The following is a 217,929-nucleotide window of genomic DNA, read 5'->3' on the forward strand; positions in this document are numbered from 1 at the left end:
TCCGCGCCCGCTTCGGCACGGGCGCGGCCGACGGTCCCGTCGCAACGCGATCGGGAACAGCTCTAGCCGCCACCGCCCGGTCCCTGGCTGCCGCTGCCGCTGGCGCCGCCCTGCGGCACGGCACGGGAGGGCTGACCCGCATTGCCGCCCGCAGCCGAGTCGGTCGCGATGGTCCCCGCACCCGTGGCACTTGGCGCAACGATCAGGCTGCGGTCGTTGCCGGTGTTGTTCAACTGTCGCTGGATGACCGTTCCGGTTGCGCCCGGCTCGCGCGCAACGGGCAGGCCCTGCGCGGAAGCGGAACCCGCAATCGTCAGCGCGAGGGTGCCGACGGCAATAAGCTTGATCATGGTGTCTCCCTGCTGGATGGATCCAGTTCAGGGGCGAACAACGGCGGCCCGTGGCAATGGTTGCTCCGGCCCCGCTCGCTGAGCGCCAGACATTCCTTTTGTCTTGCGGCATGTTAACGAGGATGCAGGCCTGCGGGCGCGCCGACCGCACGCGTCGCCCCTCCGGGCCGCCGATCCGTCTCGGTTCGTCGGCCGGCGCCTGCGTGGCTCAGCGCTGATCCTGAGGGTCTTCCTGCATCCCCTCCTCCGCCGCGGAGCCGATCTCGGGCCCGTGTTCGAGGAAGGTCGGGTGATCGATGGGCGGGAACAGGCGCTCGAGGCCGCGCGCCACGCCGTACAGAACAGGATCAGAGGCCGGCCCATCGAGAGGTGGGCAGTCGCTGGCTTCTCGCATCGCACGCTCTTTGGAAGTCGCGCCTCTGCCGAGGGCGCTGGCTGATGATCGGCAGGAGAGGCCTGCCCTTAACTTCTGTTAAACGTGCGAGATGGAATTCGTTTCAGGAGCCCGGTCGGATTTCTGGAATTTCTGACAAGTGTCCGAGCTCGTACGATGGATGTGGTGCAAGGGCGCATCCACGGAACGCGCTCTGCCGCGCCCACTGCGCGCGATGCATACTGACCTGCTCGGAACCCAGACGCCTTCTTGCTTGGCACATAGCCCCGGCTTCAGCGTCGCGGTTCGCGAACGACGCGCGATTGCCGCAGGCGATGAAAGCTTCTGCTTCTCCGGGGTTGTAGCCATTGGCAACATCCAGGAGACCGCCCCGCGTGATCAGCTCGGCCCAGGCGACCGAAACGCAGATCGAGGCCAATACCGGCTTCGAGACCCAGTGGAGCCGCGCCGAGACGGCGCTGCAGGGGCTGATCGGATTGATCATTGCCGCCGGTCTGCTCGGCGCCTTCGGCAATGGCTGGCTCTCCGCATCGACGAAGGCCTTCGCGCACGAGCCGCTGAGCGTGACGTATCAGCACCTCCTGCGTGCCAACGCGCCCACAGACCTGATCGTGGACGTGACGCGGGCCCTGCACAGCGAGAAGTTGCAGATCGATGTCGGCTCGGACCTCCTCGACCACGCATCCATCGGCGCGACCCAGCCGAGCGCCGTCTCGGTGGACGCCACGCCGCGGGGCGTGACCTACACGTTCAATCTGGGGCTCGAGAAACAAGGCAGCATCACATTCAAGCTGTCCCCCCGCAAAGTCGGGCCTGTCGCGGCCAAGCTGACGGTCCGCGGTGACCAGATCGACCTGCCGCTCTTCGTCTATCCCTGAGCGAACGCCGTCAGGTCTGAAGGACGCGCCCATGGACATCGTTTTCCGCGCCGCATTGATGTACCTCACCGTGTTGATCCTGCTGCGGCTCACGACGCAGCGGATCATGCGTTCGGCGACACCGCTCGACATGGTGGTGATCTTCTTCTTCGGCGGAATAGCCGTGCCGCCGATCCTGGGCGACGACCGCTCGATCACGGGCGCGATCCTGGCCCTCTGCACCATCGCGGGTCTGCACACGGCCCTCTCGCATCTGAAGCGGGTCTGGCCGGTGGTCGGCATGGTGACGGAGGGCAACCCGGTGGTGATCTATGCCAACGGCACCTGGGATGACGAGAAGATGCGGCGCCGTCGCGTGGATGCGCGGGACGTCATGGCGGAGATGCGCCAGCAGGGGATCACGAACCTGGAGGACGTGCAATCCGCCATCATCGAGCACACGGGCGCCATCACGGTCGTGCCGAAGCAGCGGCACACCCACCCGTGAGACGGGTTGGGCCCATCGCGCGCCCGCACGGCCTCAAGAAAAGCCCCGCGGCTCTCGGAGCGCGGGGCTAAGTTCAGATCTCGGGAGAAAGACGGCTCCACCAACGGCGGGGGTTCGGAATGCCGGCGGAGCCGTGCCGGGAACGGAACCGGCGCGGGCAAACTGCCACCTCGCCAGCCCGGCACATTCACGTGGGTAAAGGCAGCCTTCGTTTCCGCGCTGTGGCTGCCCAGGGTGTGGTTTCACGCGCTCGCCCGGTCATGAGCTCAGGTTGCTGAAATGCCGGCCATGATCTCCTGGCCAGGGTCTCAGACCTGCAGGAGATCCCATGCGCACGGATCACGTCGGATCCCTTGAAGACGCCGAAGGGCCAAGACGCCGAAGGGTGAAGACGCCGAAGGGTGAAGACGCCGAAGGGTGAAGAAGACGCTGAAGGGTGAAGAAGACGCTGAAGGGCGAAGAAAAGCCCCGGCGCGAGGCCGGGGCGATCATGGGTGCGGGTGTCGGCGCTCGCCGGCAGCTTAGTGGGCCGCGGTGTCGGCAGCCTCGGCGACGACGCGCCGGGTCGTGGGAGCGCGCGCGGTCACGGAGGGCGTCGTCGTCAGCTCGGAAGCCGGACGCAGGGTGGCCGTGGCGCGGGCCTGCTCACGGTAGAGCGGCGGCGTGAGGTTGAGGCGGTCATCCGCCAGCGCGGTGCCCGCCAGGGTGACGGAGGCGACAGCGGCAAGAACGAGCGTACGAACGGTCATGGTGCTGATCCCTTTGATGTTTCAGGGCCTCTGCCCTGTTTCGTGAGAGGGATATGCTTCCCGGAACACCATCATTCAAACAGATGCGGTCGATCATCGATATTGACTGCATCAATGATGGTGAGCCGGGGGCCCTGGCTGGTCAGCGCCGCCTAGTCGACGCGGGCATCAACCCGAGCCCCCCAGACGTTGATCGTGCGCGGAGCCTCGTGGACCACGGCGGCGTTCTCAGACGCCGCACCAGCCCGGGCCGAGGCGTAAGCGTGCCGGGGAGCGACCGAGCCGGTGGCCAGCACGGCCTCCTTGCGCGGGACGGCGTCCTTACGCGCTGTGGCCGCGCCAGCCACGGCTGACCGGGCGCCCGGAACGTTGAAGGTGTGGCCCCAGGCGTCGAAGGTCTGAACCTCCTGAGCGGCGGCCGGCACAGAGGCGGCAGCGATGCTGGCGGCGACGACAGCGGCGGCGAAGGCGGAACGAACACGCATCGGAATTCTCCCAAACTTGAGCGGGCGGAGCCGGATGGTCCCTGAGGGAGCCCGCTGCCTCGCTCGTTGCGATAGGCTTGATATAAACCTTTCCGCAGCCCTCGCCGTGCGTCAGCGCACCTGAGTTGATACCAACCTTGTTGTGGCGCGCGCTGCCGGGGGCCGGCCCTCGGACGCGGACCGGGCCGTGACCGTCTATTCGGAAGCCGGCGGAGCTCCTATATAGTTGGTATCAACTTTCCTGAGGGTCTGCCCATGGCCAGAACGCCTGCCCTTACCCCCGCGCTCGCGGCGACCATCGAGGAGGCTTGCCTCTGCCTCTCGACCCAGCGGGCAGCCCGCACCATCGGCCGTCGCTACGATGCCGCCTTGCGCCCCACCGGCCTGTCGAACTGGCAATTCGGCCTGTTGATGATGCTTGTTCGCGACGAGGCGCCGACCATCGGCGAGCTCGCTCAGGACCTGGCGATGGATCGCACCACCATCACGGCCAACCTGAAGCCTCTGGATCGTCGCGGCCTCCTCGCGGTCCGGGCGGATGCGCAGGACCGGCGTGTCCGGCGCATCGTGCTCACCGACGAAGGCCGCGCGCTCCTGACCGAGGCGATCCCCCTGTGGGAGACGGCGCAGGCTGCCTGCACGGCGCAGCTCGGCAGCGTCGATCAGATCGCTTTCCGTGCTGCCGTGGCCGCGCTGTCGGCCTGACGGGGACTCCGCTCGCGGGCCGCCGCGCCGGCGAGGAGGCAAAGCCGCGGATTCCGCGCCGCGATGGCCAGCCCCTCGAAGGGCAGCGGAGGGATCCGGTCGCGCGCCTGTGACTGAGCGATCGCCGCGTTGCCCGCGGGGCTCTGCCGGCCTCGGGGGCGCCCGCGGCGTTCATCGAAACAGGATCAGGGCTTCTGCAGCGCCTCGTGCGGCGTCATCGGCATCATGTTCTGATCTAGGTGGTACATGACCCAGATCGAGCCGACCAACGTGATGACGACCAGGGTCAGGGTGAAGGCCAGCGCCATGAAGGTCCAGCCGCCCTCCGATTTCGTATTCATGTGCAGGAAGTAGATCATGTGCACGACGATCTGCACCGCCGCCAGCGCCATGATGACGATGCTGGTCCAGAGCGTGTCCTGCAGAACGTCGCCCATGACGAGCCAGAACGGAATGGCGGTGAGGATGACCGACAGCACGAAGCCGGTCACGTAGCCCCGGAAACTGCCATGCGCCCCGTGCGGATGGGGCGCGCCCCGCGCCATGCCGGGCCCTGCCCCATCGTCCTGCGACTTCCGGACGTCTCCGGCCCCGGTCACCGCGCTCATCGCATGGCTCCCATCAGGTAGACGAAGGTGAAGACGCCGATCCAGACCACGTCGAGGAAGTGCCAGAACATCGACAGACACAGGAGCCGGCGCTGGTTCTCGGCGATGAGGCCGCGCTGGCGCACCTGCAGCATCAGGACGACGAGCCAGAGGATGCCGAAGGTGACGTGCAATCCGTGCGTGCCGACGAGCGTGAAGAAGGCGGACAGGAAGGCGCTGCGCTGAGGCGTCGCGCCCTCGCGGATCAGGTGGCTGAACTCGAAGAGCTCGATCGCCAGAAAGCCTGCGCCGAACAGGCCCGTGACGGCGAGCCAACGGAGCGTGGTGTCGATCCGCGCCTTGTCCATCTCGAGCATGGCAAAGCCGTAGGTAATGGACGACAGGAGCAGGAGGCCCGTGTTCACCGCGACGAGCCGGAGATCGAACAATTCCGCCCCGGACGGACCCGCCGCGTAGTTGCGGCCGAGCACCCCGTACGTGGCGAACAGGATCGCGAAGATGAGGCTGTCCCCCATCAGGTAGATCCAGAAGCCGATCAGCGTGCCCCCGTCGCCGTGGGCATGCTCTTCGTGCTCGTAGAAGACCGGTGCCGTGGCACCGGGCGGGGCGGTCCGCTCATGCATCGGCGCCGACCCCTCTCGTGAGTTGCGCGGTCCTCTCGCGCTCAAGCCGCGTGACGTCCTCGGCCGGGATGTAGAAATCCCGGTTGTAGTTGAACGTGTGGATGACGGCGGTGGCGATGAGGCCCGCGGAGGACAGGGCGGCCAGCCACCAGATGTACCAGATCATGGCGAAGCCCAGCACGGTGCTGAGGCCCGCCAGGATCACGCCCGTGCCGGTGTTCTTCGGCATGTGGATCGGCCGGAACCCCTCCAGAGGCCGGTCGTGGCCGCGCTTCTTCATGTCCCACCACGCGTCGAGATCATGGATGATGGGCGTGTAGGCGAAGTTGTAGGGCGGAGGCGGCGAGGAGGTGGACCATTCGAGCGTCCGGCCCCCCCAGGGATCGCCCGTGCGGTCGCGCAGCTGCTCGCGCCGAAAATAGCTGACCACGAGCTGGACGAGCAGCGCCAGGATCCCCGCCATGATGATGAACACGCCGATCGCCGCGACCGTCAGGTAAGGCTGCACGTCCGGGTCGTCGAAATGCTGCGTCCGGCGCGTCACGCCCATCAGGCCGAGGATGTAGAGCGGCGTGAACACCACCCAGAAGCCGATGAGCCAGCACCAGAACGAGACTTTCCCCCAGAACGGATCGAGCGTGTAGCCGAATGCTTTCGGGAACCAGTATTGCAGACCGGCGAGCACGCCGAAGACGACGGCGCCGATGATGACGTTGTGGAAATGCGCCACCAGGAAGAGGCTGTTGTGCACGATGAAATCGGCGGGCGGCACCGCGAGCAGCACGCCGGTCAACCCGCCGATCACGAAAGTCGGGATGAAGCCCATGACCCAGATGAACGGCACATCGAAGCGGATCTGCCCGCGATACATGGTGAAGAGCCAGTTGAAGACTTTCGCGCCCGTCGGGATCGAGATGATCATGCTCGCGATGCCGAAGAAGGCATTCACGGTGGGCCCGGCCCCCATCGTGAAGAAGTGGTGCAGCCAGACCAGCCACGACACGACGGCGATCACCATCGTGGCGTAGACCATCGAGGTGTAGCCGAACAGCCGCTTGCTGCAGAAGGTCGAGGTGACCTCCGAGTAGATCCCGAAGGCGGGCAGAACCAGGACGTAGACCTCCGGATGACCCCAGATCCAGATGAGGTTCATGTACAGCATCGTGTTGCCGCCGAAATCGTTCGTGAAGAAGTGCGTCCCCACGTATCGGTCGAGCGACAGCAGCGCCAGGGTCGCGGTCAGGACCGGGAAGATCGTGACGATGAGGGCGTTGCTGGCCAGCGTCGTCCAGCAGAAGACGGGCATCTTCATCAAGCTCATGCCGGGCGCCCGCATCTTGGCGATGGTGGCGATCAGGTTGATGCCCGACAGCGTGGTGCCGACCCCCGCGATCTGGAGCCCCCAGATGTAGTAATCGACCCCGACGCCGGGGCTGTAGGCCGCCCCCGACAGCGGCGCGTAGGCGAGCCAGGTCGCGCGCGAGAACTCGCCGACAAACAGGGACAGCATCGTGAGGGCAGCGCCGCCCGCCGTCATCCAGAAGCTGAAATTGTTGAGGAAGGGGAACGCCACGTCGCGGGCCCCGATCTGGAGCGGCATCACGTAGTTCATCAGGCCGGTGACGAACGGCATCGCCATGAAGAAGATCATGATCATGCCGTGCGCGGTGAAGACCTGGTCGTAATGGTGCGGGGGCAGGTAGCCCTCCGACGCGCCGACCGAGAGGGCCTTCTGGGTGATCATCATGACCGCGTCCGCGAAGCCGCGCAGCAGCATCACGATGGCCAGCACGACGTACATGATGCCGATCTTCTTGTGGTCGACGCTCGTGAACCATTCCCGCCAGAGATAGCCCCACTTGCCGTACCAGGTGACGGCACCGAGGAGGGCCGCGCCGCCGATCGCCACGGCGATGAACGTCCCGAGCAGGATGGGCTCGTGATAGGGGATCGCCTCGAGCGTCAGCCGTCCGAAGATGAGTTGCCTGAGGTCGAGGTTCGAGAACATGCGGAAGCTCGCTCGGGTCAGTGCTGGTGGCGATCGGACGGCCGATTGTTCAACTGCGCCGGAGCCGGCCCCCGCTCGGCCCCCGGACGCGCATTGCCCTGTCCCTGGTCGGGCTCGGATTTCGGCGCGTTGACGCCGCCGCGGCTCAGTTCCTGATCGCGGGGCATCATGCCTTCAGGCTGGACGGAGCCCTGGGGCGGGCGCCCGGAGGCCGGGAAGGTCGCGGCCGGCGATTCGTCGCCGCTCCTGCCACGACGGCTGTCGTATTCGAGCCTCTCCCGGTTCGCCTCGCTGGCCTCGCCGGCGCCACCCGACCGGTCGAGGTGGTGCATCTCCGCGACGCACATCTGGCCCGGCTCGACGCACAGGCCCAGGATGGCGTCGAAGAGGCCGTTCTCGACCGTGCCGAAGAACTGGACCGGGACCGCCTCGCTCGGCTTCTCGATCTTCAGATAGGCGTCGCGGTCGAGGCGCGTCCCGGAGGCCTTGGTCTTCGCCACCCACGCGTCGAAATCCTGCGGCGACAGGCTCCGGAAGCCGAAATTCATCCGGGAGAACCCCGATCCGCTGTAATGCGCCGACTGGCCCCGGAAGTCCCCCGCCTTGTTCATCACGGCGTGAAGCTGCGTCTGCATGCCCGGCATGGCGTAGACCATGCCGGCGAGAGCCGGCACGTAGAACGTGTTCCAGACCGAGGAGGAGGTGATCTTGAAGGAGATCGGCACGTCCACCGGCGCCGCCATCTCGTTGAGGCTCGCGACCCCGTGTTCGGGATAGAGGAACAGCCACTTCCAATCGAGGGCGACGACCTGGACGGTCAGGGGTTTCACGTCCGCCGGCACGGGCTTGTTGGGGGCGAGCCGGCTCAGGGGCCTGAAGGGATCGAGCGTGTGCGTGCTGATCCACGTCATGGCCCCGAGCGCGATGATGATCAGCAGGGGGATCGTCCAGATCACCACTTCGAGTTGGGTCGAGTGGTGCCAATCGGGATCGTAGATCGCCTTCGCGTTCGAGGCCCGGTAGCGCCAGGCGTACAGGAAGGTGAGCGCGATCACCGGCACGATGACGATCAGCATGAGCGCCGTGGACGCGATGAGGAGGTTGCGCTGCTGGACCGCGATGTCGCCCGACGGATTCAGCACGACCATGTTGCAGCCGGTGAGCAGACCCATGGCGGCGAGCGGCACCAGGCCGCGCCGGGTCCTGCGGAGCCAGGAGCCGCGCGCGCGGCGGGCGATGGGCGGGTGGGCGAGGACCATGGTCGGGGCGTCACTCCGTGATCCCTCGTCGCCAGGAGGGCGACGTGCGAGCGGGTGGAGCGGACACGCGGGTGTCCGCACGGCTCAAACCTGGCGGATTTCCGAGCGGGAAATGCCGAGCACGAGCAAGGTCGTGACCGCCCCCGACAGGAGGTACAGGCCGACGCAGGCCAATCCGTAGCGGGCCGAGAGATACAGGACGATGAGCGGCGCGAAGCCCGCACCGAGCAGCCAGGCGAGGTCGTTGGTGAGCGCGGCCCCGGTATAGCGATAGCGCTGCTCCAGGCGCGACGTCACCGCTCCGGACGATTGCCCGTAGGACAGGCCGAGCAGCGCGAAGCCGGCATTGACGTAGATCGTCTGGCCGATCGCGTTCTCCTCGAACAGGAGAGGCGCGATGATGCTGCCGATCGCGAAGATCGCGATCAGGCCGGCCGCGATCAGGAGCAGCTTCCGGCGGCCGATCTGGTCGGCGATCAGGCCCGAGGCCAGGATGGCCCCCGCGCAGATGAAGGCGCCGGAGCACTGAACCATCAGGAACTCGCCCGCCGAACGGTGCGTGAACAGGGTGATCCAGCTGATCGGGAACACGGTCACGAGGTGGAAGAGGGCGAAACTCGCCAGCGGGATCAGCGCGCCGATGACGAGTTCGCGCGCGTGGTCGCGGATCAGCGGGAGGATCGGGGAGGGTTCGAGCCGCCGCCGTTCGAGGAGGTTGGCGAATTCCTCGGTCGCGACGAGCCGCAGCCGCGCGAACACCGCCACGACGTTGATCGCGAAGGCGCAGAAGAACGGGTAGCGCCAGCCCCAATCCAGGAAGTCGGATTCGGGCAGGCTCAGCAGGAAGAACGCGAACAGGGTGCCCGCCACGATGAAGCCGAACGGTGCGCCGAGCTGCGGCAGGGCGGCGTAGAAGCCCCGTCGCTCGATCGGCGCGTTGAGCGCCAGGAGGGAGGCGAGCCCGTCCCAGGCGCCGCCGAGCCCCAGGCCCTGTCCGATCCGCAGGACGCTCAGGAGATACAGCGACCAGGCACCGATCTGGGCGTAGCTCGGCAGGAACGAGATCGCCATCGTGGAGAAGCCGAGCAGGAACATCGCGATCGTCAGCTTGACGCCGCGCCCGTGCCGGCGGTCGATCGCCATGAAGATGACCGAGCCGATCGGCCGCGCGATGAAGGCCAGCGCGAACATGGCGAAGGAATAGAGCGTCGCCGTCACGGGGTCGGCGAAGGGAAAGAACACTTTCGGAAAGACCACCACGGAGGCGATCGCGAAGACGAAGAAGTCGAAATATTCAGCCGCCCGGCCGATGATGACGCCGATCGCGATCTCGCTCGGGGCGATCCTGTGGTCGGTGGAGACCAGACGGGCGTCGCGCTCGAGCGGCGTGGAGGACGGAAGCGGCCCCTGAACCTGATCCATCGCCATCTGGGTGATCGCCTCTGTTCTAAGCCTGCTCCAGCATCAAACTCGATCTTGCGCCCGCGCTCGGGCGGTATGCGCCTGTGATGAAGCTTACCCGTGCGAAAACGAACGGTTCGCGTGACAGCGTCCTGAGTCTCTCTCCCTTGCCCGGCGTCCGGTGAAGCAAGCCGAGCCCTTGACCCGGCACAACGTCGAGATTCGGCGGTCCGGAAGCTGCAGGATTACAGACGCCCAACCTGAAAACATTCACTTACAGCAATCGGATTACCGCAAAGCTTCCATCCCGGGCGTGCCGATGGCCCCTTGATCTGCGCGGGTCCGGGAGGGTGGCTCGCGTCGCCTGCGTGCCGGCGGCCGGGTCGACGCCCTCGGTGGCGACCGTGTCCGGGTTCGCGCCGAGCCTCTCCGGAAACCCTCGCGCGCCCGCCGTCGTTGAGGGCTTGGCTGGACGATCCGTCCTCTGCTGCCGGCCCTCCGCGTTCAGCCGCTCGCGGGCGGAGGCCGGCTCGCTCGTGAATCGGAAGGTCTGAGGGGTGATGAAAAGGCTACTTCTCGCGGTGGTTCTCGGTGCAGGTCTCTTCGCGGGTCTCTTCGTGGGGCTCTTCGCCCTGGCGCCGCGGAGCGCGTCGGCCGCGAATTTCGGCACCGCGATCAACCTTGCGGCGCTCCCCGACAGCGGGATCGTCACGGTGGGCTGGCGCCGACACCGCCACTGGCATCACCGGCGCCATCGCCATCGCTGGCACCATCATCGCCGTCACCGGCACTGGCACCATCACCGGCGCCACCGGCACTGGCATCATCACCGGCGCCATCATGCCCCGGGGGCCCGCCATCGGCAGGCCCGCCCGCTACACTTCACGCAGCCATCGAAGGGGTGGCAGGAGCCCACGTCGCCGATCCGTCCGGTTCGTCGGAGCGGCGGTGCAGGGTTCGGCGCGGTGCGCTTCTGACCGGGGCCGATGGCTCGGGCAGGGCGTCCCGCCGGCCTCGCGCGCCGGCGGGACGTCACGGCCCCACGCCCCTGCCCTCACGAAGCCCGCCTCCCCCGCCACCGCGTCGGGGGCAGCGGTCTCGCTCGGGGCTGGGACGTCGATCACTCTCGGCTCGGTGGGAGGACGCCGCCCTGTCATCGGCTGTCGCGGCCAAGAGTTCGTCGCGCCACGTCTTTGCCTGCTCGGGCGTCAACAGCCGGGAGGCCAAGCAAGGCGGCCTGCCGTACTGTCTGAATTGACACAATCAGCGTTTTAATTGTGCGCAAAGCACTGTGCGGGTAAAAGGCGGTCTGTCGGAACCATGACGTGTGACCGGGGCTGCATTGAATTCCCTTTCCCGCGAAGACCTTGAGGCGGAGGTTCTGCGCCTGCGCGCGGCCCTCAACGCGGCCGGCCTCAATGCGCAGCATCGGACGGATCGGCGGACCGTGCGCGACGCCCAGCACCGCTCGGAACTCGCCCGCAGCCGCGCCGAGACCGTCGAGGCCGAGCAGCGGACCCAGGCGGCGAAGGCGGACGCGCGGACGGCGACGCGCGAGCATGGACGCCGGATGGACCGGGCCACGGCGGACCTGACGGCCTCGCAGGACCTCGTGGCCGAACTCGGGGCCAGCCGGGCGGCCCTAGCCCTCAGCGAGTCGCGCCAGCGCGCGATCTTCGAGTCCGCGGTCGATTTCGCCATGGTGATCACGGATCCCGCGGGCCTCATCACCGACTGGAACCCGGGCGCCGTGCACGTGATGGGCTGGACCGCCGCGGAGATGCACGGCCACGACGCCACGCGCTTCTTCACACCGGAGGACCGGGCCAGGGGCTGCATCGAGCACGAGATGCAGCGGGCGCTGCAGGACGGACGTGCGTCGGACGAGCGCTGGCACCTGCGCAAGGACGGCCGGCGTTTCTGGGCCTCGGGCGAGATGATGCCGCTGCGTGACGGCGACCGGGCCCATCTCGGCTTCTTGAAGATCCTGCGCGACCGGACCGCCGAGCACCTGGCCGGGGTCGCCCTCGAGGAGACCCAGGAGCGCCTCCGGCTCGCCGTCAAGGCCACCTCCGACGCCATCTGGGATTGGGATCTCACGACGAACCACGTGCTGTGGAACGAGGCGCTGGAAGACGCCTACGGTCATCGTCCCGCGATGGCCGAGCCGACCGGCGACTGGTGGATCGCCCAGATCCACCCGGACGACCGGGCCCGCATCGACGCCTCGATCCATGCCGTGATCGACGGGACCGGCACCGCCTGGACCGACGCGTACCGCTTCCGCCGCGCGGACGGCTCCTACGCCGAGGTGCTCGACCGGGGGCACCTGCGCCGCGACGCCGAGGGCCGGGCCGTGCGGATGATCGGCGCCATGCTGGATCTGACCCGGCTGCGCCGCGCGGAGACGGCCCTGCGCCGGAGCGAGGAGCGCTTCCGCACGATCCTGGAGACGATCGAGGCGGCCTTCGCCATCGTGCAGGTCAAGTTCGATGCCGACGACCGGCCGGTGGATTACCGCTTCGTCGAGGCCAACCCCGCCTTCGAGCGTCAGGCCGGGGTCAACCTGCGCGGCAAGTGGGTCACCGAATTCGCCCCGGACCTGGAGTCGTTCTGGTTCGAGACCTATGGGCGCGTCGCGAAGACCGGCGAGCCGGCAACCTTCGAGAATTACGCCAAGGCCTTCGCGCGCTGGTTCGATGTCCGCGCCGTCCGGGTCGGCGATCCCGCCGAGCGGCAGATCGCCATCTTCTTCAGCGACGTCACCGCGCGCCACGAGGCGCAGGACCGCCTGCGCGCCAGCGAGGCGCTCGCGCGCGACAATATCGAGCGCGTGCAGCTGGCGCTCGCGGCCGGCGCGATCATCGGCACCTGGCACTGGGATCTGCCCACCGACCGGTTCACGGTCGACGAGGCCTTCGCGAGCGCCTTCGGCCTGGATCCGGCGCTCGGCCGGGACGCGATCCCGCTCGCCCGGATCGTCGCGACGGTGCATCCCGACGACCAGGCCGGGCTGGCGGCCGCGATCAACGGGGCCATCGCGCGGGGCGGCGCCTATGCCCACCAGTACCGGGTGCGCCGCGCGGACGGACGCTATTACTGGATCGAGGCGAACGGGCGCGTCGACCACGCGCCGGACGGGACGCCGCTGAGCTTTCCCGGCGTTCTCATCGATGTCGAGGAGCGGCGGGCGGTCGAGGCGGAGCGCGACCGTGCGGCCGCGGCCTTGCGGTCCCTCAACGAAACGCTGGAGCAGCGCGTGGAGGCGCGGACCGCCGAGCTGATGCTGGCCGAGGAGCAGCTGCGCCAATCCCAGAAGATGGAGGCGGTCGGCCAGCTCACGGGCGGCCTCGCGCATGATTTCAACAACCTGTTGGCGGGCATCTCCGGCAGCCTGGAGCTGATGAACGCCCGCATCACGCAGGGGCGCCTCAAGGACGTGGACAAGTACATGGTGGCCGCCCAGGGGGCGACCAAGCGGGCGGCCGCCCTCACGCACCGCCTGCTGGCCTTCTCGCGCCGGCAGACGCTCGCGCCCAAGGCCACCAACGTGAACACGCTGGTCAGCGGCATGCTCGACCTGATCCAGCGCACGGTCGGGCCCGGCGTGCAGGTGGAGACGGCCTGCATGAGCGGCCTCTGGTCCGCGCTGGTCGATCCCTCGCAGCTCGAGAACGCCCTGCTCAACCTCTGCATCAACGCCCGCGACGCGATGCCGGAGGGCGGCCGGATCACGATCGAGACCGCCAACCGCTGGATCGACCGGCACGGGGCCCGGCAGCACGACATGCCCGAGGGGCAGTACCTCTCGCTCTGTGTCTCCGACACCGGCACCGGCATGCCCCCGGAGGTGATCGCCAAGGCCTTCGACCCGTTCTTCACCACCAAGCCCCTCGGCCAGGGCACGGGCCTCGGCCTCTCGATGATCTACGGCTTCGCCAAGCAATCCGGCGGGCAGGTGCGCCTCTATTCGGAGCTCGGCGAGGGCACGAATGTCTGCATCTACCTGCCCCGCCACCGGGGCGAGGCGGAGCACGACGCGGTGCTGCCCGAGGCGGGGCTGCCGCCGGTCGCCGAGACCGGCGAGACCGTGCTGATCGTGGACGATGAGCCGACCGTGCGCATGCTGGTGACGGACGTGCTGGGCGAGCTCGGCTACACCGCGATCGAGGCCGCGGACGGGGCCGGCGGCCTCAGGGTGCTGCAATCCGATGCGCGGATCGATCTGCTCATCACGGATGTGGGTCTGCCCGGCGGCCTCAACGGCCGCCAGATGGCCGACGCGGCCCGCCTCGGCCGCCCGAACCTCAAGGTGCTGTTCATCACCGGCTTCGCGGAGAACGCCCTGCTCCATAACGGCCAGCTCGAGCCCGGGATGGCCGTGCTGACCAAGCCGTTCGCGATGGACACGCTGGCCGCGCGCATCCGCGAGCTGATCAAGGGGTAGGCGGATGCGCGGCGTCTGATACTCCCGGGTGCCGCATCTTTGAGACACCGAAAGCGACGGACTCGCTCGGTACTGTTGAGTCCATTGATCTTCCGGCCAAGCTTCGGAGAATCCTCCGACCGGGAGGCGGACTTCGATGGCGGCTAAAAACCGAGCCAACAGCTTTCTGCGCGGGGCTGTCCTGTTATCGACGGCCGCGCTCGCGGCCTGCACGTCGACGATCGCTTACGAGGACGTCCGACCCGGATTGTTCAGCGGACACGTGGTGGTCGAATGGGTTCAGCAGGATTACTTCGTCTACCGCAAGCAGCGATCCCGCCCCTTCAGCTTCACGCCCTCGTTCATGAGAACCGCGATCGTCCCCGAGGACATGTACACCGACGGCGGCTCCGTTCCCCAGGTCTTCTGGAACATCCCGGGATTGTCGCCGTGGGCCTTGGGGCCAGCCTATATCATCCATGATTGGCTCTTCGCGGTGCATCGCTGCAACCGGCCGGCTCCACCAGAGGTTCGGCAGATCACCTTCGAGCAATCCGCCCTGATCCTGGCTGAGATCGCCAAGGGCTTGGCCGCGGAGGGCCTCCTCCGGGACAACCTAGTTCCTCAGGTGGTCTGGGCGATCCAGACCCGGTACGCCCGCGATCTCTGGGACAGGCCCGGGACACCCGAGGAATGCCGCGAGCCCGCCCCTCTGCCGCTGGCGCAAGCGCGCGCACGCCGCAGCGCCCTCCCCGGTGGCCGGACGGTTCTCGACTTCACCTTCCCGCCGCGGTCCCGCTGAGGGACGGCGCGCGGTGTCAGGGCGGGGGCTCGACGCGCAGCCCTTCCGACGATCAGGCTCACGCCGCCGCGGCATGGCCGCACTCACTGCTCCGGCAGGCCCGCCTTCCGCATGCCCTCGACGATGCGGCCATATTCTTCGAGAAAGACCGGGTTCCGCGAGTAATCGGCGCTTGCCATCTTGCTGATCGTGTAACCGGGCATCAGCCTGAGAACATTCCTGGTCGCCTCCGCCGCCTCCTGACTGTGGCCCAACCAGGCATGGGATGCGGCGAGATCGATATAGGCGAAGAAATAGGGCGACCGTTCCACGGACCGGCTGCACCATTTGATGGCGTCTTCCCAATGCGCGAGATGCACATGCGCATGGCAGATGTAATATTCCCAAGTGCTCAGTAAAGAATCTTTCGGGCTCAGGCGAATTGCCTTTTCCACGTGCTCGAAGGTTTTCGCAGCGCGGCCGGCCCATAATTCGATGATGCCGGCAAGCCCGTGGGCGATCGCCATATTGGGATCGTACTCGATCGCGATCTTGATCTCGCGAAGCCCTCTCTCGAAATCCTTGGTCGTCCGCGTCACCTCGGCCATCACGTAATGGGCCATGGGATTTTGAGGATTTGCCTCGAGGCCTTCCCGGGCCAGTTGGAACGCGAGCTGGCTATCGGCGGCGATGTTCTGGCTGACCCGCGTGTTGATGGCCTGCGCGACGGCTCTGGCCAGCCCGATCTTCGATTGTGGGTCAGTTGGATCGATCTCCAGGCTCTGCTCGAACCGTCTTCTCGCCTCGGAGGTATTGGCGGGCGTCCGCGTTTTGTTCAGTGCTGCCCATCCGAGCATGCCGAGGTCCGCTGCCGTCGGGTTGTTCGGTCTCTCGCGAAGGATGCGAAGACCTTCCGCCTGCGTGAGCTGAACGTCCAGCGATCGCGCAAGTCTTGCGACGAACTCGGCCTGCAATTCACCGAGCCGGCTGCGCTCGCCTTCGAAGCGATCCGCCCAGACATGGGCGCCGGTCTCGGTCGAGATCAGCTGGGCGTTCAGCACCACCGCCTCGCCGGTGCGTCGAACGCTTCCCTCCAGCGCGTAGCGCACGCCGAGGTCGCGGCCGAGCTGCTTCATATCGACGGGCTTGCCCTTGTAGGTGAAGGCCGTGTTGCGCGCGATGACGAAGCTGCCGGCAAGGTGCGAGAGGTCCGTGGTCAGATCCTCCGTCAGCCCGTCGGCGAAGAAGTCCTGCTCCGGGTCCTTGCTCAGATTGGAGAACGGCAGCACCACGAGCGACAGGCCGGGCACGGGTTTTAGCGGATGGCTCGCCGGCTCGGCGGCCAGCCTGGCGGGTTCAGGCGCCTTCTGCATGGACCAGGACCACCAGCCGACCCCGCCGGCTGCCAGGATGGCCGCGAGGCCGGCCGCGAGGACGGAGGCCGGCAGGACGCGCCGGGCGCCGCGATGCGGTCCTGGCGCGGCTCCGTCCCGTGCCCCATTCGGGGCATCGTCCTGGCTGTCCTCTTGCGCGTCCTCTTGGGCGTCCTCCTCGGTGTCCAGTTCGGGCAGGTTCGCCAGCGCCTCGGCCGAGAGCGCGAACACCCCGATGGGACGGGCGATGTTCTTCAGCTCCAGCTTGCCGCGGTCCTCGAACCGGTAGGGCAGCTTGTCCCGGACCTGCTCGTGAACCGAGCGCGAGATGCAGAGACCGCCGGGCTCGGCCAGCGGCTCCAGGCGCGCCGCCACGTTGACGCCGTCGCCGTAGAGGTCACCATCCGGCTCGGCCACGACATCGCCGACATTGATGCCGAAGCGCAGCCTGAATTGCCGCTCGGAGGGCAGGCCGGCGTCGCGGCCGAGCATGGCACGCTGGATCTCGACCGCACAGGAGACGGCGCGCACGGGGCTCGGGAACTCGACCAGGAGGCCGTCGCCCATGGTCTTGACGATCCGCCCATGGGCAGCCGCGATGCGGGGATCGATCAGTTCCCGGCGAAGCGCCTTCAGGCGGCGCAGGGTGCCGGCCTCGTCCACGCCCATGAGCCGGCTGTAGCCCACGATGTCGGCGACCAGGATCGCTGCTAGGCGCCGTTCCCCGCTGGCCCTGTTCATCCCCCCGGCCCCCAAGCAATTTCGAGCGTGCGTTTTCTCACCGCACAGACGATAGCACGGCCGATCGCCATCGTCGCAGTTGATCAGCGACGCGCGTGTGATGTTCAGCACAGATTTACGGTTGTCGGTGTGTCACCACTCAGCATTCAACCCGGCTCGGAGGTCAGCGATGTGGACGAAGCTCCGTCACACTCTGCAGATCTGGTGGTGCACGCGGCGCAGTTATCGCGAGTTGGAAGCGCTCGACGGCCAAAGCTTGGCCGATATGGGCCTGAACCCATACGCGATCCGGCGTCATCGGGATTGTTGCTGAGGCGCGCAGGATCGAGCGAAGCCAAGGCGATCACCCGATCACCCGATCACCCGATCCCCGCGGACGCGGCGACCCGCCCCCGCCAGGGGCCGGCAGGCTGTCGGGGATCGCCACGGCGCGCGTTGCGGCCGAGGCCGTCCTGACCGCTGGCGAAGGCCGCCGGTCGGTCGCTCAGCGCGATCGAGGCGCTGAGCGTCTCCTGGTCTCCGTCACGGCCTGAGCGAGCGCGGCGGACAGCCGCCCCTTGCTGCGATCCTGGCGTTCCAGGAGCACGAGGCGCCGGATCAGTTGCGGTTCGCCGAACGGCAGGGCGGTCACGGAGAGGGTTGCGAGCACGTCGTCCGAGAGCGGCACGATGGAGGCGCCGAGCCCCGTCTCGACCCTCCTCAGGATGACCTCCTGGCTGTCCAGGACCATCTCCTCCCGGGCAATGGGTCGGGCCGGTCGTCTCGTCCTCCGTCATGAAGTTCCTGGCGATGCCGGTCGCCACGGGTCTCGCCGCCATGCTGACAGGCCTGAAGGGACCTCCCCTGACGACGGCCCTCCCCTGACGACGGCGCTCGTCTTCCAGGCCCTGCCGACGGCCTCCTCCGCCGACATCCTGGCGCGACAGCTCGGCGGCGACGCCCCCTTGATGGCGGGGATCACGGCAACGCAGACTGTCCTGGCGCTCGTGGCGATCCCGGTGGTGCTGATCGGTCTCGGCACGATCGTGCCCTTGTGAGGGGCAAGGCGGCGAGGCCGTCAGCGGGCCCTCTGCGCAGCCGCGGGGGGCCGGGATGCCAAACGACCGCACGGGCAAGGAGCGGGAGTGATGCGATGAGCCACGACGATGACGGCCTGCCGGCGCGCCGCCGCTTCCTGGCCGGGGGCGCGGCGGCGGCCGCGGGCGCCCTCACGGGGGGCCTCGCGCCGAGCCGAGGCCGGGCGGCCGAGGCGGGCCCCCCGGACATCCCCGAATGGATGAAGGTCCCGGGCGCCGATGTCGGCAGCCAGACCTACGGGACGCCCTCGCGCTTCGAGAGCGGCGTCATCCGCAACGTCCCCCAGCGCCTCAAGCAATATCTGTCGGCCTCCAGCCGCACGCCGCTGCAGGATCTCGACGGCATCATCACGCCGAACGGGCTGTTCTACGAGCGCCACCACGGCGGCGTGCCCGACATCGATCCCGCCCGCCACCGCCTGATGATCCACGGGCTCGTCGAGACGCCCCTGATCCTGACGATGGACGACATCCGGCGCTTCCCGTCGGAATCGCATATCCACTTCCTCGAATGCTCCGGCAATCCGGGCTTCGAGGCGCTGAACGGCCGCACGGCCTCGGATCTCGTCGGGCTGGTCGGCTGCGCCGAGTGGACGGGCGTGCGGCTCGCGACGGTTTTGCGCGAGGCCGGCCTCAAGCCGGAGGCACGATGGGTCGTGGCCGAGGGCGCCGACGCGGCCGCCCTGACGCGCAGCCTTCCGATCGAGAAATGCCTCGACGACGCGCTCCTGGTCTACAGCCAGAACGGCGAGCGGCTGCGCCCGCAGCAGGGCTATCCCCTGCGCGTCCTCCTGCCCGGGTTCGAGGGCAACATGAGCGTCAAGTGGCTGCGCCGGCTCAACGTGACGGCGGAGCCGGCCTATTCGCGCGAGGAGACCGCCAAGTACACGGATTCGATGCCGGACGGCACGGCACGGCAATTCACCTTCGTCATGGAGGCGAAGTCGATCATCACGCGCCCCTCGGGCACGCAGCGGATCGCAGCCGGGTTCAACGAGATCACCGGGATCGCCTGGAGCGGGCGCGGCCTCATCCGGGCGGTCGAGGTCTCGGTCGACGATGGCCGGACCTGGCAGGCGGCGGCGCTGCAGGCGCCGGTCCTGACCCGGGCCCTGACCCGGTTCCGCCTGCCCTGGACCTGGGACGGGCGCCCGACCGTCATCATGAGCCGGGCGATCGACGAGACCGGCTATGTCCAGCCGAGCTTCGCGGCGCTGACGGCCGTGCGCGGCCTGAAATCCTTCTACCACAACAACGCGATCGTGCCCTGGCGCGTCGCCGCGAGCGGCGAGGTGACCAATGGCTACGCCTAGGCATGGGGCGCTGATCGGCGCCGTGATCCTGCTCGGGATCACCGGCTTGGCCCAGGGCACTGCCGGTTTGGCCCAAGGCGCCGCCGGCTCGACCGAGGGCGCCGCCGGCTCGACCGAGGGCGCCAAACGCTACGGCCTGGGGCGGCCGGCGCGTGCCGAGGAGATCGCGGCCTGGAACATCGACATCGACCGCGAGGGCAGGAAGCTGCCGCCGGGCCGCGGCAGCGTCGTCCACGGGCGGGCGGTGTTCGAGGCGCAATGCGCCTCCTGCCACGGCGCCCGCGGCGAGGGCGGCCTCGGGGACAGGTTGGTCGGCGGCCAGGGCACCCTGGCCTCGAACGCGCCGATCAAGACGGTGGGCAGCTTCTGGCCCTACGCGCCGACGCTGTTCGACTATATCCGGCGGGCGATGCCGATGAACGCGCCGCAATCGCTCAGCGACGACGACGTCTACGCGGTCTCGGCCTACATCCTCAACCTGAACGGGCTCGTCCCGGACGATGCCGTTCTCGACGCGGGCGCGCTCGGCGCCGTGCGGATGCCGAACCGCGACGGATTCGTCCCCGATCCGCGCCCCGATCCGGGGCGATGACCGCGACCGGAAGGATTTCTCAAGCCAGGAGGCCTTGCCCATGGATCAGCCCGCCCAGTTCCCCATCAGCCGTTTTCCGGTTCCGGCCCTGGCCGAGATGCCGGAGGACATCCGCGCGCGCCTGCTCGCGGTGCAGGAGAGATCCGGCTTCATCCCGAACGTGTTCCTGGTGCTGGCGCATCGGCCCGACGAGTTCCGAGCCTTCCTCGCCTATCACGACGCCCTCATGGACAAGCCCGGAAACCTGACCAAGGCCGAGCGCGAGATGATCGTGGTGGCAACGAGCAACGGCAATCAATGCCAGTATTGCGTCATCGCGCACGGGGCGATCCTGCGCGTGCGGGCGAAGGATCCGCTGATCGCCGATCAGGTGGCGGTGAATTACCGGAAAGCCGACATCACGCCGCGCCAGACGGCGATGCTCGATTTCGCCATGAAGGTGTCTGTCGCGGCCTACAGCGTCGGCGAGGACGACTTCGCCGCGCTGTCACGCCATGGCTTCGATCAGGACGACATCTGGGACATCGCGGCGATCTCGAGTTTCTTCGGCATGTCGAACCGTCTCGCGAACGTGACCAACATGCGCCCGAACGCGGAATTCTACACCATGGGCCGGTAAGTCCCCGAGGATCGAGACCCCGACCGCAACGGGCGTGGGGTTGCGCGGGAGCCGCCCCGCATCGGGGTCAGCGCGCGGGCGGCGGCAGCGCGAGGTTGACGTTCACGCTCTTCGTCTCGGTGAAACTGTCGAGCATGCCCTCGAGCGACATCTCGCGCCCGATGCCGCTCTCCTTGATGCCCCCGTAGGATTGGCCGAGCGCCTGGCCGCCGCCCTGGTTGACCTGGACCCATCCGGCCTCGACGGCGTGCGCGGCCCGCAGCGCCCGCCCGATGTCGCGCGACCAGATATAGGCCGCCAGCCCGTAATGGCTGTCATTGGCCATGGCGATCGCCTCCGCCTCGTCGGTCCAGGGGATCGCCACCAGCACGGGGCCGAAGATCTCCTCCCGGGCGAGGCGCCAGGCATTGGAGGTGTCCGCGAAGATCGTCGGCACGGCGAAGTAGCCGCGGGTGAGCGGGCCCTCCTTGGGCGGCAGCCCGCCGGTCACGAGCCGCGTCTCGGCGCGGCTCAGCCCCTCCGAGACGTAGCCGCAGATCTTGCTGAACTGGCGCTCGTTGATGACGGAGCCGATATCCGTCGCCTCGTCGAGCGGATCGCCGATCGTCAGGGCCGAGACCCGGGCGACGAGCCGGTCGAGGAAGGAATCGAAGATGTCGGCGTGGAGGAACAGGCGCGATCCCGCCGTGCAGGACTGGCTCTGGCGCGTGAAGCGCATCGACGCCACGATCCCGTCCAGGACCCAATCCTCGTCGGCATCGGGATAGACGATCGACGGGCTCTTGCCGCCGAGTTCGAGCGAGACCGGGGCGACGCGCTCCGCCGCGGCCCGCATGATGGACTTGCCGACGGCGGTCGAGCCGGTGAAGCTGACCTTCCGGACGAGCGGATGGGCGGCGAGCGGCTCGCCGCACTCCCGGCCGTAGCCCGTGAGGACGTTGACGACCCCGGGCGGCAGGTGATCCTGGCAGATCTCGGCGATCATCAGCACCGCGAGGGGCGCGTCCTCGGCGGCCTTCAGCACGATCGTGTTCCCGGCGCAGACGGCCGGCGCGATCTTGAGCGCGGCGAGCTGCGCCGGGGCGTTCCAGGGCACGATCGCCCCCACCACGCCGATCGGCTCGCGGCGCGAGTAGCTGAGCTGGCCCTCGCCGAGGGGGATCGTCACGCCCTTGAGCTCGCCCGCGAGGCCGCCGAAATACCGGAAGGCATCGGCGACCATCCTGGCCTCGCCCCGCGCCTGGGTCCGCAGGGCGTTGCCGGTCTCGCTGGCGATCAGGCGGGCCAGTTCCTCCTGCCGCGCCTCGAGCGCCTCGCCGATGGCCAGCAGCAGCCGGCCGCGATCGCGCGCGGCCACGCGGGACCAGGACGGGAACGCGGCCGCGGCGGCCTCGACCGCGCGGTCGACATCGGCCTTGTCGCCCCTCGGGACGTCGCCGATCGGCTCGCGCCGCCCCGGATTCTCGACGACGAGGGTCCGGCCGGACTGGGCGGGGCACCACGCGCCGCCGATCAGCATCCGCTTCGAGCGGTGATGGGGCGCGGCTTCGGCGGCCTGCGGTATCGACATGCTGTCTCCTTCCTGCGGGCTCACGGGACCGGCCGGTCGCGTCGGAGCCCATCCTCGTCGACGCGGCCTCCGCGCCGCGTGACGGCGCCGAGCCCCGCCCCGAGGGTGGATTGTTCCTGCGCGTTGCTCGTCCACCGCGTCGGACGCGCGGATCCGGCGCGGGACGCCGCAAGGTCCGGGACGCTAGCACGGCTGGCGCGACGCGTCTGCGGTCCGCGATCCCGATGACCCGATGCGGCGGATCGGATGCCGGGTGCTTGCGGGGCCGGCGCGGATCCCGGGTCTTGTCACCGGTCTCCGGAATCCGACCCCCGGTCCTCCACGCGCCAGTCGCTCCGTCGCGCCCCGTTTCCGCGCGCCGGCCGTCGATGGTCGGACCGGGCGACGTCCCGTCCGATCAAGCGGAGCGCGCAAAAGCTGCGAGAATACGGGCCGGGCCGCCTTCACGGGGCCGGTGCGAGGCAGGGGACGACCATGGTCCGCTTTCCCTCTCCATTCCTCGCCGCGCTGCTCGTCGTCGGGCTCGGCCTGCCCGCGCGCGGCGAGCCTGCGCCCGCCGCGGCCCTGCCGGTCGGAACGGTCACGGCGCAGCGCATGGCGATCGACAAGCCGCTCGACTTCGTCGGCCGCGTCGAGGCGGTGGGGCGCGTCGCGGTGCGCGCCCGCGTCACCGGCTACCTGGAGGCGGTCGCCTTCACGGAGGGCGATCCGGTCAAGGCGGGCGACATCCTCTACCGGATCGAGCCCGACCTGTTCGAGGCCGCGGTCAAGCAGGCCCAGGGCGCGCTCGAGCGCGGCAAGGCCGCCGAAGCGCTGGCGGTGATCCAGCTGCAGCGGGCGCAGGACCTGCTCGACCGGAATTCCGGCACCGTCGTCGCCCGCGATCAGGCCCGCGCCGCCCTCGACCAGGCCAGGGGCAGCGTCATGGGCGACGAGGCCAATCTCGAGACCGCCCGCATCAATCTCGGCTACACGACGATCACGGCGCCCATCGCCGGCCGGATCGGCCGCACCAGCGTGACCAAGGGCAACGTGGTCGGGCCCGATAGCGGCGTCCTGACCACGATCGTCAGCCAGGACCCGATCTACGTCACCTTCCCGGTGAGCCAGCGCGAGTTCCTGCGCTACCAGCAGGGCGGGGATCGCCCCGACCGCAACAAGGTCGCGGTCAGGATCCGCTTCCAGGACGGCGCGGATTACGGTCAGGTCGGCCGGGTCGACTTCGTCAATATCAGCGTCGACCGCGCGACCGACACCGTGGTGGTACGCGCCGTCATGCCGAATCCGGCCGGCGCCCTGCGGGACGGGCAGCTGGTGCGGGTCGCCCTTCAGGTGGGCGAGCCCGAGCAGAAGGTGGTGGTGCCGCAGGCGGCGCTCATCGCCGACCAGGGCGGCGTCTACGTCTTCGTCGTCGAGGACGGGCGGGCCGTGACCCGGCGCGTCACGCCGGGTTCCGGCGGCGCCGGGCCGGATGCCGTCATCGACGAGGGCCTCTCGGGCGGGGAGGTCGTCATCGTCGACGGGCTGCAGCGGGTGCGGCCCGGGATCGCCGTTCTGGCGAGCCCGGTCGGCCCGTCGGCCAGCAGGATCTAGGGCCGTGTTCTCGGGGATCTTCGTCGACCGGCCGCGTCTGGCGGTGGTCATCGCGATCGTCACGGCGATCGCGGGCGCGCTGGCGCTCGTCACCATCCCGGTGGCGCAGTACCCCGATATCGTGCCGCCGCAGGTCTCGGTGACGACCACCTATCCGGGCGCGGCCGCCGCGGTGGTGGAAGCGACCGTCGCGCAGCCGATCGAGTCCCAGGTCGTCGGCGTCGACAAGATGATCTACATGAAGAGCGTCAGCGGCAATGACGGCAGCTACACGCTCACCGGCTCGTTCGAGCTCGGCACCGATCCCGACATCAACGCCGTCAACGTCAACAACCGGGTCCAGATCGCGCTGGCCAAGCTGCCCGAGGACGTGCGCCGCCAGGGCGTCACGGTCAAGAAGAAGTCCTCCGCGCTCCTCGGCGTGCTGGCGGTCTACTCGCCGAATGCGGTGCAGGACCCGCTCTTCATCTCGAACTACGTGACGATCAACCTCCTCGACCGCATCAGGAGCACGCCCGGGGTCGGCGACGCGACGCTGTGGGGGCCGCAGGATTACGCGATGCGGGCCTGGGTGCGCACCGACCAGCTCACCGGCCTGAACCTGACCACGGGCGACGTCATCGCGGCGATCCAGGCCCAGAACGTGCAGGCGCCCGTGGGGCGGATCGGCGCCCGCCCGATCTCGAACGAGCAGCAGCTCCAGCTCAGCATCCAGACCCAGGGGCGCCTGAGCTCGGCCGACCAGTTCCGCGAGATCGTCCTGCGCACCAACCCGGACGGCTCGTTGCTGCGCCTCGGCGACGTCGCCCGGGTCGAGCTCGGCGCGGCCAATCTCGACCGCGAGACCCGGCTGAACGGCAGCCCGGCGACCGTGATCGCGATCTACCAATCGCCCGGCGCGAACGCCCTCAAGACCCTCAAGGAGGTCGAGGACCGGGTCGGCGCCCTCGCCAAGGCCTTTCCCGAGGGTCTCGCCTGGAAGGTCACCTACGATCCGACGACCTTCATCACCGAGACGGTGCACGAGGTCCAGAAGACCCTGGTCGAGGCCTTCGTGCTCGTCGTGATCGTGGTGTTCCTGTTCCTCGGCAGCCTGCGCGCCACGCTGATCCCGACGCTCGCCGTACCCGTCAGCCTGATCGGCACCTTCATCGCCCTGAAGGCGGTCGGGTATTCGGCGAACTCGGTCTCGCTCCTCGCCCTGGTCCTGGCCATCGGCATCGTGGTCGACGACGCCATCGTGGTGGTGGAGAACGTCGAGCGCGTGATGGAGGAGCACCCCGAGCTCTCGCCGCGCGAAGCGACGAAGCGGGCGATGGCCGAGATCACGGCCCCGATCATCGCGATCACCCTCGTGCTGCTCTCGGTCTTCGTCCCCGTCGCCTTCGTGCCCGGCATCTCGGGCGAGCTGTTCCGGCAATTCGCCGTCGCGGTCGCGGTCGCGATGCTGATCTCGGCCATCAACGCCCTCACCCTGTCGCCGGCGCTCTGCGGCGTGCTGCTGCGGCCCCATCACGGCCCGCGCCGGGGCATCATGGGCCTGATCATGCGGGCCATCGACCGGGTCCGCGACGGCTACGGCGCCGCCGTGGCGCGCATCGTGCGCCTCTCCGTGATCGGCCTCGTCCTGGCGGGGGCGGCCGCCTACGGCGCGCTGCTTCTCGCGAAGGTCACGCCGACCGGCTTCCTGCCGGAGGACGACCAGGGCGCCTTCTTCGTGGTGGTGCAGCTGCCCGAGGGCGCCTCGGTCGGGCGGACCTCCGAGGTGGTGGCCCGGGCCGAGGCGATCCTGCGGCAGGAGAATGCGGTCGCCGACACCACCTCGGTGGTCGGCCTCAACTTCATCGACAATTACTCGCAGGCCAACGCCGCCTTCCTGGTGGTGACCCTGAAGCCCTTCGAGGCGCGCCAAGCGGCCCAGGACGGCGCCACGGCGATCATCGCCCGCCTCGGCGAGCGCTTCCGCGAGATCCAGGGCGGCACCGTCGTGCCCCTGGCGCCGCCGCCCATCATCGGCCTCGGCACCGGCGGCGGCTTCGCCTACGTGCTGGAGGATCTGCGCGGCGGCGACCCGAAGGCGCTCGCCCAGGTCCTGCGCGGCCTGGTTGTGGCGGCCAACGAGGAGCCGCGGCTCAACCGCGTCTTCAGCACCTTCTCGGCCACGAACCCGTCGGTCTACCTCGATATCGACCGCGACAAGGTCCAGATCCTCGGCGTGCCCCTGGACAGCGTGTTCCAGGCGCTCCAGGCCTCGCTCGGCGGCTATTACGTCAACGACCTGAACCTGTTCGGCCGGACCTGGCAGGTGCAGGTCCAGGCCGAGGCCGCCGACCGCACGAAGATCGACGACATCTACCGCATCAACGTGCGCAACCGGGACGGCGAGATGGTGCCGCTGCGCTCGCTCGCCGAGGTCCGGATCGTGGTCGGCCCGCCCGCGCTGATCCGCTACAACAACCTGCGCGCCGTCACGGTGCAGGGCTCGCCCGCCCCGGGCATCTCCTCGGGCCAGGCGCTCGCCGCCATGGAGAGCGTCGCCGCCCGCACGCTGCCGGCGGGGTTCGCGGGCGAGTGGACCGACACGGCCTTCCAGGAGAAGCGCGCGGAGGGCAAGACCGCGATCATCCTGGGCTTCGCAATCCTGTTCGCGTTCCTGTTCCTGGTCGGCCTCTACGAGAGCTGGACGATCCCCGTGCCCGTGCTGCTCTCGGTCACGGTCGGCATCGTGGGGGCCTACGCCGCGATGGTGTGGGGCCGGCTCACCCTCGACCTCTACGCCCAGATCGGCATGGTGGTGCTGATCGGCCTCGCGGCCAAGAACGGCATCCTGATCGTCGAGTTCGCCAAGGAGCAGCGCGAGCGCGGCGTCCCGCTCCGCGAGGCGGCGACCGAGGGCGCGCGCCTGCGCTTCCGCCCCGTGATGATGACCTCCTTCGCCTTCATCCTCGGCCTGCTGCCGCTCGTGATCGCCACGGGCGCCTCGCAGCTCGCCCGGCGCAACGTCGGCACGCCGGTCTTCGGCGGGATGATCGCGGCCTCCTTCCTCGGCATCTTCGTGATCCCGCCCCTCTACGTCGTCTTCCAGAGCCTGCGCGAGCGGGCCTGGGGCCTGATGCGCGGCAAGAGCGGGCGGCGGCCCCCGAAGCCGGCGGAGCCGGCCGGCACGCCGGGGCAGCTTCCGGCCGAGTGAGCGCGGGCCGGCGCGCCCGACACGGGCCAGGGCGACCGGTCGAATAGAGTGGGCAGAACCGTAGAATAGTCGCCCCAGGGCGCGCTTCGACCTCAGGTTGAGATCGCTCGACGCGCGCGGCCCTGCAACGCCGAAGCATCGGCCGCGCGATGATTGTCATTGAGCATACGGACACGCTTTCGCCTCAGTGGAATTGCTGCATCATTGCCATCATGAGCGAGTCGTCCATCTTCGAAGTCCGAATCACGACCAGCGAGACCGGCAGCATCCTGCGCGGACCGACCGAGCGCGAGGTGGCCACGAAGGCCGAGACCCTGATCCGCAGGGTCCATGCCCGCGGCGAGCTGATCGGCTTCAGCATCATGGGACCGAGCGCGGCCGGAATCGGCCGGTTGCGGGCCTATCTCGAGGATGTCCTGATGGAGGTCACGCGCCTGAGCCTCTGACCGGGCGCGGCCAATCGGACCGGGCCGCCCCGCGGCCGAACCCGGCCGTGATCCGGGCATCGAGGCCCATCCCGGGATTCCGGGCCGGGACCGGTTTCCGGCCGGCTCAAGATCTGCGCAAGGATGCCGGGCGACGCGCCGGCAAGCCGGGCGCCGGCTCGGATCGCGGTTCAGGATAGGTGGACGGGTTCGGCCTGACCGTGCAGCCACAGGCCCGCGAAGGTCAGCGTGGCCGAGTAGACGGGCTTGCCGCCCTCGTCCTTCACCAGCACCGTGAAGGTTCTCTGGTCACCCTCCCGAGGGATTTCCTCGCGGGCGATGTCCGGCAAGAGGCGCTTGGCCTGCTCCCGCACGTTCTCCAGCTCCGCGAGTTCGGTCCCGGTATCGTCGAACCGGGGACCGCCATCGTGGACGTCGAAATAATACCGCGCCATCTCCGGCTCTCCGCAAGCAACAGGCGGGAGCACACATGTCTCGCAGCCGCCGGCGCCCGAGATCACAGCCAGCGATGGCCGGCTTCTGCACGAATGGGCCGTGCGGTGCCACAACCTGGGTCAACTCCGCGCGTGAGGCCTCGGCCCTCCTGGCGCGGCGCCAGGGCCCGGCGGGAAGGCCGCCTCGCGGCGGGGCCGAACAGCTGGTAGGCGGCTCGAGCCCATCCGACAGGATGGTGCCGGCGCGAGGGGAGCGCCCCGGCATCTCCCATCGCCCGATGCGCATGGAGCGACCGCCATGGCAGAGCCGACACCCGACCCTTCCGAAGACCGGACAATCCAGGAAACCGACGCCTCTGGGCTCCCCGAGCGCCCGGCGCTCCGGCGCTCCGGCCCGTGGCGGCTGGAGAACGGGATCTTCGTCCTGATCGGAATCGCCGCCCTGGTGGTTCTGGCAGGGGTGATCTGGAGCGCCCGCCACTGAGGCGCGGAAAGCCGCTGCGCGGCGGAGACATCACGGTCACTTCACGGCGGCTTGGCGATGGCTTCCCGGCGGCGGCGCCGGGAGGGCCCGGGTTCAAACCGCGCGGGAGATGGCGGGCATGCGCAGGCGGACAAGGCGGCGACGGCCGGGGCGCAGACTTCGGGACGACCCTGGCAGCAATCGCGCATGAGGAACTGGACGAGGTCCGACAGGCCGGCATAGGCGGCGCTGTAGATGACCGACTTGCCCTCGCGCCGGGACGTGATCAGACCGGCATGGGAGAGTTCCTTCAGGTGGAAGGACAGGTTCGTGCTCGCGATGCCGACCGCCTCGGCGAGCAGGCCCGCCGCCAGCCCTGTGGGCCCGGCGGTGACGAGGGCGCGCACGACCCGGAGGCGATGCGCCTGGCCAAGGGCCGCGAAGGCCGCGAGGGCTTGCGGTTCGTCCATGTTTGGTCCATCAATTCAACATTTGTTGAAACGTATGGTAAGATCGGTTCGTGGACAAGGCCCAGCCCTTCACCGATGGGATTCCGAACCTGAGCGAGGCGCATTTCGAGACGCCGACGGCGGATCGGATCGAGGCATCGAGTCCGGTCGCCCACGCGCCGCGCTTCCTGATCCTGTACGGCTCGCTGCGCGAGCGCTCGTTCAGCCGCTTCCTGGCCTACGAGGCCGCGCGCCTGCTCGAGCGCATGGGCGGCGAGGTCCGCATCTACGACGCCCATGGCCTGCCGCTGCCCGACGACGCCACCGCCGACCACCCAAAGGTGCGGGAGCTGCGCGCGCTCTCGGTCTGGTCGGAGGGTCAGGTCTGGGTCTCGCCCGAGCGCCACGGCAACCTCACCGGCGTGATGAAGAGCCAGATCGACTGGCTCCCCTTGAGCGAGGGAAGCGTGCGGCCGACGCAGGGGCGCACGCTCGCGGTGATGCAGGTCTCCGGGGGCTCGCAGAGCTTCAACGCCGTGAACGCGCTCCGGGTGCTCGGGCGCTGGATGCGGATGATCACCATCCCGAACCAATCCTCGGTGCCGATGGCCTACCGGGAGTTCGACGAGGCCGGCCGGATGAAGCCGGGGCCGCTCTACGACCGCGTCGTCGACGTCTGCGAGGAGCTCATGAAGTTCACGCTGCTGACCCGCGGGCGGGCCGAGTACCTCGTGGATCGCTACAGCGAGCGCAAGGAGCGCGCGCCCGAGCGGCTCGCGGCCGTGGCCGCCGAGATCGGGTTCGCGGCGCGGTAGCGGGCCGCGGAAAGGGCCCGGGATGCCGGCCGCCTATTCGTCGGCCCCGAGCGCCGCGAGCGGCGCGGTCAGCTCGCAGACCGCGCCCTCGGGCTCGTAGCTCAGGCGCGCCTCACCCCCGAAGGCTCCGGCCAGGCCGCGCTCGATCAGGCGGCTGCCGAACCCGCGCCGGCTCGGCGGCGTGACGGGCGGGCCGTCCCGCTCGATCCAGCGCAGCCGCACGATCGGCTCCGGCCCGTCGGCGTCGATCGCCCAGGTGACGCGGACATGGCCCGCCGCGGTCGACAGCGCCCCGTACTTGCCCGCATTGGTCGCGAGTTCGTGCACGATCAACGCCAGGGACAGGGCCGCGCGGGCGCCGACATGGATCGACGGTCCCTCCATCCGCAATCGGTCCACCTGCGCGTCGTCGTGGATCGCCAGGGCGCCACGGATCACGGCCTCGAGGCTGGCGCTCTCGCGCACGCCGGTCAGCAGGAGATCATGCGCCTTGCTCATCGCGATCAGCCGGGCGGCCAGGGCGTCGCGGGCCGCATCGAGGTCCACGGCGTTGCGCATGGTCTGCGTGGCGATGGCCTGCACCATCGCCAGCACGTTCTTCATGCGGTGGCTGAGTTCGCGGTTGAGCGTCGCCTGCTGCTCGTCGGCCCGCAACCGGGCGATGCCGACCTGCACCCGGTCGGCCACGTTGCGGGCGAAGGCGATCTCCTCCGCCGTCCAGGCCCGCTCCGTCGGGCTATGGGCGAAGAACAGGCCGACCGTGCGGCCCCGTTCGCGCACCGGCACGTTGAGCATCGCGCAGATGTTGATGGCGGTGAACGGCGCGGCGTGCCCGTCCGTCCGGGCATCCGCCTGGACATTCGCGACCACGAGGGAGTCGCCGCGCTCGAGCGCCGGGCCGATCGTGCCGTAATCGGCGAAGCGATGGCGGCCGGCCAGGCTGACCTCGCCGGGCACGGCCCAATCCTGCGGGATGGTGATGAACTGGCCGCTGAGGTCCAATTCGCCGTAGCCCGCGCGGCTGCAATTCAGGGTGCGGCCGACGATCGCGGCCGCCTGGGCGGTCATCGCCTCGATCGTGGTGAGATCGCGCAGCTGGTCGCCGAGCTCGATCAGGGCGGTGCGCCGGGCCGTCGCGGCACCGGCCAGCACCTCGGCGGCCTGCATCCTCGCCATTTGGCGGCGCTCCCGCAGCAGGATCATCACCTGCCGCGCCAGGCGTCGCAGCGCGTCCTGCTGCGCCTCCGTCAGCCCCTCCGGCCGGGGCTGGTGGTCGATGACGCACAGGCTGCCGAGCACGCGGCCATTCGCGCTCCGCAGCGGCGCCCCGGCATAGAAGCGGATCCGCGGCGCGCCCGTCACCAGCGGGTTGGCGCGGGTGCGCGGATCGGCGGAGAGGTCCGGGATGATCAGGAGGTCCGGCTCGTTCAGCGCGTAGGCGCAAACCGAGCGGTCGAGGTCGGTTTCGCAGGACGGAAAGCCGACCCGCGCCTTGAACCATTGCCGGTTGGCGGTAACGAGGCTGATCAGTGCCACCGGGGCCTGGCAGATCAGCCGGGCGATCTGCACCGCATCGTCGAACCCCTCCTCGGGCGCCGTGTCGAGAACGTCGTAAGCCTCCAGCTCCGCCAGACGGTCGGGGTCGGACGTGTCCGGTCGGCTGGCGCTGTCGGGGCGAGGGATCATCGGCTGGGGAGCGAGGCTTTGCTGGACCCGTCATATCGCCTCCCGGACCCCGTGTCAGCCGGCCGAGCCGCTTGGCCTCCGGGGGCGCGGCCTCCCTTGGGGCGCGGCCTCCCTTGGGGCGCCCCATCCGCGGGCTCGCGCGGGGCGCGTCAGGCGATGCCGAGCGCCCAGAGCAGCGAGAGGCTGACGGCGAGCAGCACCAGGAGGGAGCCGGTGACGGCGAGGGTGACCCGGCCGCCGACCCGGGCGAGCACCCGGACGTCGACCCCGAGCCCGAGCGCGGCCATGGACACGACCGTGAGGAAGCCGGCGAACTGCGTCGCCGGCCGCGCGGCCGCGTCGGGGATCAGGCCGAGCGAGCGCAGGGCGGCCAGGGCCAGGAAGCCCAGGATGAACCACGGCACCAGCTTGGTGAAGCCGAGCCGCCGCGGCCGCGGCGCGGGCCCGGCGCGCTCCGGCGGCAGCCACGCCGCGAAGAGGGAGATCGCCACGACGACCGGCCCGAGCATCACCACCCGCACCAGCTTGACCAGGGTGCCGACCTGCGTGCTGAGGAGCCCCACCGGGACGGTCGCGGCCAGCACCTGCGGCACCGCGTAGACGGTCAGCCCGGCCAGCACGCCGTACTGGTGCTCCGACAGGCCCATGAGGGGAATGAAGAGCGGCAGGCCCAGCACCAGGAGCACGCCGAGCACGGCCGTGAAGGCGATCGAGGCGGCGACATCCCGGCTGTCGGCCCCGATGACGGGGGCGATGGCGGCGATCGCCGAGTTGCCGCAGATGGCGTTGCCGCACGCCACCAGGATGGCCATGCGGGCGGGCAGGCCGAGGGTGCGGCAGATCGCGTAGCTCGCGGCGATCGCCAGAGCCACGGTCGCGACGATCCCGGTCAGCAGCGCCGGTCCGGAGGCGACGATCGCCCCGAGGCTGACGGAGGCGCCGAGCAGCGTGACGGCAACCTCGAGCACCTGCTTGGCGCTGAAGGCGATGCCGCTCCGGAAGCGCTCGCTCGGCGTCCAGGCGGTGCGCACCGCGATGCCGGCCAGGATCGCGATCACCAAGGCCTCGACATAGGGATGGCCCGCCGCGTGCTCCTCGACCTTCTGGACCGCCACGGCCAGGAGCGTGATCGCGAGGCAGAGGAGGATACCCGGCAGCAAGGACGGGGTTTCCTTGTCCCGCGCGGCGCCGGCCGGGGCCTCTTTCGCGGATGCCTTGGCGCTCATGGTGCCTTCGCTGCGGTCCATGGATGAATCTTCTACCCTGAATTCGCGTGGGAGAAGGGATCTCTCGATCCGGGGGAAACTTCGGAAAACGCGTCCGTTGATCGGGCGAGGCCGACGCGCGACATCTCCAAGCATGAGCACGCGCTGCGACAGTCCGGTCCGGACCTACGACCCCTTCGGCGAGCCCGTCGACATCGCCCGCGCCTGTGCGGCGACGCCGGGTGACCGGCGGGCGCGCCATGCCGCCCTGGCGGTGTTCTGGAGCCTCGCGCTGCTCCTGACCGCAGGCCGGGCCTACCTCGGCGACCAGCCGGTCTCGCAGCTGGCGGCTGGTGCACAGGCCCGGCTCGCCCTCCTGGTGTCGCCGGCGCCTTAATTGGGCCCGCCCCGGGCGGCGGGCCCTCCCCGCGGTTCGGCCATGCCTTCCCGGCCGTTCGGGTCAGCGCAGGACCGAGCGGTAGTGGAGTTCCTGGGTCAGGCAGATCGAGAGGCGCCACTCGACCGGGCGGTCCTCGAGATCGACGGCGATGCGGTCGACCTCCAGGGCCGGCAGGCCGGCGGCGACCTCGAGCAGGCCGGCCTCACGGGCCCCGAGCGCCACGGCCTTCAACCGCTCGTTCGCCGTCGCGATGGTGATGCCGAACCGTATGGCGTAGAGGCTGTAGAGCGTGTTCGGCAGCTCCATCTGGGCGATGCCCGGGAAGAGGCTCGCCGGCACGCTGATCGTCTCGATCAGGCAGAGCCTGCCGTCGAGGGCGCGCAGCCGCTCGATGCGCACGACCCGGGCCGAGCGGACGAGGTCGAGGCGCCCGCGCTCGTCCGCGCTCGCGGCGGCCTCGGCGATGGCCACGACCCGGCTCGTCGGCATGCCGGCGCCCTCCCGGTCCGGCCGCAGCTTGAAGAAGCGGAAGACGCTCTGCTTGTCGTCGTGGTCGGCCACGAAGGTGCCGCGGCCCTGGCGGCGCACCAGCAGGCTGTCGGCGGTGAGCGCGTCGAGCGCCTTGCGCACCGTGCCCTGGCTGACGCCGAGCTCAGCCGCGAGCTGCCCCTCGCTCGGCAGGATCTGGCCGGGCTGCCAGACCGCGTCGGCGAGGCGCTTGAGCAGGGTGTCGTAGACCTGCCGGTAGAGCGGCCGGAAGCCGACCGCGTCGGGATGGCCCGAACCTGCCTGTGCTCCGCCTGTCCGGTCCATGACGTGCCGACGCTGTGCCCCGTTCGTGGGAGGAGCGTCGAAAGGTGAATCCAGCAACTCTCCCTCCTCTGGCTTAAGTCGGCGCGTGGCCGGGGGCAATCGCGGCATCCGTCTCCGCACAGGCGGATCCGTTCAAAGCGCCCGGATCTCGGTGACCAGGGCGTCGGGCAGGGTCAGGCCCTCCGCGGCGGCGCGGCGCCGGAGCGCCAGGCGGCGGCTGCCGGGCAGGCGGGCGCCCGCCTGCTCCTCGATCATCCGGGCGAGCGCCGCGAAGCGGTCGGGCGCGTCCGGGCTCAGGCCCGCGGCGTCGAGGGCCAGGAGGAACTGGCCGGTGCCGGGCGGGTCGCCCTCGGCATCGAGGAACGAGGAGGCCTCGCCGGCGTAGCGGGCCCCGACCAGGCCGGCCGCCAGGAGTTCCACCATCAGGGCCAGGGCCGTGCCCTTGGCATCGCCGAGCGGCACCATCGTGCCCTTGAGCGCGGCGTGCGCGTCCGTGGTCGGGCGCCCGTCCGCGTCGAGAGCCCAGCCCTCCGGGATCGGCTCGCCGCGCTTGGCCGCCCCGACGATGTTGGCGCGGGCGACCTTCGACAGGGCGAGGTCGACCACGATCGGCGCGCGCCCCGGCAGCGGGCAGGCGAAGGCGAGCGGGTTGGTGCCGAAGACGGGCCGCACGCCGCCCCAGGGCGCCATGGCGGCGGGGGTGTTGGCGAAGAGGAGCGCGACGCAGCCCTGCGCCGCCAGGGCCTCGACCGGGTGGCCGGCCGCGCCGCAATGGTGCGAGCGGCGGATGCCGGCGGCGGCGATGCCCTGCTGGCGGGCGAGGCCGGGCAGATCCGCCACCGCCGCGTCGAGGGCCGGATAGGCGAAGCCGTGGGCGGCGTCGATCGCCAGCAGCCCCGGCCGCGCCCGCGCGACCCGGGGAACCGCGTCGCCCGCCACCTTGCCGGCCCGCACCTGCGCGCCGTAGGGGGCGACCCGCGACAGGCCGTGGCCCTTCAACCCGTCGGCCTCGGCGCCGACCAGGGCCCGGGCGACGCTCCGGGCGGCGGGCGCGGCCGTGCCGCAGCGGATGAGGGCGTCGGCGGCGAGCGCTTCGGCCTCCGCCAGGGTGAGCGTTGCCATGGCTCCTAGATCTCCCTGAGGTGACGGCGCACCGCCCGCGCGGTCACGGCCGAGACGCGCACGTTCGATTCCCGCGTCACGCCGGCGATGTGCGGGGTGAGGATCAGGTTTGGCACCCCGTCGAAGATCTGGCCGGCCTGCGCCCCCAGGGGCTCCTCGGCGAACACGTCGAGGGCGGCACCGCCGAGATGGCCGGCCCGCAGGCTCGCGGCGACCGCCGCCTCGTCGACGATGCCGCCGCGGGCCGCGTTGATCAGCACGGCGCCGCGGGGCATCCGGGCGATCGCGGCCGCGTCGATCAGGCCGCGGGTCTCGCCGGTCAGGGGCACGTGCAGCGAGAGCACGTCGCTTTCCGCGATCAGCGCGGCGAGGGAGAGGCGCGCGACCGGCCCGTCCGGCGGGGTCCAGGCCGGATCCTCGGCGGAGAGGTACGGGTCGTGCGCCGAGACCGCCATGCCGACCGCGGCGGCGCGGCGGGCGGTCTCCCGGGCGATGGCGCCGAATCCGACGAGGCCGAGGCGCTGTCCCGCGATCTCCCGGCCCATCAGGGCGTTGCGCGGCCAGCCGCCGGCGGCCACGACCGCGCTCGCCCCATAGGCCCCGCGCAGGAGCAGCATCGCGCTCGCCACGACGTATTCGGCGACCGCCCCGTCATTGGCCCCCGTCGCCGGGTAGACCGCGATCCCGCGGGCCTGGCAGGCCGCCATGTCGATATTGTCGAGGCCGACCCCGAGGCGCCCGATCACCTTGAGGTCGGGCGCGGCGGCCAGGAGCCCCCCGCGCACCTGCGTCCGGTTGCGCACGATCAGGGCGTCGGCCTCGCCGAGAGCCGCCGCGAGTGCCGCGGGCCGGTCGACGAGGCCGGGATCGTAGAGGGTGTCGAAGCCGGCCAGTTCCTCGGCGATCGCCGCCTCGTCCATGAACTCGCTGATGACGACCTTGGGCATGATGGGCCTCGTCCTTCCTCAGGCCACCGGCTCGCGCGGGCATGGGCGAGATCGACCTCCCCCTCCTGGCCGTCGCCCCGTGCGCCACCCGCCAGGACCCTGGCGGGCCCCGGCGGGTGCGACCGGCGCGTCAGGCGCTGCGGTAGAGCTTCGTCATCACGAATTCGCGGTGGCCGAGGGCCTCCGCGGCCGTGAGCCGTCCGTTGGCGGTGCGCACCACCATGTCGATGAGCGCGTCGCCCGCCTGCGGGATCGTCATCTCGCGGGTGAGGATGCCGGAGACGTCCACGTCGATGTGCTCGCCCATGGTGCGCACCGTGCGCGGGTTGCCGGTGATCTTGATGACCGGGATCACGGGATTGCCGATGACGTTGCCCTGGCCCGTCGGGAAGGTGTGCACCACGTAGCCCGCCGCCGCCATCAGGGTCACGCACTCGGCCGCGGCCGAGGAGGTGTCCATGAAGTAGAGGCCCGGGCCCTTGGCGGGCGCCTCCGCCGGCTGCAGCGCGTCGATGAAGCGGCATTCGTGGCCGATCTTCTCGAGGTTGCCGAGCGCCTTCTCCTCGATGGTCGTCAGGCCGCCGGCGATGTTGCCCTTGGTCGGCTGCGAATCCGAGAGATCGTCGGTCTTGTGGGCCTCGATCACGTCGTCCTGGTAGGCCTTCCACATGGCGTACCACTTGTCCGAGATTTCGGGGCTGGCGGCGCGCTCGCGGCAGAGATGCTCGGCGCCGGTGATCTCCGAGGTCTCGCCGAACACCCCGTAGATTCCGTGCGGGATCAGCTTGTCGTACATGTTGCCGACGGTGGGGCACGAGGCGAGGCCGGTCGTGGTGTCGGATTCGCCGCATTTCGTCGAGACCCAGAGGTCCGAGACCGGGCATTCCTCGCGCTGCAACTCGGTCGCCCATTGCACGAAGCGCTTGGCCTGGTAGCTGGCGCGCGCCACCGTCGCGATGTCGCCATGGCCCTCGATGCCGAAGCCGATCACGGGCTTGCCGGTCCTGGCGATGCCCTCGACCACCCGGTTGGTCCACTGGTCCTCGATGCCGATCACCACCACGGCGGCGACGTTCGGGTTCGAGCCGATGCCGATGAGGGTGCGGAAATGCAGCTCCAGATCCTCGCCGAACTGGAGACGGCCATAGGCGTGGGGCAGCGCCATCGTGCCCTTCACGTTGTTGGCCACCGCCTCGCAGGCGGCGTTGGACAGGTCGTCGAGCGGCAGGAGCACGACGTGGTTGCGCACGCCGACGCGGCCGTTCTCGCGGCGCCAGCCCATGAAGGTGGCGGCCTTGTAATCGGCCGAGGCGCGCTCGGCGGAGAGCGCCCGGGTGGCGAACTGGTCGGGAGCGCCGCCGGTATAGGGCGTCGCGATCTCGTGTTGGAGCGGAGCGGCTTCCTTGAACATGTCGGACCTCACCAGCGCTTCGTCTTGACGTTGTGGACGTGGACGTGCTCGCCCTTGGCGACGTCCTTGATGACCCGGCCGATGTCCTGGCCGTACTTGATGGCCGTGTCGCCGGCCTTCAGGTCGGTGAGCGCGACCTTGTGGCCGATCGGGATGTCGTGCCGGACATGCAGGCTGAAGCTGGAATCGTCCTCGGTGATCACCCCGAAGGCGTCGGTGTCGGCGCCCAGGCCCTCGATGACCGCGACGGCGACGTTGTCCTGCGGTGAATGGGCGAGAAGATGCGGCTTGCGTCGCCCCTCGCCGGACGCGGCGTGGCTGCTCATGCGGTCCTCCTGCTGGATGTCGTCGGCTCTTGGCGGCGACTGGTCTTATATAAGACCCATGTGCCGAACCGGTCAACGCCTATTCGGGCGCGTGGACTCTGGCGGCTGAGAAAAGCGCCAGGCGAGGCGATAGTGGCCGGAGCGGCGGCCAGCGCGTTGCGTGTTCGACAATGTCTTATATAAGATAACTTCTAAAGCGCGCGATGGCGATTCCCGCGCTTTGGCCGACGGGGGACGACGATGAGGGCGAGGACGCGCCGTGGCGCCGTCGGAGGCCTGGGGGGCATCCGGTGAACGAGACGCTCCTCCTCCTTCTGTGCATGGGCTGCGCCGGCCTGATCTCGGGGCTGACGGGCTTCGCCTTCGCGCTGATCGCCTCCGGCACGCTGCTCTCGATCCGCTCGCCGGTGGAGGCGACCGCCCTGGTCCTCGTCTGCAGCATCCTCTCGCAGGCGATCTCGCTCCTGCGCCTGCGGGCCTGGCCGCCGCCGGGGACGGCCTTCGCGATGATCCTGCCCGGTCTCGTCGGGGCCCCGATCGGGATCCACCTCCTGCACGGCCTCGACCCGCAGGTGGTCAAGGTCGCGATCGGCCTCTTCCTGGTGCTCTATAGCGGGGGCGTGGCGCTGCTGCGGGCCGATTACCGGGTCGGCTTCGGCAACCGCTGGAGCGACGGGGCGGTGGGCTTCCTCGGCGGCGTGCTCGGCGGCATCGCGGGCCTCTCGGGGGCGCTCCCGACCGCCTGGAGCCTGCTGCGCGGCTGGGACCCGCGCACCCAGCGGGCGGTCTACCAATCCTTCACCCTGGTGATGCAGGTCTGGGCGCTGACGATCCTGCTCGCCCTCGACCCGATCCCGCCCGACCTCGTCGGCGACCTCGTCCTCGCCCTGCCGGTGGTGCTGGTCAGCGTGCTCGTCGGGCTCGCGCTCTTCGCCCGCATCGACCAGCGGCGCTTCCGCACCCTCGTTCTCGCGCTTCTCGCGGCGATCGGCCTGACCACCACGGCGCTGGCGCTACCGGGCTTTCTGCACGGCTGACCGGCGCCCCGTCAGCTCCCGGCCTTGTCGTGGACCTGGGCGAAGAACAGGTCCTTCCAGCTCTCCGCCCGGCGGCGCACCATGCCCGAGCGGGCCATGAAGGCCGCGTATTTCTGGATCGCCTGCGGGGTCGTGGTGAAGCGCACCTGCGGATCGTTCAGGATATCCGTGATGAGCCCGACATCGCTCGCGTCCCGGGCGAGCCGCACATAGACCTGCGCCGCGGCCCGCCGGTCGGCCGCGATCATCGCCACCGCCTGTTCGAGGGCGGCCGTGAAGGCGGCGTGGACCTCCGGGTTCGCCTGCGTGAAGGCGGCGGCGGCCCAGACAACGTTGAAGGTGGAGGGCTCGCCGAGCACGTCGAAGGTGTTGAGCACCGTGCGGATGCCGGGCCTGCGCAATTCCAGCTCCTGGATCGGCGCGGCCGTGAAATGGGCCGTCACCTCGCTGCCGGCGAGCAAAGCCGCCATCCCGTCCGGATGCGCGAGGGTGACGGTGAGCCGGTCGAGTTCGTTGCGGCGGGCTTCGCCGAGCTCCTTCTCGGCCGCCATCTGCAGGAACATCGCCTGGACCGAGACCTTCACGGCGGGCAGCGCGATCTTGTCCCGGTCGGTGAAGTCCGCGAGCGTGCGGATCCTCGGATTGTTGGTGTTCATCAGGAGCGGCATGCTGTTCATCGCCGCCACACCCTTCACGGCGAGCGCGCTCCCCTGCGTCTTCGACCAGAGCAGGACGAGGGGCGGCACGCCGCCCGCCGCAAACTGGATCTGGCCGGAGAGGAGCGCGTCGTTCATCGCCGCACCCCCCGCGAGGGTGAGGTAGCGCGCCTGCAGCCCGGCCACGCCGCGGGCGGCCGCGGCCTTCTGCAGCAAGTCCTGCTCCTCCATCAGCATCAGCGGCAGGTGGCCGAGGCTCGGCTGGCGGGCGATGCGGACCTCGCCGACCTCCGCCCGCGCCGGCCCGAGCCCCGCCGCGAGCGCCGCCGCCGCGCCCGCCAGAACGTCCCGTCTCCGCATCGATTCCTCCCCCGGCACCGCGCATGAAACCGCCCCGCGGGGCGGCCGTCTCAGTCCGGGCGGCGGATGGCCGGCGCCGGAACGCTCTCGATCATCACGTTGAGGCAGGCGGGCAGGCCGCTCGCCTGGGCCGCCGCGAGGGCGTCCGGCAGCTCCGCCGCATCGGTGACCAGCGCGCCGAAGCCGCCGAGCGCCCGCACGGCCGCGTCGTAGCGCGCGGGCAGCAGGTCGCAGTGGCGCGCCCGGTCGGGGCCGTAGCTGCGCAGCTGGATCTGGTACTCGGCGTTCCAGCGCGCATCGTTGCCCACCACCGCGATGAAGGGCAGGCCGTAGCGGACGGCCGTGTCGAACTCGGCCATGTGGAAGCCGAAGGTGCCGTCCCCGAGCACCGCCACCACCGGCGCGTCCGGGCGCTCCATCCTGGCCGCCAGCGCGAAGGGGATCGAGGCGCCGATCGTGCCCGAGACGCCGTTGATCAGGCGCCGTTCGGCGCGAACGAGGGCCTGAGGCCACTGGCCGATCTCGCCGCCGTCGCAGATCAGCGTGCCCCCCGGATGGCCCGCCAGGAAGGCGTCGACCCCGCGGCAGAGCTCGACCGGGTGCAGGCGCCCGGCGCCCCCGCGCCGCTCCGCCCAGGCGGGCGGCCGATAGGCCAGAGCCTCCCGCGCCGCGCGGTGCCAATCCGCGCGGCGGCTCGCGTGGGGGCCCGCGCGCCGGAGCCCGGCCCCCCGGGCCGCCAGCGCCGCCAGCGTCGGGCGCGGATCGGCGCGCCCGGACGCGACGAGGCGGTCGGGCGGCGCCCGCCCGATCAGGGCGGGGTCCGGGTCGATCACGGCGAAGCGGCAATCGGCCGGCACCGCCGGGGCCTCGCCGAATTTCAGGGTGAAATCGAGGGGCTTGCCGACGAGCACGAGGAGATCGGCCTGCGCGAGTACCTGCGCGAAGGCGCCGAGCCCCGGATCGTTGATCCCGCGCGGGCTCTCCATCCCGACGACCGGCAGGCCGAGGACCTCCTCCAGCCCCGCCATCGCGGCCCGGCCGGCGGGATCGCAGAGCGCCGGGCCGCAGGCGAGGAGGGGGCGCTCCGCCGCCTCGAGGCAGCGCAGGATGTCCTCGACGAGGGCCGGCTCCGGCTCCGCGGCGCGGATTGCTGCGGCCTCGGGGCCGGGGATGCGCAGGCTCGCGGCGGGAACGCTGCGCTCGAGCAGGTCGACCGGCAGGCTCAGATGGACGGGACCGGGGCGCCCCTCCCGGGTGAGGCGCAGGGCCCGCGCGAGGTCGGGCCCGAGGGCGGCGACCGAGGTCGCGGTCCAGGACGCCTTCGTGACCGGCCGGGCGATCTCGGCCTGCGCCATCTCCTGGAAGGCGCCGCGCCCGAGCTCCGACAGGCCGGCATGGCCCGAGAGGAGCAGGACGGGCGATTCCGCCGCGAGCGCCGTGAACAGGGCCGCCGCGCCGTTGGTGTGCCCCTGCCCGCCCGTGACCAGGGCGATGCCGGTCTGCCCGGTCAGCCGCCCCCAGGCGTCGGCCATGTGCACGCAGGCCGCCTCGTGGCGCACATGCACGATCTCGATGCCCGTCGACAGCAGCGCGTCGAAGACCGGCATGATGTGATTGCCCGACAGGGTGAAGATCCGGGTGACGCCGAGCCGCTCCAGGGTCCGGGCGACGATGTCGGCGCCGCGCAAGGTCTCCATGCTGGTCTGCTCCGTCAGGCCGCGGCGTCGAGGAGCGAGCCGCCCGGCTGCACATGGGTGAAGCGCACGGGCTCCATCGCGAGGGCGAGGCCCTCGCCGGCCTGCCGCACCACGGTGTAGTGCGAGGTCGCGAGATCCGAGGCTTCGGGGTAATCCTCGCGGAAATGGGCGCCGCGGCTGTCGGTGCGGGCGAGCGCGGCCTCGGCGATCGCCCGCGAGACCAGGACGAGGTTCTCGAGATTGAGCCGGTCCATCCAGGTGAGGGCGTAGCGGCGGTCGCCGTCCGGGGCGCCGGCCCGCGCCACCGCGTCGGCGAGGCCGTCGAGGGCGGCGAGCCCCCGCGCCAGGCCGGCCGCGTCGCGCAGGATGCCGACATCGCTCCACATGGTCTCGTAGAGGGCCTCGCGGATCGCCGGCAATTCCCCCGCGGGCTTGCCGAGGGGGCCGTAGGCGCGGGCGAGGCCCGCCTCGATCGCGGCCCGGTCGGGCTCGGCGTGCCGGCCCTCGCGCGCGACCGCGCGAGCCATGGACTGGCCCGCCAAGCCCCCGAACACGGTGGAATTCGCCACCCCGTTGCCGCCGAGGCGGTTCGCGCCGTGGACGCCGCCGGTATCCTCGCCCGCCGCGTAGAGGCGCGGCATCTCGGTCGTGCAATCGACCGCGAAGGCGAGCCCGCCCATCATGTAATGGGCGGTCGGGATCACCTCGACGCGGCCGCCCGCGAGGTCGAAGCCGCAATCGGCGCAGCGCTCGACCATGCCCTTGAATTTCCGGCGCACGTCCTCGGGGCCGAGATGGCTCATCTGGATGTAGACGCCGCCATTCGGCGTCGCGAAGCCCTCGCGCAGGCGCCGCATGATCGAGCGGCTGACCACGTCGCGGGTCGCCCGCTCGGCGCGCGCGTCGTAGGCCTGCATGAAGCGCTCGCCGCCCGCGTCGAGCAGCCAGCCGCCCGCGCCGCGCAGGCCCTCCTCCAGCACCGTGCCGGTCATGCGGGTGCCCGCGCCCGCGAGCAGGCCGGTGGGGTGGAACTGGACCATCTCCATGTCGCGCAGGGGCAACCCCGCGCGCAGCGCCATCGCGAGCCCGTCGCAGGACTTGTCGCCGGAGGGCGTGTGGTACTTGTACATGGTCGGGCCGCCGCCGGTGGCGAGGAGAACCGCCTTGGCGCGCACGAGCTTGGGCGCGCCGGTGCGCATGTCGAGCATCAATACGCCGGCGAGCCCCGAGCCGTCCGCGGCCGGGATCAGCTCCAGCGCCCGGTGATCCTCCAGGCGGCGCACGTCGCGGCGCCAGACCTGCTCGGACAGGCGGTTGATGATCTCGATGCCGGTGAGGTCGCCCTTGTGCACCGTGCGGTCGAAGGTCTGGCCCGCAAAGGCCTTCTGGTGGACGCTGCCGTCCGGATTCCGGTCGAAGAAGCAGCCGAGCTCGGTCTCCAGCTCGCGGATGCGCACCTGCGCCTCGGTGACGAGCGTCCAGGCGAGCGCCTGGTTGTTCAGCCACTTGCCGCCCTCGATCGTGTCCATGAAGTGGCGCTCGACCGAGTCGCCCGGCGCCAGCGCCACGTTGTAGCCGCCCTGAACCATGCGGGTGCAGCCGCACTTGCCGAGCAGCCCCTTCACCGCGACCGTGACGTCGAGCGCCGGGTTCACCTTCTTGGCGTGGAGGGCGGCGAACAGGCCGGCCCCGCCGGAGCCGAGGATCAGGATGTCGGTATCGACCTGCGTGAGGGTCATCGGCTCTCCTCCAGGCTCGCCAGCACCGCCTCGCGCCGGCTCGCCACGTCGCGCTGGACCTGCGCGAAGAGCGAGCCGCCATGCGCATCCATGCCGACGAGGAGCGGGCCGAAATCGTGGATCGCGAATTGCCACAGGCTCTCGGGGTGGAGGTCGTCGAGATCGACGTCGACGATCCGCTCGATCCAGGTGGTCTCCAGCGCCGCCGCGCCGCCCACGATGGCGAGGTAGGCCCCCCCGCGCTCCGCGAAGGCCGCGAGCGTCTGCGGGCCCATGCCGCCCTTGCCGACGATGAGGCGCACGCCCTCGCGCGCCATCAGGGCGTCGGTGAAGCGCTCCATGCGCATCGAGGTCGTGGTGCCGATGCAGAAGGGCGCGTAGCCCACCGGCGCCTCCGGCGCGGGCGCGACCCGGTGCACGTTCGGGGCGGTGTGGATCACCGCGTGGCCGCGCAGGTCGAGGCGGGTGCGCCGGTCCCGGTCGAACATGTGGATCAGGGTGGCGTCGCGGATCCCGAAGAGCCAGCGGCGCAGGGTGACGGTGTCGCCGATCCGGAGCTCGCGGATCGCGGCCTCGCCGGCCGGCATGTCGAGGACGTGGTGGGCCATGGTGGCCTCCTCAATCGAAGGCGATGCCGCCCGGCGTGATCGTCGCGCGGGCGCGGCGGGCGGAGTGGCACTGGATGTTCACGGCGACCGGGTTCTGGGTGATGTGGGTCGCGGCGAGCTCGACATGGACGGCGAAGCTGGTGGAGCGCCCGCCGAGACCCTGCGGGCCGATGCCGAGCTCGTTCACCGCCCGCGACAGCTCCGCCTCGATCCGCGCGCCCTCCGGGTCCGGGCAGACCGAGCGCAGGGGCCGCGTCGCCGCGACCTTGGCGAGATGCATGCAGAGGTCGGAGGTGCCGCCGAGGCCGACGCCCACGATGGTCGGCGGGCAGACCCGGCCGCCGAGCTCGATCACCCGGTCGATCACGAAGCGCTTGGCCGCCCCGATCCCGTCGGAGGGCAGGAGCATCTGCAGGAAGGAGCCGTTCTCCGAGCCCGAGCCCTTCGGGATCATCTCGACCGTGACCGTCTCGACGCGCGCGTCGAAATCGACGTGGATGATCGGCACCCGGATGCCGCAGGAGGTCTGCTCGTTCCGGCGGGTGATCGGGTGCACGACGGAGGAGCGCAGCGAGAATTCCCGGGTGGCCCTCTCGCAGCCGCGCCGGATCGCGGCCTTGAGTTCCGCCCCGTCGAAGCGCACGTCGCGGCCGATGCGCAGGTTGTAGATCGGGATGCCGGTATCCTGGCAGAGGATGTTCTTCGTGCGCTCGGCCACCGCGACGTTCTCGACCATCGTGTCGAGGATGGCGCGGCCGGTGGCGCTGGTCTCGGCGCGCTGCAGGTCCGCGAAGCCCGCCTTGATGTCGGGGGGGAGGATCTTGAGGGCCCGGACATAGAGGTCGCGGCAGACCTCCTCGAATTCGCGCAGGTCGAGCTCCATGGCGGATCTCCGGGGGCTATGGGCGGGCGTCAGGCCCCGCTCAGGAGGAACAGGAGGCCGACCGCGAACGAGGTCGCGAGGCAGCCGGAGACGACGAAGGCCGTGCGCTCGCGGTAGCTCAGCCACTCGATCGCGAGCACGCGCAGACCGAGCGCCGCGTGGACGGAGAGCGCGCAGACGAGCCCCCACTCGGCCGTGCGGGCAAAGCCGTTATGGGTCAGGCTGAGGAAGCTCTCGAGCCGGTCCGCCCCCTGCAGCGCCGTGCCGAGCGCCAGGAAGTGCATCGGCAGGAACAGCGCGAGGGCCACTCCGGAGAGGCGGTGGACCAGGGCGGCGGCGAAGCCCGGCCGGCGGCGCAGATCGCGGGTCATCGCGGGCCTCATGCGAGATAGACCGCGAGGGCGGCGCGCAGGCCGAGGCAGACGAAGAGCGCCGCGAGGCCGATCATCGCCGCATCGAGCGAGCGGCCGTGCCAGCCCGCCCATTCGCGCAGGACGCTGCGCAGGCCGATCGGCGCGTGGATCGCCGCGGCCAGCACGAACACCCCGTAGAAGACGAGGAAGCCGCGATTGCCCTGCGTGCGGGCCAGGATCTCGCCCGCCGAGAGGCCGCCGCGCACCGCGTACAGGATCGTGCCGAGATGGACGGCGACGGCGAGCGCCAGGATCGCGGCGGTGCCCCGCTGGGCGAGGTGGAGGAGCGGGCTCACGGCTTCCTCCAGAGCCGGCGGAGCGCCGCCTTGCCGGTCGCGCGCTTGAGCCCCGCGATGGCGAAGGTGGGCGCGAGCGCCTTCGGGCAATGCTCGGTGCAGCTCATGTGGCTGTGGCAGGAATGGCAGCCGGCATCGCCCGCGACCGCGTCGAGCCGGGCCGCCTGACCCTGATCGCGCACGTCGTTGACGAGGGTCCAGGCCCGGTTGAGCGCCGCGGGCCCGAGATAATCGGGATTCCACGAGACCACGTCGCAGGCGGCGTAGCAGACGCCGCAATTGATGCACTCGATTCCCGCATCCGCCTCCCGGCGCGGGCCGGAATCCGGCAGCACCGCCGCGAAATCCTCGGGCGGGGCCTCGCCCGGCTCGAAATAGCCGTGGGCGCGGCGCCACTTCTCGAAGAAGGGCTCCATGTCGACGGCGAGATCCTTCACGACCGGCAGGTTGCGCAGGGGCTCGAGGGTCAGAACGCCCTCCTCCGCCACCGCGGCGACCCGGGTCCGGCAGGTCCAGCGCGGGCGCCCGTTCACCGTCATGCCGCAGGAGCCGCACATGCCGACGCGGCAGGCGAAGCGATAGGCCAGCGTCGGATCCTGCTCCCGCTGGATCTCCGTGACGACATCGAGCACGGTCTGGTTCGCCCGCCGCGCGACCGCGTAGGCCTGGAAGGCGCTCCCGCGGCGCACGCGCACCTGCAGCGCCTCGGCGTCCCGCCGCACGGTGGCCTCCCGCCGCGGGGCGGCGTGGTCGAGCGGCGCCGTCATCGCCCGGTTGCCTCGGGGGCGCTTCCGGCCGTCTCCCCGAGGGGGAAGAACAGCGCGCTCTCGGCCTCGGCCTTGGCGGAGACCAGCCCGGCCCGGTTCATGTAGGCGAGATAGGCCAGCATGCGCTTGGGAGCCCGGGTCCACTCGTTCTGGGGGGCGCGGATGATCGCCTCGGCCTCGGCCGGGCTCAGCTTCGCGCCTTCGGCCTTGATCCAGAGGGCGGCGGCCCGGGCCGGGTCGTCGCGGATCAGCTTGAGGCTGTCCTCCAGCGCCGCCACGAAGGCTTCGGTGACCTTGGGGTTTGCCGTGACGAAGCGGCTCGAGGCCCAGACCAGGTTGAAGGTGTGGGGACCGCCCATCACGTCGTAGCTGTCGAGCACCTTGCGGGCGCGCGGATCCTTCAGCTCCAGCTCCTGGAAGGGGGGCGAGCCGAAATGGGCGGTGATCTCGGAGCGGCCGCCCATCATCGCGGTCTGGGCATCGGGATGGCCCATCGAGACGGTGAGCGGATCGAGCTTGCCCTGCTGGCCCGGCCCGAAGGCCTGCTCGGCGGCCATCTGCAGGGTGATCGCCTGGATCGAGGTCTTGGCGGTCGGCAGCGCGATCTTGTCGTGCGGCCCGAAATCCTTGATCGACGTCACCGCCGGATTGACCGTGACCAGCCAGAGCGGCATCGCGTTCAGGGCGGCCACGCCCTTGACCTTGATGTTCGTCTGCGTCCGGCCCCAGATCGTCAGGAACGGGCCGACGCCCCCGGAGGCGAAGTCGAGATTGCCGGAGAGCAGGGCCTCGTTCATCCCCGAGCCGCCGGTGAAGCGCAGCCACTCGGCCTTGAGGTCGAGGCCGCGCTGCCGGGCCTGCTTCTCGAGGAACAGCTCCTCCTCCATCAGGGTCAGCGGCAGGTAGGAGATGCCGAACTGCTTCGCGAGCCGCACGGTCGCGACCTCGGCCCGGGCGGCGCACAGGCCCGCCCCCAGCGCCATCGCTGCCCCGAGCAGCCGGACCAGGCTCCGTGCGCGCATGCGTTCCTCTCCCGATGCGGCCGGCGCGACGCATGCGCCGGCGCGACCTTCATTTTCTCGACTTGCCGCGAGGATACGAGCGCGCCTCGCCCTGTCAATCGTCATATGTCATATACATGACTTGGCCGAACGAAGTCCGGCCTGGTCGGGGCTGGCCCGGCCGAAGGCCGGCACGGAGGCCGGCACGATGGCCGGCCCCGGGGCGGCGCTCAGGCCTGCATGCCCCAGCGCTGGATGGTGTGCCGCTCGATCGTCTGGAAGATCAGGTTCTCGACGATCAGCCCGATGATGATCACCGTGAGGAGGCCGGCGAACACGTTCGGGATATCGAGCATGTTCTTGTTCTCGAAAATGAACCAGCCGAGGCCGCCCGAGCCCGAGGACACGCCGAAGACCAGCTCGGCGGCGATCAGGGTGCGCCACGCGAAGGCCCAGCCGACCTTCAGGCCGGTCAGGATGCTGGGGAAGGCCGCCGGGATCAGGATCTTGCGGATCAGGCCCGCGCCGCCGAGGCCGTAATTGCGCCCGACCATCTTCAGCGTCCGGCTGACCGAGAGGAAGCCCGAATGGGTGTTGAGCGCGATCGCCCAGGTGACCGAGTGCACCAGCACGAAGACGAGGCTGCCATTGCCGAGCCCGAACCAGATCAGCGCCAGCGGCAGAAGCGCGATGGCGGGCAGCGGGTTCAGCATCGACGTCATGGTCTCCAGGAAGTCGGTGCCGATCCGGGAGGCCATGGCGAGCCCGGTCAGGAGCGTCGCGAGCAGGATCCCGAGCCCGTAGCCGATCAGCAGGACCTTCACCGATCCCCAGGCCCGCGCGGGCAGCGTCCCGTCCGCGACGCCCCGGAAGAAGGCCGCGAGCGTCGACGTGAAGGTCGGGAACAGCAGGTCGTTGTCGAGGTAGCGGCCATAGGCCTCCCAGACCAGCGCCAGGACGGCCAGGATCAGGATCTTGCGCAGCCAGGCCTGGTTGTAGAGCAGTTCCAGCGTCGAGAGGGGCTTCTCGACCACCGTTTTGCCCTGCGTCTCGGTCCGCTCGCGGACGATCTCGGGCCGCGTCGACACCCGGGGCCGCTCCGCGAGAGCGTTCGCGCTAGACATTCTCCGCCTCCTTGATCTCCTCCGAGAACAGCATCTGCTGGATGCGGCTCTCGAGGCGGGCCTGTTCCTGAGGCGATCCGGCGCTGTTCAGCTCGGCCTTCACCTCGCCCGGATGCGGCGAGAGCAGGAGGATCCGCGACCCGATCTTGATCGCCTCCGGGATCGAGTGGGTGACGAAGAGCACCGTGAAGCGCGTCTCCTCCCAGAGGCCCAGGAGCTCGTCCTGCATCCGGCGCCGGGTCAGGGCGTCGAGCGCCGCGAAGGGCTCGTCCATCAGCAGGATGTCGGGCTCCATCGCCATCCCGCGGGCGATCGCCACGCGCTGCTTCATGCCGCCCGACAGCATGTGGGGGTAGCTGGTGGTGAATTTCGTGAGGTTGACCTTGTCGATGTAGTGTATCGCCCGCTCCTCGGCCGCGCGGCCGGAGAGGCGGCCCGAGGCTTCGAGGGCGAAGACGACGTTCTGCAGGACGGTCTTCCAGGGCAGGAGCTGGTCGAATTCCTGGAACACCATCATCCGGTCCGGGCCGGGCCCGGTCACGGCCTTGCCCTTCAGGCGGATCTCGCCCTCGGTCGGCGCCATGTAGCCGCCCACGGCCTTGAGCAGGGTGGACTTGCCGCAGCCGGAGGGGCCGAGCAGGACGAACCGGTCGCTCGGCAGGACGTCGAAGCCGACCCGGTAGGTCGCCGTGATGAGATGATTCGGCGTCTTGTATTGCAGCGTGACGCCGTCAACCTCCAGCAACGGTTCCATCAAGCCCATACGCTCCTCCCTGCGCCGCGGCTCGGGCCGCGATCTTGTCGATGTGAGCTCGGTTGTGTTCTTGATCTTGCGCGTTCCGCTGCGGCCAGGGCCGCGACGATCGATCTCCCGATCCTGCGCCGGCCCGCACGTCGCCCGGACCGGATCCGACGAAGCGCGCGCGAGCCTGGGCCCGCGAGTCTGGGCGTTTGACAATCCGACACCGGCCGGCGTGTCCGGGTTCGGATCGGTTCCGCCGCCCGGCGCGACGGGCAGCAAGCCGCAAGATTCGTAGCAAACCCCGGCGCCGCCGTAAAGTTCATATGTCATTTATAAGACTTGCGCGCCCGGGCGAGGCGTTCCGGTCGTCCGATCTCCGCTCTGCCGATCGGCCTCGCGGCCAGGATCGCGCGCGGACATGGCCATGCCGGGTCCGCCGCGGTGCTCGAGCCCGGGGCGATGCGGGGACGCTTCCGAGCCTGTTCCCTGGCCAGCGCGGGCCCGGACCTATACCGTGGCTTGGCGTCCACAATCCGACCCCTGCGCCGCTCCGCCAGACGCGCCTCAGCATCCGATGGATGGCGGTTTCCCCCCGAGCGGGCGTTGCCGTATCCGCCAGCCCCCGGTCCTTGCCCCAGCTTATGCCGCCTCATCTCCTTCTCGCCACCGCCGCGATCCTGCCCTTCCTCGGCAGCGCCCTGGCGATCTGCCTGCCCGCCGGGGCGCGCAACGCCGCCACGCTCCTCGCCGGGATCGTGATGCTGGCGAGCCTGACCTGCATCGGGCTCCTCTATCCCGGGGCAGACCGGGTCCCGGTCGTCTGGGCCATGGACTGGCTGCCCACGCTCGGCGTCCGGTTCGTCCTGCGCCTCGACGGACTGGCCTGGCTGTTCGCCGTGCTGATCCTCGGGATCGGCGCGCTGGTGGTGCTCTACGCGCGCTACTACATGGCCGCCGCGGACCCGGTCCCGCGCCTGTTCTGCTACTTCCTCGCCTTCGTGGGCGCGATGCTCGGCATCGTGCTGGCGGGCAACCTCATCCAGCTGGTGATGTTCTGGGAGCTGACCAGCATCGTCTCGTTCCTGCTGATCGGCTACTGGTTCGACAATGCCTCGGCCCGCGACGGCGCCCGGATGGCGCTCACCATCACGGCGGCCGGCGGCCTCTGCCTGCTCGTCGGCCTCGTGCTGATCGGGTCGATCGTCGGCAGCTCCGACCTCTCCGTGGTGCTGGCCTCCGGGGACACGATCCGCAACAGCCCGCTCTACCTGCCGGCCCTGGTGCTGGTGCTCGTCGGCGCGCTCACCAAGTCGGCGCAGTTCCCGTTCCACATCTGGCTGCCGCGGGCGATGGCGGCGCCGACGCCGATCAGCGCCTACCTGCACTCGGCCACCATGGTGAAGGCCGGCATCTTCCTGATGATCCGGTTCTGGCCGGTGCTCGCCGGCACCGAGAGCTGGTACTGGATCGTCGGCACGGCCGGCATGGCGACGATGCTGATCGGCGCCTGGAGCGCGATCTTCCAGCATGACCTGAAGGGGCTTCTCGCCTACTCGACCATCAGCCATCTCGGGCTGATCACCCTGCTGCTCGGCCTTGATTCGGCGCTCGCCGTCGTGGCGGCGATCTTCCACACGGTGAACCACGCGATCTTCAAGGCCTCGCTGTTCATGGCGGCCGGGATCATCGACCATGAGACCGGAACGCGGGACCTGCGCCGGCTCAGCGGCTTGTGGCGGGCCATGCCCTACACCGCGACGCTCGCGATGGTGGCCGCCGCGGCCATGGCGGGCGTGCCGCTCCTCAACGGCTTCCTGTCGAAGGAGATGTTCCTGTCGGAGGCGGCCGACAATGCGGGCGACCACCTGCTCAACCTCGCCCTGCCGGTGCTGGCGACGCTGGCGAGCGCCTTCACGGTGCTCTACTCCCTGCGCTTCATCCGCCAGACCTTCTTCGGGCCCGCCCCCCGCGACCTGCCCCAGGCCCCGCACGAGCCGGTGCGCTGGATGCGCATCCCGATCGAACTGCTGGTGCTCGCCTGCATCGCCATCGGCCTCGTGCCGAACCTCACCATCGGGCCGGTGCTCGCGGGCGCGGCGCGCGCGGTGCTCGGGCCCAGGACCCCGGATTACGACCTCGCGATCTGGCACGGCTTCAACGCACCCCTCGCGATGAGCGTCCTGGCGCTGGCCGGGGGCGTCGGGCTCTACGTCGCCTTCGGGCGCCGGATCAACACCAATCCCCGCGGCGGCCCCTGGCTGATGGACCGGCTCGACGGGGGCTGGCTGTTCGAGCGGGCCATGACCGGCCTCGTCCAGGGCGCGCGCGGGCTGGAGGGCCGCCTCGGATCCGAGCGCCTCCAGGCGCAGCTGCGCGCGATCTACCTCGCCGCCCTCGCGGCGGCCGTGGCGGCCGGCGCCGCGCGGGGGCTGGACCTGTTCCTGCCGGGGCACGTGACGGAGTTCGACCCCGCCTTCGCGCTGATGTGGCTCGTCGGGGCGGCCTGCGCGGTCGGGGCGGCGGAGCGGGCGAAGTATCACCGCCTGTCCGCCGCGATCCTGGTCGGCGGGGCGGGGCTCGTCAGCAGCCTGACCTTCCTCTGGCTCTCGGCCCCGGACCTCGCCGTCACGCAGATCCTGGTCGAGATCGTCACCACCGTGCTGCTGCTGCTCGGCCTGCGCTGGTTGCCCAAGCGCGATCAGGCGATTCCGGCCCCGGCCGCCGAGCAGGCGCGGGCACGCCGGCGCCGGTTCATCGATCTCTGCATCGCGGCCTTCGCGGGCTTCGGGCTCGCCGGGCTGGCCTACGCGGTGATGACCCGGCCGGCCGTCGACGGCATCGCCCGCTGGTTCGTCGAGGAGGCCTACCCGCAGGCCGGCGGGCGCAACGTCGTCAACGTGCTGCTGGTCGACTTCCGGGCCTTCGACACCCTGGGCGAGATCTGCGTGCTCGGCATCGTCGGCCTCACGGTCTTCGCGCTCCTGCGCCGCTTCCGCCCGGCCTCCGACAGCCTGGGGCGTCCCAAGCAGCAGGTGAGCCACGATGCCTATGACGACGCCCGCGCGGGCCGCAGCCTCGGCGACACCGCCGCCGACGCCCTGCTGGTGCCCCGCGTGGTGATGACCTGGCTGTTCCCCTTCATCGTCCTGCTCGCCCTGCACCTGTTCCTGCGCGGGCACGACCTGCCGGGGGGCGGCTTCGCGGCGGGCATCGCGCTCACCGTCGCCTTCATGCTGCAATACATGGCCCGCGGGGCGCAGTGGGTGGAGGCGCGCCTGCGCATCCAGCCGATCACCTGGATCGGGGTCGGCCTGCTCGTCGCGGTGCTGGCCGGGGCGGGCTCCTGGCTGTTCGGGCGCCCGTTCCTCACCGCCTCCTTCACCTATTGGGAGCTGCCGCTGCTCGGCAAGGTGCCGGTGGCGAGCGCTCTCGTGTTCGATCTCGGCATCATGGTTCTGGTGGTGGGGGCGAGCGCGCTGATGCTCGTCGCGCTCGCGCACCAATCCCTGCGCCGCGTCCGCTCCGCGGAGGCCGAGGCGGAGCGGGCGGTCGAGACGGAGTCCGCCTGATGGAGGTCGTGCTGTCCTTAGGGATCGGCGTCTTCGCCGCCGCGGGCGTCTGGCTGATGCTGCGCCCCCGCACCTTCCAGGTCGTCCTCGGCCTGGCGCTGCTGAGCTACGCCGTCAACCTGTTCATCTTCGCCATGGGCCGGCTGACGGTCGGCGCGCCGCCGGTGCTGGGCGCGGGCGCCGAGGTCGTCTCGGTGGACGATCCGGTGCCGCAGGCGCTGGTCCTCACCGCGCTGGTGATCGGCTTCGCGCTGACGGCCCTCTTCCTCGTCGTCCTGCTCGCCGCCCGCGGCATCACCGGCAGCGACCATGTCGACGGCCGCGAGCCGCACCAGGCGGAACCGCATCCCGGGAATCCGAAGCCGTGAACGCAAAGCCATGAACGCACAGCCATGAACGCACCGGTCCTGAACGCGCCCGCCGTCAGCGCCTGGTCCGACCATCTCGTCGTCCTGCCCGTGGTCCTGCCCATCGCGGTCGCCGGGGCGATGTTCCTGATGGACGAGCGCCGGCGCCGGCTGAAGGCGGGGCTCGGTCTCGCCACGGTGCTGGTCCTGCTCGGCCTTGCCCTCGTGCTCGTCGGGCGCGCCGGCGAGGCGGTGCAGGTCTACCGCCTCGGCAACTGGGCCGCGCCCTACGGCATCGTGCTGGTCGTCGACCGTCTCTCGGCCCTGATGCTGGCGCTCACCGGCGTCCTGGGGCTCTGCGCCCTCGTCTTCTCCTTCGCCCGCTGGGGCCGGGCGGGGCCGCGCTTCCACGGCCTGTTCCTGCTGCTCCTGATGGGGGTGAACGGGGCCTTCCTCACGGGTGACCTGTTCAACCTGTTCGTGTTCTTCGAGGTGATGCTGGCGGCCTCCTACGGCCTCGTCCTGCACGGCTCGGGCGCGGCGCGGATCCGGGCCGGCCTCGGCTACATCGCCGTCAACCTCGTCGCCTCGCTGTTCTTCCTCGTCGGCGTCAGCCTGATCTACGGCACCATGGGGACCCTCAACATGGCCGACCTCGCCCGGCGTCTCGCGGCGCCGTCCGGGGGCGATCCGGCGCTGTTCGAGGTCGGCTGCGCCGTGCTCGGCATCGCCTTCCTGATCAAGTGCAGCGCCTGGCCGCTCGGGTTCTGGCTGCCGACCACCTACGCGGCGGCGAGCGCACCCGCGGCGGCGATCCTGGCCATCCTCAGCAAGGTCGGCGTCTACGTCGTGGTGCGCCTGAGCCTGCTCCTGCTCGGGGCGGGCCTGTCCGAGGGCTTCGGGCAGGCCTGGATCCTGGCCGCCGGGCTCGCCACCATGGCCTACGGCACCATCGGCATTCTGGCCGCGCGCGACCTCGCCCGGGCGGCGGGCTACGCCGTGATGATCTCGTCGGGCACGGTGCTGGCGGCGCTGGGCACCGGCAGCGACGGGGCGCTCGAGGGGGCCCTCTACTACCTCCTCGGCTCCACGCTCGCGGCCGGCGCCCTGTTCCTGATGGCGGAGATCCTGCAACGGGGCCGCGACCCGGCCGAGGCCACCCAGCCCGTCTTCGCCGACGAGTACCGCGATCCCTTCGACGATGCCGATGCGACCGAGATCGGCCGGGCCATCCCGGCGGCCCTGGCGATCCTCGGCTGCGGCTTCCTGCTCTGCACGCTGATGCTCGCGGGGGTGCCGCCGCTGGCGGGCTTCGTCGGCAAGCTGGCGATGTTCGTGGGGCTGACCGCCGGCACGATGACGGCCTCGGCCTGGTGGCTCATCGCCGCCCTCACCCTCTCCAGCTTCGCCACCCTGATGCCGCTGGTGCGGCTCGGCATCCAGAGCCTCTGGGTCCCGAACGACGACCCGCCTCCGGTGCTGCGCCCGCCCGAATTCGCCGCCCTCGCGGGGCTCATCGGGGCCTGCCTCGCCCTCGCCTTGTGGGGCGGCCCGGCCCTCGCCTACGCCCACGAGACCGTGCGCTGGCTCGCCGAGCCGCAGGATTACGTCCGGGCCGTCCTCGGCGCGGGCGCGCAGGAGGGCGGATCGTGAGCCGGATCCTGCCCCACCCGCTGCTCTCGGCCGGCCTCGGCCTGACCTGGCTGCTGCTGAACGCACCGCCCACGCCGGGCAATGTGCTCCTGGCCATCCTGGTGGCGCTGATCGTCCCCACCGTGATGCGGGCGCTGCGCCCCCGCCCGGTGCGGGTGCGCGCCCCCGGCACGCTCGCCCGGCTGATCGTGATCGTCCTCTACGACATGGTGCGCTCGAACATCGACGTCGCCCGGATCATCCTGGGCCTGCGCCGCGGCGAGCGGCGGACGGGCTTCGTCTCGATCCCCCTCGACCTGCGCGAGCCCCTCGGCCTCGCGATCCTGTCGATCATCCTCACGGGCACGCCCGGCACGCTCTGGGTTCAGTACGATTCCGATACCGGTCGCCTCCTCCTGCACGTGCTCGACGACACCGGCGGGGACAAATGGGTCCGCCGCGTGAAGGACCGCTACGAGCGTCCCCTGATGGAGATTTTCCCATGAGGTCTGTCATGAGGCTCTTCGCATGAGCACCGCGGCCGTTCTCGACTGGGGCCTCGGCCTCGCCCAGGGGATGCTGGTGCTGGCGATGGCGCTCGCCACCTGGCGGATGCTGCGCGGCCCCCGCGCACAGGACCGCATCCTCGGCCTCGACACCCTCTACCTCAACGGGATGCTGGCGATCGTCGTCCACGGCATGCGCACCGGCAGCGGCCTCTATTTCGAGGCCGCGCTGATCCTCGGCATGATCGGCTTCACCGCCACGGTGGCGCTCGCCAAGTTCCTGATGCAGGGCGAGGTGATCCAGTGAACGCCGCCGCCCTGCCCGCCTGGGCCGCCTGGCTCGTCGTCGCGCTGGCGCTTGCCGGGGCCAGCGTCTCGCTGACCGGCGCCCTCGGGCTCATTCGCCTCAGGAGCTTCTACGAGCGCGTTCACGCGCCGACGCTCGGGGCGACGCTGGGCATGGCCCTCATCCTGTCCGGCTCGATGCTGCTCCTGTCCATGATCGAGGGGCGCCTCGTCCTGCGGGACGGGCTCATCGGGATCTTCCTCACCGTGACGACGCCGGTCACGCTCCTGCTCCTCGCCCGCGCCGCCGCGTATCGCGACCGCCACGAGGGCCAGGCCGGCGCCCCGCCGGAGATGGGCGACGGGTGAGGCGGCCCCGGACGCGCCGCCCGCGCGGGCCGGGAACGCCCCGGAACGGCGATCCGCCCGTGAACCCGGGAAGCGCCGTCATCGTTCGCCCCATACGACGTCCTCAGACCCCCGTGCGCGCATGACAACCCGGATCCGCTTCGACAACAGCTACGCCCGCCTGCCCGACCGCTTCTTCGCGCGCGTCGCGCCGACGCCCGTGGCGGCGCCGAGGCTGATTCACCTCAATCGCCGGCTCGCGCTCGATCTCGGCCTCGATCCGGACTGGCTCGCGAGCCCCGAGGGGGCCGAGATCCTGGCCGGGAACCGCCTCGCCGAGGGCTCCGAGCCGATCGCCACGGCTTATGCGGGCCACCAGTTCGGCCACTTCGTCCCGCAGCTCGGCGACGGGCGCGCCATCCTGCTCGGCGAGGTCGTCGGCCGGGACGGGGCGCGGCGCGACATCCAGCTGAAGGGATCGGGCCCGACGCCGTTCTCCCGGCGCGGCGACGGGCGGGCGGCGCTCGGCCCGGTCCTGCGCGAGTACCTGGTCAGCGAGGCCATGGCGGCGCTCGGCATCCCGACGACCCGCGCGCTCGCCGCCGTCGCGACGGGCGAGCGCGTCATCCGCGAGACCCTGCTGCCCGGCGCGGTCCTCACCCGCGTCGCGGCGAGCCACGTGCGGGTCGGAACCTTCCAGTTCTTCGCCGCGCGCGGGGACGTCGCGGGTTTGCGCGCGCTCGCCGACCATGTTCTGGCCCGGCATGTTCTGGCCCCGCACGCCCCGGAGGCGGCCGAGAGCCCTTATCGCGCGCTCCTGGCCCACGTGGTCGCCCGCCAGGCCGAGCTCGTCGCCCGGTGGCTCCTGGTCGGCTTCATCCACGGCGTGATGAACACCGACAACATGGCGATCTCCGGCGAGACCATCGACTACGGTCCCTGCGCCTTCCTGGACGCCTACGATCCCGGGACCGCCTTCAGCTCCATCGACCAGCATGGCCGCTACGCCTACGGCGCCCAGCCGCAGATGGCGTTGTGGAATCTGAGCCGCCTCGCCGAGGCCCTGCTGCCGCTCCTCGCATCGGACGAGGCGCAGGCGGTGGCCGAGGCCGAGGACGCCCTCGGGCGCTTCGGGCCGCATTTCGAGGCCGCCTTCCACGGCGGCCTCAATCGCAAGCTCGGCCTCGCGACCCTGCGCGCGGGCGATGCCGCGCTCGCGGGCGACCTCCTGAAGCGGATGGCCGAGAACCAGGCCGACTTCACGCTGACCTTCCGGGGCTTGAGCGCGGCGGCCGAGAATCCGGAGGCCGACGCGGCGCTCCGCAGCCTCTTCGTCGATCCGACCGCCTACGACGCCTGGGCCGTCTCGTGGCGGCGACGGCTGGCCGAGGAGCCGGGCGAGGCCGGGGCGCGGGCGGCGGCGATGCGGGCGGTCAACCCGATCTTCATTCCGCGCAACCACCGCATCGAGGAGGTGATCGAGGCCGCCGTCGAGGCATCGGATTTCGCGCCCTTCGAGACCCTTTTGGCCGTCCTGTCCCGGCCCTACGACGATCAGCCGGACCTTGCGCGCTACGCCGAGGCGCCGGAGGGCGGCGGGGTCGGCTACCGGACGTTCTGCGGAACCTGAGCATTCCCGGGCATCGAGCGCCCCCGGACGGGGCGGCCGCGACCCGCCGCGAAGGCCGGGCCTGGGTGGGAAAGGCGAGACGGCGGCGCGAGGCCAACCGTCGTCGCAAGTGCTGATCAAGCAGCGGATGATCGGATCAACCGCAGGGGCAAGGTGGCGGCCGGTCGTGCCGCAATTGAGGCGCCGGGCCGGAGCGTGCGGATCGTACCGGGCCCGCCGGGTCTGGGCAGGATCGGACGGGCCCGGGTGTCACCGATCGCGCCGGGGTGGCGGGGTCGTCCGGTTGCCAAGGATGCCGGGCTGAGCTCAAGCTCGCGCCGATGCGCCTCCCCGTGCCCCTCTCCGCGCTCCGGACCTTCGAGGCGGCCGCGCGCCGACGCTCGTTCAAGGCCGCGGCGGCGGAGTTGAACCTCACGGCGAGCGCCGTGAGCCACTCCATCCGCAAGGTCGAGGAGGCGCTCGGCGTCGCGCTGTTCGAGCGCAGCGGGCAGCGCGTCGCCCTGACGCCGGCGGGTGACGCCCTCCTCGAACATGTCGGGCGCGCCTTCGCGGAACTGAGCCGGGGGCTCGATCTCGTCTCGACCCGGGGGACCCAGCTCCTTCGCCTCCACTGCGCCCCGAGCTTCGCCGCGCAATGGCTCACGCCGCGGCTCGCCCGCTTCCTGGCCGGGCATCCGGGCTTCGAGGTCCGGCTCGCCGCCGGGATGGATTATGCCCGCTTCCTCAACGACGAGTTCGATGCCGACATCGTCTACGGGCCGCCGCGGGGCGAGGGCCTCATCCTGATGCCGCTCGGCCGGGAGACCGTGACCCCGCTCTGCTCCCCGGAGCGGGCCGCCCGCATCGGCAGCCTCGCCGACCTGTTCGGGCAGACCCTGATCCAGAGCGACAACAAGCTGGTGCGATGGCCCCTCTGGTTCGACCGGAACGGCCTCAAGGCGCCGCCTCCGGTGGCGATCCGGTTCGACCGGAGCTTCCTCGCCATCGCGGCCGCCGCCGACGGCCTCGGCGTCGCCCTCGAATCGACGCTCCTCGCCGAACGCGAGATCGCGAGTGGCCGCCTCGTGGCCCCCCTGGCCGGCCGCGCCGAGGACGTCGTCTACACGGGCCATCACCTCGTCTTCCCGGCGACCGCCCGGCACCGGGCTCCGCTGCGCATCTTCGCGCGGTGGCTCGCCCGGGAACGCTCCGTCGACCTCAGCACCGAGCTCACCTGAGGATCCCGACCCGACGTGAGATGAATTTCATTCATCACGTGCTGAGAACTACGCGTTTGCCCGGGGCGGCGGACCGAACCATTCTCCCCCCCAACGAGACAACAGAGGAAACGACTCGGGTGCCGCCGGCCGAAACGGCGCGCGGCGCATAGGGTCAAGCCGGCTTCGGGCCGGACGGCGCCGCACGACCGGCGCCATGCCTCCCCTCTCGTGACGACATCGAACGGATCGCCGGGCCGATCCGCAGGGAGGAAGCCATGCTTCTCAAGGACAGGGTCTGCGTCATCACCGGAGCCGCGTCGGCCCGGGGCATCGGCAAGGCGACCGCACGCCTCTTCGCCGCGCAGGGCGGACGGGTCGCGATCCTCGATCTCGACGCCGGCCAGGCCGAGGCGGCGTCCCGCGACATCGGCCCCGGCCATCTCGGCCTCGCCTGCGACGTCACCGACAAGGCCGCCTGCCGGGCCGCCGCCGAGGAGGTGATCGGGCGCCTCGGCCGCATCGACGTCCTCGTCAACAATGCCGGCATCACGCAGCCCCTCAAGATCATGGAGATCGAGGCGGCCAACTACGAGGCCGTCATGGACGTGAACCTGCGCGGCACCCTCTACATGAGCCAGGCGGTGATTCCGGCCCTGCGGGCGCAGCGTTCGGGCTCGATCGTCTGCATGTCGTCGGTCTCGGCGCAGCGCGGCGGCGGCATCTTCGGCGGCCCCCATTACAGCGCGGCCAAGGGCGGCGTGCTCGGCCTCCAGAAGGCGATGGCGCGCGAACTCGGCCCGGACGGCATCCGGGTGAACGCGGTGACCCCCGGCCTGATCCAGACCGACATCACCGGCGGCAAGCTGACGGACGCGCTGAAGGCCGAGATCTCCAAGGGCATCCCGCTCGGCCGCCTCGGGGTCGCCGACGACGTGGCCAATGCCTGCCTGTTCCTCGCCAGCGACCTGTCCTCGTACATCACGGGGGCGGTGATCGACGTCAATGGCGGCATGCTGATCCACTGACCGCGCCCTCGAGGAGGACACCATGCAGAGCCACCAGGACATGCTGGGCCAACAAGACATGCCGGTTCAAAAGGACATGCCGGGCCAACAGGCGCCGCGGGCCGGCACGAACGTCTCCCTGGCCGACCGGGCCTACCGGATCCGCCGCCACGCCCTCCTGATGGGGGAGGTCCAGGGGCAGGGCTACATCGCCCAGGCCCTCGGCATCTCCGACGTCCTGGCGGTCAGCTATTTCCACGCCCTGACCTACCGGCCCGAGGATCCCGAATGGGAGGGCCGCGACCGCTTCCTGCTCTCGATCGGGCATTACGCGATCGCCCTCTACGCGGCGCTCATCGAGGCGGGGATCATCCCGGAGGACGAGCTGACGAGCTATGGCGGCGACGACAGCCGCCTGCCGATGTCCGCCATGGCGACCTACACGCCCGGCATGGAGATCACCGGGGGCTCCCTCGGTCACGGCCTCGGCATCGCGGTCGGCATGGCCCTCGGGCTCAAGCGCAAATCCTCGAAATCCTTCATCTACAACCTGTTCTCCGATGGCGAGCTCGACGAGGGCTCGACCTGGGAGGCGGCGATGTCGGCCTCGGCCTTCGGCCTCGACAACCTGATCGGCCTCGTCGACGTCAACGGCATGCAGGCGGACGGCCCCTCGCGTGGCGTCCTCAATTTCGAGCCGCTGGCGCCGAAATTCGAGGCCTTCGGCTGGTTCGTCCAGCGCGTCGACGGCAACGACCTCGAGGCCCTCGTGACGGCCTTCGATGCCGCCCGCAACCACCCGGGCCGCTGCCCCCGCCTCGTCATCTGCGACACCCAGATGGCCAAGGGCGTGCCGTTCCTGGAGGCGCGCGAGCGCAACCACTTCCTGCGCGTGGAGCCCGCCGAGTGGCGCGAGGCCCTGAAGGTCCTGGACGAGGGGAGGATGCAATGAGGCGTTCGAAATACGAGCGGCCGGTCCGGCCGGAAGGCGCCGGCGCCGGGCTCAAGACCTCGGCGATGATCGCCTCGCTCGCCGCGCCGGGCCAGCGGACCCGCTCGGCGCCGTTCGGCCACGCCCTGGCCGAGCTCGCCCGGACCCGCCCCGACATCGTCGGCCTGAGCGCGGACCTGAGCAAGTATACCGACCTGCACATCTTCGCGCAGGCCCATCCCGACCGGTTCTACCAGATGGGCATGGCCGAGCAGCTCCTGATGAGCGCGGCCGCCGGCCTCGCCCGGGAGGGCTTCGTGCCCTTCGCGACGACCTACGCGGTGTTCGCGGCGCGGCGCGCCTACGACTTCATCTGCCTGGCGATCGCGGAGGAGAACCTCAACGTCAAGATCGCCTGCGCCCTCCCGGGCCTGACGACGGGCTACGGCCCGAGCCACCAGGCCACCGAGGACGTGGCGATCTTCCGCGGCATGCCGAACCTGACGATCATCGATGCCTGCGACGCGCACGAGATCGAGCAGGTGGTGCCCGCCATGGTCGCCCACCAGGGCCCCGTCTATCTGCGGCTCCTGCGCGGGAACGTGCCCCTCGTCCTCGACGAGTACGGCTACACCTTCGAGATGGGCAAGGCCAAGACGATCCGCGACGGCCGCGACGTGCTGATCGTCTCCTCCGGGTTGATGACGATGCGGGCGCTCGAGGTCGCGCAGGCCCTCGAGGGCGACCGGGTCGACGTGGCGGTCCTGCACGTTCCGACCCTCAAGCCCCTCGACGAGGCCACGATCCTGCGGGAGGCGGGCCGCGGCGGACGCCTCGTGGTGGTGGCCGAGAACCACTCGGTCATCGGCGGCCTCGGCGAAGCGGTGGCGGGGCTGCTCCTGCGCAGCGGGACCGTGCCGCCGGCCTTCCGCCAGATCGGCCTGCCGGACGCGTTCCTCGATGCCGGCGCGCTGCCGACGCTGCACGACCGCTACGGCATCTCGACGGAGGCCATGGTGCGAAGGATCCGGGAATGGCTCTGAGCGCGCCAGCCGGGCTCCCCCGCGTCGCCTTCGTGGGCCTCGGTGCGATGGGGCTGCCGATGGCGCGCCACCTCGTCGCCGCGGGCTTTCCGGTGCGCGGCTACGACCTGCGGCCGGAGAGCCGCGCCGCGCTCGCGGCGGCGGGCGCCGAGCCCGCCGAGACGCTGGCCGCCGCGAGCGCGGGGGCCGAGGCGATCATCCTGATGGTCGTCGATGCGGCGCAGGCCGAGGCGATCCTCGTCCGGGAGGGCGCGCTCGCGGCCCTGGCGCCGGACGCGGTCGTGATCCTGATGGCGACCTGCCCGCCCGGGGCGGTCGCGGCCCTGGCCGATCAGGTGGAGCGCGCCGGCCGCCGCTTCGTCGATGCCCCCGTCTCCGGCGGCGTCGTCGGGGCGGAGGCGGCCAAGCTCACCATCATGGCGGCGGCCCCCGCCGACACCCTCGCGCGCGTCCGTCCCATCCTCGACACCCTCGGCGACAAGGTCTTCCATGTCGGGACCCGGCCCGGCCAGGGCGCGACCGTGAAGGCGGTCAACCAGCTCCTGTGCGGGGTCCACATCGCCGCCGCCGCCGAGGCGCTGGCGCTGGCCGAGCGGGTCGGCGTCGATGGCGCGGTGGTGCTGGAGATCCTGTCCGGCTCCTCGGCGTCGAGCTGGATGCTGCGCGACCGCGGCCCCCGGATGCTGGAGGCCGCGCCGCCGGTGACCAGCGCCGTCGACATCTTCGTCAAGGATCTCGGCATCGTGCTGGAGGCGGGCCGCGGGGCGAAGGCCGCCCTGCCCCTCGCGGCTCTGGCCCACCAGCTCTTCCTGTCGACCTCGGGCCGCGGCGAGGGACCTTGCGACGACAGTCAGGTCGTGCGCGCCTACCGGGCCCTCAACGGCGCCCCGCCCCCGGACGGAAATCCGGCCTGAGGCTCGCGAGAGGATTTGCGCGAGAGGACCTGCGTAAGAGGCGTTGCGTGAAGCGAGAGACGTTCGGGACCACGTGACTATTCGCGATGGCCGGCGAAGACACCGGCGCTGCCGAGCCAATCTCGGCGGCACGGGGACGACGAACCAGAACAGAGCCCGGATCCACGAGACCGAGTAACGGCAAGGATCGGGTCACGCGAGACAATCAGGGAGAGAAACCATGCGCGACACGATCCTCAGCCGCCGAACCCTCCTGGCCGGCGCCGCCGCCGTGCCGCTCAGCGGCATCATCAGCCGCCGCGCCTCCGCGGCCGAGTTCTCCTACAAGCTGGCCACCGGCCAGGACCCGACCCACCCGATCAACCTGCGGGCCCAGCAAGCCCTCGACCGCATCCGCGAGGCGACGGGCGGGCGCCTGGAGATCCGGCTGTTCCCGGCCAACCAGCTCGGCTCGGACACGGATCTGCTGGCGCAGGTCCGCAACGGCAGCGTCGAGTTCTTCAACCTCGCGACCTCGATCCTGGCGACCTACGTGCCGGCCGCGAGCCTCCCGAATACCGGCTTCGCCTTCAAGGATTACGCCGCGGTCTGGTCCGCCATGGATGGCGGCCTCGGCACCTACGTGCGCGACGAGATCGCCAAGACCCCGATCCTCACCGTCTCCAAGGTCTGGGACAACGGCTTCCGGCAGATCACCTCCTCGACGCGCGAGATCCGCACGCCCGCCGACCTCAAGGGGTTCAAGATCCGCGTCCCCCCCGCCCCGATGCTGACCTCGCTGTTCAAGGCCTTCGACGCCGGCGCGGCGCCGATCAACTTCAACGAGCTGTACTCCGCCCTGCAGACGAAGGTGGTCGAGGGGCAGGAGAACCCTCTCGCCATCATCGCCACCACGCGCCTCTACGAGGTGCAGAAATCCTGCAGCATGACCGGTCACGTCTGGGACGGGTACTGGATCCTCGGCAACAAGCGGGCGTGGCAGCGCCTGCCGCAGGACCTGCGCGAGATCGTCTCGCGCGAGCTCGACCGCTCGGCGGACGAGCAGCGCGGCGACATCGTCAAGCTGAGCACCTCGCTGCGCACCACGATGTCGGACAAGGGCATCACCTTCATCGACGTCGACCGCGAGGCCTTCCGCGATGCGCTCGGCCGGACGAGCTTCTACAAGGATTGGAAGGCCAAGTACGGCGACGCCGCCTGGGCCCACCTCGAAGCCGTTTCCGGCAAGCTCGCGTGAGGAGGCCTCCATGCAACTCGAATTCGCCGCCCCGGCCGTCGGGGCGCCCCTGCGGGGCGGCCGTTCCTGGCTGAGAACCCTCGACAAGGGTCTGGGTCACCTCATCGAGGTGCCCGCCGCGATCCTCGTCGTCTTGGAGATCGTGGTGCTGTTGAGCGGGGTGGTGAGCCGCTACGTGTTCCACCAGCCCATCGTCTGGTCGGACGAACTGGCCTCGATCCTGTTCCTGTGGCTCGCCATGCTGGGGGCGGCGGTCGCCTTCCGGCGCGCCGAGCACATGCGCATGACGGCGCTCGTCGCCATGGCCGCGCCGCGGGTGCAGGCCTTCCTGGAGACCGTCGCGCTGGTGGCCGGCCTGATCTTCGTGGCGCTCGTCCTGGAGCCGGCCTACGAATTCGCGAGCGACGAGCTCTTCGTCCTGACGCCCGCCCTCGAGATCACCAATGCCTGGCGGGCCGCCGCCCTGCCGGTCGGCTTCGCCCTGATGCTGCTGATCGCGGTGATCCGCCTGTTGGAGGCCGCCGATTGGCGCATCGCCATCGGGGCCCTCGCGCTCGGCGGCGCGGTGGCGGGCGCGCTCCTCCTGCTCCAGCCGCTCCTGATGGGGCTCGGCAACCTCAACCTGCTCCTGTTCTTCGTCCTGGGCGTCGGCGCCCTGGTCTTCTCCGGCGTGCCGATCGCCTTCGCGTTCGGGCTCGCCACCTTCGCGTACATCACGCTCACCACCAGCGCGCCGTCGATGGTGGTGGTCGGGCGCATGGACGAGGGCATGAGCCACCTCATCCTGCTCGCCGTGCCGCTCTTCGTGTTCCTCGGCCTGCTGATCGAGATGACCGGCATGGCGCGGGCCATGGTGGGGTTCCTGGCGAGCCTGCTCGGCCATGTCCGCGGCGGCCTGCACTACGTGCTGGTCGGCGCGATGTACCTCGTCTCCGGCATCTCCGGCTCCAAGGCCGCCGACATGGCGGCGGTGGCGCCGGTGCTGTTTCCCGAGATGAAGGCGCGCGGCGCCAAGGAGGGCGACCTCGTGGCTTTGCTGGCCGCCACAGGCGCGCAGACCGAGACCATCCCGCCCTCGATCGTGCTGATCACCATCGGGTCCGTCACCGGCGTCTCGATCACGGCGCTCTTCACCGGCGGGCTGCTGCCGGGGCTCGTCCTGGCCGTGACCCTCTGCAGCCTGGTCTGGTGGCGCTATCGCGGCGAGGACCTGCGGCACGTGCCGCGTCCCTCGGGCCGGGTGATCGGCCGGAGCTTCGTGATCGCGCTGCCGGCGCTGGCCTTGCCCTTCCTGATCCGGGCCGCCGTGGTCGAGGGGGTCGCCACCGCCACGGAGGTCTCGACGATCGGCATCGTCTACGCGGTGCTCACGGGCCTGCTGATCTACCGGCAATTCGACCTGCGGCGCCTGTACCCGATGCTGGTGACGACCGCGACCCTGTCGGGCTCCATCCTGCTGATCATCGGGGCGGCCACCGGCATGGCCTGGGCGCTGACCCAGTCCGGCTTCTCGCAGACCCTGGCCGCGACCATGACGAGCCTGCCCGGCGGAACGCTCGGCTTCCTCGTCGTCTCGGCCCTGGCCTTCATCGTGCTGGGCTCGGTGCTGGAGGGCATCCCGGCGATCGTGCTGTTCGGGCCCCTGCTGTTCCCGATCGCCCGCGCGGTCGGCGTGCACGAGGTCCACTACGCGATGGTGGTGATCCTCGCCATGGGCGTCGGCCTGTTCGCCCCGCCCTTCGGGGTCGGCTACTACGCCGCCTGCGCGATCAGCCGGATCCATCCCGATGCCGGCATGCGGCCGATCCTCGGCTACATCGCGGCGCTCCTGATCGGCCTCGCGGTCATCATCCTCGTGCCCTGGTTCTCCATCGGCTTCCTCTGAACGCCGTCGAGCCCGAAACGTCGCCGGACCGAGCCGGACGCCCCGCGCGTCCGGCCCCGGCGGCGCATGTCCGAACCCCCTCCTTCCGCCCCGCGTGAGCCCCGATGCCAGCTTCCGAGACGAATGCCCGCCCCCCCGCCCCGCCGAGCGACCGGATGGCGGACGCGATCCGCTTCCTCGCCCTCGACGCCATCGAGCGGGCGGGCGACGGGCATCCCGGCGCCCCCCTCGGCTGCGCCGAGATCGCCACCGCGCTGTTCACCCGCCACCTCAAATGCAACCCCGCGGACCCCGAATGGCCCGACCGGGACCGCTTCGTGCTCTCGAACGGCCACGGCTCGATGCTGCTCTACGCCGCGCTTCACCTCGCGGGCTACGAGGGCCTCACGATCGAGGAGATCCGGCGCTTCCGCGAGCTCGGCTCGCATTGCCACGGGCACCCGGAGATCGCCGCCCATCTCGGCATCGAGGCGACCACCGGGCCCCTCGGGCAGGGCATCGCCAACGCGGTCGGCATGGCGGTGGCCGAGGCGAAGCTCGCCGCCGAGTTCGGGCGGGATCTCGTCGACCACCACAGCTACGCCCTCGTGGGCGACGGCTGCCTGATGGAGGGCATCGCCCACGAGGTGATCTCGCTCGCCGGCCACCTGCGCCTCGGCAAGCTGATCTTCCTGTGGGACGACAACCGCATCACCGATGACGGGGGCACCGACCTGTCGATCTCGGAGGATGTCCGGGCCCGCTTTCGCGCCGCCGACTGGCAGGTGCTCGACGCGGACGGGCACGATGTCGAGGCCGTCTCGGACGCGATCGCGCGCGCGAAGCAGGATCCGCGGCCGAGCCTGATCGCCTGTGCCACGGTGATCGGCCGCGGCCTGCCGCGGCTCGAGGGCCAGCGCGGCGCCCATGGCGGGCGCGTCTTCGCGGCCGATCTCGCCCAAGCCCGCGCGGCGCGGGGCTGGGACCACCCGGCCTTCACGGTGCCGGACGACGTCCTGCGCGCCTGGCGGGCGGGGGCGGGCGGGCGCAACCGGGCCGCCTATGCGGACTGGACGGAGCGCCTGGCCGCGCGGGATCCCGAGCAGAGGGCCGCATTCACGCGCCGGTCGCAGGCGCGCCTGCCGGAGAATTGGCAGGACGCCCTTCGCCCGGCCAAGCGCCGCTTCGCCGAGGCCGGGGAGGCACGTCCGACGATCGAGGTCTCGGCCGAGATCCTGGCCGATCTCACGCAGGCCCTGCCCGAGCTCTTCAGCGGCGCCCCCGACCTCGAGGGACCGACCCGCCTCAAGCAGGCGCTCGCCGCCTTCACGGCGCAGGACCGGCAGGGCCGCTACCTGCATTACGGCATCCGCGAGCACGCGATGGGAGCGATGATGAACGGCATCGCGGCCCATCGCGGCCTGGTGCCGGTGGGGGCGACCTACCTGGTGTTCTCGGATTACATGCGCCCGGCGCTCCGCATGGCGTCGCTGATGGGCCTGCCCGTCATCACGGTCTACAGCCACGACTCGATCGGCATCGGCCGCAACGGCCCGACGCATCAGCCGGTGGAGTTCCTGGCCTCCCTGCGCGCCATCCCCAACATGCTGGTGCTGCGTCCCGCCGACGCGGTCGAGACGGTCGAATGCTGGGAGATGGCGCTCGCCAACCGCCACGGCCCGACCTCGCTGATCCTCTCACGCCAGCCCCTGCCGGCCCTGCGGCGCATGGGCCCGGAGGAGAATCGCTCGGCCCGGGGCGCCTATGTCCTGGCCGAGGCCGAAGGGGGCGCGCAGGCCGTGACGCTCGTCGGCACGGGCTCGGAGGTGGCGCTCGCCCTCGGCGCCCGGGACCTGCTCCAGGCCGAGGGCATTCCGACCGCCGTCGTCTCGATGCCCTCCTGGGAGGCCTTCGCGCGGCAGGACGAGGCCTATCGCCGCCGCACGATCCCGCGCGACACCGTGCGGGTCGCGGTCGAGGCGGCGATCCGGCAGGGCTGGGATCACTGGATCGGCGAGGAGGGCGGCTTCGTCGGCATGACGGGGTTCGGCGCGTCGGGGCCCGCCGAAGCGCTGTTTGCTCATTTCGGCATCACCGCCGAGGCCGTCGCGGAGGCGGCGCGGGCCCGGCTCCCGGCGGCCTGACGCGCCCGGGCTCAGACCGGGCCGGCGCAGCCCGTCCGCGCGAGACGGGCGCGGGCCTCGGCGTACTGGACATCGTTCGCGCTGCGAAGGAGCGCCACGATCCGGCCGAACCAAGCCGGGGCCGGCGATGCGCGTCCCGCGAGACCGAGATCGAACCGCGCGCCGTCGAGATTGAGTCCCTTCGCCATCGAACCTGCTCCTGTCGCGGCCGGCAACCGGGCGTCCGGTCATGCCGCACTGCACAATATGCCCGAGCCGGACCGGGCGAGACAGGGTGGGAATCCGGGATCTGGCATGCGCCGGGATCAGCCGTGAGGCGGCATCGCTTCAGGATTGCTCAGCTCCGTCATGCTGCGGCGCCCCCGGATCCCGGTCCGTCGGAGGCCGATCGCCCCGATCCGCGAGGGGCCGAAGCGGGGAAGACACGGGACCTCGACGAATCGACGTCGCCTGCACGGCGCGCGATCTGCGGGTCCCGCTCCCCCGGGACGCCCGCGCTGCCGCGTGGGCCGATCGCCGGCGACATCGCCGGCAACCTGTCGCCCGGGCCGTCACTGGCGCCCGAGCTTATCTTGCCAGGGCGCAAGAGCACTCGTAGGAGAGAACAGCATCAGTATCCGCGCTTTAGAATTTAACAATTCAAAAGAACGGATGTTTCAAAGTTCTTGCGATGTCGAAGCCAGACGCCGAAACCGGAAGTGCAGGCGCGAGCCTGCGCGATGTCTCCGTCGATCCAGGCCTTGACCCATGTCTCGACCCAGGCCCCGATTTCGGCGTCGTGATCCGCACGGCGGCTCTGATGAAGGGCCATCGCGAGGTGACCATCCTGCATGCGGGCGAGCGCTACCGGCTGCGGATCACCGCCAACGACAAGCTGATCCTCACGAAATGACGAACGAACCCGCTTCCCTCCGCTGGACCCGCCGGGCCGTCCTCGCCGGCCTCGGCGGCATCGCCGCCCTCCCCCGCGCGGCGCGGGCCGCCGGGTCGCCCGCGCGCATCGCCTCGCTCGGCGGCGCCGTCACCGAGATCCTCTACCGGCTGGGCGCCGCCGACCGGATCGTGGCGGTCGACACGACGAGCATCTACCCGGCCGAGGCGCTGCGGGAGAAGCCGAATGTCGGGTATCTGCGGGCCCTCTCGGCCGAGGGGCTGCTCTCGGCCGGGCCGGACCTCGTGATCGCGGCCGAGGGCGCGGGGCCGCCGGACGTGCTGGCCCTGGTGCGCGAGGCCGGCGTGCCGGTCACCCTCGTGAAGGAGCCGCCGACCCCGGAGGGCGTCCTCGACAAGATCGTGACGGTCGGGCGCCTCGCCGGCCTCGACCGGCAGGCCGCGGAGCTCGCCGAGGCGGTCGGCGCGCAATTTGCCGGGTTGAGCCGGCAGCGCGCCCGCATCACCCGCCCGATGAAGGCCCTGGTGGTGCTGTCGCTGGCCAATGGCCGCGTCCTGGTGGGCGGCCGCACCAGCACGGCGGACGGCATCCTCGCGCTGGCGGGGGTCGACAACGCCGCCGCCGGCATCGAGGGCTTCAAGCCGATCACCGACGAGGCGATCCTGGCCGCCGCGCCCGACGCCGTGGTGCTGATGCGCAACGGCGCCGAGGCCCCCAGCCCGGAGGCGACCTTCGCCCCCGGAACCGCCCTCGGCCAGACGCCGGCCGCCGCCAGGCACGCCCTCGTGACGATGGACGGCCTCTACCTCCTGGGCTTCGGCCCGCGCACCCCCGACGCCGCCAGGGACCTGATGCGGGCGATCTACCCCGACCTCCTCCGTGGCTGAGACCGCCTTGCGGAGGGGGGACCGGCTCGGGGCTCCGCGCCGCCGGGGCGCCCTGATCTTCGCCGGTCTCGCGGTCTCGGTCGTCGCCGTCGGCCTCCTCTCCGTCGCGGTCGGGGCGGTCCGCATTCCCCCGTCCCGGATCCTCGACCTGCTGATGCGGGGCGGGGCGGACCCGGCGCTCGCGCGCGACGCCCTCGTGATCCTCAATATCCGCCTGCCCCGGACCCTGCTCGGCCTCCTGGTCGGAGCCGGGCTCGCGGTCTCGGGGGCCTTGATGCAGGGGTTGTTCCGCAATCCCCTGGCCGATCCGGCGCTGGTCGGCGTCTCGGCCGGTGCCGGGCTCGCGGCCGCCATCGTCATCGTGCTGGGCGACCGGCTCCTTCAGGCCCTCGGCTTGCCCGGGCCGCTCCCCTACGCGGTGCTGCCCGCGGCCGCCTTCCTGGGGGGACTTGCCGCGACGCTCGGTCTCTACCTCGTGGCGACCCGCTCGGGCCGCACCTCGGTCGCCACGATGCTCCTGGCCGGCATCGCCCTCGGGGCGCTGAGCGGTGCGATGACGGGCCTCCTGGTCTTTGCCAGCGACGACCGGCAATTGCGCGACCTCACCTTCTGGTCGCTGGGGAGCCTCGGCGGCGCGAGCTGGGCCAAGGTCGCGGTCAGCGCCCTCGCGATCCTGCCGGTCCTCGTCGCCGTCCCGTTCCTCGGCCGCGGCCTCAACGCCCTCGTCCTCGGGGAGGCGGAGGCCTTCCATCTCGGCATCCCGGTGGAGCGCCTCAAGCGCACCGCCATCCTGCTCGTCGCGGTCGCGGTGGGGGCGAGCGTGGCGGCGGCGGGCGTCATCGGCTTCATCGGCCTCGTGGTGCCCCATACCCTGCGCCTGCTCATCGGCCCGGAGCATCGCCGGCTCCTGCCGGCCTCCGCATTGCTGGGCGGTGCGCTCCTGGTCCTGGCGGATGTCGCGTCCCGCCTCGTCGTGGCCCCGGCCGAACTGCCGATCGGGATCGTCACCGCGCTCGTCGGCGCCCCGGTCTTCCTCTGGCTGCTGCTTGCCAGGAATCGGGGCCTCGATGTCTGAGGCGCCGCCCCTCGTCTCGGGCACGGACCTCGCCTTCGCGGCGGCCGGGCGGAACCTCGTCGAGGGGGTCTCGCTGGCGGTCGGGCCGGGCAGCCTGCAGGTGATCATCGGGCCGAACGGCGCGGGCAAGTCGACGCTCCTGCGCCTCCTCTGCGGGGAGCTGCGCCCGAGCCGGGGCGCGGTGACCTATGGCGGCGTGCCGTTGGCCGAGATCCCGCCCTGGCGGCTCGCGGCCCTGCGCGCGGTGCTGCCGCAGAGCGCCCGCCTCGCCTTCCCGTTCGCCGTCGCGGAGGTGGCCCGGATCGGCCTCGACGGGATCGGCCGCGGCCTCGGCCGCCGGGAGCGGGAGGCGATCCTGGCGGATGCCCTGCGCCGGGCCGACATCCTGCACCTCGCGGAGCGCGCCTATCCGAGCCTCTCGGGCGGCGAGCAGGCGCGGGTCCAGTTCGCGCGGGTGCTCTGCCAGCTCGCCGCCGGCCGCACCCTCGCAACCGGGCAGGCCCTGTTCCTCGACGAGCCGACCGCGAGCCTCGATCTGCGCCACCAGAGCGCGATCCTGGAGGCGGTGGACGACCTGCGGCGGGACGGCGTCGGGGTGGTGGCGATCCTGCACGACCTCAACCTCGCGGCGGCCTATGCCGATACCCTGGTGGTGCTCGCGGACGGACGCCTCGTGGCCCGGGGCAGCCCCGCCGCGATCCTGCGCGACGACCTAATCGCGGAGATCTTCCGGGTGCGCTGGCCGGTCGGCCGGATCCCGGCGGCCGGCCAGCCCTTCATCCTGCCCCAGCGTATGTTGCCGGGCGGCAACACGGAGCCGGATCGTGCGGCCAATCTGGAACCGTTTCAGCCACTGCCAGGACCGGTTTAGATTCCTGCCAATCTGCCCGCCTGGCCGGCCCGTTGACCGCACCGCGCCGGCGGCCGCATCACGGGCCCGCCGCCCGCCAGCCAGCCTTCCGCCAGCCAGCCGATCTCAGAGCGCTGTCTCCTGTCTCGCGGAACCGGTCATGGCCTCCCCTCGCATCGTCCTGTCGTGCCGCTGCTCGCTCGCGGCCGGCCTCTCGCTCCTGTCCGCCGCGGCCGCGCAGGCCCAGCCGGCCGCCGGCCCGCCCGCTTCGCTCCCGCCGGAGGCGCAGGTCAGCCTCGACACCCTCTCAGTGACCGCCACGAAGACCGAGGAGCCGGCGATCGATGCCCTCTCGGGAACCAGCGTGGTCACCCGCGCGCAGATCGAGCGCTTCCAGCCGAGCCGGCTCTCCGACGTGCTGCGGGACGTGCCGGGCGTGACCACCCAGGAGAACCAGAACGATCCGGCCCAGGCCATCAACATCCGCGGCCTGCAGGATTTCGGGCGCGTCAACGTGCTGATCGACGGGGCCCGCCAGAACTTCCAGACCTCGGGGCACAGCGCCAACGGCGTCTTCTACCTCGATCCGGAGCTCGTCGGCGGCATCGACATCACGCGGGGGCCGACCTCCACCATCTACGGCTCGGGCGCGATCGGGGGCGTGGTGGCCTTCCGCACCCGCGCGATCGACGACATCCTGGCGCCGGACGAGAGGGCGGGCGCGGTCCAGAAATGGGGCTTCGGCACGAACGGGCAGAAGTTCCTGAACGCGACGGCGCTCGGCGCCCGCATCGGCACCGGCGCGGACGTGTTCGGCCAGTTCGTCTACCGCAACAACGGCCCCTATCGCGACGGCCTCGGCACCCTGGTGCGCGACACCGGCAACGAGCTGACCGCCGGGCTCGCCAAGCTCAACCTCCGGCCCGCCGACGGTCACGAGATCAGCGGCACGGCGCTGGTCCAGAACTTCGACTTCGCCAATAACGGCACCAGCAACGCGGGCGCCCGATTCAACAACGCCGTCCAGGCCGACACCTACACGCTCGGCTACCGCTTCGCCCGGCCGGACGTGCCGCTGATCGACCTCAGCGCGAAGGGCTACTACACCACGACGCACAACACCCTGACCTTCCTCGATGATACGGCGAGCGGCCTCTACGGCAATCTCGGGGTGCGGGCCGGCAACCGGATCTCCTACGACATCGAGACCTCGGGCTTCGACATCCACAACACGGCGCGCTTCGACACCTTCGCGGTGAGCCATGCCCTGACAATCGGCGGCGACGCCGTGTTCGATCGGGTCAAGACCACGGACAATGCCGGCGGCTTCGGCCAGGCCTTCACGCCCTCCGGCGAGCGGACCCTCGCGGGGGCCTTCATCCAGGACGAGCTGCGCTACGCCGCGTGGCTGCGCGTGGTCGGCGCGCTCCGCTACGACCATTACGACCTATCCGGCGGCGCCTACCGCTCCGGCGGCGATCGCCTCTCCCCGAAGATCACCGTCGGGGTCTCGCCGCTGCCCGGCATCGAGATCTACGGCACCTACGCGGAAGGCTACCGGGCCCCCTCGATCACCGAGACCCTGGTCCAGGGCATCCACCCGTTCCCGGCCTTCAACATCCTGCCGAACCCGACCCTGCGGCCGGAGGTCGCCCACAACATCGAGGGCGGCGTCAACCTCAAATACGGCGACGTCCTCGCGCCCGGCGACACGTTCCGCGCGAAGCTCAACGTCTTCCAGAACGAGATCGACAACTACATCAACATATCGACGGTCGGCCCGACCTACTTCGTGCCGGCGATTCCCGGGATCCCGGCCTCGATCTGCGCCGCCCGGCCCGGCCGCTTCCCCTGCGTCATCCCGGTCCAGTCATTCCAGTATCTCAACGTGGCGCAGGCCGATCTCTCCGGCGTCGAGCTCGAGGGCGCCTACGATTGGGGCGGGGGCTTCGTCTCGCTGGCGGCCACCCATACCGAGGGGCGCGACAAGGCCACGCGCCAGACGCTCCTGACCATCCCGCCGGACCGGATCAGCACGACGCTGGGCCTGCGCTTCCTCGACGCGAGCCTGACGCTCGGCACGCGCCTCACCTTCGTGGACAGCCGCCTCGGCGTGCCGGCCGGCGCGACCATCCTGGCGACCAAGGCCTACGGCCTCGTCGATCTCTTCGCCTCCTACCGGGTCAACGACCGGATCCGGGCGGATTTCATCCTGCAGAACGCCTTCGACAAGCAGTTCAGGCAGTATCTCAACCTGCTGCCGAGCGCGGGCCTGACCGCGAAGGCGGCGATCAGCATCAAGTTCGCGACGCGATGACGGGGCGCGCCCGGGCGGCCTGATCTCCGGGACCCCCGCAGCGGAGGACCTTCCGAGCGCGCGCGGCTAATGGGCCGGGTTGGCCGCCGGCTGCGGCAGCGGCGCCCCGCCGCCCTCGTCGCGCGCGCCGATGAAGCGGCCGAACAGGCGCCCGAGGAGGCCGCTCAGGCTGTCCATGAGCAGGAACACCGCCGGCACGAACACCAGCGAGAGCAGGGTCGAGACGATCAGGCCGCTGATCACCGCCACCGCCATCGGCGCCCGGAACTCGCCGCCGACGCCGAGCGCCATCGCGGAGGGCACCATGCCGGCCGCCATCGCGATGGTGGTCATCACGATGGGCCGCGCCCGCTTGCGCCCGGCCTCCACGATGGCGGTGACCCGGTCGACGCCCCGCGCCATCTCCTCGACGGCGAAATCGACCAGCATGATGGCGTTCTTCGTCACCAGCCCCATCAGCATCAGGATGCCGATCACCACCGGCATCGAGATCGGCATGTTGAGGAGAAGCAGGCCCAGGATGGCGCCGCCGATCGAGAGGGGAAGCGAGAACAGGATGGTCAGGGGCTGCAGGAACGAGCCGAACAGCAGCACCAGCACAGCGTAGACCATCATGATGCCGGCCCCCATCGCCGTCAGGAAGCCCGAGAAGACCTCGCCCATAATCTCGGCATCGCCCGTCTGGCGGATCGTGACGCCCGGCGGCAGGCTCCTGGCGGTGGGCGTCGCGAGGGCCTGGGCGATCAGGGAGCCGAGGGCGTCCGAGCCCTCCATGTTCGCCTCGATCGCCACGCGCACGACGCGGTCGTAGCGGTCGATGGCGCCCGGGCCCTGGTCGAGCCCGATCTCGGCCACCGCCGCCAGCGGCACGGCCACCCCGTTCTTGGCCGGCACCTTCAGGCTCTCCAGCCGCGAGACCGCCCCGCGGGCGCTCTCGGGCAGCTGCACCCGGATCGGGACCTGCCGGTCGGCCGCGTTGAACTTCGCGAGGTTTAGGCCGATGTCGCCGATGGTGGCGACCCGCACCGTCTCGGCGATGGCGTCGGTGGACACGCCGAGATCGGCCGCGACGCCCTCCCGGGGCCGGATGCGCACCTCCGTCCGGTTGAGGGGCGCGGTCGACATCACCGAGACGAGGTGGGGGATCGCCGCCATGTCGCGCTGCAGGCGCGCGGCGACCTCGGCCACGACCGCCGCATCGGGGCCGCCGACCACGAGGGCGAGGTCGCGCTGGCCGCTGTCGCGCAGGGACCACGAGCGGATATCGGGCTCCTCGGCCAGCAGGGCCGCGATCTCGGTCTCGAGGTCGGCCTGCTTCTTCGCGCGGTGGTTCTTCGGCGTCAGGTTGACCGTGAGGGTGGCGAGCCGCGTCTCCTTCTTGCCGCCGACCTGCCGTCCGCCATCGACGAAGACCGAGGTCACCTCGGGCAGCGCGCGGATGCGCGCGACGACCCGGTCCGACACCGCCACGGTGTCGGCGAGCTTCGCGCCCGGCGCGAGCTCGACCATGAACAGGGTCCGGGCATTGTCCTGCTTCGGCACGAAGCCCGAGGGCAGCAGGCCCGTGGAGGCGAGCGAGGCGGCAAACAGCGCGAGGCCGACGACGAGCGTGATCACCCGGTGGCGCACCGACCAGCCGACGAGCCGGCCATAGGCGCGCATCACCGGGCCCTCGCGCTCCTCCGCAGGGCCGTGGTCGCGCAGGAAATAGGCGGCGAGCATCGGGGTGATCAGCCGCGCGACGAGCAGCGACATGAACACAGAGACCGCGATGGTCAGCCCGAACTGGATGAAGTAGCGGCCCGCGATGCCGCCCATGAAGGAGACCGGCGCGAACACCGCGATCAGCGTCGCCGTGATGGCGATGACCGCGAGCCCGATCTCGTCGGCCCCCTCGATGGCGGCCCGGTAGGGCGACTTGCCGAGCCGCATGTGCCGGACGATGTTCTCGATCTCCACGATGGCGTCGTCGACGAGGATGCCGGTCACCAGCGTGATGGCGAGCAGGCTGATCCCGTTGAGGGTGAAGCCGAGCGCGTCCATGGCCCAGAAGGTCGGGAAGACCGAGAGCGGCAGCGCGACCGCGGCGATCAGCGTGGCGCGCCAGTCGCGCAGGAACAGGAACACCACGATGACGGCCAGGACCGCGCCCTCGATCAGGGTGTGCATGGCCGAATCGTAGGAGCCGATGGTGGCCGAGACCGAGGAATCGATCGTCTCGAACTGGATGTCGGGATAATGCGCCCGGAACTCGGCGATCTTCCGCTCGACGCCGGCGGCCACCTCGGCATCGCTCGCGCCCGAGCCGCGCGAGACCGCGAAGGCGACGACGGGCTCGCCGTTGAAGCGCGCGAAGGTGCGCGGCTCCTCGATGGCGTCCTGCACGACCGCGAGGTCGTCGAGGCGGACCTTGCGCCCGCCGGGCAGCACGATGGAGGTGGCCTTGAGGTCGCGCAGGGTGCGGGAGGCGGCCAGCGTCCGGATCGACTGCTCGCGGCCGCCGACCTCGCCGCGCCCGCCCGCCATGTCGGCGGAGGTGAGGCGCAGCTGCCGGTTCACGTCCGCCGCCGTGATGCCCAGCGCCAGCAGCCGGTCGGGCTGGAGCACGACGCGCATCTCGCGGGCGACGCCCCCCACCCGCTCGACGCCGCCGACGCCCTTCACGCCCTGCAGCGTGCGCGCGACCTTGTCCTCGACGAACCAGGACAGCTCGGCCGGATTCATGGCCGGCGCCCTGACCCCGTAGACGAGGATCGGCAGCCCGGCGATCTCGACCCGGCTGATCACCGGCTCGTCGATGGTGCGGGGCAGATTGATGCGGATCTTGGAGACCGCGTCCTTCACGTCGTTGACGGCGCGGTCGGTGTTCACCTCCAGGCGGAACTCCACCGTGGTGACGGACGAGCCCTCGGTGATGGACGAGGTGATGTGCTTGACGCCCCGCACGCCCGCGATCGAGTCCTCGACCCACTTCGTCACCTGGGTCTGCAGCTCGGAGGGCGCGGCGCCGGCCTGCGTGATCGCCACCGAGACGATCGGCACGTCGACATTCGGCATGCGCGTGACCGCGAGCCCCCGGAAGCTGACGAGGCCGAGCACGATCAGCACGAGGAAGAGGACGAGGGGCGCGATCGGCTTGCGGATCGCCCAGGCGGAGACGTTCAGGCGCATCGGGGCAACCCGCTGACAGGAGGGACGGAAGGGCGGTGGCGCGGCCCGCTCAGGGCAGGCCGGCCTCGGCGGTATCCTGGGGCGAGGGTGTGGCGGCGACCGCCGGGGCCGGGGCGGCGGCGAGGACCGGGCGGACCCGGTCGCCGTCGCGCAGGAAGCTGCCGGCCCGGGCGACCACGCGCTCGCCCGGCGCGAGGCCGCTCCGGATCTCGATGTCGTCGTCGTCGCTGAGGCCGGTCCGGACGGCGCGGGCCTCGACCGCCTCGCCCGCGACGACGAGGACGCTGCTGCCCTGGGGACCGCCGTAGAGGATCGAGGCCTGCGGCACGCTCACCCCGCGGGTGCGGGCGAGCTCGACCGCCCCGCGGGCGAAGGTGCCGATGCGCAGGCGCGGGTCGGGGTCGAGGCGGACCCGGACCTTGCCGAGCCGGGTCGCCTTGTCGACCTCCGGATAGACCGCCCGCACGCTGCCGGGGACGCGCGCGCCGGCCCCGATCTCGATCCAGGCGGGGCTGCCCTCGCGCAGGAGCGGCAGCTTGGTCTCGATCACCTCGCCCTCCAGCTCGATCTCCCCGCGGGCGATCAGGCGGAACAGGGGCTCGGCGGAGGCCGAGGCCGCCATGCCGACCCGGGCGGTGCGGCGGTTGACGATGCCGGCCTCGGGCGCGCGGATCTCGGTGCGGGCGAGCCGCAATTCGAGTTCGTCGCGCGCGGCCCGGGCCTGGGCGAGCTCGGCCTTGGCGATGACGAGGCCGTTGCGGGCGAAGGCGAGCTTGCCCTCGGCCTGCCGCAGGGCCGCGGTGCGGCTCTCCATCACCACCGCGGTGGCGTTGCCGGTCTGGATCAGCTGCCGCGCCCGGTCATAGCCGAGGCGCGCCTCGGTCTCGGCGGCCTCCGCCTGCTCGATGCTGCTCTGGGCCTGCGGCACGGCGGCGCTCGCCTTGTCGACGAGGGCGCTCTGCTGGGCGAGCTGGCGGTCGATCAGGTCGCGCGACAGGCGGGCCAGGACCTGCCCGCGCGCGACGCGCATGCCCTCCTCCACCAGCACCTCGGTGATGCGGTAGCCGTCGATCTCGGGTGTCACCAGGATCTCGTCGCGGGGCACCAGGGTGCCGGTGACGACCAGGGTCTCGACGATCTCGCGCCGGGCCGCCTCGACCACGCTGACCGCCGGGACCGGCCCGGCCCTCGGCGGCACCGGCGCGGTCTCGGCGCGGGCGGGCCAGGCCGGCAGCCCGAGGGCGAGCGCCAGAAGGACGGGGGCGGCCCGCTTGCGAACAGGGCTCATCGGCGGGTCTCCGGAGCGGGAGCGGCGTCGGGACAGGTCGGCAGGCGGCCGGCCAGGCCCGCATCGAGAAGGCCCCGCAGCCGGGCGGCGGCCGGAGCCGGGTCGTAATCCGGCCGCAGGGCGCGGTTGACGACGATGCCCCGCATCAGCCCGTCCAGGGTCTCGAACAGCGCGACCGGGTCGCAATCCGGCGCGGTGGCCAGCGCCGAGATCGCCTCGATGAAGAAGTCCCGGCCCTCCTCGTCGAACCGCGCCGTCATCGCGGCGATCGCCGGATTGCGGGTGGCCTCCGACCAGAGGTCGAGGCGCAGCACCGCCGCCTCGCGCGGGATGCTCACGAAATACTGGTTGATGATGCCCATGAGGACCGCGCGCCGGTCGCCGCCGCCGGCCAGCCGGCTGACGAGCGCGGCACCCCGCGCGCGCTCCCGCTCGGCGAGGCCGAGGACGAGGGCCTCCTTCGACTCGAAGTAATGGTAGATGTTGCCCGCCGTCATGCCGGCCGCGCGGGCAAGGTCCTGCATGGTGGTGCGGTGGAAGCCGTTGCGGACGAAGCAGGCCTCGGCTGCGTCGAGGATCTGCTCGCGCCGGGCGGTCTGGCCGCTTCGCGCCTCGATGACGGTGCCGAGGGCCGCGCTCACGATTGCGGCCTCCCCGTGCCGGGAATCTGCGCGCGGCCGGCCTCGTCCGTGAGCTGGATCGCGCCGCAGGCGCGCGGCTGCAGGTCGAGATCGGCGCAGAGCCGCGCCTGCCAGCCCTCCGGGCCCGCCCCGGTCCAGCCGACCAGAACCAGCCAGCCGGCCAGGAGAACGCCGCCGAGCAGGAGGTTCGACGGCCTCAGGGCCGACCGGACGAGATCGAGCCCCCGCAGGCCGAACCCGTCGGTCTCCTCCGAAGGGAGAAGCCTGCCCGCATCGACCTCGCCGAACCGAACGCGATGAGAAGGACCCATCACCAACTCCTGTGTGCCGAAGATGCCTATTGAATGTTCATTCAAAAGTCAATGAACGCTCATTCAATGAGCCTCGGCCCGTGAGTGGCGGCGCACATGGCTTGCAGCGCCCGGTCGGCTAAATACGGCTCCGGCAGGCTCGGCGGATCAGGTGGCTTCGGCGTCAGTGGGCCCGGTCGAGGGCGCGGGCTGCGACGATGCCGGGGGCGGCCTGTTCGAGCGGCACGTCGAGCCGCAGGCAGACGCCGCCGGGATCGAAGGCCATGTCGATCTCGCCGTCGAGTTCCCGCTTGATCGCCCCCGTGATCAGGCGCGTGCCGAACCCGCGCCGCTGCGGCGGGGAAACCCGGGGGCCGTTGCTCTCCTGCCAGGTCAGGCGCAGGCGCTTCGCCCCGCCCTCGCCCGCCGCCACGCTCCAGCTGATCCGCACGCGCCCGTCGGCGCGCGTCAGGGCGCCGTACTTCACGGCGTTCGTGGTCAGCTCGTGGGCCATCATGCCGATCGCCAGGACGTAGCGGGGCGCCAGGATCACGGGCGGTCCTTCGAGGACGACCTGATCGGCGTCCCGGCGGTAGGGGCCGATCTCGTTCTCGATGATCTCGTGCAGCGCGGCACCGCTCCAATCGTCGCGCGTCAGGAGATCATGCGTCTTCGACAGGGCGAGGAGGCGGGATTCGAGCTGGGCGGCGCCCTCCTCGCCGCCGCGGGATTGCCGGGCGAGCGCCTGCACGGTGGCGAGCGTGTTCTTCACCCGGTGGTTCAGCTCGTGCAGCATGGTCGTCTGCTGATCCTGCAGGCTGCGGCTGCGGGCGAGCTCGTCCCGCAGGTGGTCCTGGCTGGCCTGGATCGAGCTCGCCATCGCGTCGAACGCCGCGCCGAGCTGCCCGAACTCGGACGGCCCCGAGACGCCCGTGCGGGCGCGCAGGTCGCCGGCGCGCCAGGCCGCCACGGTGCGCAGGAGCCGGTGCAGGGGCCGGCGGATGAAGACCCGGCCTCCGACCAGGGCGCCGAGGACCGACAGCACCGTGCCGATGAGGATCAGGACGAGGCCCCGCAGGGTGGCGGCGTCGACATCCGCGAAGGCCAGCGCCCGGTCCCGCCCGATGACGATCGTGACCCCTTCGAGGACGCCCCCGGGGCGCACGACGCCGACGACCCGCTCGCGCCCGTCGAGCCCGGTGACGATCCGCGCGGTGTCCCGGTCGCGGGCGAGGCGCGCCAGGCGCTCCGGCGGCAGGGGGCGGCCGACCCAGGTTTCCTGGTCCGGCCGGCGCACGAGCACGATGCCGTCCCGGTCGGAGACGGTTAGCGAGGTGCTCGCCTGCGGCACGAGGTGGCGAAGCCGTTCCGAGAGCCAGGAGAGATCGATGCTGGCGACGAGGACGCCGACCGGCCAGGCGTCGTCGTCCCGCAGGGGCTGCGCGAAATGAACGGATTCCCGCTCCGTCGCCACGCCCTGCGCGAACCCGCCCATCGCGAACTCGCCCGTCGCGAGGACGCGCTGGTGATGGTCGCGGCCGGCATTCGAGTAGGCCCCCGGTGCGGAACCGAGGCTGTTGCAGAGGAGGCGGCCGTTCATCTCGGTCACGGCGATGAGGATGATCTGCGGGAGATTGTCGATGATGCGATGGAGGTACTCGGTGCAGGCCTCCGCATCGCGCCCCCGGATGGCGGGCGTCTCGGCCACGATGTCGAGGGTCTGACGAAGGCTGTCGGCGAGCTGGTCGAGATCCGCCGCCACGATGCGGGCGGTCGCGAGGGCGTCGGCCCGGACCGCCTCGTCCCGGTCGGTCCGCAACGCGTATTCGTTGTAGCCCTGGATCGCGAGCGCCGGGGTCAACGCGAGGGCGACCAGGGCCAGGACCCGGCTCGTCAGCATCTTGGCCTCCCCCACACTCGGCGCCTGACAAGCACTCAAGCCGATGCTGCGTCCTCGATGGGCAATCTGCGCGGAGTTGACGCGCAAAGCAAGATCGCGGGTGCTGGCGCGCGTGTCTCGAACCCATCACGGGCTTTACATGGTTTAATATTAATCCGGTCAGGCAGGTTCGCTCCCCGAACTCGTGCGCCCCGAGCCTCCGCTCTTGCTTGCGGGTACAGTCGGGCTCAAGAATTACGCGCGGGAAAACGCCAGAACAACATGGTGCGCGGGGTGAGAGCGGAGGTCAGGCGGGCCGCCGCGCCGCGTCTCCAGAGCCCCGCCGCGGGGGCTCAGTCGGTTTGGCGCGCCCGGTTTGACCTGCCCGCGCAAGCCAGGATAGGCGACACGGGCATTGCGCGAGGCGGATCGGGAGCCCGATGGCGAACCCGTGGCCGATCCTCGGAGACCGGAGACGCCGTTGGGAAGCCGTTACGGACTGGAGATCCGCACCGCGACGGGGTCCGACGCGCCGGGTCTTGCCGCGTTGCTGGCGGCGGCGGGCCATCCGGTGCCCGCGCATGCCCTGGCGGACCGCCTGGACGCGCTCCGCTACGGCCACGGGACGGCTTTGCTGGCGCTCGAATGGGGGCCGCCGAGCGGGATCGTCGTGCTGCACTGGTACCCGGCCCTCGATCAGGCCTCGCCGGTCGCGCAGATCACGATGCTGCTCGTCGGCCCGGAGGAGCGCCGGCGCGGGATCGGCCGCCAACTCCTGAAGGCGGCCTCCCAGGCCGCCCGGATGGCGGGCTGCGCCACCCTGCAGATGCTCGCCGCCCCCGAGCAGCCGAACCTGCCGGAATTCTGCGCGGCCACCGGCTTCACGGCGGCGGCGGGCTGCCTCACCAGGCCCTTGCGGAAGAAAGGTTGAGCGGGACCGTGACCCGGATGGCTTTCCTGGATTTCGAGGCGTCCTCCCTCGGCAAGAGCAGCTACCCGATCGAGGTGGCCTGGGTGTTCGCGACCGGCGAGGCGGAGAGCTTCCTGATCCGGCCGGCGCCCGGCTGGACCGATTGGGCCGCCGAGGCGGAGGCCGTGCACGGCCTCCCGCGCCAGCGCCTCGTCCAGGAGGGCAAGGCCCATGATTGGGTCGCCCTGCACATGCTCACCGTCCTGCGGGGCGTGGAGCTCTACGCCTCCGCCCCCTCCTGGGATGGGCAATGGCTGAGCCGGCTCCTGCGCGCGTCCGGATTGCCCCGGCACGCCCTGCGGTTGCGGGATACCGAGGAGGCGCAACGCCGCAGTGTCCTGGAGATCCTCGCAGCGGGCGGCGTCTCGCCGGACCGGCGCGGCGGCCTCGCGAGCCGGGTGCTCGCCGCAATCGACGCGGAGAGCGCGGCGGGCGCGGCACCGGTGCACCGGGCTTTGGCCGATGCGCAGCGGGAGCGGCAACTCTGGCAGGCCGCCTGCGCCCGAGCCGAGGCCGAGATCCCGCGCGCCGGAGCGGGGCGCGGCGGCCGGGACGGCCCGGCCTGAGCACCCGCCCCGGCGCCCGGGCCGGGCCGCGCCCTAATGCGAGCGGTCGACGCGGTCGGGGGCTTGCCCCTGGTTGCTATGCCGGTGATGGCTGTCCCGCTCGCCGCCGCCCCCCGAAACGTGGGATTTGGTGTCGTTCGTCGGGCTGCCGGGCGTCGGCCCGGACCGGTGCTCGGCGGCGGGCTTCGAGGCGTCCTGGTGGCTGCTGCCGGGGCCGCCGTGATGGCGATCGGCGGCGGGATTCTTACTGGATGTGCTCATCACCGATCCTGCTGATAGCCCTGGTTCGTCGTGTTGACCTTCGTGTTCCCGGCCTGGCCGATCTTGTCGGGATCCTTGGTCTGCGACCCGCCCTTGCCCTGCGCGGTGGGCGCGGGCGCGGCGCTGCCCGGGCCCTTGTCGGATTGGTTGGCGGGCGGAACGGGCGGTGGTTTCGCGGTCATGTCGCCTCCGGGCTGGTGATGTTGGGCAAACCCCGGGCGAGCGAACGTGTTCCGAGAGCGCGGTCCAGTGCAGTCAACGAAGACTCGAAGCATCGGAAGACGCAACGTATCGCGCGCTGCTCGAGAAACAGCCGCGCTCGATCATCCGGATGCTCGACTATGCGGATGCATCAACATCCGAGCCGGTGAATCGTCAGAGTGACATCGTGCGGGGACCGGTCGTCAGCGCGCAGGACAGCGACTTCGGCGTGCCGCCTCGACGCGTCGGACCTCTCGGCCCGCCCGGGTCAGACCGCGCGCGTCATCCGCGCGGCGCGGTCGCCGGGATGCCGGACCCGCGAAGGTCCTTAAGCTCTGACCTGAAGGTCGGGCTGCTCGTCGCGCCGGCGCCAGTCTCGGAACAGAAGGCCGGTGAGTGCCGCCAGGACAGAAATGTAGCCGTAGAAAATAATGGCTTCAGGCATGGCGCGGTGCCCTGAAATGCGTTCAGGGCTCCTTGGAAGCACGGATTGCCGATGCTTCGCAACTGGTTTTCGAAGTTCTCCGGATTGTATTTATTTCGCTGTATAGATCAGCGGCGGGCCCCGCGAGGTCTGGGCGCGGTTCAGCGCGGCCGAGGCCCGGTCGGGGAGCGGGCGCGATCCCAACACCGTACCGATCCCGGGGGCGGCTGCCCTCGGGGCGGGATCTCTGCTACGGTCACGCTTGATCCCTCGGGATGGCGGCCTCGCATGGGGAGGCCGGTGGCGTGGCGGGAGCCTAACGATTGGGAACGTTCAGCATCCTCGTGGCCTTCTCGGTGCGCCTCCTGCTCGTTCTCCTGTTCCTGCCCTTCAGCGCCCTCGACAAGATCCTCAACTTCCAGGGGGCCGTCGGGCAGGCCAAGGAGGCGGTGGCCTCGCGGCGCGGCGCCACCGGCCTGATCCTGATCGGCCTGTTCGTCGAGATCGTGATGTCGCTCGGCGTCCTCACCGGCATCGCGGACCGGGCCGCCGCCTTCATCCTGGCCGGCTATTGCGGCGTCACCGCCCTGCTCTGGAAGCAGTTCTGGAAGCCCGGGGATTTCTGGGCGGGGAGCGACAGCCGCGGCCGCGGCCTGTTCTGGGACTTCCTCAAGAATTTCGCCCTCGCGGGGGGCTTCCTGCTCGTGACGTTCGGCACCGGCGCCGCGACGGTCGAGGCGTTCTTCGCCGATCCCCTCGCCTCCTCCCATCCCTATCGCCTGGCCGACACGCCGCTGCGCCCCTGAGCGCTCACATCTGCGCGCGAAGGCCCGCCCCCGCCGTTGTCAGGGCCGGCGGAACCGCGCAGACCATCCGGCGACGGGCCGCGGGGCGGATCGCGCCCGGCATCAGGGGAGGTCACGCCATGGCGCATTTCATCAACGCGCGCGAAACCCTCGTCACCGACGCGATCGACGGCCTGATCGCCGCGAGCGGCGGGCGCCTCGCCCGGCTCGACGGCTATCCCGACATCCGCGTGGTGCTGCGCGCCGACCCGGATCCGGACAGGGTCGCGGTGGTGTCCGGCGGCGGTTCCGGCCATGAGCCGGCCCATGAGGGCCTCGTCGGGCCCGGCCTCCTGAGCGCGGCCGTCTGCGGCGACGTCTTCGCCTCCCCGTCCGTCGATGCGGTGCTGGCCGGCATCCTGGCGGTGACCGGGCCGGCCGGCTGCCTTCTGGTGGTCAAGAACTACGCCGGCGACCGGCTGAATTTCGGGCTCGCGGCCGAGCGGGCCCGCGCCCGGGGCCTGCGGATCGAGACAGTGCTCGTCGCCGACGACGTCGCCCTGCCGGAGGCCAGGCAGCCGCGCGGCCTCGCTGGCACGCTCTTCGTCCACAAGGTCGCGGGCCATGCCGCCGCCTCCGGCGCCCCGCTGGAGGCGGTGGCGGCGCTGGCCCGCCGGACGGCCGCGGCCGCGCGCTCGCTCGGGATCGCGGTCTCGACCGCCACGATCCCGGGGACCGAGCCCCGGCCGCGCCTCGCGGCGGGACAGGCCGAGCTCGGGCTCGGCATCCACGGGGAGCCCGGCGCCGAGCGCATCGCGCTGCCGCCCGCGCGCGACCTCGCCGCCGTGATGACGGCGCGCCTGGCCGCCCCGGTCGCCGGGGCGGAGCGCCTCGCCCTCCTGGTCAACAATCTCGGGGGCACCACCGCCCTGGAGATGCAGGTGCTGACCCGTGCCGTGCTCGACACCGATCTCGGCGCGCGCGTGCGCCTGCTGCTCGGCCCGGCCCCCGCCATGACGGCGCTCGACATGCACGGCGCCTCGCTCTCCGTCCTGCCCCTCGACGACGAGCTGGAAGCGGCCCTGCTCGCGCCCGTCGCGGTGCCGGCCTGGCCGCGCGCCGAGCGGGTGGAGCCCCGCTTCGCGTCGGCGCGGGTGCGCCCGCTGCCCGAGGGGCTGGAGGGCGAGACCTTCGCGCCCTCGCGCGACGCCCTGACGGCCGGCCGGATCGAGGCGGTGGCGCGCGCGCTCATCGCGGCGGAAGCCGCCCTCAACGCCCTCGATGCGCGGGTCGGCGACGGGGATACCGGCACCACCTTCGCGGGGGCAGCCCGCGCGGTGCTCGCCGATCTCGACCGGCTGCCGCAGGCCGATCCCCCTGCCCTCGCCCGGGCCCTCGCCTGGCGGATCGGGCGGGCGGCGGGCGGATCGAGCGGCGTGCTGGCCTCGATCTTCTTCGCCGCGACCGGTGCCGCGCTCGCCGGCGGGGCGGCCTGGCCCGCAGCCCTCGCCGACGGGGTCGCGCGGGTGCGCGCCTATGGGGGGGCTGCGCCGGGCGACCGCACCCTGCTCGATGCCCTGGTCCCGGCCGTCGACGCGCTGGCCACTGAGGGCCTCGCCGGGGCGGCCCGCGCCGCGCGGGAGGGCGCCCGCGCCACCGCCCGGCTGGAGCGCGCCGCCACGGGGCGCTCCAGCTACCTCGCGGCGGGCGATCTCAGGGGCGTCGAGGATCCGGGCGCCGCCGCGGTGGCGGAGGCCTTCGGGGCGTTGGCGCCGGGTTGACCCGTTCCCTCGCCGGCCGGGCGGGCGGGAACGCTGATCACCCGACTTTAGCGTCCGTCCGCCCGGAGGATCCGCGCGAGATCGCCCGATTTCTCCTGCACGGAGAGCCAGAAGGCGCGCGGTTCCAGTTCCTCGGCGCCCCCGGCCTTGAGGTAATCGTCCAGCGCCGTGATGGCTTGCAGGCGCTCGGCGCCCGTTGCGTGCGCGGCGAGATAGTCGCTCAAGGCCGCGCTGATCGCGTCGTCCGACGTGACGCCGTGATCGGCCATATTCTTCAAGGTGCTGAGGCAGGTCTCGAGATCGTTCATGGCCGGAACCTAGCAACCGGTCGGCCCGGTCGCCAGATCATGGCGCAGCGTGTTCACAAGCAACGCCGCCGCGAAATGAGCATTCGCGGCCGGGGCCGACGCGAATTCGGGGCGTGCCGGCCTCGTACTTTAGTACAATTTCGTACGGATTCTGCCTTCGCGCGGCCTCACTTGCCTCGACCGAGGCGGTCCGGACACGCCGAACGGACGGCCGCCCGCGCCGGCGCGAGGCCGGTTCCTGAGGGACATAAGAGGAATATAAGTCTCTGCCCCTCTTTCGCCGAGCGGCGCACGCTGCCATATAGGCTCCAGAAGTTTTCAACGGAGAGATGCCATGAAGTGGTCCGCCCCGATCGTCCAGGAAATCTGCGTCGGCATGGAAGTCACCAGCTACGAGTCGGCTGAGGTCGACACCTTCCACTAAGCGGAAGATCAGGTTTCCGACCTGTCAGGGCGGCCCGAAAGGGCCGCCTTTTCTTTTGGCCGGTTTGGATAGCCTTTTCGCGTCGCTTGGGGACGCTGGCGCGCCGCTTCGCACGAAGCGGGACAACCCGGCCGGCGTCATGAAAAAAGGGCCGCCCCTGAGGACGGCCCGAGTCTAGGGAGGAAACGCCCGTGAGGGCGGAATGCAGCAGCGCGACCTGATCGCGTTGCTGCAATGCGGGAAACCCGGCCTGCGACGCGCTGGTTCCCGAATTTCTCGGAGCGGCCGCGATCGAGCGCCGTTTCCGATCGCGTTGTCATCCGGAACGGAATGCGCCCGGGCCGGCGTCAGCGCCGGACCGGGCGCCCGGCCATCAGGGCGCTCACGATCGCGGCGCGCACATCCTCCGGAAGGTTCGCGAAGGCCGGGAGGTTGATCGCCACCGCATGGGTGGCCGGAAGCGTGTTCTCCCCGTCGAAGATGGCCGAGGCGCTCCGCTTCACCTCCTCGAGGGAGAGGGTCTCGGACGCGAGGAGATCGCCGATGCTGGCGGCCAGGGGGATTGGTGCCTCGTGCGGAGGCCTCGAACGCTGGCAGGCTTCAACGCTCCCAAGGCTTCAACGCCGCCATCTGAGCATGGCGGCGCGGCCCGCAACGAATGGGAGCCATCGCGCCGCCGCAGGGCGGGGCGCCCGCCGGCGGCGCGCGGCTCAGGCCGCCCCGAGGCCGTTCCAGAGCATGCTCAGCCCGGAGACCAGCATCAGGCCGTCCATCACGTGGCGGAACCGGTCGGGCGAGAGCCGCAGCACGAACGGCTTGGCCAGGAAGGCGCCCCCCATCAAGGACGCGCCCACCACGAGCCCCTTCAGCAGGGTGTCGGGCGGCAGCGCCCCGGCGCCCTGGAAGGTGAGGGTCTTGCTCGCGTAGACGGCGAGCGAGCCGGCCGCCTCGGTTCCGATGAACGCCCCCTTGGCGAGGCCGTAGCCGACGAAGACCGGGACCGAGAGGGGGCCGGTCGAGACCACGATGCCGGTCAGGAAGCCGATGACGGCGCCCGCGAGGGCGAGATGCCGGAGGCGCAGCCGCAGGAGATGGGCAGCGAGCTGGTGCCGCACCGGGATCATGGCGAGGAGGAAGGCCCCGATGGCAAGGTCGACCGCGCGCGGCGGCAGCACGAGGAGCGTCCGGGCGCCCGCGGCCGCCGCGAGCGCTCCGGGAATCGCGTAGGCCGCGAAGGCGCGCCCGTCGATCTCCCGCCACCACGCCAGGATGCGCGCGGCATTCGCCATCACGGCCGCGACGGCCATGATCGGCACCGCGTCCCGCGGCCCGTAGACGGAGGCCAGCACGGGCACGAGCAGGATCGACGAGCCCGTGCCGATGATGCCGCTGACGAGGCCGGCGACGAGTCCGACGGCGAGGACGAAGAGGAGACCCATCCGGCTCCCCTAGCGGCTCCCGGCCCGCTCTGCACGCCGCATCGCGCCTCTTGGTCCCCGATCGACTCCACGGCGAGCGGCGGCCGGAGATTGAATTCGCGCGGAGATATCCTGGGAGCGCTCCGAACTCGGACGGAGGAGACGGCGTGCGTCCAGCACTGCCCGCCCCGCCCGGTCGCGAATGGCGCGTATTCGGTACTTTTCCGTCTGGGTAATTCTCACGAACTGCTCAACAGCGGAGCGGCAGCGTGTATATCCCTCCGGATGGAGGCTCGGTGAACACGCTCCCGATTGTCATTGCCGCAACGTTCATGCTCGCGCTCAGCTCGGGCTACGCCTCCCTGCGCTATCGACAGCATCGGGCGAGGTTGGAACTGATCGGCGCAATGCTTCTGCTGGTGAGTTTCGGGATGCTCAGCTGCAGATATCATCTGTTCTGCTGAGGCGCGGCCGCCGCATCCGCGCCGCGCGGGGTGCCCGGTCCTAGGCGGCCTCGGCCTGCTCGATATGCCAGGCCGCCGAGAGGTCGAGGGCAGCCGTCATCACGATCCGATCCGCGGCATCGCGGACCACGACGCGCAGCTTCTGGCTCACGTAGCGCTCGGGCTGGTCGCCCGCGATCTGGCACAGGGCTCGGAGCGCCTCATCGGAGATGGCCTTCCGGTCGGCGCAATCCGTGCCCTCGTGGTCGCAGGCCGAAAGCTTGAGATCGTGAACATCGAAGAAATACCGGGCCACAGAACGGTCTCCCAGAAGCGTGGATGATGCGAAGGCTTGGCCAAGCGAAAGGTTGGAAAATCAAGTAGATGATTCGCTGTATCAGAGATAAATCAAGATAAATCAACGATTTATAGCGTACGGAGCTGTACCTTGGTGCCGTCATCCCTGTGTTAACGAATTATTGATAGCCTGCTTGCTGACCTGAAAACGCCGAAGTCTCAGCGGTTTGCCTTCATGCTTTCAGGCAACCATTCATGTTCTGGCGTAGCGGCTGACGTGCGCGGACGCACGACGCGGGCCCCCGGACGATCATCGCGCCGGGGCCGGCGCGTCAGTGCAGCGGCGTCGCCGGCGGCGGCAGGCCGAGCGCCCTGGCGACGTGGCCGAGCTTGTCCGGGTTGCGCGTGATGAAGATGCCCGTGATCTTCCCGTCCGCGACGGCGAGGGCCGTCACCTGCAGGACGCCGCCGCGCTCCAGGCTCGCGAAGCCCGGCAGGCCATCGACCCGGATGGCCTTGAGGAAGGTCGCGGGCTTGGCGGCGGGCTTGCCGGCGGATTGGGCAGCCTTGCGGGCGAGGCCCCGGAACAGGCGCAGGATGCGCTCCACCCCCGCGATCGGGTTGAGGAAGGCGTGGACCTTGCCGCCTCCGTCCGAGCGCAGCACCACGCTGTCCGACAGCATGGCCCGGAGGGCGGAGAGGTCGCCGCTGCGCGAGGCGGTGAAGAATGCCTCGGCGATGCGGTCGCCGTCCTCCCGCGCCACCGGATAGCGCGGGCCGTCGGCCTGGACGTGCTTGCGGGCGCGGACCGCGAGCTGCCGGACCGCGCCGGGGTCCCGGTCGAGGGTCGCGGCGATCTCGTTCAGGGGCACGCCGAAGACGTCGTGCAGGAGGAAGGCGGCCCGCTCCAGCGGGGACAGCCGCTCCAGCGCCATCATCAGCGTCAAGGTCAGCGCGTCGCTCTCCATGCTGGCCTCCTCGGGCATCTCCACGAGCGGTTCGGGCAGCCAGGACCCGACATAGGTCTCCCGCCGGGCGCGGGCCGATTTCAGGGTGTCGAGGCAGAGCCGCGTGACGATCCGCGACAGGAAGGCCGGGGGCGCGCCCACCTGGGCGCGGTCGACCTGCCGCCAGCGCAGCCAGGCATCCTGGACGACGTCCTCGGCCTCCGCCACGGATCCCAGCATCCGGTAGGCGAGGCGGATCAGCCGCGGGCGCTGCGCCTCGAAGAGATCGGTGCCGGCCTCGTCAGGATGCATCGCGCGAGGGATCCCCGTCATGGACGCCGCGCAGGCCGATCTGCAGCCGGTTCCACAGGTTGATGGCCCCGATCTGGAGCGTGAGCTGCACCTGCTCCGCATCCGTGAACGCGGCCTTGAGCGCCGCGTAGTCGCCGTCGGGCGCCGCGGTCTCGGCGACCCGGGTCAGCGCCTCCGTCCAGGCGAGGGCCGCCCGCTCGCGCTCGCTGTAGAGGGTCGATTCGCGCCAGGCATTCAGCAGGTAGATCCGCATCTCGCTCTCGCCCTGCCGGCGGGCCTGCGTCGCGTGCAGGCCGATGCAGTAGGCGCAGCCGTTGATCTGCGAGGCGCGCAGCTTCACGAGTTCGAGCAGGCCGTGCTCCAGGCCGCTCGCCCGGATGCTGCCCTCCAGCGCCATCAGGGCCTTGATGCCGGCCGGGGCATGTTCGTAGGGATTGTCGACGCGTGGGGTCATGGCCGCTTCTCCATTCGATGTCCGTCCGGCAGCTCACCGGATCGGGGTGGTCAGATTCGTCTCGTTCGTGTCGACGACGAACACCGCGAGGAGCCGCGCGGGCGCGCTCATGCTCGCATTGGCGCTGACGCCGTGCCGGTCGCCCGGCAGCTCGGCGAAGCTCTCTCCGGCTTGGTAGACCCGCTCCGGCCCGTCATTGACCTGGCTGCGGATCGCCCCCTCCAGCACCGTGGCGTAGATGAAGGCGCTTGCCGGATGGGTGTGGGCGGGCGAGGCGCCGCCCGGCCCGTAGGCGACCAGCACGCCCTTCATGCTCTTGCCCGGGACGTTGGGGAGCGCGTGGTCGAACACCACCGTCACGGTCGCGTCGGCGGCCGCCGCGGTCGCATCGGCGGCCGCCGCGGTTGCGCCGGCATGCGGCGCGGGCTTGGACAGGTCGTGCGCGGAGGCGGCGCCGGCGAGCCCGGCGGCGAGCGCGGCGGCAGGGACGATTGTCTTGAACATCGGACATTCCTCGTGAGGCGAGCGTGGAATCGGGCAGGGTCGGGCGATTGCGCGGCCTTGCGGATGCGGATCCGTGCCGGCGGCTAGGCTAGGCTAGGCTTGCGGGCGGGGGCGGCCGAGCCAATCCGCGAAGCGCGTCGCGGCCAGGCGGGGATGCGCCCCCGGGATCAGGGAGCGCTCGCCGAGCTCGACGCCGAAGTAGCGGGCGCCCGGATCGGTCACGACCTGGCGCGTGTCCCCGGAGGCCGCCAGGAACCGGCGGACGAGGTCGTCGAGGCGGATGGCCTCGGGGCCGGCGATCTCGATCAGGCCGTTGACGGGGTCCGCGACCGCGACCTCCGCGAGGGCCGCCGCCACGTCGTCCGAGACCATGGGCTGCGCGAGGGCGGGCGAGAGGCGCACCGTGCCGCCCTCGGTGGCCGATTGGGCGATGCCGCCGACGAATTCGAAGAACTGCGTCGCCCGCACGATCGTGTAGGGGATCGGGCCGGCCTCGATCAGGCTCTCCTGCGCCATCTTCGCGCGGAAATAGCCGCTGGCGAGGAGGCGGTCGGTGCCGACGACCGAGAGGGCGACGTGGTGGCGCACGCCGGCCTCGGCCTTGGCCGCGAGCAGGTTGCGCCCCGATCGCTCGAAGAAGTCGAGCACCGCCCGGTCCTCGAACGAGGGCGCGTTCGCCACGTCGACGACGACCTCCGCCCCGGCCAGGGCCTGCGCGAGCCCCTCCCCCGTGACGGCGTTGACGCCGGTGCCCGGCGAGGCCGGGACGGCCGCGTGGCCCTGCCGGGATAGCCGCTCCACGAGTTTCGTCCCGATCAGTCCGGTACCGCCGATGACCACGATCTTCATGCCGGTCTCCTCACGTCCGTTGTCCCGCGCCCTCCCCTCGGGAGGCGCATCCGGGCTCAAGACGAGGCAGCCTGCGGGGACGTGACATCGCGGCGCGAATTTTCTCGCGCGGCGATCCCGTCCGGGCCCGGCTCCGTCACTCCGCAGCGGGCTCGGCCGCGCTGCCTCTCAGGGCCTTCTGGAATTCCGCCTCGGGGAGCAGCGCCCCGCCGGTGGTCCAGACCACGTGCGTCGCCCGCGCCGGGTTTGGCGGCGGCAGGGCGGTGAGGAAGGGCCGCACGGCCGCGAACCCCGCCGCGGCGGAGGGTTCGAGGCGCAGCCCCGCCGCGTGCCAGAGGTCGCGCAGCCAGGCGTGGAGCGCGTCGTCGGACACGGTCGCGACCGCCTCGATCAGCCCCCTGACCATCCGGGCGACCAGCATCGACGCGCGCGCGACCGCGAGGCCGTCCGCGGCGGTGCGGTTGTCCAACCCGACATCGTAGACGCTGACCGTCCGCTCCAGCCCCGCCGCGAGCTGCACCAGCATGCAGGGCGCGGCGACCGGCTCCACGAAGATGCAGCGGACGGCGTCGCCGAACAGCAGCTTCAGGCCGAGGGTGACGCCCCCGGGCGCGCCCCCGACGCCGCAGGGCAGGTAGACGAAGAGCGGATGGTCGCGGTCGACCGTGACGCCGGCCTCGGCGAGCTGGCGCCGGAGGTCGAAGGCCGCCGTGGCGTAGCCGAGGAATAGGTCGAGCGAATCCTCGTCGTCGACGAAATGGGCGTCGGGCCGGCCCTGGAACCCGGTGCGCGCCGCCGCGACGGCGCTGCCGTAATCGCCCGCATGCTCGACGACCTCGGCGCCGATCTCGCGCAGCCGCCGCTTCTTCCAGGCCTTGGCATCGCGGGACATGTGCACCTCCACCCGGAAGCCGAGGGCCCGCGCCATGACGCCGACACTGAAGCCGAGATTGCCGGTGCTCCCGACCGCGACCGTGTGCGCGCCGAACACCCGCCGGGCCTCCGGCTCCGCGAGGCGCGCATAGCCCTCCCTGGGCCCGAGCAGCCCCGCTTCGCGCGCCAGCGCCTCCGCGTAGACCAGGACTTCGTAGACGCCGCCGCGGGCCTTGATGCAGCCCGTGACGGGCAGCTCGTGGTCCGCCTTCACCCAGACCGTCCCGCCCGCCCCGCCGAGGACGCGCCGGGCCACCGGCTCGGACAGGGCGCGGAGCGGCGAGTCGATCCGGCCGGTCTCGAGCTCGTCGAAGAGCCGCGCCAGGAGCGGCTCGAAACGCCGCCAGCGCGCCAGCGCCGCCTCGACATCCGCGAGCGAGACGGCGCGCGTCGGGAGGCCATCGGCGGTGGGGGCGCGATGCGGGTTGAGCCAGACGGTCGGCTGCCCCCGCCGGACCGCGAGGGGCACGCCGCGGGGGATGTCCTGGTGCGGCGCCTCGGCGCGCGCGGGGTCCGGGAGCCCGTCCACCACCGCGTCTAGCCCTCGCCCGGCCGCATTCCGTCCGCGACCGAATCGAACAGGGTCGCGATCGCCCGGATATTCGCCTCCCGGATGGCTGCGTCGTAGGTGGCGCCCGCGCCCGGCACGGTCACGTCCTCCAGCTCGGCCGCGAAGCCGCGCCCGAGCGCGCGCACCTTCTCGGGCGTGAAGCCGTGACCCTCGAAGGTCAGCATCGCGAGCGTCTGGACGAGCACGCGAAGGGCGGAGAGATCCGCCGCCTGCTCGATCGCACCCCGGTTGATCGTCATGCGCGCCGTCTTCCTGTGCTCCCCGGCCGTCGCCCGCGTGCGGCAAGGGGCAGCACACGGGCGGCAGGCCCCCGGAGGCCCTGCATAGCGAAACCCGGCCGGGACGGCGAGGGTCCGGCCCCAGGGTCGGCGCGCCACGAGCGAAGGCCGCCAGGGGCCTCGGGTCTGTCGATGAGGGGCAGGATCGGCGCTCACCGGGGGCATGTCGAGCATTATCCTGCTTGACATCGCGCATCCGGCGGAAGAAAAAGGCCGCCCTTGCGGAGCGGCCCGAAGTCTAGGGAGGAAACGCCCAAGAAAGGGCAGCAGCGCGGCGACGCCATCGCCTTGCTGCACCGCAGAAATGACATCCCGGTTCAGGGCTCGCAAGCCTTTTCTGCTGCATCCGGCGGCATGCTGTGCGCTTGAGCACATGGCTGCGGCAGCGCGCCGACAGGCCGAGCGCAGGTTAACGATGTCTTAGCCATGATCGTCGAGGCTCCCGCGCGCCGGCACGGGACCCGCGCGCTCGCGCGATCCTGCCCCGGCGGCGCGGCGATGCCGGCGCCGATCCGATGCCGATCGACACCTGTGTGTTGCTCTTTTGTTCTAGTCGCGCGCGGACGGAGGCTGCAGAACCCACGGCATGCGCGCGACCCTGCTCATCCCGGCTCTGTTGGTTCTCGGCGCGGTGCCGGTCGCCGCGGGCACCCCGGATCTCCCGGCCCTGGAGCAGGCCTGGCACGGCTGCGTGCGCGAGGCCTATGGCCGGCAGATCCCCAGCCAGAGCCGGCTCGCCGCCGAGCGCAGCGCCCTCGACGAATGCAAGGACGGGGAGGATGCCTATGTCTCGGCGATCCTCGCGGCCCGGACCGCCGAGGAGGTGGCCCTGGCCGAGCGGGCGCGCGCGATGACGTCGCGGGCCACCGCCTGGGCCTCCTCCGTGGCGGCCTACGTCATCGATCCCGTCTCGTCCTGGCTGCGCCATTTCCGGCACTGAGGGCTCGCCCCTCAGCGCGGGGCGGAGCGGCCGAACCGCCAGGGGCGTCGTTCGGCCGGGCGCGGGGCCGCGGGCGCCCGGGCCCGCAACCGCCCGATCAGCGCGCGCCCCCGCATCTCGTGCAGGCTCGCGACGGTCGTGAACAGTTGCCGCGCGGCCGGGTCCCGGCTCTGCGCGGCGCAGTCCCGCAAGATCATCGCGTATTGCAGGTGCTTGAGAGCCTGTTCGAGCATGTCCGGCTTCCTCCGCCGGGCGGGAGAATGCCGGACAGGCGTGGCGCAGCCGTAAACGCCCGGATGAATTCGTCCGGGCCTGCGGCGCGCGGCCCGCGTCACGTCCGGACATTCGAGGCCCGGTTCCTGCTCCATTCGGAGTAAGTGTTGTACTTTATAGATCTTTCCGGGAAGATCCGCAGGTCCTAAGCTAATTCCTTCCAGAAAAGCGCAGCGTTCTGCAGCTATTCGGGGCTGGACGGAGCCGCTGGGCGCGAAGTGTGAGACACGCCATGTCCAATGCGCAGGAGCAACTCGTCTCGGTCCTCCGCACGATCATCGCCGAGTGCGAGGATCCCTGGGCCGCCATCAGCCGGGCCATCGAGGCCGTCGCCTGCGAGCCGATGCGGCTGCGCCAGGTCACGGTCGAGGAGGTTCCCGGGCCCTACGCGCCGAACGCCCTGTCGAACAATGCCAGGATGGTGGCGCGGGCGCGCTGACCGCCCGCGCAAGGCCCGCGCGCGATTCAGACAAGGCCGCGCGCGATTCAGATCCGCGTGCCGTCGTCCCGCGGGGGCTTGCCGCACCGGAAGCGCTCGACGCGCCAGCGCTCATGGGACCTCTGCCAGGCGGCCATCTGGGGCTGGGCGACGCTCATGCATTGCTGGGGAGTCCAGACCTCGTCGCCGAACGTATGGACGCGCAGGACGCAGTGCGACGGATTCGAAGCCAGGCAGGTGAGGAAGTACAGTCCATAGAGCATGCGACACGTCTCCGTGGCGTTGCGCGACGCTTCCTCGCAGTTCGATGTTGTTGCGGCCCTGCCGAGCAAGGGGCGTGCCGGAACCCGGCCCGGCCGGGGTTGCGGATCGCCCGAAAGCGCCTCGACGCCCTCCCGGCTCCGGAATCCTGGATGGCGTCGGGGGCGAGGGCGTCAAGCGCCGCCCGGGGCGCTACAGCACGAGGCTGACCGCCACGACGAGCAGAGCGGCCAGAACACCGAAGATGAGCGCGACGACGAGCGGGCGGGACACAACACCTCCTGCATCGCTCGATTGAACGGAGCATGTCGTTTAAAAATCGTTGAGACGCGCTGATGTACGGTTTACGACATTTGCACTTTGTCGAATGCGATCGCGACGTTCGATGATCTTCCCCGGCCGCTTGCACGATGGCGATCTCCGAGCGGGCGATCAGAGGCGCGGATCGCGCCGTCCGCACGCGCACCTCCCTCACCGCCGGGGCCCGGCGTGGAGGCGGGCGCCCCCATGCCGCGGCTCCGCGGGGCCGCCGCCGAACGATTTCGCAAGGTTTGTCAGGCAGAAGCTCGTCGGGGAGCGGGGCCCGGGAAGAAGTCTGTCATGCATGCGCTCGTCCTCGACGACGGTGAACTGAACAACCTCCTGATGGTCGAGGCCCTGCGGCCCATCGCTGGTTGCGAGCCGCATGACTTCACCCGGCCCGCCGACGCCCTCGCCTTCGCGCGGTCCTGCGCCCAGGACATCGGCGTCGTGATCACGGATTACGACATGCCCGGCATGAACGGGGTCGCGTTCATCCAGGCCGCGCGCCAGATCCCGGGCCTTGCCCACGTGCCCTTCGTGATGGTGACGAGCATCGACCAGCGCAGTCTCCGGCGCGAGGCCCTGGAGGCGGGGGCGACCGATTTCCTGACGAAGCCCTGCGACCCGGTCGAGATCCGGGCGCGGGTCACCAATCTCCTGGCCCTGTCCCGGGCCTACCGGGACCAGCAGGCCCACGCCGCCGTGCTGGTCCGGGAGGTCGCGGCCGCCGTCGCCACGATCGAGGCGCGCGAGCGCGAGATCATCATGCTGCTGATGCGCGCCGCCGAGCATCGCGACACCGATACCGGCAACCATATCGCGCGCGTCGCCGCCTATGTGGGCCTGATCGCCGAGGCGCTCGGGTTCCCGGCGGCCGAGTGCCGCCAGCTCAGCCTCGCCTCCACCATGCACGATGTCGGCAAGATCGCCGTGCCGGACGCGATCCTGCTCAAGCCCGGCCCCCTGACGGCGGAGGAGCGCTCCGAGATGGAGCGCCATGCCGAGCGGGGCCAGCGCATCCTGGAGAGCAGCACCTCGTCGATCGCGCGCCTCGCGGCCGAGATCGCCGGGAGCCATCACGAGCGCTGGGACGGGGCGGGCTATCCCCAGAGGCTGCGGGGCGAGGCGATCCCGCTCTCGGGCCGCATCGTCGCCGTCGCGGACGTGTTCGACGCCCTCACGACGGAGCGTCCCTACAAGCGGGCCTGGTCCTTCGAGGAGGCGCGCGCCCACCTCGTCGCCCAGGCCGGACGGCATTTCGATGCGGCCGTGGTGGAGGCCTTCCTGAGCCGGTGGCCCGAGATCGCCGCCGGGACGCTCCAGGCGGCGAGCGAAGCGGCCTGAGACCGGACGGCGCGAGGGGCAGGCAGGGTGTCGATGACAGGGATCAACCGCTCGGGCGCGCGCGCCTATCGCTCCCTGGCCCAGCGGCTCGGCTGGGCGGTCGTCGGGGCCGTCCTGATCGCGCTCTCGGCGGGCACGGGCCTCAGCGTCTGGAACGAGCTCGACCGCTACGCCGTCGACAAGCGGGCGGCGCTCCTCGACCTCGCGAGGGTCTTCGCCAGCGCCAGCGCGAAGGCCGCCGCGGCCCGCGACCCAGAGCCGGTCGAGGCGGTCCTGCGGGCGATCGCCGACCAGAACAACCTCGTCTACGCCGCCCTCACCCTGTCCGACGGAACGCTGCTGGCCGAGCAGGGGCTCGGCCTGCGCCTCGCGGGCGATGTCGACCTCGACCGCCAGGAGGGCGTCTCGGCCCTCGACCTCGCGCTGACCCGGACCGTGAGCCTCAGCGTGCCGGTGATCTCGGCCGGGCGCCCGGTCGGCCGCGTCACCGTGATCTCCGAGACGGCCGACCTGTCGGCGCGCCTCCTGCACCTGCTCCGGAACGCGGCCGTGGCGGCGAGCCTCGCGCTCCTGATCGGGCTCCTGGTGTCCTGGCGCCTGCAGAAGGCCCTGACGCGCCCGCTCATCGCGCTCACCGAGACCATGAACGCGGTGCGGGCGAACCACGACTACGCCACCCTCGCCCCCGTCACCACGAATGACGAGGTCGGGGCGCTGGCCGCCACCTTCAACGGGCTCCTGGGCGCCGTCCGGACCCGCGACCAGGCGCTCGCCCGCCACCGCGCCACCCTGGAGCAGGAGGTCAGCGACCGCACCGCCGACCTCAGCGAGGCCAAGCAGGTGGCCGAGGCCGCCAACGCCGCGAAATCCACCTTCCTGGCGACGATGAGCCACGAGATCCGCACGCCGATGAACGGCATGCTGGTCATGGCCGAGCTGCTCGCCGCCGCCGACCTGCCCCAGCGCCAGCGCCGCTACGCCGAGGTGATCGCCCGCTCCGGCCAGAGCCTCCTCGCCATCATCAACGACATCTTGGACTTCGCGAAGGTGGAGGCCGGCAAGCTCGAACTGGAGCGCATCCCGGTCGCCACCGCGGAGATCACCGACACGGTCGTGACCCTGTTCGGCGAGCGCGCCAGGGCCAAGGGGCTCGACCTCGCCGCCGAGATCGCCCCGGGGGTGCCGAGCGCCTTCCTGGGCGACCCCGTCCGCCTCGGCCAGGTCCTCGGCAATTTCGTCAACAACGCCCTCAAGTTCACCGAGGCGGGCCACGTCCTGATCCGGGTCGGCGCACGTTCTGAGGGGCGCATCCTGGAGATGAGCGTCACCGATACCGGCATCGGCATCCCGGCCGCGACGCTGCCGACGATCTTCTCGGCCTTCTCCCAGGCCGATCAATCCACGACGCGCCGCTTCGGCGGCACCGGCCTCGGCCTCTCGATCGCGCAGTCGCTCGTCGGCGCCATGGGGGGCGAGATCGGGGTGACGAGCGAGCTAGGCCAGGGATCGACCTTCTGGGTCCGGCTGCCCGTCGAGATCCTGGCGATGCCGGATGCCGTCCGGCGCGACCCGGCGGTTCCGGCCTCCGTCCGGATCGAGGCCCTCGGGGCCGCGACCGGCCGCGTGGCCGAGGCGGGCTTGCGCGACGCCGGATTCGCCCCGGGGGCGGATGCGGCGCCCGCGCACTGGATCCTTTCGGCCGAGGCGCTGATGCGGCGCGGCAAGCGGCCCGGCGGCGGCCGCGTGCTCGCCCTCGCGCCGATGGGCGACCCGAGCGGCGCGCAGGTCCTGCGCGCGGGCCTCGCCGACGAGGTCCTGCGCTGGCCCCTGGTCCAGGCCGAGTGGCGGCCGGCGCTCGCCGCGCTTGCCGCCGGGACCGCGTTCGAGGCCCCGGCGGGGCAGGCCGCGGCCACCCCGGACCTGCCCCGGTTCGACGCCGCGCGGGTGCTCGTCGCCGACGACAACCCGGTGAACCGCGAGGTCGCGGCCGAGGCGCTCAACCGCTGCGGCATCACCCGGATCGTCATGGTGGAGAACGGCCAGGAGGCGGTCGAGGCCGCGCGCGGCGGCGGGTTCGATCTCGTCCTGATGGATGGCAGCATGCCGGTCCTCGACGGCTTCGCGGCCACCCGGGCGATCCGCGCCGACGAGGCGCTGGCCGGCACCCGCCGGGTCCCGGTCGTCGCCCTCACGGCCCACGTCATCGGCACGGCGGCGGATGCGTGGCAGGCGGCCGGGATGGACGGGGTGCTGGTGAAGCCCTTCACGCTGGCCGACCTCGCGCGCATGCTCGCCGCCACGCTCCCCGATCACGCGGGCGCTCGCGCGCCCGTCCCGGACGGGGCGCCGGAGGAGGCGCCCGCGGCGGGCGCGACGGACGTCCGGCTCCTCGACCCGGACACCCTCGCGAGCCTCTCCGAGATCGCCGCGCAGAGCGGCACCCCCTTCATCGAGCGCCTCCTGCGCCTCTTCCGCGACCACGGCCCGACCGCCCTCGACGCCCTCGAGGCCGCGACCGAGGCCGGGGATGCGCCGGCGGTCGCGAGCGCGGCGCACGGCCTCAAATCCATGAGCGTGAATGTCGGCGCGCAAGCCCTCGGTCACGCCCTCGCCCGGATCGAGCGCCAGGCCCGCCTCGACGGGATCTGCCCCGAGGCCGGCCTCCTGGCCGGGCTCCGGCCCCTGCTGGCCGACACCCAGGCGGCGCTGCAGAGCCATTTCCGGGTGATGCGCGCCGCGTGAGGCCGGGAGGGCTCCCGGGGCGGGTCGATCGCCGGGGGCCGCGGGATCCGAACGGGACGGCTCAGGAATCCAGCGTCGCCGGGCAGGGCTGGCCGCCGGGCAGCACGACCTCTTCCTGGCCGTTGATGCGCACGCCCTCGCGCACCGGCCAGATCTTCGTGTAGGCGAAGCGCCAGCCGTTCAGGCCGGGGAAGATCGTGAAGACCGCCCGGTAGCGCATCTTCACCTCGGCCATGACGTAGCGGGCCCCGTTGGTCTCCATCCCGGCCGGCACCGGCGCCAGCGCGCTCCCGGGAATGCGCGCCTGGTCGTTCTGCGCGGCGCTGGAGCAGACCCGGGCGACGTAGCCCTTCGGCGTCTGGTAGACGCCCGCGGCCGTCAGCACGATGCCGGCCGAACTCACGTCGTAGGGGGCCGCGACCGTCCGGGCGGCCGCGTAGACATCCGCCAGGGTGCCGAAATCGCTGCGCGAGATCAGGTCCGCCATCGCGCTCGCCGCGCCGGCGAGGCGCCGGCCCGTCGTGTAGGCCCGCGGGATGTCGATGGCCGCCATGAAGAGCAGGATCAGGGTCGGGGCGATCAGCCCGAACTCGGTCGCGCTCACGCCCGCCTGGGCGCAGGGCAAGCTCCGGAGGCGGGCGAGCCCGGACCTCACGTGCAGGATCTCGCCGCGTAGGGCTCGGTCCGGAAGATCATCGTGGTGATCAGGAGCTGCCGGCCCCCCGTCATGGTCTGGCCGCTGAAATTGAGGGCGCTGAACGGGCGCATCACCGGCACGGCGGCCCGCAGGGCGATGATGTCGCCGCCGGCCGGGCAATCGAAATGCGTCCCGAAGCTGACGACCCAATCCTTCTTGGTGCCGTCATAGGCCTCGGTCGGCTGGGCCGCCGCGAACCCGCCCGAGCGCTGCACGTCGAGGCGCAGATCCTCGCACCGGAAGAACACGACCCCGTTCCGGCACATCAGCCGGCGCATGCGCTCGGCCGGGTCGGTTCCGTCGGCGGTGTCCTGGAACTCGCCGGTGCGCAGGACGCGGGCGGCGCGGTCGACCGCCCCGTCGAGGGTCTGCTGCGAGAGGAGCAGGAAGGCGGCTTCGAAGATGATGCACAGGAGGGCGAAGAACGGGATCGCCAGGAGCGCGAACTCGACGGCCGTCGCCCCGCCGCGATCCCGGGCGAGGGCCCGCCAGAGCGCGGCGCGGCGCGGCGCCCGCGGGGCGGCGACCCGGCGACGCGGCGCGGCGGACGGGACCGATCCGTCGCCGTCGCGCGGCCTTCCCCGACCTGTCTCGCCACCGCCCTGCATCGACGAGCCCACAATCTCCCGGTCCGAACCGTTGCGCCGCACCGATCAGCGATCGCTCATCCTGGGCGGCAAGCGGTTGAGAGATCGTAAGAAGAGCGGCGGAATCCGGCCCTGGAGGCCGCAAGACTCACCATTCTCCTTAATAGATGCTTTCGCGCCGCGTTCCGTAACCGCGAATTTACTGAGAAGACTCTGATTCCGGCTCAAGTGATCGCGAAGCAATGGCTGCCGCTTTCGACTCGGGACCTGTTAACGCTCCCCACCTTACGCTCGCGGACCTTGCTCGACGGAAGATGTGGCGCGCGTGAACCCGAACCCATCCCGCCCGATGCCCCGTGACGGCCGGAGGCCCGCAAGCCGCCCGGGCCCGGCCGCCTGGCTGCGGGCCTTCGGGGCGGATCGCGGCGGCTCGATCGCCCTCATCTTCGGATTGAGCGCCGTGCTGCTGATCGGTCTGGCGGGTGGGGGCGCCGATTATGCCCGCCTCGCCGCGCGGCGCGGCCAGTTGCAGGGCGCGGTCGATGCCGGCGCGCTCGCGGGCGGCAACGCCCTCAAGCTCGCCATGCCGAGCGCGGACGCGATCATCGGCCTGACGACGCAGACCATCCGCACCCAGGCGCAGGCGCCGGAGGACCGGCCGCTGACGATCCGGGTGACGGTCTCCGACGACAAGACCACCGTCTCCGCCTCGGCCGAGGAGGAGTTTTCCCTCGCCTTCGGGGGCTATGTCGGCGTGCCGAAGGTGCAGATCGCCGTGAAGGCCCGCGCCAGCGTCGTCGGGCGGATGCGCCTCTGCATGCTGACCCTCGATGCCGGCGCGCCGGCCGCCTTCGCGCTCCAGAAGAACGCCCAGGTCACCGCCAACGATTGCGCGCTCTACTCGAACTCCGCCAGCACCCGCGGCATGATGGGCCAGGACAGCGCCATGGCGCGGGCCCAGACGATCTGCTCCGCCGGCGGCTTCGACGGGGCCCGGGCGAATTTCTCGCCGACGCCCCAGACCGATTGCCCGGTGATCCAGGATCCCCTGAAGGACCGGCCGGCGCCGCCGATCGGCGCTTGTGCGCAGCTGCCCTGGCCGCTGAACCTCGTCGTGGCCAAGGGCCCGGCGACGATCGATGTCGACGCGACCCTGGAGCCCGGCACCTATTGCGGAGGCCTGCGCATCACCAAGAAGGCCGTCGTCACCCTGAAGCCGGGCATCTACGTGATGAAGGACGGCCCCCTGGTCGTCGACAAGTCGGGCTCGTTGTCGGGCACGGACGTGGCCTTCTACTTCACCGGCAGCAAGGGCGGCCTCCTGTTCGACAAGAAGACCACCATCAGCTTGTCGGCGCCGACGACGGGCGTGATGGCCGGCCTGCTGATGTCGGAGGAGCGGACCGTCAGCGTCCCGCTCGACCCGCTCCTGAGCCTGACCGATCCGCTCCTCGAGCTGCTCATCCCGCCGACCCCGCCGCCGCTGGGGCTGACGAAGCCGGTGCGGACCTACCGCATCATCAGCGACAATGCCCGCACGATGCTGGGGACGATCTATCTCCCGGCCGGCCGCCTCGTCATCGACGCGTCGCGCCCCGTCGCGGACCAATCCGCCTACACGGTCGTGGTGGCCCAGCAGGTCAACCTCTACGAGGGCCCGAACCTGTATCTCAACGCCAATTACGAGGCGACGAGCGTGCCGGTGCCGAAGGGCGTCGGCCCGGTGAGCGGCCGGCTGATGCTGACGCAGTGATCCGGCGGCCCGCGGCCCGCATCGTGCCCGGATCTGCCCGGATCCAGCCGGATCCGCCCGGGATCAGCCCTTCTTCTGGGCCTTCATGTAGCTGGTGATGGCGGATTGGCAGTTCGGGCTGAGCTTGGCCTTGTTCTGCCGGAAGCAGGCATGGACCTCGGGGCTGTCCGGCGCGAGGTCGCCGCAATAGGTCAGGTAATCGCCCGTGCAATACTGCTTCAGGGCGCTGCGATCGGGGGCCGTCCCGGCGCTCGGGGCCGCGAGGGCCGCGGCGGTGGTGGCCAGAAGGGCGAGGGCGGTGCGTACCAGCACGAGATCAACTCCACACAACCCGGCGAGCCCGGGCGTGGAGCGTAGATCAAGGGATCGCGACAAGAATGGGTTAGCTTGGCTGTAGGCCGCCCGGTCCGGCTGACGCATCGGCAAACCCGGTCACGGCAGAACCGAACAGCTGCTTCCGTGAGACGGGACGCGGCCCTAGGCTCCGCGCCGGTCCCGATCTGCCGAAGGAAGGCTCGTTGATGCGGCGCAAAACCTCGTGCCTTGCCGGGCGCCCAAGCCTTGTCGGGCGCCCATTTGGGCGCATTCACCTCGATGAGCGCAGACGCCTGCGGGGCGGCGCATCCGGGCTCCTCATCCTCATTCTCGTTACGGCCTCGGCGGCGCCGATCCATGCGCAGACGCCCCCGGAGGCCGCCGCGCCGGATGCCGCGGGGGCGTTCCGGCGCTGCGTTGCCGACATCATCCCCCTGGCGGACGCGAAGGGCATTGCCCGAAGGGTCGTGGCCGCCGAGCTCGAGGGCCTGTCGCCCGATCCCGGGATCCTGGCGCCCGCCCGCGACCAGGCCGAGTTCGTCAAGCCGATCTGGGACTATCTCGACGCCACGGTCACGCCGTCCCGCATCGCGCAGGGCCAGGCGAAGCTCGCCGAGTGGGCGCCGGTCCTGGCCCGGATCGAGGCGACCTACGGCGTCGACCGCCATGTCCTGGCGGCTATCTGGGGCGTCGAATCGACCTACGGGACAGTGCTGGAGGACCCGACAATCGTCCGTCCGGTCGTGCGGGCCCTCGCGACCCTCGCCTGCGGCGAGGCGGAGCGCTCCGCCTATTGGCGCGACGAGCTTCTCGGCGCCCTGCAGATCCTCGACGAGGGCCGCGTCTCGCCCGAGCGCATGACGGGCTCCTGGGCCGGCGCCATGGGCCACACCCAGTTCATGCCCACCACCTATCTCCAGCACGCGGTCGATTTCGACGGGGACGGCCGGCGCGACATCTGGAATTCGGTGCCCGACGCCCTCGCGTCGACGGCCAACTACCTCAAGGTCTCGGGCTGGCGCCCGGGCGAGGGCTGGGGCTTCGAGGTCCGGCTCCCCGAGGGCTTCGACTACGCGCTGGCCGACGAGGTGACCGAGCGACCGATCTCGGAATGGCTCCGGCTCGGCCTGCGGCGGGCCGAGCCGCTGGCCGCCCCGGACGCGCAGGGCGGCGCCCCGGAGTCGGGCGCGGTGCTGGTCCTGCCCACGGGCGCGCGGGGGCCGGCCTTCCTGCTCCTGCCGAACTTCCGGGTCATCCTGCGCTACAACACGGCGCTCGCCTACGCCCTGAGCGTCGCGCATCTGTCCGACCGGCTGCGCGGGGGGCCGGCCTTCGCGCAGGGATGGCCGCGGACGGACCGGCCGCTCAGCACCGAGGAGCGCCGGCAGCTTCAGGGGCACCTGGCCGGCCGCGGCTTCGCGGTCGGCGGCGTCGACGGCAAGGTCGGCCCGAAGACGCGCGCGGCCATCCGCGCCTACCAGGCCTCCGCGGGACTCGTCCCGGACGGCTACGCGGATGCGGCCCTGCTGGCGCGGCTCGGGGAGGGCCGCTGAGATCGCACGCGCCTGCTCCGGCGGGTTCCGGGATCGCTGCGCGTGGCGGCTCGCGGCCCGGCGCGATCAGCCCGCATCGCGCGGGGCGCGAAACGGCGCCGGGTCGCGGCCGAGGGCCGACAGGATGGCGTCGAGGCCGTCGGTCAGGGCCGCGGGCCCGGGCTGCAGGATCAGGGGCGACTTGATCTCGACGATCCGGCCCTGCGCCACAGCCGGGATCGCGTCCCAGCCCGGCCGCGACGCGATCCGGGCGGGCACGACCCGCTTGCCGCACCAGGAGGCGAGGATCAGCTCGGGCGCTGCCGCCACGACCGCCTCGGAGGTCACGATCCGGTCCTTGGCCGCCGCCTGGCCGGCCTGTTCCGGGAAAATGTCGGTGCCGCCCGCGATGCCGACGAGCTCCGACACCCAGCCGATCCCGGAGATCAGGGGCTCGTCCCATTCCTCGACATAGACCCGGATCCGAGGCAGGCCCCTCGCCCCCGCCGCGATGGCGGACAGGCGCGCCTCGTAGCCCCGCGCCAGCGCCTCGGCCCGGCTTCCGGCATCGACCAGGGCCCCGAGGGTGCGGATCATCGCCAGGATGCCCGCAACGTCGCGCTGGTTGAACAGGTGGATCGCGATCCCCGCCCGGGCGAGATCGGCCGCGATCCCGGCCTGCAGGTCCGAGAAGGCGAGCACCAGATCGGGGGCGAGGCGCAGGATCTTCGGCAGGTCGGCGCTGGTGAAGGCCGAGACCCGCGGCTTCTCGCGCCGGACCTGGGGCGGGCGCACGGCGTAGCCCGAGACGCCGACGATCCGGTCTTGCTCGCCCAGGAGATACAGGGTCTCGACCGTTTCCTCGGTGAGACAGACGATCCGCTCCGGCGGGAACCGGCGCATCGGCCGGGCTCAGGCGGGCCGCCCCCGCAGCGCGGCCGCCCGGGCGCGCCCGGACGCGCTGCGGACGAGCGCGTGGCCGCCGGCCTGCAGCAGGCTCAGCCCCGCGAGCGCCGCCAGGTTGATGAGGAGGAGGCGCAGGACGATCGGGGGCGCGAAGGCATCCGCGCCGCCCGGCAGCAGGAAGGCGGCGGCGCAGAGCACGGCCTCGTAGGCCGTAAACGCCGATCCGAGCCGGAGGAGCGCCGTCGCGACCGCGCCGCCGGCCCGGCGGCGCGGCACCAGGGCGGCCGCCAGGGCCGCCGCCAGGGCGCCGGCCCCAATGGCGAGGCCCCAGCCCAGGGTGGGGGGATCGAGGGGGTATCCGAGCAGGCCGAAGCCGATCGCCTGGTTCAGGAGCCAGGCGAGGGCCGCGAGGCTCAGGGCCTCGCGTCGGGACCTCGCCGCGGCCAGGGCCGCCAGGGCCGCGAAGGGCGTCGCGCAGGCGAGCGCGAGGCTGAGCAGCACGGCGGCCAGGGCCAGCAAAGCCAGCGAGGCCCTGGCGCCCGGATTCGCCCGGGCCGGGGGAGCGGAAAGGGGCTGTGCCGGCATGCATCCCGTCCTGATCGTCGGTCCGCGCAAGGTCCGGATCCGGCGGCAGCCTACGGCACCGGCGCCGGCTCGAAAAGCCGGCGCGTGGCCGGCCCGGATAGCCGGCGCGTGGCCGCCTCGAATAGCCGGCCCGCCGCTCCGCTTCGGCGGGCCGGCCGCGTGCGTTGCGGCATCCGCCCGCTCAAGCCTGCGTCTCGCCCAAGCATTCGAGGCCAGCGACGGAGCGACGCACAGTTCGAGCCGGGCGGGAGCGGCTATTTTTCCCCGCCTCGCCTTGAAAGACTGCCCGGTTTGATGTCGATTGGCGAAACCCTGCGAGAGAATAGGGCGGGCGACTGTGATGCGATGCGCTGACGACCTCCGGGCTGCTGCCTTGATCGACGAGACGATTGCTTTCGAGCTGAATGCGGCGGCCGCCTATTTCGACCGGCAAGGCAACGCCGTGGTGGCCGTGGCCCTGCGTGACCAGGCGGAGACGCTGCGCGCCGAGGCCGTGCGGCTGCAGGACGACGCCGACCAGCTGCCGCGCCGCGCCGCCGACGACCAGAGTCCGACCGTCCTCCTGGTGGAGGACGAGGTCCCGCTCCTCAAGGTCGTCACCGACGAATTGGAGGATGCGGGCTACAATGTGCTGCAGGCCGCTAGCTACGAGGTCGCCGACCTCCTGCTGCATTCCCCCAAGACGGTGGACCTGCTCCTGACCGACATCCGCCTGCCGAGCACCTTCACGGGCTGGGACGTGGCCGAGCGGGCGCGCAGCCGCTTCCCGAACCTGCCGGTGATCTACGTGACCGGCTACAGCGTCGAGGCGCCGCGGCGGGTGGAGGGCAGCCTCCTGATGATGAAGCCCTACCGGCCCTCCGCCCTGATCAACGCGATGCACCAGCTCGGCGTCGTCTCGCCCGCTTGAGCGCGGGGCCGCGCGGCCCCTCCGAATAGGATATGGGAGCGGGCCAAGGTCGCGTGGGTTCGCAGCGCCCGGCCCGCCCGCCGCGCCATGCCCGTGCGGGCCCAATGGGGCGACGCCGCGAGAAGGCAGATTCCGTGCCGGAGCCGGGTGGAGCGCAGCACCGGCGGGTGCGGCGCCTGCAACCCGCAGGGTCTCGCGCGGCATCGCCAAGCATCGGCTCCGGTTCGATGCCGGTGCGGACAATCTCGCGAGATCCGGGAGGTCGCGTGCTCTTGGGGCGGTCTCGGGCTGTGACGGCGCGATGCGCGCCGATCCCGCCGCGTCTTAAACGGCCACGCGTCCGTGCCTTCCGGACCCGCGGGTTTGGGTCCACGGACATGCGCGGGGGTGATCCTCAGATCACCGCCTCGATCAGCCCGAGCCCGCGGGCCTCCTCGGCCTCGACGTACCAGTTCGAGGGGGCGCGCGCGATCACCTCCTCGAGGCTCACCCTCGACCCCCGGACGAGGTTCTCGAAGCCCTCGTTCTGGATCGCGATCGAGCACTCGATCTCGTGGAGCGCGGCCTTGACGGTGGCGACGCAGCTCGTCAGCGGCCCGTAGATCTTCAGCTCCTTCGCCATCTTGCGCTCGTGGATCATCAGGCGGGTGCCCCGCGTGAGATAGCGGTTCGGGCGCGCGAAGAAGCTCATCAAGGTGGTGCCGGCGGAGTAGATGGCCGCCTTGCCGAGGAAGACGAAGCGCCGCTCCGGCGTCGTCTCGCTGTTGAAGCGGATGTCCTCCCCCATCATGCGCGCCACCTCGGGGTCTCCCCCGAGGGTGGTCAGCTCGACCACCACGAGATCCTGCTGCGAGGCCTGATCGAGTTGGCGCCGGAAATCGCTGTACATCGCGTGGTCGACGGTCCCCGACAGGAGGATCGCCGGTGCCTTGAAGGCGGCAGGCGTGAGGGGTGTGGCGTCCATGGCGGCTCCTCGTACGGGTGAACCGGCGCCAGCATCATCCATGCCGGGCATCCCGGCCCGGCGCCGATCCGATGATTGAGGCCCAACGCCAGCATTGCCCCGAGGCTCCGCACGACCGCGAGAAGCTGCGCGGGGCGGGCGTCAGGCTGAACCAACCGGCCCCGAGCCGCGTCGGCGCGAGGGGGGCTGCGGCCCGGCGGGTTCTCGGATAGACGGGCAGGATGGAGATGGACAAGGGCGCAGCCACCGCGGATTCCGTCGAGGTCACCTTCCGTGGCCGCGGCCTCGCGATTCTGCACGGCAGCCGGTTGGTGCTGAAGATCTGCCCGCTCTGCTCGCAGCGCAACACCCGCCGGACCGCCGAGACCGGCACCTGCAACTGGTGCGCCTATGTTCCGTCCCGGGCGGATGCCGAACCCGTCCCGCGCCGGACCGCCGACCCCTCCCCGACCTGACGCCCGCGCCGGCGGCGCGTATCCGGCCCCTCGCGCCTCATCGGGACCACGCGCGGCCGTTCAGCGCCCCGATCGCGCAAGCCTCGTCCGTCGCGAGGCTGACGCGCCGGCCAAAACTCGGGTGAAAAGATCCCCTGGCACGTCTCATGCTCGATCCTCACCACTGAGGCGTGTGGTGATGGAAGGGGCAGATCGGTGCTTCCGCCCGGGATCCCGGATGGCGATCTGGCCGAACCTGCCCTGCTGACCCTCTGGCCGGAGGGGCCGGACGGTCCGAAACACGTCGAGCCGACCGAGGTCGCGAGTCTGCGCGAGGCGCTGGGGACGGCCTCCGCCGTCCTCCGGGACGGCAGCGCCGCGCCCTGGATCATCACCGCGAGCGGGCTGATCCTGAGCCCGTCCTGGCTGATGAGCACCCTTCCGCCGGCCGCGGAGCCGCACGGGGTCTGACCTGCCCCTACGGGCCGGCCGTCACCGCCCGGGCGGCCTCTCAGTCGAGATCGCGGCGACCGCCGTAGCCGTAGCCATAGCCGTACGGGGTCACCCCGGCGGGGCGATAGGCCCGGCGCGGCGCTGGGGCGTAGCCGTCGATCGCCTCGACGCCCATCTGCATGCCGGCCGACATCAACCCGCCGCTCTCGTAGGAGCGCGCCCCGCGGCTCGCGGTCCGGCCGCCGTCCGAGCGCCCGGCGAGGAGATCGCTGCCCTCGATGCTGACGCGGGTGTTGCCGAGACCCTGCGCCTTCACGAGGCTGAACAGGGTCGCGGCATTCCTCGGCGAGAGCCGGACGCAGCCATGCGAGGCCGGGCGGCCGAGCTGGCGCGTGTGGTTGGTGGCGTGGATCGCGTGCCCCTGCATCGTGAAGAAGATCGCGTGGGGCATCGGCGCATCGTCCCATTCCCGCGAGAAATGGGTGCGCTCCATCCGGAACGGCCGGTAGGTGCCGCTCGGGGTGTCGTAGGCCTCGACCCCCGTCGAGACGGGCCAGGAATAGCGCGGCGTCCCGTCGACCGCGACGGACATGCGCTGGTCGGCCTTGTCGATGGTGATGCGAACCTCCGCCGAGGCCGGCGTCGGCAGTATGGCCGCCAGAAGTCCGGCGGCCATAAATCCGAAGGCCAGGAGGGAGGCCCACAGGCCTTCGGCCGACGGGAGCGCGGGGCGTGGGAAGCGCATGGGCAGCCTTCGAAGCGGCAAGGATGAAACAGCAAGGATGAGGCGGCAAGCGTGACGCTGCCATGGCTACGCCGTGACGCTCGGGAAGTTCCAGCCACGGTTGCGTCGGCGCGCGCCTCCGGTCCGGTGGCGAACCAACCGCAACGTCTGCGCGTATCCCCGTGCGGCTCGGATCAGGACCGCGCGACAGCGGAGAACCACCCGGGCATGGCATCGACAGCGGCAGGTCGCGCGTGTGGGGACGACAGCCAGGGTGAGGGCAGCCGCCGGCGCCGCATCCGAACCGAGGCCCGCCGCCTCTCCGCCGCCGTCGCGGCCCCCGGCCTCCTCTTCTGGGCCTCGGTCCTGGCGGTTCTCCTCGTCGATGCCGTCTGGCTTGCCGCCGCCGGCATCGTGCCCGCCCTGCCGGGCTTTGCCGCGACGGCGGCCCTGGTGGCGGCCCTGCTCGCGGCTGCGGCCTATTGGGGACGCGTCCGGTCGGAGCCGTCCCTGCGCGCCATGGCGCTCGCGAGCGCGGGCCTGATCGCCTTCACGGTCCCGGTCGCGGTGCTGCATTACCTGACCGCCACCCTGGCGCGACCCCTCGTCGATCCCTCGCTCGCCCGCATCGAGGCGGCCCTCGGCTTCGACTGGAACGCCCATCTCGCCGTCCTGATCGCGCATCCGGCGCTCTCGTGGTGGCTGGCGCTGGCGTATCATTCCAGCGGGCCGCAGGTCGGCCTCGTGGTGATCGCGCTCGGCGCCACGCGGCGGCTCGGACGGCTCTGGACCTATCTGCGCCTGTTCTGCGCCGGGCTGATCGCCGTCGTCGCCATCGCGGCGCTGTTCCCGGCCCTCGGCCCCTACGCCCATTACGCGCCCACCCGACTGCCGGCCGAGTCCCTGGAGACGGTCGGCGCCCTCTGGCACCTCGAGCCCCTGGCGAGGCTGCGCAGCGGCGCCGTCCGGACCCTGGCGCTCAGCGATATCCGCGCGCTGGTGACCTTCCCGTCCTTCCATGTCTGCCTCGCGATCCTGACGGCCTGGGCGCTGGCCCCCGTCCGGTTGATCGGCCCCCTGGCGATCCTGCTGAATGCCGCCGTGGTGGTCGCGACGCTTTCGGCCGGCGGCCATTACCTGCCGGACGTCCTGGCCGGCGCAATCCTGGCCGGCGCGCTTCTGGCCGGCGCGATTCTGGGCCTCGTGCGGGCGCGCCGCCCCGCCCTCCAGCCCGGGCCCCTGCGCGCCGCGGAAGGCCGCCTGGCCCGCGGCGAGCACCGGGCCGCACTCGCCGTCGAGGCCGCCGAGATGCGCCGCTGAAGCGCCCTCTGCCGCCCTGCCGACATGGGACCCTGGGGACCGGTTTGGTCCCAGTGCGCGCGCCGGATCGAGGATCGAGGGCCGTCGGATGGCCGGGCGCGGGATGCTCAGCGGCCGGGCGCGTCCTCGGACAGCTGCATCACCAGGCGGGTCGCGAGGTAGAGGCGCGGCGTCAGGCTGTCGAGCACGGCGAACTCGTCGGCGCTGTGATAGCGGCCGCCGACCACGCCGAGGGATTCCAGCACCGCGGGCTTGCCCGGGGAATCCGGCTGGAAGGCGTAGGCCGCGTCGGTGCCGCCGCCGATCTCGACGAGCTTCAGATCGCCGCCGATCTCGCGATAGATCGCCTGGGCCCGCGCCCCGAGAGCACGGGTGTCCGGGTTCGCCGGCAGGGGCGGCCGGCCCTTGGTGAGGGCGAACGTCACCTCGGTGTCGGGCACGCGGTGGGTCTCGGTGATCCGGCGGGCCTGCGACAGGACGCGCTCGGACTCGGTCTCGTCGAAATAGCGCATGTCGCCCTCGGCCTTGGCCGCGTCCGGGATGATGTTCGGCTTGGTGCCCCCCGAGACCACGGTCCAGTGCAGGCTGGTGCCCTTGCGCGGGTCGCCGAGGTCCTGCAGCTGGAGGATCTGGTGCGCGATCTCCGTGACGGCGTTGCGCCCGGCTTCCGGCGCGCCGCCCGCATGGGCGGAGCGGCCCTTCACGGTCAGGCTCGCGTAGTTGATGCCCTTGGTGGCGATGGTCGCCGCGTCGACCGCCTCGTCGGCGAAGCTCGGCTCGAAGGACAGGACCGCGTCCTGGTCCGCCGCGATCGCCCGGATCTCGTCCCGCGAGCCCCGGGAGCCGCGCTCCTCATCCGGGTTGAACACCACCGTGATCGTGCCGAACCGCGCGAAATCCAGGCTCTTGAGGGCCGCCAGGGTGTGCAGGATGATGGCGATGCCGCCCTTGGCATCGGCGACGCCGGGGCCGTAGGCGCGCCCGTCCCGCTCCGTGTAGGGCCGCTTGGCCGCATCCCCCTCGCCGAAGACCGTGTCGTAATGGACGAGCAGCATCAGTTTGCGGGTGCCCGTGCCCTTGAGGGTGCCGATCAGGGTGTTGCCCCCGAAGACCGGCGCCGGGCGGGTCTCGACGCTGGCGCCGAGCGCTTCGAGGCGCGCCCGCAGGCTGGCCTCGACCCGGGAGAGGCCCGCCACGGTGCCGGTGCCCGTATCGACGTTGACGAGCCCCGCCAGGGTCTCGCGCAGGGGCTGGTCCTGCGCCTTCACGGCGGCGAGCACCCGGGCCTCCGGCTCGGCCCTCGCGGCGACGGGCGCGAGCGTGAGGGCGCCCGCGAGGAGCAGGGCACCGGCGCGCCGGCGCGCGGCGGGGCTGGAATCGGGAAGGGAGCGGGTCATGCGGGCATCCGTCCGGACTGAGGGGTCAGGGGCGAGGTAGGGTGGCGCGGGCACGGGGCCAGCCCGAGCCCGGACCAGGGGTCGCGGGAGCCGCCCGAGCGCTGCCGGCCTCAGGCGCGCTCGGCCTCCGGCCGGGCCGCCTCGCACGGGCAATCCGGGAACGGCATCCAGTCCGTGAACGCGTCCGTCGGGTAGCTGTGGTCGCAGGACGAGACGTGCCAGGGCCGGGCATCGCCGAAGCGCTTCGGATCCCAGCGGATCACGGCGCGCCGGTCTGGCTCGTGGCGGCTGATGGCGATGATCCAGCGGCCATCCTGCGGAGCCCGGTCCATGGACCTCCAGGTGAACATGACACCCTCCCGCCGGCTGTTGGTGCGCGATGGCGCAGAACCGCACCGGTGACGGCGCAGGAACGCACGAAGCCCTAAATCCGTTCGTGCGGTCCGTGGCGATCGTGGCGAGCCGGTTCTCGCGAACCGGCGACGCGTCGACGACACGTTTCAAATCAACGTCCGCAAACAGGATCGAGATGCCGCTCCGTACCGCGACAGCTTTCATCGGCATGATGATTTTTCCCCTGGCGGTGCAAGCCGAGGAAAATTGTCCGAAGAATTTTCAGAACTACGGAGTCTTCCTTCAAGCGAAGCAATCCTGCGGTCGCGACAGCGAATATCCGTTCATGACGATCATGAAAGCCTGCGCCAAGGAGACCCCGCGGGAGAAGGCCGTCACGCTGATCGATGGCGGGCGGCGGGCCTTCGCCCGGGGCGTGATGCGCAGCAGCCTCGGCAGCATGTGCGCGGAGGTGTTCGCCCAGCTGCCGGCGGCGCCGCCCGCCCGCAAGCGCTGAGGCGGGAGCGAGCCGGGGCAGGGTTCGGGATCCTAAGCGCCGCGGAGACCCTTCGGCAAAGCCCCCGCCCCGCCTCGGCGGCGGTTCTTGCCTCGCCTCGGCGGCAACCCTGGCCCCGCCTCGGCGGCGGTCCTTGCCTCGCCGCGGCGGCCCTGGCCCCGCACGATGGCGCGGCCTCGGGATGGCCGAGGGCCGGATGACGCAGGCGGATGGTACTCAGTCGACCAGAACGCCGAAGCTGTGCAAGACTGACGGCCATCGGTTCGAGGGCAGCGCCCGGGACGCCCGAACGCAGCACGGTGCGAGGAAAGCGATGGTTCGTCTGAACGTGAACGGGGCCGTGCGCGAGGTCGAGGCCGAGCCCGACACGCCGCTCCTCTGGGTGCTGCGCGAGCAGGTCGGCCTCACGGGCACGAAGTACGGATGCGGCATCGCCCAGTGCGGGGCCTGCACCGTCCATCTCGACGGCGCGGCCGTGCGGTCCTGCTCGCTGCCGCTCTCGGCGCTCACCGCGGAGCAGAAGATCGTCACCATCGAGGGCCTGTCGGCCCACGCGGATCACCCGGTTCAGAAGGCCTGGGCTGCCCTCGACGTGCCGCAATGCGGCTTCTGCCAATCTGGCATGATCATGGCCTCGGCCGCCCTCCTGGCGCAGAACCCGCACCCGAGCGAGAGCGAGATCCGCGCCGAGATCACGAATATCTGCCGCTGCGGCACCTACAACCGGGTGCTCGCCGGGATCCAGCTCGCCGCCGAGGGCGGCCAGGGCGGCCGCGGTTGAGCCGGGAGAGAGCGATGCGCTTCGACATGGATATCCCCGCCGCCCCTTCGCCGGCCCCTTCCCCCGCCCATTCCCCCGGGCGGTCCGCGCCCGTGCAGGCTTCCCGCCGCGCCTTCCTGGCCGGGGCGGCGGCCGCCGCCGGCGGCTTCAGCCTCGGCTTCCACCTGCCCGGGCCTGCGGCGGCCGCGGCGCCGGCCGTGCCGGAGGTCAATGCCTGGGTGGTCGTGCGCCCGGACGAGACCGTGGTGATCCGCATCGCCCGCTCCGAGATGGGCCAGGGCACCCTCACGGGCCTTGCCCAGCTCGCCGCCGAGGAGCTCGGCTGCGACTGGGCCCGCGTCACCACCGAGTACCCGACCCCGGGCCAGAACCTCGCCCGCGGCCGGGTCTGGGGCGATTTCTCGACCGGCGGCAGCCGCGGCATCCGCGAGTCGCACGAGATCGTCCGGAAGGGCGGCGCCGCCGCCCGGATGATGCTGATCGAGGCCGCCGCGCAGGGCTGGAGCGTGCCGGCCTCCGCCTGCCGGGCCGAGAAGGGCGTGATCACGCACGCCGAATCCGGCCGCACCACCACCTACGGGGCGGTCGCGGAGCGGGCCGCCACGCTCGCGCCCCCGAAGGAGGTGGTGCTCAAGGACCCGAAGGACTGGACCATCGCGGGCCAGCCCCTGAAGCGCCTCGACACCGCCCCCAAGCTCGACGGCAGCCAGGTCTACGGCATGGACCTGACGCTGCCCGGGATGCTGAACGCCGCGATCCGGGACTGCCCGGTGACCGGCGGCACCGTGAAGAGCTTCGAGGCCGGGGCGGTCGCCGGCATGCCGGGCGTCAAGCGCGTCGTGCAGGTGGGCGAGACCGGCGTCGCGGTGATCGCCGACACGTTCTGGCGGGCGAAGACCGCCCTCGACGCGCTGCCGATCGTCTGGGACGAGGGCCCGAATGCGGAGGTCTCGAGCGCGAGCATCGCGGCGGTGCTGCGCGAGGGGCTCGACGCGCCCGAGGCCTATATCGGCAACAAGGCGGGCGACGTCGCGGGCGCCCTGCAGGGGGCCGACCGGGTGGTCGAGGCCGTCTACAGCGTGCCCTTCCAGAACCACGCCACGATGGAGCCGATGAACGCGACGGCGCGCTGGACGCCGGAGCGCTGCGAGGTCTGGACACCGACCCAGAACGGCGAGGCGGCGCTGGCGGCGACCGCCGAGGCCGCCGGGCTCTCGGCGGCGAAATGCGAGGTCTACAAGATCCATCTCGGCGGCGGCTTCGGCCGTCGCGGCGCCACCCACGATTGGGTGCGCCAGGCGGTGCTCATCGCCCGGGAGATGCCGGGCACGCCCGTCAAGCTGATCTGGACCCGCGAGGAGGACATGACGCACGGGCGTTATCATCCGATCACGCAGTGCCGGATGCGCGCGGCCCTCGATGCGAAGGGCGACCTCACCGGCCTGCACATGCGGATCTCGGGTCAGTCCATCCTGGCCGCCATCATGCCGCAGCGGATGGTCAACGGGCGTGATCCCGTGACCTTCCAGGGGCTCAATCCGAGCGGCCCGGAGGCGACGCTCGGCTACACGATCCCGAACATCCTCGTCGACCACGCCATGCGCAACCCGCACATCATCCCGGGTTTCTGGCGCGGCGTGAACATGAACCCGAACGCCATCTACCTCGAATGCTTCATGGACGAGCTCGCCCACGCGGCGGGCCAGGATCCCCTCGCCTTCCGGCGCAAGCTGATGGCGAACCACCCGAAGCACCGCGCCGTCCTCGACGCCGTGGCGGACAGGATCGGCTGGTCCACCAAGCCGCCGGAGGGGATCGCCCGAGGCATCGCCCAGATGATGGGCTTCGGCAGCTACGTGGCCGCGGCCGCCGAGGTCTCGGTGAGCCCGGACGGCAAGCTGAAGATCCACCGCATCGTCGCGGCGACCGATCCGGGCTACGCCCTCAACCCGCAGCAGATCGATGCACAGATCGCCGGATCCTTCGTGTACGGGCTCTCGGCCGCGCTCCACGGGGCCTGCACGGTGAAGGACGGCCGCATCGAGCAGACGAACTTCGACAGCTACCCGGTGATGCGCCTCGACGAGATGCCGGCGGTGGAGACGATCGTCATGCCGTCGGGTGGTTTCTGGGGCGGGGTCGGCGAGCCGACGATCGCGGTCGCGGCGCCGGCCGTCCTGAACGCGGTCTTCGCCGCGACGGGCAAGCGCGTCCGCAACCTGCCCCTGGCCAATACGGACCTGCGGCGCGCATGAGGCGCATGCGGGCCGCCCCGGCCCTTGCCGCCCCAGCCCTGTCCGCGCCGGCGCTCGCGCGGGTGGCCGCCCTCTTGTGCGCCCTCGCGGCCGCCCTCATGGGCCCCCTCCTGCCCTGCCCGGCGGGCGCCGTTGAGGGCCGCCCGCCCCCGGGGGCGGCCGCCTGCACCGGCTGCCACGCGGCCGGGGCCGCGATGGGGCCGCTCGCCGGGCGCCCCGAGGCCGAGATCGTCGCGGCGCTCGCGGATTATCGCTCCGGCGCGCGCCCGGCGAGCGTGATGAACCGCATCGCCAAGGGCTTCACGGAGGGCGAGAGCCGGGCCATCGCGGCCTATTTCGCGCAGATCGGTCCCGAGCGATGAGCCGGCCCGGCGCAAAGACGCGACGCAGCCTCCTGCGGACGGCCGCCACGGCCTCGGCGGCGCTCGCCCTCGCGCGGTCCGGCCTGCCGCGCCCGGCCCTGGCGGGGGCCGCCCCCCGGGTCGTCGTCATCGGCGGCGGCTTCGGGGGCGCCACCGCGGCCCGCGCCCTGCGCCGGGGCGGGGTCGACGTCACCCTCGTGGATTCCCGCGCCACCTACGTCGCCTGCCCCTTCAGCAACGAGGTGATCGTGGGGCTGCAGCCCCTCGCGGCCCAGAGCTTCGGCTACGGCAATCTCGCCAGGACCGGGCTCACCTTTGTCGAGGCCACCGCGACGGGCGTCGATGCCGCCGCCCGGACGGTGCGGCTGTCGGACGGCAGCAGCCTGGCCTATGACCGCCTCGTCCTGTCGCCCGGAATCGACCTGCGCTTCGACGCCGTGCCGGGCTACGACCCGGAGGCCGTGACGGCGATGCCGCATGCCTGGAAGGCCGGAGAGCAGACGGCGCTCCTCGCCCGCCAGCTCGAGGCGATGCGGGAGGGCGGCACCGTCATCCTCAGCGCGCCGGCCAACCCCTATCGCTGCCCGCCCGGCCCCTACGAGCGCGCCAGCCTGATCGCCCACTTCCTCAAGACCCGGAAGCCGCGGGCCAAGCTCATCCTGCTCGACGCCAAGGACAGCTTCTCCAAGCAGCGCCTGTTCGAATCCGCCTGGGCGGCGCTCTATCCCGACCTGCTCGAATACGTGCCGCTCGCCGCCGGCGGCGGAGTCACGGCGGTCGAGCCCGCCACCATGACGGTCCGGACCGACTTCGCCGAGTACAAGGCGGATGTCGCCTGCATCATCCCGCCCCAGCGGGCCGGGGCCATCGCGGCGCTCGCGGGGGCGGCCGACCGGAGCGGTTGGTGCCCGATCGACCCGGTCACCTTCGAATCGACCCTGGTGCCCGGCATCCACGTGATCGGCGACGCCGCCATCGCGGGGTCGATGCCGAAATCGGCCTTCTCGGCAAATGCCCAGGCCAAGGTCTGCGCGCAGGCGGTGATCGACCTGCTGGCGGGCCGCGCCCCGGAGGCGCCGAAGCTGATCAACACCTGCTACAGCCTCGTCGCGCCGGGCTACGGCATCTCGGTCGCCGGGGTGTTCCACCCGGTCAACGGCCAGCTCGCCGACGTGGAGGGCGCGGGCGGGATCAGCCCCGTCGACGCGCCGGCCTCGGTGCGGGCGCAGGAGGCCGCCTACGCGGCCGACTGGTATCGCACGATCACCCGGGAGGTCTTCGGGTGAGGCTCGGGCGCCGGGTCGCGCTCACGCTCCTGGTCCTCGCCTCCGCGGCCTCCGCGACGCGGGCCGAGGAGGCGGGCCAGCCGCTGCGGCCCGTCACGATCGTGGGAGACGCCATCCCGGCCTCGCTCACCGGGGCGGCGGGCGATCCGGCCCGCGGGCGCGCCCTCGTGCTGGACCGGACCCGCGGCCTCTGCCTCCTCTGCCATGCGGGGCCCTTCCCCGAGGAGCGGTTCCAGGGGAACCTCGCCCCGGACCTGTCGGGGGTCGGCGCGCGCCTGTCCGAGGGCCAGCTGCGCCTGCGCCTCGTTGACGGCCGTCGCGTGAACCCGCAGACCATCATGCCGGCCTATTACAGCCTGGCGGCCCGGACGCGGGTCGCCCGGGCCTGGCAGGGGCGGCCGATCCTCGAGGCCGGCGAGATCGAGGACGTCGTGACCTTCCTGGCAAGCCTGCGCGGGCCGGCGCGCGATCAACGGACGGGACCATGAACCGCTCGGCCAAGGACGATCTGGCGAAGGACGATCTGGCGAGAGACGACGGGAGGGGCGCGATCAGCCGCCGGCATCTCCTCGCCGGGGCGGCGACCTCCGCCCTCCTGGGCACGCTGCGGCCCGCCGAGGCGTCCCAGCGCACCGAGACCACGCAATCCGCCATCCGGCGCTTCGCGGGCGAGGCCGAGATCCGGGGCGGGCGCGTCAGCCTCGATCTGCCGCCGCTGGTCGAGAACGGCAACACCGTGCCCCTCACGGTCGCGGTGGAGAGCCCGATGACGGAGGCCGACCATGTCCGCCGGATCGGGATCTTCAACGAGAAGAACCCGCAGCCGAACGTCGTCACCCTGCATCTCGGCCCCCGGGCCGGACGCGCCCAGGTGGCGACCCGGATCCGGCTCGCCGACACGCAGCGCATCACCGCCATCGCGGAGATGAGCGACGGCACCTACTGGTCGGCGAGCGCGGACGCGATCGTCACCCTCGCGGCCTGCCTGGAGGGCTGAGACCATGGCGCGCGCGCTGATCAACCTGCCCAAGACCGCCAAGGCCGGCGACGTCATCGAGATCAAGACCCTGATCTCCCACCCGATGGAGACGGGCTTCCGGCCCGGGCCCGACGGGCGGATCCTGCCGCGCAACATCATCACCGAGTTCCTCTGCCGCTTCGAGGGCGAGGAGATCTTCCGGGCCGAGCTGTTCCCGGCCTCGGCCGCGAACCCCTACCTGACCTTCACCACGGTCGCGACGCGCAGCGGCACCTTTCAGTTCACCTGGCGCGGGGATGGCGGCTTCGACCAGACCGAGACCGCGACCCTGACGGTGGCGTGACGGCGCGCGGGATGATCCGGACCGCGACGGCGGCGCTGGCCGCCCTGCTCCTCGCGCCCGGGCCGGCGGCGTTCCCGGGGGAGATCGCGCCCGCGGACAAGCGCTCGGGGTTCGCCGAGATGGGCCCCGCGCTCCAGGCCATGCAGCGCGACGACACCGCCCATCCGGGCATGCTGTGGGTCCAGGACGGCGCCGATCTCTGGGCCCGCGCCCCGTCGGCCGACGCGCCGGCCTGCGGCGGCTGCCACGGCGAGGCGCGCGCGAGCATGCGCGGGGTCGCGGCCCGCTACCCCGCCTGGGACGCGCGCAGCGGCCGGCCGATCGATCTGGAGGACCGGATCAACCAGTGCCGGCGCACCCATCAGCAGGCCGAGCCCTTCGCCCGCGAGAGCGCCGACCTCCTCGGCCTCACCGCCTTCGTCGCCCTGCAATCGCGCGGGATGCCGCTCGCGCCGCCGGACGATTCCCGCCTCGCCCCGGCGCGCCAGGAGGGCCGCGCCCTGTTCGAGGCCCGGATGGGCCAGCTCGGCCTGTCCTGCGCGATCTGCCACGACGACCATTGGGGCCGGCATCTCGGGGCGGCCGTCATCCCGCAGGGCCACCCGACGGGCTACCCGCTCTATCGGCTCGAATGGCAGGGACTCGGCTCGCTGCAGCGCCGGCTGCGCAACTGCATGAGCGGCATGCGGGCGGAGCCCTACCCGTTCGGGGCGCCGGAATACGTCGCCCTCGAACTCTACCTCGCCGAGCGCGCGGCCCCGCTCCCGCTTGAGACGCCGGCCCTGCGCCCCTGACGCCGGCGCCCGACGAGGCCGACGGCATCGGGAACAGGCCCCCGCGAATGCGGGCGGCATTCCTCCGCCGGACCTCATGAGGCTTGAATTCAGAGGCCCGGGCCTCAGGCCGGGAGGCGCCCCTCCTCGGCGGCGTGGCAGGCCACGCCGTCGCGCAGCTGCGGCACCTCGCTGCGGCAGCGCGCATTCGCCAGCGGGCAGCGCGGGTTGAAGCTGCAGCCCGGGGGCGGGTCGATCGGGTTCGGGATCTCGCCCGCCACCGGCACGCGGCTGCGCCCGATATGAGCGAGGTCGGGCACCGCGTCGAGGAGCATCCTGGTATAGGGGTGGCGCGGCCGGACGAAGATCTCGCGCCCGCCCCCGACCTCGACGAGGCGCCCGAGATACATCACGCCGACCCGGGTCGCCATGTGGCGCACGACCGCGAGATTGTGGCTGATGAACAGGTAGGTCAGCCCGAGCCGGTCCTGCAGGTCGCGCATCAGGTTGAGGATCTGGGCCTGGACCGAGACGTCGAGGGCCGAGGTCGGCTCGTCGCCCACCAGGAACTCGGCCTCCGAGGCCAGCGCTCGCGCGATGGCGATGCGCTGGCGCTGCCCGCCCGAGAAGGCGTGCGGGTACTTGCGGGCATCGTCCGGGTGCAGCCCGACGAGCTCCAGGAGCGCGCCGACCCGGGCCCGGATCGCCGCCTCGCCCTGGATCAGGTCGAAGGCCCGGATCGGCTCCGCCACGATCGCGCCGACGCGCCAGCGCGGGTTCATCGAGGCATAGGGGTCCTGGAAGATCATCTGGATCCGGGCGCGCAGGCGCCGCCGCGCCGCCGCCTGGCGCGGGTCCGTCATGGAGATGCCGCTGATCCGGACCTCGCCGGCGCTCGGCGGCAGGAGGCCCACCACCATCCGGGCCACCGTCGACTTGCCCGAGCCGGATTCGCCGACCAGCGCGAAGGTCTCGCCCCGCGCGATGCTGAAGGCGACCCCGTCCACCGCCTTGAGGCTCTGGCGCGGCGCCCGCTCGATCACCCGGTTGAGCCAGGGCTTCGACACGTCGAAGACCCGGCGCAGGCCATCGACCTCGACATAGGGGGCAGCGACGCTCATCGGACCTGCAGGGGCTCGGCATGGGGAGCGGCCCCGCCGGCCGCGTCGGCATCGTAGAGGTGGCAGGCGACCGCGCTCGTGCCGATCCTCGCCGGATCGGTGCCGATCCCTCCGGGCTCGGTGCCGACCGGAATCGGCTCCGGCCGTTCGACGCGGCAGCGCCCGAACACCTTCGGGCAGCGCGGATGGAAGGCGCAGCCGGGGGGAATCGCGGTGAGCCGCGGCATCGATCCGGGGATCTGGGCAAGGCGGCCGGCCCCTTGCGTCAGGGTCGGGATCGCCCCCATCAGGCCGATCGCGTAGGGGTGCCGGGGATTGCGCACCACGGATTCGATGGGGCCGATCTCGGCGATGCGCCCGGAATACATCACGGCGACCCGGTCGGCGGCCTCGGCGATCACCCCCATATCGTGGGTGACGAGCATCACGGCGGTGCCGTGGTCGCGGCAGAGTCGCTTCAGCAGGGTAATGACCTGGGCCTGGACCGAGACGTCGAGGGCGGTCGTCGGCTCGTCGGCGATGATCAGCTCGGGCTCGGCCGCGAGCGCCAGCGCGATCACCACGCGCTGGCGCATGCCGCCCGAGAACTCGTGCGGGTAGCCGTCGATGCGCCGCTCCGGCGCCGGGATGCCGACCTCGGCCAGGAGGTCGACGGCCCGGTTCCGCGCGGCCCGGGCCGACAAATCGGTGTGGGTGCGGATCGTCTCCACGATCTGCTCGCCGACCCGGTAGAGCGGGTCGAGGGAGGTCAGCGGGTCCTGGAAGATCATGCCGATGCGCCGGCCCCGGACCCGGCGCATGCGCTCGGGCGGCAGGGTGTCGATGCGCTCGGTCCCGAGGTGGATCTCCCCGCCGACGATGCGGCCCGGCGGGTCGAGGAGCCCGATCACCGCGGAGCCCGTCACGGACTTGCCGGCGCCGGATTCGCCGACGACGCCGAGGATCTCGCCGCGGCCGATCTCGAAGGAGACGCCGTCGATGGCCGGCAGGCTGCCGGCCCGCGTCTCGAAGGCCACCCGCAGGTCGCGCACGGTGAGGATCGGTGCGCTCATTGCAGCTTCGGGTTCAGCGCGTCGCGCAGCCAGTCGCCCAGCAGGTTGATCGCCAGCACCAGCCCGGCGAGCGCGAGCCCCGGGAAGGCGACGATCCACCATTCCCCCGAGAACAGGAAGCGGTTGCCGGTGCGGATCAGGGTGCCGAGCGAGGGCATGGTCTCGGGCAGGCCGGTGCCGAGGAAGGACAGGGTCGCCTCCGTGATGATGGCGAGCGCCAGGTTGATCGTCGCGATGACGAAGACCGGCCCGGTCACGTTCGGCAGGACGTGCCGGACCATGATGACGGGCGCGGACAGGCCGATGAGGCGCGCGGCCTGGACGTAATCCTTGCCCCGCTCGACCATCACGGAGGAGCGCACGGTGCGGGCGTATTGGACCCAGAACGAGAGGCCGATCGAGACCACGATGAGCAGGATCGTGGCGTTGGTGTCGAGCGCGCCGCCGAAGGCCGCCTTGGCGACGCCGTCGACCACGAGGGCGATCAGGATGGCCGGGAAGGTGAGCTGCACGTCGGCGATCCGCATCACCAGGGCGTCGGCGATGCCGCCGAAATAGCCCGCCACCAGCCCGAGGGCGATGCCGAGGCTGCCCGAGACCGCGACGCCGAGGAGGCCGATGATCAGCGAGAGGCGCAGGCCGTAGAGCACGGCGGAGAGCACGTCGCGGCCCTGGTCGTCGGTGCCGAGGAGGAAGGGCGCCTGGCCGTCCGCCGCCCAGAGCGGGGGCAGGTTGGAGTTGATCAGCTCGAGCTGGGCCGGGTCGTAGGGGTTCTGCGGCGCGATCCAGGGGGCCGCGAAGGCGAGCCCGAAGAGCAGGAGCGTGACGGCGAGCGCCCCCATGGCGAGCTTCGAGCGCCGGAAGCTCGCCCAGAGGTCCGAGCCGAGGAACCGGGCCAGGCCGGGGCGCGGGGCCTCCGGTGCGGGCGGAGCCGCCCCCGCGATCGGCGCCGCGAGGGCGGCCTCGTGCGCGGAGATCTCGTGCGCCGAGGTCTCGTGCGCGGACATGCCGTTCCCGGAGGGGCTCACGCGGCGCGCCCCGTCGCGAGGCGCAGGCGCGGATCGACCACCGAGTAGAGCAGGTCCACCGCGAGGTTGATCGTCACGAAGATCGCCGCGACGAGGAGCAGGTAGGCCGCCATGATCGGGATGTCGACGTTCTGCACCGCCTGCACGAACAGGAGGCCCATGCCGGGCCACTGGAACACCGTCTCGGTGATGATCGAGAAGGCGATGACGGAGCCGAGCTGCAGCCCCGCGATGGTGATGACCGGCACGAGCGTGTTCTTGAGCGCGTGCCCGAAATGCACCGCATGCGTGGTCAGGCCCCGGGCCCGGGCGAAGCGGATGTAGTCGGTGCGCAGCACCTCCAGCATCTCGGCCCGGACGAGGCGCATGATCAGGGTCATCTGGAACAGCCCGAGGGTGACCGAGGGCAGGATCAGGGCCTTGAGGCCCGAGAGCGTCAGGAAGCCGGTGCTCCACCAGCCCAGCCGCACCGTGTCGCCGCGCCCGTAGGAGGGCAGCCAGCCGAGCGTCACCGAGAACAGGAAGATCAGCAGGATGCCGATCAGGAAGGTCGGCAGGCTGACCCCGATCAGCGACACCGCCTGGAACAGCTTGGCGAGCGCCGTGTCCCGCCGCAGGGCGCAGTAGACGCCCATCAGGATGCCCACCGTGAGGGCGAACACGGTGGCGCAGAGGGCGAGTTCCAGCGTCGCCGGCATGCGCTCGGCGAGGAGCGCCGCCACCGGCTGGCGGAACTGGTAGGAGATGCCGAAATTGCCTCGCAGCACGTTGCCGGCGTAGCGGCCGAACTGCACCAGCGTCGGGTCGTCGAGGCCGAGGCTCCTGCGGATCTCGGCCCGCTCGGAGACCGGCGTGTCGGGCCCGACGATCTGGTTCACGGGATCGCCCGCGAAGCGGAACATCGAGAAGGCGATGAGCCCCACGACCGCGAGCACGAGGACGGATTGGACGGCGCGGCGGAGGAGAAAGGCGAGCACGCTACGCGCCTCCGCTCACGGCTGCTTCGACACCCAGTACAGCATCAGCATGTTGTCGGGGCGCTGGACCAGGTTGACCTTCTTGGAGACGCCCCAGGCGAGCGCCTGCTGGTGGAGCGGGATGTAGCCCCACTCGGCCTGAATCGTGTCGAAGGCGTCCTTGATCTCGGCGTCGCGCGCCTTCGGGTCGGTCTCGCCCTCGACCTGATCGGCCAGGGCATCGACCTTGGGGTTGCAGTAATTGCCGAGGTTCCAGCCGCCGCGGCCCGACTTGCCGTCCCCGCGGCAGCCCGTGATCTCGTAGAGGATGTTGTGGCTGTCCTGCGAGGAGGGCGTCCAGCCGACGAGGTAGAACGAGGTGTCGTAGGCGGGCGCCAGCACCTTGGCGAAGTACTTGGCCTTGGGCTGCGCGTTGAGGTTCACCTTGACGCCGATGCGGGCCAGCATCGAGACCACGGCCTGGCAGATCGCCTCGTCGTTGACGTAGCGGTCGTTCGGGCAATCCATGGTCAGGCTGAAGCCGTCCGGATAGCCGGCCTCGGTCAGGAGCGTCTTGGCCGTCTTGGCGTCGGCGGCGGGGCGCTTGAACTCGCCGGAGCGGGCGTAGAGCGAGGGGGCGATCAGGAGGGCGGAGGGCGTCGCCTGCCCGCGCATCACGCGCTTGGCGATCGTGTCCTCGTCGATGGCGAGGTAGAAGGCCCGGCGGACGCGGGGATCCTTGAACGGGTTCTTGCCCTTGACGCTCGCATCCTTCAACTCGTCCCGCCACTGGTCCATGCCGAGGAAGACCGTGCGCAGCTCGGGCCCCGCCATCACGACGGCGTTGCCGCTGGATTCCACCCGCGGCTGGTCCTGCAGCGGCACCGGGTCGATCCAGTCGACCTCGCCCGATAGGAGCGCGGCGACCCGGGTCGCGGCGTTGCCGATCGTGGTGAAGACCGCCTCGTCGAGGTTCGACTCGACCTTGCCCCAGTAGCCCGGGAACTTCTTGAACACCGTGCGCACGCCCGGCTGGTGCTCGGTGACCACGAAGGGGCCGGTGCCGTTCTCGTGGAGCGCGGCGTAGCTCGGCGCGGCGGCGCTCGCCGGCGAGGGCGCGACCGCGCCGTTCTTCTCCGCCCAGGATTTCGACATGATGTACCAGGTCGAGAACTGGTGGATCGCGATCGGATTGGGCTTCTTCAGCACCATGTCGACGGTGTGGTCGTCGACCTTCACGAACTCGGCGTCGGCCGGCACGTTCGTCTGGAAGTTCGAGCCCGCCGCCCGCACCCGGGCGGCCGAGAAGATCACGTCGTCGGCGGTGAAGGCCGAGCCGTCGTGGAACTTGACGTCCCGGCGCAGGTGGAAGCGCCAGCGGGTCGGCTCGGGCGTCTCCCAGGATTCGGCGAGCTGGGGCGCGAGGTTGAGCTCCTTGTCGCGGGTCACCAGGGATTCATAGACCGCCCCGTGCATCCCGATCGTGAAACTCTCCTTCAGCGAGTAGGGATCGAGGGACTTGATGTCCCCCTGGAAGGCGAAGCGAAAGACGTTCGCGGCTTGGGCCGGGGCGGCTGCGGCGAGGCCGAGACCCAGCGCGACACCGAAGGCGAGCAGTGCTGTCTTTCTGTGCATCCTCGTAGCATCACACCGCTTCTGCTTCATGTCCACGCATCAAGGTTCGGGAGGAATCGGAATTTGGGGAAGGCTGCGCCGGGCGCGGCGAGCGTCATGCGGGACTCGTGCCAGGGCCGGGTCCAAGCGTTACTGAATGTGAATGAGAAGATTTTTCAAATATTATGGCAATTTCATTGAATAATTATTGATTTTCCGTGTCGAAATTATTTTTTTCAGCAATTTCCGTGCAAGATTTGTTTTGTGATCAGGATCGTTTCACGGCTTTGATCTGTCCTCGCCCCCGCGCGATGGGCCGATCGAAGGCGGGATGCTGCGTTTCGCGGTCGGGCGCCCGGCGCTGCCGAACCCGCTGGAGCGGGCGCGCAGGGTCCGCCGCGCGCTTCGCCGCAGGCTTGTCCCGTCGCGCCGCGCGCGCGTTGTCCCGGCATTCGCGGGAGATGCGCATGATGGGATTGCCGGCCGACGCTTTCGCTCACCCCACCCTCCTCGGGCGGTCCCATGCCCGGGTCGAGGGCGCCGACAAGGTGACGGGGGCCGCCGTCTATGCGTCGGATCTCCGCCCGGCCGGCCTCGCCCACGCGGCGCTCGTGACCAGCACCATCCCGCGGGGACGCATCACCGGCTTCGCCCTCGAGGGCGCGCGCGCCGTTCCGGGCGTCCTGGCGATCTTCACTCATCGGGATTTCGCCGGCGCCCTCCGACCCGTGAAGCACCTGATGGCCGGCGGCTACGCCAACAGCGCTCACCTGCCCCTCGGCTCCGACGCGGTGGCGTATGCCGGGCAGATCGTGGCCCTCGTGGTGGCCGAGACCCCCGAGGCGGCCGCGGAGGCCGCGGCCCGCACCGGCGTGACCTACGCGGCCGAACCCTTCGCCGGAACCTTCGAGGCGCCCGGCGCCGAGACCGTCGCCCTCGCCGACCTCAAGGAGAAGCACGTCGATCCGGGCTGCGGCGACGCCGACGGCGCCTTCGCGACGGCCGCCTTCCGGATCGCGGCGCGCTACGAGACGCCGGTGCAGCACCACAACCCGATCGAGCTGTTCACCACCACCTGCGCCTGGGACGGGCCCCGCCTCACCGTGCACGAGCCGACCCGCTACGTCGGCGCGGTGCGGCACGGGCTCGCCGCGCAGCTCGGCCTCGACCCGGCCGATATCCGCGTCGTCGCGGGGCTGATCGGCGGGCATTTCGGCTCGAAATTCGCCCTCTCTCAGCACACCGCCCTGGTGGCGCTCGCCGCCCGGCATCTCGGGCGCCCGGTCTCCCTGGTGCCGACGCGCCGACAAGGCTTCACCATCGCCAATTATCGGCCCGAGACCCGCCACGACCTCCGACTCGGGGCCGACCGGGACGGGCGCTTCACGGCGCTCATCCACGCGGCCGAGGCGGTGACCTCGCGCTTCGACCCCTTCGCGATGGAGGGCACGGACGTCACCGCGAGCCTCTATGCCTGCCCCAACGTGCGCACGCACGAGCGGGCCGTGCGCGTCGACCGCAACACGCCGGGGCCGATGCGGGCGCCCCTGGAGGTGCCCTACCTGTTCGCCCTGGAAAGCGCCGTCGACGAGATGGCGAGCGCGCTCGGGCTCGATCCGATCGCGCTGCGGCGGCGCAACGACACCCTGACGGACCCGATCTCCGGCAAGCCGTTCTCGTCGCGGCCGCTGATGCGCTGCTTCGATGCGGGCGCGGAGGCCTTCGGCTGGTCGCGGCGCGCGCCCGAGCCCGGCACGATGCGGGACGGCCCCTGGCGGGTCGGCCTCGGCTGCGCCGCCTCGGTGCGCCCCGTGAAGATCTCGCCCGCCACCCTGCGGCTGGCGCTGGCGCCGAACGGCACCGCCACGGTGGAGACGGCCCACCATGAGATCGGCAACGGCATCACGACGCTGCTCGCCATGGCGGCGGCCGAGTGGCTCGGAATCCCGATCGAGGCCGTGGCGATCCGCCTCGGGGACACCGCGCTGCCGCCGGCCGGCCTGTCGGGCGGGTCCTCCACCACCACGAGCCTGCTGCACACCCTGGCCCTCGGCTGCGAGACCCTGCGGACGAGGCTGGCCCTCGCTTGCACCGCGCCGGACGGGCCGCTCGCGGGGGCAGAGGCCGGATCCCTGCGCCTCGAGGCCGGATCGATCCGGGCGGCGGACGGCCGCGCTGTCCCGATCGCGGCCGCCATCGCGCGCCTGGACCCGGGCGAGGCCGAGACCCTCGCGGCGTTCGTGCCCGCGGGCGCCGGCCCGGAATCCCTCGCGGCGATCCGGGGCGGCCGGATGGCGCTCGCGAGCGGTGGCCAAGCGCTATCCTGGGCCTTCGGAGCCCAGTTCGCGCAGGTGCACGTCCATGCGGAGACCGGGGAGATCCGGGTGCCGCGCCTCCTCGGCGCCTTCGCGGCGGGGCGGATCCTCAACCCGCTGACGGCCCGCAGCCAGCTCACCGGCGGGATGATCTGGGGCCTCGGCTCGGCGCTCCTCGAGGAGACTGTGCTCGAGCGCGGAGCCTACCGCAACCCGGATCTCGCCGAGTACCTCGTCGCCACCGCGGCCGATGCGCCGGGGGTCGAGGCCCTGTTCGTGGACGATCCCGATACCGGCGTGAACCCGCTCGGGCTGAAGGGCTTGGGCGAACTCGGCATCATCGGCGTCAACGCCGCCATCGCCAACGCGGTCTTCCACGCCACCGGCCGGCGCCACCGGCGCCTGCCGATCCGCATCGAGGCCGTGCTCTGACGCCCGATGCGTCCTATCGCGGCGCGTTCTGCCCCACCGCAACCCAGACCGCATCGCCGACGACGCGCACCGGGTAGGTGCGCAGGCGGCGGAAGGACCAGCCCGGGGAGACCGCCCCGTCCGCGAGCGCGAACGAGGCCCGGTGGTGCGGGCAGAGCAGCCGGCCGCCCGCGCAGCGCCCCTGCGCGAGGTCGGCGCCCTCGTGCGGGCAGGCCCGCTCGACGGCGTAGACCCGGCCGCCGTCCCGCACCAGGAGGAGGCCCCGCCCGGCAACCCGGACGGGAACGATCGATCCGGCCGCGAACGCGCTCAGCGCGGCGACGCGGGTCCAGATGATCGCCCCGGCCTCGTCCGCGGGGGCCGGGTCCGGCGCCTGGGTGGATTCGTGCACGCGACCCTAGCCGCCCAGATACGCTTCCCGGACATGCGGGTCGGCGATCAGCGCCGCCCCGGAGCCCGCGCGCACGATGCGGCCGGTCTCCAGCAGGTAGGCGTGGTCGCAGAGTTCGAGGGCCGCGAACGCGTTCTGCTCCACGAGGAGCACGGTGGTGCCGGCGTCGCAGATCGTGCGGATCACCGAGAACATCCGCTCCACGATGTTCGGGGCAAGGCCCAGGGAGGGCTCGTCGAACAGCACGAGCTTGGGGCGCGACATCAGCGCCCGGCCGATCGCCAGCATCTGCTGCTCGCCCCCCGACAGGGTGCCGGCCGCCTGGTGGCGGCGCTCGGCGAGGCGCGGGAACTCGCCGTAGACATGGGCGAGGTCGGCGGCGATGCCGGCGCCGTCGCGGCGGCGATAGGCGCCGAGCGCGAGATTCTCGGCGACGCTCATCTGCGGAAAGACCCGCCGCCCCTCGGGGCAATGGGCGATGCCGTGGCCGAGCACCCGGCGCGGCTCGGCCCCGGTGATGTCGCGGCCCTCGAAGGTGATGGTGCCGGAGCGGGGCGGCACCAGCCCGGAGATCGCCCGCAGGGTCGTCGACTTGCCGGCCCCGTTGGCGCCGACCAGCGCCACGAGTTGGCCGGCCTCGACCCGGATCGAGAGGCCCTTGAGGGCCGTGACGTGGCCGTAGCCGCAGACGAGGTCCCGGATCTCAAGCATGGCTCGCCTCCGCGACGGCGGTTTCCGGGGTGGCCGGCACCGGCATTGGGGCCGGCACGGGAGTCGGCACCGAGGCCGCCCGCATGGCGGCCTCGCGCGCGGCGCTGCCCTGGCCCAGATAGGCCTCGATCACCGCCGGGTCGCTGCGGATTTCCGCCGGTGCGCCCTGCGCGATGAGGCGGCCGTAATTCAGGACGGCGATGCGGTCGGAGACCTCCATCACCATCGGCATGTCGTGCTCGACGAGCAGGATCGTGACGCCGCGCGCGCGGATCGCGCGGATCAGGCGCACGAAGACCCGGGTCTCGGAGGCGTTCATGCCGGAGACCGGCTCGTCGAGGAGCAGCATCGCGGGCTCGGTGGCGAGCGCCAGCGCGACCCCGACGAGGCGCTGCTCGCCGTAGGCGAGGGCGCCGGCCTTCTCGTCGGCCCGCGCGGTCAGGCCGACCCGGTCGAGGAGGTCGCGCGCCTCGGCGCGCAGGCGCCGCTCCGCGGCGCGGTCGCGGCCCAGCAGGGTGTCGACGAGGCGGGAGCGGGTGCGGCGGTGCAGGCCGATCATCACGTTGTCGAAGACGGTGTCGTCCGGGAAGACGCTGGTGCGCTGGAAGGTGCGGGACAGGCCGAGCCGCACGATCTCGTGGGGCTGAAGGCCGGTCAGCGCCGTGCCGCGGAAGCGCACGACCCCCTGGCTCGGCCGGAGGAAGCCCGTCATCACGTTGAAGGCCGTGGTCTTTCCGGCCCCGTTCGGGCCGATCAGGCTGACGATCTCGCCGGGACGCACGTCGAAATGCAGGTCCGCGATGGCGACGAGGCCGCCGAAGCGCACCCCCACATGCTCGACCGAGAGGATCGGGGATTCGGGCGCGGACGACGTCATGAACGAACCTCCACCGGCTGGATGGCGGACCCCGTCGGGGCCTCCCCGCGGCGGCGGGGCGTGAGGAGCCCGGCCAGTCCCGGCACGAGGCCGCGGGGCATCACGAACAGGATGGCGATGAGGACGAGGCCGAAGACGATCCACTGGGCCTCGGGCGCCATCACGGGGCGCAGGGCGACGGGGAGGAGCCCGAAGACGAGGCCGCCGACCACCGGGCCCATCAGGGTGCCCTTGCCGCCGCCCACCACCATGATCACCATGGTGACGGTGGTGGCGAACAGGAACACGTCGGGGTCGATGATGCGCAGGTAATGCGCGTAGAGGCTGCCCGCCGCCCCCGCCATCGCGGCCGAGATCACCGCCGCCACCGTGAGGGTGCGGGTGGCGTTGATCCCCACCGAGAGCGCCAGGGACTCGTTCTCCTTGAGGCCCCGCATGGCGCGGCCGAAGCGCGAGCCGACGAGGCGGGCGATCATGAGGTAGCAGAGCGTGCCGACCGCGAGCACGAGGTAGTAGTTCTGCACCTTGGTGCGCAGGGTCCAGCTGCCGAGCCCCGGCAGGCCGAGGGTGAGGGCCGGGATGCCGGTGAGCGCCAGCGGGCCCTGGGTCAGCTCCACCCAGTTGAGGGCCACGAGCCGCACCACCTCCGCGAAGGAAATCGTCACGATGACGAAATAGGCGCCGCGCACCCGGAAGGAGAGCCGCCCGATCAGCCAGCCGCAGAGGCCCGCCGCGACGACGGCCAGGAGGAAGCCGAGGGCAGCCGGCCAGGGCTCGTGCACGACCCGGATGCCGAAGCCGAGCTCCACCTCGAAGCCGAGGCTCGTCAGGGCGCTGACATAGGCGCCGATGCCGAAGAAGGCGATGTGGCCGAGGCTGAGCTGCCCGGTGAAGCCGAGGAGCAGGTTGAGGCTCATGGCCCCGATGGTGAGGATGCCCGTCGTGATCAGGGCGTTGAGCAGGTAGGGGTTGGCGTCGAGCCCGAGCGGCAGGAGGGCCAGCCCGGCGAGCAGGGCGAGGGGGAGGAGCCGGGTCATCCGATGCGCTCCGCCCGGGCGAACAGGCCGGTCGGCCGGAACACCAGCACCGCGATGATGATGAGGAAGCCCATCGCGTCCCGGTAGCCCGAGGAGATGTAGCCGGCGCCGAGTTCCTCCGCGAGCGCCAGGATGAAGCCGCCGATCGCCGCCCCCGTGATGTTGCCGAGCCCGCCCAGGATCACGATCGCGAAGGCCTTCAGCTCGGCCAGGCCCCCCATCTGCGGGAACACCACGTAGACGGGCCCCAGGAGCGCGCCGGCGGCGGCCGCGAGGCTCGAGCCGATCGCGAAGGTGGCGGTGTAGATCAGCCGCACGTTGACGCCCATCAGGGCCGCCGTGTCGTGGTCCTGGAACGTCGCCCGCATGGCGAGCCCGAGCCGGGTCCGGTTGATCAGCGCGTAGGTGAGGCCGATCAGCGCCAGAGCCGCCCCGAGCACGAACAGGCGCAGCCACGAGACCGAGACCGGCCCGAGATGGAGCGGCGCGTCTGGGAACGGCGTCGGGACCGATTTGGCGACGCCCCCGAAGATCCAGAGCGTGCCCGATTGCAGCACGATGCCGGCCCCGATCATCACCAGCATGGTGGTGTCGATGTCCGAGCCCCGCAGGGGGCGCAGGAGCACGAACTCGATCACGGCCCCGAGGAGAAGCCCTCCCAGGATCGCGGCGGGCAGGGCCAGGAAGAAGCCGAGCCCGAGCGCCGTCACGGCGAGATACATCAGGTAGGCGCCCATCGTGTAGAGGGCGCCGTGGGTGAAGTTCACGACGTTCATGATCCCGAAGATCAGGGTCAGCCCGATCCCCAGGAGGGCGTAGGTGCCCCCGAGGATCAGGGTGTTGACGAGGTGCTGGAGCAGCTGGTCCATGCGGCGCGCGCTCGCTCATCCGGAGGAGGGAGCCGGCCGCGCCGGGCTGGCGCGGCCGGACGTCACGGTCGGTCTCAGAGCTCGGGCATCACCACCCGGCCGCTCTCGATCCGGATCAGGTAGACGTCGGGCTTGCTCTGGCCGCTCTCGCGCCCGGCCGGGCCGGACTTGGCGAAGCGGATCTGGCCATTGAGCCCGGTGAAATCGACGGCCCAGAAGGCGGCCTTGATCTGGGCGGCCTCCGTGGAGCCCGCCTTCGCGATGGCCTGCGCGATGGTGCGGATGCCGTCGTAGCCGCGGAAGCTCTCGGTGACCCCGGCGAACTGGAAGCCGCGCTTCTTCCACTCCTCGATGAAGTAGGTGGTCGCCTTCGGGTTCGGGGTCCGGTCCGGGTACCAGGGCAGGAAGGTGGTGAGGTGCAGGGTGCCGTCGGCGGCCCCGCCGGCCTGGGCGATGATCTGGTCGGGGTTCTGCGAGCCGCCGGTGGTGATGATCCGCTTCTTCAGGCCGAGCGCCGACATCTGCTTGAACAGCAGCGTCAGCTGGTCGACGGCGGCCGTGATCATGATGGTGTCGGCGTCGGAGCCCTTCAGCTTCGAGAGCTGGGCGCTCATGTCCTGCGCGCCCTGGTCCATGGTCTCGACGAGCCCGACCGCGACGCCCTTGTCCTTGAGCATCTTGGTGAAATCCGCCGCGGCGCCCCGGCCCCAATCGTTGTTGATGACGATGAAATCGACCTTCTTCAGGCCGATCTTCCCGACCATCGGGGCGAAGGCTTCTGCCTCCAGGGCCGAGGGGGGCGAGATGCGGAAGACGTAGGGATTGCCCGTGGTGGTGATCTTGCCCGACGAGGATGTCTCGACCAGCATCGGGGTCTCGTAATCGGCGAGCTTGGGCATCACCGCGAGGGTCAGGCTGGAGCCCCAGGCCCCCATCATCACCGGGGTCTTGTCGCTGGTGATCAGCTTCTCGGCGACCGCGGCCGCCTCGGTCGGGTTGCTCTTGTTGTCCTCGATGACGAGCTCGATCTTGCGGCCGAGCACGCCGCCCTGGGCGTTGATCTCGTCGGCGGCGATCTTGGCGCCGTTGACCACGTAGGTGCCCGAGGCCGCGAAGGGGCCGGTCAGCGGCTCGTTGACGCCGATCCGGATCGGGCCGGCTCCGCTGGCTCCGGCATCGGCGCGGGCCGGCCCGGAGGCCAGCGTCAGCGCCAGCGCGAGCGAGGACATCATCGCCGGGTACAAAGTGGGCTTGCGCATCTGGGTCGTCTCCGGGGCCTGGAACGGGGCAGAGGAAGCGGGGATCGGGGAAGCGGGGATCGGGGAAGCGGGGATCGGGGATCGGGAGGGCGGGTGTCAGCTGCGCCCGCGCCAGGCGGCCCAGCGGGCGCGCAGCAGGTCGAGGAGGAGGCGCAGGGGGTTGAGACCGGGCGCGGCCTCGGGCGCCGGCTTGCCGGCGAGGCGCGCCTCGAGGTTGCGGGCGAATTCGGCGGTGAGGCGGCCGGCGAGGTCGCGCACGAGGCCGGGGCGGCCGAACTGGGCGAGCGGGCCCTTCAGGGTGTAGCCGACCGCGAGTTCGACCTTGGCCGTGCCGGGGACCGTGCCGGGGCCGACCCGGTAGCGGATCTCGCCCTCGGTGGTGGAGCGCCCGCCCGCGTCGCTGCCGGCGCCCAGGATGCGGCCGGAGCGGGCGGCCTCGTCCCGCTCGATGCGGGCGCGGCCCCGGAACAGGGCGCTGATCGGGCCGATCCGGACCTCGAGGCCGCCCTCGACCCGGTCCGAGGAGGGGGCGCCGCTCAGCACGGCGCCGGGCAGGCAGGCCGCCACCGCCGCGACGTCGCCGAACAGGGCGAAGACGGCCTCGGGCGGGTGCGACACGCTGAAATCCTGCGCGAAGCTCTGGGCGGGCCGGAAATCCGGCGCGATCTCGGCCCGGACAGGGGCGGCCGCCGGCGCGCTGGCCTGCACAGGCTGGGCGAGCGGCGTGCGCGCCGCGGCCGTGGCGGCCGTGCCGATCCGGGCGCCGACCGGGCCGAGACCACGCTTGTCACCGCCCCGCTCGTCGCCGCGCTCGCCCCCCTGCCCTCCGGCCGGGATGCCGCGGGCGCGCCGGTCCGCGATGACGCCGCGCACCGCCCGCACGATGCCGACATAGCCGGTGCAGCGGCAGAGATTGCCCGAGAGCCCGGCGCGGATGCGCCGCTCGTCCGGCTCGGGCAGGCGCAGGACGAGGTCGCGGGCGGCCACCAGCATGCCGGGGGTGCAGTAGCCGCACTGGAGGGCGTGCTCGCGGTTGAAGGCGGCGCGGAGCTCCCCCGCGATCTCGTCGTCGTCGAGCCCCTCGATCGTGGTCACGCTGGCGCCCTCGCAGGCCCCCGCGAAGGTGAGGCAGGCCCGCGCCGGCTCGCCGTCGAGGAGGATCGTGCAGGCGCCGCAGATTCCGTGCTCGCAGCCGAGATGCGTGCCGGTGAGATCGAGGCTGTCCCGAACGAGGTCGCCCAGATGCGTGCGCGGCTCGACGCGGGCGCGGATCTGGCGGCCGTTCACCGTCAGCCCCACGGGCATCCTCTGGTCGCGGCTCGGGTCGGCCATCAGCGCGCTCATGCGGCCTCGATCAGGCGTTGGGAGGTGACGGGGGCGGGATGCGCGGCGGGCCGGGCGGCCTGCGCCACGGCGCGGGCCAGCACGGTGACGTGGACGTGCCGGTCGACCGGGTCGGCCATGCCGGCGGAGCGGAGCGCGGCGTCGGCGGCGGCGGCGTCGAAGCGCCCGGCGAAATCCGCCCCGATCCGGCCGCCGAAGAGCGGGCGGGCATCGGCGAAGAGCAGCGGCGCCCGCTCGATCGCCCCGATCACGGCGCGGCCCGTGCCCGCGCCGGGCTCGAGGCGCACCGCCCCGATCGCGTGGGCGAACTCGCCGAGCTTGGCGCAGTGCTTGACGTAGCCCCAGGCGGCCGAGGGCGGCAGGGCGGGGATCCGCACGGCGGCCAGGATCTCGCCGGGCTCGAGCGCCACGTCGAGGGCGCCGGTGACGAAATCCTCCAGGGCGAGGCGGCGGCGCCCGGACCGGCCCGCGATCTCGACCTCGGCGCCCAGGGCCGTCAAGGCCGTGACCCAGTCGGCGGCGGGGTCGGCGTGGACGAGGCTGCCCCCGACCGTGCCGCGGTTGCGCACCGGCCGGTAGGCGATGGCCGAGGCGACCCGCGCCATGGCGCCGCCGGTCACGTCCGGCACCCGCCCGTCCTCGATATCCGCGTGCGTGACGCAGGCCCCGAGCACCAGGCTGTCCCCGTCGAGGCGCGCCTGGCGCAGCTCCGGGATGCCCGTGATGTCGATCACGAGTCCCGGCTCGACGAGGCGCAGGTTCAGCATCGGGCCGAGCGACTGCCCGCCGGCGATCAGCTTCACCGCACCCTCGACCTCTGCGAGGCGGTCGAGGAGCGCGGCGAGGTCGCGGGGGCGCTCGAAGGCGAAGGGGGCGGGCTTCATGCGGCCTCCCGCTTCACGGCGCCGGCCTTGTCCGCCGTGCCTGACGCGCGCGCGGCCAGCACCGCCTCGACGATGCGGCGCGGGCTCACGGGGGAATGCCGCATCTCGACGCCGAGCGGCCGCAGGGCGTCGTTGATGGCGTTGGCGATGGCGGCCGGCGGCGCGATGGCACCGCCCTCCCCGATCCCCTTCACGCCGAACTGCGTGTAGGGCGAGGGCGTCTCCATGTGCTCGATGCGGGGCTCCGGCACCTCGGCGGCGCCGGGCAGGAGGTAGTCGGCGAAGGTCGAGGCCAGCGGCTGGCCGCGCCCGTCGAAGGTCATCTCCTCGTAGAGCGCCGTGCCGATCCCCTGCGCGAGGCCGCCATAGATCTGCCCGTCGACCACGAGGGGGTTCACCAGGACGCCCCCATCCTCGACAATGCAGTAATCGAGGATCTCGACCGCCCCGAGATCGGGGTCGACGGCGACGAGCGCGGCGTGCGCCGCGTACGAGAAGGTGCCGGAATCGCGCTGCGGCTTGTAGCCGGCCGTGACCTCGAGGCCCCCCGGATCCACGTCCGGCGCGAGGTCCTGCGGGCGCCGGTACCAGGTGCGGGCGATCTCGGAGAGCGAGACGTCGCCGGCCGGGCCGATCACCCGGCCCGCCTCGAAGCGGCAGGCGGCGGGATCGACCTGGAGCAGGTGGGCGCCGATCCGCAGCGCCCGGTCGCGCAGGGCGTTGCAGGCGGCCGCGACCGCGCCGCCGGCCATCACCATCACGCGCGAGCCCCAGGAGCCCGTCGAGTAGGGGGTCATCGCGGTGTCGCCGTGGACGAGGCGGGTGCGCGCCACCGGCACGCCGAGGATCTCGTGGGCGACCTGGGCGAGCGTCGTCTCCAGCCCCTGCCCGTGCGAGTGGGCGCCGATCCGCAATTCGAGGCCGCCATCGGGGGTGAGCCGGGCGCCGGCCTGCTCGTGGCCCGGCACCATCGGGATGCCCCAGCCGGAATAGACCGAGGTGCCGTGCGCGGCCTGCTCGCAATAGATCGAGAGGCCGAGGCCGATCCGGCGCCCGTCCGGCTCCCCGGCCTGCTGGCGGGCGCGCAAAGCCGCGACGTCGATGGCCGCGAGCACCCGGGCCAGCGCCTGCGGGTAGTCGCCGCTGTCGAAATGCTTGTTCGTGATGTTGTCGAAGGGCATCCGCTCCGGGCGCACGAGGTTTTTCTCACGCACGATCCAGGGTTCGAGGCCGGCCTCGGCCGCGACGGCGTCGAGGACGAGTTCGAGGGCGAAGCAGACGCCCGTGCGGGCGACCCCGCGATAGGGCAGGATCGGGCATTTGTTCGTCGCCACCGACCAGGTGCGGCAGCGATAGGACGGGAAATCGTAGGGGCCGGGCAGGATGCTGGCCACCTGCGCGGCCTCCAGGCAGGCCGAGAACGGGTAGGCCGAGTAGGCGCCGGAATCGACGGTCGCCTCGCAATCGATGCCGCGCAGGCGCCCGTCGCGCTCGGCATAGGCCGTGATGCGGTAATGGTGCTCGCGGCAATTGGCGTTGGCGGTGAGGTGCTCGCGCCGGTCCTCGAGCCAGCGCACCGGGTGGCCGCAGCGGAGCGCCAGCCAGCCGAGGCAGATCTCCTCGGCGAGCAGGATCGCCTTGTAGCCGAAGCCGCCCCCGACATCGGGCGAGACGATGCGGATGCGGCCCTGCTCGATCCGCAGGCATTCCGAGAGGCCGTTGCGCACGATGTGCGGCATCTGGCTCGCGGTGTGGACCACGAGCTGGTCGAGGCGGTGATCGAGATGGACGACCGTGCCGCGCCCCTCGATCGGCGCCATGCATTGGCGGCCGGTGGAGATCGTGCGCGTGACCCGGATCGGGGCGTCGAGGGCGGCCCCGATGTTCACGTCGACGAGGGTTTCCAGGAAGACGTTGTCCCCCCAATGCTCGTGCACGAGGGCGGAGCCCGGCGTGCGGGCCGCCAGCATGTCGTGGACGGCCGGCAGCTCCTCGAGGTCGAGAACGATCGAGGCCGCGATGTCCTCGGCCTCGGCCCGGCTCGGGGCGAGGCAGAAGGCCACGAGCTCGCCCACCTGCCGGACCTTGCCGGTGGCCAGGACCGGCTGCTCCGAGACCTTGAAGCCGGGCAGGCCCGAGACCGCCCGGATCGGCTCGACGCCGTCGAGATCGGCCGCGGTGAAGACGCGGTCGCGGTAGGCCTCCGGCACGTGGATCGCCCGGATGCGGGCATGGGCGAGGGGGCTGCGCACGAAGGCGACGTCCTGCAGGCCGGGCAGGCGGAGGTCGCCGACATATTGGCCGCGCCCGCGCATCAGGCGGTCGTCCTCCTTGCGGGGCAGGCGCGCGCCGACGCCCTCGGCGAGGACGCCGTCCGGCGGAATCGTGTCGCTCATCGGGAAGCCCCTTCGAGGAGATCGCGGGCGGCGCGCACGAGGAGGCCGTCGGGCCGCAGGAACGCGTTGAGGATCGAGAAGTGGTCGGCGCCCGCCACCGGCAGCAGGGCGCCCGGGGCATGCGCGGCGCTGCGGAGCGCGTGGAGGTTGCGCGCATCGTGGACGAGGGCGGGCAACTCGCCGCTGCCGTAGGCGATCGTCATGGGCTTTTGCACGACCGGAAGCCGCAGGGGCGAGAGCCCGGCGATCTCCGCGTCGGTCAGGTTCAGCGCCTCGTTCAGGACGGTCTCGCGGATCGGGGCGAGGTCGTAGACGCCCGAGATCGCCAGCACCCCGCTCACGGAGGCGTGGCCGAGATGGAGCGCGGCGAGCTGTGCGCCGGCCGACCAGCCGGAGAGGATGACGGGTCCGTCGATCCCGCGCGCGGGGCCGTGCGCGGCGAGCCAGTCGAGGGCGGCGCCGATCTCGGCGACGATACCGGCGAGGCGCGCCTCGGGCGCCAGGGTGTAGCCCGGCATCGCCACCGACCAGCCGGCGGTGTTCAGCCCCGCCGCGAAGCAGGCAAAGTCAGCCCGCGCGTTGCGCTGCCAGTAGCCGCCATGGACGAAGACGAGGCAGGGGGCGGATGGGTCCGCCGCCGGATAGAGATCGAAGGCGGTGCGCGCGCCCGCCGCGTAGGGGATATCGAGGCCGCTCGCGTGCGCAGCCCAGTAGGCGGCCGAGGCCGCGTTGCGGGCCGCGATCTGGGTGGCGCTGTCCGGGACGGCGGCGTTGTTGTCGTAGCAGGCGCCCCGCGCCGCGTGGTCGAGTTCGGCCCAGGCGGCCCGCGGGTCGGCGGGCCCGGGAGCGCCGAGGACGAAGCCCGACGCGGCGGAGGGAGCCGTCCCGGACGCCATCAGGCCGCGATCGCCTGCGGCAGGATCGGCGAATCGGCGTCGAAGCGCCGGCCGGCCCGCAGGCAGAAGGCCGGGCGCAGCAGCCGGTCCGCGATCACCCGCGTGTCCTCGTTGTCGCGCAGGAGGAAGCGGCCGCGATCGTCGTGCAGCACCGAGACGTCGGCGGCGAAGCCCGGCGTCAGCGCGCCGATCCGGTCGGAGAGCCCCAGCATCGCGGCCGGGTGCGAGGTCACCATCGGGACCACCTGTTCGAGGGGGATCCCGAGGGCCATCATCGAGCTCATCGCCTGGGTCAGGCTGAAGCGCGCCTGGCCGAGGAAGGGGTGGTTCTCGTCGTCGTGGTGCTCGTCGGGCGTGCCGGCGGGCTGGGGCACCTCGGTGTTGTAGCCGTGCATGTCGGCCCCCAGCGTGTAGGGGATCACCCCGGCGGGCAGCGAGGCGCGGGCGACCCGGTAGGAGAAGTGGCTGCCGTGCCCGACATCGACCTTGAGGCCCGCATCCATGGCGGCCCGGATGATGGGGTGGACCACGCCCTCTTCGTTGATGAAGCCGCCCGGATGCCGGGTGAAGGGGTGGGCCAGCACGTCGCCGGGGCGCAGGAGCGGGATCACCCGCTCCATGATGGTGTCGGCGTCCTCCCCGTTGGCGCCGCTCTCGGGCAGGCCCCAGAGCTGGCCGAAATGCACGTAGAGGGGCAGGTCGGAGCGCCGGCTGATCTCGGCGGCCATCTCCATCACCTTGATGCCCCAGCGGGCGAAGCCCCCGATCTCCGCGTGGCCCTTGATGCCGCGCACGAGATCCCGGTTCTCGATGGCCGACTTCACCGTCGCGTCGACGTCGACCCCGTCCGGGCTGTAGAGGTTCGGGTAGAAATGACCCTCCAGGCCCCCGACCAGATAGGCGGACAGGAAGGCGTAGACCCGCGTCTCCGAGGCCTCGGCGATGAAGCGGCGGAAGCCCGGCAGGGTCATGCAGGACGGGCCGCCCTGGTCCACCACCGTGGTCACGCCGGAGCGCACGCCCACCATGTCGGGGTTCAGGCCGAAGCGGCCGGTGACGTATTGGTAGACATGCGCGTGGGTGTCGATCAGGCCGGGCAGAACGAGCTTGCCCGCGACATCGACCACCTCGGCGGCGGCCGAGGGCAGGATGGTCTGCGCAACCGCGGCGATGCGCCCGTCGCGCACCGCGACATCCCTGACGCCGTCGATCCCGGAGGCCGGGCAGATCACGCGCCCACCGCGCAGGAGCAGGTCGTACCGGGTGTCGTCCATCTCAGCACCTCATCGGACGGGAGCCGCGGCGCGCCGCCCCACGATCCCGTGATTAAAAGCGAAGTATGCTTCGCATCTCCCTAAGCATGTGGCATGCCAAGCGAGTTCGACGCTCTGCGCGGAGGCCGGCGATGGATGATGGGCTCGACGGGCTGAGCGAGCGGGACGGGGTGGCCGCCAAACAGGCAGGCCTGCCTGCCGATGCGGCAGGGGCGCCGCCCTGGCCCCTCTCCGAACGGCCCGGCTTCCTTGCGCGCCGGCTGCACCAGATCCACGTCAGCCTGTTCGCGGAGCTCTGTGCCGAATTCCGCATCACGCCGCTGCAATACAGCCTGCTCTCGCGGCTGGCGGAGATCGGCGAGGCCGACCAGACCACCCTGGCGAACGCCGTGGCCCTCGACCGGACGACGACGACCGGGGCCCTGAAGCGCCTGGCCGCGCGGGGCTATATCCGCCGGGCGACCTCGGTCTCGGACCGCCGGGCGCAGCAATGCGGCCTGACGCCGGAGGGCCGCGCGCTCCACGCCGCGATGGAGGCCGGCGCTCGGGCGGCGCACGAGGCCACCGTCTCGGCCCTGTCGCCGGCCGAGCAGGCGATGCTGGTGCGGCTGATGAAAAAGATCACCGCCGTCCACGCCCAGCGGCTCGGCGCGCCCGACCTCCTGGCGTGATGTTTTCGCGCGCGGCGCTGGTTTCGCGTGTTTGCGATCTCGCTGGCCCGCGACTCACCATTTCGCGCCCCGCCGCGCCGAGGTTTGGCTCACCACCGCGGGCGGCATCGCCGACCACGTGGCGCGGATGGACCGCCCGGCCTGAGCCCGAGCCTGAGCCCGAGCCTTGGCCCGGCGCTCAGGGGCGCCGGGCGAGATCCGCGAGCAGGCTCGAGGCGACCACCGCCTTCGAGACCGTGAGGCCGGAGGCCGCGATGGCCTCGACCGCGCCGCGGATGCGGGCGAGCGCGGGCCCCCGCGCGGCGCTCCAGGCCGCGACCGCCTCGGCGCCGGCGCCGACATCCCCCACCACCTCGGCGGTCAGCCCGCGATGGGCCGTGGAGATGCCCGCCACCGCCCGCTCGAGGGCGATGTGGTCGAAGGTGTCGCTCACCGGCACCTGGCGGGCCTCGGCCGCGAGGTCGTCGAGCCGGAAGGCGTGCTCGATGGCGAAGTGGGTCGCGGCGATCTCCGGCACCGAGTGGCCGTCGGTCTCGGCGATGCGCACGATGTCGGGGGCCGAGACCAGCGCCTTGAGCGAGGCGAGGCGCCGGGCCGGCTCCTCGGCCATGCCCTGGTCGACGAGGGCGGCGCGGCGGGCCTCGATGGAGGCGAGCGCCTCCGGATCGAGGATGCGCGGCAGCGCCTCCAGCACCGCCGCGATGCCCTCGCGGTAGCGGGCGACGGTGGGCGCGATGCCCCCGGTCAGGTCGAGGTTGCGGATGAACCAGACGATGCGGTTCTGCAGCAGGTCCTGCACCTCGGCGTAGAGGCCGAGCTGCGCCTGGCCGGGCATGCGCCGGTCCGGCATCGCCGCGTCGAGGGCGTCGATGGCCTGGTTCAGCTCCATCAGCCCGAAGGCGTCGCGGGTCACCGCGTAGGCCCGGGCGATGGTGGCGGCATCCGCCCCCGTCTCGTCCATCAGCCGGGTCACGAGGGTGGGCCCGCCCCGGTTGACGATGATGTTCGAGAGCGCGGTCGCGATGATCTCCCGGCGCAGGCGATGCCCCTTCACGGCGTCGGGGAATTGCCGCTTGAGCGCCTGCGGGAAGTAGCGCTGCAGCTCGCGGTCGAAATAGGGATCGTCCGGCACCGGGCTCGCCAGGATGGCGTCGTAGAGCGAGAGCTTGGCATAGGCCAGGAGCACCGCGTATTCCGGCCGGGTCAGGCCCTCGCCGCGGCGCAGGCGCTCGCCCAGCGTCGCGTCGTCGGGCAGGAACTCGACGGCGCGGTCGAGCCGCCCCTCCGCCTCGAGCGCCTGCATCACCCGCATGGCGAAGCCCGTCTCGGCGGTGCCGCGGCGCAGCGCCAGGGAGAGGGCGAGGGTCTGGAGCTCGTTGTTGCGCAGGACGAGGGCGGCGACCTCGTCGGTCATCGAGACCAGGAGCGCGTTGCGCGCCGTCTCGCCGAGGCGGCCGTCGCGCTCCGGGATCATCAGGGCGATCTTGATGTTCACCTCGACGTCGGAGGTGTTGACGCCCGCCGAGTTGTCGATGGCGTCGGTGTTGAGCCGGATGCCGGCGCGGGCGGCCTCGATGCGCCCGCGCTGGGTCAGGCCGAGATTGGCGCCCTCCCCCACGACCTTGGCGCGCAGCATCGCGCCGGTGATGCGCACCGCGTCGTTGGCCCGGTCGCCCGCCTCCTCGTCGCTCTCGGAGGAGGCGCGCACGTAGGTGCCGATGCCGCCGAACCAGAGCAGGTCGACCGGCGCCCGCAGGATCGCCTGCATCACCTCGGCCGGGCTCGCCTCCGCCGCGCTGATGCCCAGAGCCGCCCGGATCTCGGGCGAGAGCGGGATCGTCTTCAGGCTGCGCGAGAACACGCCGCCGCCCGGCGCGATCAGGCTGGTGTCGTAATCGCCCCAGCTCGACCGGCCGAGGCCGAACAGGCGCCGGCGCTCGGCAAAGCTCGCGGCCGGGTCCGGGTCGGGATCGAGGAAGATGTCGCGGTGGTCGAAGGCCGCCACGAGCTTGAGGCTCTGCGACAGGAGCATGCCGTTGCCGAACACGTCGCCCGACATGTCGCCGACGCCCACCACCGTGACGGGGTCGCGCTGCACGTCCACGTCGATCTCGCGGAAATGCCGCTTCACCGCCTCCCAGGCGCCCCGCGCGGTGATGCCCATGCCCTTGTGGTCGTAGCCCTGGCTGCCCCCCGACGCGAAGGCGTCGCCGAGCCAGTGGCCCTTCTCCAGGGAAAGGCCGTTGGCGATGTCCGAGAAGGTCGCCGTGCCCTTGTCGGCGGCGACCACCAGGTAGGCGTCGTCCGGGTCGTGCCGGACCGTGTCGGGCGGGGGCAGGATGGCGTCGCCCACGATGTTGTCGGTGAGCTCGAGCAGCGTGCGGATGAAGAGCTTGTAGCTCTCGGTGCCCTCCGCGAGCCAGGCGGCGCGCTCGGAGGCCGGCGGCAGGCGCTTGGGGAAGAACCCGCCCTTGGCGCCGACCGGCACGATCACGGCGTTCTTGACCTGCTGCGCCTTGACGAGGCCCAGGATCTCGGTGCGAAAATCCTCCGGCCGGTCGGACCAGCGCAGGCCCCCGCGCGCGACGTAGCCGTAGCGCAAGTGCAGGCCCTCGACGCGGGGGGCGTAGACGAAGATCTCGAAGAAGGGCCGCGGCAGGGGCATGCCGGAGACCTGGGCGCAGGCGAACTTGAACGAGATCGTCTCGCGCGGGTGCCCCTCGGCGTCGCGCTGGTAGAAGTTGGTGCGGATCGCCGCCTCGACGAGGTTCACGAAGCGGCGCAGGATCCGGTCCTCGTCGAGGCTCGTGACTGCGGCCAAAGCGGTCTCGATCTCGGCGCGGATCGCGGCCTGCGCGGCCTCGCGGTCGCCCTCGGCCGCCGGGTCGAAGCGGGCCCGGAACAGGGCGGCGATGCGGGCGGCGAGCGCCCCGTGGCGGCTCAGCGTCGCGGCGAGGTAATCCTGGCCGTAGCGGATGCGCAGCTGGCGCAGGTAGCGCCCGAGCGCCCGCATCAGGGCGGTGTCGCGCCAGTCGAGCCCGGCCTCCAGGATCAGGCGGTTGTAGCCGTCGGATTCGGCCCGCCCCTCCGACAGGGCGAAGAGCGCCGCCTCCAGGGGCTTCTCGGCGCGGGCGAGGTCGATCGGCGCGCCGGTGGCGCGCTCCAGGAGCATGTCGTGCAGCCAGACCCAGGTCTCGGCGGCCCCGAGCTCGATCCGGTAGGTGCGCTCGTTGATGACCCGGAAGCCGAGATTCTCCAGCGCCGGCACCCGCTCGGAGAGCGGCAGCGCGGCGCCCCGGGTGAAGACCTTGAGGCGAACCTGCGCGTCCCGGTCGGTGTCGCGCCGGTCGAGGTCGACCGCGCGGGGAGCGGCCTCGCTCAGGCGCTCCAGGATGGCGATGTCGCGCACCGCCGCCTCGGGGGTGAAGGTCTCCCGGTAGCCCACCGAGAAGGCGTCCGCGTAGCGCCCCGCCAGGGCCCGGGCGCTCTGGCCCGGAAGGGTCTCGGAGAGCGCCTCGCGCAGGCCGTCGCCCCAGGTCTGGACGATGCGCGCGACGCCGGCCTCCAGGGCCGTCGGGTCGCGCTCCTGCCGGCCCTTGCCGGCGAAGCCGATGATGAAGTGGGTGCGCGCCAGCGGGCCCTCGGGGAAGGCCGGGTAGGCGGCCGAGAGGCGCCCGCCATATTCCTCCGCCAGATAGGCGCCGATGCGGGCCCGCACGCCAGAGTCGTAGCGGTCCTTCGGCACGTAGACGAGGAGCGAGACGAAGCGGCCGAACCGGTCCGGCCGCGACAGCACGCGGATGCGCGGCCGGTCGGCGAGGTTCATGATCGCGAGGGCGAAGCGGTGGAGCCGGTCGACGTCGATCTGGAAGAGATCGTCGCGCGGGTAGGTTTCCAGCACGTCGATCAGGGTGCGCCCGGCATGGCTCGTCGGGTCGAGGCCGGCGCGGTCGACGACCTCCGCCACCTTGCCGCGCAGGTAGGGCACCTCGCGCGCCGGGCTCGAATAGGCGGTGGCGGCGAACAGGCCGACGATGCGCATCTCCCCCGAGAGCGCCCCGGCGGCGGTGTAGAGCTTGACCTCGATGTAATCGAGATGGGTCGGCCGGTGGACGCGGGCGCGGGCGCTCGCCTTGGTGACGATGAGCGCCTGGGGCCCCTGCAGGAAGGCGGCGATCTCGGGCGTCATGTCGACGAAGCTGCGCCCGAGGCGGAGCACCTCCACCTTCGGGTCGCGCAGGAGCCCGAGGGCGGTGTCGCCCACGATCGGGTGCGATTGCCCGTCGAGGCCGTGCGCGCGCATCCCGAGAAGCGTGAAGTGCCCGTCGCGCAGCCATTCGAGGAAGGCGAGCGCCTCGCGCGCCTCGGCGGCGGGGAGCGGCGGCGGCGCGGCGCGATAGGCCTCGATGATCGCGTCGAGGAGCCCCTGCATCGCCTCGGCATCGTCGGTCGCGACGGCGACGTCGGTGTAGACCCGGGTCAGGCCCTCGATGAGGCGCGCCCGCGCCTCCGCGCCGTCGAGCCGGTCGAGGTGGATGTGCAGGAAGCTCTCGCGCCGGAAGGCGCCCTGGGCATCCGCCGTTGTCTCGCCGACCACCCGGGTGAGCGTGCCCTCCGCGTCGCGCTCCACCCCGAAGATCGGGTGCGCCACGAGGAGCGGGGCCAGACCCTGGTTCGCCAGCTCCGCCAGGGTCGAATCGAGCAGGAAGGGCCGGTTGTCGTTGATCACTTCGAGGATCGTGAGGTCGCGGGGGCGTCCGCCGGGCCCGGCCCCCTCCGCCGCGACGTCGCGCAGCCGCAGATCCGCCTCGGCATGGGGGCCGCGCGGGGCCGAGAGGTCGTGCCGCGCCGCGATCGCCAGCTCGGCCAGCGTCTCGGGGGAATAGGGGGCGAGATCCTCGGGCAGGACGCGCCCGTACAGGTCCCGGACGAAGCCGCCCGGATGCCCCCGCTCCTCGACGAGGGCGGCCGCGGCCTCGATCAGCCCGGTGCGCGCCGCTTTCCCTTCCGGGGAGGTCAGGGCCGTTGCCGCTTCAACCGTCATCGCCGATCTCCTGTCGCGGGGGGCTGCCGGCCTCGCAGCGTAGCAGCATCTCTGCCGGCTTGGCAGATTGCCGTGACGGAACGCCGACACCGGACTGGCCCGCGCCCGGCCACCGGTGCGGGAACGGGGGCGCCGGCGCGCGAAGACCCTCCGCTACGCCTGCGCCCCTCATTCCCCTCGCGGCCCGTGCGAGCTGCGCGGGGGATGACGATCAGAGATCAGATTCGGGTGAGGTGGAAAAGCCCGCGCCCCGCCGGCGTGGCCCGAGGCGCGGCATTCGGGTGACAGGCGCGGCCTGCCGTCATCGCGGGGCGGCCCGATCCGCGCCGGCGGCCGGAGCCCGCGCCCGGCGCCGTTCGTCTGGGATCGTACGCAGCGCCGGTGAAATCTTTCGGAGTAGTCCCAATGAAGCTAGCCTCCGGATTGCTGATTTGCAGGGGGCAATGATGGCAACATGGTCGGGACTGCTTCGCTTGGCGCAAGCTTGGTATCGCGGCGATCTGACGATCCTGCCTGAGGGCATGGTCATCACCCACGCGCAGACCGATCGATTTCATCCCTCGACCCATTGCCCGACAGCGCGCGAGCTGATCGGGATGGCGCGTTCTTCGCGCAGACTTGCATCCCGCCTTTAGACCTGTTTTTCCGATCGCGTCGTCATCGGGAACCGCTCCAAGTCCTTGGTGTGACGCGCCTTGATGGGACGCGCGTCCTGGCGCCGAACCGGTCTCCACATCGGCTCGGCGTGCTCTCGGGCCGCCCTTCCCGGGCCCCGCCGATCGTCCCCGCACGCGCGCTCTCCTGCGCATTCCCGCTCCGCGCCAAGGACCTGCCGCCCCCGCAACCGGGTTATGCTGCCGGGCCGTCCGGAAGGGGAAGGAGCTTGCGGGAAGCATGGCGGAACTCGTCTACACGCGTCTGCAGGACCATCCGCGCGAGACCTACTTCGCCACGAGCGGGGCCCTCATCGTCGGGCGGATCGACTGCATCTGCCCGGATCCGCCGCCGGCGGAGCAATGGGGCTGGGGCATGAGCCTCGATATCGGGGCGCTGCCCTTCCGCCGCGGCGGGGTCGCCCCCTCGCGGGAGGGGGCCGCGGCGGCCCTCGGGGAGGCCTGGGCGCAGTGGAAGGCCTGGGCGGGCCTGCGCGATATCGAGGCGATCAGCCCCTGAGGCGCCCGCGCGCGGCATGGCCGCTTCCTGACCGCCGTCACATGGCCGCCTCACATGGCCGCCTCAGCCCGGCCGCGCCTTGGCGCCGTAGCGGCGCGTCCACTCGCGCAGGATGCGGGCGCGGTTGGCCGCCTCCCAGGCGCGGTCGTTGCGGATCATCCGCGCCTCCGCGTGGGGCGGGTAGATCGAGAGCGGGCTCGACACGTCCGGATAGGCGACGACCGCGAAGCTGCGCGCGTAGATCTCGTTGGCCTCGCGCGAGGCCGCCCAGTCGACGACGCGCCGGGCGAGGTCGGGATGGGGCGTCGTCCGCAGGATGGCGATCGCCTCCTGCTCCCAGCCGACGCCGTCGACCGGCACGATGACGTCGACGGGGGCCCCGTTCGCCTTCTCGGTGGCCGCCCGCATGTCGAAGGAGAGGCCCGCGATGACCTCGCCCCGCGCGGCGGCGTGGCAGGGCGCCGAGCCGGAGGGCAGGTAGGCCGAGACGTTCCGGTCGAGGGCGTCCATGTAGGCCCAGCCGGCCGCCTCGCCCATGCTCTGCAGCCAGCCGGCCACGAGGAGGAAGCCCGTCCCCGACAGGTTCGGGTTCGGCATCGCGACCTGCCCCTTGAGCCCGGGCGTCAGCAATTCCCGCCAGAGTTGCGGAGGCAGCAACCCCGCCGCGGCGGCCCGGCCGCTGTTGAAGCAGATCGCCCCCAGATAGGCGTCCATGCCGGTCCAGGCATAGGGCGGCGTCGGATCCCGGAAGAACGCGCGGAGCTGCGCGGCGCCCGGCGGTTCGTAGGCGGCCAGGAGCCCCGCCTGCTTGAGGATGACGAGGCTGGAGGCCGCGAGCCCGAAGACGATGTCGGCCTGCGGCCGTTCCGCCTCGGCGAGGAGCCGGTCGGTGATGACGCCCGTCGAGCCCCGGATCCACAGGGGCTCGACCTCCGGCAGGGCGCGGCGCAGCCCCGCATCGATCCAGGCGATCTGCTCGGTCTCGATCGCCGTGTAGATCGTGATCGGGGTGCGCTCGCCGGCCGCCCCGGCGCCGGCCCAGGCCATCTCGGCCGCGGAGATGATCCAGGCCAGGGCGCATAGGAGGCCGCGAAGCCGTCGCCCTCCCTCCATTCCGCCGGTCATCGGACGCGCCTCCGCCCGGAGCCCCGCGCGGGCGGCGCTCCCCGGGCTGGCTAGCAGAAATCCCCGGGCCTTCCTAAGCCCAGGCGCGGTTCGCCGGAAGCCTGCCGCAGGCCTGCTACACGCCTGCCGGACATCCGCTGGAGCGTGACGACGCTTGGCCCGAACATCGCGTCCCGGTCGTTCGGGTGCCCTGGCGCACGGGATACCGGGGCGCGCGCGCTAGGTTCGTTCAGGAAGTGCCCGTAGCCTCGGCGGGTCGGGGGACGCATCAAGGTGCCGCGATGACGCTTCGCTCGCTCGTCTGCCCGCTCTGCCGCGTCACGACGCTCGGCAGGTTCCGCGGCGGGATTCTCAGGGTGATTCCCAGGATGATTCCCAGGATGATTCTCGGCGTGAGCCTCGGCCTGATTGTCGGCTTGGCTCCCCTCGGGTCGGGCGGGGCGCGGGCGCAATTCTCCCCGGAGGTGCAGGGCTGGCTCTCGGCCCTCGTCACCAAGATCGACCGGGCGGACCGTGACCGGAGCGACCCCTCCGGCGCGAAGGCCGCCGGCACCGTGATGATCCGGGTGCAGGTGGCCGCCGACGGCTTCGTGAACCGGGTCTTCCTCGAGCGCAGCTCCGGCTCGACCGCCCTCGACGACCGGGCCCTCTCCGCGGCCCGGGCCGCGAGCCCCTTCACCCCGCCGCCGCCCACGCTCCTGACGCGCGAGGGCGTGACCGAGCTGAGCTTCCCCTTACGCCTCGCGCGCAAGCCCTGAATGCCGGGTCGACCCAAGGTCGAGCCGAAGTCCAGCCATGACGTGAGGGCGCTGCTGCACCGCAGCACGAACGCGCGATGCGCCACGAAAAAACGCGCCCCGGATCGCTCCGGAGCGCGTCGATCGGATGGAAGCCTGGCGGGTCGGCGCTGGGCCGGCCCGGCCCGGATCAGGCGGCGAGCTTGACCTCGGCCGGGCTGTTCTCGTTGACGGCGACGAGCTCGCCGGCCGAGACGGTAACACCTTCAGCGGGGGTCAGGCGGTCGGCCACGAAGGCGACCAGCGAGACGTTGACGGCGGCGACGGCGATCAGGGCGGCGATGGTGAGGGTGATCATCGGAGAAGGTCCCGGTGGGCAATTGCGATGACGCTGATATGGCACCGCACAAAGACTTTTGGCATGCCACATCCCACAAGCCATCCATGCGCTGACGTCATGCGTCCACGCCCGGACGCGGCGGTCCCTGCGACGGGGTCAGGGTCCGGGCGAGGGCCGCTTCAGGCGCCGCGCAGGGCGTGCAGGGTCCGGCGCTGGCATCCGGCCGCGTCGAAATTCTCCGGGTCGAGCCAGGCCGCGAAGGCGGCGCGCAGGCGCGGCCACTCGGCATCCGTGACCGAGAACCAGGCCGTGTCGCGCGAGCGGCCCTTGGTGACGATGGCGTTGCGGAAGATGCCCTCGAAGGTGAAGCCGTAGCGCAGCGCCGCCGCGCGCGAGGGCGCGTTGAGGCTGTCGCATTTCCACTCGTAGCGCCGGTAGCCGAGCCCGTCGAAGGCGCGGGCCATCATCAGGGCCATCGCCTCGGTGCCGGCGGCCCGGCCCGAGAGGTCCGGCCCGAAATGGATGTGCCCGACCTCGATCACCCCGTGGGCCGGCTCGATCCGCAGATAGGCGGCGAGCCCGAGCGCCCGCTCGCCCGCCGCGTCGAGGATCGCGTGGTGCAGCGGGTCGGAGCTCGCCGCGATCCCGGCGAGGCGGTCGCGATAGGCGGCCTCGCTCGCGGGCGGCTCGGCCGGCAGGTAGGTCCAGCGCGCCGGGTCTGCGCCGAGCGCCGCGTAGAGGTCGGCGGCGTGGCGCTCGGGATCGAGCGGGACGATCCGGCAGAGGCGGCCCTGCAGCGCCGCGCGCGGCGGGTGCGGGCGCGGCGACCAGCCCGGCAGAGCGGGGCCGACCGGCTGGCCGTGGGCGTTCGCGCGCGCGCCGTCCTCCGCGCTCATGCCCGCACGCCCCGCGCCGCGACGAGGCCCGCCATGGCGTCGTCGGGCCCGGCCTCGTGGCGCAAGCCCGCCGCCACGCCGGCCCGGTCCGCCTCCGGCCGGTTCTGGCTCACCTTCCACTTGCCGGCGATCCGCGTGATCGCGATCTCGATCCCCACGATGGCGCGGAGCTGCACGGCCGTGAAGGCGGGCGGCGCGTCCGCCACCGACCAGGGCTCGGCCCGGCTCGCCTCCTGCGCCCGGGTGAGGTCGTCGATCTGGCGGCGCAGCCAGGCCTCGTCGGAGACGAGGCGGGGGCGGCCCCAGACCTGGACCGTGGCGTAGTTCCAGGTCGGCACCACTTTGCCGGTCTCGCGCTTCGTCGCGTACCAGGAGGGCGTCACGTAGGCGTCGGGCCCGCGGAACACCGAGAGGCACTCGGCGAGCCCATCGAGGTCGCGCCACTGCGCGTTGGCGCGGGCGAGATGCGCCCGCAGCGTCCCGGGGCCGGCCGCGTCGGCATCGATCAGGAACGGCACCGGGTTCGCGGTCAGCCCGCCCGCGCCCGCGCTGATCAGGAGCCCGAGGGGATGGGCGCGGATCAGCGCGTGCTGGGTCTCGCGGTCGTCCTCGCGGAAATGCGGGGGCTGGTACACGGGGATCCTCACGTCGGGGCTGCGGGCGGGAGCCCGCACCTTGACGAAAGGCGGCCCATCCGGAAGGTCCATTTTTCTGGCTACGACTGGACCACTTGTGCCGTGATGCGATCATGACGTCCCGGGTCCGCCCTCGCCCCTGCCCCCGCCCCTGCCCCCGCCCTCGCGCGGAGCTGCCGCTCCAGCTCGGCCTCGATCCGGCGGGCGCCCAGCCCCTGCACGCGCAGGTGCGGGAGGCCCTGCGCAGCGCGATCCTGGTCGGGCGGCTGGCGCCGGGCGCGCGCCTGCCGGCCTCGCGCGTGCTCGCGGCCGATCTCGGCTGCGCCCGCGGCACCGTGCTGCTCGCCCTGGAGCAGCTCGCGGCGGAGGGCTATCTCGCGGCCCGCCCCGGCTCCGGCACGCGGGTGGCCGCGACCCTCCCGGACGACCTCACGGCCCGGCCCCAGCCCCCGGAGGCGGCGCGCGCGCCCGCGCCGGTCCTGTCGCGGCGCGGCGCCCGGCTCGCGGCCGGCGCGGCGGAGACCGGGGCGGAGGGGCCCGGCCTCGCGGCCCCCGATGCCTTCGCGCTCGGCCGGCCGGCCCTCGACGTCTTCCCGTACGAGACCTGGGCCAAGCTCCTGGCGGCCGAGTGGCGGGAGGCCGCCGCGGCGCAGCCCGAGCCCCTCGGCGATCCGCGGCTGCGCCGGGCGGTGGCGGCCTATCTGGCGGCCGGGCGCGGGGTGCCCTGCAGCGCCGAGGCCGTGATCGTCACCGCGAGCATCCGCCAGAGCCTGCGCCTGCTGGCCGAGCTCCTGCTCGATCCGGGCGAGACGGCCTTCGTGGAGGAGCCGGGCTTCCCCGGCCTCGCCCAGGCCTTGCGGGAGGCGGGCCTGGGCGTCATGCCGGTGCCGATGGGGGACAAGGGCTTCTGCGCCGCGCGGGCGCGCCGCCTCGCCCCGGAGGCGCGCCTTGCCGTGGTGACGCCGGCGCAGCACTACCCCCTCGGCACCGTGATGAGCCTGGAGAACCGCCTCGCGCTGCTCGCCTGGGCGGAGGCGGCGGGGGGCTGGATCATCGAGGATGATTTCGACGGCGCCTATCGCTACGCGGGCCGCCCGGCGGCGCCGCTCGCCGCCCTCGACCGGGGCGGGCGCGTCCTCTACGTCGGCAGCTTCTCGAAGGTGCTGCTGCCGGCCCTGCAGCTGAGCTACCTCGTGCTGCCCCCTTCCCTGATCGAGCCCGTGCAGCGCGCCCTGCGCCGCACCGGGGTCGCGGCCTCGGCGCTCGGCCAGGGCGCGCTCGCCCGCTTCATCGCCGAGGGGCATTTCGCCGGCCACCTGCGCCGGACGCGCAAGCTCTACGCCGCGCGGCAGGCGGCCCTGGTGGAGGCGGCCGGGCGCCACCTCGCCGACATCCTGACGATCCCGCCCCTCGACGGGGGCCTGCACCTCGTGGCGCGGCCCCGGCCGGGCTTGGCGGCGCCCTTCGACGATATCCGGGCGGTCGAGGCCTGCGCCCGGGCCGGGCTGACGGTGGCGGCGCTCTCCCCCTATTTCGCGAATCCTGCCGCGGCCGAGCCCGGCCTGCTCCTCGGCTACGCGGCGGTCCCCGAGCGGGCGATCGGGCCGGCTTTGCGCCGCCTCGCGGAGGTGCTGCGGGGCCCCCCGTGAGGCTTGGCCCGGGTGCCCGCCAGGATCAGGCGCCGTCCCGCCGCGCCGGCGCCTCCGCGTACTGGGCGCGGCCGAGCCCGAAGGACCAGTTCTCGGGCTTCACCTCCACGAGGTTGATGAAGACGTCCTCCGGGCGCAGGCCGGGTTCGGCCGAGAGCCGCGCCGCGATGGCCTCGTAGAGGGCGCGTTTCTGCGCCGCCGGGCGGGTGTCGTTGCAGGTGATCTGGATGATCACGAGGTCGTCGCTGCGGGGAATGCCGAGATAGGCGGCCCCGTACGCGAAGGCGCCCGGTTCGTGCTCGTGGATCATCATGAAGCGGTCGTCCTCCGGCACCCCGAAGGTCTCCCGCATGGCGGCGTAGACGCCCTCCATCAGGGCGGCGTGGTAGGCGGCGGACTTGCCGGCGCGGAGCGAGATTCGGGTCAGGGGCATCGGGTCACTCCGGGTCGCGTGGGGCGAGGGCGGCCCAGCCGGGCCGGGCGAGGTGCAGGATCTCGTAGGCGCCGGCCTGTTCCGACCGGGCCGGCGGCTCCGGCGAGAGGGTGAGGCGCAGGAGGCGCCAGGCCCCGGCATCCACGGCCGAGACCACGGCGAGGCGCCCGTCCCGGGCGAGCGCCGCGCGGTTGCGCTCGGCCTCCCCCGCCCGCAGGGCCCGCAGGTCGGTGCCGGGCTCGATTCCGACCGCCTCGCGGATCAGGGTGCGGGCGGGCCCCGCCGGGGCCGCCCGGGCGTCGAGGGCGAGCCAGGTATCGATCCGGGGCCGCCCGAAGGTCTCGACCACGCTCGCGAAGCGCGCATCGGTGAGGAAATCGAGGGCCGCCCCGGCCTCCCGCCACAGGTAGAGCGAGGCGTAGGCGTTCTCCTCCGCCCCCAGCCGCCCCCGCTCGCGGACCACGAAGGCCTTGAAGCCGAGGCCGGGCGTCTCGTCCCAGGACGGCCCCCGTTCGGCGATGCGCCCCCGGATGCGCGCCATCGGGTAATCGGCCGGCAGCCGGTGCCGGTAATGCTTGACCAGCATGTCCTGTCCCTTCGCCGCGCCCGTCGCGGCCAGGACCGGCTTGCCAGAGCCGTAAGATTAAGAAAACATATGGCTGATTATATCTGAGATGGGCTTTCGTTATGACACTGCCGCTGCGGGCCATCGATCTCGACACCGTTCAGGCCTTCGTCTGGGTGGCCGATCTCGGCAGCTTCACCCGCGCGGCCGAGACCCTCGACACCTCGCAGGCGGCGATCAGCCTGAAGCTGAAGCGCCTCGAGGACCGGCTCGGCTGCCGGCTGCTCGAGCGGACGCCTCGGCACGTGCGCCTGTCCCCCGAGGGCGAGAGCTTCCTGGCGCCCGCCCGCGACCTCCTGGCCGCGCATGCGCGGGCGCTCAGCGGCATCGCCCCGGCCCCGCCCCGGCGGCTGGTGCTCGGGATCAGCGACCACGTCGCCGGGCCCGAATTGCCGGGCCTCGTCGCCCGCCTGGCGGCCACGGATCCGGGCCTCGTGATCGAGGTCCGGATCGGCCCCTCGCGCGATCTCGGGGCGGCCTTCGACCGGGGCGAGGTCGATGCCGTGATCGTCCGGCGCGAGGGCGAGCGCCGGGACGGGCGCCTGCTCGCCGAGGAGCGGGTCGGCTGGTTCGCGGCCTCGACCTGGCGCCGGCGCCCGGGCGAGCCCCTGCGGCTCGCGACCCTGGCGGCTCCGTGCGGCGTGCGGGCGGTCGCGACCCGGGCCCTCGATGCGGCCGGGATCCCCTGGACGGAGGTGTTCGTCGGCGGCGGCGTCCTGGCGCTCGGCGCCGCGATCAGCGCGGGGCTCGGGGTGGCGGCGCTGGCCGGGCGGGTGACGCCCGCCGGGGCGGTGGAGGTCGGCGAGAGCCTCGGCCTGCCCCCGCTCCCCGCCTCGCAGGTGGTGCTGCGCACCCGCCTCGCCGATGCCCGCGCCCGCGAGGCCCTGCGCGTCGTCGGCAGCGCCTTCCGCTCCGCGATCCCGCGCTGAGCCCAACGCGCCGTTCCCGGGCCGCGTCGTCCTGCGCAAGGGGGGCGCAAGGGTGGCGACCGGTGCGGCGGCGGGCCCGGAGGACTATGCCCGCGCGCTCAGGTCCGCAGGGTCAGGCGGTAGGCGTAGCTGTCGCCGCGGAAGAGGCCCTCCACGTACTCGATCATCCGGCCGCTCGCGGCGTAGGAGCGGCGCTTGATCAGGAGGCACGGGACCGGCGTCTCGAAGCCGAACAGGGTGCATTCCTCCTGGGTCGGGAAGGCCGCCTCGATCGTCTGCTCGCAATGGGTCAGGGCCACGCCCTCCCGCGCCAGGACGGCGTAGAGGGAGCCCGACAGGTCGGCGCCTGCTAGGGCCGGGGCGGCGCTGAGGTCGTACCAGGCGATCTCGCGGGACAGGGGCACGCCGTCGCCCCGCCGCACCCGCACGAGCTTCAGGAACGGCGTGTTCGAGGGCGCGCCGAACACGGAGGCGATGGCCCGGTCCGGGGCCGCCACCCGCTCCAGGATGTCCGAGGACGGCACCTTGCCGAGCTCGCGCATCTCCTCGGTGAAGCCCTTGAGCCGGTCCATGCCGGGGTTGAGGGGCTTGGTCCGGCCCTCCACCATGAATCCGAGGCGCCCGTGGGCGCTGAGGAGCGCCTGGTCGCGCAGGGCCCCGTAGCAGCGCTTCACCGTGGTGCGGCTGATCCCGAGGGCATCCGCGAGCACGCGCTCGGCCGGCAGGGTGGCGCCCGCCGCCAGCACCCCGTCGCCGATCATCTGCCGGATCTGCGCCTCGAGCTGCTGGTACATCGGCTGCGCCGTGTCCGTCCGCAGCCGCAACAGGCTCGCGAGCGAGGGCTGTTGCGGTGCGCCGGGCTCAGAGGCCATCCTGGGCACTCCCGGCGATTCCCGCCCCGCCCCGGTTCCGGCGCGCGGCCGCCCGGCCCGGAGCCCGTCGATGCCGCCCGAGACCCCGTCCTCCGACATTGACGCGGAAATTTTGGGCGCCCCCGCCTTGGGCGCGCCCGCCCCGCCCCGGCTGTTCGTGCTGGCGAGCTTCATCGCCGCGAGCGCCATGCGGGTGAGCCGCCTGCCGGAGCCCGGCCAATCCCTCGCGGCCTCCGCCTACACCTTCGAGGCCGGCGGCAAGGGCCTGAACCTCGCCGTCGCGGCGCGCCGCCTCGGCGCCGCGGTCGACGGCATCATGGCGGTGGGCAGCGATCCCCTGGCAGCCCTGGCCGAGCCCGCCCTGCACCGGGCCGGGCTGCCGGGCGGGATGCTGCGCCGCTTCGAGGCGCAGACGGGGGCGGGCATCGGCTTCACGCAGGATGACGGGGAGAACTGCCTCGCGGTCTTCCTCGGCGCCAACCGGCTGCTCGACGGGGCCGCCATCCGGGCCAGGGCGGCGGCGATCACGGCGGCCGACCTCGTCCTGGCGCAGTTCGAGATCAGCGACGCCGCCATCGCGGAGGCCTTCCGGCTGGCACGGGAGGCGGGCCGGCGCACCCTGCTCAACCCCTCCCCGTTCCGCCCCATCCCGCCGGCGATCCTGCGCGACACCGCGATCCTGGTGGTGAATGCCGGCGAGGCGCGCCTGCTCGCGGCCGAGGCCGGCATCCCCGAGGCCGGCACCCCCGAGACGGGCATCCCCGAGGCGGGCAACAGTGAGACGGGCAATCGTGAGACGGGCAATCGTGAGACTTGCGACGGCGAGGCGGCCCTGGCCGCGGGTCTGCGCGCGCGGGGCCCCGACCTGGTGGTGATCACCCGCGGGGCCGGTGGCGCGACCGCCTATCCGGCGGGCTCGGCGCCCCATCATCAGGCGGCCTTCCCGGTCGCGGCCGTGGATACGCTCGGGGCGGGCGATGCCTTCGCGGCGGGCCTCGCCGTCGCCCTGGCCGAGGGGCGCTCCCTCCCGGAGGCGATGCGCTGGGGGGCGGCCTGCGGTGCCCTCGTGGCGATGCAGCTCGGCGTCTTCGACGCCCTGCCCGGCCGGGCGGCCGTCGCGGCGTTCCTCGATGCGGGGACGCCCTCCGCCCTGTTCTGACCGGAGCCGGCCCCGCCTGCCCCCATCGGGCTCCCCCCTGCTTTTGGGCAAAGTTGGTTCATGCCCCTGAGATACGCCTTTACGACGTCGTGAGTTCAGAATAAAGTGCCATAAAGTATCCAAAAAAACTTCGGCACCCTGGTGCTCAACGCCCCGATCCCGCGGCTCCGTGGTCGAGGCGACGCGTGACAAGCGGCGGCTCTGACCTGTGCGAGGGCGGCATGATCGGCGTATCGGATTCGAGGTCGACGGGACGGTTCATGGGCACGGGACTCGGCGCGATGCCCCAGGCCCTGTTGATGCGGCTCGAGCACGGCACCACGCTCGGCCATGCCGAGAAGGCCGCGCTGGCGGCCTCGGTGAATGCCTACGAGCGGGTGCCGCCCCGGACTGTCCTGGTCGAGGAGTCCGCCCGCCCGCGCACCGGCTACGCCGTGGTGGAGGGCTTCGCCTGCCATTACCGCCAGGGCCGCGACGGCAAGCGCCAGATCACCGCCCTGCTCCTGCCGGGCGATCTCTACGACCCGCAGACGAGCATCCTGCACGGCGCCGACCACGGCGTCGCGACCCTGACGGGCTGCCTCGTCGCGGTGATCGGGGCCACCGCCCTGGAGCGGCTGAAGCTGGAGCATCCCCGCCTTGCTCGGGCCTTCACCTGGAGGCTCCTCACCGAGGCCAGCACGGCGCGGGAATGGATCGTCGGCCTGGGCACCCGTCCGGCGGGCAAGCGCTTCGCCCACCTCCTCTGCGAGCTGCAGGCCCGCCTCCAGGCCGTCGGGCTCGCGAGCGAGACCTGCTACCGCCTGCCCCTGACCTGGGAAGACCTCGCCGACACCCTCGGGATCTCCCTCGTGCACATGAACCGCGTCGCCCAGGAGATGCGCGATACCGGCCTGATCACCTTCCGGGACAAGATGCTGACAATCGAGGATGCCGCGCGCCTGCGGGTCTTCGCGGATTTCAGCCCCGCCTACCTGCACCTGACGCCGCCCTGACGCTGCCCCAACTTGCCACCGGCGGGCGCGGGGCGCGGTTTCGCGGGGAGAACGGTTTCGGAAACGAACGAAGGCGCTGCCCATCGGGCCGCGCCCATTCTATCCTGGCCCGGTTTCGCGCATGCCGAGGCCCGCCACCGTGACACGCCCCCCCGACCGGACCGAGATGACGGGCGTCGAGGCGCGCCGCTCCGCCATCGTGGCGGCGGTGCGCCAGCGCGGCTTCGTCACCATCGAGGCGCTGGCGAGCCAGTTCGCCGTCACCGTCCAGACCATCCGGCGCGACCTCAACGAGCTCAGCGCGGAAGGGCGCCTGGAGCGCTATCGGGGCGGGGGCGGCCTGCCCTCCAGCGTCGAGAACATTGACTATGCCGACCGCCGGATCACCCTCTCGGCGGAGAAGACCCGGATCGGGCGCCTCGCCGCCCGCCACATCCCCTCCCATTGCTCGGTCTTCATCAATATCGGCACCACGCCCGAGGCGGTGGCGCGGGAATTGATGCAGCACGACGACCTCAGCGTCATCACCAACAACCTCAACGTCGCGATCTCGCTTGCCGAGGCCACCGAGTTCCGCATCGTCATGGCGGGCGGCACCGTGCGCAACCGCGACGGCGCGGTGCTGGGCCAGCTCACCTGCGACACGCTCAGCCAGTTCCGGGTCGACGTGGCGGTGATCGGCACCAGCGGCATCGACGCCGACGGGGCCCTCCTCGACTACGACATCGAGGAGGTGCGGGCGACCCAGACCATCCTGGCCCAGGCCCGCAGGACCTTCCTGGTGGCCGACCACAGCAAGTTCACCCGCCGGCCGATGGTGCAGGTCGGCCGCCTGGCGCAGGTCGACACCTTCTTCACCGACAGGCCCCCGCCCCCGGAGATCGCCGCCCTGATGCAGCGCCACGGCGTCAAGCTGGCGGTGGCCGACGCGAACGATTGAGCGATATCGAAAGCTCGTATTTTCTCTTGCGAAAATCACCCGAGGGTGCAATATCCTGCCAACCGGCGATTCGACCGGGGCGGGAGATGCACCATGATGGCAGATTCGGACGGTCCGGCCACGGCCTACGACCTGCTCGTCATCGGCGGCGGCATCAACGGCACCGGCATCGCGCGCGACGCGGCCGGGCGCGGCCTCAAGGTCCTGCTCTGCGAGCGCGGGGACCTCGCGGAATTCACCTCGTCCTCCAGCACGAAGCTGATCCACGGCGGCCTGCGCTACCTCGAATATTACGAGTTCCGCCTCGTGCGCGAGGCTTTGGCCGAGCGCGAGCGCCTGCTGCGGCTCGCCCCCCACATCATCTGGCCCCTGCGCTTCGTGCTGCCCCATGACCGGGGCCTGCGCCCGGCCTGGATGCTGCGGGTGGGGCTGTTCCTCTACGACCATCTGGCGCGGCTGCGAACGCTTCCGGGCTCCGAGATGGTTCGTTTGCGAACTTCGCCGGTCGGCGCGCCGCTGCAGCCGCGCCTGACCCAGGGCTTCCTCTATTCCGATTGCTGGGTCGAGGACAGCCGCCTCGTGGTGCTCAACGCCATGGACGCCCAGGCGCGCGGCGCCGAGATCCGCACCCGCACCGGCGTCGAATCGGCCCGGCGCGACGCCGAGGGCTGGACCGCGACGCTCCGGGAGGGGCCGAGCGGCCGCAGCGAGATCGTACGGGCCAAGGCCGTCGTCAACGCGGCCGGCCCCTGGGTCAGCGAGACGCTCGGGGGGACGCTGGGCATCAACAGCCGCGCGGCGGTGCGGCTGATCAAGGGCAGCCACATCGTGGTGCGCAAGCTCTACGAGGGCGACCAGGCCTACATCCTGCAGCAGCCCGACAAGCGCATCATCTTCGCGATCCCCTACGAGCGCGACTTCACCCTGATCGGCACCACCGACGTGCCCTACGAGGCCGAGCCCGGCCCCGTCGCGATCTCGCCCGAGGAGACGCGCTACCTCTGCGACTGCATCAACCGCTCCTTCGCGCGGGCGATCGGCCCCGAGGACGTGGTCTGGAGCTATTCGGGGGTGCGCCCGCTCTACGACGACGCGGCCGCCAACGCCTCGGCGGTGACGCGCGACTACGTCCTCGACGTCGCCGACGAGGGCGGCCGGCTGCCGGCCCTCTCGGTCTTCGGGGGCAAGATCACGACCTACCGGCGCCTCGCCGAGCACGCGATCGAGAAGCTGGCGCCCTATTTCCCCGGCCTCGCGCCGGCCTGGACCGGCGACGCGCCGCTCCCCGGGGGCCAGATGCCGGGGGCGGATTTCGACGCGTTCCTGGCCGAGCTGAGCCGCGCGGCGCCCTTCCTGCCCGCCGAGACCGCAAGGCGCCTCGCCCGCGCCTACGGCACCAACGCGCGCCTGATCCTGGGCCGCGCCCGCAGCCTCGCCGATCTCGGCGAGAGCTTCGACGGCGGCCTCAGCGCCGCGGAGGTCGATTACCTCGTGCACCACGAATGGGCGCGCACCCCCGAGGACATCCTCTGGCGCCGCTCGAAGCTCGGCCTGCGCACCGGCCCCGACAGCGCCGGGCGCCTCGCCGCCTACCTGACGCGCAAGGCCCAAGCCGCCTGAGCCGAGCCGCCTGATCCAAGCCGCCAGATTCAAGCCGCCTGAGCCACACCGTCCGACCCGGACGGATCCGACGATCACCACCACGGGGAGCCGGCACCAAGACCGGCCCCGCCCATTCAAGGCCTTCAACAGGGAGGGTTCAGCCCATGAGCCAGTATGTCGGCGCCATCGACCAGGGCACCACCAGCAGCCGCTTCATCGTGTTCGACCGCGAGGGGCGCATCATCGCGTGCCGGCAGCGCGAGCACGCGCAGATCTATCCCCGCCCCGGCCAGGTCGAGCACGACCCCCGGGAGATCTGGACCAACACGCAGGCCGTGATGCGCGAGGCCTTGGCCGAGGCCGGGATCGAGCCCCGGAGCCTCCTGTCGATCGGCATCACCAACCAGCGCGAGACCACGCTGATCTGGGACCGGCGCACCGGCGAGCCCCTGCACAACGCCCTCGTCTGGCAGGACACCCGCAACGACCGCCTCGTCGCGGAATTCGCCCGGGACGGCGGGCGCGACCGCTTCCGGGGCATCACCGGCCTGCCGCTGGCGAGCTACTTCTCGGGCCTCAAGCTGCGCTGGCTCCTCGACCATGTCGAGGGGGCGCGCGCGAAGGCGGAGGCCGGCGACGTCCTGTTCGGCAACATCGACACCTGGCTTGTCTGGAACCTCACGGGCGGTCCGGACGGGGGGCTCCACCTCACCGACGTGACGAATGCGAGCCGCACGCAGCTCATGGCCCTCGACACCCTGGCCTGGGATCCGGGCATGCTCGCGGCCTTCGGCATCCCGCGGGCGATGCTGCCCGAGATCGTCTCCTCCTCGCAGGTCTACGGCGAGACCAAGGTGCCCTTCGCGGGCGTGCCGATCGCCGGCATCCTCGGCGACCAGCAGGCGGCCCTGTTCGGCCAGACCTGCTTCCGGCCCGGCGAGGCCAAGAACACCTACGGCACCGGCTGCTTCGCGCTGATGAACACCGGCGAGACCCCCGTCCCCTCCACCTGCGGCCTCGTCACCACGGTGGGCTACAAGCTCGACGGCAAGCCGGCCATCTACGCCCTCGAGGGCTCCATCGCCATCACGGGCGCCCTGGTGCAGTGGCTGCGCGACAATCTCGGGATGATCCGCGACAGCGCCGAGGTCGAGACCCTGGCGGCCACCGTCACGGATAACGGCGACGTCTACTTCGTGCCGGCCTTCTCGGGGCTCTACGCGCCGCACTGGAACGAGGGCGCCCGCGGGCTGATCATCGGGCTCACCCGCTACGCCAACAAGGGCCACATCGCCCGGGCCTGCCTGGAGGCCACCGCCTTCCAGACCCGCGAGGTGCTGGAGGCGATGGAGAAGGATTCCGGCATCCCCGTGCGGGAGCTGCGCTCGGATGGCGGCATGGTGGCCAACCGCACCCTGATGCAGTTCCAGGCCGACATCCTCGACGTGCCGGTGGTGCGCCCGCAGGTGACCGAGACCACGGCGCTCGGCGCGGCCTACGCGGCGGGCCTCGCCACCGGCTACTGGAACAGCCTCGACGACCTCGTCCACAATTGGGGCGTCGACCGGCGCTGGAAGCCCGACATGGATGCCGGCGAGCGCCGCCGCATCACCGCCGCCTGGGGCCGGGCCGTGAAGCGCTCCTTCGACTGGACCGTCTAGGAGGATTGAGGGATCGGGCGCCGCGCCCCCGCCTGCCTTCGGGCAGGCGCCGCGCCCGCAGCCTCCCGGTCCGGGGCGGCGACCGCACGGCCGGTCCGGCACGCGTCGGCACGCACCGCACCCAGAACCAGACGAAACCAGAACCAGACGACACCCGGAGGATACCGTCATGACGCCCCCCTTCATCTCCCCGTTCCTGGGCGAGCTTCTGGGCACGATGGTGCTGATCATCCTGGGCAACGGGGTGGTGGCGGGCGCGCTCCTGCGCGGCTCGAAGGCCGAGGGAGCGGGCTGGATCGCGATCACGGCCGGATGGGCCTTCGCGGTGCTGGCCGGCATCTTCGTGGCGACCGCCACCGGCAGCCCCGACGCCCATATCAACCCCGCCGTGACGCTCGCCGGCGCCATCGTGTCCGGCGACTGGTCGAAGCTCCCGACCTACGTGCCGGCCCAGATGCTCGGGGCGTTCCTGGGCGCCACCGTGGTCTGGCTGCACTACCTGCCCCATTGGGGCGCCACCGAGGATGCGGGGCTGAAGCGGGCCTGCTTCTGCACCGCCCCGGCGATCCGCCGGGCCCCCGACAACTGGCTGAGCGAGATCATCGGCACCTTCGTGCTGATCCTGATCATCAGCGCCCTCCTGTCGAAGGCGGTGGGGGCGGCGGGCAGCATCCCGACCGGGCTCGCCCCCTACCTCGTCGGCATGGTGGTGTGGGGCATCGGCCTGTCGCTCGGCGGCACCACCAGCTACGCCATCAACCCCGCCCGCGACCTCGGGCCCCGCCTCGCCCACGCGGTCCTGCCGATCGCCGGCAAGGGCCATTCGGATTGGGGCTACGCCCTGATCCCCGTCGCCGGGCCGGCGGTCGGGGCGGCGGTGGCCGCCCTGGTGGTGCGCGGCCTCGGGATCTGATCCCGGCCGGTTCAGGGTGTGCGCGCCGTCGGCGGCGCGGCCTGGGGGCACTCGGCCGGGCGCGGGCCCTTGTCGTAGCCGGGCGGGTCGCAGGCGGGAACCGGGGCCTTGCCCGCCGCGTCCTCGCTCGCCGTCCGGTACTGGCCGGTGGCGCGCAGCACCAGCACCACCGCCGCGACGGCGATCAGAAGAACGACCGCGAGGAGCGCGATCCGGCGAAATCCAGTCATGGCCAATTCCGTGCCTGAGGGTCCCTGTTCCAATCCGCTCCGGCCCTCGAGGATCCGGACGAACCGCCCCCCGTTCGGAGGAGCCAGCCCTCGCACCGGCCGGCGCGGCCGCAGGCGCCCACCTCTCCCGTCCGGGAGAGGTCGAGTCGGCTCCTGCCGACCGGGTGAGGGGTGCGACCTCTCCGGACAACGCGCACCCCTCACCCCAGCCCTCTCCCGAACGGGAGAGGGGGCGTGTCGCGCTGCCTGCGCCTTTATCTCCGGGCTGCGAAGCGGAACCCTGGGACAACGCTGCACCCCACCTCTCCCGTCCGGGAGAGGTCGAGTCGGCGTGAGCCGACCGGGTGAGGGGTGCGACTTTTCCGGACAACGCACACCCCTCACCCCAACCCTCTCCCGCACGGGAGAGGGGGCCCGTCGCGCCAAGGGAGGCCAGACCCGGGGCGGCCTGTGTCGCCGGGTTCGAGCCGAGGTCGGGCGCCCGCGAGGGCCTGCCGCTGGCCGCGTCCGGGTCGTGAAGATGGAACTTCTCTTCTTGCCGGGTTGGATTGGAAGATTCATCCAAGATCTTGAGAAAAAACGCTGAACTCCATCCATTGCCTCGGAGGGCCCGGCTACGACATGTGGGGGTGAACCCGAATGTGCAGCCCCGCCCATGTCCGAGACGCAATTCGACCCATTCGGTGAGCCGGTCGCCCAGAGCCGGGGCGGCGAGGCTGCGGCGCCGGCCGCGAGCTCGACCCTGCTGATGCGCGCGGGCGCGGCCGTGTTCTGGCTGCTCGTCGCCGGCATCCTGACGGCGCGGGTCGCCTATTTCGATCCGGATTTCGCCGCGCGCTTCACCAGCCTCGCGAACACCCTCCAGTCCATCCTGAACGGCTGACGGCACGCTGCCGCCTTAGCCCGGCAATCTGGCCGCTTCGAGGATGCGTCGGGCGATGCCCGGGTAATCGCCGTCGAAATGGTGGCCGCCTTCCAGGCGCAGCCGGCGCACCGCCGAGAGCGAGGCGTCGGCGCAACCGGGATTCGTCTCGGCCGAGCCGTAGAGGCAGAACACCTTGGCGGGGGGCATCGCGGCGATCTGCGGCACCACCGCGTGGGCGCCGCCGAGGCCGAGCCAGCCCTTCACCGAGACGCTGAAGCCGGTGGTCCGCCCGGGCCCGAGCAGGGCCACGAGGCCGATCCGCTCCTGCAGGTCGCGCCCGAGATGGGGCCAGGCGAAGGGGAAGACGTCGGCCCCGAAGGAGTAGCCGAGGATCAGCACCGGCAGGCGCCCGCCCGGATCGGCCGCGCGCACGATCGCGGTGGTGTCGGCCGCCACCGTCTCGGGGCTCTTGTCGGACCAGAAATAGCGCAGGGCGTCGACGCCCACGACGTGCACGCCCTGGCGGGCGAGCCACTCGCCGATGGTCTTGTCGATGTCGCGCCAGCCCCCGTCGCCCGAGAAGAACACCGCGAGCGCGCGCGTCGGCCCCACGGCCGGGTGGTCGACCAGCGGCAGCGTGCCGGTGCCGGCATCCTGCGCCGTGAGCCCCGCCGCGGCATCGACCGTCCGCTCCAGCCGGGCCTCCGCGCCGGGCACCACCCGGGTCTCGGGCCGGTGCGACCCGGGCCCCGCGACGGGATCGCTGGCGGCGGGCGCCTCGGGCCCCGCGACGGGATCGCTGGCGGCGGGCGCCTCGGGCGCCGCGACGGGATTGCCAGAGGCGGGCGCCTCGGGCGCCGCGCCCGTCACGAACACCATCGGGGCCTGGAGCGGGGCGCGCCGGTCGTAGCGGAAGCCGCCCTCCGCCGGGGTGGCCGGGGCGCCGTCGCAGGTCGGGCGCCCGGTCGCCAGCACGTCCGCGGGGTCGAGGGCGACACCCCCCGCCACGGTGGCGGCCAGCGCCTGCCCCAGGATGGCGTGGACCAGGGTCCCGCCCTCGCCCGTGCCGACCAGGACGGGGTGGAGGTAGCGGCTCGCCCCGAGGGCCCGCTGGGTCTCCTTCGAGAGATCCTCGACATCCGACATCGGGCGGATGCAGGGGCCGGCATCGCGCGCGAGCCCGGCGCGCCAGGCTTGCGCGTCGAGGTGCAGCACCATCAGGCCGCGCCGGAGCAGCGCCCGGGACAGGGCGTCGTCGCGGCCCTCGGGCTCGCTCCGGCCCGCGACCAGCATGGCGAGGCCGATCGGCGCGCTGGCCGGCATCGCCACCGGAACGTCCTTGAAATGCGCCGAGGAGACCCGGACCGGGCTGGCGGCGGCGATATGCGTCGGCGCGGGCGGGCGCGAGGCCAGGAGCAGGGCGAGGCCGGCCGCCGCCGCCGCGCCGAGGGCGAGGATCGGGCGGATCCGCGGCGGCCCGCCTCCGGGGATCATCGCCGGATCAGCCCGAGGGGCGAGCCGTTGACCAGGGTCGCGACGTCGAGGAGCGCCTTCGGGGTGCCGAGGCCGCCGGGGCAGATCAGGTAATAGGGCGTCCAGACCGGGTCGAATTTCTGCTTGAAGGCCCGCAGGCCGTCGAAGCTGTAGAGGTCGGCCCCGCGCCGGTACAGGAAGGCGCCGAAGCGGTTCCAGCGCGACGCCAGGCGGCGGTCGTCGAGGCCCGACAGCGGGGCCGCCCCGAGGTTGAACCAGCGGTAGCCCTCGGCCTTGGCGGCGAGCAGGAGGTTCGCGAACAGCGCGTCCATGATCACCCGCGAGGCGTCCGGGGTGTAGCGGATCAGGTCGATCGCCATCTCGTGGCGGTCGGCCCCGCGCCAGAGATTGGCGAAGGCGACGATGCGGCCCTCCTTGCGCATCACCGCGAGGTCGAACTGCGCCAGGTAGGCCGGGTCGAAGAAGCCGAGCGAGAAGCGCTTCTCGCTGCCGGATTTCAGCGCGAGCCACGCATCCGAGACGGCGCGGAGCGCGGGCATCGCCGCCGGCACCGCGTCGCGCGGCAGGATCTCGAAGGTGAGACCCTCCTTCTCGGCCCGGCGCGCGCCGTAGCGCAGGTCGTGGCGGGCGGGGCCCTTGAGGGAGAATTCGGCGAGCGGCACGCGGGCGACCTCGCCGAGCTTCAGGGCCGCGAGACCCATGTCGAGGAAGAGCGGCAGGTTCTCGGGGCCGACCCCGTAGAAGACCGGGCGCGCGGCGGCGCGGTCGGCGAGCTCCCGGAAGGCCCAGGCGAGCTCGGCCGTGGTGCCGCCCGGGCCGACCGGCTCGCCGAGCGCCACGAGGCTGCGGCCGGCGCGGGCATACATGACGAAGCCCCGGCCGTCGCCCGAGGTGATGAACTGCTTGTCGCCGAGCAGCGCCAGGGCGGCCCAGGCCCCCGGCGCCCGGGCCACGGCCTCGCGCACGGCCGGCGGGATCTCGGCCTCCGCCGCGGCCTGGACGCCCCGGCGGTTGACCGCGCTGTCGAAGCCGATCGCGACGACGCCCGCCATCAGGGCGAAGGAGGCGCGCAGGACGCTCGGGGCGTCCCCGTCCCAGGCGACCTGCCACCAGAGGGCGTCCGCGTCGGCGCAGTGGCGCCAGAGGAAGAAGCCGAGGCCGATCGCGGCCGCGAACAGGAGGGCGGCGCCCGCGAGCCCGGTGGGGCGCCAGGCGAGCGCCTTCGAGGAGAGCGAGCGGGCCGCGAGCGACTGGCTCAGGAACGGGTTCACCTGCGGGCAGCGGTAGAACGAGCCGCGGAAGATCGCCAGCAGCGCCGCGAGGCTGCCGAGGAGCAGCGCCTCCTCCCAGTCGAGGCCCTTGCCGAGGGAGAAGGCGGCGCCGAGGACCAGGAGCGTCAGGGCGTAGCGCCAGGCCCGGGCGAGCCGCCGGTTGAGGCCGCGGGCCAGGACCAGGAGGGCGAGGCCGACGAGGCTCGCGGCGAAGTGGGAGGCCTCCACGAAGGGCAGCGGCACCACCTGCGACAGGATCTCGATCCGGGTCGCGAGGTCGCGGGTGGCGCCGGATGCCAGGAGCACGAGGCCGCCCGTCAGCGCGATGCCGGCGGCGGCCCGGGGCACCATCGGCTCGAGGAAGCGGCCGACCGCCTGCGCGGGGGCGGCGACGAGCGCCCGGCGGCGATAACCCTCGACGCCGGCAAGCCCCAGCATGGCGGCCCCGAAGGGCAGGAGCGTGTAGATGATCCGGTAGGCCAGGAGCCCCCCGATCACGTCGGCCCGGCCGCCGGCCCCGAGGCTCGCGATCAGGGTCGCCTCGAAGGCGCCGAGGCCCCCCGGGGCGTGGCTGGCGATGCCCACGACGGTGGCCACCACGTAGATCAGCGCGAAGGCCGGGAAAGCCCCGACCGCGTCGGCGGGCAGGAGCACGTAGAGGGTCGCGGCCGCCGCCGTCAGGTCGACGATGCCGGCCCCGATCTGGACCAGCGCCGCCCGGGTGGTGGGCAGGCGCAGGCTGACGCGGCCGAGGCGCAGCAGGCGCTCGCGCCGGCCGAGCCAGGCCACGAGGCCGATCACCAGGCTGAGGATCGTCGCGCCCGCGGTCGTGTGCAGGACCGGGTGCAGGCCCGGCAGGCCCGGCAGGTTCGGCGGCCCGAGGAGGAGCGCCAGCGCCGTCATGGTGACGAGGGAGACGAGGAGCGCGAACCACGAGGCGCCGAGCACCCGGCCGACATCCGCGATCCCCACGGCGGTGGGGCCGTAGAGCCGGTAGCGCAGGGCCGCCTGCGTCAGGAGGGGGAAGCCGAGGGCGTTCGAGACGGCGTAGCCCGCCGCCCCCGTGGCGGCCGCGAGCGGGCGCGGCAGCCGGCCGGGCGCCACGGTCTCGACGGCCACGAGGTCGTAGAGGCCGATCGCCGCGAAGCTCACGAGGGTGCAGGCGAGGCCGAGGCCGAGCGCCTGCGCGGGGATCTGCGAGAGCGCGCCCGAGACGGCGTCGAGGGTGACGCTGCCGAGCGTCCGGTGGATCACCACGAGGCCCAGCAGGGTGATGCAGAGCCCCGCCATCGGGGCGACGACCCGCTTCAGCTGCGCCCGGAGCCCGGACGTGTCCGGGCCGGGTTCCAGCAGGTCGCCCTCCCGGAGGGGCAAGGTTTCTGAGCGCGTCGGCATGCGGGTGGTCAAGGGCGGCAGGGCTCGATCCGGGAACCGGGGCGGCGGGGCATGCCGTCCGGGTGAGGCGCTCGCGGGTGCCGCGAACGAATCATGCATCCAATTTGATCAGAGAAGCTGGATATTGCCTGAACGAAGTCCAGGGCGTGCTCGGTTCGGCGTCAGCGCTCTCGCGCGATTGTTTGGCGGAAATCAGGCATTTGGCCCGGTCCATGAGCCGGAACCTCTCATCCTGGGCGCCTCGGACCGGGCGAATCCGGGAGGTCGGGGGATTCGCGGCGTTTGCAAGGCGGGTCAATCGCGGTCCGGGCGGCGGACCCATGTGCGGAAAGCGGGAGACTTGGCCCGCCGCGAGGGCTTATACGGCGCCTCCCGAATCCCAAAGGAACAAGGCCCCGAGCGGATGACCGATGCGTTGTGGACGGAGGAGGCGACCCGCAGGGCGGTCGCCATGTGGGTCGCCGGAAGCGATCCCGCGGCGATCGCCGACGCGGTGGGCACCACCCCGGAGGACGTGATCCGCCGGGTGGCGCAGGCCGCCCTGACCCTGCCGGCCAAGCCGCAGGAGACCAGGTCGCAGGAGACCAGGTCGCAAGAGGCCAGGTCGCAAGAGGCAAAGCCGCAGGAAACCAAGGCGCAGGAGGTCAAGCCGCAGGCCGCGAGGGTTCAGCCCGCCCCGCCGGTCGCTCCCAAGCCGGTCGCCGCCAAGCCTGTCGCCCCCAAGCCCCTCGCCGCCGAGGCGCCCTCCGATGCGCTCCGGGCCGCGCGGCCGGTCCTCGGGCCCGCGGCGTTGAATCGGCTCGCCTCGCAGATCCTCGCTGCCAAGCCCGCTGCGCCGAAACCTGTCGCCTCCAAGCCTGTCGCTCCCAAGCCGGTGGCCGCGAAGCCCGCTGCCCCGAAGCCCGTCGAGGCCGCGGCGATCCCGGCCAAGGCGGCCGCCCGGCCCGCCGAGCCGGCGCCCCGCGCGGTCTTGGCGCCGGCCCCCGCCGCCCTGGCGCCGGCGGAGCCGGCCCCCGCGCTGCCGGTCGCGGCGGGGCCGGGCGGCGTGATGCCGCCGACGCCCCTGTCGCGCCGGCCGCTGATCGCGGCCGATGGCGGCGACGGCATGCCCTTCATGAAGGCCGGCCTCCTCGATTGCGTCTACCCGCTCTGGTCGGATCACGAGCCGGTCTCGATCGAGAGCAAGCGCGTCTGCGGCTGCCGCGTCGTCACGGGCAAGCGCTGGTGCGCGCAGCACTACGCCGTGGTGTTCGAGCCCCTGAAGAAGCCGCTGCGCGCCGCCTGATCGGCCCCGAGGGACGCGCTGGCCAAGTCTCGCGGCTTCATCGTGAGGTTTCGGCCGCCCTCAGCGGGCGGCTTTCCGGGCCGGCGCGGGGCCCTGCCCCCAGCTCCGGATGAGCCAGGGAATCCGGGTGGCGATCATGGGCTTGGCGTAGCGGTAGCCCTGGGCGAAGTCGCAGCCCATGGCGCGCAGGCGCTCGGCCTGTCCCTCGGTCTCGACGCCCTCGGCGGTCACCTGCGTCTTCAGGGAGCGGCCGAGGCCGATCACCGCCGCCACGATCGCGGCGTCGTCCCCGTCCTGCTCCAGCCCCCGCACGAAGCTCTGATCGACCTTGATGTGGTCGACCGGAAACTGCTTCAGGTGGGTGAGCGAGGCGTAGCCGGTGCCGAAATCGTCGAGCGCCACGGTGACGCCGCTCTCGTGGAAGCGCCGCAGGATGGCGGCGACGCAATCCGAGCCGCGCCCGAGGAACACCGTCTCGGTCACCTCGATCTCCAGGCACGTCGCCGGGACGCCGGCCGCCTCCAGCACCCCCAGCATCGTGTCGGCGAGGTCGGGCTGGTGGAACTCGGCCGAGGACACGTTCACGGCGACGCGGCCGAACGCGAGCCCGCGCGCGCGCCAGCCGCGCATATCCGCCGCCACGTGGCCGATGATGCAGGCCCCGATCATCCTGGCGAGTTCCGGATCCTCGAAGGCCGAGCCGAAATAGCCCGGCGCCCGGATCCCGTCGGTCGGGTGCTGCCAGCGCGCGAGCGCCTCGAAGCCGACGATCCGGCCCGTCACGAGGCAGACCTTCGGCTGGTAGAACGGAATGATCCGCCGCTGCGCCAGGGCCTCGCGCATCTCCCCCGCGATGGCGACCCGCCGCTCGGTGAGCGCCCGCATCTCCGGGGCGTAGACGGCGATGCGGTTGCGCCCGGCGGATTTCGCCCGATAGAGCGCGATGTCGGCATCCTTCATCAGCTCGTCGGGCAGGCGATGATGGGCGGGGTAGCCCGCGAGCCCGATGCTGACCTTGCTGGCGAGCGGACGCCCCCGGTAGGTGAAGGGCTCGCGCAGGCGCGCGACCAGGCGCTCTGCGAAGGCCGCCGCCTCGGCGAGGCCGTAGGGCGCCACCAGGATCACCGCGAACTCGTCGCCGCCGAGCCGCGCCACCGTGTCGGCGGGGCGGATCAGGGCGGACAGGCGCGCGCTCATCTCCTTGAGCATCGCGTCGCCCGCATCGTGCCCGAGGGTGTCGTTGACGTCCTTGAAGTCGTCGATGTCGATCAGGAGCAGGCCGACGCCGGTGCCGTCCCGCTCGGCCGCCGCCAGGGCCGCCTTGAACCGGGCCTGGAACAGGGCGCGGTTCGGCAATTCCGTGAGGGGATCGTGGTTGGCCGTGCGCCAGAGCCGCGCCTCCGCCTGCTTCCGGTCCGTGATGTCGAAGGTGATCCCGACGATGCGCTCCGGCTCGGCCTGCTCGGCGCGCATGCAGAGCCACATCTCCGGCCCGTCCGGCGGCTGGAACCGGAACTCGACCGCATCGAGGGCGCCCCCATAGGCGCTGAAATCCTCCACATGCGCCCGGTCCTCGGGATGCACCCGGTCGGTCAGGTAGGAGACCGGCCCCGAACCGATCCCGAGCAGCTCGCGGGCATTGTCGGAGCGCGTGGCGAGGCCGGTCCGGAGGTCGCGCTCCCAGGCGACCATCCGCCCGGCCCGGAGGGCGAGGCGCAGGCGCTCCTCGCTGGCGCGCAGGGCGGATTCCGAGAGCCGGCGCTCGGTGACGTCATGCGTGGCGCCGACCATGCGCAGGGCCGCCCCGGTCCCGGAGCGGATCACGAAGCCGCGGTCGAGGACCTGCGCGTAGGTGCCGTCGCCGCGCCGGACGCGGTACTCGTCGCTGTAATGGTCCTCGGTGCCGTCGACGGCGCCCGCGATGGTGGCGCGGGCCCGGTCCCGGTCCTCGGGGTGGATGCGTTCGATCCACTGCGCCCCCGTCAGGTCCGCCTCGGGCGGGCGGGGGCCGAACAGGGTCTCGGCCGCCTCGCCCCAGCTGATCGCGTCGGTGACGAGGTCCCAGTCCCAGATCGCGTCCTTGGTGGCCTGCTCGGCGAGGCGGTAGCGCTCCTCGCGCTCGCGGATGTCGCGCTCGGCCCGGAGCAGGCGCAATTGCGCCACCACGATCGCGGCGAGATCCCGGAGCTGGCGGCGCTGCTCGGCCGGGAAGCGGCGCGGCACCACGTCCTTGAGGCAGAGGGTGCCCACATGCAGTCCCGGCTCCAGGGTCAGGGGAGCGCCGGCGTAGAAGCGGATATGGGGCGGTCCGGTGACGAGGGGGTTCTCAGCGAAGCGCGGATCCGCGGCCGCATCCTCGATCACCAGCACGTCGTCGGCCAGGATCGCGTGGGCGCAGAAGGCGACCGCCCGCGGGGTCCGGCCGAGATCGAGGCCGCAGCTCGCCTTGAACCATTGCTGGTCTTCCTCGACCAGGGAGACGAGGCTGATCGGAACCGAGAACAGGGCGGCGGCGGTCCGGCAGACGGCGTCGAGATGGGGCTCCGGCGGGCTGTCGGCGATCGCCAGGTTCCGCAGGGCCTTCAGCCGCTCGGCCTCGCGCGGTACGACGGGAAACATCGGCGACCCCCTCCAGCGCGGGCCCTGCCCGCCCCCGACCGATCGGGGCTCGCTCCCGATGCCGGGGCCTCGTCGGTGGGGTTTGCTTCAATCTCCAGTTGCCGAAACGGTAGGCCGCAGATTCTTAAGAAACGCCTCCGCGTCGGAGACCTTCGAGAGAGGTCTCCGCGTCGGCGCGGCCCGGCCTCCGGTTGTGTCTCTGGTCGTGTCTTCGGGTGTGTCTTCGGGTGTGTCTTGGGCTGTGCGGGCGGATCGAAACCGCTGTCGACCCGGGTCGGCGCCGTGCTATGCCGGGCCCTGGAGGCGAACGGGGTCTGGTGGCCCTCCTGGTCTTCAAAACCAGCGGCACGCCAACAGCGTGCGGTGGGTTCGATTCCCATCCGCCTCCGCCAGCTTTTCGCGATTGATCCTGGGCCGCCCGGGAGCCCTCAGGCGTCCTCGCGGAGCGGCCCGACCAGCCGCTCGTACTCGGCCTCCGCGAAGCCGTAGCTCGTGCCCGCCAGCCGGACGAGCTTGTCGCGGTCGAGGATCGTGATCAATCCGCGCCGGGTCGCGATCATGCCCCCGCTCTCGAGTTCGTGGACCGCGACCGTCACGCCGGGGCGGTGCACGCCGAGCATCGTCGACAGGATCTCGTGCGTGATCGCGAGGTCGTCGCCGTCGAGGCGGTCATGCACGAGGAGGAGCCAGCGGGCGAGCCGCTCCTCGGTCTTGTGCCGGCGGTTGGAGAGGGCGGTCTGGCTCGTCCACAGGTTGGCGACCTGGACGTAGCGCAGCAGGAGGGCGCGCAGGGCCTCGCTGCGGGCCATGGCGCTCCGGAGGAGGTCGGCCTCCAGCCGCAGGGCGTGGCCGGCCACGCGGATCTCGGTGTCGAAGGGCGTGCGGTCGACCCCGAGCACCAGGGCCGGGCTGACCATGCCCTCGCGGCCCAGGATCGCCACTTCGAGCCGGACGCCCTCCCCGGTCGCGAGGCTGACCGAGGCGAGGCCGCTCTCGAGGAAGTAGACCCGCTGGATCGGCGTGTTGGCGGCGGCGATGCGCGCGCCGAGATCGAGGGGCACGCTCTCGAGATGGGGGCGCAGCCCGTCCAGATCCTCCGGCGCGAGGGCGCGGAGCAGGCGGTTCTGGACCGTCGGTTGGGCCGGGGCGGTCGGGATCAGGGGCGGGTCCTGGAGCACGAGCGTGTCCATCGGGTTGAACCGCCCTCCGCTCACCCATCCAGGCGGCGAGCTCGGGCGCCGCACACAATGCCGGGCCGGAGGTGAGGGCCGGACGGGCCCTCATACTTAGCCGCTGGACGGTCCGGGGGGGATTCACCAAAGTTAAGGATCTGCGGATCGAGACGGCTTCGTACTCTCCTGAACGCTTGCCCGGGCCTGGCTTGATCCCGGGCTCGAACCCTTGCCCGGCCCCTTGCCCTGCCCCTTGCCCGAACCTCGCCGGCCTCAGAGCCCGTGCAGGGATCCCGGGCCGGCTTCGAGGTTGCGCCCATGCGGCAAGGTGAGGTTCTTGGGCAGGTGCAGGTAGCTGCCGTCGAACATCGCCGCGCTCTGCAGGGCCGGGAAATCCAGGATGGTGAGTTCCCGCCCGCGCAGGCAGATCAGGCCGTCGCTGCGCAGTTGCTGCACCGTGCGGTTGATGTGGACCGCCGAGAGGCCGAGGGCATCGGCGAGCTCCCCCTGCGTCAGGGGCAATTCGCAGCGGTTGCCCTGCGTCAGCCCGACCGCGCTCAGGCGGACGAACAGCTCGCAGAACAGGTGCGCGATCCGCTCGTAGCCGGTGCGCTGGCCGATATTGACGATCCATTCCCGGTGCACCGCCTCCTCCACGAGGGCGGCGCAGGCGAGCGCCCGGGTGAGCCGCGGATGCTCCTCGACCAGGGCCGCGAAGGCCTGGCGCGGGATCACCGCGACCGTCGCGGCGGTGAGCGTCACGACGCTCTCGTCGCCGAGGTCGAGATCGGGCAGGCAGCGCCCGCACAGGTCGCCCGGGATGAACAGGGTCAGGATCTGGCGCCGCCCGTCGGGCAGGATCTTGTAGCGGCAGGCATTGCCCTCGATGATCAGGCAGACCGAGCGGGACAGGCCGTTCTCCAGGCTCAGGTGCTCGCGGGCGCCGTGGTGGCGCTGCTGGCGGCCCAATTCGTTCAGGCTCTCCCGCTCCGGCCCCGAGAGCTCGAGAAAATTCCCGAGCTTGCGCGCCAGGATCCCGCCCACCACCTCGCCTCCCCCTTCGGACGCCCCGCCGGGCCGCCGGGCGGACAGACCCGCCGATGTGCCGGAGCGAAGGGGCGACACCGCATAGCGCGGCAACGTATCCATCGATGCCTCCTCTCGCCCGATTCCCGTCCGCGGCAGCGCCTGCCGGTGGAATGGAGGCTCGGGTCCCTCGCACGACCGCGGGGTGCTGCCCCGCGACCACGGTCTCGCATCGTGTGATCCGGGCCAGACGGCCCGCATCGTTGCCGAGTCTCCCCGTCTCAGCGTCCTCCCAAGTTTCGGATGGCAGAGATTTCGGCGGATCGCGTGAGGCTCGCCGCTTTCCGCGACGTCCGGATCCGCTCCCTCTGCAATCGGTCTCCTGAGGCCGCCGCGGACTCGACCTCCGCCGCGGGCATCAAGCGATACAGGCGTATGTTAGCAATAATTCTGTTCTTTTCAAACACGGGTTGTGGGTAATGTGAACCAAAAACTGCGGAGATGTTCGGGACGGCTGAGTTGCGCAGGCATTCGGCGATCTTAGATTCTTCAAATGGTCGATCTGTACGAAATCTGACTATCGTGGTCCCCGGCCAGACCCGGTTGGACAGTCTTCGCGCGGTGGAGGTGCAACCTGTGATGGGTGATCCGGCCGCGCCGTCACGGTGCCGGCGACCCGCATATCGGCTCCGGACCGGGACCGCAGGCCTCTCCGGGGATCCGGGGGCAGGGGCGCCGCGCGCTTCATCCCAAGCGCGCAGTTTTTCGAGAGATAAAACCTTAGATTGCGTTTCGTCGCGCACGCGGCCGGATGGCGCGTCACGGGTCAGATTCGCCGGGTCGCTGCCTTCTAAGCCGGACCCTGTCCACCCGATTGCCGATTCCGCCGGGTCCGGACCGGCACATCCGTGCGCCGTTCGGTCACCGCCGGCCGAGGCGGCCGAATGCGCAATCGTTCATGAAATGTTCCGTCAAAAAAGAGCGGCCGGGCCGGCCCCAAGGGTCGGTCCCGTGCCGCATCGCATGCGCCCTGCCGGACGCCGCGCCGACTCAGCGGCGCGTCTTGACCTTGGCCTTGCGGGCCGCGTAGCGCGCATCGCGCAGGGCCTTCTTGGCGACCAGTTCGGCGGATTTGCGCTCCTGGGCGGCGGCGCTCTCGGCTTCCTCGCGCGCGATCTGGGCGGCGAGTTCCGCCTCCTCGCGGGCGCGCTTCTCTTCCGCTGCCTGAATCTCGGCCGCGATGCGGGCGGCCTCACGCTCCCGGATACGCTCGTCGCGGGCGCGGGCAACCTCTTGGCGCGCCTTGGCTTTCGCGATCAGCTCGGGGTCGTCGGCCGGCGGGCGGGCCTTGAACTTGGCCAGCAAAGCCGCCTTCGCGTTCGCGGAGTTCTGGCGGCGGTCGTCGAAATTCCTGTAGTCGAATGCGCTCATCTGACCTTTCTCGTGCGATATCTCAGGTGCGACGCTTCACGGGATCGCCGCCGGCGCGCCAGCGCGGACGGAGGCGAGCGGAGATCGAGAATCCGATCCTGTCCCGCGAAACCGGATTGCCAATGCCTCAGCCCCAGGCCCGACGCAACAGAATCGGCCTCGCGCGCGGAGCGCATCGAACGCTTTGTCCGTCACCGACCGGAAAAGATCGGTGACGGTCTCTCAAAAGCCTCACACGGCCTGGAGGTTGCCCGCCGATTGCTTGCCGGTGCGGCGATCGCTCTCGATCTCGTAGGAGACCTTCTGTCCCTCGATCAGGTTGCGCATCCCGGCGCGCTCGACGGCCGAGATGTGGACGAACACGTCCTTGCCGCCGTCATCCGGCTGAATGAAGCCGTAACCCTTGGTCTCGTTGAACCACTTCACGGTACCCGTGCTCATGGCGTATTCCTCCAGTCTGTGAGGTAGGGGACCCGCCCGCCCTCGCGGCTGTCCGCGCAGGAGCATGAAGGGCAGGTCGGTCGATATGGGAACGGGTCGATGCGGCGCCCTTGGGGACAGCGGGAACGATGGGGCGAGGCAACCCGGCATGAGCCGGCCACGGATCGATGAGAGGCTGAGTTAGGTCGCCGCCGCCGTTCTGGCAAGGCGGCGCACCGCGGAATCGTGCTGTCGCGCACCTGCGGGGATGGGGCGCGGGCGCGACCCGATTCCTGAGGCCTGACGGCGGCTTGAGGATACTCCGGCGCGGCCCTCCCTCCGGCGCGAGCCGGCTCCGTCCCCCGCGAAGGTTGCCCCCGCAAGGTCCGACGGCTAGGTTCGCGGCGACCAGCGCGGCTTTCTGGGCATGACTCCTCGGAGCCGGACACATGGGCCAGTCATCGGCATTCAGGGCCGGATGGCCCCGTTCGCGCGAGCCGGCATCGAGCGGGGGCTTGAGATGACGACGCAGGCGACGTTTCGGATCGGGAGGGCTCCGGCCGGCGGGTCGGGGCGGGCCGTGATCGCCTGCAGCGCGGCTTGAGAGACGAGAACCGTTCGCGCGTGGCTCAGACGATCCCAAGGCGGGACCGGTTTCCGACGATCGGCCGGTTTGGACAGGCCTGGCTGGCGGCCGGCATCACGCTCGGCGTCACGCTCGGCATGACCCAGACCGCATCGGCCTTCGACCTCTTCGGGCTGTTCGGATCCGAGGAGGCTCCGCCGGCTCCGAACGCGGGCGCCCTGCCCTACAGCGTCAAGGTCTCGGGGGCCGACGACGAGGATCTCCTCAAGGCCCTGCAGGACACCTCCGCCCTCTACCGCCTGCGCCAGGAGCCGCCGCCGGACGGCGATGGCCTCGTGCGCCGCGCCGAGGCGGATCTCCGGCGGCTTCCTGAGGCTCTGTCCGGCTACGGCTACTATGCGGGCCGGGTCGCGATCCGCGTCGACGGCGTGGCGATCGGCGGCGAGGCTTCCCTCGCCCCGGCCGCGCGGGCGGCGGAAGCCTCGCGCAACCGGGCTCTGGTTCCGGTCAGGATCGCCCTCGATCCTGGCCCCCTCTACACGCTCCGCTCCGTCACGGTGCGCGATTCCCGCGGACGCTCCTTCACCGAAGAGGTGCTGCCCGCGCGCTTCACGCGTGTCGACGAGGCGGTTCCGGCCCGCTCCGCGACCGTCCTGGCGCGCGAGGCCAGGATCGTTGATCGCTTCCGCTCGCTCGGCCATCCCTTCGCCAAGGTGGTCTCGCGCGATCCCGTGGTGGACGACGCGGCCCACGTGATGGACGTGACCTTCACGGTCGATCCGGGACCGCTCGCGGGTCTCGGCTCGGTCGCCCTGCGGGGCACCGAGGATATCGACCCGGCGGTGGTGCGCTCCTTCATCTATGCGGAGCCGGGCGACCCGTATTCGCCGCGGGCAATCGCCGACATCCGGCGCTCGGTCGCGAAGGTGGAGGGCCTCGGCTCGGTGCGGGTACGCGAAGGCGAGACCCTCGACCCGCAGGGCAACCTGCCGATCTTCGTCGACGTGACGGAGCGGGAGCGCAACCTGATCGGCGTCGCCGCCCGCTACTCGACCGTCGATGGTCCGGGCATTCGCGCCTATTACGCCAACCGCAACCTTTTCGGCGGGGGCGAGACCCTGCGGGTCGACGCCGATCTCTACTATCTTGGCAACGACCTCTACGCGACGCAGCGCAAGCTCGCGGGCATCGATTCGAACGGGCTCGGCGGGCGCCTCTCGGCGACCTTCGTCAAGCCGGCGCTCTGGGGCACCCGCAACGACCTCGTCGCCAACGCCTTCGCCGGACGCGAGGCGCAGCAGAGCTACGTCGCCGATGCGGCCGGCGGCACGGTCGGCATCCGGCACCGCTTCTCCGATACGTTCTTCGCACAGCTCGGCGTCGAGGGGCAGGCCGGCCGCTCGCAGGACGCGCTGGGCAAGGTCGATTACCGCCTCGTCGGCGTACCCCTCTCGGTGTCCTACGATTCGACCGACAATCTCCTCGACCCGACGGAGGGCGTGCGGCTCACCGCTTCCGCCACGCCTTACGCGGGGTTTCTCGGCTCCGATCCCTCGATCTTCGTGGCGAAGGCGCAGGGCTCGACCTATTACGCCTTCGACGACGAGGCGCGATACATCCTCGCGGGCCGCCTCGGCTTCGGCTCGATCTCCGGCGCGCGGCTCGAGGACATCCCGGCCAACATCCGGTTCTTCGCGGGCGGCGGTGGCTCGGTGCGCGGCTATCCCTATCGGACGCTCGGCCCCCGCGGCCCCTTCAACCTGCCGATCGGCGGCCGCAGTTTGCTGGAAGCCTCGCTCGAGGCCCGCATCAAGGTCACCGACACCATCGGCGTGGTGCCCTTCTTCGACGCCGGCACGGCCTTCGCCGGCAGCTTGCCCGACTTCAACGAGCGGATCCGGTACGCCGCCGGCATCGGCCTGCGCTATTATACCGGAATCGGCCCGATCCGCGTCGACCTCGCCTTCCCGCTCAATCGGATCAAGGGCAATCACGAGCGCCCGGCAGCCCTCTACATCAGCCTGGGACAAGCCTTCTGATGGCTGGATCACGCATGCGCCCCGTCGCGAGCCGCGGCCGAGCCCTGGCCGCGGCGCTCTGTGCCCTGGTCATCGCGACGCTCGTCGGGACCGCCACCTTCACGCGGGCGGCCGACGAGGGCGAGAAGACGGTGCTGGGCGGGCTCCTCTCCAAAGCCCTCTCGACGCCGAGTTCCCGCGTCGCCATCGGGGCGGTCGACGGCGCCCTCTCCTCCGACGCCACCATCCGGGACGTGGCGATCAGCGACCGCGACGGCGTCTGGCTGAAGCTCGACCGAGCCCGCCTCGTCTGGCGTCGCCTCGCGCTCCTGTCGGGGCGCCTCGAGATCGACAGCCTCGAACTCGGACGCCTCGAGGTCCTGCGCCGTCCCCTGCCCGCCCCGGCCGCTGATGCGCCGGAGCCCGACGGCTCGCTGCTGCCGGACCTGCCCGTGAAGGTCGAGGTCAAGGGGTTCCGCCTCGCGGAGCTGGTGCTTGGCGAGGCCATCGCGGGACAGCCGGCCCGGCTCGAGGCGCAGGGCAAGGTGAAGCTCGGTGCCCCCGCGGAGGGCCTCGACCTCGATCTCGGCGTCCATCGCCTCGATGCGGCCGGGCAATTCGTGGCGCGGCTCCTGTTCGTGCCGAAGGGCGAGCGGCTGGAGGTGAAGGCAACGCTGACGGAGCCCGCCGGCGGCCTGCTCTCGAAGGGTTTGAACGTGCCGGGTACGCCGCCCATCAACCTCGACCTCGATGGGCGCGGCACTCTCGATGCGTGGAATGCGCGCCTCGATTTCGACGCGGGCGAGAGCATCGGCGCCAAGGGAGCCGCGAAGATCTCGCGCATCGGCGCCGAGCGGCGCCTCAGCCTCGATCTCGCCTCGCGCATCGAGGGCCTGCTGCCCGGCCCGGTTGCCGCCGTGTTCTCGGGCACGACCCAGCTCGACGGGTCCCTGCGCTTCTCCGACAGCGGCAGCCTCGGCATCGACCGGCTGGAACTCGCCTCGCGCACCGCTCGCCTCGATGCGCGCGGCAGCCTCAGCACCGACCGAATGGCCGACTTCACCGTCTCGGCCCGTGCCGTGCCGACCGAGGGCGGCGTGACGAAGGCCGCCGAGACGGAATTGCAGAGCCTCGTCCTCGACGCCAGCCTGAAGGGGCCGCTCGCCCGTCCCGAGATCAATGGATCGCTCAAGGCGGCGGGCCTGCGCACCCGCGACAGCAGACTCGACCGCATGGACGCCAGCGTCAAAGCGGTGCCGGTGACTGCGGAGAAGACGGGCCGTTTCGCCCTCAGCGCCGATGCGCGGGTCGAGGGCCTCTCGCTCGCCGATCCGGCGCTCGCCCACGCCATCGGGTCTCGCGCCGCCCTGACGTTCCGGGCCACGCTCGAGCCCGACAACACGCTCGCGGTGTCGAGCCTGCGCATCGAAGGGCTGAATGCCGAGGCCACCTATGCGGGCCGGATCGGCCAGAACATCCTGACGGGCGAGGTCGAGGCCGAGATGCGCGACCTCGCGGTCTATTCGGGTCTGGCCGGTCGCCCGCTCGCCGGCAGCCTCGCGGCCCGGGCGGCGCTCAGCGGCGACCCCGCCCGCAAGGCCGTGACGGCGGATGTGGATCTGCGCGCGCAGGGGCTCGGCCTCGCGCATCCGATCCTCGACCGACTTCTCGGCCGGACCCCACGATTCAACGGGCGCCTGTCCCAGGTCTATGACGGCTACGCCTTCGAGCAGGCCCGTCTCGAAGGGGCCGAGATGATCGCGCGATTGGAAGGGCGGGCCACGGCGCGTCTCGCCGATGCGCGGCTCAGCCTCGACCTCAAGGATCTTGCTGCCCTCGACGACAAGCTGGCCGGGCGCGCCACGCTGGAGGGGCGCCTCACCGGCTCCCTGGTGCGACCCGACCTCGCCGCGGTGCTGAGCGCTTCCGAAGCGACGGCGCTCGGACGTCCGATCCGCAATCTGCGCATGGACGCCACGATCGGCGATCTCACCGGTGCTCTCGATGGCCGCGTGCGGCTCGGCGGCATGATCGGCGGCAAGGCCCTGGAGGGCGACGTTCATCTGACGCGTCCCTCCGCACAGAATTGGGCGCTCGACCGTCTCGCGGTCCGCCTCGGCAGCGTCGGCATGGACGGGCGCGCCGCGATCGATGCCGGAACGGGCCTTGCGGACGGGACCCTGACGCTCACGGCGGCCGATCTCGACGATCTGTCGCCCCTCGCCCTGACCCGCATGTCCGGCAGCCTCGATGCGAACATCGCGCTGACGCGCAGTGGCGGCCGGCAGAACGCGGCCCTCCGCGCCAAGGGCGCGCAGATCCGTGTCGGCGAGGTCGGGCTCGCGCGCCTCGATGCCGATCTCAAGGGCCAGGATCTCCTCCGGGCCCCGGTGCTCGACGGACGCCTCGACGCGGATCGCCTCGTCGCCGCGGGCGAGAGCCTCGATACGGTCCGGTTTTCCGCCATCGGCACGCCCTCGGCGAGCGACGTGACCTTCAAGGCCAAGGCCCGCGGCTTCGATCTCGATGGGGCCGCCCGGCTCGTGCCGGCCGAGCGCACGCGCATCGAACTGTCGCGGTTCTCGGCCGTGCGGGGGGCCGATCGGCTGGCGCTGACCGGTCCGGCCACGATCACGCTCGGCGACGGCGGTGCCCGGATCGACGGCTTCGGCCTCGCGGCGGGTTCAGGGCGCCTCACGGTCTCGGGCCGGGCCGGTCACGATCTCGACCTCAAGCTCGGTCTGCGCGCCCTGCCCCTCTCCCTGGCCCGCATCGCGAGCCCGGGCCTTGCCCTGAGCGGCACCCTCGACGGCGATGCCGAGGTTCGGGGCCAGGCGACCCGGCCGGACGGGCATTACGCCTTCACGGTGAGCCGCCTCGTCACGCCCGAGACCCGCAAGGCCGGCCTTCCGCCGATCGAGGCGCGGGTGAGCGGCGCCCTCGCGAATGGGCGTGCCGGCCTCGACGGCCGCGTCTCGGCCGGGCCCGGCGTCGCGGTGACGCTTGGCGGCTCCCTGCCGGTGGAGGCCGGGGGCACCCTGGCGCTCAAGGCGGGCGGCACCGTCGAGGCCGCACTCGCCAATGGCCTGCTCAGCGCCGGCGGACAGCGCCTCACCGGTCGCGTCGCCTTCGACGCCGGTGTGACCGGCACCCTTGCGGCGCCCCGCGTCGAGGGCGCGGCGACGCTCTCGGGCGGCAGCTTCACCGACCCGCTCCAGGGCATTCGCTTCACCGGCATCGAGGGCCGGGCCACCGGGCGCGGCGACACCATCGTGCTGGAGCGCCTCACCGCCGCGACCCGCAACGGCGGTACGCTGCGCGCCTCCGGCCGCGTCGCGGTCGCGCCCGAGGCTGGGTTTCCCGGCACGCTGACGCTCACGGCCGAGCGGGCGGAACTGGTCTCAAGCCCCCTGATGACGGCGGTCGCGAGCCTGAATCTGGCACTGAGCGGGCCGCTCGCCCGCACGCCGCGCGTGGCGGGCCGGGTCGACGTGGTCTCGATCGACGTCTCCGTGCCGGACCGGTTGCCCGCCACGGTGCAGCCGCTGCCGGGCATCCGCCGGGTCAACACGCCGCCGGAGGTCCGGGCGCGGCTCGACCGCAAGGCCGAGCGCAACGCGCAGGCCGCCGCCATTGGACGCCGCCGCGGCCGGCCGGCCGGCCCCTTCGACGCCAATCTCGACATCGCCGTGACGGCGCCGAACCGCATCTTCGTGCGCGGGCGCGGCATCGATGCCGAACTCGGCGGGACCTTGCGGCTCACCGGTTCCTCGCGCGATCCGCAGGCGATCGGTGCCTTCGAGATGCGACGGGGCCGCCTCAGCATCATCGGCCAGCGCCTCGACTTCACGCGCGGCCGCCTGACCTTCGCGGGGGAGATCACGGCACCCGATCTCGATTTCGCGGCCGAGACCAAGGCCGCCGAGGTGACAGCCCGCGTGGCCGTGACGGGACCGGCCAACCAGCCGAACTTCGTCCTCAGCTCGGATCCGAGCCTGCCGCAGGACGAGGTGTTGTCGCGGCTCCTGTTCAAGAAGGCGGCCGGCAAGCTCTCGCCGTTCCAGGCGCTGCAACTGGCGCAAGGGGTGGCCCAGCTCTCGGGCGGCGCCGGCGGCATCGACGTGTTCGAGCAAGCCCGCAAGGGCCTCGGTCTCGACAGCCTCGATGTCTCGACGGGGGCGAGCGGTGGCCCCGCGATCGGGGCCTCGCGCTATCTGAGCGATCGCCTGAGCGTTGGCGTGAAGGCCGGGGCGAAACCGGCCGATACGGCCGCCACCATCGATTACGACGTGACGCGCCGGGTGAAGATCCAGGGTGAGGCCGGCAGCGATGGCCGCGCGGCCGTCGGCATCGGGGCGGAATGGGAGTATTGAGCCCCGAAATCCACGGTGGCACCCAACGAAAAGCCCGCTTCCGCAGGGCGCGGAAGCGGGCTTGACCTTGCAGGCTGACCCAGGTTGGCGGGCCGCGCTTACTTGATGAGCGCGAGCAGGGCCTTGCCGGCGGGGGTCTGGAGTTCCTTGGCGTCGAGGGTGCCGTCGTTGTCCGGGTCGGCGGCCTTGAAGCGCTCGGCCACGGCAGCGAGGTATTCCTTCTTGTCGAGGGTGCCGTCGTTGTCGGGATCGGCCTGCTTGACGCCGGCCTTGCTGAGGCGGCCCTTCAGCTCCTTGGCATCGAGGGTGCCGTCGGCGTCCTTCTCGAGACGATCGAAGGTCGCGGACGCGACGGCCTGGACTTCCTTCAGGTCGACGGTGGCATCGTTGTCGGTATCGATCATCTTGACCGCGCCGGCGCCGCTCAGGGGCTTGGCGAGGACGGCGGGGGCTGCGAGGGTCGACAGCGCCAGGACAAGCGCGGCGAAGCTGCTGGAAACACGAAGGCTCATTGCCACTTTCTCCCGATTTGTTTGCGAGAGTTTCCCTATCCCTGGCCGTTGCGTTGCACAAGGGGCAGGCAAGGGGGAAATGGGCATCAGCGCAGGAATCCGCCATGACGTCGTGGAAGACACGGAAACGTGATGCTTCTTCGCAAGACGAGGGCCGCTCTCTCTCCGAGGTTTCCGGCGCGAACGCCGAATCAGGCCCCGGGCGCGGCACGCAGCGGCGAAGCGTCCGGCCCAGTGAGCGCGATCGCAACGCTGAACATTTCATATGGGGCGTGCACGCGAATCGGCCCCCTACGTTGAACAATTCCGCATCCGGCGCTCCATGTTGGCTGACGGGCATCCGGATGCTGCGCCGCAGCGGCGCGCCTGATCCCCGCACATCCCTTCGGAGAGTCGTTTCGTGCCCGCGCAACCGCTGATTTTCTACCCGGATCCCCGACTGCGCTTGCGCGCCGAGCCGGTCCCGGCCTTCGACGAGAGCCTGCGGGATCTCGCCCGGGACGTGCGCGACACCCTCGATGCCGCGCAGGCGGTGGGGCTCACCGCGCCCCATATCGGCCGGCCGCTCCGGCTGGTGGTGCTGCGCCTCGAGCCGGGCGAGCCGCACACGGTTTATGCCGATCCGGAAATCGTCTGGGCCTCGCCGGAGCGGGCTTCGGGCACCGAGGGCAGCGTCCTGATGCCGGGCGTCGCCGAGACGGTGGAGCGGGCCCGCGCCGTGCGGCTCCGCTACCGCGACCTCGACGGGGTTGAGCGGGAGGAAGCGGCGGAGGGGTTCCGCGCCGCCTGCCTGCAGCACGAGATCGACCAGCTCGACGGCATCTTCTGGATCGAGCGCCTGTCGCGGCTCCGGCGGGAGCGGGCGCTGAAGCGCTTCGCCAAGCTCCGGCGCGAGGCCCGCGCGGGCTGACGCGCGATGGCGGCGCGCGGGCGGGCCGTGATAGGCATGGCCCATGCGCAGCCTGCTCCCGGCGGTCCTTTCCTGTCTCGCGGCCCTGCTCGCGACGTTATCCGCCGCGGCGCAGGCCCAGAAGGCCCCCGCCAAGGCGGCGCCCGATCCGGTCCCGGTGGTCGGCTGCCCGTCGCTCGCCAATCTGCGCCTGCTGCTGCGCCAGGCGAAGGGGGATGCGGGGCTCGCCGCCGCGCGCCTCGGGGATGAGCGGGCGGACCATCTCGGCTGCAGCGTCATCGGCCGCGACAAGGTCTCGGCGCTCGCCGACCATGTCGGGCTCGATGGGCAAGCTTACGATTGCGTCGGCCTGCAGGGGACGCAGGTCTGCCACTGGACGCTCGCCGGCGCAGTGACGCCGGTGAAGCCCGCCCCCGAGCCGCCCCGTCGGGCTGCCCCGGAGAAGGCGCGCCGCTGAGCCAGAACGCTGCCGGTCGACCGGCCCCTTCTATCGGCTGGCCCCCCGGGTCTATGCTCGGCTCCCGCCCGCGGATCCCCGCGGCGGATGGGGCCGAACCCGACCCGGCGCTTCGACCGGGAGCATCGCGGAGCGCGCGGCCCGGCGCGCCTGGGAGGAATGTCCATGGGGATTGCGCGCAATCCGGCCCTGCGAGCCCGGCTCGCCTCGCCCGCGATCACGGCCGTGGCGGCGGGCCTTGCCCTCGCGGCCAGCGCTTGGGCCGTCCCGGCCTGGGGGCAGGAGCCCGTTCCGGGGGCCCCTCGCGCCGATGGCCGCGCCGGCGGCGCGGGAGACGTGGTCGCGTGCGATTCCCTCATCGCCCTGCGCCAATTGATGGCGCGGGCGGGCGAGGATCGCGGCGCGGCGGCCGCCCTCGTCGCGCAGGAGCCGCTCTGCCGGGCCCTGCCCCGGGCCGAGATCGGCGCCGTCGCGCATCGCGCCATGGTGGGGGGCGCGCCCTATGAATGCCTGGCCGTGCAGGCGGCGCCGGCCTGCCTCTGGGTTTTGCCCTGATCCGCCCCTTGCCCTGATCCGCCTCGGTCCACCCGCCAGGGCGGGCCGGCCCTGAGGGCGGAATGCGGATCCGAGCTTCGCTGCGGCGTCGGGCGCCCTATCTGCCCGGGGCCGGGCGAGGGCCGCGCGCCGCGCCTGCCATCAGACCCAACGACCGCGAGGAAACGACCCGATGCCGCCTGCCGCCGTCCGGAGCCGCCCCGAAACCGCCCATCCGTCCCGTTCCCTGGCGCGTGCGCTCCTCGGCCTCGGCCTGATCCTGGCCTGTCTCGGCACGGCATCGGGGGCCTCCGCCCAGGGCGAGCCGCCGATCAAGAGCGCGCAGGATGCCGCCTGCCGCAACGAGGCCCGGGCCCGGGTGTTCTCGACCCCCGACCCGCAGGGACTCGGCCTGCGCGCGGTCGGCCGGCAGATCTACATGGCCTGCATGCAGCGCGCGAGCGCCGCCGCCCGCAGACCCGTCACCCACAAATCGGCCCGGCGCCCCCGCCGGACGCGCTGAGACGCGGGAATACGGGCCGCCGGGCGGGTCGCGTGCCGGCCCTGCCCGGTGCGGGTGAGGCTCAGGCGCTGAGCGGTGCGCCGATGCGGGCGCGGAGCTGATGCCGGAGGTTCTCGTTGGCGCTGCCGGCATCGGCATCCAGCGCCGACATCAGGCGCAGGAGCTGGCTGATCGGGGTCGCCCGGTTCTGGACGGCCTCCGAGATTTGCTGCTGGAGGGATTTCGACGGGGTCTGGAAGATCGACTGGGCCGGCTGAGACATGATCCGCGCTTGTCCTCGTGGGATCTCGGGCTTTTCCGCGCGGCTCGCTACGCCGTTCGGAGGCCGCGCACCACCCATCTCGTCACCGATTGGTAGCCGGCACGTTACCGATGTCACATCACCGCAACAGAAGGTCTGGAAGTCGGGGATATCTCGCGCGGCGCATGAATTCGCGCTTGAGCGGGTCTCAGCGCGGGATCGCGTGGCCCCGCGCCAGGGGCGAGGCGTCGTAGCCGTCGAGGAGATCCTGCGGGTCGCGGTAGATCGCGACGCAGCCGGCGGCGGAGAGCTCCGCCTCGGGGAAGCCGCCGCAGAGAACCCCCAGGGTGGGGAGCCCCGCCTTGCGGGCGGCCTCGGCATCGTAGGGGGTGTCGCCGATCACCAGGATGTCGCGGGCCTTCCAGGGCGCGAGCTTGCCGAGGGCCGCCTCGAAGATGTCGGGATGGGGCTTCGAGCGGTCGGCGTCGTCGGAGCTCGTCGCCACGTCGACGAGATCGGTGATGCCCAGGATGTCCTGGTAATGCGCGACCTCGGATGCCTTGCCCGACGAGGCCAGCGCGACCGCGTGCCCGTCGGCCCGGATGCGGGAGAACAGCGCGCGCACGCCCGGGAACGGCGTCACCTTCGACAGATAGGCGCGCTTGAACAGGTCCGAGCGGTAGGCCTCGATGGTCTCGCCCTCCCGCTCCACCCGCTCCCGCGGCAGGAAGACCGGCATCAGCTGGTCGCCGCCCTTGCCGATCTGGCGCCGGACATCCGCCTGCGCGACCGCGACGCCGAAATGCCGGAAGGCCTCGACCCAGGCCGCGGCGTGCAGGTCCACGCTGTCGAGGAGCGTGCCGTCGATGTCGAAGATCACGGCTTTCATCGGCTGGGCTCCCTCCTGGCGCCGATCCCCGGCGTGGGGGGCGAACGGGGCGGGAGGGCCGGCGGTTCCGGAGCGCGATCCGCCGGGGGCGTCTCAGCGCGGGAACAGGTGCAGCCCGTCATCCGGCAGCAGGTTGCGGGCGGGGCCGCCGGTCTGCTGGCCGCGCCCCTGCTGGTAATATTCGAGCTCGGGGCGGCGGTCGTTGTCGCCGCCCGAATCGTATTCCCAGGGCTGGTCCCAGGGGGCGCGGCCCCCGAGCGTGATCGGGATCTCGGGCCCGAGGATGCCCGCGGCCGGGCGGCCATAGGAGCCGGCCTGCGCCGCGACGGGGACCAGGGCCGCCAGGGCGGCGAGAAGGGCGATCGATCCGGGCCGCATGGTGCTGGTGCCTCGCTGATGGGGATGGGCCGGCCAGAGGCCGGTGCCGCGACGGGCCGGTGGATGAAGCTTTGCCATACAACGAAGGCGGCGTCCGGCTGTTCCGTTGCGGGCGCCCGCAGCCTGGCGTCACGCCTCCTGAAACGCGAGAGCCCGCCCCGGTCGGCCGGGGCGGGCTCTCTTGCGGCGGACCGGCTGGTCCGCGCGGCGGATGGGTTCAGTGCACCGCCGGGCGGGCGCCGGCCGGGCTCTTCGTCTTGGCAGCGGTGAGCTTGGCGATCGCGGCGGCCTCGGCCTTGCCGGCCTTCGCCGCCACAATCTTGGCGGGTGCAGTCTTGGCGGGTGCAGCCTTGGCGGTCGCAGCCTTGGCGGTCGCGGCCTTGTGGGCCGAAGCCTTCGCGGTGTTCTTGGGAGCCGCAGCCTTGGATGCTTCGGCCTTAGGGGCCGCGACCTTGGATGCCGCGACCTTGGTGGGGGCGGCCTGCGCGGGCTCCGCCTTCGGGGCCTTGGCCGCCTTGGGCTTCAGCACCTTGGCGGGGCTCGGGGCGAGGCTCGCCTCGGTGGTGGCCTGCACGATGACCGGACCCGCCGCGCGGAACTCCGCCTCGGCCTGGAACCAATGCGCCTCGGCGCGACCGGACACGCGGCCCTCGTCCTCCCAGATGTAATAGGCGCGCTCGCGCACCCGCTGCTCCCGATGATCCATCGAACACTCCTCCTGATTGAACCTGCCCGGACGATGGAAGGGCGTGGTTAAGGAGGCGTTAACACCAATCTGGAGTTGTATCGCGCACCGATCCGGGGGGCGGCGGAGCGCCCCTATGCCCGCGACAGGCGGCGCGCATTCGCCCGCACCTTGCGGCGGTAGCCGGCCACGACCCGGGCGGTCGAGCCGCCGGTGGCGACCAAGAGGGCGGCCTCGCCCGCCGCCATGAACTTCTCGCTCACCATGCGCTGCGCCTCGACCTGCGCGGCCGAGCCGCCCGCGGAGAGCATCATCAGGCGCATGCCGATCACCTGCTGGGATTCGAGCGCCAGCATCGTGGCGTCCATCCCGAGCTTCCACCAAGCACCGAACATTCAGGCATTCTCCACCGACGGCCCTGGACAAGCCGCGCCGTGGCCCCGGGGTTCCGGGGCCGCGGCGCGGGTTTCGATCCGGCGGACCGCGATCGCCCGGATTGGCCGCGTCTCAATCGAAGCGGCGGCCCTTGGCGGAGGACCCGCCGAGGCTGATCTTCTTCGGGACGCCGGGCGCCGCCGGGGTCGGGGCGGCCTTGGCGGGCTTGAGGCGGGACTGGCCGTAGATCACCGCCCCGATCTCGTCGGCGGCCTGGATCAGCTCCTCGCGCTCGCAGGCCCGCGCCACCGTGAGGCCGAGCTGGTGCATGTGGCTCTTGCCGTAGAGATAGGCGGCGAGCTTCGCCCGGGTCAGGGGCGGGATCTGGGCCAGGATCTCGGGCAGGTCGTACTCGTCGGCCCGGTAGACCGCGCCGAGCAGGTCGAGGGAGACGGGGCAGTTCGGATCCGGCAGGGCGCCGCTGGTCGGATGGCTCTGGGTCATGGATCACCTCGCGTGGCAGGTTCGGGAAGGACGGATTCGGGAAGAGCGGGTTCCGGAGGGGTGGGGACGGTCCGGTCGGCGAGGGCGGCGAGGCTTGCCGGGGCGGGCCGGTTCTCGGCCTGCGCCCCGCTCCGCGCGCCGACGGCATTCCGCCGGGGTTCCTCGGCGGCGTTGCGTGCCGGCGCGGCGCCCTGCGGCTCCGGCCTCAGGCAGCCGGTGCAGACCGACGCGATGGCGATGCGCGCCCGCGCGGCGGCGCGCTCCCACACCGCCTCCCGGGCCGCGCGTGCCTGCCGGGCGATCTCGGCGTCGGCGAGGTCGCCCGACAGGGCCGCCGACCCGCCGCCGCCGAGGGAGGCCGGCATCTGCGGCCGGATGCGCAGGAACAGGGGCCGCTCGGCCGCCATGCCCCGGACCTCTTGCTGGGTGTCCTGCCGGATGTCCTGCGCCCGAGCCGGGTGCGCGACTGCGAGGGCCGAGGCGGCAAGGCTCGCGGCAAGGCCCATGGCTGTCAGGCTCGCGGCGGCGAGACGGCACGAAACTCCCGGCAGGCAGCCGCGCAGGCGACGCGTCATCCCTCACGTCCCTCAATCCTCGGTTGCGTCTCGGTGCGGTCGGGCAGGATCGGCGCCTCATGGTTAATCGCGACTTAAGGGACGGCCCCGGTCTAGGCGAGTCGCGGCCGGATCGGAAGCCGCCGGGCCCGCGCCGGGCGCCGGGCGGACCGGGCGCGGATGAGCGGAACCGGAATCGCGCCGCACGCCTTCGCGCGCCCACAAATCCTTGCACCTCACGAAATCGTGGCTAAGCTCCGCGGCGCGCTCCGGCACCCCGCATCCGATTCGTCGGTCGGGTGGTCCACAATTCCGTCCCGCGAAGGCGGCCGGTGGCGCCGGCACCACCCGGGTGCCCCCGGGTCTCGACTCACGGCGTCGAACCCACCCGCCGCGTCGAATTCGCCGCCGGCCGCGACGGCTCCCCGGGAGCCCGCGGCCTCGATCCCTCCTGCGTCGCGCGCTCCGCCCGAGGGCGGGGCACGGCGCGTCGCGACCCCGCCACGCGGCCCCGGCTCCGGGTGCCCCGATCCCTGCCTGTCGCCAGCGTTCGTGCGAGAAAGGAACCGCCCATGCAGCGCCACGAGCGTCGTCTCCTCGGCAAGGCCGCCATCTCGGTCGAGGGCCGCATCTCGATCAAGCAGACCCCGGACCGCGCCTGGCCGCGGGACCATGCGCGCCTGCGCCTCCTCGAACGGGCGGGCAGCCTGCAATGGGTCGGCACCCAGGCCGGCCCGCATATCGGCGGCACCTTCGCGACCTGGGCGATCACCGCGCAGGGCCGGGCCCGGCTCGGCGATCTGGAACCGGAGGAGACCCGTTAACGGCTCGTTAACCATGCAGGCGCAACCCTTTCCATGAGATCGGAGGGCTTCCCCATGATGATCGTCCCGCTGCTGGTCGAGATCGCCGAATCCGTCACCGACGGCCTGGTCGGCGGCTCGGTCCTCGTCTCGGTTCTCCTCGCGGGTTGGGCGCTCGGGCCCCGCCGCGCCGGGGTGCTGCAGCCGATGCTGCAGCCGGTGCGGATCCGCGCCGGTCGTTCCTGAGGCGCGCCTCAGGCCTCGCGCTCCCGCGCCGCGAGGGCGCGCCGCTCCTGCGCCCGGCCGAGCCAGAGGCTGTTCACGAGCCAGGCCAGCGAGAGCGGCACGGCGGTCGCCGCCACCGCCGTCGCGCCGAAGCCGAGCGCCCCGATGCCGGTGAACGACCAGGCGCCGACCTGGTCGCCGAGGCGGTAGACCACGGTATCGATGAAGCTCTTCGCCTTGTAGCGGTCCTCCCGGGGCACCACCGTGAACAGCACCTCGCGGATTGGGCGCGCGATGGCGAAGTTGCCGGCCCGGCGCAGCACCTGGAACGCCACGATCGCCGCGATGGTGGGCGCGAGCGCCAGCGCCGCGAAGCCGATCGCGCTGATGGCGGGCAGCAGCGCCAGCGTCCAGCCGACGCCGAGGCGGCGCACGATGCGGCCGGTGAGGAAGAGCTGCACCCCGAGCGTCAGCACGTTCACCAGGAGGTCGACCTGGGCGAAGAAGGCCGTCTGCGCCGCCTTGTCGGGGAAGCTGCGCTTGGCGATGCCGGCCTGCTCGAAATACAGGAAGGTCGAGGTCACCGAGAACAGCAGCAGGAACAGGCCGATATTCAGGAGGTAGGGGGATGCGAGCGTCCGGGTCAGGCCGGCCCAGATGCTGCCGCCGATGGCCGCCCGGGTCTCCGCCGCCGGCACCGCGTGCAGGCGCTCCGACAGGCGGGCGAGGCCCCGCATGCTGAACACCGCCGCCTCGAGGAGCACGACCGCGCAGAGCAGGAGCGCCCAGGTCGGCACGCTGCGGGCGAGCCCCGCGGTGGTGGCCGAGCCCGCGATCGCCCCGAGCGTCGCCCCGGCCGCGATGAAGCCGAACAGGCGCTTGCCCTGCTCGGTGTTGAACACGTCCACGATCGTGGCCCAGAAGATCGACACCACGAACAGGTTGAAGATCGAGAGCCAGACGAAGAACACCCGCCCGATCCAGATCTCGGCCTCGGGGGGCGCCAGCGCGAGTGCGAGGGCAAAGAGCAGGATGTTGAGGGCGAAGAACCGGTAGGTCAGCGGCACGAAGCGCGCCCGAGGCAGGGTCTTCACCAGAAAGCCGAACGGGACGTTGAGGGCCAGCATCCCCACCAGGGTGGCGGTGAACAGCCAGGGCAGGTTCTCGAGGCCGCTCGCCACGCCCATCTGGTCGCGGATCGGGCGCAGCACGTAATAGGCGGCCAGGATCGAGAAGATGTAGGCCCAGGACCAGGCGAGCGCCGGCCCCTCGCCCGGGCGGATGCCGATCAGGCGGGCGAGGGCGCCCCGCCCGCCCCCGGGGCCCGCGGGCTCATCCGCCGCCGGGCCCGCCGCTTTCTCGTCCCTCACGGGGCGAGACCGAGCTTGGCGCGCAGGTCCGGCGCCGAGAGCTCGTGGCCGAAGCCCGCCGAGCCCATGGCGAATGTGTCGGCGTCCTTGAGGCTGCCGACCACGACGGGATCGAAGCCCGCATCCGAGATCAGGCGCTTGACCAGGTCGAGCGCCGCTTCGTCGTCGCCCGCGATCGGGATCGCCATGCGGGGGGCGGGCCGGCCCGCATTCTGGGCGAAGACCTTGTAGTTCGCCGCGTTGAAGGCCCGCACGATCCGGGCGCCGGGGAAGTATTTGGCGCTCGTCGCGCCGATGCCGTTCGCCCGAACCTCGGTGTAGAGGTCGCCGTCGCGGGCCTGCGTGGCGTTGCCGGCATCGATCACGACCCGGCCCTTCAGGGCCTCCCCATAGGCCTTCGAGAGCTCCGGATAGGCCTTGTAGGGCACGGCGATCAGCACCGCCTCCCCGAACGCGATGGCCTCGGCCGGCATCCCGGCCTTCGCCCCCGCGCCGAGCCCCTCGACGAGGCCCTTCAGCTCCTCCGGGTGGCGCGAGGAGAACATCACCGGGTGCCCGGCCTTGACCCAGAGGCCGCCGATGGTGCCCCCGATATGGCCGGCTCCGATGATGCCGATGCGGGCGGGCGCCGCGCCCTCGGCCTCGGCCCTGCCCCCGAGGCCGAGGGCGCCGAGGCCGAGCGCGAGGCCGAGGAGGTGGCGGCGGTGGGGGGTGTCAGAGCGCATCGATCAGGGCCTCCATCTTGGCGCGGGTGGTCGCATCGGGCAGCCGGCCGCGGGCGGCGCCGAGGTTGTCCTCGACATACGAGGCCTTGGCCATCCCGGGGATCGGGCAGGTCACGGCCGGGTGGGCGATGACGTATTTCAGGAAGAATTGCGGCCAGCTCGCGCAGTCGAACTCGGCCGCCCAGGGCGGCAGCGCGCGGCCCTGCACCGCCTTGAACAGGCGGTCGCGCCCGAACGGCACGTTGACCATCACGGCCATGCCGCGCTCCTGCGCGAGCGGCAGGATGCGCTCGGCCGCGGCCCGGTTGTCGATGGCGTAATTGACCTGGATCGCGTCGAGGGCTTCCCGCCGCATCAGCGCCTCGAGCTCCGGGAACTGGCTGTCCCGCCAGACCGTGACGCCGAGATAGCGGATGCGCTTGCGCGCCTTGAGGTCGCGCAGGGTCGCGAGGTTGTTCTCGGGGTCGACGAGGTTATGCACCGCGACGAGGTCGATCACCGGGGTGCGCAGCCGCTCGAAGGAGCGCTCGATCTGGGCCGCCCCGGCGGCGCGGCCGGGCTCGCTGACCTTGCTGGCCAGGAACACCTTCTCGCGCAACGGTCCCGGCAGGATCAGGCCCAGCACGTCCTCGGCGGTGCCGTAGCTCGGCGCCGTGTCGATCACCGTGCCGCCGAGCGCGACGAAGCGCTCCACCGCCTCGCGCAAGGGGGCGACCTTGTCGGGCACCGGCTCGACCTCGTAGCGGCGCGAGGTGCCGATGCCGATGACCGGCAAGGCCTCGCCCGAGGACGGGATCGGCCGCCGGATCAGGGCGTCGGCGGGAGCCGCGGCCGGGGCGGCAGACTGGGCGGCAGACTGGGCACTTGCCTGGAGCGCGGCCGGCAGCAGGGCGGCCCCGGCCAGGATCGTGCGTCGGGATGGGAGCATGGCGGGCCTCCTCGCGCGGTGTCGGGCCCGCTCTCAGCTAGGGCGCAACCAGCGGTTTGAAGACGGTCCGGGGCGCCGAAGGCCCGGGATTTTTGTCGCGGATTGTTTCCGGCCGCGCTGGCGCGCGTGCCGCGGCCGGAGCGACCCGCCTCAATCCTCCTCGGGCGGGTCCTCGAATTCGGCGCCCTCGGTGTCGGGCGCGATCCGGTAGCGGTACTCGTCGATGGCCAGGAAGGCCCGGTGGGCGGCCTGCGCGTCGATGCCGTCGCGGACCACCAGGGTGTTGAAGGCGATGAACAGGGCGGCGATGCGCTGCGCCTCCGGCATCGCGTGGAGCGCCGAGGAACTGGCGCCGGCCGTCATCATGAAGCGTTTGGCCGCCCCGTCGGGATCGGGATGGGGCAGGATTGCGACCTGACCGGCGGTCTCCGGGCGCAGATCCGCCCAGCGGGCCGGCGTCCAGGCGATGATGGCCTCGAGCTGCTTCATGCCGGTCTCGTGCGCGATCCGGGCGGGTCGCGCAAGGTCGGCCCAGGCGGCACCGCGAGACTATCCGGGTGCTTCCGAAGCGGAACCCCGCCCGCGCCCGCCGGGGCTCAGGCGCCCCCGGCCCGGCGCGGCCAGAGCTGGACGATGTTGTCGGGGCCCAGAGGCTCTGAACCGTCCCGTCCCGCGCTGCGGCCCGACCCGAAATCGATCCAGCGCACCGCCAGGGTGCTGCCGCGGCGCGCGATGTGGCGCTCCAGCCGGCGCGCGGTCCAGGGCGGCGGCTTCGCGAACTTCTTCTGCATGGATGGAAAACCCCCCTCGAGATGGCGACCGGACCCCTGAGACGTCCCCGGAGCGTCGCGTAATGGCGGCCGATCGGTCCCTGCGAGTGAGCCGCGCCGCACATCCGTGCGCATCCCCCAAATGGGTGACGCGGGCGGACCTGCGTGAGACAACGTCAACGCGTGACGACCAGGCCGGAGAGCAGGCGGGCGAGATCGACCTGGCGCGACACCCCGGTCTTGGCGAAGGCCGCCTTGACCTGGCTTCGCACCGTCGCCTCCAGCACCCCCTGACCCCGCGCGAGGCCGGCGATCGTCGCCCCCTCGGCGATCCCGCGGGCAACCCGCGCCTCCGCGGCCGTGAGGTCGAACAGGCCCTGCAGAAGCTCGGCACCGGGCACCTGCCCCGGCACCACGGGCGTGAGCGCCAGGAGGGCGGCGCTGCCCGCGAAGATGTCGCGCGCCGCGCCGCGCACGGGCACCAGATGGGCGACCGTGGCGGGGTCCTCGCCCGAGGCCGGGATCGGGATCGAGCGCGCCGACCGGCCGGCCCCGCCCGCGAGCGCCCGGGCCAGGAGCGCGTCGGCGCGCGGATCCGAGAAGGCGACGCGGCTGCGCCCGTCGCGCACGATGCGGGGCATCAGGGCCTGCAGCAGGTCGTTGGCGGATTGCAGCTTGGCGTTGTGCGTCACGATCCCGGCCGGCAGGCCGAGCAGGGCCAGCGCCTCGACCGCGGCCCGCGCCCGCTCCAGCTGGAGCCGGGCCGAGAGCAGGGCCGCCCGCCCGAGATGCGGGCGCAGCCCGTCGAGCACCGCGACCGCCTCGCGGGGCACCGGCCCGTCCGCGTGGCGCCGCTCGATGCTGAAGACCAGGGTGTCGCCGGTCGGCATCGGGAAGGCCGTGGCGGTGGCCCAGCCGAGGCCGCGCGGCCGCAGGAAGTCCTGGATGATCGGATCCTGCGCGATCTCCTCCCGGCTATAGACGTCCTCCTCGAGGAGGAAGCCCGCATGCTGCGCTTCCAGCACCCGCGGGGTGCGGGTGTTGCGCTGGGCCCAGCCGCCGGCCAGGAACGCCTCGACGAAGCCGTCGAGGCCCGCGGTGTTGAGCCAGCGCAGGTTCTCCATCTCGGAGGCGAGCAGGACCGTGCCGGCCCCCCCGGCGATCTCCGTCATCAGGTCGAGGACGTCGATCCAGTGGTCGGGCAGGACCGACGCCTCGTAGATCTTGTCGATGAGGCTCACGGGGTCGAAGGCGCGCATCATCGCGCGGCCCCGGCGGGCGGGAGCGGGAATGACGCGGGCCCTGCGGGATGTCGCTGTGCGTCTTCCAGGATGGCAGGCACCAGAGGACTCGACGCTTCATCCCTCACGCACCTGTCTCCGTCATGGTACGAACGCGGACAAAGACTACCATGAGTTGTATAAAGACCAAGCGACAGCGGGATGATCGGGTCGGCTCAGCACTCTTCCGCGGGGAAAACCGGCAAAGGGTCGGCAAACGGACCGGCAAAAGGGCTGGCGAGTGGGTCGGCAAGTGGGTCTGCAAGTGGGTCTGCAAGACGGCCCGCAGGGGGCGGCACGGGTGGGGACCCGGCTCACCGCCCTTTGGAGCGGTCCTTGGGCGCCTCGGGGCGCGTCACCGCGAAGGGCATCGTGCGGGGGGGCTTGGCCTCGTCGATGCCCGCCTCCTGAACCTGCGGCTTGCCGGCGCAGATCGCCCGCGCCGTGAGGGGCTGCGGGGCCGCGCCGACCCCCAGGCAGTAGATGCTGGTCTCGTCCATGCCGGGCCGGTCGCCGCCGCTGCAGGTGCCGCTGACGGCGAACTCGTCGGCGCCGCAGCTGGCGACGCAGCGCCCGCCCTCCGCGCAATGCGCGGTCTGGACCCGCAATCCGCTCGCGGACCCGGATTTCCCCTCGGGGCCGGCGGGCCCCGCCGGTCCGGCCTCGCCGCGCTCGCCCGCCGGCCCGGGGGGGCCGCCGGCGCCGGCCGGGCCGGCTTCGCCCTTGGCGCCCTGCGGACCCGCGGGCCCGGCCGGGCCGACCTCCCCCTTGGCGCCCTGCGGCCCCTCCGGGCCCTGCGGGCCGGCGCTGCCCTGCGGCCCGCGCGGGCCGATCTGGGCAGGCGGCGGGGCGGCATGCGCCTGCAGGGCGCCCCGCTGGACCGGAGCGGCCTGCGCCGCACCCTCGGGGCCGCGCTGGCCGCAGAAGCCGATGACGGCCTGCCGGGTCTCGCTCCCGGATTTCAGGGTCACGATGCAGCTCGCCGGGTGGTAGACCACGCGGAACAGGAAGCGTCCGTCCTTGTCGGCGACGGTGGTGTTCTTCTCGTCGAGGAGGATCGTGGCGGCCTGGGCCGGGCTGACGCGCCCGCTCACCCGCAACTCGCCTCCGGTGATCATCGCCTGATCGACCAGGAGCTCGGCCCGGGCCGGCGCGCAGGCCAGCATCATCAAGCTCACGAGCGAGACGCGAAGAATCATCTGCCAGGCTCTCGCTGACGAAATCTGTACAGCGAAACTATAGCGAACCGCCCGCACCGTCCATGAATAGTGCGGATTCATACCCAGCCGATGGCGCGCTCACGCGAGGCGATCCGCGGGCTCGGCGCCCTCGGGATTCGGCCGGGGCCGCGGGGCCGTGCCGGCCGGTCGCTTCGCGCCGCGTGGTCCGCCGGCGCGCGGCCGAGATCGTCCAGAATCACGATGCCGAGGAAGGTACAGGCCTGTGCGGGCGCGGTGCGCGCGAGGACAGCCAGGGCCGAGGCGCGCACGGTTGCCCGGCGAACAGGATCCATGAGGGCCGAATCCTGCCCGCGGGCGCCGCCTATTGCAGGCCCCGCGTGATCACCCAGCCGACCCAGAGCAGGACCGTCACCGAGGCGAAGTTGAGGAACAGGGCGCCGGCCAGGGGGCCCTGCGTGCGGGCGAGGAATTTCCACCAGCCGAGCGTATCGCCGTGCAGATGCCCTGCGGGGTGGTGCAGGTGGCCTGCGGGGTGGCGATGGTGCAGCTTCCACATCATCAGCGTCCCTCTGTCAACGGGAGCGAGACAAGGATTCATAGCATGCCGGCTCGGTGCCCGGCGAGCAATTTCGCGGAATTCGCTCGATCCGCGCGCCTTGAATTCGAATCCGGCAAGGGAAAGCTTGGTTTCCGTCCGGATCGGTGCCGAAGACCAGGTTTTGTCATCGCGAATACATTGCTCAGGCCTCCGGTTCGTCGGGGCCGCGCGCCTCGTGGGTGCTGAGCTCGCGCGGCGACAGGCCCAGGACCGCGCCGACGGCCTCGATCGAGCGCGGGTCGAGGACGGGACGGGCCTCCTCGATGGCGCGGATCAGGTCGGGCTCGACCGCGGCGAGGCGCGCCAGGGTGGCCACGCTGAAGGCGCAGTCGCGCCGGCGGGCCTGGAAGCGCTGGGCCAGGCTCACGGCCAGGCTCACCGCGAGGGGCGTCGGGTCGTTCGGAGCGTCGTTCATCGGCGTCTGTACGAATTAATACGCGCCAGGGTTTCAGGTTGCGTAATGAATGCAATTCCAGGGCGCCGCGGCCTCACTGCGTCAGCTGGCCGACGCTGAGGATCGCCCCCATGACCGAGAGGATCAGGCCGCCGATCAGGCCGCCGATCGCGATGGTGACGAGGGGCGTCAGCAGGCCGAGGAGGCGGTCGATGCGCTCGCGGGTCTGGCGCTCGTGCATCTCGGCGGCGTGGAGCAGCACGCTGGGCAGCCGGTTCACCTGCTCGCCGCTGGCGATGAGGTTGAGGGTCGAGGGGGCGTAGGGCTGGAGGGCGGCGAGGCCCGAGGCGAGGCTGCCGCCCTCGGCGAGCCGTCGCCCCGCCGCCCCGAGGGCGTCCCGGAACACGGCGTTGCGCGGCAGCGGCCGGGTGGCCGCCACCGCGTCGGGGATCGGCACCTCGGCCTGGAGCAGCGTGCCGAGCACCCGGCAGAGCCGGCCGAACTCCGCTCCCGCCACGATCTCGCGCAGGAGCGGCAGGCGCAGGGCCAGCCGCGCCCGCCAGGCGCCGAAGCCCGGGCGCCCCCAGGACCGGGCCAGGACGAGGCCCGCGAGCCCCAGGCCCGCGAGCGCGTGCGGCCAGAAGGCGGCCGTGAGGGCCCCGAGCCCTGCGGCGGCCCGGATCGCGAAGGGCGGCGCCTGGCCGCTGCCCTCGAAGAGCGGCGACAGGGCCGGCACCAGGACGCCCACCACCATCGCGAGGGTGCCGATCGCCATGGCGACGAGGAGGGCGGGATAGACCATCGCGGAGGCGAGGTGGCGCCGCACCGCGTCCCGCCGCTCGAGCGAAACGCTGAGGGTCCCGACCACGTCGACGAGGCGGCCCGTGGCCTCGCCTGCCCGCACCGCATCGACCATGTCGCGCGGGAAGGCCTCGGGATGGGCCGCCATCGCCCGCGACAGGCTGGCCCCGGAGACGACGCGCTCGAGGAGGTCGGCCAGGATCGGCCGCAGCGCGGCCGAGGCTTGGCGCTCCACGAGGCGCAGGGCCCGGTCGACGGTGAGCCCGGCACCGAGCAACGTGCCGAATTCCTTGAGGAAGCCGATCCGGGCGGCATCGTTGACCCGGTCGCGGCCGAGGAGGTCGCGGGACCAGAACGGCGCGCCCCCCCGCGGCGCCGGGGTGATCTCGAAGACCTGCAGCCCCTCCCCGCGCAGGGCCGAGACGGCGCGCTCGCGCCCCGCCGCCTCGATGCGGCCGGCGCGGATCCAGCCGTCCGGCCCGTAGGCCCGGTAGGCGAAGGCCGGCATCAGACCAGCCCCTCGAAGACGCGGCCGATCTCGTCGAGGGTGGTGTCGCCCGCGATCACCCGGGCGCGCGCGGTCTCGGCGAGGCTCGCCATGCCGCCCTCCCGGGCGGCCCGCGTCAGCCGTCCCTCGTCCGCCCCCTCCGCGAGCAGGGCGCGCAGGCCCGCGTCGAGGACCATGATCTCCGAGACCACCATCCGGCCCCGGTATCCCGAGCCGTTGCAGGCCGGGCAGCCGCAGGCCCGGCGCAGCCGGAGCGGCTCGCCGGCCGCGCGCCCGAGGCGCAGCCGCGCCTCGGCGGTCGCCGGGACCCAGACGGCGCAATCCGGGCAGACCCGGCGCACGAGGCGCTGGGCCACGACGCCGTTCAGGGTCGCGGCGATGAGGAAGGGCGCGACGCCCATGTCGACGAGGCGCGTCACCGTGGCGGGCGCCGAGTTGGTGTGCAGCGTCGAGACCACGAGATGGCCCGTGAGCGAGGCCTGGACGGCGATGCGGGCGGTCTCGCCGTCGCGGATCTCGCCCACCATCACGACGTCCGGGTCCTGGCGCAGGATCGACCGCAGGGCGGCGGCGAAATCGAGCCCGATGCCCGGATGGGCCTGGACCTGATTGACCCCCGCCATCCGGTACTCCACCGGGTCCTCGACCGTGACCACCTTGAGGTGCGGGCCGTTGAGGCGCTTGAGGGCGGCGTAGAGGGTCGTGGTCTTGCCGCTGCCGGTGGGGCCGGTGACGAGGACGAGGCCGTTCGGCTTGCCCGTCATCGCGGCGATCTCGGCGATCGCCGCCGCGTCGAAGCCGAGCCCGGCGAAATCCGCGATGCCGCGGGAGCCGTCGAGGACGCGCAGCACCACGCTCTCGCCATGGGCGGTCGGCAGGGTGGAGACGCGGATGTCGACGTCCTGGCCCCGGTCCGAGACCTTCATGCGCCCGTCCTGCGGCAGGCGCCGCTCGGCGATGTTGAGGCCCGCCAGGATCTTGATGCGGGTGGTGAGCGCGAGCTGGGCGGATTTCGCCAGCCGCTCCGCCTCGATCAGCACCCCGTCGACCCGGTAGCGCACCCGCACGTCGCTCGCCTCGGCCTCCACGTGGATGTCGGGGGCCTGCAGCTCGAAGGCCTTGCGCACGAGCCGGGCGGCGAGGCGCACGATCGGGGCCTGGCTCGCCACGTCCTGCAGCCGGGCGAGGTCGTCGTCGAGGCCCGTGGCCTCCCCGTCCTCCGCCGCGGAGCCCGCCTCGCCGTAGACGGCCCGGTGCGCCCGCTCGAAGGCGCCGGGTCCGACGATGCACAAGCTGACGCGCCGGTCGGTGAGGTGCTCCAGGGCCGGGACGATCTCGGGGTCGAACACGTCGACCGCCGCCACCGTCAGCGCCGCCCCGGAGGCCGCGAGGGGCAGCACCCGGGCGCGGGCGCAGTACTCGGCGCCGATCTCCCCCGGCAGGACGGGTTCCGCCGGCACGTCCTCCTCGCGCAGGAAGGCCAGGCCGCTCAGGTCGGCCAGCGCGGTGACGAGGGTCGCCTCGTGGACGAGGCCGAGCTCGGTCAGCAGGATGGGCAGCGGGCGCCGCCCCGGCAGGTCGAGGGCCGCGCGGGCGCGGGCATGGCCGGCCTCGTCGAGCACCTGGCGGCGCGCGAGATCGGCCAGGATGCCGCGGGCCGCGTCGAGGCGGTCGCGGGCCGGGCCGCGCCGGTCGGCCTGGATCCGGCGCGGCCGGCGCTTGCCGGCCCAGATGGTGAGCATGCCCGAAACGTCCTGGATCGCGGGGGCTCGGGCGCCCCGACGATCGGAGCGTCCGCTTAAATCAAATGAAACACCCGCCGCGTTAAGATTGCGTCTCGGGACTCGACCTCGCAATACTGCAACCAAAAGTAGAGAATGAGCGGAATTCACTCTTCGTTGGCCGGAGCATCTCCGCCCGCCCTCGCCACGGCGCGGGGCGCGCTGGCCTGGTGGCTCGCGGAGATCGGCGGCCTCGTCGGCCGGGCCGAGGCGCGGCCGGACCGGGCGCCGGCGGCGCTGACGATCCGGCTCGGGGCCCCCGGCGCGGCCTGCGGCCTGAGCGTCACGGACCGGCGCGGGGCGGCCGCCCGCACCTATCACCTCGCCCCCGGGGCCGAGGACCTGCCCGAAGACCTGCCCGAGCGCCTCCGGGCGATCCGGGGCGCCGGGCGCGGGGCGGTCGCCGCCAAGGTGCTGGTCGATCCCGCCGCCTGCTTCGTGCGCGACCTCACCCTGCCGGCCGCGTCCCTGCCGCGGATGCGCGACCTCCTCGCCCAGGAACTCGAGGCCGCGACCCCGTTCCGCCAGGACGGCGTCCATGCCGATTGGTACGTCGAGGGCGAGGATGCGCAGGCCCGCACCCTCAAGGTGCGCCACGTCATCCTCAAGCGCGCCCGGCTCGATCCGCTGCTCGAGGCCGTGCGGGCCGCCGGCCTCGTGCCCGGGCCGGTGACGGTGGGGCGGGCGGAGGACCAGGCCATGCCGGTCGATCTCCTCAGCGGCGGCCACCGGCCGATGCCGCGGGCGCTGCGGGGCCTCAAGCCGGGGGATCTCGGGCTTCTCGCCCTCGCGCTTCTCCTCGGCGCCGGGGCGCTCGCGGGCTGGCAGGCGCATCAGGCCGCGACCCTCGAGGCGCTCGACGCCAACATCCTGGCGGCGCGCCGGGCCGCCGGGCCCCCCCTGCCCCCGGCCCTCCAGGCGGGCGCGCAGGCCCTCGCGGCCGAGCGGGCATCGAATCCGCCCGTCGCGGCGATCTGGGACGCGGTGGCGGCGGCCCTGCCGGACACGATGAGCGCCGAGGCCCTGCGCCTCGACGGGGCCGGCCTGACCCTGACGCTGACCGCCCCGGAGGCGGGCGCGGCCCTGCGGGCGCTCGCGGGCGCGGCCCTGCCGGGTCTCGGCGCGCCGATCCTGCGGGAGGAGGCCGGCCCCGCGAGCCCGGGGGCGCAAGGCGGCCCCGGCCGGACGCGCCTCACCCTGGTTCTGCCCCGCCAGGGCGCCCCGCGATGATGGTCCCGCCTGCCCTCTCGGGTCGGCCCGTCCCGGGCGGGCGGGCGCTGGCCCTGGCGCTCCTCGGCCTCGTCCTCGCCGGGGGGATCGCCGTCCTGGGCGGCCCCGTGGCCGATCTCCTCGCGGCGCGGGAGCAGATCGCCGACGCGCGTTCGCGCCTCGCGCGGATGCGGGAGGCCGCCGCCCGGCCCGCTCCGGCCGCCCCCCTCTGGGCCGCCGACGGGCCGGCCCTCCTGGCGGCGTTCCGGGCGCGGCTCGACGGGCTCGCGGCCGGGCGCGCGGTGCTGATCGACGCGGCCCGCCTGGAGATCGACCCGGCGCGGCCGGGCGCCCCGCGCCTCGCCGCCGAGCTGCGGGGCAGCGCCGAGGGCCTGCACGGGCTGCTGCAGGATCTCGAGGGCGGGAGCCCGCAGGTCGCGATCGCGCGCGCGGAACTCGCGGTCCTCCGCCCGGCCGAGGCCGAGGCGGAGCGCCCGACGCTGATGCGCCTCGCCCTGGCGGTCCGGGGCCTCGTGATCCCGGCCGCCGACGGCGCGGAGGCGCCCCGATGAACCCCCCGATTCCCACCTTGCGCGCGGGCCTCGCGGGCACCAGCCCCCTGCCCCGGGCGGGCGCGGCCCTGATGGGCCTCCTGGCCGTCGCGGCCCTCGCCTGGCCCGTCGACGGCACGGCCCCGCCCGCTGCGGCGCCGGTGGCGCGTCCCGTTGCCGAGGGACCGGGCGCCGCCCTCGCCCGGCCCCTGTTCGACCCGCTGCGGCGCGCCTGGACGGCGCGCGGCAGCCGCGCCGACCTCGCGGTCGAGGCGCCGACGGCGCTGCGGGTGCGCGGCATCCTGGTGGAGGCCCGGGCCCGGCTGGCCCTGATCGATGACGGAGGCCCGGAGCCCGCCTGGCTCGGCGAGGGGGCGGGCCGCGGCGCCTGGCGCGTCGTCGGGATCGAGCCCGGCCAGGTCCGGATCAGCGACGGCGGCCGCCTCTACACGCTCGATTTCCTGGGCGAGCCCGTGCCCCTGCGCCCCCCGCCGCGCCGGCCGGCGGCCGCCGGGGCCGCGGCCGGGCCCCCGGCCGGCGCCTCCGCCCCCCTCGGGTTGCGGCCGAGCCTCGCCGCGGCCGATGCCCCCGTGCGCCGCATCGCCATCGCGCCGTAGTTCTGGCGCTGAGGACCTGTTCGCGAGGTCCGCTTGCGGCCGAGTGTGCGAGAACGCGGAGGCGGTAGAAAGATCTTCTCCGAAACAGCCTGAGCGGCGCTGTTCTCGGCATCCGCGCAGCGTTGGGGCAGTCCTCCAGCAGGGCTGCCTGTCTGCTACGTAGAGGATTGTTCTGCAAATTGGGGTGCACTTCCGTTTTCACACAGCGGGCACCGATAGCGGAAGTTGAGCATCAACCGCGAGCAATGGCCCTACGTCTATTCGAGGGGATGGCATAGGCTCGCCGCATGGGACTTCTGACCTTCAGCATCAACGTCACCCTGGACGGCTGCGTCGACCACCAGGAAGGAATCGCTGACGACGAGACGCACGCGTTCTTCACCCGCCTCATGGACGAGGGCGGGGCGATGCTGTGGGGCCGCAGCACCTACGAGATGATGGAGAGCTACTGGCCGGCGGTCGCTCGCGGCGACGTGAAGGCGCCGCCGGCGATACGCGAGTGGGCGGTCAAGCTTGAGGCCAAGCCGAAATACGTGGTGTCGTCGACGCGAAGGGACTTCCCGTGGACCAACAGTCATCACATCGCCGACGACCTGCGAACAGGCGTGCAGAGGCTCAAGGACGCGACTCCGGCGGGCGTGCTCCTCGGGAGCGGCAAACTCGCGACCGAGTTGGACCGGTTGGGTCTGATCGACGCGTACAGGCTCCTCGTCCATCCCAGGATCGCTGGCCACGGCCCGACCCTGTACCAGGGCGGGCTGCCCAGTACGCGACGGCTCGATCTGGTCTCGGCGAAGCCGCTCCGCAATGGCGCGGTCGCCCTGCACTACCGGCGCGAAGGCTGACTCAGAGCAGCCTCTCGCGCACAGCCTAGGCCCTGAGGAGCCCTTCGATATGACGTCAGGTTCGGGCGGCCGAGGGAGGAGGCCTAGCGGAGCTACAGGGGGATCCTGCCACCGATGGCAGGTGGGCTTGGCTGTTCCGATGGGCTCCGAGACCGCGAGGGACGGGCCGTTTCAGAACGCTTGGGCCCGTCATCTGGAATGGGCTGGGCGGCTGCCCGGAAACTTCCGAATGGGCGCGCCCGATTGGAACGCTGCATCGCTCGGTGCGGGCTTGGCCCAAGCCGCTGCACGCCTCGCGCCGCCCTCCTGTCCGTTCGCTGCGAACACTTGCCCCCCTCTACCCGGAAGCGCAGCATGCCCGTGCGCTTCCTTCACACGAGCCGACTTCGGCACGCCAACGAGCCGGGACGTCTCCTGCTCGAGACTCCCGACGTCGCGCGGCGCGACCGGGCCATGACGGGCCGGTTGGTCATCGAAGTCGCGGATCGGGAGGCTCCTGAAGCGACCTGCCCGAGCGAGCATGTCCAGGAGGCAGACATGAGGCGAACGCGAAGCCTGAACGGCATCGACCGACGCAGGGTGCTGTCGAGTCTAGCCCTGCTGCCGGTCCTGCCGGGAACCCTCGTCGCCGCTGCCGCACAAACAAGAGCACCGGGCGACTTGCTGCCGTCTTGGAGCGACGGGCCGGCAAAGCAGGCGATCGTCGATTTCGTGCGCGCCACGACCGAGCCGTCGAGCCCGACCTACGTGGCTCCGGGCGACCGGATCGCCGTGTTTGATCAGGACGGCACCCTCTGGGTCGAGCAGCCAATGTACGCGCAGGTCGCCTATTGCCTGGAGCGCGTCCCGGCCCTGGTCGCGAGAAAGCCGGAGCTGCGGAACGTCGAGCCGTTCAAGACCGTGCTGTCGGGCAACCGCGAGGCGATGGCGAAACTTCCCCTGCGGGATATCGAGAAGATCCTCGCCGCCACGCTCACAGGTATGACGGTGGAGGAATTCCAGTCCGAGGTGTCGAGATGGCTCGAGACCGCCCGGCATCCACGCTGGAACCGGCCCTATACCGAGCTGACCTTTCAGCCGATGCAGGAGGTCCTGCAATACCTGCAGAGCAATGCCTTCAAGACCTACATCGTCACCGGCGGCGGTCAGGACTTCGTGCGCGTCTACGCTGCAAAGACCTATGGCATCCCGCCCGAACAGGTGGTCGGCACCGCGGGCACGACGAAGTTCGGCTACGGCCGGAACGGCCAGCCGCTCCTGACCAAGGAGCCGAAGCTGCTGCTCAACGACGACAAGGGCGGCAAGGTCGAAGGCATTCACCTCATGATTGGCCGGCGTCCCGTCGCCGCCTTCGGCAACTCCGTCGGTGATCGTGAGATGCTGGAATACACGCGCGCCGGCCAGGGCGCCCCCCTGGCGATGCTGGTGCTCCACGACGATGCCGCGCGCGAATATGCCTACGGTCCAGCGGCCGGCCTTCCCGACAGCAAGATCGGCACCTTCACCCCGGCGCTCTACGACGAGGCGCGAAAACGGGACTGGACGGTGATCAGCATGAAGAACGACTGGAAGCGCATCTTCGCCTTCGAGGCATGAGGCGGAAAGCAGACTAACCGATTGCGGCCAGCCGCTTCGCCGGGACCGCAGCGGGCCGCGACCGCAGGGCGGCCCCTGGGCCGAGCGTCCGCCCGTCGCGCCCTGGCCCCGCGCGGCATTCCTCAATCGATCATGCGGCGCAGGAAGCCCTGGGGGCCCGGCGGCACCTCGGGGAGCGGCGCGGGGGCAGTGGCCGGCCGGATCGGCATCATCGCCCGCAGCTGCTCGCGGAAATCCTGGCTGATCCGGTCGGCATCGGCCGTGCCGCGGATCACCTTGGGGCGGATGAAGACGATCAGCTCGGTGCGGACCCGGCTGTCGACGCGGTTGCGGAAGGCCGCGCCGACAAGCGGCAGGTCGCCGAGCAGCGGCACGCTCTCGTTGGTGATCTGGGCCTTCTCCTGGACGAGACCCCCGATGGCGAGGCTGTGGCCGTCATGGACCGCGACGCTCGTCGCCACCCGGCGCTGGCGGATCGTCGGCGAGTTGATGCTCGACGTCGTGGTCGGCACCACGTCGCTGACCTCCTGGTTGATGTCGAGCACCACGAGGCCGTTCTTGTTCACCCGCGGCGTCACCGACAGGATCACGCCCGTGTCCTTGAGCTCGATCTGGTTCAGGATCGGGGCGTTGCCGGCGAGCGCGCTCTGGCCCGATTGCTTCACGATCGGCACCTGATCGCCGATCTGGAGCCGCGCCGTGCGGTTGTCCAGGACCGTGATGTTGGGCGAGGAGATCACGTTGACCCGGGTCACGCCCCGCAGGGCGTTGAGCACCACGTTGAAGTCGGTATTGGCCAGGAGATAGTTGAAGCCCGTGACGCCGCGGGCCGCCGCCGAGGCGAGGGCCGCGGTGCCGCCGGTCGCGGCCGAGACCGCCCCGACGGTGGCGGCCTGCGCGAGGTTCACCCGCGAGCCGCCCTCCTTCAGGAACCACTGCACCCCGAATTCGAGGCTGTCGTTGAGCGTCACCTCGGCGATCACGGTCTCGAGCAGCACCTGCGTCGGCATCGCGTCGAGGCGCCCGAGGATCCGCAGGATCTTGTCGTACTGGTTGCGGGTGGCCGAGATCACCAGGCTGTTGTTGGCCTCGTCCGCCACGATGCCGACCGCGTTCTCCCGCCGGCCGGAGCCCCCGCCCCCCGCATAGGCCGCCGGGTCGGGCAGGTTGAACTCCAATCCGCCGCCGGCCGGCGCCAGGCCTTGTCCGAGACCACCTTGGCCGAGACCGCCTTGGCCGAATCCGGCTTGGCTACCACCTTGGCCGCCACCTTGGCCGAATCCGCCCGGCCCGTTCCCCTGGCCGTAACCCTGGCCGGGGGATTGCCCGAATCCTTGACCGCTTCCTTGACCGTTTCCTGGCCCGGCGCCCTGGCCGAAGCCGCCCGCCTCCGCGCCGCCAAAACCGCCCCCGAAGCCGCCCGCGGCATCGGCCCCGCGCGGGCTGCCGCCATAGCCGCCGCCCGAGCCGCCCTGGAGGGCGTTGAGGCCCGCCGCGAGGTTGACATTGGCGCCGGTCTCGGCCGCGACCACGCCCTGGAGCACCGCCGCGAGCTCCTTCGCCGAGCGGTTCTGGATGCGGTAGACGAAGAGCTGGCGCTCCCGCTCGGCGGCGAGGTCCTCGAGGCGGGCGATCCAGTCCCGGGCCCGGTCGAGATAGGCGGCGCGGGCGCTCACCACCAGGATGGCGTTGAGGGGCTCGTTCGGCAGGAACCGGATGATGTCGCCGGTCGCCCCCATCTGCGTCCCGAAGATCTGGGTGAGGTCGCGGGCGATCACCCCCGGATTGGCGCTGCGCACCGGGATCACGGCGGTCGACATGCCGCGCATCCAGTCGACGTCGAAGACCGCGATGGTGTCGCGCAGGGCCTGGATCTGGGCGGGGTCGCCGGAGAGCAGCAGCAGGTTGCGGGCGCGGTCGGCCCGCAGCACCACCTCGCGCGGGGCGACCGCCGCGAGGATCGCCTGCATCTCCTGGGCGGCGATCCAGCGCAGCGGCACCGCCTGGATGCCCGGCTCCGACCCGGCTCCCCCCGCCTCGGCGAGCCGGCGCACCGGGGCGAGGCCGGGCGCGCTGCCGGCGGGCAGGATCTGGACGCCGGCGCCGCGGCGGCGCAGGGCGGCGCCGCGGCTCGCCAGCGCCGTCTCGAACAGGGCCAGGAGGGTCTCGCGCCGCACCGGCCCGGCGGTCTGCAGGGTGATGGTGCCGGTGACCCGCTCGTCGAGGCTGTAGCTCCAGCCGAGCGCCTCGACGAGCACGGCCTTGGCGGCCACCGCCACCGGCACCTCGACGAGGTTGAGGCTGACGGGACCGCCCGGGATCGGCGCCGCGGGCGCCGCCGCGCCGCCGATGAGCTGGTCGCTGCCCCGGCGCAGCAGGGGCCGCGCGGCCGGTCCGCCCCGGCCATAGACCGCGTCGGGCTCGGCCGCGTGGACGGCCGGCGGGGAGGCCAGGAGCGGGAATGCCAGGAGGGCGAGGCCCGGAAGCAGGCAAGCCGCGAGGCGACGGGCGATCGCAGACCTGGCCATGCCCTCCCTCGCGTTCTGCCCCGATGCGGATCGTTCCAGGGTCAGTGCTAAGGTTTCATGGTTAATCGGCGATTAATCGGCCCGTCTATCCCTGATCTGCCGCAATTTTCGCGTTTGAGTTGTATTTGCGCCGGATATCCAATTCCGACTGATTGAACATTCGCCGCTCAATCAGTCAGAGTTTTGATGTTTTAATGCTCAAGCCACGGCCGCTATTGCGTGGCGGCGGCCATGACCTGGCAGGTCTTCACCGTGCCGGGGACCGGGTCGCCGAAGATCGCGTTGTTGCAGCCGACCGGGCCCGTCACGCTCCGCGTGACGTATTGGCCGTTCGCCCCGTAGCGCACGCTCTGCTGGCCCGACACCGTGCAGGTGCCGCCCTCGGGCGCGCAGTCGCGCCAGGATCCCGCCTGGGCGCCGGTCGCCGCGGTCGCCAGCGGGGCGGCGGCGCAGAAGGAGGCGTCCTGCCGGAAGCTCGCGCTCCCGTCGGGCTTCTGGATGCCGAGCGCGTTGCCCGCGTGGCGCAGGTAGTAGCCCCGGTAGTTCACGGATTCGTAGGAGACGCATTGGCCGCTGCAGCCGCAGCTGCCGCCGAGCGGCGAGACCGGCAACAGGCTCGCATCCTGGGTGAAGGTCTGGCCGCCATCCGGGGGGGTCTGCCACATCTGGAAATAGGCGTGGCGCAGGTACTGGCCGGGGCTCGCCAGGGCCTCGAACGAGATGCCCTGGCCGGCAAGCCCCGCCACCTGCCGGAAGGTCGCGCGCTGCCGGTCGCCGTCGTTGCCGGGGGCCACGAGCGCGACCGCGCCGCCGATATTCGTCACGTAGCTCCCCGGCAGGTTGCTGCTCTGCAGGCTCACCGCGCCGGACCCGGTCCCAACATCCGATCCCAGCGCCGGCCGCTCGCAGAAGGAGGCGTCGAGCTTCCAGGCATCCGCTTCCTGGCGCGCCTCCAGGACCATCTGGCCGGCCCGCGCGCGCAGGAAGAAGCCCGGATAGTTCACCGCCTCGTAGGAGAGGCAGGCGCCGCTGGTGCAGCCGCAGGCGGCCGCGAGGGCCGTGCCGCGCCGGAACGTGGCATCCGGATAGGCGCCCGGGCTGTCGGTCACGTCATGCGTGTAGGCCACGAAGTTCTGGTGCCGCAGGTATTTCCTGGGTGCCGCGACCGATTGCAGGCTGACGCCGCTGCCCGCGAGCCCCGGCCTCACCGTGAAGGAGGCGGCACTCTTGTCCGCGACGCTCGCGGCCTGGGCCGCGGCGAGCGCGTCCGTGCCGAGCGGGCGGACATAATATCCCGGGTTGCTCGCCGATTCGAGGCTGATCGGGCTCGTCGGCAGCGCCGCCAGGACGGTCGTGGCCGAAGGGGCCGGGGTGGTGGGGGCCGGGGTGGTGGGGGCCGGGAGCGTGGGGGCTGAGGCCGTGGGAGCAGAGGTCGTGGGCGCCGGCGATGCGGTCGCGCCGCCCGCGCGCGTTCCGTTGCGGCAGAGCAGGCCGACGCGGCTGCCCTGGGCGTTGCCCTCGCCGTAGAGGCCGTAGGCCGAGCCGCTCTCGCCGCAGGCCGCGTCGGGCACCGCTGTCCCGCCGCCATTGCCCACGGCGGCGAGCTTGCCGCCGCCGCCGGCCGAGCCGTTGGCCGCATTCATCGGGCTGCAGGTCACGACGAGCTGCGTCGCCTGGACGCTCGCCTGCCCGCCGATCGCCGTGATCGCCTGATCGCGGGGGCAGTCGCGCAGGAAGGGCGGGCGGGCGTCGAGGCCGGCCCCGACGCTGCGCGGATTCGCGGTCCACCGGCCCGTGACGGCGGTGACGCAGCGCGGTCCGACGCCGCCGATCGCGGCATCCGCCGTGCCGTAGAGGCCGGCCACCACCTCCCCGTCCGCGCAGGCGATGTTCCACAGGCCGCCGCGGCTGGTGCCGACCGTCGCCGTCCAGTTGGCCGAGGGCGCATCCCCCGGCGCCACCCGTTCGTCGAGGCTCGACGGGACCGGCACCTTGACCATCCTGGCCTCGGAGGGAACGCCGTTCCGGTCGATCACGAACAGCATGTAATAGCCCGGGGTGGCGATCACCGTGTTGGCCGGGGCATCGACCGAGAGGGTGTTCCCGCTCGCCCGGAAGCCGAGCTCGATGAAGCGCTGGTCGTTGTTCCAGCCATGCGTGACGGCCCCCGTCTTGAGGAGGGTCACGCGCGCGATGCCGCTGGCGCTCGTCGCCGTGACGGGGAAGCTCTGGCCGAGGGTGAGAAGCCCCGGCGCCGCCGTGATCGCGGGCCGCGGGGCGGGGTTGCCGGCCGCGTCGAGCAGGTAGGCCGGGGTGTAGATCTCGGCGTTGCGCGCGCTGATCGGGCCCGGCGCGCCGCCCCCGCCCGTGAAGACCCGCCCGTCGGGCAGCAGGATCGCGGTCGAGTGGTAGAGCCGCATCACCGCCGCCGAGGCGTCGATGCGCCAGGCCTGCGTCGCCGGATTCCAGATCTCGGCCGCGTAGACCGTGCCCAGGTCGGCATTGCTGACCGCCGAGCCGCCGATGACCAGCACCTCGCCGTTGGCCATCAAGGTGGCGGTGCCCCAGTGGCGCGGGAAGGTCATCGGGGCGGTCTCGGTGATCACCGGCGCCGGGCCGGTGATGTCGAGGAGCGTCGCGGCGCGGCTCGCGGCGAAGCGCCGGTCGAGATCCGACGAGCCGCCGCCCCCGACCTTCAGGATCTTGCCGGGCTGGTACATCACCGCCGTGGAGGTCGCGCCCCAGTTCGGGCGGGCGAAGGGCTGCAATCCGGAGATGCTGCCCTGCCCGGCGATGTCGAGGTAGAAGGTGGCCTGGCCCGCGATCGTGAACAGCCTGGTGTTCGAGACCGGCCAGGATTGCACGTAATTGGCGCGCCCGTCCTCGAACACGCTCCCGTAGGCGTCCGCGCTGCGGGCGCCCGGCAATTCCGACCAGCCCTGGCCCGGGGTGAACACCTCCGGGGTGATCGAGTGGGTGTACCAGTCATACGGGACCATGCCGCCCTGCATCGTCAGGCGGCCATCCGGCATCGTCGTCAGGGTGCCGTACCAGCGCGGGTAGCGCGTCGCGTTGACGAGGTTCGTCTTGAGGGTCCGGGCGTCGTAATTGCCCGCCCCGGTGGCGCTGTTGCCGCCCGCCGTGAGCACGACGCCGTTCCACGGCTGCAGCACCTGCGCGGCGCAGAAGCTGTTCATGGCGATCAGGCTCGGCAGGGTGAGGTGGGCGCCGTCGCCGGTGCCGCGCTTCGGGTCCCAGAGATCGTAGTCGAAGGCGCCCTGCCCATCGTCCGGGGTGGTGCCGTAGGTCATCAGGCGCCCGTCCGGCATCACCATGGCGTGGATGGCGATGCGCGGCCAGCTCACCACGCCGGACCAGCGGCCGGTGCCGGCCTCGGCCGGGGACGCGAGCAGGATCGGCGCGCTCAGGGGAAGCCCCAGGAGCGCGAGGCCGAGCCCCGCGCGGATCCGCCGCCCGGCGCACCCGATACTAAATCTCTGAGTTGTACTCATGACAGAAATACAATCCAATACCGTTGAGCTTCGCCAGATCCTGCCGAAGAGAAGTTTTGGATTGGTTGATCGGCGCGAAGAAACCCGGATGTAGTCCGGATTGCCCCGGATCAACTCAATGGCCGGCGATGTCGGCGTCCTCGCCGGAGCCACCGACGCTGCCGTCGCGGCCCAGGGATGCGATCTCGTAGGCGCTCCCGGCGGCGCCGGGGACGCGGTAGAGGTAGGGGCGGCCCCAGGGGTCGATCAGCCCGCGGGCGTCCCGCACGTAGGGGCCGCGCCAGCCCACGGCGCCGGGGGGCGCCGCCGTCAGCGCCCCCAGGCCCTGCTGCGCCCCCGGATAGGTGCCGAGGTCGAGATAGTAGAGCTCGATCGCCTGGGCGATGTTCTTGACCTGGATCCGGGCCGTCTCGCCCTTGGCGCGGCCGAGATAGCCGAGCACCTGCGGCGCCACCATCGTGGCGATCATCCCGATGATGGCGAGCACCACCAGAAGCTCGACCAGGGAGAAGCCCGCCTGCGCAGGCTCCCGCGCAGGCTCCGGCGTGCCGCTCCGCGCCCGCCCGCCCCCGACTGCGGCCTCGCCCGAACCCTTGCGCATTGTCTTGGTTGTATCCCTATTTAAACACAACCAATAATACCGGATGCGAGTAAAGGATTTGCTCATGTGGCAAGAGCGTTTTTTGTTCTTGACCGCGCCGGAATGCAATAATCAGGTTCGTGTTTTCTTACGAGATCTCGCGCGACACTGCGCCCTCGAGCGAAGCGGCGGGGGCCGGGCGAAACATGGCGGGCAGGCGGGGCGGGTTCGCCGGATGGGTCGTGCCGCTCCCGGCGCTGCTTGCGTTCGCGGCGGGGCTGGCCTGCCTGCCGGCGCTCGCGGGCCCGCTGGCCGTGCCGCTGCCCGCCCCCCTGCCGCCGGTGCGGCTCCTGACCCTGCTGGTGGGGATGCACCTCGTCGGCCTCTGCCTCGGGCTCGGCGGGGCGACCATGCTGGATTTCTGGATCCTGCGCTGGATGCGCTGGGGCGGGATGCCGCCGGAGATCGAGCGGACCTTCCTGTTCATCAGCAAGGTGGTGTCGGTGGGGATCGGCCTGCTCTGGCTCTCCGGCCTCGGCTTCCTGGCGCTCTACGCCGTCGAGGCCCCGGAGAAGCTCGCCAACCCGAAGCTCTGGGCCAAGATCCTGGTGGTGGTGGTCCTGACCGTCAACGGTCTCCTGATCCACGCCCTCGTCCTGCCGAGCGTGCTGCGGGACGTGCGCCGGCCGATGCTGGCGGGCGCCTCCGGCATCGAGGCCGGCATCTTCCTGGTCTCGGGGGCGGTCTCGGGGGTGTCCTGGTACACGGCCTTCGCGCTCGGGCTGATGCGCGAGCTGAACGACCGGGTGCCGGCCCACCTGCTCGTCCTGCTCTGGCTCGGCGCCACCGTGGCGGCCTCCCTGGGGGCCGCTCTCCTGTGGGGCCACCTGCGCCGCCTCGCCGCCGCGCGGCCCCCGCGCTTCCTGGATGAGGCGGGACCGCCGGCGCCTCCCGCCCCGCTCGCAGTGCCGCCTTCCCCCATCGCGGCGCGGCCGAGCGTCCCGCAGGAGCGCTGCGTGCGCCTGCGCCGGAGCGCGCCGGCCCTCGCCCGAGCCTGACGCCCATGCCTGTCCTGATCACCATGCCTGTCCTGATCACCATGCCTGCCCTGATCACCATGCCTGCCCTGATCACCATGCCCGGCCTCCTCGCCGACCCGCTCGTCGCGGCCTTGCTGCCCCTGCCCCTGACGCTGCCGATCGCCCTGATCGACCTGCGCCGGCAGATCATCCCGGATCGGCTGAACCTCGCGCTCCTCGGCCTCGGCCTCGGCCTCGCCGGGCTGCGGGCCGCGCAGGCGCCGCTCGCGGCCCTGGCGGAGGGCCTCGCGGGGGCAGGGCTCGCGGCCGCCCTGCTCTGGGGACTCCGCGCCGCCTATGGGGCCTGGCGCGGGCGCACCGGCCTCGGCCTCGGCGACGTCAAGTTCGTCGGCGCGGCGACGGCCTGGATCGGGCTTTCGGGCCTCCCGCTGATGATCTTCGCGGCGAGCGGCTCGGCGCTCGTCCTGATCGGCCTCGCGGCCCTGCGCGGCCGGACGATCGGCGCCGCGACCCGCCTGCCCTTCGGGCCGTTCCTGGCCCTTGGGCTGCATGCCGCCCTCTGGGCCGGGGGCGCCGGGCCCGATCTGCCCTAGAACGCTCCGCGCCGAAGTGGAGACCGGTTTTGCCTCAGGTGATCGGCTCGACCCACTGCGCGCGCGACGCCCCCGGCGCGAACCCATCGCCGAAATACTGGGTCTCGCGGGCCACCTTCGCGTCGCGGAACTCCATGATGCTCACGGTGTAGGACGGCCGCCCATCATAGGTCAGGACGTATTCGGTGATCCAAAGATCGCCCGTGCCGATGATCCGGCGAATTGCGAAGCGTTTCCGGTTCGGCTGCGCGGCGCGAGACGCCTGAATGCTCTGCCGGCCGCGGATCCGCTCACCGGATTGCGGGTAATCGAGAACCGCGTCCTCTCGGTAGATCCGGTGTTCCGCCTCGAAGTCGCTCGCGTCGGAGGCAGCCCAGTGCTGATCCAGGGCCGCGCGAATCTCCTGATCCCGCATGTCGAACCTCCTTGACCCGCGCGGTCGGCGTCGCCGCGCGCCATCCGGCAGCGGCAGGAACCGCATGTCAGCACGCAGGCCGGGTGGCCGTGAAGGGTCGCAAGCGTTCCGAGCCGCGCGCACCGCGCACCGGAGCCGGCGCTCGGCCTTTGCCGGGACGCGCTCTCCTGCGCCGAGCCGGTCTCCGCCTCGGCGCTGAGCTCGCTAGAGCTGTTCCCGATCGCGTTGCGACGGGACCGTCGGCCGCGCCCGTGCCGAAGCGGGCGCGGATCCCCTCTCCCGTGCGGGAGAGGGACAGGGTGAGGGTCGAGACCTTTCAGAACGAGGTGCGCCCGATCGGCGCTCAGTCGGCGATACGACCGCATGCTCCATCCTGAAGGCGCTCATCCCTCACCCCAACCCTCTCCCGCACGGGAGAGGGGGCCCGCCGCGCTGCCCGCGTCGTCATCCCGAGACCGCGAAACGGAGCCCTGGAATGACGCTGTGCTTCACCTCTCCCGTCCGGGAGTGGTCGAGTCGGCGCGAGCCGACCGGGTGAGGGGTGCGACTTCTCCGGACAACGCGCACCCCTCACCCCAACCCTCTCCCGCACGGGAGAGGGGGTCCGTCGCGCCGAACCGGACCGGGGCTGCCGATTTTCCAGCCCGTTGCAACGCGATCGGGCGCGGCTCTAGCGCGGGCCCTCCCGGGGCATCGCGGCCGCGCCGGCGCTCGCCCGCAGCCGCTCCGCCAGGGCGTCCGGCCCGATCGCGTAGGGCAGGCGGGCGATGAGGTCGCCGGCCGGGCCGACGAGGTGGAGGTCGGTGGAATGGTCCACCGCGTAGCCCGCCGCCCCCTCGTCCGGATGGCGCAGGATCAGGGCCCCGTAGGACCAGGCGAGATCGTCGATGGCCGCGACCGGGCCGGTGACCGCGACGAAGCCCGGATGGAAGGCCTCCAGATAGGCGCCGAGCACCCGCGCATCGTCCCGCGCCGGGTCGGCGGCGACGAGGATCGGGACGATGCGCCGGGCGATCTCGGGGGGCAGCCGGTCGAGGGCCTGCGTCACGGTGGCGAGCGCCGTCGGGCAGGAATCCGGGCAATGGGTGTAGCCGAAATAGACGAGCCGGATCCGGCCCGCGAAGGCGGCCTCCGTGAGGGGCCGGCCATTCTGGTCCATGAGGCCCGCGGCATCCGGGATCGGGGCGATCCGCCGGGTTGCGGCCGGCGCGGCCGGCGCGCCCGCCTCCGCGCGGGCGTGTCCCTGCGCCGCCAGGACGATCGGCAGGGCGATCAAGCCGGCCCGGAAAAGTATTGGAAGTTGCATTCTCGCCTCCGACCGGCCGACAGGCCCGCGCGGATGCGCGAAGACAGATCAGCCGGGTGCGCCACCCGAAGTTCGAGCTTGGATCAGCTTGCCTGAGCGCCGCGTTAACTGGCCGGCCGTTAGGCTGATCCGGCGCGGGATCGCGCAGGATGCGGGCATGCGCGGATGCGGCGGGCGAGGATCGGGGGCGTGGCGATGCGGGACGGGCGCGCCGAGACCGCGCGCGCGGGCTTCGTGCTGCCGACCGTGCTGGCGCTCCTCCTGGTGCTCTCGGCGCTCGCCGCCGCCGTGACCTTGCGCACCCGCACGGCGATCGCGCTGGCGGCCGCCTCCCGCGACAGGCTCACCCTCGATGCCGAGGCGGACGGCATCGTGCGGCTCGTCGGCCTCTGGCTCGCCCTCGAGGCGCGGGGCCGGGCGAGCCCGTCCGGCCTGCCCCTGAACGGCGAGCCCGTGCGCTGCCGCCTCGGCCCCGCGCACAGCACCACCATCGTGCTGCAGGACCAGGGCGGCCTGCTCGACCTCAACGCCGCCCCGCGGCCCCTGCTGGAGGAGGTGCTGCGCCGCCTCGGCCTCTCCTCCGGGGACGCGCTCGCGGTCGCGGCCCAGATCATCGATTTCCGCGATCCCGACGACGTGCCCGAGCCCCATGGCGGCGCCGAATCCCGGCGCTACCGCGAGGCCGGGCTCGCCTACGGGCCGCGCAACGCCCCCTTCGCGAGCCCGGACGAGATCGACCAGCTCCCCGCCGTCACGCCGGAGATCTACGCGGTCCTGCGCCCGGCGCTGACGGTGCAGAACGGGCGCGGCGCCCTCGACCCGGCCCGGATGGAGCGCCGGCTCGCGGCGCGCCTGCCCCCCGGCGCCCTGAGCGGGCCGGGTCTCGGCGCGGCGGCTCTGCCCTCCGACGGGGTGCGCTTCGAGATCTCCGCGATGGTCGAATCCGGCCGCGGCGCCCGGGCGATCCGTTCAGGCCTGGTCGGCCTCGACGATCCGGGCCAGGGGGCCGGCGCCATCCTGTCCTGGCGCCGCCCCTCCGCCTGGGAATGGGGCCCGGCCCGCCCCGACCATCCCGCCTGCAAGGCCGTCGCGGCCCTGTTCGGGGCATCGTAGGGTCGGTCTGGCGAGGGCGTGCTCCGACGGGCTGAAGCCGGGCTGGAGATAGGAGGTGCTGAACTCGGCGATGTCGCGCACGCGGCCGAGGTCCAGGATCCTCAGGGTGCGCCCGTGGAATTCGAGCAATCCCTGCCGCCGCAATTCCTGCAGCACCCGGTTCACGTGGACGTTCGAGAGGCCGAGCGTGTCGGCGAGGTCGATCTGCGAGATCGGCAGGCGGCAGGTGTCCTGGCGCGCCAGCCCGACCACCTCGAGGCGGGCGAGCACCTCGCAGAACAGGTGGGCGAGGCGCTCGAGCGCCGAGCGGGTGCCGAGATTGACCAGCCACTCGCGCGTGGTCGCCTCCTCGGCGAGCTTGGCGAGGCGAAGCGCCCGCGCGATGGCGGGGTGCTGCTGCATCACCTCCCCCAGGAGCCCGCGCGGGATCCGCGCCACGGCGGCGGTCGAGAGGGTCCCGACCGCGTGGTCCATCCGCCCGAGATAGGGCGCGTCGACGTCGCAGAGATCGCCCGGCAGCAGGTAGGTCATGATCTGGCGCGAGCCGGTCTGGCGCAGCTTGTAGCGGCCGGCGAAGCCGTCGAGCATCAGCACCGCCTCCTCCGGCACGTCGCCCTCGCGGATCAGGTCCACATGCGGATCCACCGTGCGCGCCTCGGCGCTCAGGCGCTCCAGCACGAGGCGGTCCGCCTCGCTCAGGCTGGCGAAATGCTCGAGCTTGCGGACCAGCGGATTGCGGGTCGGGAAGTCCGGCGCGGCCCTGCGCAGGGGAGAGGCCGCATGGATGCTTTGGAGGTCTCTCATGAGCGCGGGCTCCGGA

The 217,929-nt window shown here is 72.0% G+C and carries 211 protein-coding genes, 1 tRNA gene and 1 pseudogene; 93 read left to right on the forward strand and 120 right to left on the reverse strand.

Annotated elements, in window-relative coordinates; all coding sequences use genetic code 11:
* Positions 1 to 62: 62 nt before the first annotated feature.
* Both F6X53_RS08230 and F6X53_RS08235 read right to left on the reverse strand, forming a co-directional pair.
* A complete protein-coding gene (locus F6X53_RS08230) occupies positions 63 to 350 on the reverse strand; it encodes a hypothetical protein (RefSeq protein ID WP_150999387.1) in 288 nt (95 codons plus the stop codon).
* 208 nt (positions 351 to 558) lie between these two features.
* Positions 559 to 744 carry a hypothetical protein gene (locus tag F6X53_RS08235; protein WP_150999389.1) on the reverse strand — a complete coding sequence of 62 codons (186 nt, stop codon included), beginning with the start codon at positions 742 to 744 and terminating at the stop codon, positions 559 to 561.
* Positions 745 to 1,118: 374 nt separating this feature from the next.
* On the opposite strand from F6X53_RS08235, the gene F6X53_RS08240 reads away from it, so the two are divergent.
* Both F6X53_RS08240 and F6X53_RS08245 read left to right on the forward strand, forming a co-directional pair.
* The gene (locus tag F6X53_RS08240; protein ID WP_150999391.1) at positions 1,119 to 1,622 is read left to right on the forward strand and encodes a hypothetical protein; all 504 of its coding nucleotides are present in this window, start codon (positions 1,119 to 1,121) and stop codon (positions 1,620 to 1,622) included.
* A gap of 31 nt (positions 1,623 to 1,653) precedes the next feature.
* A complete protein-coding gene (locus tag F6X53_RS08245; RefSeq protein ID WP_150999393.1) occupies positions 1,654 to 2,109 on the forward strand; it encodes a DUF421 domain-containing protein in 456 nt (151 codons plus the stop codon).
* Between the two features lie 521 nt (positions 2,110 to 2,630).
* Here F6X53_RS08245 and F6X53_RS08250 read toward each other — a convergent pair.
* Entirely contained in the window at positions 2,631 to 2,858 is a 228-nt protein-coding gene (locus F6X53_RS08250; RefSeq protein ID WP_150999395.1) for a hypothetical protein, read from the reverse strand.
* Positions 2,859 to 3,010: 152 nt separating this feature from the next.
* Positions 3,011 to 3,343, reverse strand: coding sequence for a hypothetical protein (locus F6X53_RS08255; protein WP_150999397.1), 333 nt, complete (start codon positions 3,341 to 3,343; stop codon positions 3,011 to 3,013).
* Between the two features lie 255 nt (positions 3,344 to 3,598).
* On the opposite strand from F6X53_RS08255, the gene F6X53_RS08260 reads away from it, so the two are divergent.
* Positions 3,599 to 4,048: a MarR family winged helix-turn-helix transcriptional regulator gene (locus F6X53_RS08260; protein WP_150999399.1), complete on the forward strand. Its 450-nt coding sequence runs from the start codon at positions 3,599 to 3,601 to the stop codon at positions 4,046 to 4,048.
* Positions 4,049 to 4,233: 185 nt separating this feature from the next.
* Here F6X53_RS08260 and cyoD read toward each other — a convergent pair whose 3' ends face one another.
* From cyoD to F6X53_RS32240, 6 genes are all read right to left on the reverse strand, one after another.
* Positions 4,234 to 4,593: a cytochrome o ubiquinol oxidase subunit IV gene (gene cyoD / locus F6X53_RS08265; protein WP_238297861.1), complete on the reverse strand. Its 360-nt coding sequence runs from the start codon at positions 4,591 to 4,593 to the stop codon at positions 4,234 to 4,236.
* A 59-nt stretch (positions 4,594 to 4,652) separates the two neighbouring features.
* Positions 4,653 to 5,279: a cytochrome o ubiquinol oxidase subunit III gene (cyoC, locus tag F6X53_RS08270; RefSeq protein ID WP_150999403.1), complete on the reverse strand. Its 627-nt coding sequence runs from the start codon at positions 5,277 to 5,279 to the stop codon at positions 4,653 to 4,655.
* Positions 5,272 to 7,287, reverse strand: coding sequence for a cytochrome o ubiquinol oxidase subunit I (gene cyoB, locus F6X53_RS08275; RefSeq protein WP_150999405.1), 2,016 nt, complete (start codon positions 7,285 to 7,287; stop codon positions 5,272 to 5,274). The genes cyoC and cyoB overlap by 8 nt, the downstream gene beginning before the upstream one ends.
* Before the next feature lie 17 nt (positions 7,288 to 7,304).
* Entirely contained in the window at positions 7,305 to 8,546 is a 1,242-nt protein-coding gene (gene cyoA, locus F6X53_RS08280; RefSeq protein WP_150999407.1) for a ubiquinol oxidase subunit II, read from the reverse strand.
* Positions 8,547 to 8,630: 84 nt separating this feature from the next.
* A complete protein-coding gene (locus tag F6X53_RS08285) occupies positions 8,631 to 9,974 on the reverse strand; it encodes an MFS transporter (RefSeq protein ID WP_150999410.1) in 1,344 nt (447 codons plus the stop codon).
* Between the two features lie 542 nt (positions 9,975 to 10,516).
* Complete coding sequence (locus F6X53_RS32240) at positions 10,517 to 10,789, reverse strand: hypothetical protein (protein ID WP_191970748.1); 273 nt, start codon at positions 10,787 to 10,789, stop codon at positions 10,517 to 10,519.
* A gap of 485 nt (positions 10,790 to 11,274) precedes the next feature.
* Between F6X53_RS32240 and F6X53_RS08295 the strand changes: the two genes are divergently transcribed.
* Positions 11,275 to 14,394 carry a PAS domain-containing hybrid sensor histidine kinase/response regulator gene (locus tag F6X53_RS08295; RefSeq protein ID WP_244965543.1) on the forward strand — a complete coding sequence of 1,040 codons (3,120 nt, stop codon included), beginning with the start codon at positions 11,275 to 11,277 and terminating at the stop codon, positions 14,392 to 14,394.
* A gap of 136 nt (positions 14,395 to 14,530) precedes the next feature.
* A complete protein-coding gene (locus tag F6X53_RS08300; protein ID WP_150999412.1) occupies positions 14,531 to 15,175 on the forward strand; it encodes a DUF1353 domain-containing protein in 645 nt (214 codons plus the stop codon).
* An 83-nt stretch (positions 15,176 to 15,258) separates the two neighbouring features.
* Here the strand turns inward: F6X53_RS08300 and F6X53_RS08305 are convergent, their stop codons facing one another.
* Complete coding sequence (locus tag F6X53_RS08305) at positions 15,259 to 17,268, reverse strand: adenylate/guanylate cyclase domain-containing protein (RefSeq protein ID WP_150999414.1); 2,010 nt, start codon at positions 17,266 to 17,268, stop codon at positions 15,259 to 15,261.
* A 169-nt stretch (positions 17,269 to 17,437) separates the two neighbouring features.
* On the opposite strand from F6X53_RS08305, the gene F6X53_RS33965 reads away from it, so the two are divergent.
* Entirely contained in the window at positions 17,438 to 17,581 is a 144-nt protein-coding gene (locus tag F6X53_RS33965; protein ID WP_191970749.1) for a YjiS-like domain-containing protein, read from the forward strand.
* A gap of 171 nt (positions 17,582 to 17,752) precedes the next feature.
* On the opposite strand, the gene F6X53_RS08315 is transcribed toward F6X53_RS33965, so the two are convergent.
* Positions 17,753 to 17,998, reverse strand: a complete 246-nt coding sequence (locus F6X53_RS08315; RefSeq protein ID WP_191970750.1) for a type 2 periplasmic-binding domain-containing protein — start codon at positions 17,996 to 17,998, stop codon at positions 17,753 to 17,755.
* Positions 17,999 to 18,400: 402 nt separating this feature from the next.
* On the opposite strand from F6X53_RS08315, the gene soxC reads away from it, so the two are divergent.
* Genes soxC through F6X53_RS08335 form a run of 3 tightly spaced genes read left to right on the forward strand, consistent with a single transcriptional unit; the run spans position 18,401 to position 20,868 of the window.
* A complete protein-coding gene (gene soxC, locus F6X53_RS08325; protein ID WP_150999418.1) occupies positions 18,401 to 19,657 on the forward strand; it encodes a sulfite dehydrogenase in 1,257 nt (418 codons plus the stop codon).
* Complete coding sequence (locus tag F6X53_RS08330) at positions 19,644 to 20,249, forward strand: c-type cytochrome (protein ID WP_150999420.1); 606 nt, start codon at positions 19,644 to 19,646, stop codon at positions 20,247 to 20,249. The genes soxC and F6X53_RS08330 overlap by 14 nt, the downstream gene beginning before the upstream one ends.
* Positions 20,250 to 20,289: 40 nt before the next feature.
* Positions 20,290 to 20,868, forward strand: a complete 579-nt coding sequence (locus F6X53_RS08335; protein WP_150999422.1) for a peroxidase-related enzyme — start codon at positions 20,290 to 20,292, stop codon at positions 20,866 to 20,868.
* Positions 20,869 to 20,935: 67 nt separating this feature from the next.
* Here the strand turns inward: F6X53_RS08335 and F6X53_RS08340 are convergent, their stop codons facing one another.
* Positions 20,936 to 22,438: an aldehyde dehydrogenase family protein gene (locus F6X53_RS08340; RefSeq protein WP_150999424.1), complete on the reverse strand. Its 1,503-nt coding sequence runs from the start codon at positions 22,436 to 22,438 to the stop codon at positions 20,936 to 20,938.
* A gap of 474 nt (positions 22,439 to 22,912) precedes the next feature.
* Between F6X53_RS08340 and F6X53_RS08345 the strand changes: the two genes are divergently transcribed.
* The 3 genes from F6X53_RS08345 (at position 22,913) to F6X53_RS08355 (ending at position 27,667) form a co-directional block, all read left to right on the forward strand.
* Entirely contained in the window at positions 22,913 to 24,031 is a 1,119-nt protein-coding gene (locus F6X53_RS08345) for an efflux RND transporter periplasmic adaptor subunit (protein WP_150999426.1), read from the forward strand.
* 4 nt (positions 24,032 to 24,035) lie between these two features.
* On the forward strand, positions 24,036 to 27,221 hold the full coding sequence (locus F6X53_RS08350) for an efflux RND transporter permease subunit (protein ID WP_150999427.1): 3,186 nt from the start codon (positions 24,036 to 24,038) through the stop codon (positions 27,219 to 27,221).
* Positions 27,222 to 27,433: 212 nt separating this feature from the next.
* Positions 27,434 to 27,667 (forward strand): hypothetical protein, encoded by a 234-nt coding sequence (locus F6X53_RS08355; RefSeq protein WP_150999429.1) that lies wholly within the window; start codon positions 27,434 to 27,436, stop codon positions 27,665 to 27,667.
* Between the two features lie 170 nt (positions 27,668 to 27,837).
* On the opposite strand, the gene F6X53_RS08360 is transcribed toward F6X53_RS08355, so the two are convergent.
* Positions 27,838 to 28,101, reverse strand: coding sequence for a DUF6894 family protein (locus F6X53_RS08360; RefSeq protein WP_150999431.1), 264 nt, complete (start codon positions 28,099 to 28,101; stop codon positions 27,838 to 27,840).
* 298 nt (positions 28,102 to 28,399) lie between these two features.
* On the opposite strand from F6X53_RS08360, the gene F6X53_RS08365 reads away from it, so the two are divergent.
* A complete protein-coding gene (locus F6X53_RS08365) occupies positions 28,400 to 28,585 on the forward strand; it encodes a hypothetical protein (protein ID WP_150999433.1) in 186 nt (61 codons plus the stop codon).
* A 41-nt stretch (positions 28,586 to 28,626) separates the two neighbouring features.
* Here F6X53_RS08365 and F6X53_RS08370 read toward each other — a convergent pair whose 3' ends face one another.
* Positions 28,627 to 29,034: an ArsR/SmtB family transcription factor gene (locus F6X53_RS08370; protein WP_150999435.1), complete on the reverse strand. Its 408-nt coding sequence runs from the start codon at positions 29,032 to 29,034 to the stop codon at positions 28,627 to 28,629.
* Positions 29,035 to 29,084: 50 nt separating this feature from the next.
* Here F6X53_RS08370 and arsH point away from each other — a divergent pair, with 50 nt between their 5' ends.
* Positions 29,085 to 29,828, forward strand: coding sequence for an arsenical resistance protein ArsH (gene arsH, locus F6X53_RS08375; protein WP_150999437.1), 744 nt, complete (start codon positions 29,085 to 29,087; stop codon positions 29,826 to 29,828).
* 33 nt (positions 29,829 to 29,861) lie between these two features.
* Here the strand turns inward: arsH and F6X53_RS08380 are convergent, their stop codons facing one another.
* Both F6X53_RS08380 and F6X53_RS08385 read right to left on the reverse strand, forming a co-directional pair.
* Entirely contained in the window at positions 29,862 to 31,514 is a 1,653-nt protein-coding gene (locus tag F6X53_RS08380; protein ID WP_150999439.1) for a sensor histidine kinase, read from the reverse strand.
* A gap of 149 nt (positions 31,515 to 31,663) precedes the next feature.
* Positions 31,664 to 32,761 (reverse strand): YeiH family protein, encoded by a 1,098-nt coding sequence (locus tag F6X53_RS08385; RefSeq protein ID WP_373875967.1) that lies wholly within the window; start codon positions 32,759 to 32,761, stop codon positions 31,664 to 31,666.
* Positions 32,762 to 32,873: 112 nt separating this feature from the next.
* On the opposite strand from F6X53_RS08385, the gene F6X53_RS08390 reads away from it, so the two are divergent.
* The gene (locus F6X53_RS08390; RefSeq protein ID WP_150999441.1) at positions 32,874 to 33,116 is read left to right on the forward strand and encodes a hypothetical protein; all 243 of its coding nucleotides are present in this window, start codon (positions 32,874 to 32,876) and stop codon (positions 33,114 to 33,116) included.
* A gap of 63 nt (positions 33,117 to 33,179) precedes the next feature.
* On the opposite strand, the gene F6X53_RS08395 is transcribed toward F6X53_RS08390, so the two are convergent.
* The 5 genes from F6X53_RS08395 to F6X53_RS08415 form a co-directional block, all read right to left on the reverse strand.
* Positions 33,180 to 33,989: a GntR family transcriptional regulator gene (locus F6X53_RS08395; RefSeq protein WP_150999443.1), complete on the reverse strand. Its 810-nt coding sequence runs from the start codon at positions 33,987 to 33,989 to the stop codon at positions 33,180 to 33,182.
* Positions 33,990 to 34,064: 75 nt separating this feature from the next.
* The gene (locus F6X53_RS08400; protein WP_150999444.1) at positions 34,065 to 35,054 is read right to left on the reverse strand and encodes an Ldh family oxidoreductase; all 990 of its coding nucleotides are present in this window, start codon (positions 35,052 to 35,054) and stop codon (positions 34,065 to 34,067) included.
* Positions 35,055 to 35,059: 5 nt separating this feature from the next.
* Positions 35,060 to 36,001: an NAD(P)-dependent oxidoreductase gene (locus tag F6X53_RS08405; RefSeq protein ID WP_150999446.1), complete on the reverse strand. Its 942-nt coding sequence runs from the start codon at positions 35,999 to 36,001 to the stop codon at positions 35,060 to 35,062.
* Positions 36,002 to 36,131: 130 nt separating this feature from the next.
* On the reverse strand, positions 36,132 to 37,412 hold the full coding sequence (locus F6X53_RS08410; protein ID WP_150999448.1) for a UxaA family hydrolase: 1,281 nt from the start codon (positions 37,410 to 37,412) through the stop codon (positions 36,132 to 36,134).
* A gap of 8 nt (positions 37,413 to 37,420) precedes the next feature.
* Entirely contained in the window at positions 37,421 to 37,738 is a 318-nt protein-coding gene (locus F6X53_RS08415; RefSeq protein ID WP_150999450.1) for a UxaA family hydrolase, read from the reverse strand.
* Between the two features lie 290 nt (positions 37,739 to 38,028).
* Between F6X53_RS08415 and F6X53_RS08420 the strand changes: the two genes are divergently transcribed.
* A complete protein-coding gene (locus F6X53_RS08420) occupies positions 38,029 to 38,775 on the forward strand; it encodes a sulfite exporter TauE/SafE family protein (protein ID WP_150999452.1) in 747 nt (248 codons plus the stop codon).
* Positions 38,776 to 38,786: 11 nt separating this feature from the next.
* Here the strand turns inward: F6X53_RS08420 and F6X53_RS08425 are convergent, their stop codons facing one another.
* The 11 genes from F6X53_RS08425 to F6X53_RS08475 all read right to left on the reverse strand — a co-directional run bounded on the left by F6X53_RS08425 (position 38,787) and on the right by F6X53_RS08475 (position 49,082).
* On the reverse strand, positions 38,787 to 39,791 hold the full coding sequence (locus tag F6X53_RS08425) for an ABC transporter substrate-binding protein (protein ID WP_150999454.1): 1,005 nt from the start codon (positions 39,789 to 39,791) through the stop codon (positions 38,787 to 38,789).
* A gap of 50 nt (positions 39,792 to 39,841) precedes the next feature.
* The gene (locus F6X53_RS08430) at positions 39,842 to 41,488 is read right to left on the reverse strand and encodes a thiamine pyrophosphate-binding protein (protein WP_150999455.1); all 1,647 of its coding nucleotides are present in this window, start codon (positions 41,486 to 41,488) and stop codon (positions 39,842 to 39,844) included.
* 14 nt (positions 41,489 to 41,502) lie between these two features.
* A complete protein-coding gene (locus tag F6X53_RS08435; protein ID WP_150999457.1) occupies positions 41,503 to 43,227 on the reverse strand; it encodes an L-aspartate oxidase in 1,725 nt (574 codons plus the stop codon).
* Positions 43,224 to 43,835, reverse strand: coding sequence for a fumarate hydratase C-terminal domain-containing protein (locus tag F6X53_RS08440; RefSeq protein ID WP_150999459.1), 612 nt, complete (start codon positions 43,833 to 43,835; stop codon positions 43,224 to 43,226). The genes F6X53_RS08435 and F6X53_RS08440 overlap by 4 nt, the downstream gene beginning before the upstream one ends.
* A gap of 10 nt (positions 43,836 to 43,845) precedes the next feature.
* Positions 43,846 to 44,718 (reverse strand): fumarate hydratase, encoded by an 873-nt coding sequence (locus tag F6X53_RS08445; protein ID WP_150999461.1) that lies wholly within the window; start codon positions 44,716 to 44,718, stop codon positions 43,846 to 43,848.
* 29 nt (positions 44,719 to 44,747) lie between these two features.
* Positions 44,748 to 45,089 carry a succinate dehydrogenase, cytochrome b556 subunit gene (locus F6X53_RS08450; protein ID WP_238296805.1) on the reverse strand — a complete coding sequence of 114 codons (342 nt, stop codon included), beginning with the start codon at positions 45,087 to 45,089 and terminating at the stop codon, positions 44,748 to 44,750.
* An 8-nt stretch (positions 45,090 to 45,097) separates the two neighbouring features.
* Entirely contained in the window at positions 45,098 to 45,427 is a 330-nt protein-coding gene (locus F6X53_RS08455; RefSeq protein ID WP_150999465.1) for a succinate dehydrogenase, read from the reverse strand.
* Positions 45,424 to 46,194: a succinate dehydrogenase/fumarate reductase iron-sulfur subunit gene (locus F6X53_RS08460; protein ID WP_150999467.1), complete on the reverse strand. Its 771-nt coding sequence runs from the start codon at positions 46,192 to 46,194 to the stop codon at positions 45,424 to 45,426. The genes F6X53_RS08455 and F6X53_RS08460 overlap by 4 nt, the downstream gene beginning before the upstream one ends.
* Positions 46,191 to 47,216, reverse strand: a complete 1,026-nt coding sequence (locus tag F6X53_RS08465; RefSeq protein WP_150999469.1) for an ABC transporter substrate-binding protein — start codon at positions 47,214 to 47,216, stop codon at positions 46,191 to 46,193. The genes F6X53_RS08460 and F6X53_RS08465 overlap by 4 nt, the downstream gene beginning before the upstream one ends.
* Before the next feature lie 209 nt (positions 47,217 to 47,425).
* On the reverse strand, positions 47,426 to 48,319 hold the full coding sequence (locus F6X53_RS08470; protein ID WP_150999471.1) for an ABC transporter permease: 894 nt from the start codon (positions 48,317 to 48,319) through the stop codon (positions 47,426 to 47,428).
* The gene (locus F6X53_RS08475; protein ID WP_150999473.1) at positions 48,312 to 49,082 is read right to left on the reverse strand and encodes an ABC transporter ATP-binding protein; all 771 of its coding nucleotides are present in this window, start codon (positions 49,080 to 49,082) and stop codon (positions 48,312 to 48,314) included. Before F6X53_RS08475 ends, F6X53_RS08470 begins: the two co-directional genes overlap by 8 nt.
* A gap of 620 nt (positions 49,083 to 49,702) precedes the next feature.
* Here F6X53_RS08475 and F6X53_RS08480 point away from each other — a divergent pair.
* The 15 genes from F6X53_RS08480 (at position 49,703) to tkt (ending at position 67,714) form a co-directional block, all read left to right on the forward strand.
* The gene (locus F6X53_RS08480; protein WP_150999475.1) at positions 49,703 to 52,630 is read left to right on the forward strand and encodes a monovalent cation/H+ antiporter subunit A; all 2,928 of its coding nucleotides are present in this window, start codon (positions 49,703 to 49,705) and stop codon (positions 52,628 to 52,630) included.
* Complete coding sequence (locus tag F6X53_RS08485; RefSeq protein ID WP_150999477.1) at positions 52,630 to 52,998, forward strand: Na+/H+ antiporter subunit C; 369 nt, start codon at positions 52,630 to 52,632, stop codon at positions 52,996 to 52,998. Before F6X53_RS08480 ends, F6X53_RS08485 begins: the two co-directional genes overlap by 1 nt.
* A 24-nt stretch (positions 52,999 to 53,022) precedes the next feature.
* The gene (locus tag F6X53_RS08490) at positions 53,023 to 54,630 is read left to right on the forward strand and encodes a monovalent cation/H+ antiporter subunit D (RefSeq protein WP_150999479.1); all 1,608 of its coding nucleotides are present in this window, start codon (positions 53,023 to 53,025) and stop codon (positions 54,628 to 54,630) included.
* Positions 54,627 to 55,115, forward strand: a complete 489-nt coding sequence (locus F6X53_RS08495; protein ID WP_150999481.1) for a Na+/H+ antiporter subunit E — start codon at positions 54,627 to 54,629, stop codon at positions 55,113 to 55,115. Before F6X53_RS08490 ends, F6X53_RS08495 begins: the two co-directional genes overlap by 4 nt.
* Positions 55,116 to 55,137: 22 nt before the next feature.
* The gene (locus F6X53_RS08500; RefSeq protein ID WP_150999483.1) at positions 55,138 to 55,422 is read left to right on the forward strand and encodes a K+/H+ antiporter subunit F; all 285 of its coding nucleotides are present in this window, start codon (positions 55,138 to 55,140) and stop codon (positions 55,420 to 55,422) included.
* On the forward strand, positions 55,419 to 55,769 hold the full coding sequence (mnhG, locus tag F6X53_RS08505; RefSeq protein WP_150999485.1) for a monovalent cation/H(+) antiporter subunit G: 351 nt from the start codon (positions 55,419 to 55,421) through the stop codon (positions 55,767 to 55,769). Before F6X53_RS08500 ends, mnhG begins: the two co-directional genes overlap by 4 nt.
* 121 nt (positions 55,770 to 55,890) lie before the next feature.
* Positions 55,891 to 57,378: a protein adenylyltransferase SelO gene (locus F6X53_RS08510; protein ID WP_150999487.1), complete on the forward strand. Its 1,488-nt coding sequence runs from the start codon at positions 55,891 to 55,893 to the stop codon at positions 57,376 to 57,378.
* 320 nt (positions 57,379 to 57,698) lie between these two features.
* Positions 57,699 to 58,595 carry a LysR substrate-binding domain-containing protein gene (locus F6X53_RS08515; RefSeq protein WP_150999489.1) on the forward strand — a complete coding sequence of 299 codons (897 nt, stop codon included), beginning with the start codon at positions 57,699 to 57,701 and terminating at the stop codon, positions 58,593 to 58,595.
* 257 nt (positions 58,596 to 58,852) lie between these two features.
* Complete coding sequence (locus F6X53_RS08520; RefSeq protein ID WP_150999491.1) at positions 58,853 to 59,602, forward strand: SDR family NAD(P)-dependent oxidoreductase; 750 nt, start codon at positions 58,853 to 58,855, stop codon at positions 59,600 to 59,602.
* A 76-nt stretch (positions 59,603 to 59,678) separates the two neighbouring features.
* Positions 59,679 to 60,533, forward strand: a complete 855-nt coding sequence (locus F6X53_RS08525) for a transketolase (protein WP_150999737.1) — start codon at positions 59,679 to 59,681, stop codon at positions 60,531 to 60,533.
* Positions 60,530 to 61,555, forward strand: a complete 1,026-nt coding sequence (locus tag F6X53_RS08530; RefSeq protein ID WP_150999493.1) for a transketolase family protein — start codon at positions 60,530 to 60,532, stop codon at positions 61,553 to 61,555. The genes F6X53_RS08525 and F6X53_RS08530 overlap by 4 nt, the downstream gene beginning before the upstream one ends.
* Positions 61,546 to 62,469, forward strand: coding sequence for an NAD(P)-dependent oxidoreductase (locus tag F6X53_RS08535; protein WP_150999495.1), 924 nt, complete (start codon positions 61,546 to 61,548; stop codon positions 62,467 to 62,469). The genes F6X53_RS08530 and F6X53_RS08535 overlap by 10 nt, the downstream gene beginning before the upstream one ends.
* Before the next feature lie 220 nt (positions 62,470 to 62,689).
* A complete protein-coding gene (locus F6X53_RS08540) occupies positions 62,690 to 63,706 on the forward strand; it encodes a TRAP transporter substrate-binding protein (protein WP_150999497.1) in 1,017 nt (338 codons plus the stop codon).
* Positions 63,707 to 63,716: 10 nt separating this feature from the next.
* Positions 63,717 to 65,591, forward strand: a complete 1,875-nt coding sequence (locus tag F6X53_RS08545; protein ID WP_150999499.1) for a TRAP transporter large permease — start codon at positions 63,717 to 63,719, stop codon at positions 65,589 to 65,591.
* A 104-nt stretch (positions 65,592 to 65,695) separates the two neighbouring features.
* The gene (gene tkt, locus F6X53_RS08550; RefSeq protein ID WP_150999501.1) at positions 65,696 to 67,714 is read left to right on the forward strand and encodes a transketolase; all 2,019 of its coding nucleotides are present in this window, start codon (positions 65,696 to 65,698) and stop codon (positions 67,712 to 67,714) included.
* 11 nt (positions 67,715 to 67,725) lie between these two features.
* Here tkt and F6X53_RS32245 read toward each other — a convergent pair whose 3' ends face one another.
* Positions 67,726 to 67,902, reverse strand: coding sequence for a hypothetical protein (locus F6X53_RS32245; RefSeq protein WP_191970751.1), 177 nt, complete (start codon positions 67,900 to 67,902; stop codon positions 67,726 to 67,728).
* 482 nt (positions 67,903 to 68,384) lie between these two features.
* On the opposite strand from F6X53_RS32245, the gene F6X53_RS08555 reads away from it, so the two are divergent.
* The 5 genes from F6X53_RS08555 (at position 68,385) to F6X53_RS08575 (ending at position 73,735) form a co-directional block, all read left to right on the forward strand.
* Positions 68,385 to 68,606 (forward strand): hemin uptake protein HemP, encoded by a 222-nt coding sequence (locus F6X53_RS08555; RefSeq protein ID WP_150999503.1) that lies wholly within the window; start codon positions 68,385 to 68,387, stop codon positions 68,604 to 68,606.
* Positions 68,603 to 69,493, forward strand: a complete 891-nt coding sequence (locus tag F6X53_RS08560) for a heme/hemin ABC transporter substrate-binding protein (protein WP_150999505.1) — start codon at positions 68,603 to 68,605, stop codon at positions 69,491 to 69,493. Before F6X53_RS08555 ends, F6X53_RS08560 begins: the two co-directional genes overlap by 4 nt.
* Complete coding sequence (locus tag F6X53_RS08565) at positions 69,486 to 70,568, forward strand: FecCD family ABC transporter permease (RefSeq protein WP_425324685.1); 1,083 nt, start codon at positions 69,486 to 69,488, stop codon at positions 70,566 to 70,568. Before F6X53_RS08560 ends, F6X53_RS08565 begins: the two co-directional genes overlap by 8 nt.
* Positions 70,561 to 71,439, forward strand: coding sequence for a heme ABC transporter ATP-binding protein (locus F6X53_RS08570; protein ID WP_150999507.1), 879 nt, complete (start codon positions 70,561 to 70,563; stop codon positions 71,437 to 71,439). The genes F6X53_RS08565 and F6X53_RS08570 overlap by 8 nt, the downstream gene beginning before the upstream one ends.
* Positions 71,440 to 71,578: 139 nt before the next feature.
* On the forward strand, positions 71,579 to 73,735 hold the full coding sequence (locus F6X53_RS08575) for a TonB-dependent hemoglobin/transferrin/lactoferrin family receptor (protein ID WP_150999509.1): 2,157 nt from the start codon (positions 71,579 to 71,581) through the stop codon (positions 73,733 to 73,735).
* Between the two features lie 66 nt (positions 73,736 to 73,801).
* Here the strand turns inward: F6X53_RS08575 and F6X53_RS08580 are convergent, their stop codons facing one another.
* From F6X53_RS08580 to F6X53_RS08600, 5 genes are all read right to left on the reverse strand, one after another.
* The gene (locus F6X53_RS08580) at positions 73,802 to 76,906 is read right to left on the reverse strand and encodes an efflux RND transporter permease subunit (RefSeq protein ID WP_150999511.1); all 3,105 of its coding nucleotides are present in this window, start codon (positions 76,904 to 76,906) and stop codon (positions 73,802 to 73,804) included.
* 49 nt (positions 76,907 to 76,955) lie between these two features.
* Positions 76,956 to 78,194, reverse strand: coding sequence for an efflux RND transporter periplasmic adaptor subunit (locus F6X53_RS08585; RefSeq protein ID WP_150999514.1), 1,239 nt, complete (start codon positions 78,192 to 78,194; stop codon positions 76,956 to 76,958).
* Positions 78,191 to 78,835 (reverse strand): TetR/AcrR family transcriptional regulator, encoded by a 645-nt coding sequence (locus tag F6X53_RS08590; RefSeq protein ID WP_150999516.1) that lies wholly within the window; start codon positions 78,833 to 78,835, stop codon positions 78,191 to 78,193. Before F6X53_RS08590 ends, F6X53_RS08585 begins: the two co-directional genes overlap by 4 nt.
* Complete coding sequence (locus F6X53_RS32250) at positions 78,832 to 79,146, reverse strand: hypothetical protein (RefSeq protein ID WP_191970752.1); 315 nt, start codon at positions 79,144 to 79,146, stop codon at positions 78,832 to 78,834. Before F6X53_RS32250 ends, F6X53_RS08590 begins: the two co-directional genes overlap by 4 nt.
* Positions 79,147 to 79,309: 163 nt before the next feature.
* A complete protein-coding gene (locus F6X53_RS08600; protein ID WP_150999519.1) occupies positions 79,310 to 81,025 on the reverse strand; it encodes a sensor histidine kinase in 1,716 nt (571 codons plus the stop codon).
* 460 nt (positions 81,026 to 81,485) lie between these two features.
* Here F6X53_RS08600 and F6X53_RS08605 point away from each other — a divergent pair, with 460 nt between their 5' ends.
* Together F6X53_RS08605 and F6X53_RS08610 are read left to right on the forward strand one after the other, a co-directional pair.
* Positions 81,486 to 81,935, forward strand: coding sequence for a GNAT family N-acetyltransferase (locus F6X53_RS08605; RefSeq protein ID WP_150999521.1), 450 nt, complete (start codon positions 81,486 to 81,488; stop codon positions 81,933 to 81,935).
* Positions 81,936 to 81,952: 17 nt separating this feature from the next.
* On the forward strand, positions 81,953 to 82,540 hold the full coding sequence (locus F6X53_RS08610) for a 3'-5' exonuclease (RefSeq protein WP_150999739.1): 588 nt from the start codon (positions 81,953 to 81,955) through the stop codon (positions 82,538 to 82,540).
* 33 nt (positions 82,541 to 82,573) lie between these two features.
* On the opposite strand, the gene F6X53_RS08615 is transcribed toward F6X53_RS08610, so the two are convergent.
* The gene (locus F6X53_RS08615; protein WP_150999523.1) at positions 82,574 to 82,801 is read right to left on the reverse strand and encodes a hypothetical protein; all 228 of its coding nucleotides are present in this window, start codon (positions 82,799 to 82,801) and stop codon (positions 82,574 to 82,576) included.
* The gene (locus F6X53_RS08620; RefSeq protein WP_150999525.1) at positions 82,801 to 82,983 is read right to left on the reverse strand and encodes a hypothetical protein; all 183 of its coding nucleotides are present in this window, start codon (positions 82,981 to 82,983) and stop codon (positions 82,801 to 82,803) included. Before F6X53_RS08620 ends, F6X53_RS08615 begins: the two co-directional genes overlap by 1 nt.
* A 149-nt stretch (positions 82,984 to 83,132) precedes the next feature.
* On the opposite strand from F6X53_RS08620, the gene F6X53_RS08625 reads away from it, so the two are divergent.
* From F6X53_RS08625 to F6X53_RS08635, 3 genes are all read left to right on the forward strand, one after another.
* Positions 83,133 to 83,462 (forward strand): hypothetical protein, encoded by a 330-nt coding sequence (locus F6X53_RS08625; RefSeq protein ID WP_150999527.1) that lies wholly within the window; start codon positions 83,133 to 83,135, stop codon positions 83,460 to 83,462.
* Positions 83,463 to 83,749: 287 nt separating this feature from the next.
* The gene (locus F6X53_RS08630; protein WP_150999528.1) at positions 83,750 to 84,232 is read left to right on the forward strand and encodes a DoxX family membrane protein; all 483 of its coding nucleotides are present in this window, start codon (positions 83,750 to 83,752) and stop codon (positions 84,230 to 84,232) included.
* Between the two features lie 119 nt (positions 84,233 to 84,351).
* Entirely contained in the window at positions 84,352 to 85,992 is a 1,641-nt protein-coding gene (locus F6X53_RS08635; RefSeq protein WP_150999530.1) for a dihydroxyacetone kinase subunit DhaK, read from the forward strand.
* A 47-nt stretch (positions 85,993 to 86,039) separates the two neighbouring features.
* Here F6X53_RS08635 and F6X53_RS08640 read toward each other — a convergent pair whose 3' ends face one another.
* Positions 86,040 to 86,300 (reverse strand): hypothetical protein, encoded by a 261-nt coding sequence (locus F6X53_RS08640; RefSeq protein ID WP_150999532.1) that lies wholly within the window; start codon positions 86,298 to 86,300, stop codon positions 86,040 to 86,042.
* Positions 86,301 to 86,634: 334 nt separating this feature from the next.
* Here F6X53_RS08640 and pqqA point away from each other — a divergent pair, with 334 nt between their 5' ends.
* Positions 86,635 to 86,724, forward strand: a complete 90-nt coding sequence (gene pqqA / locus F6X53_RS08645) for a pyrroloquinoline quinone precursor peptide PqqA (protein ID WP_150999534.1) — start codon at positions 86,635 to 86,637, stop codon at positions 86,722 to 86,724.
* A gap of 347 nt (positions 86,725 to 87,071) precedes the next feature.
* On the opposite strand, the gene F6X53_RS32255 is transcribed toward pqqA, so the two are convergent.
* Positions 87,072 to 87,227 carry a hypothetical protein gene (locus F6X53_RS32255; RefSeq protein WP_191970753.1) on the reverse strand — a complete coding sequence of 52 codons (156 nt, stop codon included), beginning with the start codon at positions 87,225 to 87,227 and terminating at the stop codon, positions 87,072 to 87,074.
* A gap of 207 nt (positions 87,228 to 87,434) precedes the next feature.
* Positions 87,435 to 88,163: a sulfite exporter TauE/SafE family protein gene (locus tag F6X53_RS08650; protein WP_150999535.1), complete on the reverse strand. Its 729-nt coding sequence runs from the start codon at positions 88,161 to 88,163 to the stop codon at positions 87,435 to 87,437.
* Positions 88,164 to 88,438: 275 nt separating this feature from the next.
* Here F6X53_RS08650 and F6X53_RS32260 point away from each other — a divergent pair, with 275 nt between their 5' ends.
* Positions 88,439 to 88,606, forward strand: coding sequence for a hypothetical protein (locus F6X53_RS32260; RefSeq protein WP_191970754.1), 168 nt, complete (start codon positions 88,439 to 88,441; stop codon positions 88,604 to 88,606).
* Positions 88,607 to 88,646: 40 nt separating this feature from the next.
* Here the strand turns inward: F6X53_RS32260 and F6X53_RS08655 are convergent, their stop codons facing one another.
* The 7 genes from F6X53_RS08655 to F6X53_RS33105 form a co-directional block, all read right to left on the reverse strand.
* A complete protein-coding gene (locus F6X53_RS08655) occupies positions 88,647 to 88,901 on the reverse strand; it encodes a DUF6894 family protein (RefSeq protein WP_150999537.1) in 255 nt (84 codons plus the stop codon).
* A gap of 313 nt (positions 88,902 to 89,214) precedes the next feature.
* Positions 89,215 to 90,141: a sigma-70 family RNA polymerase sigma factor gene (locus tag F6X53_RS08660; RefSeq protein ID WP_150999539.1), complete on the reverse strand. Its 927-nt coding sequence runs from the start codon at positions 90,139 to 90,141 to the stop codon at positions 89,215 to 89,217.
* The gene (locus F6X53_RS08665; protein WP_150999541.1) at positions 90,131 to 90,595 is read right to left on the reverse strand and encodes a carboxymuconolactone decarboxylase family protein; all 465 of its coding nucleotides are present in this window, start codon (positions 90,593 to 90,595) and stop codon (positions 90,131 to 90,133) included. Before F6X53_RS08665 ends, F6X53_RS08660 begins: the two co-directional genes overlap by 11 nt.
* Positions 90,596 to 90,628: 33 nt before the next feature.
* Positions 90,629 to 91,099: a cupin domain-containing protein gene (locus F6X53_RS08670; RefSeq protein ID WP_150999542.1), complete on the reverse strand. Its 471-nt coding sequence runs from the start codon at positions 91,097 to 91,099 to the stop codon at positions 90,629 to 90,631.
* Between the two features lie 93 nt (positions 91,100 to 91,192).
* Positions 91,193 to 91,948, reverse strand: a complete 756-nt coding sequence (locus F6X53_RS08675) for an SDR family oxidoreductase (protein WP_150999544.1) — start codon at positions 91,946 to 91,948, stop codon at positions 91,193 to 91,195.
* 136 nt (positions 91,949 to 92,084) lie between these two features.
* The gene (locus F6X53_RS08680) at positions 92,085 to 93,410 is read right to left on the reverse strand and encodes a D-serine ammonia-lyase (protein ID WP_373875872.1); all 1,326 of its coding nucleotides are present in this window, start codon (positions 93,408 to 93,410) and stop codon (positions 92,085 to 92,087) included.
* An 8-nt stretch (positions 93,411 to 93,418) separates the two neighbouring features.
* On the reverse strand, positions 93,419 to 93,691 hold the full coding sequence (locus tag F6X53_RS33105; protein ID WP_238296121.1) for a hypothetical protein: 273 nt from the start codon (positions 93,689 to 93,691) through the stop codon (positions 93,419 to 93,421).
* Positions 93,692 to 94,316: 625 nt separating this feature from the next.
* On the opposite strand from F6X53_RS33105, the gene F6X53_RS08685 reads away from it, so the two are divergent.
* The gene (locus F6X53_RS08685; RefSeq protein WP_150999548.1) at positions 94,317 to 94,670 is read left to right on the forward strand and encodes a hypothetical protein; all 354 of its coding nucleotides are present in this window, start codon (positions 94,317 to 94,319) and stop codon (positions 94,668 to 94,670) included.
* A gap of 11 nt (positions 94,671 to 94,681) precedes the next feature.
* On the opposite strand, the gene F6X53_RS08690 is transcribed toward F6X53_RS08685, so the two are convergent.
* Positions 94,682 to 94,903, reverse strand: a complete 222-nt coding sequence (locus F6X53_RS08690; RefSeq protein ID WP_150999550.1) for a hypothetical protein — start codon at positions 94,901 to 94,903, stop codon at positions 94,682 to 94,684.
* Positions 94,904 to 95,175: 272 nt separating this feature from the next.
* On the opposite strand from F6X53_RS08690, the gene F6X53_RS08695 reads away from it, so the two are divergent.
* Positions 95,176 to 95,382, forward strand: a complete 207-nt coding sequence (locus tag F6X53_RS08695; protein ID WP_150999552.1) for a hypothetical protein — start codon at positions 95,176 to 95,178, stop codon at positions 95,380 to 95,382.
* 47 nt (positions 95,383 to 95,429) lie between these two features.
* Here the strand turns inward: F6X53_RS08695 and F6X53_RS08700 are convergent, their stop codons facing one another.
* Positions 95,430 to 95,645, reverse strand: a complete 216-nt coding sequence (locus F6X53_RS08700; RefSeq protein ID WP_150999554.1) for a hypothetical protein — start codon at positions 95,643 to 95,645, stop codon at positions 95,430 to 95,432.
* 598 nt (positions 95,646 to 96,243) lie between these two features.
* Between F6X53_RS08700 and F6X53_RS08705 the strand changes: the two genes are divergently transcribed.
* The gene (locus tag F6X53_RS08705) at positions 96,244 to 97,290 is read left to right on the forward strand and encodes an HD domain-containing phosphohydrolase (RefSeq protein WP_150999556.1); all 1,047 of its coding nucleotides are present in this window, start codon (positions 96,244 to 96,246) and stop codon (positions 97,288 to 97,290) included.
* 33 nt (positions 97,291 to 97,323) lie between these two features.
* Positions 97,324 to 100,032 (forward strand): hybrid sensor histidine kinase/response regulator, encoded by a 2,709-nt coding sequence (locus F6X53_RS08710; RefSeq protein ID WP_150999558.1) that lies wholly within the window; start codon positions 97,324 to 97,326, stop codon positions 100,030 to 100,032.
* A 61-nt stretch (positions 100,033 to 100,093) separates the two neighbouring features.
* Here the strand turns inward: F6X53_RS08710 and F6X53_RS08715 are convergent, their stop codons facing one another.
* Both F6X53_RS08715 and F6X53_RS08720 read right to left on the reverse strand, forming a co-directional pair.
* Positions 100,094 to 100,636 carry a TadE/TadG family type IV pilus assembly protein gene (locus F6X53_RS08715; protein WP_150999560.1) on the reverse strand — a complete coding sequence of 181 codons (543 nt, stop codon included), beginning with the start codon at positions 100,634 to 100,636 and terminating at the stop codon, positions 100,094 to 100,096.
* A 47-nt stretch (positions 100,637 to 100,683) separates the two neighbouring features.
* Positions 100,684 to 101,379, reverse strand: coding sequence for a TadE/TadG family type IV pilus assembly protein (locus F6X53_RS08720; RefSeq protein ID WP_238297061.1), 696 nt, complete (start codon positions 101,377 to 101,379; stop codon positions 100,684 to 100,686).
* A 286-nt stretch (positions 101,380 to 101,665) separates the two neighbouring features.
* Between F6X53_RS08720 and F6X53_RS08725 the strand changes: the two genes are divergently transcribed.
* Entirely contained in the window at positions 101,666 to 103,069 is a 1,404-nt protein-coding gene (locus tag F6X53_RS08725) for a TadE/TadG family type IV pilus assembly protein (RefSeq protein WP_150999562.1), read from the forward strand.
* Positions 103,070 to 103,132: 63 nt separating this feature from the next.
* Here the strand turns inward: F6X53_RS08725 and F6X53_RS08730 are convergent, their stop codons facing one another.
* Positions 103,133 to 103,381, reverse strand: coding sequence for a hypothetical protein (locus F6X53_RS08730; protein WP_150999564.1), 249 nt, complete (start codon positions 103,379 to 103,381; stop codon positions 103,133 to 103,135).
* Between the two features lie 296 nt (positions 103,382 to 103,677).
* Between F6X53_RS08730 and F6X53_RS08735 the strand changes: the two genes are divergently transcribed.
* A complete protein-coding gene (locus F6X53_RS08735; protein WP_373875956.1) occupies positions 103,678 to 104,937 on the forward strand; it encodes a lytic murein transglycosylase in 1,260 nt (419 codons plus the stop codon).
* 66 nt (positions 104,938 to 105,003) lie between these two features.
* On the opposite strand, the gene F6X53_RS08740 is transcribed toward F6X53_RS08735, so the two are convergent.
* Both F6X53_RS08740 and F6X53_RS08745 read right to left on the reverse strand, forming a co-directional pair.
* Positions 105,004 to 105,819, reverse strand: coding sequence for a cobalamin-binding protein (locus F6X53_RS08740; protein WP_150999568.1), 816 nt, complete (start codon positions 105,817 to 105,819; stop codon positions 105,004 to 105,006).
* Between the two features lie 9 nt (positions 105,820 to 105,828).
* Entirely contained in the window at positions 105,829 to 106,407 is a 579-nt protein-coding gene (locus F6X53_RS08745) for a hypothetical protein (protein WP_238297064.1), read from the reverse strand.
* Between the two features lie 373 nt (positions 106,408 to 106,780).
* Between F6X53_RS08745 and F6X53_RS08750 the strand changes: the two genes are divergently transcribed.
* Entirely contained in the window at positions 106,781 to 107,317 is a 537-nt protein-coding gene (locus tag F6X53_RS08750; RefSeq protein WP_238297065.1) for a response regulator, read from the forward strand.
* A gap of 394 nt (positions 107,318 to 107,711) precedes the next feature.
* Here F6X53_RS08750 and F6X53_RS08755 read toward each other — a convergent pair whose 3' ends face one another.
* Complete coding sequence (locus F6X53_RS08755) at positions 107,712 to 108,281, reverse strand: ClpP family protease (RefSeq protein WP_150999572.1); 570 nt, start codon at positions 108,279 to 108,281, stop codon at positions 107,712 to 107,714.
* 227 nt (positions 108,282 to 108,508) lie between these two features.
* Between F6X53_RS08755 and F6X53_RS08760 the strand changes: the two genes are divergently transcribed.
* Entirely contained in the window at positions 108,509 to 108,736 is a 228-nt protein-coding gene (locus F6X53_RS08760; protein ID WP_150999574.1) for a hypothetical protein, read from the forward strand.
* 195 nt (positions 108,737 to 108,931) lie between these two features.
* Complete coding sequence (locus F6X53_RS08765) at positions 108,932 to 109,186, forward strand: hypothetical protein (protein WP_150999576.1); 255 nt, start codon at positions 108,932 to 108,934, stop codon at positions 109,184 to 109,186.
* A gap of 40 nt (positions 109,187 to 109,226) precedes the next feature.
* On the opposite strand, the gene F6X53_RS08770 is transcribed toward F6X53_RS08765, so the two are convergent.
* Positions 109,227 to 109,844: a L,D-transpeptidase gene (locus tag F6X53_RS08770; protein WP_150999742.1), complete on the reverse strand. Its 618-nt coding sequence runs from the start codon at positions 109,842 to 109,844 to the stop codon at positions 109,227 to 109,229.
* Between the two features lie 276 nt (positions 109,845 to 110,120).
* On the opposite strand from F6X53_RS08770, the gene F6X53_RS08775 reads away from it, so the two are divergent.
* Positions 110,121 to 111,212: a phosphatase PAP2 family protein gene (locus tag F6X53_RS08775; RefSeq protein WP_150999578.1), complete on the forward strand. Its 1,092-nt coding sequence runs from the start codon at positions 110,121 to 110,123 to the stop codon at positions 111,210 to 111,212.
* 107 nt (positions 111,213 to 111,319) lie between these two features.
* Here F6X53_RS08775 and F6X53_RS08780 read toward each other — a convergent pair whose 3' ends face one another.
* On the reverse strand, positions 111,320 to 112,609 hold the full coding sequence (locus tag F6X53_RS08780) for a glutamate carboxypeptidase (protein WP_150999580.1): 1,290 nt from the start codon (positions 112,607 to 112,609) through the stop codon (positions 111,320 to 111,322).
* Between the two features lie 110 nt (positions 112,610 to 112,719).
* The gene (locus F6X53_RS08785; RefSeq protein WP_150999582.1) at positions 112,720 to 112,959 is read right to left on the reverse strand and encodes a hypothetical protein; all 240 of its coding nucleotides are present in this window, start codon (positions 112,957 to 112,959) and stop codon (positions 112,720 to 112,722) included.
* 29 nt (positions 112,960 to 112,988) lie between these two features.
* Between F6X53_RS08785 and F6X53_RS08790 the strand changes: the two genes are divergently transcribed.
* From F6X53_RS08790 to soxA, 9 genes are all read left to right on the forward strand, one after another.
* Positions 112,989 to 113,459, forward strand: coding sequence for a hypothetical protein (locus F6X53_RS08790; RefSeq protein WP_150999584.1), 471 nt, complete (start codon positions 112,989 to 112,991; stop codon positions 113,457 to 113,459).
* A gap of 313 nt (positions 113,460 to 113,772) precedes the next feature.
* Complete coding sequence (locus F6X53_RS08795) at positions 113,773 to 114,240, forward strand: (2Fe-2S)-binding protein (protein ID WP_150999586.1); 468 nt, start codon at positions 113,773 to 113,775, stop codon at positions 114,238 to 114,240.
* Between the two features lie 14 nt (positions 114,241 to 114,254).
* Positions 114,255 to 116,495 carry a xanthine dehydrogenase family protein molybdopterin-binding subunit gene (locus F6X53_RS08800; RefSeq protein WP_238296416.1) on the forward strand — a complete coding sequence of 747 codons (2,241 nt, stop codon included), beginning with the start codon at positions 114,255 to 114,257 and terminating at the stop codon, positions 116,493 to 116,495.
* Positions 116,492 to 116,857, forward strand: a complete 366-nt coding sequence (locus tag F6X53_RS08805; protein WP_244965544.1) for a c-type cytochrome — start codon at positions 116,492 to 116,494, stop codon at positions 116,855 to 116,857. The genes F6X53_RS08800 and F6X53_RS08805 overlap by 4 nt, the downstream gene beginning before the upstream one ends.
* Positions 116,854 to 118,143 carry an NAD(P)/FAD-dependent oxidoreductase gene (locus tag F6X53_RS08810; protein ID WP_150999588.1) on the forward strand — a complete coding sequence of 430 codons (1,290 nt, stop codon included), beginning with the start codon at positions 116,854 to 116,856 and terminating at the stop codon, positions 118,141 to 118,143. The genes F6X53_RS08805 and F6X53_RS08810 overlap by 4 nt, the downstream gene beginning before the upstream one ends.
* Positions 118,140 to 118,631 (forward strand): sulfur oxidation c-type cytochrome SoxX, encoded by a 492-nt coding sequence (gene soxX, locus F6X53_RS08815; RefSeq protein WP_373875900.1) that lies wholly within the window; start codon positions 118,140 to 118,142, stop codon positions 118,629 to 118,631. The genes F6X53_RS08810 and soxX overlap by 4 nt, the downstream gene beginning before the upstream one ends.
* On the forward strand, positions 118,628 to 119,140 hold the full coding sequence (locus F6X53_RS08820; RefSeq protein ID WP_150999589.1) for a SoxY-related AACIE arm protein: 513 nt from the start codon (positions 118,628 to 118,630) through the stop codon (positions 119,138 to 119,140). The genes soxX and F6X53_RS08820 overlap by 4 nt, the downstream gene beginning before the upstream one ends.
* Before the next feature lie 4 nt (positions 119,141 to 119,144).
* Entirely contained in the window at positions 119,145 to 119,465 is a 321-nt protein-coding gene (soxZ, locus tag F6X53_RS08825; RefSeq protein ID WP_150999591.1) for a thiosulfate oxidation carrier complex protein SoxZ, read from the forward strand.
* Positions 119,466 to 119,476: 11 nt separating this feature from the next.
* A complete protein-coding gene (gene soxA / locus F6X53_RS08830) occupies positions 119,477 to 120,259 on the forward strand; it encodes a sulfur oxidation c-type cytochrome SoxA (protein ID WP_150999593.1) in 783 nt (260 codons plus the stop codon).
* A gap of 104 nt (positions 120,260 to 120,363) precedes the next feature.
* Here the strand turns inward: soxA and F6X53_RS08835 are convergent, their stop codons facing one another.
* The 5 genes from F6X53_RS08835 to F6X53_RS08855 are packed head-to-tail and all read right to left on the reverse strand — an operon-like array spanning position 120,364 to position 126,030.
* Entirely contained in the window at positions 120,364 to 121,359 is a 996-nt protein-coding gene (locus tag F6X53_RS08835) for an ABC transporter ATP-binding protein (protein WP_150999595.1), read from the reverse strand.
* On the reverse strand, positions 121,356 to 122,411 hold the full coding sequence (locus F6X53_RS08840; RefSeq protein ID WP_150999597.1) for an ABC transporter ATP-binding protein: 1,056 nt from the start codon (positions 122,409 to 122,411) through the stop codon (positions 121,356 to 121,358). The genes F6X53_RS08835 and F6X53_RS08840 overlap by 4 nt, the downstream gene beginning before the upstream one ends.
* Positions 122,408 to 123,418, reverse strand: a complete 1,011-nt coding sequence (locus F6X53_RS08845; protein WP_150999599.1) for an ABC transporter permease — start codon at positions 123,416 to 123,418, stop codon at positions 122,408 to 122,410. Before F6X53_RS08845 ends, F6X53_RS08840 begins: the two co-directional genes overlap by 4 nt.
* A gap of 17 nt (positions 123,419 to 123,435) precedes the next feature.
* Positions 123,436 to 124,416: an ABC transporter permease gene (locus F6X53_RS08850; protein ID WP_150999601.1), complete on the reverse strand. Its 981-nt coding sequence runs from the start codon at positions 124,414 to 124,416 to the stop codon at positions 123,436 to 123,438.
* Positions 124,417 to 124,431: 15 nt separating this feature from the next.
* Complete coding sequence (locus F6X53_RS08855) at positions 124,432 to 126,030, reverse strand: ABC transporter substrate-binding protein (protein ID WP_150999603.1); 1,599 nt, start codon at positions 126,028 to 126,030, stop codon at positions 124,432 to 124,434.
* Positions 126,031 to 126,476: 446 nt separating this feature from the next.
* Between F6X53_RS08855 and F6X53_RS08860 the strand changes: the two genes are divergently transcribed.
* On the forward strand, positions 126,477 to 128,756 hold the full coding sequence (locus F6X53_RS08860) for a xanthine dehydrogenase family protein molybdopterin-binding subunit (RefSeq protein WP_238296690.1): 2,280 nt from the start codon (positions 126,477 to 126,479) through the stop codon (positions 128,754 to 128,756).
* 13 nt (positions 128,757 to 128,769) lie between these two features.
* Here F6X53_RS08860 and F6X53_RS08865 read toward each other — a convergent pair whose 3' ends face one another.
* The 11 genes from F6X53_RS08865 to F6X53_RS08915 form a co-directional block, all read right to left on the reverse strand.
* The gene (locus F6X53_RS08865) at positions 128,770 to 129,147 is read right to left on the reverse strand and encodes a Rieske (2Fe-2S) protein (RefSeq protein ID WP_373875914.1); all 378 of its coding nucleotides are present in this window, start codon (positions 129,145 to 129,147) and stop codon (positions 128,770 to 128,772) included.
* Positions 129,148 to 129,153: 6 nt separating this feature from the next.
* Positions 129,154 to 129,858 (reverse strand): ABC transporter ATP-binding protein, encoded by a 705-nt coding sequence (locus F6X53_RS08870; protein ID WP_150999605.1) that lies wholly within the window; start codon positions 129,856 to 129,858, stop codon positions 129,154 to 129,156.
* Entirely contained in the window at positions 129,851 to 130,735 is an 885-nt protein-coding gene (locus tag F6X53_RS08875) for an ABC transporter ATP-binding protein (RefSeq protein WP_150999607.1), read from the reverse strand. The genes F6X53_RS08870 and F6X53_RS08875 overlap by 8 nt, the downstream gene beginning before the upstream one ends.
* A complete protein-coding gene (locus tag F6X53_RS08880) occupies positions 130,732 to 131,772 on the reverse strand; it encodes a branched-chain amino acid ABC transporter permease (RefSeq protein ID WP_150999609.1) in 1,041 nt (346 codons plus the stop codon). Before F6X53_RS08880 ends, F6X53_RS08875 begins: the two co-directional genes overlap by 4 nt.
* A complete protein-coding gene (locus F6X53_RS08885; RefSeq protein WP_150999611.1) occupies positions 131,769 to 132,641 on the reverse strand; it encodes a branched-chain amino acid ABC transporter permease in 873 nt (290 codons plus the stop codon). Before F6X53_RS08885 ends, F6X53_RS08880 begins: the two co-directional genes overlap by 4 nt.
* Before the next feature lie 74 nt (positions 132,642 to 132,715).
* On the reverse strand, positions 132,716 to 133,873 hold the full coding sequence (locus F6X53_RS08890) for an ABC transporter substrate-binding protein (protein WP_191970767.1): 1,158 nt from the start codon (positions 133,871 to 133,873) through the stop codon (positions 132,716 to 132,718).
* Positions 133,874 to 133,996: 123 nt separating this feature from the next.
* Positions 133,997 to 135,244 carry a xanthine dehydrogenase family Fe-S subunit gene (locus F6X53_RS08895; protein ID WP_150999614.1) on the reverse strand — a complete coding sequence of 416 codons (1,248 nt, stop codon included), beginning with the start codon at positions 135,242 to 135,244 and terminating at the stop codon, positions 133,997 to 133,999.
* On the reverse strand, positions 135,241 to 136,128 hold the full coding sequence (locus tag F6X53_RS08900) for an FAD binding domain-containing protein (protein WP_150999616.1): 888 nt from the start codon (positions 136,126 to 136,128) through the stop codon (positions 135,241 to 135,243). The genes F6X53_RS08895 and F6X53_RS08900 overlap by 4 nt, the downstream gene beginning before the upstream one ends.
* Positions 136,125 to 138,524, reverse strand: coding sequence for a xanthine dehydrogenase family protein molybdopterin-binding subunit (locus F6X53_RS08905; RefSeq protein WP_150999618.1), 2,400 nt, complete (start codon positions 138,522 to 138,524; stop codon positions 136,125 to 136,127). Before F6X53_RS08905 ends, F6X53_RS08900 begins: the two co-directional genes overlap by 4 nt.
* Positions 138,521 to 139,420, reverse strand: coding sequence for an alpha/beta hydrolase (locus F6X53_RS08910; protein ID WP_150999620.1), 900 nt, complete (start codon positions 139,418 to 139,420; stop codon positions 138,521 to 138,523). Before F6X53_RS08910 ends, F6X53_RS08905 begins: the two co-directional genes overlap by 4 nt.
* On the reverse strand, positions 139,420 to 140,694 hold the full coding sequence (locus F6X53_RS08915) for an amidohydrolase/deacetylase family metallohydrolase (protein ID WP_150999622.1): 1,275 nt from the start codon (positions 140,692 to 140,694) through the stop codon (positions 139,420 to 139,422). The genes F6X53_RS08910 and F6X53_RS08915 overlap by 1 nt, the downstream gene beginning before the upstream one ends.
* Before the next feature lie 131 nt (positions 140,695 to 140,825).
* Here F6X53_RS08915 and F6X53_RS08920 point away from each other — a divergent pair, with 131 nt between their 5' ends.
* On the forward strand, positions 140,826 to 141,365 hold the full coding sequence (locus F6X53_RS08920; protein WP_150999623.1) for a MarR family winged helix-turn-helix transcriptional regulator: 540 nt from the start codon (positions 140,826 to 140,828) through the stop codon (positions 141,363 to 141,365).
* A 178-nt stretch (positions 141,366 to 141,543) separates the two neighbouring features.
* Here the strand turns inward: F6X53_RS08920 and F6X53_RS08925 are convergent, their stop codons facing one another.
* A complete protein-coding gene (locus F6X53_RS08925) occupies positions 141,544 to 146,409 on the reverse strand; it encodes an NAD-glutamate dehydrogenase (protein ID WP_150999625.1) in 4,866 nt (1,621 codons plus the stop codon).
* Positions 146,410 to 147,303: 894 nt separating this feature from the next.
* Between F6X53_RS08925 and F6X53_RS08930 the strand changes: the two genes are divergently transcribed.
* The gene (locus tag F6X53_RS08930; RefSeq protein ID WP_150999627.1) at positions 147,304 to 147,582 is read left to right on the forward strand and encodes a hypothetical protein; all 279 of its coding nucleotides are present in this window, start codon (positions 147,304 to 147,306) and stop codon (positions 147,580 to 147,582) included.
* A 63-nt stretch (positions 147,583 to 147,645) separates the two neighbouring features.
* Here the strand turns inward: F6X53_RS08930 and F6X53_RS08935 are convergent, their stop codons facing one another.
* A complete protein-coding gene (locus F6X53_RS08935) occupies positions 147,646 to 148,707 on the reverse strand; it encodes an extracellular solute-binding protein (RefSeq protein WP_238296441.1) in 1,062 nt (353 codons plus the stop codon).
* Positions 148,708 to 149,087: 380 nt separating this feature from the next.
* Between F6X53_RS08935 and F6X53_RS08940 the strand changes: the two genes are divergently transcribed.
* Positions 149,088 to 149,465: a TonB family protein gene (locus tag F6X53_RS08940; RefSeq protein ID WP_150999629.1), complete on the forward strand. Its 378-nt coding sequence runs from the start codon at positions 149,088 to 149,090 to the stop codon at positions 149,463 to 149,465.
* A gap of 169 nt (positions 149,466 to 149,634) precedes the next feature.
* On the opposite strand, the gene F6X53_RS32265 is transcribed toward F6X53_RS08940, so the two are convergent.
* From F6X53_RS32265 to F6X53_RS08950, 3 genes are all read right to left on the reverse strand, one after another.
* Positions 149,635 to 149,802, reverse strand: coding sequence for a hypothetical protein (locus tag F6X53_RS32265; protein WP_191970755.1), 168 nt, complete (start codon positions 149,800 to 149,802; stop codon positions 149,635 to 149,637).
* Between the two features lie 161 nt (positions 149,803 to 149,963).
* Positions 149,964 to 150,680 (reverse strand): GNAT family N-acetyltransferase, encoded by a 717-nt coding sequence (locus F6X53_RS08945; protein ID WP_150999631.1) that lies wholly within the window; start codon positions 150,678 to 150,680, stop codon positions 149,964 to 149,966.
* The gene (locus F6X53_RS08950; RefSeq protein ID WP_150999749.1) at positions 150,677 to 151,315 is read right to left on the reverse strand and encodes an FMN-binding negative transcriptional regulator; all 639 of its coding nucleotides are present in this window, start codon (positions 151,313 to 151,315) and stop codon (positions 150,677 to 150,679) included. Before F6X53_RS08950 ends, F6X53_RS08945 begins: the two co-directional genes overlap by 4 nt.
* 113 nt (positions 151,316 to 151,428) lie before the next feature.
* Here F6X53_RS08950 and pdxR point away from each other — a divergent pair, with 113 nt between their 5' ends.
* Positions 151,429 to 152,964: a MocR-like pyridoxine biosynthesis transcription factor PdxR gene (gene pdxR / locus F6X53_RS08955; RefSeq protein WP_150999633.1), complete on the forward strand. Its 1,536-nt coding sequence runs from the start codon at positions 151,429 to 151,431 to the stop codon at positions 152,962 to 152,964.
* Between the two features lie 25 nt (positions 152,965 to 152,989).
* Here the strand turns inward: pdxR and F6X53_RS08960 are convergent, their stop codons facing one another.
* A complete protein-coding gene (locus F6X53_RS08960; RefSeq protein ID WP_150999635.1) occupies positions 152,990 to 153,397 on the reverse strand; it encodes a tautomerase family protein in 408 nt (135 codons plus the stop codon).
* A gap of 4 nt (positions 153,398 to 153,401) precedes the next feature.
* A complete protein-coding gene (locus F6X53_RS08965; protein ID WP_150999637.1) occupies positions 153,402 to 153,983 on the reverse strand; it encodes a DUF4865 family protein in 582 nt (193 codons plus the stop codon).
* Between the two features lie 101 nt (positions 153,984 to 154,084).
* On the opposite strand from F6X53_RS08965, the gene F6X53_RS08970 reads away from it, so the two are divergent.
* Entirely contained in the window at positions 154,085 to 154,951 is an 867-nt protein-coding gene (locus tag F6X53_RS08970; protein ID WP_150999639.1) for a LysR family transcriptional regulator, read from the forward strand.
* A gap of 98 nt (positions 154,952 to 155,049) precedes the next feature.
* Here the strand turns inward: F6X53_RS08970 and F6X53_RS08975 are convergent, their stop codons facing one another.
* The gene (locus F6X53_RS08975; protein ID WP_244965545.1) at positions 155,050 to 155,823 is read right to left on the reverse strand and encodes a GntR family transcriptional regulator; all 774 of its coding nucleotides are present in this window, start codon (positions 155,821 to 155,823) and stop codon (positions 155,050 to 155,052) included.
* A 70-nt stretch (positions 155,824 to 155,893) separates the two neighbouring features.
* On the opposite strand from F6X53_RS08975, the gene F6X53_RS08980 reads away from it, so the two are divergent.
* The 6 genes from F6X53_RS08980 (at position 155,894) to F6X53_RS09005 (ending at position 163,093) form a co-directional block, all read left to right on the forward strand.
* Positions 155,894 to 156,982 carry a PfkB family carbohydrate kinase gene (locus F6X53_RS08980; protein WP_150999641.1) on the forward strand — a complete coding sequence of 363 codons (1,089 nt, stop codon included), beginning with the start codon at positions 155,894 to 155,896 and terminating at the stop codon, positions 156,980 to 156,982.
* Between the two features lie 260 nt (positions 156,983 to 157,242).
* Complete coding sequence (locus F6X53_RS08985; protein ID WP_191970756.1) at positions 157,243 to 157,977, forward strand: Crp/Fnr family transcriptional regulator; 735 nt, start codon at positions 157,243 to 157,245, stop codon at positions 157,975 to 157,977.
* Positions 157,978 to 158,143: 166 nt separating this feature from the next.
* The gene (locus tag F6X53_RS08990; RefSeq protein WP_210386378.1) at positions 158,144 to 158,917 is read left to right on the forward strand and encodes a DeoR/GlpR family DNA-binding transcription regulator; all 774 of its coding nucleotides are present in this window, start codon (positions 158,144 to 158,146) and stop codon (positions 158,915 to 158,917) included.
* A 93-nt stretch (positions 158,918 to 159,010) separates the two neighbouring features.
* On the forward strand, positions 159,011 to 160,537 hold the full coding sequence (gene glpD / locus F6X53_RS08995; RefSeq protein ID WP_244965546.1) for a glycerol-3-phosphate dehydrogenase: 1,527 nt from the start codon (positions 159,011 to 159,013) through the stop codon (positions 160,535 to 160,537).
* A gap of 146 nt (positions 160,538 to 160,683) precedes the next feature.
* The gene (gene glpK / locus F6X53_RS09000) at positions 160,684 to 162,180 is read left to right on the forward strand and encodes a glycerol kinase GlpK (protein ID WP_150999647.1); all 1,497 of its coding nucleotides are present in this window, start codon (positions 160,684 to 160,686) and stop codon (positions 162,178 to 162,180) included.
* Positions 162,181 to 162,349: 169 nt separating this feature from the next.
* Positions 162,350 to 163,093 (forward strand): MIP/aquaporin family protein, encoded by a 744-nt coding sequence (locus F6X53_RS09005; protein ID WP_150999649.1) that lies wholly within the window; start codon positions 162,350 to 162,352, stop codon positions 163,091 to 163,093.
* Between the two features lie 11 nt (positions 163,094 to 163,104).
* On the opposite strand, the gene F6X53_RS09010 is transcribed toward F6X53_RS09005, so the two are convergent.
* On the reverse strand, positions 163,105 to 163,323 hold the full coding sequence (locus tag F6X53_RS09010) for a cytochrome c maturation protein CcmE (protein ID WP_150999650.1): 219 nt from the start codon (positions 163,321 to 163,323) through the stop codon (positions 163,105 to 163,107).
* A gap of 655 nt (positions 163,324 to 163,978) precedes the next feature.
* Between F6X53_RS09010 and F6X53_RS09015 the strand changes: the two genes are divergently transcribed.
* A complete protein-coding gene (locus F6X53_RS09015) occupies positions 163,979 to 164,206 on the forward strand; it encodes a hypothetical protein (RefSeq protein ID WP_150999652.1) in 228 nt (75 codons plus the stop codon).
* 15 nt (positions 164,207 to 164,221) lie between these two features.
* On the opposite strand, the gene F6X53_RS09020 is transcribed toward F6X53_RS09015, so the two are convergent.
* A complete protein-coding gene (locus F6X53_RS09020) occupies positions 164,222 to 165,682 on the reverse strand; it encodes an AcvB/VirJ family lysyl-phosphatidylglycerol hydrolase (protein WP_150999654.1) in 1,461 nt (486 codons plus the stop codon).
* A complete protein-coding gene (gene mprF, locus F6X53_RS09025) occupies positions 165,679 to 168,348 on the reverse strand; it encodes a bifunctional lysylphosphatidylglycerol flippase/synthetase MprF (RefSeq protein ID WP_150999656.1) in 2,670 nt (889 codons plus the stop codon). Before mprF ends, F6X53_RS09020 begins: the two co-directional genes overlap by 4 nt.
* A gap of 403 nt (positions 168,349 to 168,751) precedes the next feature.
* Between mprF and F6X53_RS09030 the strand changes: the two genes are divergently transcribed.
* A complete protein-coding gene (locus F6X53_RS09030) occupies positions 168,752 to 169,633 on the forward strand; it encodes a hypothetical protein (RefSeq protein ID WP_150999658.1) in 882 nt (293 codons plus the stop codon).
* Positions 169,634 to 169,693: 60 nt separating this feature from the next.
* On the opposite strand, the gene F6X53_RS09035 is transcribed toward F6X53_RS09030, so the two are convergent.
* Positions 169,694 to 172,252, reverse strand: a complete 2,559-nt coding sequence (locus tag F6X53_RS09035; protein ID WP_238298003.1) for a sensor domain-containing phosphodiesterase — start codon at positions 172,250 to 172,252, stop codon at positions 169,694 to 169,696.
* Positions 172,253 to 172,551: 299 nt separating this feature from the next.
* Here F6X53_RS09035 and F6X53_RS09040 point away from each other — a divergent pair.
* Positions 172,552 to 172,644 (forward strand) — tRNA-Sec (locus F6X53_RS09040).
* 36 nt (positions 172,645 to 172,680) lie between these two features.
* On the opposite strand, the gene F6X53_RS09045 is transcribed toward F6X53_RS09040, so the two are convergent.
* From F6X53_RS09045 to F6X53_RS09060, 4 genes are all read right to left on the reverse strand, one after another.
* A complete protein-coding gene (locus tag F6X53_RS09045; RefSeq protein WP_150999660.1) occupies positions 172,681 to 173,442 on the reverse strand; it encodes a Crp/Fnr family transcriptional regulator in 762 nt (253 codons plus the stop codon).
* A 255-nt stretch (positions 173,443 to 173,697) separates the two neighbouring features.
* Positions 173,698 to 174,573, reverse strand: a complete 876-nt coding sequence (locus tag F6X53_RS09050; protein ID WP_238298001.1) for a Crp/Fnr family transcriptional regulator — start codon at positions 174,571 to 174,573, stop codon at positions 173,698 to 173,700.
* Between the two features lie 927 nt (positions 174,574 to 175,500).
* The gene (locus tag F6X53_RS09055) at positions 175,501 to 175,881 is read right to left on the reverse strand and encodes a DUF6481 family protein (protein WP_150999662.1); all 381 of its coding nucleotides are present in this window, start codon (positions 175,879 to 175,881) and stop codon (positions 175,501 to 175,503) included.
* 231 nt (positions 175,882 to 176,112) lie between these two features.
* Positions 176,113 to 176,322: a cold-shock protein gene (locus F6X53_RS09060; protein WP_150962738.1), complete on the reverse strand. Its 210-nt coding sequence runs from the start codon at positions 176,320 to 176,322 to the stop codon at positions 176,113 to 176,115.
* A 702-nt stretch (positions 176,323 to 177,024) separates the two neighbouring features.
* Here F6X53_RS09060 and F6X53_RS09065 point away from each other — a divergent pair.
* Both F6X53_RS09065 and F6X53_RS09070 read left to right on the forward strand, forming a co-directional pair.
* Positions 177,025 to 178,926, forward strand: coding sequence for an autotransporter assembly complex protein TamA (locus F6X53_RS09065; RefSeq protein WP_150999754.1), 1,902 nt, complete (start codon positions 177,025 to 177,027; stop codon positions 178,924 to 178,926).
* Entirely contained in the window at positions 178,926 to 183,278 is a 4,353-nt protein-coding gene (locus tag F6X53_RS09070; protein ID WP_150999664.1) for a translocation/assembly module TamB domain-containing protein, read from the forward strand. Before F6X53_RS09065 ends, F6X53_RS09070 begins: the two co-directional genes overlap by 1 nt.
* A gap of 98 nt (positions 183,279 to 183,376) precedes the next feature.
* Here F6X53_RS09070 and lanM read toward each other — a convergent pair whose 3' ends face one another.
* Entirely contained in the window at positions 183,377 to 183,790 is a 414-nt protein-coding gene (gene lanM / locus F6X53_RS09075; protein ID WP_150999666.1) for a lanmodulin LanM, read from the reverse strand.
* Positions 183,791 to 184,190: 400 nt separating this feature from the next.
* Between lanM and F6X53_RS09080 the strand changes: the two genes are divergently transcribed.
* The 4 genes from F6X53_RS09080 to F6X53_RS33110 all read left to right on the forward strand — a co-directional run bounded on the left by F6X53_RS09080 (position 184,191) and on the right by F6X53_RS33110 (position 186,214).
* Positions 184,191 to 184,700 (forward strand): peptide deformylase, encoded by a 510-nt coding sequence (locus tag F6X53_RS09080; protein ID WP_150999668.1) that lies wholly within the window; start codon positions 184,191 to 184,193, stop codon positions 184,698 to 184,700.
* A gap of 43 nt (positions 184,701 to 184,743) precedes the next feature.
* Positions 184,744 to 185,157, forward strand: a complete 414-nt coding sequence (locus F6X53_RS09085; RefSeq protein WP_150999670.1) for a hypothetical protein — start codon at positions 184,744 to 184,746, stop codon at positions 185,155 to 185,157.
* Positions 185,158 to 185,322: 165 nt separating this feature from the next.
* Complete coding sequence (locus F6X53_RS09090) at positions 185,323 to 185,712, forward strand: hypothetical protein (RefSeq protein WP_150999672.1); 390 nt, start codon at positions 185,323 to 185,325, stop codon at positions 185,710 to 185,712.
* Positions 185,713 to 185,884: 172 nt separating this feature from the next.
* Positions 185,885 to 186,214, forward strand: a complete 330-nt coding sequence (locus F6X53_RS33110; protein ID WP_238296160.1) for a hypothetical protein — start codon at positions 185,885 to 185,887, stop codon at positions 186,212 to 186,214.
* A 61-nt stretch (positions 186,215 to 186,275) separates the two neighbouring features.
* Here the strand turns inward: F6X53_RS33110 and F6X53_RS09100 are convergent, their stop codons facing one another.
* The 7 genes from F6X53_RS09100 to F6X53_RS33115 all read right to left on the reverse strand — a co-directional run bounded on the left by F6X53_RS09100 (position 186,276) and on the right by F6X53_RS33115 (position 189,861).
* Positions 186,276 to 186,476 (reverse strand): hypothetical protein, encoded by a 201-nt coding sequence (locus tag F6X53_RS09100; protein WP_150999674.1) that lies wholly within the window; start codon positions 186,474 to 186,476, stop codon positions 186,276 to 186,278.
* Positions 186,477 to 186,663: 187 nt separating this feature from the next.
* Positions 186,664 to 187,344, reverse strand: coding sequence for an HAD family hydrolase (locus F6X53_RS09105; protein ID WP_150999676.1), 681 nt, complete (start codon positions 187,342 to 187,344; stop codon positions 186,664 to 186,666).
* A gap of 93 nt (positions 187,345 to 187,437) precedes the next feature.
* Positions 187,438 to 187,722, reverse strand: coding sequence for a hypothetical protein (locus F6X53_RS09110; RefSeq protein ID WP_150999678.1), 285 nt, complete (start codon positions 187,720 to 187,722; stop codon positions 187,438 to 187,440).
* Between the two features lie 217 nt (positions 187,723 to 187,939).
* Positions 187,940 to 188,428: a DUF2934 domain-containing protein gene (locus F6X53_RS09115; protein ID WP_150999680.1), complete on the reverse strand. Its 489-nt coding sequence runs from the start codon at positions 188,426 to 188,428 to the stop codon at positions 187,940 to 187,942.
* A 113-nt stretch (positions 188,429 to 188,541) separates the two neighbouring features.
* Positions 188,542 to 188,802, reverse strand: coding sequence for a hypothetical protein (locus F6X53_RS09120; protein ID WP_150999682.1), 261 nt, complete (start codon positions 188,800 to 188,802; stop codon positions 188,542 to 188,544).
* Positions 188,803 to 188,914: 112 nt separating this feature from the next.
* The gene (locus F6X53_RS09125) at positions 188,915 to 189,286 is read right to left on the reverse strand and encodes a hypothetical protein (RefSeq protein ID WP_150999684.1); all 372 of its coding nucleotides are present in this window, start codon (positions 189,284 to 189,286) and stop codon (positions 188,915 to 188,917) included.
* Positions 189,283 to 189,861 carry a hypothetical protein gene (locus F6X53_RS33115; RefSeq protein ID WP_238297716.1) on the reverse strand — a complete coding sequence of 193 codons (579 nt, stop codon included), beginning with the start codon at positions 189,859 to 189,861 and terminating at the stop codon, positions 189,283 to 189,285. Before F6X53_RS33115 ends, F6X53_RS09125 begins: the two co-directional genes overlap by 4 nt.
* Positions 189,862 to 190,412: 551 nt before the next feature.
* Here F6X53_RS33115 and F6X53_RS09135 point away from each other — a divergent pair.
* Positions 190,413 to 190,664, forward strand: coding sequence for a hypothetical protein (locus F6X53_RS09135; RefSeq protein WP_150999686.1), 252 nt, complete (start codon positions 190,413 to 190,415; stop codon positions 190,662 to 190,664).
* Positions 190,665 to 190,718: 54 nt separating this feature from the next.
* Complete coding sequence (locus F6X53_RS32270; protein ID WP_191970757.1) at positions 190,719 to 190,889, forward strand: hypothetical protein; 171 nt, start codon at positions 190,719 to 190,721, stop codon at positions 190,887 to 190,889.
* Positions 190,890 to 190,897: 8 nt separating this feature from the next.
* On the opposite strand, the gene F6X53_RS09140 is transcribed toward F6X53_RS32270, so the two are convergent.
* The 12 genes from F6X53_RS09140 to F6X53_RS09190 form a co-directional block, all read right to left on the reverse strand.
* Positions 190,898 to 192,160, reverse strand: coding sequence for an NTP/NDP exchange transporter (locus F6X53_RS09140; protein WP_150999755.1), 1,263 nt, complete (start codon positions 192,158 to 192,160; stop codon positions 190,898 to 190,900).
* Positions 192,161 to 192,234: 74 nt separating this feature from the next.
* Positions 192,235 to 192,963, reverse strand: coding sequence for an NADPH-dependent F420 reductase (locus F6X53_RS09145; RefSeq protein ID WP_150999688.1), 729 nt, complete (start codon positions 192,961 to 192,963; stop codon positions 192,235 to 192,237).
* Positions 192,953 to 193,891, reverse strand: coding sequence for an aldo/keto reductase (locus tag F6X53_RS09150; protein WP_150999690.1), 939 nt, complete (start codon positions 193,889 to 193,891; stop codon positions 192,953 to 192,955). The genes F6X53_RS09145 and F6X53_RS09150 overlap by 11 nt, the downstream gene beginning before the upstream one ends.
* A 150-nt stretch (positions 193,892 to 194,041) precedes the next feature.
* Positions 194,042 to 194,380: a hypothetical protein gene (locus F6X53_RS09155; RefSeq protein ID WP_150999692.1), complete on the reverse strand. Its 339-nt coding sequence runs from the start codon at positions 194,378 to 194,380 to the stop codon at positions 194,042 to 194,044.
* A 107-nt stretch (positions 194,381 to 194,487) separates the two neighbouring features.
* Complete coding sequence (locus F6X53_RS09160; protein WP_150999694.1) at positions 194,488 to 194,682, reverse strand: hypothetical protein; 195 nt, start codon at positions 194,680 to 194,682, stop codon at positions 194,488 to 194,490.
* Between the two features lie 155 nt (positions 194,683 to 194,837).
* Positions 194,838 to 195,923, reverse strand: coding sequence for a helix-turn-helix transcriptional regulator (locus F6X53_RS09165; RefSeq protein WP_150999696.1), 1,086 nt, complete (start codon positions 195,921 to 195,923; stop codon positions 194,838 to 194,840).
* 332 nt (positions 195,924 to 196,255) lie between these two features.
* Entirely contained in the window at positions 196,256 to 197,140 is an 885-nt protein-coding gene (locus tag F6X53_RS09170) for a collagen-like domain-containing protein (RefSeq protein ID WP_150999698.1), read from the reverse strand.
* Positions 197,141 to 197,217: 77 nt separating this feature from the next.
* Positions 197,218 to 197,454, reverse strand: coding sequence for a hypothetical protein (locus F6X53_RS32275; protein WP_191970758.1), 237 nt, complete (start codon positions 197,452 to 197,454; stop codon positions 197,218 to 197,220).
* A 29-nt stretch (positions 197,455 to 197,483) separates the two neighbouring features.
* Complete coding sequence (locus F6X53_RS09175; protein ID WP_150999700.1) at positions 197,484 to 197,681, reverse strand: hypothetical protein; 198 nt, start codon at positions 197,679 to 197,681, stop codon at positions 197,484 to 197,486.
* 181 nt (positions 197,682 to 197,862) lie between these two features.
* Positions 197,863 to 198,135 carry a helix-turn-helix domain-containing protein gene (locus F6X53_RS09180; RefSeq protein WP_150999702.1) on the reverse strand — a complete coding sequence of 91 codons (273 nt, stop codon included), beginning with the start codon at positions 198,133 to 198,135 and terminating at the stop codon, positions 197,863 to 197,865.
* Positions 198,136 to 198,208: 73 nt separating this feature from the next.
* Complete coding sequence (locus F6X53_RS09185; RefSeq protein WP_150999704.1) at positions 198,209 to 199,423, reverse strand: type II secretion system F family protein; 1,215 nt, start codon at positions 199,421 to 199,423, stop codon at positions 198,209 to 198,211.
* Positions 199,423 to 201,165 (reverse strand): GspE/PulE family protein, encoded by a 1,743-nt coding sequence (locus F6X53_RS09190; protein ID WP_150999706.1) that lies wholly within the window; start codon positions 201,163 to 201,165, stop codon positions 199,423 to 199,425. The genes F6X53_RS09185 and F6X53_RS09190 overlap by 1 nt, the downstream gene beginning before the upstream one ends.
* 156 nt (positions 201,166 to 201,321) lie before the next feature.
* Between F6X53_RS09190 and F6X53_RS09195 the strand changes: the two genes are divergently transcribed.
* The 5 genes from F6X53_RS09195 to F6X53_RS09215 all read left to right on the forward strand — a co-directional run bounded on the left by F6X53_RS09195 (position 201,322) and on the right by F6X53_RS09215 (position 206,022).
* A complete protein-coding gene (locus tag F6X53_RS09195) occupies positions 201,322 to 202,434 on the forward strand; it encodes a hypothetical protein (RefSeq protein WP_150999708.1) in 1,113 nt (370 codons plus the stop codon).
* Positions 202,431 to 202,985 (forward strand): hypothetical protein, encoded by a 555-nt coding sequence (locus tag F6X53_RS09200; RefSeq protein ID WP_150999709.1) that lies wholly within the window; start codon positions 202,431 to 202,433, stop codon positions 202,983 to 202,985. The genes F6X53_RS09195 and F6X53_RS09200 overlap by 4 nt, the downstream gene beginning before the upstream one ends.
* Complete coding sequence (locus F6X53_RS09205; RefSeq protein WP_150999710.1) at positions 202,982 to 203,581, forward strand: hypothetical protein; 600 nt, start codon at positions 202,982 to 202,984, stop codon at positions 203,579 to 203,581. The genes F6X53_RS09200 and F6X53_RS09205 overlap by 4 nt, the downstream gene beginning before the upstream one ends.
* 287 nt (positions 203,582 to 203,868) lie before the next feature.
* On the forward strand, positions 203,869 to 204,426 hold the full coding sequence (locus tag F6X53_RS09210) for a dihydrofolate reductase family protein (protein ID WP_150999711.1): 558 nt from the start codon (positions 203,869 to 203,871) through the stop codon (positions 204,424 to 204,426).
* 537 nt (positions 204,427 to 204,963) lie between these two features.
* Positions 204,964 to 206,022: an HAD family hydrolase gene (locus F6X53_RS09215; protein WP_150999712.1), complete on the forward strand. Its 1,059-nt coding sequence runs from the start codon at positions 204,964 to 204,966 to the stop codon at positions 206,020 to 206,022.
* A 122-nt stretch (positions 206,023 to 206,144) separates the two neighbouring features.
* On the opposite strand, the gene gspD is transcribed toward F6X53_RS09215, so the two are convergent.
* The 3 genes from gspD to gspG all read right to left on the reverse strand — a co-directional run bounded on the left by gspD (position 206,145) and on the right by gspG (position 212,663).
* Positions 206,145 to 208,550 carry a type II secretion system secretin GspD gene (gene gspD / locus F6X53_RS09220; protein ID WP_150999713.1) on the reverse strand — a complete coding sequence of 802 codons (2,406 nt, stop codon included), beginning with the start codon at positions 208,548 to 208,550 and terminating at the stop codon, positions 206,145 to 206,147.
* Positions 208,551 to 208,762: 212 nt separating this feature from the next.
* Positions 208,763 to 212,062, reverse strand: coding sequence for an AbfB domain-containing protein (locus tag F6X53_RS09225; protein ID WP_150999714.1), 3,300 nt, complete (start codon positions 212,060 to 212,062; stop codon positions 208,763 to 208,765).
* A gap of 115 nt (positions 212,063 to 212,177) precedes the next feature.
* Positions 212,178 to 212,663: a type II secretion system major pseudopilin GspG gene (gspG, locus tag F6X53_RS09230; protein ID WP_150999715.1), complete on the reverse strand. Its 486-nt coding sequence runs from the start codon at positions 212,661 to 212,663 to the stop codon at positions 212,178 to 212,180.
* A 221-nt stretch (positions 212,664 to 212,884) separates the two neighbouring features.
* Between gspG and F6X53_RS09235 the strand changes: the two genes are divergently transcribed.
* Together F6X53_RS09235 and F6X53_RS09240 are read left to right on the forward strand one after the other, a co-directional pair.
* On the forward strand, positions 212,885 to 213,700 hold the full coding sequence (locus F6X53_RS09235; RefSeq protein ID WP_244965547.1) for a hypothetical protein: 816 nt from the start codon (positions 212,885 to 212,887) through the stop codon (positions 213,698 to 213,700).
* Positions 213,701 to 213,705: 5 nt separating this feature from the next.
* Complete coding sequence (locus F6X53_RS09240) at positions 213,706 to 214,275, forward strand: prepilin peptidase (RefSeq protein WP_238298994.1); 570 nt, start codon at positions 213,706 to 213,708, stop codon at positions 214,273 to 214,275.
* A gap of 34 nt (positions 214,276 to 214,309) precedes the next feature.
* Here the strand turns inward: F6X53_RS09240 and F6X53_RS09245 are convergent, their stop codons facing one another.
* Positions 214,310 to 214,690, reverse strand: a complete 381-nt coding sequence (locus tag F6X53_RS09245; RefSeq protein ID WP_150999757.1) for a nuclear transport factor 2 family protein — start codon at positions 214,688 to 214,690, stop codon at positions 214,310 to 214,312.
* Positions 214,691 to 215,360: 670 nt separating this feature from the next.
* Positions 215,361 to 215,996, reverse strand: a complete 636-nt coding sequence (locus F6X53_RS09255; protein WP_150999717.1) for an SCO family protein — start codon at positions 215,994 to 215,996, stop codon at positions 215,361 to 215,363.
* A gap of 195 nt (positions 215,997 to 216,191) precedes the next feature.
* On the opposite strand from F6X53_RS09255, the pseudogene F6X53_RS33120 reads away from it, so the two are divergent.
* Positions 216,192 to 216,779, forward strand: a pseudogene (locus tag F6X53_RS33120) (type II secretion system minor pseudopilin); the annotation flags it as partial.
* A 186-nt stretch (positions 216,780 to 216,965) separates the two neighbouring features.
* On the opposite strand, the gene F6X53_RS09265 reads toward F6X53_RS33120, so the two are convergent.
* Positions 216,966 to 217,913: a Crp/Fnr family transcriptional regulator gene (locus F6X53_RS09265; protein WP_150999719.1), complete on the reverse strand. Its 948-nt coding sequence runs from the start codon at positions 217,911 to 217,913 to the stop codon at positions 216,966 to 216,968.
* Positions 217,914 to 217,929 lie beyond the last annotated feature (16 nt).

It is taken from the genome of Methylobacterium soli, from assembly GCF_008806385.1.
In the GTDB taxonomy this organism is placed as follows: Bacteria; Pseudomonadota; Alphaproteobacteria; order Rhizobiales; family Beijerinckiaceae; genus Methylobacterium; species Methylobacterium soli.

What these genes read in the sequence shown, in the direction of transcription:
- F6X53_RS08515 (WP_150999489.1), top strand. Translation starts at nt 57,699, where the DNA reads ATGCGCCTCCCCGTGCCCCTCTCCGCGCTCCGGACCTTCGAGGCGGCC.
- F6X53_RS32240 (WP_191970748.1), bottom strand. Translation starts at nt 10,789, where the DNA reads ATGATGGCGCCGGTGATGATGCCAGTGCCGGTGGCGCCGGTGATGGTG.
- F6X53_RS09160 (WP_150999694.1), bottom strand. Translation starts at nt 194,682, where the DNA reads ATGCAGAAGAAGTTCGCGAAGCCGCCGCCCTGGACCGCGCGCCGGCTG.
- F6X53_RS08725 (WP_150999562.1), top strand. Translation starts at nt 101,666, where the DNA reads ATGCCCCGTGACGGCCGGAGGCCCGCAAGCCGCCCGGGCCCGGCCGCC.
- F6X53_RS08330 (WP_150999420.1), top strand. Translation starts at nt 19,644, where the DNA reads ATGGCTACGCCTAGGCATGGGGCGCTGATCGGCGCCGTGATCCTGCTC.
- F6X53_RS08975 (WP_244965545.1), bottom strand. Translation starts at nt 155,823, where the DNA reads ATGGCCTCTGAGCCCGGCGCACCGCAACAGCCCTCGCTCGCGAGCCTG.
- F6X53_RS08665 (WP_150999541.1), bottom strand. Translation starts at nt 90,595, where the DNA reads ATGACCCCACGCGTCGACAATCCCTACGAACATGCCCCGGCCGGCATC.
- F6X53_RS08985 (WP_191970756.1), top strand. Translation starts at nt 157,243, where the DNA reads ATGGGCACGGGACTCGGCGCGATGCCCCAGGCCCTGTTGATGCGGCTC.
- F6X53_RS09135 (WP_150999686.1), top strand. Translation starts at nt 190,413, where the DNA reads ATGCAGCGCCACGAGCGTCGTCTCCTCGGCAAGGCCGCCATCTCGGTC.
- F6X53_RS08690 (WP_150999550.1), bottom strand. Translation starts at nt 94,903, where the DNA reads ATGCTCGAACAGGCTCTCAAGCACCTGCAATACGCGATGATCTTGCGG.
- F6X53_RS08880 (WP_150999609.1), bottom strand. Translation starts at nt 131,772, where the DNA reads ATGACCCGGCTCCTCCCCCTCGCCCTGCTCGCCGGGCTGGCCCTCCTG.
- F6X53_RS08445 (WP_150999461.1), bottom strand. Translation starts at nt 44,718, where the DNA reads ATGGAGCTCGACCTGCGCGAATTCGAGGAGGTCTGCCGCGACCTCTAT.
- F6X53_RS33110 (WP_238296160.1), top strand. Translation starts at nt 185,885, where the DNA reads ATGCCGCCTGCCGCCGTCCGGAGCCGCCCCGAAACCGCCCATCCGTCC.
- F6X53_RS08585 (WP_150999514.1), bottom strand. Translation starts at nt 78,194, where the DNA reads ATGAGCCCTGTTCGCAAGCGGGCCGCCCCCGTCCTTCTGGCGCTCGCC.
- lanM (WP_150999666.1), bottom strand. Translation starts at nt 183,790, where the DNA reads ATGAGCCTTCGTGTTTCCAGCAGCTTCGCCGCGCTTGTCCTGGCGCTG.
- mprF (WP_150999656.1), bottom strand. Translation starts at nt 168,348, where the DNA reads ATGCCGACGCGCTCAGAAACCTTGCCCCTCCGGGAGGGCGACCTGCTG.
- F6X53_RS08755 (WP_150999572.1), bottom strand. Translation starts at nt 108,281, where the DNA reads ATGGACGCCACACCCCTCACGCCTGCCGCCTTCAAGGCACCGGCGATC.
- F6X53_RS09120 (WP_150999682.1), bottom strand. Translation starts at nt 188,802, where the DNA reads ATGTTCGGTGCTTGGTGGAAGCTCGGGATGGACGCCACGATGCTGGCG.
- F6X53_RS08450 (WP_238296805.1), bottom strand. Translation starts at nt 45,089, where the DNA reads ATGACCCGCGATCTGCGCCGCCGGCCGGGCTTCGCCGCCGCCCTGGTC.
- F6X53_RS08345 (WP_150999426.1), top strand. Translation starts at nt 22,913, where the DNA reads ATGGTCCGCTTTCCCTCTCCATTCCTCGCCGCGCTGCTCGTCGTCGGG.
- F6X53_RS08235 (WP_150999389.1), bottom strand. Translation starts at nt 744, where the DNA reads ATGCGAGAAGCCAGCGACTGCCCACCTCTCGATGGGCCGGCCTCTGAT.
- F6X53_RS32245 (WP_191970751.1), bottom strand. Translation starts at nt 67,902, where the DNA reads ATGGCGAAGGGACTCAATCTCGACGGCGCGCGGTTCGATCTCGGTCTC.
- F6X53_RS08385 (WP_373875967.1), bottom strand. Translation starts at nt 32,761, where the DNA reads ATGGACCGCAGCGAAGGCACCATGAGCGCCAAGGCATCCGCGAAAGAG.
- F6X53_RS08615 (WP_150999523.1), bottom strand. Translation starts at nt 82,801, where the DNA reads ATGAGCACATCCAGTAAGAATCCCGCCGCCGATCGCCATCACGGCGGC.
- F6X53_RS09190 (WP_150999706.1), bottom strand. Translation starts at nt 201,165, where the DNA reads ATGCTCACCATCTGGGCCGGCAAGCGCCGGCCGCGCCGGATCCAGGCC.
- F6X53_RS08470 (WP_150999471.1), bottom strand. Translation starts at nt 48,319, where the DNA reads ATGTCTAGCGCGAACGCTCTCGCGGAGCGGCCCCGGGTGTCGACGCGG.
- F6X53_RS08530 (WP_150999493.1), top strand. Translation starts at nt 60,530, where the DNA reads ATGAGGCGTTCGAAATACGAGCGGCCGGTCCGGCCGGAAGGCGCCGGC.
- F6X53_RS08300 (WP_150999412.1), top strand. Translation starts at nt 14,531, where the DNA reads ATGGCGGCTAAAAACCGAGCCAACAGCTTTCTGCGCGGGGCTGTCCTG.
- F6X53_RS32265 (WP_191970755.1), bottom strand. Translation starts at nt 149,802, where the DNA reads ATGATCACCCTCACCATCGCCGCCCTGATCGCCGTCGCCGCCGTCAAC.
- F6X53_RS09225 (WP_150999714.1), bottom strand. Translation starts at nt 212,062, where the DNA reads ATGAGTACAACTCAGAGATTTAGTATCGGGTGCGCCGGGCGGCGGATC.
- F6X53_RS08640 (WP_150999532.1), bottom strand. Translation starts at nt 86,300, where the DNA reads ATGAACGATCTCGAGACCTGCCTCAGCACCTTGAAGAATATGGCCGAT.
- F6X53_RS32275 (WP_191970758.1), bottom strand. Translation starts at nt 197,454, where the DNA reads ATGGATCCTGTTCGCCGGGCAACCGTGCGCGCCTCGGCCCTGGCTGTC.
- F6X53_RS09170 (WP_150999698.1), bottom strand. Translation starts at nt 197,140, where the DNA reads ATGATTCTTCGCGTCTCGCTCGTGAGCTTGATGATGCTGGCCTGCGCG.
- F6X53_RS08785 (WP_150999582.1), bottom strand. Translation starts at nt 112,959, where the DNA reads ATGTTCACCTGGAGGTCCATGGACCGGGCTCCGCAGGATGGCCGCTGG.
- F6X53_RS08870 (WP_150999605.1), bottom strand. Translation starts at nt 129,858, where the DNA reads ATGCTTGAGATCCGGGACCTCGTCTGCGGCTACGGCCACGTCACGGCC.
- F6X53_RS08520 (WP_150999491.1), top strand. Translation starts at nt 58,853, where the DNA reads ATGCTTCTCAAGGACAGGGTCTGCGTCATCACCGGAGCCGCGTCGGCC.
- F6X53_RS08250 (WP_150999395.1), bottom strand. Translation starts at nt 2,858, where the DNA reads ATGACCGTTCGTACGCTCGTTCTTGCCGCTGTCGCCTCCGTCACCCTG.
- F6X53_RS08925 (WP_150999625.1), bottom strand. Translation starts at nt 146,409, where the DNA reads ATGACGGTTGAAGCGGCAACGGCCCTGACCTCCCCGGAAGGGAAAGCG.
- F6X53_RS08535 (WP_150999495.1), top strand. Translation starts at nt 61,546, where the DNA reads ATGGCTCTGAGCGCGCCAGCCGGGCTCCCCCGCGTCGCCTTCGTGGGC.
- F6X53_RS08790 (WP_150999584.1), top strand. Translation starts at nt 112,989, where the DNA reads ATGGCGCAGAACCGCACCGGTGACGGCGCAGGAACGCACGAAGCCCTA.
- F6X53_RS09145 (WP_150999688.1), bottom strand. Translation starts at nt 192,963, where the DNA reads ATGCGCTCTGACACCCCCCACCGCCGCCACCTCCTCGGCCTCGCGCTC.
- F6X53_RS08685 (WP_150999548.1), top strand. Translation starts at nt 94,317, where the DNA reads ATGCGCGCGACCCTGCTCATCCCGGCTCTGTTGGTTCTCGGCGCGGTG.
- F6X53_RS08875 (WP_150999607.1), bottom strand. Translation starts at nt 130,735, where the DNA reads ATGACGTCGTCCGCGCCCGAATCCCCGATCCTCTCGGTCGAGCATGTG.
- soxZ (WP_150999591.1), top strand. Translation starts at nt 119,145, where the DNA reads ATGGCGCGCGCGCTGATCAACCTGCCCAAGACCGCCAAGGCCGGCGAC.
- F6X53_RS09015 (WP_150999652.1), top strand. Translation starts at nt 163,979, where the DNA reads ATGTCCGAGACGCAATTCGACCCATTCGGTGAGCCGGTCGCCCAGAGC.
- F6X53_RS08700 (WP_150999554.1), bottom strand. Translation starts at nt 95,645, where the DNA reads ATGCTCTATGGACTGTACTTCCTCACCTGCCTGGCTTCGAATCCGTCG.
- F6X53_RS08610 (WP_150999739.1), top strand. Translation starts at nt 81,953, where the DNA reads ATGGCTTTCCTGGATTTCGAGGCGTCCTCCCTCGGCAAGAGCAGCTAC.
- F6X53_RS08390 (WP_150999441.1), top strand. Translation starts at nt 32,874, where the DNA reads ATGAGCACGCGCTGCGACAGTCCGGTCCGGACCTACGACCCCTTCGGC.
- F6X53_RS08890 (WP_191970767.1), bottom strand. Translation starts at nt 133,873, where the DNA reads ATGATGTCCTCGCTCGCGCTGGCGCTGACGCTGGCCTCCGGGCCGGCC.
- F6X53_RS08650 (WP_150999535.1), bottom strand. Translation starts at nt 88,163, where the DNA reads ATGGGTCTCCTCTTCGTCCTCGCCGTCGGACTCGTCGCCGGCCTCGTC.
- F6X53_RS08760 (WP_150999574.1), top strand. Translation starts at nt 108,509, where the DNA reads ATGGACAAGGGCGCAGCCACCGCGGATTCCGTCGAGGTCACCTTCCGT.
- F6X53_RS08740 (WP_150999568.1), bottom strand. Translation starts at nt 105,819, where the DNA reads ATGCGCCGGTTCCCGCCGGAGCGGATCGTCTGTCTCACCGAGGAAACG.
- F6X53_RS08475 (WP_150999473.1), bottom strand. Translation starts at nt 49,082, where the DNA reads ATGGGCTTGATGGAACCGTTGCTGGAGGTTGACGGCGTCACGCTGCAA.
- F6X53_RS08600 (WP_150999519.1), bottom strand. Translation starts at nt 81,025, where the DNA reads ATGCTGACGAGCCGGGTCCTGGCCCTGGTCGCCCTCGCGTTGACCCCG.
- F6X53_RS08355 (WP_150999429.1), top strand. Translation starts at nt 27,434, where the DNA reads ATGAGCGAGTCGTCCATCTTCGAAGTCCGAATCACGACCAGCGAGACC.
- F6X53_RS08525 (WP_150999737.1), top strand. Translation starts at nt 59,679, where the DNA reads ATGCCGGGCCAACAGGCGCCGCGGGCCGGCACGAACGTCTCCCTGGCC.
- gspD (WP_150999713.1), bottom strand. Translation starts at nt 208,550, where the DNA reads ATGGCCAGGTCTGCGATCGCCCGTCGCCTCGCGGCTTGCCTGCTTCCG.
- F6X53_RS08990 (WP_210386378.1), top strand. Translation starts at nt 158,144, where the DNA reads ATGACGGGCGTCGAGGCGCGCCGCTCCGCCATCGTGGCGGCGGTGCGC.
- cyoA (WP_150999407.1), bottom strand. Translation starts at nt 8,546, where the DNA reads ATGGTCCTCGCCCACCCGCCCATCGCCCGCCGCGCGCGCGGCTCCTGG.
- F6X53_RS08500 (WP_150999483.1), top strand. Translation starts at nt 55,138, where the DNA reads ATGAGCACCGCGGCCGTTCTCGACTGGGGCCTCGGCCTCGCCCAGGGG.
- F6X53_RS09200 (WP_150999709.1), top strand. Translation starts at nt 202,431, where the DNA reads ATGATGGTCCCGCCTGCCCTCTCGGGTCGGCCCGTCCCGGGCGGGCGG.
- F6X53_RS08695 (WP_150999552.1), top strand. Translation starts at nt 95,176, where the DNA reads ATGTCCAATGCGCAGGAGCAACTCGTCTCGGTCCTCCGCACGATCATC.
- F6X53_RS09125 (WP_150999684.1), bottom strand. Translation starts at nt 189,286, where the DNA reads ATGACCCAGAGCCATCCGACCAGCGGCGCCCTGCCGGATCCGAACTGC.
- F6X53_RS09215 (WP_150999712.1), top strand. Translation starts at nt 204,964, where the DNA reads ATGAGGCGAACGCGAAGCCTGAACGGCATCGACCGACGCAGGGTGCTG.
- F6X53_RS09110 (WP_150999678.1), bottom strand. Translation starts at nt 187,722, where the DNA reads ATGCGGCCCGGATCGATCGCCCTTCTCGCCGCCCTGGCGGCCCTGGTC.
- gspG (WP_150999715.1), bottom strand. Translation starts at nt 212,663, where the DNA reads ATGCGCAAGGGTTCGGGCGAGGCCGCAGTCGGGGGCGGGCGGGCGCGG.
- F6X53_RS09060 (WP_150962738.1), bottom strand. Translation starts at nt 176,322, where the DNA reads ATGAGCACGGGTACCGTGAAGTGGTTCAACGAGACCAAGGGTTACGGC.
- F6X53_RS08970 (WP_150999639.1), top strand. Translation starts at nt 154,085, where the DNA reads ATGACACTGCCGCTGCGGGCCATCGATCTCGACACCGTTCAGGCCTTC.
- F6X53_RS08620 (WP_150999525.1), bottom strand. Translation starts at nt 82,983, where the DNA reads ATGACCGCGAAACCACCGCCCGTTCCGCCCGCCAACCAATCCGACAAG.
- F6X53_RS08485 (WP_150999477.1), top strand. Translation starts at nt 52,630, where the DNA reads ATGGAGGTCGTGCTGTCCTTAGGGATCGGCGTCTTCGCCGCCGCGGGC.
- F6X53_RS08335 (WP_150999422.1), top strand. Translation starts at nt 20,290, where the DNA reads ATGGATCAGCCCGCCCAGTTCCCCATCAGCCGTTTTCCGGTTCCGGCC.
- F6X53_RS09005 (WP_150999649.1), top strand. Translation starts at nt 162,350, where the DNA reads ATGACGCCCCCCTTCATCTCCCCGTTCCTGGGCGAGCTTCTGGGCACG.
- F6X53_RS08260 (WP_150999399.1), top strand. Translation starts at nt 3,599, where the DNA reads ATGGCCAGAACGCCTGCCCTTACCCCCGCGCTCGCGGCGACCATCGAG.
- F6X53_RS09045 (WP_150999660.1), bottom strand. Translation starts at nt 173,442, where the DNA reads ATGGACACGCTCGTGCTCCAGGACCCGCCCCTGATCCCGACCGCCCCG.
- F6X53_RS08855 (WP_150999603.1), bottom strand. Translation starts at nt 126,030, where the DNA reads ATGCACAGAAAGACAGCACTGCTCGCCTTCGGTGTCGCGCTGGGTCTC.
- F6X53_RS08845 (WP_150999599.1), bottom strand. Translation starts at nt 123,418, where the DNA reads ATGTCCGCGCACGAGACCTCGGCGCACGAGATCTCCGCGCACGAGGCC.
- F6X53_RS08840 (WP_150999597.1), bottom strand. Translation starts at nt 122,411, where the DNA reads ATGAGCGCACCGATCCTCACCGTGCGCGACCTGCGGGTGGCCTTCGAG.
- F6X53_RS09070 (WP_150999664.1), top strand. Translation starts at nt 178,926, where the DNA reads ATGGCTGGATCACGCATGCGCCCCGTCGCGAGCCGCGGCCGAGCCCTG.
- F6X53_RS08930 (WP_150999627.1), top strand. Translation starts at nt 147,304, where the DNA reads ATGGCGGAACTCGTCTACACGCGTCTGCAGGACCATCCGCGCGAGACC.
- F6X53_RS08380 (WP_150999439.1), bottom strand. Translation starts at nt 31,514, where the DNA reads ATGATCCCTCGCCCCGACAGCGCCAGCCGACCGGACACGTCCGACCCC.
- F6X53_RS08775 (WP_150999578.1), top strand. Translation starts at nt 110,121, where the DNA reads ATGGCATCGACAGCGGCAGGTCGCGCGTGTGGGGACGACAGCCAGGGT.
- F6X53_RS08365 (WP_150999433.1), top strand. Translation starts at nt 28,400, where the DNA reads ATGGCAGAGCCGACACCCGACCCTTCCGAAGACCGGACAATCCAGGAA.
- F6X53_RS33105 (WP_238296121.1), bottom strand. Translation starts at nt 93,691, where the DNA reads ATGACGATCAACCGGGGTGCGATCGAGCAGGCGGCGGATCTCTCCGCC.
- F6X53_RS09175 (WP_150999700.1), bottom strand. Translation starts at nt 197,681, where the DNA reads ATGATGTGGAAGCTGCACCATCGCCACCCCGCAGGCCACCTGCACCAC.
- F6X53_RS08745 (WP_238297064.1), bottom strand. Translation starts at nt 106,407, where the DNA reads ATGCCGGCACAGCCCCTTTCCGCTCCCCCGGCCCGGGCGAATCCGGGC.
- F6X53_RS08635 (WP_150999530.1), top strand. Translation starts at nt 84,352, where the DNA reads ATGGCGCATTTCATCAACGCGCGCGAAACCCTCGTCACCGACGCGATC.
- F6X53_RS08900 (WP_150999616.1), bottom strand. Translation starts at nt 136,128, where the DNA reads ATGAAGCCCGCCCCCTTCGCCTTCGAGCGCCCCCGCGACCTCGCCGCG.
- F6X53_RS08580 (WP_150999511.1), bottom strand. Translation starts at nt 76,906, where the DNA reads ATGCGCCTGAACGTCTCCGCCTGGGCGATCCGCAAGCCGATCGCGCCC.
- F6X53_RS08810 (WP_150999588.1), top strand. Translation starts at nt 116,854, where the DNA reads ATGAGCCGGCCCGGCGCAAAGACGCGACGCAGCCTCCTGCGGACGGCC.
- pqqA (WP_150999534.1), top strand. Translation starts at nt 86,635, where the DNA reads ATGAAGTGGTCCGCCCCGATCGTCCAGGAAATCTGCGTCGGCATGGAA.
- F6X53_RS08435 (WP_150999457.1), bottom strand. Translation starts at nt 43,227, where the DNA reads ATGACCCTCACGCAGGTCGATACCGACATCCTGATCCTCGGCTCCGGC.
- F6X53_RS08510 (WP_150999487.1), top strand. Translation starts at nt 55,891, where the DNA reads ATGACAACCCGGATCCGCTTCGACAACAGCTACGCCCGCCTGCCCGAC.
- F6X53_RS08670 (WP_150999542.1), bottom strand. Translation starts at nt 91,099, where the DNA reads ATGTTCAAGACAATCGTCCCTGCCGCCGCGCTCGCCGCCGGGCTCGCC.
- F6X53_RS09065 (WP_150999754.1), top strand. Translation starts at nt 177,025, where the DNA reads ATGACCCAGACCGCATCGGCCTTCGACCTCTTCGGGCTGTTCGGATCC.
- glpD (WP_244965546.1), top strand. Translation starts at nt 159,011, where the DNA reads ATGATGGCAGATTCGGACGGTCCGGCCACGGCCTACGACCTGCTCGTC.
- F6X53_RS08425 (WP_150999454.1), bottom strand. Translation starts at nt 39,791, where the DNA reads ATGCGGAGACGGGACGTTCTGGCGGGCGCGGCGGCGGCGCTCGCGGCG.
- F6X53_RS09035 (WP_238298003.1), bottom strand. Translation starts at nt 172,252, where the DNA reads ATGTTTCCCGTCGTACCGCGCGAGGCCGAGCGGCTGAAGGCCCTGCGG.
- F6X53_RS08800 (WP_238296416.1), top strand. Translation starts at nt 114,255, where the DNA reads ATGCGCTTCGACATGGATATCCCCGCCGCCCCTTCGCCGGCCCCTTCC.
- F6X53_RS09210 (WP_150999711.1), top strand. Translation starts at nt 203,869, where the DNA reads ATGGGACTTCTGACCTTCAGCATCAACGTCACCCTGGACGGCTGCGTC.
- F6X53_RS08575 (WP_150999509.1), top strand. Translation starts at nt 71,579, where the DNA reads ATGGCCTCCCCTCGCATCGTCCTGTCGTGCCGCTGCTCGCTCGCGGCC.
- cyoD (WP_238297861.1), bottom strand. Translation starts at nt 4,593, where the DNA reads ATGGCGCGGGGCGCGCCCCATCCGCACGGGGCGCATGGCAGTTTCCGG.
- cyoC (WP_150999403.1), bottom strand. Translation starts at nt 5,279, where the DNA reads ATGCATGAGCGGACCGCCCCGCCCGGTGCCACGGCACCGGTCTTCTAC.
- F6X53_RS08660 (WP_150999539.1), bottom strand. Translation starts at nt 90,141, where the DNA reads ATGCATCCTGACGAGGCCGGCACCGATCTCTTCGAGGCGCAGCGCCCG.
- F6X53_RS08400 (WP_150999444.1), bottom strand. Translation starts at nt 35,054, where the DNA reads ATGGCAACGCTCACCCTGGCGGAGGCCGAAGCGCTCGCCGCCGACGCC.
- F6X53_RS08940 (WP_150999629.1), top strand. Translation starts at nt 149,088, where the DNA reads ATGATTCTCGGCGTGAGCCTCGGCCTGATTGTCGGCTTGGCTCCCCTC.
- F6X53_RS08285 (WP_150999410.1), bottom strand. Translation starts at nt 9,974, where the DNA reads ATGGCGATGGATCAGGTTCAGGGGCCGCTTCCGTCCTCCACGCCGCTC.
- F6X53_RS08625 (WP_150999527.1), top strand. Translation starts at nt 83,133, where the DNA reads ATGCTCGACTATGCGGATGCATCAACATCCGAGCCGGTGAATCGTCAG.
- F6X53_RS09020 (WP_150999654.1), bottom strand. Translation starts at nt 165,682, where the DNA reads ATGATCCCCGGAGGCGGGCCGCCGCGGATCCGCCCGATCCTCGCCCTC.
- F6X53_RS08705 (WP_150999556.1), top strand. Translation starts at nt 96,244, where the DNA reads ATGCATGCGCTCGTCCTCGACGACGGTGAACTGAACAACCTCCTGATG.
- F6X53_RS09185 (WP_150999704.1), bottom strand. Translation starts at nt 199,423, where the DNA reads ATGCCGGCCTTCGCCTACCGGGCCTACGGGCCGGACGGCTGGATCCGC.
- F6X53_RS09055 (WP_150999662.1), bottom strand. Translation starts at nt 175,881, where the DNA reads ATGAGCGCATTCGACTACAGGAATTTCGACGACCGCCGCCAGAACTCC.
- soxA (WP_150999593.1), top strand. Translation starts at nt 119,477, where the DNA reads ATGATCCGGACCGCGACGGCGGCGCTGGCCGCCCTGCTCCTCGCGCCC.
- F6X53_RS09050 (WP_238298001.1), bottom strand. Translation starts at nt 174,573, where the DNA reads ATGGATACGTTGCCGCGCTATGCGGTGTCGCCCCTTCGCTCCGGCACA.
- F6X53_RS09155 (WP_150999692.1), bottom strand. Translation starts at nt 194,380, where the DNA reads ATGAAGCAGCTCGAGGCCATCATCGCCTGGACGCCGGCCCGCTGGGCG.
- F6X53_RS08405 (WP_150999446.1), bottom strand. Translation starts at nt 36,001, where the DNA reads ATGCCCAAGGTCGTCATCAGCGAGTTCATGGACGAGGCGGCGATCGCC.
- F6X53_RS08860 (WP_238296690.1), top strand. Translation starts at nt 126,477, where the DNA reads ATGATGGGATTGCCGGCCGACGCTTTCGCTCACCCCACCCTCCTCGGG.
- F6X53_RS09085 (WP_150999670.1), top strand. Translation starts at nt 184,744, where the DNA reads ATGCGCAGCCTGCTCCCGGCGGTCCTTTCCTGTCTCGCGGCCCTGCTC.
- F6X53_RS32250 (WP_191970752.1), bottom strand. Translation starts at nt 79,146, where the DNA reads ATGGGTCCTTCTCATCGCGTTCGGTTCGGCGAGGTCGATGCGGGCAGG.
- F6X53_RS08885 (WP_150999611.1), bottom strand. Translation starts at nt 132,641, where the DNA reads ATGGACCAGCTGCTCCAGCACCTCGTCAACACCCTGATCCTCGGGGGC.
- F6X53_RS08570 (WP_150999507.1), top strand. Translation starts at nt 70,561, where the DNA reads ATGTCTGAGGCGCCGCCCCTCGTCTCGGGCACGGACCTCGCCTTCGCG.
- F6X53_RS08340 (WP_150999424.1), bottom strand. Translation starts at nt 22,438, where the DNA reads ATGTCGATACCGCAGGCCGCCGAAGCCGCGCCCCATCACCGCTCGAAG.
- F6X53_RS08960 (WP_150999635.1), bottom strand. Translation starts at nt 153,397, where the DNA reads ATGCCCCTGACCCGAATCTCGCTCCGCGCCGGCAAGTCCGCCGCCTAC.
- F6X53_RS08430 (WP_150999455.1), bottom strand. Translation starts at nt 41,488, where the DNA reads ATGGAGACCTTGCGCGGCGCCGACATCGTCGCCCGGACCCTGGAGCGG.
- F6X53_RS09255 (WP_150999717.1), bottom strand. Translation starts at nt 215,996, where the DNA reads ATGCAACTTCCAATACTTTTCCGGGCCGGCTTGATCGCCCTGCCGATC.
- F6X53_RS08465 (WP_150999469.1), bottom strand. Translation starts at nt 47,216, where the DNA reads ATGCGCGCACGGAGCCTGGTCCGGCTGCTCGGGGCAGCGATGGCGCTG.
- F6X53_RS08920 (WP_150999623.1), top strand. Translation starts at nt 140,826, where the DNA reads ATGGATGATGGGCTCGACGGGCTGAGCGAGCGGGACGGGGTGGCCGCC.
- F6X53_RS08945 (WP_150999631.1), bottom strand. Translation starts at nt 150,680, where the DNA reads ATGAGCGCGGAGGACGGCGCGCGCGCGAACGCCCACGGCCAGCCGGTC.
- F6X53_RS09265 (WP_150999719.1), bottom strand. Translation starts at nt 217,913, where the DNA reads ATGAGAGACCTCCAAAGCATCCATGCGGCCTCTCCCCTGCGCAGGGCC.
- F6X53_RS08305 (WP_150999414.1), bottom strand. Translation starts at nt 17,268, where the DNA reads ATGAACAGGGCCAGCGGGGAACGGCGCCTAGCAGCGATCCTGGTCGCC.
- F6X53_RS08440 (WP_150999459.1), bottom strand. Translation starts at nt 43,835, where the DNA reads ATGGCCCACCACGTCCTCGACATGCCGGCCGGCGAGGCCGCGATCCGC.
- F6X53_RS08360 (WP_150999431.1), bottom strand. Translation starts at nt 28,101, where the DNA reads ATGGCGCGGTATTATTTCGACGTCCACGATGGCGGTCCCCGGTTCGAC.
- F6X53_RS08965 (WP_150999637.1), bottom strand. Translation starts at nt 153,983, where the DNA reads ATGCTGGTCAAGCATTACCGGCACCGGCTGCCGGCCGATTACCCGATG.
- F6X53_RS09010 (WP_150999650.1), bottom strand. Translation starts at nt 163,323, where the DNA reads ATGACTGGATTTCGCCGGATCGCGCTCCTCGCGGTCGTTCTTCTGATC.
- F6X53_RS08835 (WP_150999595.1), bottom strand. Translation starts at nt 121,359, where the DNA reads ATGAGCGTCGCTGCCCCCTATGTCGAGGTCGATGGCCTGCGCCGGGTC.
- F6X53_RS08935 (WP_238296441.1), bottom strand. Translation starts at nt 148,707, where the DNA reads ATGACCGGCGGAATGGAGGGAGGGCGACGGCTTCGCGGCCTCCTATGC.
- F6X53_RS09105 (WP_150999676.1), bottom strand. Translation starts at nt 187,344, where the DNA reads ATGAAAGCCGTGATCTTCGACATCGACGGCACGCTCCTCGACAGCGTG.
- F6X53_RS09100 (WP_150999674.1), bottom strand. Translation starts at nt 186,476, where the DNA reads ATGTCTCAGCCGGCCCAGTCGATCTTCCAGACCCCGTCGAAATCCCTC.
- F6X53_RS08370 (WP_150999435.1), bottom strand. Translation starts at nt 29,034, where the DNA reads ATGGACGAACCGCAAGCCCTCGCGGCCTTCGCGGCCCTTGGCCAGGCG.
- pdxR (WP_150999633.1), top strand. Translation starts at nt 151,429, where the DNA reads ATGACGTCCCGGGTCCGCCCTCGCCCCTGCCCCCGCCCCTGCCCCCGC.
- F6X53_RS09245 (WP_150999757.1), bottom strand. Translation starts at nt 214,690, where the DNA reads ATGCGGGATCAGGAGATTCGCGCGGCCCTGGATCAGCACTGGGCTGCC.
- F6X53_RS08540 (WP_150999497.1), top strand. Translation starts at nt 62,690, where the DNA reads ATGCGCGACACGATCCTCAGCCGCCGAACCCTCCTGGCCGGCGCCGCC.
- F6X53_RS08710 (WP_150999558.1), top strand. Translation starts at nt 97,324, where the DNA reads ATGACAGGGATCAACCGCTCGGGCGCGCGCGCCTATCGCTCCCTGGCC.
- F6X53_RS08255 (WP_150999397.1), bottom strand. Translation starts at nt 3,343, where the DNA reads ATGCGTGTTCGTTCCGCCTTCGCCGCCGCTGTCGTCGCCGCCAGCATC.
- F6X53_RS32270 (WP_191970757.1), top strand. Translation starts at nt 190,719, where the DNA reads ATGATGATCGTCCCGCTGCTGGTCGAGATCGCCGAATCCGTCACCGAC.
- F6X53_RS08245 (WP_150999393.1), top strand. Translation starts at nt 1,654, where the DNA reads ATGGACATCGTTTTCCGCGCCGCATTGATGTACCTCACCGTGTTGATC.
- F6X53_RS09205 (WP_150999710.1), top strand. Translation starts at nt 202,982, where the DNA reads ATGAACCCCCCGATTCCCACCTTGCGCGCGGGCCTCGCGGGCACCAGC.
- F6X53_RS09090 (WP_150999672.1), top strand. Translation starts at nt 185,323, where the DNA reads ATGGGGATTGCGCGCAATCCGGCCCTGCGAGCCCGGCTCGCCTCGCCC.
- F6X53_RS09180 (WP_150999702.1), bottom strand. Translation starts at nt 198,135, where the DNA reads ATGAACGACGCTCCGAACGACCCGACGCCCCTCGCGGTGAGCCTGGCC.
- F6X53_RS08795 (WP_150999586.1), top strand. Translation starts at nt 113,773, where the DNA reads ATGGTTCGTCTGAACGTGAACGGGGCCGTGCGCGAGGTCGAGGCCGAG.
- F6X53_RS33115 (WP_238297716.1), bottom strand. Translation starts at nt 189,861, where the DNA reads ATGACGCGTCGCCTGCGCGGCTGCCTGCCGGGAGTTTCGTGCCGTCTC.
- F6X53_RS08490 (WP_150999479.1), top strand. Translation starts at nt 53,023, where the DNA reads ATGAACGCACCGGTCCTGAACGCGCCCGCCGTCAGCGCCTGGTCCGAC.
- F6X53_RS09240 (WP_238298994.1), top strand. Translation starts at nt 213,706, where the DNA reads ATGCCTGTCCTGATCACCATGCCTGTCCTGATCACCATGCCTGCCCTG.
- glpK (WP_150999647.1), top strand. Translation starts at nt 160,684, where the DNA reads ATGAGCCAGTATGTCGGCGCCATCGACCAGGGCACCACCAGCAGCCGC.
- F6X53_RS09115 (WP_150999680.1), bottom strand. Translation starts at nt 188,428, where the DNA reads ATGGATCATCGGGAGCAGCGGGTGCGCGAGCGCGCCTATTACATCTGG.
- tkt (WP_150999501.1), top strand. Translation starts at nt 65,696, where the DNA reads ATGCCAGCTTCCGAGACGAATGCCCGCCCCCCCGCCCCGCCGAGCGAC.
- F6X53_RS08805 (WP_244965544.1), top strand. Translation starts at nt 116,492, where the DNA reads ATGAGGCGCATGCGGGCCGCCCCGGCCCTTGCCGCCCCAGCCCTGTCC.
- soxC (WP_150999418.1), top strand. Translation starts at nt 18,401, where the DNA reads ATGAGCCACGACGATGACGGCCTGCCGGCGCGCCGCCGCTTCCTGGCC.
- F6X53_RS08910 (WP_150999620.1), bottom strand. Translation starts at nt 139,420, where the DNA reads ATGGCGTCCGGGACGGCTCCCTCCGCCGCGTCGGGCTTCGTCCTCGGC.
- F6X53_RS08315 (WP_191970750.1), bottom strand. Translation starts at nt 17,998, where the DNA reads ATGGTCCTGGACAGCCAGGAGGTCATCCTGAGGAGGGTCGAGACGGGG.
- F6X53_RS08545 (WP_150999499.1), top strand. Translation starts at nt 63,717, where the DNA reads ATGCAACTCGAATTCGCCGCCCCGGCCGTCGGGGCGCCCCTGCGGGGC.
- F6X53_RS08780 (WP_150999580.1), bottom strand. Translation starts at nt 112,609, where the DNA reads ATGACCCGCTCCCTTCCCGATTCCAGCCCCGCCGCGCGCCGGCGCGCC.
- F6X53_RS09165 (WP_150999696.1), bottom strand. Translation starts at nt 195,923, where the DNA reads ATGATGCGCGCCTTCGACCCCGTGAGCCTCATCGACAAGATCTACGAG.
- F6X53_RS08820 (WP_150999589.1), top strand. Translation starts at nt 118,628, where the DNA reads ATGAACCGCTCGGCCAAGGACGATCTGGCGAAGGACGATCTGGCGAGA.
- F6X53_RS08980 (WP_150999641.1), top strand. Translation starts at nt 155,894, where the DNA reads ATGCCGCCCGAGACCCCGTCCTCCGACATTGACGCGGAAATTTTGGGC.
- F6X53_RS09030 (WP_150999658.1), top strand. Translation starts at nt 168,752, where the DNA reads ATGACCGATGCGTTGTGGACGGAGGAGGCGACCCGCAGGGCGGTCGCC.
- F6X53_RS08410 (WP_150999448.1), bottom strand. Translation starts at nt 37,412, where the DNA reads ATGTTCAAGGAAGCCGCTCCGCTCCAACACGAGATCGCGACGCCCTAT.
- F6X53_RS08415 (WP_150999450.1), bottom strand. Translation starts at nt 37,738, where the DNA reads ATGAGCAGCCACGCCGCGTCCGGCGAGGGGCGACGCAAGCCGCATCTT.
- F6X53_RS08675 (WP_150999544.1), bottom strand. Translation starts at nt 91,948, where the DNA reads ATGAAGATCGTGGTCATCGGCGGTACCGGACTGATCGGGACGAAACTC.
- F6X53_RS33965 (WP_191970749.1), top strand. Translation starts at nt 17,438, where the DNA reads ATGTGGACGAAGCTCCGTCACACTCTGCAGATCTGGTGGTGCACGCGG.
- cyoB (WP_150999405.1), bottom strand. Translation starts at nt 7,287, where the DNA reads ATGTTCTCGAACCTCGACCTCAGGCAACTCATCTTCGGACGGCTGACG.
- F6X53_RS08770 (WP_150999742.1), bottom strand. Translation starts at nt 109,844, where the DNA reads ATGGCCGCCGGACTTCTGGCGGCCATACTGCCGACGCCGGCCTCGGCG.
- F6X53_RS08905 (WP_150999618.1), bottom strand. Translation starts at nt 138,524, where the DNA reads ATGAGCGACACGATTCCGCCGGACGGCGTCCTCGCCGAGGGCGTCGGC.
- F6X53_RS08480 (WP_150999475.1), top strand. Translation starts at nt 49,703, where the DNA reads ATGCCGCCTCATCTCCTTCTCGCCACCGCCGCGATCCTGCCCTTCCTC.
- F6X53_RS09150 (WP_150999690.1), bottom strand. Translation starts at nt 193,891, where the DNA reads ATGCTCCCATCCCGACGCACGATCCTGGCCGGGGCCGCCCTGCTGCCG.
- F6X53_RS08555 (WP_150999503.1), top strand. Translation starts at nt 68,385, where the DNA reads ATGTCGAAGCCAGACGCCGAAACCGGAAGTGCAGGCGCGAGCCTGCGC.
- F6X53_RS08560 (WP_150999505.1), top strand. Translation starts at nt 68,603, where the DNA reads ATGACGAACGAACCCGCTTCCCTCCGCTGGACCCGCCGGGCCGTCCTC.
- F6X53_RS08460 (WP_150999467.1), bottom strand. Translation starts at nt 46,194, where the DNA reads ATGACGGCGCCGCTCGACCACGCCGCCCCGCGGCGGGAGGCCACCGTG.
- F6X53_RS08230 (WP_150999387.1), bottom strand. Translation starts at nt 350, where the DNA reads ATGATCAAGCTTATTGCCGTCGGCACCCTCGCGCTGACGATTGCGGGT.
- F6X53_RS08915 (WP_150999622.1), bottom strand. Translation starts at nt 140,694, where the DNA reads ATGGACGACACCCGGTACGACCTGCTCCTGCGCGGTGGGCGCGTGATC.
- F6X53_RS08895 (WP_150999614.1), bottom strand. Translation starts at nt 135,244, where the DNA reads ATGAGCGCGCTGATGGCCGACCCGAGCCGCGACCAGAGGATGCCCGTG.